200 protein-coding genes and 2 pseudogenes are annotated in these 228008 nt (G+C 35.0%); 100 read left to right on the forward strand and 102 right to left on the reverse strand.

What is annotated here, in order from left to right; genetic code table 11:
• On the forward strand, positions 1–300 hold a 300-nt coding region (locus ACTB0X_RS00305), incomplete at its 5' end, for a T9SS type A sorting domain-containing protein (protein WP_463022971.1).
• An 11-nt stretch (positions 301–311) separates the two neighbouring features.
• Here ACTB0X_RS00305 and ACTB0X_RS00310 read toward each other — a convergent pair.
• The gene (locus tag ACTB0X_RS00310) at positions 312–563 is read right to left on the reverse strand and encodes a hypothetical protein (RefSeq protein ID WP_463022972.1); all 252 of its coding nucleotides are present in this window, start codon (positions 561–563) and stop codon (positions 312–314) included.
• A gap of 101 nt (positions 564–664) precedes the next feature.
• Here ACTB0X_RS00310 and ACTB0X_RS00315 point away from each other — a divergent pair, with 101 nt between their 5' ends.
• The 14 genes from ACTB0X_RS00315 to ACTB0X_RS00380 all read left to right on the forward strand — a co-directional run bounded on the left by ACTB0X_RS00315 (position 665) and on the right by ACTB0X_RS00380 (position 15918).
• The gene (locus tag ACTB0X_RS00315) at positions 665–1231 is read left to right on the forward strand and encodes a Pvc16 family protein (protein WP_463022973.1); all 567 of its coding nucleotides are present in this window, start codon (positions 665–667) and stop codon (positions 1229–1231) included.
• The gene (locus ACTB0X_RS00320) at positions 1228–1998 is read left to right on the forward strand and encodes a hypothetical protein (protein WP_463022974.1); all 771 of its coding nucleotides are present in this window, start codon (positions 1228–1230) and stop codon (positions 1996–1998) included. The genes ACTB0X_RS00315 and ACTB0X_RS00320 overlap by 4 nt, the downstream gene beginning before the upstream one ends.
• 19 nt (positions 1999–2017) lie before the next feature.
• Positions 2018–3607 (forward strand): phage tail sheath family protein, encoded by a 1590-nt coding sequence (locus ACTB0X_RS00325; protein WP_463022975.1) that lies wholly within the window; start codon positions 2018–2020, stop codon positions 3605–3607.
• Between the two features lie 39 nt (positions 3608–3646).
• Positions 3647–4117 carry a phage tail protein gene (locus ACTB0X_RS00330; RefSeq protein ID WP_463022976.1) on the forward strand — a complete coding sequence of 157 codons (471 nt, stop codon included), beginning with the start codon at positions 3647–3649 and terminating at the stop codon, positions 4115–4117.
• Between the two features lie 4 nt (positions 4118–4121).
• Positions 4122–4559, forward strand: coding sequence for a phage tail protein (locus ACTB0X_RS00335; RefSeq protein WP_463022977.1), 438 nt, complete (start codon positions 4122–4124; stop codon positions 4557–4559).
• A 1-nt stretch (position 4560) separates the two neighbouring features.
• Positions 4561–4716 (forward strand): DUF5908 family protein, encoded by a 156-nt coding sequence (locus ACTB0X_RS00340; RefSeq protein ID WP_463022978.1) that lies wholly within the window; start codon positions 4561–4563, stop codon positions 4714–4716.
• Positions 4717–4718: 2 nt separating this feature from the next.
• Entirely contained in the window at positions 4719–5387 is a 669-nt protein-coding gene (locus tag ACTB0X_RS00345; RefSeq protein WP_463022979.1) for a CIS tube protein, read from the forward strand.
• 4 nt (positions 5388–5391) lie between these two features.
• Positions 5392–7200, forward strand: coding sequence for a type VI secretion system tip protein VgrG (gene vgrG / locus ACTB0X_RS00350; protein ID WP_463022980.1), 1809 nt, complete (start codon positions 5392–5394; stop codon positions 7198–7200).
• A gap of 9 nt (positions 7201–7209) precedes the next feature.
• Positions 7210–8472, forward strand: coding sequence for an eCIS core domain-containing protein (locus tag ACTB0X_RS00355; protein ID WP_463022981.1), 1263 nt, complete (start codon positions 7210–7212; stop codon positions 8470–8472).
• A 205-nt stretch (positions 8473–8677) separates the two neighbouring features.
• Positions 8678–9463, forward strand: coding sequence for a hypothetical protein (locus ACTB0X_RS00360; RefSeq protein ID WP_463022982.1), 786 nt, complete (start codon positions 8678–8680; stop codon positions 9461–9463).
• A 26-nt stretch (positions 9464–9489) separates the two neighbouring features.
• Positions 9490–10980, forward strand: a complete 1491-nt coding sequence (locus ACTB0X_RS00365; RefSeq protein WP_463022983.1) for an eCIS core domain-containing protein — start codon at positions 9490–9492, stop codon at positions 10978–10980.
• Positions 10981–11112: 132 nt separating this feature from the next.
• Positions 11113–11565, forward strand: coding sequence for a GPW/gp25 family protein (locus ACTB0X_RS00370; protein ID WP_463022984.1), 453 nt, complete (start codon positions 11113–11115; stop codon positions 11563–11565).
• 47 nt (positions 11566–11612) lie between these two features.
• Positions 11613–15170, forward strand: a complete 3558-nt coding sequence (locus tag ACTB0X_RS00375) for a hypothetical protein (protein ID WP_463022985.1) — start codon at positions 11613–11615, stop codon at positions 15168–15170.
• Positions 15171–15180: 10 nt separating this feature from the next.
• Entirely contained in the window at positions 15181–15918 is a 738-nt protein-coding gene (locus tag ACTB0X_RS00380) for a hypothetical protein (protein WP_463022986.1), read from the forward strand.
• Here ACTB0X_RS00380 and ACTB0X_RS00385 read toward each other — a convergent pair.
• Positions 15915–16592 (reverse strand): response regulator, encoded by a 678-nt coding sequence (locus ACTB0X_RS00385; RefSeq protein ID WP_463022987.1) that lies wholly within the window; start codon positions 16590–16592, stop codon positions 15915–15917. The two genes, ACTB0X_RS00380 and ACTB0X_RS00385, sit on opposite strands and share 4 nt — an antisense overlap.
• A gap of 159 nt (positions 16593–16751) precedes the next feature.
• Here ACTB0X_RS00385 and ACTB0X_RS00390 point away from each other — a divergent pair, with 159 nt between their 5' ends.
• The 5 genes from ACTB0X_RS00390 to ACTB0X_RS00410 are packed head-to-tail and all read left to right on the forward strand — an operon-like array spanning position 16752 to position 25046.
• Complete coding sequence (locus ACTB0X_RS00390; RefSeq protein ID WP_463022988.1) at positions 16752–18461, forward strand: glycosyl hydrolase family 18 protein; 1710 nt, start codon at positions 16752–16754, stop codon at positions 18459–18461.
• The gene (locus ACTB0X_RS00395) at positions 18461–18745 is read left to right on the forward strand and encodes a hypothetical protein (protein ID WP_463022989.1); all 285 of its coding nucleotides are present in this window, start codon (positions 18461–18463) and stop codon (positions 18743–18745) included. The genes ACTB0X_RS00390 and ACTB0X_RS00395 overlap by 1 nt, the downstream gene beginning before the upstream one ends.
• A gap of 2 nt (positions 18746–18747) precedes the next feature.
• The gene (locus ACTB0X_RS00400) at positions 18748–19134 is read left to right on the forward strand and encodes a DUF4280 domain-containing protein (RefSeq protein ID WP_463022990.1); all 387 of its coding nucleotides are present in this window, start codon (positions 18748–18750) and stop codon (positions 19132–19134) included.
• 34 nt (positions 19135–19168) lie between these two features.
• Entirely contained in the window at positions 19169–21409 is a 2241-nt protein-coding gene (locus ACTB0X_RS00405; protein ID WP_463022991.1) for a hypothetical protein, read from the forward strand.
• Entirely contained in the window at positions 21399–25046 is a 3648-nt protein-coding gene (locus tag ACTB0X_RS00410) for a contractile injection system tape measure protein (protein ID WP_463022992.1), read from the forward strand. The genes ACTB0X_RS00405 and ACTB0X_RS00410 overlap by 11 nt, the downstream gene beginning before the upstream one ends.
• 8 nt (positions 25047–25054) lie before the next feature.
• Here the strand turns inward: ACTB0X_RS00410 and ACTB0X_RS00415 are convergent, their stop codons facing one another.
• The 7 genes from ACTB0X_RS00415 to ACTB0X_RS00445 form a co-directional block, all read right to left on the reverse strand.
• On the reverse strand, positions 25055–26395 hold the full coding sequence (locus ACTB0X_RS00415) for an ATP-binding protein (protein ID WP_463022993.1): 1341 nt from the start codon (positions 26393–26395) through the stop codon (positions 25055–25057).
• Between the two features lie 98 nt (positions 26396–26493).
• Positions 26494–27999 (reverse strand): T9SS type A sorting domain-containing protein, encoded by a 1506-nt coding sequence (locus tag ACTB0X_RS00420; RefSeq protein WP_463022994.1) that lies wholly within the window; start codon positions 27997–27999, stop codon positions 26494–26496.
• Between the two features lie 419 nt (positions 28000–28418).
• Complete coding sequence (locus ACTB0X_RS00425; protein WP_463022995.1) at positions 28419–29405, reverse strand: T9SS type A sorting domain-containing protein; 987 nt, start codon at positions 29403–29405, stop codon at positions 28419–28421.
• A 194-nt stretch (positions 29406–29599) separates the two neighbouring features.
• Entirely contained in the window at positions 29600–29776 is a 177-nt protein-coding gene (locus ACTB0X_RS00430) for a hypothetical protein (RefSeq protein WP_463022996.1), read from the reverse strand.
• A gap of 18 nt (positions 29777–29794) precedes the next feature.
• Positions 29795–30745, reverse strand: coding sequence for a hypothetical protein (locus ACTB0X_RS00435; RefSeq protein ID WP_463022997.1), 951 nt, complete (start codon positions 30743–30745; stop codon positions 29795–29797).
• A gap of 46 nt (positions 30746–30791) precedes the next feature.
• On the reverse strand, positions 30792–31901 hold the full coding sequence (locus ACTB0X_RS00440) for a tryptophan 7-halogenase (protein WP_463022998.1): 1110 nt from the start codon (positions 31899–31901) through the stop codon (positions 30792–30794).
• Between the two features lie 13 nt (positions 31902–31914).
• Entirely contained in the window at positions 31915–35142 is a 3228-nt protein-coding gene (locus tag ACTB0X_RS00445) for a LodA/GoxA family CTQ-dependent oxidase (protein ID WP_463022999.1), read from the reverse strand.
• Between the two features lie 206 nt (positions 35143–35348).
• Here ACTB0X_RS00445 and ACTB0X_RS00450 point away from each other — a divergent pair, with 206 nt between their 5' ends.
• From ACTB0X_RS00450 to ACTB0X_RS00485, 8 genes are all read left to right on the forward strand, one after another.
• Entirely contained in the window at positions 35349–36917 is a 1569-nt protein-coding gene (locus ACTB0X_RS00450; protein WP_463023000.1) for a phage tail sheath family protein, read from the forward strand.
• 22 nt (positions 36918–36939) lie between these two features.
• On the forward strand, positions 36940–37398 hold the full coding sequence (locus tag ACTB0X_RS00455; RefSeq protein WP_463023001.1) for a phage tail protein: 459 nt from the start codon (positions 36940–36942) through the stop codon (positions 37396–37398).
• Positions 37399–37418: 20 nt separating this feature from the next.
• Complete coding sequence (locus ACTB0X_RS00460) at positions 37419–37991, forward strand: contractile injection system tape measure protein (protein ID WP_463023002.1); 573 nt, start codon at positions 37419–37421, stop codon at positions 37989–37991.
• Between the two features lie 23 nt (positions 37992–38014).
• Positions 38015–38212 carry a hypothetical protein gene (locus ACTB0X_RS00465; RefSeq protein ID WP_463023003.1) on the forward strand — a complete coding sequence of 66 codons (198 nt, stop codon included), beginning with the start codon at positions 38015–38017 and terminating at the stop codon, positions 38210–38212.
• 6 nt (positions 38213–38218) lie between these two features.
• Entirely contained in the window at positions 38219–40009 is a 1791-nt protein-coding gene (gene vgrG / locus ACTB0X_RS00470) for a type VI secretion system tip protein VgrG (RefSeq protein WP_463023004.1), read from the forward strand.
• Positions 40010–40028: 19 nt separating this feature from the next.
• Complete coding sequence (locus ACTB0X_RS00475) at positions 40029–40328, forward strand: PAAR domain-containing protein (RefSeq protein WP_463023005.1); 300 nt, start codon at positions 40029–40031, stop codon at positions 40326–40328.
• 100 nt (positions 40329–40428) lie between these two features.
• Positions 40429–41769: an ATP-binding protein gene (locus tag ACTB0X_RS00480; RefSeq protein ID WP_463023006.1), complete on the forward strand. Its 1341-nt coding sequence runs from the start codon at positions 40429–40431 to the stop codon at positions 41767–41769.
• Between the two features lie 194 nt (positions 41770–41963).
• Positions 41964–44297, forward strand: coding sequence for an IPT/TIG domain-containing protein (locus ACTB0X_RS00485; RefSeq protein ID WP_463023007.1), 2334 nt, complete (start codon positions 41964–41966; stop codon positions 44295–44297).
• 123 nt (positions 44298–44420) lie between these two features.
• Here the strand turns inward: ACTB0X_RS00485 and ACTB0X_RS00490 are convergent, their stop codons facing one another.
• The 8 genes from ACTB0X_RS00490 to ACTB0X_RS00525 form a co-directional block, all read right to left on the reverse strand.
• On the reverse strand, positions 44421–46322 hold the full coding sequence (locus ACTB0X_RS00490; RefSeq protein ID WP_463023008.1) for a YfiR/HmsC family protein: 1902 nt from the start codon (positions 46320–46322) through the stop codon (positions 44421–44423).
• A gap of 119 nt (positions 46323–46441) precedes the next feature.
• Positions 46442–47257 (reverse strand): glutamate racemase, encoded by an 816-nt coding sequence (gene murI / locus ACTB0X_RS00495; RefSeq protein ID WP_463023009.1) that lies wholly within the window; start codon positions 47255–47257, stop codon positions 46442–46444.
• A gap of 176 nt (positions 47258–47433) precedes the next feature.
• Positions 47434–48009: a YdeI/OmpD-associated family protein gene (locus ACTB0X_RS00500; protein WP_463023010.1), complete on the reverse strand. Its 576-nt coding sequence runs from the start codon at positions 48007–48009 to the stop codon at positions 47434–47436.
• Between the two features lie 77 nt (positions 48010–48086).
• A complete protein-coding gene (locus tag ACTB0X_RS00505; protein WP_463023011.1) occupies positions 48087–48740 on the reverse strand; it encodes a hypothetical protein in 654 nt (217 codons plus the stop codon).
• A 145-nt stretch (positions 48741–48885) separates the two neighbouring features.
• Positions 48886–49584: an energy transducer TonB gene (locus tag ACTB0X_RS00510; protein ID WP_463023012.1), complete on the reverse strand. Its 699-nt coding sequence runs from the start codon at positions 49582–49584 to the stop codon at positions 48886–48888.
• An 84-nt stretch (positions 49585–49668) separates the two neighbouring features.
• Positions 49669–50250: an N-acetyltransferase family protein gene (locus ACTB0X_RS00515; protein ID WP_463023013.1), complete on the reverse strand. Its 582-nt coding sequence runs from the start codon at positions 50248–50250 to the stop codon at positions 49669–49671.
• Positions 50222–51328: an energy transducer TonB gene (locus ACTB0X_RS00520; RefSeq protein WP_463023014.1), complete on the reverse strand. Its 1107-nt coding sequence runs from the start codon at positions 51326–51328 to the stop codon at positions 50222–50224. Before ACTB0X_RS00520 ends, ACTB0X_RS00515 begins: the two co-directional genes overlap by 29 nt.
• Positions 51329–51406: 78 nt before the next feature.
• Entirely contained in the window at positions 51407–51838 is a 432-nt protein-coding gene (locus ACTB0X_RS00525; protein WP_463023015.1) for a GNAT family N-acetyltransferase, read from the reverse strand.
• A 328-nt stretch (positions 51839–52166) separates the two neighbouring features.
• Between ACTB0X_RS00525 and ACTB0X_RS00530 the strand changes: the two genes are divergently transcribed.
• Complete coding sequence (locus tag ACTB0X_RS00530) at positions 52167–52826, forward strand: hypothetical protein (RefSeq protein ID WP_463023016.1); 660 nt, start codon at positions 52167–52169, stop codon at positions 52824–52826.
• 109 nt (positions 52827–52935) lie between these two features.
• On the opposite strand, the gene ACTB0X_RS00535 is transcribed toward ACTB0X_RS00530, so the two are convergent.
• The 4 genes from ACTB0X_RS00535 to ACTB0X_RS00550 form a co-directional block, all read right to left on the reverse strand.
• Complete coding sequence (locus tag ACTB0X_RS00535; protein ID WP_463023017.1) at positions 52936–53130, reverse strand: hypothetical protein; 195 nt, start codon at positions 53128–53130, stop codon at positions 52936–52938.
• Positions 53131–53227: 97 nt separating this feature from the next.
• Positions 53228–53848 (reverse strand): 2-thiouracil desulfurase family protein, encoded by a 621-nt coding sequence (locus ACTB0X_RS00540; RefSeq protein ID WP_463023018.1) that lies wholly within the window; start codon positions 53846–53848, stop codon positions 53228–53230.
• 147 nt (positions 53849–53995) lie between these two features.
• Complete coding sequence (locus ACTB0X_RS00545; protein ID WP_463023019.1) at positions 53996–54427, reverse strand: VOC family protein; 432 nt, start codon at positions 54425–54427, stop codon at positions 53996–53998.
• 131 nt (positions 54428–54558) lie between these two features.
• Positions 54559–54906 (reverse strand): winged helix-turn-helix transcriptional regulator, encoded by a 348-nt coding sequence (locus ACTB0X_RS00550; protein ID WP_463023020.1) that lies wholly within the window; start codon positions 54904–54906, stop codon positions 54559–54561.
• Between the two features lie 90 nt (positions 54907–54996).
• Here ACTB0X_RS00550 and ACTB0X_RS00555 point away from each other — a divergent pair, with 90 nt between their 5' ends.
• The 3 genes from ACTB0X_RS00555 to ACTB0X_RS00565 are packed head-to-tail and all read left to right on the forward strand — an operon-like array spanning position 54997 to position 56875.
• Complete coding sequence (locus ACTB0X_RS00555) at positions 54997–55767, forward strand: type 1 glutamine amidotransferase domain-containing protein (RefSeq protein WP_463023021.1); 771 nt, start codon at positions 54997–54999, stop codon at positions 55765–55767.
• A gap of 4 nt (positions 55768–55771) precedes the next feature.
• Positions 55772–56209 carry an OsmC family protein gene (locus tag ACTB0X_RS00560; RefSeq protein WP_463023022.1) on the forward strand — a complete coding sequence of 146 codons (438 nt, stop codon included), beginning with the start codon at positions 55772–55774 and terminating at the stop codon, positions 56207–56209.
• Positions 56210–56236: 27 nt separating this feature from the next.
• A complete protein-coding gene (locus ACTB0X_RS00565) occupies positions 56237–56875 on the forward strand; it encodes an NADPH-dependent F420 reductase (RefSeq protein ID WP_463023169.1) in 639 nt (212 codons plus the stop codon).
• Between the two features lie 58 nt (positions 56876–56933).
• On the opposite strand, the gene ACTB0X_RS00570 is transcribed toward ACTB0X_RS00565, so the two are convergent.
• The 8 genes and pseudogenes from ACTB0X_RS00570 to ACTB0X_RS00605 all read right to left on the reverse strand — a co-directional run bounded on the left by ACTB0X_RS00570 (position 56934) and on the right by ACTB0X_RS00605 (position 63298).
• Positions 56934–58106: a hypothetical protein gene (locus ACTB0X_RS00570; RefSeq protein WP_463023023.1), complete on the reverse strand. Its 1173-nt coding sequence runs from the start codon at positions 58104–58106 to the stop codon at positions 56934–56936.
• Positions 58107–58255: 149 nt separating this feature from the next.
• The gene (locus ACTB0X_RS00575; protein ID WP_463023024.1) at positions 58256–59023 is read right to left on the reverse strand and encodes a hypothetical protein; all 768 of its coding nucleotides are present in this window, start codon (positions 59021–59023) and stop codon (positions 58256–58258) included.
• A 12-nt stretch (positions 59024–59035) separates the two neighbouring features.
• Positions 59036–59689: a hypothetical protein gene (locus ACTB0X_RS00580; RefSeq protein WP_463023025.1), complete on the reverse strand. Its 654-nt coding sequence runs from the start codon at positions 59687–59689 to the stop codon at positions 59036–59038.
• A 50-nt stretch (positions 59690–59739) separates the two neighbouring features.
• Positions 59740–60294 carry a hypothetical protein gene (locus ACTB0X_RS00585; protein ID WP_463023026.1) on the reverse strand — a complete coding sequence of 185 codons (555 nt, stop codon included), beginning with the start codon at positions 60292–60294 and terminating at the stop codon, positions 59740–59742.
• A gap of 87 nt (positions 60295–60381) precedes the next feature.
• On the reverse strand, positions 60382–61140 hold the full coding sequence (locus ACTB0X_RS00590; RefSeq protein ID WP_463023027.1) for a hypothetical protein: 759 nt from the start codon (positions 61138–61140) through the stop codon (positions 60382–60384).
• Between the two features lie 68 nt (positions 61141–61208).
• The gene (locus ACTB0X_RS00595) at positions 61209–61784 is read right to left on the reverse strand and encodes a DUF6680 family protein (RefSeq protein ID WP_463023028.1); all 576 of its coding nucleotides are present in this window, start codon (positions 61782–61784) and stop codon (positions 61209–61211) included.
• Positions 61785–61996: 212 nt separating this feature from the next.
• Positions 61997–62740: pseudogene (locus ACTB0X_RS00600) on the reverse strand (DUF2490 domain-containing protein).
• Positions 62741–62878: 138 nt separating this feature from the next.
• Positions 62879–63298, reverse strand: coding sequence for a BLUF domain-containing protein (locus ACTB0X_RS00605; RefSeq protein ID WP_463023029.1), 420 nt, complete (start codon positions 63296–63298; stop codon positions 62879–62881).
• A gap of 247 nt (positions 63299–63545) precedes the next feature.
• Between ACTB0X_RS00605 and ACTB0X_RS00610 the strand changes: the two genes are divergently transcribed.
• The 6 genes from ACTB0X_RS00610 to ACTB0X_RS00635 all read left to right on the forward strand — a co-directional run bounded on the left by ACTB0X_RS00610 (position 63546) and on the right by ACTB0X_RS00635 (position 75130).
• Positions 63546–64856: a hypothetical protein gene (locus tag ACTB0X_RS00610; RefSeq protein WP_463023030.1), complete on the forward strand. Its 1311-nt coding sequence runs from the start codon at positions 63546–63548 to the stop codon at positions 64854–64856.
• 750 nt (positions 64857–65606) lie between these two features.
• A complete protein-coding gene (locus ACTB0X_RS00615; protein ID WP_463023031.1) occupies positions 65607–66044 on the forward strand; it encodes a hypothetical protein in 438 nt (145 codons plus the stop codon).
• 160 nt (positions 66045–66204) lie between these two features.
• The gene (locus ACTB0X_RS00620) at positions 66205–67287 is read left to right on the forward strand and encodes an efflux RND transporter periplasmic adaptor subunit (protein WP_463023032.1); all 1083 of its coding nucleotides are present in this window, start codon (positions 66205–66207) and stop codon (positions 67285–67287) included.
• 24 nt (positions 67288–67311) lie between these two features.
• On the forward strand, positions 67312–70566 hold the full coding sequence (locus ACTB0X_RS00625) for an efflux RND transporter permease subunit (RefSeq protein WP_463023033.1): 3255 nt from the start codon (positions 67312–67314) through the stop codon (positions 70564–70566).
• An 8-nt stretch (positions 70567–70574) separates the two neighbouring features.
• Positions 70575–72017, forward strand: coding sequence for a TolC family protein (locus ACTB0X_RS00630; RefSeq protein WP_463023170.1), 1443 nt, complete (start codon positions 70575–70577; stop codon positions 72015–72017).
• 566 nt (positions 72018–72583) lie between these two features.
• Positions 72584–75130, forward strand: a complete 2547-nt coding sequence (locus tag ACTB0X_RS00635) for a LamG-like jellyroll fold domain-containing protein (protein WP_463023034.1) — start codon at positions 72584–72586, stop codon at positions 75128–75130.
• A gap of 83 nt (positions 75131–75213) precedes the next feature.
• On the opposite strand, the gene ACTB0X_RS00640 is transcribed toward ACTB0X_RS00635, so the two are convergent.
• Positions 75214–76515, reverse strand: coding sequence for a cystathionine gamma-synthase family protein (locus tag ACTB0X_RS00640; RefSeq protein ID WP_463023171.1), 1302 nt, complete (start codon positions 76513–76515; stop codon positions 75214–75216).
• Positions 76516–76618: 103 nt separating this feature from the next.
• Between ACTB0X_RS00640 and ACTB0X_RS00645 the strand changes: the two genes are divergently transcribed.
• The gene (locus ACTB0X_RS00645; protein ID WP_463023035.1) at positions 76619–77083 is read left to right on the forward strand and encodes an Lrp/AsnC family transcriptional regulator; all 465 of its coding nucleotides are present in this window, start codon (positions 76619–76621) and stop codon (positions 77081–77083) included.
• A gap of 652 nt (positions 77084–77735) precedes the next feature.
• On the opposite strand, the gene ACTB0X_RS00650 is transcribed toward ACTB0X_RS00645, so the two are convergent.
• From ACTB0X_RS00650 to ACTB0X_RS00715, 14 genes are all read right to left on the reverse strand, one after another.
• Positions 77736–78749 carry an anion permease gene (locus ACTB0X_RS00650; RefSeq protein WP_463023036.1) on the reverse strand — a complete coding sequence of 338 codons (1014 nt, stop codon included), beginning with the start codon at positions 78747–78749 and terminating at the stop codon, positions 77736–77738.
• Between the two features lie 120 nt (positions 78750–78869).
• Entirely contained in the window at positions 78870–79340 is a 471-nt protein-coding gene (locus ACTB0X_RS00655) for a hemerythrin domain-containing protein (protein ID WP_463023037.1), read from the reverse strand.
• Between the two features lie 19 nt (positions 79341–79359).
• Positions 79360–79677 (reverse strand): phosphoribosylpyrophosphate synthetase, encoded by a 318-nt coding sequence (locus ACTB0X_RS00660; protein WP_463023038.1) that lies wholly within the window; start codon positions 79675–79677, stop codon positions 79360–79362.
• Between the two features lie 24 nt (positions 79678–79701).
• On the reverse strand, positions 79702–80607 hold the full coding sequence (locus tag ACTB0X_RS00665; RefSeq protein ID WP_463023039.1) for a tryptophan 2,3-dioxygenase family protein: 906 nt from the start codon (positions 80605–80607) through the stop codon (positions 79702–79704).
• Between the two features lie 3 nt (positions 80608–80610).
• Positions 80611–81045 carry a hypothetical protein gene (locus tag ACTB0X_RS00670; protein WP_463023040.1) on the reverse strand — a complete coding sequence of 145 codons (435 nt, stop codon included), beginning with the start codon at positions 81043–81045 and terminating at the stop codon, positions 80611–80613.
• Positions 81042–81431 (reverse strand): group III truncated hemoglobin, encoded by a 390-nt coding sequence (locus ACTB0X_RS00675; RefSeq protein WP_463023041.1) that lies wholly within the window; start codon positions 81429–81431, stop codon positions 81042–81044. Before ACTB0X_RS00675 ends, ACTB0X_RS00670 begins: the two co-directional genes overlap by 4 nt.
• 10 nt (positions 81432–81441) lie before the next feature.
• Complete coding sequence (locus tag ACTB0X_RS00680) at positions 81442–81876, reverse strand: RrF2 family transcriptional regulator (protein WP_463023042.1); 435 nt, start codon at positions 81874–81876, stop codon at positions 81442–81444.
• A 109-nt stretch (positions 81877–81985) separates the two neighbouring features.
• Positions 81986–82975 (reverse strand): bestrophin family protein, encoded by a 990-nt coding sequence (locus ACTB0X_RS00685; RefSeq protein WP_463023043.1) that lies wholly within the window; start codon positions 82973–82975, stop codon positions 81986–81988.
• 18 nt (positions 82976–82993) lie between these two features.
• Complete coding sequence (locus ACTB0X_RS00690) at positions 82994–84304, reverse strand: serine hydrolase (RefSeq protein WP_463023044.1); 1311 nt, start codon at positions 84302–84304, stop codon at positions 82994–82996.
• A gap of 53 nt (positions 84305–84357) precedes the next feature.
• Positions 84358–85836 carry a cryptochrome/deoxyribodipyrimidine photo-lyase family protein gene (locus ACTB0X_RS00695; protein ID WP_463023045.1) on the reverse strand — a complete coding sequence of 493 codons (1479 nt, stop codon included), beginning with the start codon at positions 85834–85836 and terminating at the stop codon, positions 84358–84360.
• A gap of 42 nt (positions 85837–85878) precedes the next feature.
• A complete protein-coding gene (locus tag ACTB0X_RS00700; RefSeq protein WP_463023046.1) occupies positions 85879–87747 on the reverse strand; it encodes an LTA synthase family protein in 1869 nt (622 codons plus the stop codon).
• A gap of 48 nt (positions 87748–87795) precedes the next feature.
• Positions 87796–88599, reverse strand: coding sequence for a DUF3050 domain-containing protein (locus ACTB0X_RS00705; RefSeq protein WP_463023047.1), 804 nt, complete (start codon positions 88597–88599; stop codon positions 87796–87798).
• Between the two features lie 124 nt (positions 88600–88723).
• Positions 88724–89365, reverse strand: a complete 642-nt coding sequence (locus tag ACTB0X_RS00710; protein WP_463023048.1) for a carbonic anhydrase — start codon at positions 89363–89365, stop codon at positions 88724–88726.
• Between the two features lie 4 nt (positions 89366–89369).
• The gene (locus tag ACTB0X_RS00715; RefSeq protein WP_463023049.1) at positions 89370–90281 is read right to left on the reverse strand and encodes an oxidoreductase; all 912 of its coding nucleotides are present in this window, start codon (positions 90279–90281) and stop codon (positions 89370–89372) included.
• 236 nt (positions 90282–90517) lie between these two features.
• On the opposite strand from ACTB0X_RS00715, the gene ACTB0X_RS00720 reads away from it, so the two are divergent.
• The 4 genes from ACTB0X_RS00720 to ACTB0X_RS00735 are packed head-to-tail and all read left to right on the forward strand — an operon-like array spanning position 90518 to position 95708.
• Positions 90518–91210, forward strand: coding sequence for a TetR/AcrR family transcriptional regulator (locus tag ACTB0X_RS00720; RefSeq protein WP_463023050.1), 693 nt, complete (start codon positions 90518–90520; stop codon positions 91208–91210).
• 8 nt (positions 91211–91218) lie between these two features.
• Entirely contained in the window at positions 91219–92940 is a 1722-nt protein-coding gene (locus ACTB0X_RS00725; protein WP_463023051.1) for a peptidase domain-containing ABC transporter, read from the forward strand.
• 1 nt (position 92941) lies between these two features.
• Positions 92942–94309: an HlyD family secretion protein gene (locus tag ACTB0X_RS00730; RefSeq protein WP_463023052.1), complete on the forward strand. Its 1368-nt coding sequence runs from the start codon at positions 92942–92944 to the stop codon at positions 94307–94309.
• Complete coding sequence (locus tag ACTB0X_RS00735; protein WP_463023053.1) at positions 94299–95708, forward strand: TolC family protein; 1410 nt, start codon at positions 94299–94301, stop codon at positions 95706–95708. The genes ACTB0X_RS00730 and ACTB0X_RS00735 overlap by 11 nt, the downstream gene beginning before the upstream one ends.
• On the opposite strand, the gene ACTB0X_RS00740 is transcribed toward ACTB0X_RS00735, so the two are convergent.
• The 7 genes from ACTB0X_RS00740 to ACTB0X_RS00770 form a co-directional block, all read right to left on the reverse strand.
• Entirely contained in the window at positions 95678–96133 is a 456-nt protein-coding gene (locus ACTB0X_RS00740) for an SRPBCC family protein (protein WP_463023054.1), read from the reverse strand. The genes ACTB0X_RS00735 and ACTB0X_RS00740 overlap by 31 nt on opposite strands.
• A gap of 60 nt (positions 96134–96193) precedes the next feature.
• Positions 96194–97063 (reverse strand): lysophospholipid acyltransferase family protein, encoded by an 870-nt coding sequence (locus ACTB0X_RS00745; protein ID WP_463023055.1) that lies wholly within the window; start codon positions 97061–97063, stop codon positions 96194–96196.
• A 68-nt stretch (positions 97064–97131) separates the two neighbouring features.
• On the reverse strand, positions 97132–97710 hold the full coding sequence (locus ACTB0X_RS00750) for a Crp/Fnr family transcriptional regulator (protein WP_463023056.1): 579 nt from the start codon (positions 97708–97710) through the stop codon (positions 97132–97134).
• Between the two features lie 4 nt (positions 97711–97714).
• Positions 97715–98251 carry a GNAT family N-acetyltransferase gene (locus tag ACTB0X_RS00755; protein ID WP_463023057.1) on the reverse strand — a complete coding sequence of 179 codons (537 nt, stop codon included), beginning with the start codon at positions 98249–98251 and terminating at the stop codon, positions 97715–97717.
• A gap of 22 nt (positions 98252–98273) precedes the next feature.
• Positions 98274–98705 (reverse strand): DUF1801 domain-containing protein, encoded by a 432-nt coding sequence (locus ACTB0X_RS00760; protein ID WP_463023058.1) that lies wholly within the window; start codon positions 98703–98705, stop codon positions 98274–98276.
• Between the two features lie 2 nt (positions 98706–98707).
• Positions 98708–99298 carry a YdeI/OmpD-associated family protein gene (locus tag ACTB0X_RS00765; RefSeq protein ID WP_463023059.1) on the reverse strand — a complete coding sequence of 197 codons (591 nt, stop codon included), beginning with the start codon at positions 99296–99298 and terminating at the stop codon, positions 98708–98710.
• Positions 99299–99387: 89 nt separating this feature from the next.
• Positions 99388–100263, reverse strand: coding sequence for a CE1 family esterase (locus ACTB0X_RS00770; protein WP_463023061.1), 876 nt, complete (start codon positions 100261–100263; stop codon positions 99388–99390).
• A gap of 395 nt (positions 100264–100658) precedes the next feature.
• Here ACTB0X_RS00770 and ACTB0X_RS00775 point away from each other — a divergent pair, with 395 nt between their 5' ends.
• Positions 100659–100985 carry a GIY-YIG nuclease family protein gene (locus tag ACTB0X_RS00775; RefSeq protein WP_463023062.1) on the forward strand — a complete coding sequence of 109 codons (327 nt, stop codon included), beginning with the start codon at positions 100659–100661 and terminating at the stop codon, positions 100983–100985.
• 890 nt (positions 100986–101875) lie between these two features.
• Here ACTB0X_RS00775 and ACTB0X_RS00780 read toward each other — a convergent pair.
• The 3 genes from ACTB0X_RS00780 to ACTB0X_RS00790 form a co-directional block, all read right to left on the reverse strand.
• Positions 101876–103972 carry an amino acid carrier protein gene (locus ACTB0X_RS00780; protein ID WP_463023063.1) on the reverse strand — a complete coding sequence of 699 codons (2097 nt, stop codon included), beginning with the start codon at positions 103970–103972 and terminating at the stop codon, positions 101876–101878.
• Between the two features lie 359 nt (positions 103973–104331).
• Positions 104332–105945, reverse strand: coding sequence for an ABC-F family ATP-binding cassette domain-containing protein (locus ACTB0X_RS00785; protein WP_463023064.1), 1614 nt, complete (start codon positions 105943–105945; stop codon positions 104332–104334).
• 132 nt (positions 105946–106077) lie between these two features.
• Entirely contained in the window at positions 106078–106524 is a 447-nt protein-coding gene (locus ACTB0X_RS00790; RefSeq protein ID WP_463023065.1) for a universal stress protein, read from the reverse strand.
• A gap of 67 nt (positions 106525–106591) precedes the next feature.
• Between ACTB0X_RS00790 and ACTB0X_RS00795 the strand changes: the two genes are divergently transcribed.
• Positions 106592–106996 carry an acyl-CoA thioesterase gene (locus ACTB0X_RS00795; protein ID WP_463023066.1) on the forward strand — a complete coding sequence of 135 codons (405 nt, stop codon included), beginning with the start codon at positions 106592–106594 and terminating at the stop codon, positions 106994–106996.
• 9 nt (positions 106997–107005) lie between these two features.
• On the opposite strand, the gene ACTB0X_RS00800 is transcribed toward ACTB0X_RS00795, so the two are convergent.
• From ACTB0X_RS00800 to ACTB0X_RS00810, 3 genes are all read right to left on the reverse strand, one after another.
• On the reverse strand, positions 107006–107734 hold the full coding sequence (locus tag ACTB0X_RS00800; RefSeq protein WP_463023067.1) for a hypothetical protein: 729 nt from the start codon (positions 107732–107734) through the stop codon (positions 107006–107008).
• Between the two features lie 184 nt (positions 107735–107918).
• Positions 107919–108443 carry an outer membrane beta-barrel protein gene (locus ACTB0X_RS00805; RefSeq protein ID WP_463023068.1) on the reverse strand — a complete coding sequence of 175 codons (525 nt, stop codon included), beginning with the start codon at positions 108441–108443 and terminating at the stop codon, positions 107919–107921.
• A gap of 30 nt (positions 108444–108473) precedes the next feature.
• Complete coding sequence (locus tag ACTB0X_RS00810) at positions 108474–109205, reverse strand: hypothetical protein (protein WP_463023069.1); 732 nt, start codon at positions 109203–109205, stop codon at positions 108474–108476.
• A gap of 187 nt (positions 109206–109392) precedes the next feature.
• Here ACTB0X_RS00810 and ACTB0X_RS00815 point away from each other — a divergent pair, with 187 nt between their 5' ends.
• Together ACTB0X_RS00815 and ACTB0X_RS00820 are read left to right on the forward strand one after the other, a co-directional pair.
• Positions 109393–110157: a S1/P1 nuclease gene (locus tag ACTB0X_RS00815; RefSeq protein ID WP_463023070.1), complete on the forward strand. Its 765-nt coding sequence runs from the start codon at positions 109393–109395 to the stop codon at positions 110155–110157.
• 48 nt (positions 110158–110205) lie between these two features.
• On the forward strand, positions 110206–111489 hold the full coding sequence (locus ACTB0X_RS00820; RefSeq protein WP_463023071.1) for a DUF2130 domain-containing protein: 1284 nt from the start codon (positions 110206–110208) through the stop codon (positions 111487–111489).
• 76 nt (positions 111490–111565) lie between these two features.
• Here ACTB0X_RS00820 and ACTB0X_RS00825 read toward each other — a convergent pair whose 3' ends face one another.
• Both ACTB0X_RS00825 and ACTB0X_RS00830 read right to left on the reverse strand, forming a co-directional pair.
• Complete coding sequence (locus ACTB0X_RS00825) at positions 111566–112411, reverse strand: CvfB family protein (RefSeq protein WP_463023072.1); 846 nt, start codon at positions 112409–112411, stop codon at positions 111566–111568.
• Positions 112408–113733: a DEAD/DEAH box helicase gene (locus ACTB0X_RS00830; RefSeq protein WP_463023073.1), complete on the reverse strand. Its 1326-nt coding sequence runs from the start codon at positions 113731–113733 to the stop codon at positions 112408–112410. The genes ACTB0X_RS00825 and ACTB0X_RS00830 overlap by 4 nt, the downstream gene beginning before the upstream one ends.
• A 67-nt stretch (positions 113734–113800) precedes the next feature.
• Between ACTB0X_RS00830 and ACTB0X_RS00835 the strand changes: the two genes are divergently transcribed.
• The 3 genes from ACTB0X_RS00835 to ACTB0X_RS00845 all read left to right on the forward strand — a co-directional run bounded on the left by ACTB0X_RS00835 (position 113801) and on the right by ACTB0X_RS00845 (position 116350).
• Entirely contained in the window at positions 113801–114022 is a 222-nt protein-coding gene (locus ACTB0X_RS00835; protein WP_463023074.1) for a DUF3820 family protein, read from the forward strand.
• Between the two features lie 10 nt (positions 114023–114032).
• On the forward strand, positions 114033–114554 hold the full coding sequence (locus ACTB0X_RS00840) for a DUF6155 family protein (protein WP_463023075.1): 522 nt from the start codon (positions 114033–114035) through the stop codon (positions 114552–114554).
• Positions 114555–114808: 254 nt separating this feature from the next.
• Positions 114809–116350, forward strand: a complete 1542-nt coding sequence (locus ACTB0X_RS00845; RefSeq protein WP_463023076.1) for a DEAD/DEAH box helicase — start codon at positions 114809–114811, stop codon at positions 116348–116350.
• On the opposite strand, the gene ACTB0X_RS00850 is transcribed toward ACTB0X_RS00845, so the two are convergent.
• Positions 116347–117066 carry a T9SS type A sorting domain-containing protein gene (locus tag ACTB0X_RS00850; RefSeq protein WP_463023077.1) on the reverse strand — a complete coding sequence of 240 codons (720 nt, stop codon included), beginning with the start codon at positions 117064–117066 and terminating at the stop codon, positions 116347–116349. The genes ACTB0X_RS00845 and ACTB0X_RS00850 overlap by 4 nt on opposite strands.
• 133 nt (positions 117067–117199) lie before the next feature.
• Between ACTB0X_RS00850 and ACTB0X_RS00855 the strand changes: the two genes are divergently transcribed.
• From ACTB0X_RS00855 to ACTB0X_RS01000, 30 genes and pseudogenes are all read left to right on the forward strand, one after another.
• Positions 117200–118159 (forward strand): hypothetical protein, encoded by a 960-nt coding sequence (locus tag ACTB0X_RS00855; RefSeq protein ID WP_463023078.1) that lies wholly within the window; start codon positions 117200–117202, stop codon positions 118157–118159.
• Positions 118160–118213: 54 nt separating this feature from the next.
• Positions 118214–119053 (forward strand): choice-of-anchor V domain-containing protein, encoded by an 840-nt coding sequence (locus tag ACTB0X_RS00860; RefSeq protein ID WP_463023079.1) that lies wholly within the window; start codon positions 118214–118216, stop codon positions 119051–119053.
• Positions 119054–119321: 268 nt separating this feature from the next.
• Entirely contained in the window at positions 119322–119777 is a 456-nt protein-coding gene (locus tag ACTB0X_RS00865; protein ID WP_463023080.1) for a cold-shock protein, read from the forward strand.
• 126 nt (positions 119778–119903) lie between these two features.
• Complete coding sequence (locus tag ACTB0X_RS00870) at positions 119904–121139, forward strand: DEAD/DEAH box helicase (protein WP_463023081.1); 1236 nt, start codon at positions 119904–119906, stop codon at positions 121137–121139.
• 36 nt (positions 121140–121175) lie between these two features.
• Complete coding sequence (locus ACTB0X_RS00875) at positions 121176–121652, forward strand: hypothetical protein (protein ID WP_463023082.1); 477 nt, start codon at positions 121176–121178, stop codon at positions 121650–121652.
• A 199-nt stretch (positions 121653–121851) separates the two neighbouring features.
• Entirely contained in the window at positions 121852–122283 is a 432-nt protein-coding gene (locus ACTB0X_RS00880; RefSeq protein ID WP_463023083.1) for a hypothetical protein, read from the forward strand.
• A 141-nt stretch (positions 122284–122424) separates the two neighbouring features.
• The gene (locus tag ACTB0X_RS00885; RefSeq protein WP_463023085.1) at positions 122425–122898 is read left to right on the forward strand and encodes a GyrI-like domain-containing protein; all 474 of its coding nucleotides are present in this window, start codon (positions 122425–122427) and stop codon (positions 122896–122898) included.
• A gap of 567 nt (positions 122899–123465) precedes the next feature.
• A complete protein-coding gene (locus tag ACTB0X_RS00890; protein WP_463023086.1) occupies positions 123466–124461 on the forward strand; it encodes an NADP-dependent oxidoreductase in 996 nt (331 codons plus the stop codon).
• A 47-nt stretch (positions 124462–124508) separates the two neighbouring features.
• On the forward strand, positions 124509–125141 hold the full coding sequence (locus ACTB0X_RS00895) for an SDR family oxidoreductase (RefSeq protein ID WP_463023087.1): 633 nt from the start codon (positions 124509–124511) through the stop codon (positions 125139–125141).
• A gap of 66 nt (positions 125142–125207) precedes the next feature.
• Entirely contained in the window at positions 125208–125624 is a 417-nt protein-coding gene (locus tag ACTB0X_RS00900; RefSeq protein ID WP_463023088.1) for an OsmC family protein, read from the forward strand.
• Positions 125625–125741: 117 nt separating this feature from the next.
• Positions 125742–126710, forward strand: a complete 969-nt coding sequence (locus tag ACTB0X_RS00905; RefSeq protein ID WP_463023089.1) for a helix-turn-helix transcriptional regulator — start codon at positions 125742–125744, stop codon at positions 126708–126710.
• Between the two features lie 59 nt (positions 126711–126769).
• Positions 126770–127012: a hypothetical protein gene (locus ACTB0X_RS00910; RefSeq protein ID WP_463023090.1), complete on the forward strand. Its 243-nt coding sequence runs from the start codon at positions 126770–126772 to the stop codon at positions 127010–127012.
• Between the two features lie 223 nt (positions 127013–127235).
• Positions 127236–127619, forward strand: coding sequence for a hypothetical protein (locus tag ACTB0X_RS00915; RefSeq protein WP_463023091.1), 384 nt, complete (start codon positions 127236–127238; stop codon positions 127617–127619).
• Between the two features lie 61 nt (positions 127620–127680).
• Positions 127681–128358, forward strand: coding sequence for a hypothetical protein (locus tag ACTB0X_RS00920; RefSeq protein ID WP_463023092.1), 678 nt, complete (start codon positions 127681–127683; stop codon positions 128356–128358).
• A 10-nt stretch (positions 128359–128368) separates the two neighbouring features.
• On the forward strand, positions 128369–130300 hold the full coding sequence (locus ACTB0X_RS00925; protein ID WP_463023093.1) for a tetratricopeptide repeat-containing sensor histidine kinase: 1932 nt from the start codon (positions 128369–128371) through the stop codon (positions 130298–130300).
• Complete coding sequence (locus tag ACTB0X_RS00930) at positions 130297–130938, forward strand: response regulator (protein WP_463023094.1); 642 nt, start codon at positions 130297–130299, stop codon at positions 130936–130938. Before ACTB0X_RS00925 ends, ACTB0X_RS00930 begins: the two co-directional genes overlap by 4 nt.
• Positions 130939–131101: 163 nt before the next feature.
• Positions 131102–132565: a hypothetical protein gene (locus tag ACTB0X_RS00935; protein WP_463023095.1), complete on the forward strand. Its 1464-nt coding sequence runs from the start codon at positions 131102–131104 to the stop codon at positions 132563–132565.
• Between the two features lie 96 nt (positions 132566–132661).
• Complete coding sequence (locus tag ACTB0X_RS00940) at positions 132662–133426, forward strand: hypothetical protein (protein WP_463023096.1); 765 nt, start codon at positions 132662–132664, stop codon at positions 133424–133426.
• 278 nt (positions 133427–133704) lie between these two features.
• The gene (locus ACTB0X_RS00945; protein WP_463023097.1) at positions 133705–136074 is read left to right on the forward strand and encodes a TonB-dependent receptor; all 2370 of its coding nucleotides are present in this window, start codon (positions 133705–133707) and stop codon (positions 136072–136074) included.
• 4 nt (positions 136075–136078) lie between these two features.
• Positions 136079–136933, forward strand: a complete 855-nt coding sequence (locus ACTB0X_RS00950; protein ID WP_463023098.1) for a DUF4249 domain-containing protein — start codon at positions 136079–136081, stop codon at positions 136931–136933.
• A gap of 118 nt (positions 136934–137051) precedes the next feature.
• Positions 137052–137207, forward strand: a pseudogene (locus ACTB0X_RS00955) (LytTR family transcriptional regulator DNA-binding domain-containing protein); the annotation flags it as partial.
• 160 nt (positions 137208–137367) lie between these two features.
• Positions 137368–141318, forward strand: a complete 3951-nt coding sequence (locus ACTB0X_RS00960; RefSeq protein ID WP_463023099.1) for a beta strand repeat-containing protein — start codon at positions 137368–137370, stop codon at positions 141316–141318.
• A gap of 158 nt (positions 141319–141476) precedes the next feature.
• Positions 141477–142082, forward strand: a complete 606-nt coding sequence (locus tag ACTB0X_RS00965; RefSeq protein ID WP_463023100.1) for a hypothetical protein — start codon at positions 141477–141479, stop codon at positions 142080–142082.
• Between the two features lie 456 nt (positions 142083–142538).
• Positions 142539–144884: an ATP-binding protein gene (locus ACTB0X_RS00970; RefSeq protein ID WP_463023101.1), complete on the forward strand. Its 2346-nt coding sequence runs from the start codon at positions 142539–142541 to the stop codon at positions 144882–144884.
• A gap of 7 nt (positions 144885–144891) precedes the next feature.
• Positions 144892–145554 (forward strand): hypothetical protein, encoded by a 663-nt coding sequence (locus ACTB0X_RS00975; RefSeq protein WP_463023102.1) that lies wholly within the window; start codon positions 144892–144894, stop codon positions 145552–145554.
• An 8-nt stretch (positions 145555–145562) separates the two neighbouring features.
• The gene (locus ACTB0X_RS00980) at positions 145563–146213 is read left to right on the forward strand and encodes an HNH endonuclease family protein (protein WP_463023103.1); all 651 of its coding nucleotides are present in this window, start codon (positions 145563–145565) and stop codon (positions 146211–146213) included.
• Positions 146210–147913, forward strand: a complete 1704-nt coding sequence (locus ACTB0X_RS00985) for an Eco57I restriction-modification methylase domain-containing protein (protein ID WP_463023104.1) — start codon at positions 146210–146212, stop codon at positions 147911–147913. Before ACTB0X_RS00980 ends, ACTB0X_RS00985 begins: the two co-directional genes overlap by 4 nt.
• A gap of 35 nt (positions 147914–147948) precedes the next feature.
• Entirely contained in the window at positions 147949–150732 is a 2784-nt protein-coding gene (locus ACTB0X_RS00990) for a tetratricopeptide repeat protein (protein ID WP_463023105.1), read from the forward strand.
• A gap of 120 nt (positions 150733–150852) precedes the next feature.
• Complete coding sequence (locus ACTB0X_RS00995; protein ID WP_463023106.1) at positions 150853–151041, forward strand: hypothetical protein; 189 nt, start codon at positions 150853–150855, stop codon at positions 151039–151041.
• A gap of 91 nt (positions 151042–151132) precedes the next feature.
• A complete protein-coding gene (locus ACTB0X_RS01000; RefSeq protein ID WP_463023107.1) occupies positions 151133–153568 on the forward strand; it encodes a T9SS type A sorting domain-containing protein in 2436 nt (811 codons plus the stop codon).
• Between the two features lie 63 nt (positions 153569–153631).
• Here the strand turns inward: ACTB0X_RS01000 and ACTB0X_RS01005 are convergent, their stop codons facing one another.
• On the reverse strand, positions 153632–153883 hold the full coding sequence (locus ACTB0X_RS01005; RefSeq protein ID WP_463023172.1) for a T9SS type A sorting domain-containing protein: 252 nt from the start codon (positions 153881–153883) through the stop codon (positions 153632–153634).
• Between the two features lie 311 nt (positions 153884–154194).
• Here ACTB0X_RS01005 and ACTB0X_RS01010 point away from each other — a divergent pair, with 311 nt between their 5' ends.
• A complete protein-coding gene (locus ACTB0X_RS01010; RefSeq protein WP_463023108.1) occupies positions 154195–155001 on the forward strand; it encodes a hypothetical protein in 807 nt (268 codons plus the stop codon).
• A gap of 167 nt (positions 155002–155168) precedes the next feature.
• A complete protein-coding gene (locus ACTB0X_RS01015) occupies positions 155169–157589 on the forward strand; it encodes a T9SS type A sorting domain-containing protein (RefSeq protein ID WP_463023109.1) in 2421 nt (806 codons plus the stop codon).
• 481 nt (positions 157590–158070) lie between these two features.
• Here ACTB0X_RS01015 and ACTB0X_RS01020 read toward each other — a convergent pair whose 3' ends face one another.
• Both ACTB0X_RS01020 and ACTB0X_RS01025 read right to left on the reverse strand, forming a co-directional pair.
• The gene (locus ACTB0X_RS01020; RefSeq protein ID WP_463023110.1) at positions 158071–158331 is read right to left on the reverse strand and encodes a hypothetical protein; all 261 of its coding nucleotides are present in this window, start codon (positions 158329–158331) and stop codon (positions 158071–158073) included.
• A gap of 166 nt (positions 158332–158497) precedes the next feature.
• Positions 158498–160231, reverse strand: coding sequence for a carboxypeptidase-like regulatory domain-containing protein (locus tag ACTB0X_RS01025; RefSeq protein ID WP_463023111.1), 1734 nt, complete (start codon positions 160229–160231; stop codon positions 158498–158500).
• Positions 160232–160508: 277 nt separating this feature from the next.
• Here ACTB0X_RS01025 and ACTB0X_RS01030 point away from each other — a divergent pair, with 277 nt between their 5' ends.
• Complete coding sequence (locus ACTB0X_RS01030) at positions 160509–160652, forward strand: hypothetical protein (protein WP_463023112.1); 144 nt, start codon at positions 160509–160511, stop codon at positions 160650–160652.
• A 47-nt stretch (positions 160653–160699) separates the two neighbouring features.
• Here the strand turns inward: ACTB0X_RS01030 and ACTB0X_RS01035 are convergent, their stop codons facing one another.
• On the reverse strand, positions 160700–162373 hold the full coding sequence (locus ACTB0X_RS01035; RefSeq protein WP_463023113.1) for a S8 family serine peptidase: 1674 nt from the start codon (positions 162371–162373) through the stop codon (positions 160700–160702).
• Between the two features lie 197 nt (positions 162374–162570).
• On the opposite strand from ACTB0X_RS01035, the gene ACTB0X_RS01040 reads away from it, so the two are divergent.
• A complete protein-coding gene (locus ACTB0X_RS01040) occupies positions 162571–162957 on the forward strand; it encodes a DUF7793 family protein (RefSeq protein ID WP_463023114.1) in 387 nt (128 codons plus the stop codon).
• 197 nt (positions 162958–163154) lie between these two features.
• Complete coding sequence (locus ACTB0X_RS01045; protein WP_463023115.1) at positions 163155–163610, forward strand: Hint domain-containing protein; 456 nt, start codon at positions 163155–163157, stop codon at positions 163608–163610.
• A 178-nt stretch (positions 163611–163788) separates the two neighbouring features.
• Here ACTB0X_RS01045 and ACTB0X_RS01050 read toward each other — a convergent pair whose 3' ends face one another.
• The 6 genes from ACTB0X_RS01050 to ACTB0X_RS01075 form a co-directional block, all read right to left on the reverse strand.
• A complete protein-coding gene (locus tag ACTB0X_RS01050; protein ID WP_463023116.1) occupies positions 163789–164841 on the reverse strand; it encodes a DNA methyltransferase family protein in 1053 nt (350 codons plus the stop codon).
• A 15-nt stretch (positions 164842–164856) separates the two neighbouring features.
• Positions 164857–165816 carry a hypothetical protein gene (locus ACTB0X_RS01055; RefSeq protein WP_463023117.1) on the reverse strand — a complete coding sequence of 320 codons (960 nt, stop codon included), beginning with the start codon at positions 165814–165816 and terminating at the stop codon, positions 164857–164859.
• A complete protein-coding gene (locus ACTB0X_RS01060; protein WP_463023118.1) occupies positions 165806–167725 on the reverse strand; it encodes an ORC-CDC6 family AAA ATPase in 1920 nt (639 codons plus the stop codon). The genes ACTB0X_RS01055 and ACTB0X_RS01060 overlap by 11 nt, the downstream gene beginning before the upstream one ends.
• Positions 167709–168668: a phosphoribosyltransferase-like protein gene (locus ACTB0X_RS01065; protein WP_463023119.1), complete on the reverse strand. Its 960-nt coding sequence runs from the start codon at positions 168666–168668 to the stop codon at positions 167709–167711. Before ACTB0X_RS01065 ends, ACTB0X_RS01060 begins: the two co-directional genes overlap by 17 nt.
• 362 nt (positions 168669–169030) lie before the next feature.
• On the reverse strand, positions 169031–169801 hold the full coding sequence (locus ACTB0X_RS01070; protein ID WP_463023120.1) for a glycoside hydrolase family 25 protein: 771 nt from the start codon (positions 169799–169801) through the stop codon (positions 169031–169033).
• 10 nt (positions 169802–169811) lie between these two features.
• Entirely contained in the window at positions 169812–170744 is a 933-nt protein-coding gene (locus tag ACTB0X_RS01075; RefSeq protein ID WP_463023121.1) for a hypothetical protein, read from the reverse strand.
• A 181-nt stretch (positions 170745–170925) separates the two neighbouring features.
• Between ACTB0X_RS01075 and ACTB0X_RS01080 the strand changes: the two genes are divergently transcribed.
• The gene (locus tag ACTB0X_RS01080; protein WP_463023122.1) at positions 170926–173247 is read left to right on the forward strand and encodes a hypothetical protein; all 2322 of its coding nucleotides are present in this window, start codon (positions 170926–170928) and stop codon (positions 173245–173247) included.
• Positions 173248–173296: 49 nt separating this feature from the next.
• On the opposite strand, the gene ACTB0X_RS01085 is transcribed toward ACTB0X_RS01080, so the two are convergent.
• Positions 173297–173614 (reverse strand): Spy/CpxP family protein refolding chaperone, encoded by a 318-nt coding sequence (locus tag ACTB0X_RS01085; protein WP_463023123.1) that lies wholly within the window; start codon positions 173612–173614, stop codon positions 173297–173299.
• A 294-nt stretch (positions 173615–173908) separates the two neighbouring features.
• Between ACTB0X_RS01085 and ACTB0X_RS01090 the strand changes: the two genes are divergently transcribed.
• Positions 173909–175393, forward strand: coding sequence for a T9SS type A sorting domain-containing protein (locus ACTB0X_RS01090; RefSeq protein ID WP_463023124.1), 1485 nt, complete (start codon positions 173909–173911; stop codon positions 175391–175393).
• Here the strand turns inward: ACTB0X_RS01090 and ACTB0X_RS01095 are convergent.
• The 7 genes from ACTB0X_RS01095 to ACTB0X_RS01125 form a co-directional block, all read right to left on the reverse strand.
• Positions 175379–177121: an energy transducer TonB gene (locus ACTB0X_RS01095; protein ID WP_463023125.1), complete on the reverse strand. Its 1743-nt coding sequence runs from the start codon at positions 177119–177121 to the stop codon at positions 175379–175381. The two genes, ACTB0X_RS01090 and ACTB0X_RS01095, sit on opposite strands and share 15 nt — an antisense overlap.
• Before the next feature lie 12 nt (positions 177122–177133).
• Entirely contained in the window at positions 177134–177700 is a 567-nt protein-coding gene (locus ACTB0X_RS01100) for an RNA polymerase sigma factor (protein ID WP_463023126.1), read from the reverse strand.
• 151 nt (positions 177701–177851) lie between these two features.
• Positions 177852–178127, reverse strand: a complete 276-nt coding sequence (locus ACTB0X_RS01105; protein ID WP_463023127.1) for a hypothetical protein — start codon at positions 178125–178127, stop codon at positions 177852–177854.
• A gap of 436 nt (positions 178128–178563) precedes the next feature.
• Entirely contained in the window at positions 178564–180327 is a 1764-nt protein-coding gene (locus tag ACTB0X_RS01110) for a T9SS type A sorting domain-containing protein (protein WP_463023128.1), read from the reverse strand.
• Between the two features lie 146 nt (positions 180328–180473).
• Positions 180474–181220 (reverse strand): LytR/AlgR family response regulator transcription factor, encoded by a 747-nt coding sequence (locus ACTB0X_RS01115; RefSeq protein ID WP_463023129.1) that lies wholly within the window; start codon positions 181218–181220, stop codon positions 180474–180476.
• Positions 181207–184044: a sensor histidine kinase gene (locus tag ACTB0X_RS01120; protein ID WP_463023130.1), complete on the reverse strand. Its 2838-nt coding sequence runs from the start codon at positions 184042–184044 to the stop codon at positions 181207–181209. Before ACTB0X_RS01120 ends, ACTB0X_RS01115 begins: the two co-directional genes overlap by 14 nt.
• Positions 184045–184454: 410 nt before the next feature.
• Complete coding sequence (locus ACTB0X_RS01125; protein WP_463023131.1) at positions 184455–184937, reverse strand: pyridoxamine 5'-phosphate oxidase family protein; 483 nt, start codon at positions 184935–184937, stop codon at positions 184455–184457.
• 216 nt (positions 184938–185153) lie between these two features.
• On the opposite strand from ACTB0X_RS01125, the gene ACTB0X_RS01130 reads away from it, so the two are divergent.
• The 3 genes from ACTB0X_RS01130 (at position 185154) to ACTB0X_RS01140 (ending at position 187676) form a co-directional block, all read left to right on the forward strand.
• Positions 185154–186002 (forward strand): LytR/AlgR family response regulator transcription factor, encoded by an 849-nt coding sequence (locus ACTB0X_RS01130; RefSeq protein ID WP_463023132.1) that lies wholly within the window; start codon positions 185154–185156, stop codon positions 186000–186002.
• Positions 186003–186109: 107 nt separating this feature from the next.
• Positions 186110–186670, forward strand: a complete 561-nt coding sequence (locus ACTB0X_RS01135; protein ID WP_463023133.1) for a hypothetical protein — start codon at positions 186110–186112, stop codon at positions 186668–186670.
• Complete coding sequence (locus ACTB0X_RS01140) at positions 186663–187676, forward strand: alpha/beta fold hydrolase (RefSeq protein WP_463023134.1); 1014 nt, start codon at positions 186663–186665, stop codon at positions 187674–187676. Before ACTB0X_RS01135 ends, ACTB0X_RS01140 begins: the two co-directional genes overlap by 8 nt.
• Positions 187677–187678: 2 nt before the next feature.
• Here the strand turns inward: ACTB0X_RS01140 and ACTB0X_RS01145 are convergent, their stop codons facing one another.
• The 8 genes from ACTB0X_RS01145 to ACTB0X_RS01180 all read right to left on the reverse strand — a co-directional run bounded on the left by ACTB0X_RS01145 (position 187679) and on the right by ACTB0X_RS01180 (position 195251).
• Entirely contained in the window at positions 187679–188653 is a 975-nt protein-coding gene (locus tag ACTB0X_RS01145) for an oxidoreductase family protein (protein WP_463023135.1), read from the reverse strand.
• A 43-nt stretch (positions 188654–188696) separates the two neighbouring features.
• On the reverse strand, positions 188697–189650 hold the full coding sequence (locus ACTB0X_RS01150) for a hypothetical protein (protein WP_463023136.1): 954 nt from the start codon (positions 189648–189650) through the stop codon (positions 188697–188699).
• A gap of 15 nt (positions 189651–189665) precedes the next feature.
• Positions 189666–190292, reverse strand: a complete 627-nt coding sequence (locus tag ACTB0X_RS01155; RefSeq protein WP_463023137.1) for a hypothetical protein — start codon at positions 190290–190292, stop codon at positions 189666–189668.
• Positions 190279–190836: an RNA polymerase sigma factor gene (locus tag ACTB0X_RS01160; protein ID WP_463023138.1), complete on the reverse strand. Its 558-nt coding sequence runs from the start codon at positions 190834–190836 to the stop codon at positions 190279–190281. Before ACTB0X_RS01160 ends, ACTB0X_RS01155 begins: the two co-directional genes overlap by 14 nt.
• Before the next feature lie 284 nt (positions 190837–191120).
• Positions 191121–191915: a hypothetical protein gene (locus ACTB0X_RS01165; protein WP_463023139.1), complete on the reverse strand. Its 795-nt coding sequence runs from the start codon at positions 191913–191915 to the stop codon at positions 191121–191123.
• Between the two features lie 142 nt (positions 191916–192057).
• Positions 192058–192807, reverse strand: a complete 750-nt coding sequence (locus ACTB0X_RS01170) for an HvfC/BufC family peptide modification chaperone (RefSeq protein WP_463023140.1) — start codon at positions 192805–192807, stop codon at positions 192058–192060.
• Positions 192807–193715 carry an MNIO family bufferin maturase gene (bufB, locus tag ACTB0X_RS01175; RefSeq protein ID WP_463023141.1) on the reverse strand — a complete coding sequence of 303 codons (909 nt, stop codon included), beginning with the start codon at positions 193713–193715 and terminating at the stop codon, positions 192807–192809. Before bufB ends, ACTB0X_RS01170 begins: the two co-directional genes overlap by 1 nt.
• A gap of 63 nt (positions 193716–193778) precedes the next feature.
• Positions 193779–195251: a ferritin-like domain-containing protein gene (locus ACTB0X_RS01180; RefSeq protein ID WP_463023142.1), complete on the reverse strand. Its 1473-nt coding sequence runs from the start codon at positions 195249–195251 to the stop codon at positions 193779–193781.
• Positions 195252–195509: 258 nt separating this feature from the next.
• Here ACTB0X_RS01180 and ACTB0X_RS01185 point away from each other — a divergent pair, with 258 nt between their 5' ends.
• Positions 195510–196304, forward strand: coding sequence for a hypothetical protein (locus ACTB0X_RS01185; protein ID WP_463023143.1), 795 nt, complete (start codon positions 195510–195512; stop codon positions 196302–196304).
• A gap of 47 nt (positions 196305–196351) precedes the next feature.
• On the opposite strand, the gene ACTB0X_RS01190 is transcribed toward ACTB0X_RS01185, so the two are convergent.
• Positions 196352–197917: a CotH kinase family protein gene (locus tag ACTB0X_RS01190; RefSeq protein ID WP_463023144.1), complete on the reverse strand. Its 1566-nt coding sequence runs from the start codon at positions 197915–197917 to the stop codon at positions 196352–196354.
• A gap of 432 nt (positions 197918–198349) precedes the next feature.
• On the reverse strand, positions 198350–199984 hold the full coding sequence (locus ACTB0X_RS01195; protein WP_463023145.1) for an ABC-F family ATP-binding cassette domain-containing protein: 1635 nt from the start codon (positions 199982–199984) through the stop codon (positions 198350–198352).
• Between the two features lie 140 nt (positions 199985–200124).
• Between ACTB0X_RS01195 and ACTB0X_RS01200 the strand changes: the two genes are divergently transcribed.
• The 6 genes from ACTB0X_RS01200 (at position 200125) to ACTB0X_RS01225 (ending at position 206155) form a co-directional block, all read left to right on the forward strand.
• Complete coding sequence (locus ACTB0X_RS01200; protein WP_463023146.1) at positions 200125–200676, forward strand: hypothetical protein; 552 nt, start codon at positions 200125–200127, stop codon at positions 200674–200676.
• A 123-nt stretch (positions 200677–200799) separates the two neighbouring features.
• Positions 200800–203190, forward strand: coding sequence for a TonB-dependent receptor (locus tag ACTB0X_RS01205; protein WP_463023147.1), 2391 nt, complete (start codon positions 200800–200802; stop codon positions 203188–203190).
• 54 nt (positions 203191–203244) lie between these two features.
• Complete coding sequence (locus tag ACTB0X_RS01210; RefSeq protein ID WP_463023148.1) at positions 203245–204117, forward strand: heme/hemin ABC transporter substrate-binding protein; 873 nt, start codon at positions 203245–203247, stop codon at positions 204115–204117.
• 7 nt (positions 204118–204124) lie between these two features.
• Positions 204125–205162 carry a FecCD family ABC transporter permease gene (locus ACTB0X_RS01215; RefSeq protein ID WP_463023149.1) on the forward strand — a complete coding sequence of 346 codons (1038 nt, stop codon included), beginning with the start codon at positions 204125–204127 and terminating at the stop codon, positions 205160–205162.
• A 1-nt stretch (position 205163) separates the two neighbouring features.
• Positions 205164–205934: a heme ABC transporter ATP-binding protein gene (locus ACTB0X_RS01220; RefSeq protein WP_463023150.1), complete on the forward strand. Its 771-nt coding sequence runs from the start codon at positions 205164–205166 to the stop codon at positions 205932–205934.
• A gap of 56 nt (positions 205935–205990) precedes the next feature.
• Positions 205991–206155, forward strand: a complete 165-nt coding sequence (locus ACTB0X_RS01225) for a hypothetical protein (RefSeq protein ID WP_463023151.1) — start codon at positions 205991–205993, stop codon at positions 206153–206155.
• 11 nt (positions 206156–206166) lie between these two features.
• Here the strand turns inward: ACTB0X_RS01225 and ACTB0X_RS01230 are convergent, their stop codons facing one another.
• The 3 genes from ACTB0X_RS01230 to ACTB0X_RS01240 all read right to left on the reverse strand — a co-directional run bounded on the left by ACTB0X_RS01230 (position 206167) and on the right by ACTB0X_RS01240 (position 208658).
• Complete coding sequence (locus ACTB0X_RS01230; protein ID WP_463023152.1) at positions 206167–206661, reverse strand: hypothetical protein; 495 nt, start codon at positions 206659–206661, stop codon at positions 206167–206169.
• Between the two features lie 203 nt (positions 206662–206864).
• A complete protein-coding gene (locus ACTB0X_RS01235) occupies positions 206865–207845 on the reverse strand; it encodes a hypothetical protein (protein WP_463023153.1) in 981 nt (326 codons plus the stop codon).
• A 24-nt stretch (positions 207846–207869) separates the two neighbouring features.
• Positions 207870–208658: a DUF6503 family protein gene (locus tag ACTB0X_RS01240; protein ID WP_463023154.1), complete on the reverse strand. Its 789-nt coding sequence runs from the start codon at positions 208656–208658 to the stop codon at positions 207870–207872.
• A 137-nt stretch (positions 208659–208795) separates the two neighbouring features.
• Between ACTB0X_RS01240 and ACTB0X_RS01245 the strand changes: the two genes are divergently transcribed.
• Positions 208796–210061 carry an SPFH domain-containing protein gene (locus ACTB0X_RS01245; protein ID WP_463023155.1) on the forward strand — a complete coding sequence of 422 codons (1266 nt, stop codon included), beginning with the start codon at positions 208796–208798 and terminating at the stop codon, positions 210059–210061.
• Positions 210062–210200: 139 nt separating this feature from the next.
• On the opposite strand, the gene ACTB0X_RS01250 is transcribed toward ACTB0X_RS01245, so the two are convergent.
• Positions 210201–211997, reverse strand: a complete 1797-nt coding sequence (locus ACTB0X_RS01250) for a DUF4097 family beta strand repeat-containing protein (RefSeq protein ID WP_463023156.1) — start codon at positions 211995–211997, stop codon at positions 210201–210203.
• Between the two features lie 37 nt (positions 211998–212034).
• The gene (locus ACTB0X_RS01255; RefSeq protein ID WP_463023157.1) at positions 212035–212583 is read right to left on the reverse strand and encodes an RNA polymerase sigma factor; all 549 of its coding nucleotides are present in this window, start codon (positions 212581–212583) and stop codon (positions 212035–212037) included.
• A gap of 189 nt (positions 212584–212772) precedes the next feature.
• Between ACTB0X_RS01255 and ACTB0X_RS01260 the strand changes: the two genes are divergently transcribed.
• Complete coding sequence (locus ACTB0X_RS01260; RefSeq protein ID WP_463023158.1) at positions 212773–213141, forward strand: RNA-binding S4 domain-containing protein; 369 nt, start codon at positions 212773–212775, stop codon at positions 213139–213141.
• A gap of 111 nt (positions 213142–213252) precedes the next feature.
• Here ACTB0X_RS01260 and ACTB0X_RS01265 read toward each other — a convergent pair whose 3' ends face one another.
• On the reverse strand, positions 213253–214521 hold the full coding sequence (locus ACTB0X_RS01265) for a tetratricopeptide repeat protein (RefSeq protein ID WP_463023159.1): 1269 nt from the start codon (positions 214519–214521) through the stop codon (positions 213253–213255).
• 29 nt (positions 214522–214550) lie between these two features.
• On the reverse strand, positions 214551–217163 hold the full coding sequence (gyrA, locus tag ACTB0X_RS01270; RefSeq protein ID WP_463023160.1) for a DNA gyrase subunit A: 2613 nt from the start codon (positions 217161–217163) through the stop codon (positions 214551–214553).
• Between the two features lie 273 nt (positions 217164–217436).
• Between gyrA and ACTB0X_RS01275 the strand changes: the two genes are divergently transcribed.
• Positions 217437–219998 carry an ATP-dependent Clp protease ATP-binding subunit gene (locus tag ACTB0X_RS01275; protein ID WP_463023161.1) on the forward strand — a complete coding sequence of 854 codons (2562 nt, stop codon included), beginning with the start codon at positions 217437–217439 and terminating at the stop codon, positions 219996–219998.
• A 202-nt stretch (positions 219999–220200) separates the two neighbouring features.
• Here the strand turns inward: ACTB0X_RS01275 and ACTB0X_RS01280 are convergent, their stop codons facing one another.
• The 7 genes from ACTB0X_RS01280 to ACTB0X_RS01310 all read right to left on the reverse strand — a co-directional run bounded on the left by ACTB0X_RS01280 (position 220201) and on the right by ACTB0X_RS01310 (position 227755).
• Entirely contained in the window at positions 220201–221022 is an 822-nt protein-coding gene (locus tag ACTB0X_RS01280; RefSeq protein WP_463023162.1) for an enoyl-ACP reductase FabI, read from the reverse strand.
• 53 nt (positions 221023–221075) lie between these two features.
• The gene (gene recN / locus ACTB0X_RS01285; RefSeq protein WP_463023163.1) at positions 221076–222731 is read right to left on the reverse strand and encodes a DNA repair protein RecN; all 1656 of its coding nucleotides are present in this window, start codon (positions 222729–222731) and stop codon (positions 221076–221078) included.
• Between the two features lie 61 nt (positions 222732–222792).
• Complete coding sequence (gene porD, locus ACTB0X_RS01290; protein WP_463023164.1) at positions 222793–223689, reverse strand: type IX secretion system protein PorD; 897 nt, start codon at positions 223687–223689, stop codon at positions 222793–222795.
• 15 nt (positions 223690–223704) lie between these two features.
• Positions 223705–224901, reverse strand: a complete 1197-nt coding sequence (coaBC, locus tag ACTB0X_RS01295) for a bifunctional phosphopantothenoylcysteine decarboxylase/phosphopantothenate--cysteine ligase CoaBC (RefSeq protein ID WP_463023165.1) — start codon at positions 224899–224901, stop codon at positions 223705–223707.
• A 1-nt stretch (position 224902) separates the two neighbouring features.
• A complete protein-coding gene (locus ACTB0X_RS01300; protein WP_463023166.1) occupies positions 224903–225250 on the reverse strand; it encodes a DNA-directed RNA polymerase subunit omega in 348 nt (115 codons plus the stop codon).
• A 5-nt stretch (positions 225251–225255) separates the two neighbouring features.
• Positions 225256–226098: an outer membrane protein assembly factor BamD gene (locus ACTB0X_RS01305; RefSeq protein ID WP_463023167.1), complete on the reverse strand. Its 843-nt coding sequence runs from the start codon at positions 226096–226098 to the stop codon at positions 225256–225258.
• A 172-nt stretch (positions 226099–226270) separates the two neighbouring features.
• On the reverse strand, positions 226271–227755 hold the full coding sequence (locus ACTB0X_RS01310) for a leucine-rich repeat domain-containing protein (RefSeq protein ID WP_463023168.1): 1485 nt from the start codon (positions 227753–227755) through the stop codon (positions 226271–226273).
• Positions 227756–228008: the final 253 nt, after the last annotated feature.

Below are 228008 nucleotides of genomic sequence, written 5' to 3' on the forward strand. Positions count from 1 at the left end.
AATGGATGCACCGACACTTCAAGATGTGTTCAAATAGTTGGCGTAGGAGTTGAGGAATTAAAGCAGCAAACATATTATATAGCACCAAACCCATCCAAAGGAATTACTTATTTGAGAAAAACGGACAATTCTCCATTAGAAATCACAGTTACTTCAATTGAAGGTCAGTTAATCCTGCAAAATCGATTATATGATTCAGGTATTTTTCCAATAGATTTAAGCAATGAATCAAATGGAATTTACCTCATTAAAATTGCTACAGGGAATACAGTTGAGTTGATGAAATTGGTGAAGTATTGAATTTATTTCCATTAATCTGATTTTTCATCATAACCGGTGTTTTTTTTGATTTTTTTACGAATCACGAATAGAATCGTTCCTAAAATTAGCGCCACTAAAGCGCCCCAAAAAGTTAAAAATTTCTCCCAAAAAATGGTCCAAAGTTCATGCATCTTTCCGTTGAATTCTTTTTTCTTATCTACAATCACTTCTACTGATAAAGTTCTCGATGTCTTTGGAATAGATGAGCCAGTGCAGGTTGAATTTTTAAATATTTCAACCACTTACTTTAAAAATAAGTACTTCTACTTGGTTTTTGGTTAAGGGTAATTATACGCTATTTATTTAATTCATTTTGATATAGGTTTGTAACAACACTATTATTATGTTGTCAAACGCCATAGAATTTACAAAAAATAAGCTGGAGGAATTCTTTTCGAATAAGTCTGGAAACACTCAAACTATTTTACAACTTTCTTCATTAAGTGAATCCAATTCAGATAAATCTTCGGATGACAATGTGATTAAGATGGCTATAGTGAATATTGAGGAAGAAGAGGCGATGTCGAACAGATTGTCTTACACAGAAAAAGATGGCGAGTTTCAAAAGAAGAATCCACCTGTATTCTTGAATGTATATCTGCTTTTTTCAATGGACTTTAAGGATTCAAACTACTTGGAAGGACTTCACTGGCTATCCTTTATCATTCAGTTTTTTCAGCAGAATAAAATTTTCACTGCGGATACCACTGCAATGCCAAATAAAATTGAGCGGTTGAATTTCGAGCTTGTAAATATTGAAATTGATAATATGAGTAGGTTTTGGGGAGCTTTAGGAGCCAACTATCAACCTTCAGTGATTTATAAAATGAAGATGATTTCTATTGATTCGGATGCAATGGAAGCTAGATATGCCAGTGTAAGTGATCCGGAATTAAAAACTGGGATGTGATTGAGATTTTTAACATATCAATGATACATGAATATGAGCAAGGTATAAGCAATCACCTTTCTCTTATTCCATTCCCTGATTTGAAACAATTTGAGTTTAAAAGTAGACTGCGTTTTAAAAGTGATATTGGCAGTTTGAGGTGCTATAGCGAAGAAGACAAGTCTTTACTATCAGAGTATAATTATTTCTGCTTTTGGTTAGTTTATATAAATACTGACGTCATTAGTTACTCTGTTTTTGGTCAGAATTTATTGTTTGATTATCCAAAGTTTATTTGGAGTGATTTAGAGGAAAGTAAAGCAAAAGATAAGTTCATATTGAAAGCAGATAGGCTTAATGAGGATAGCATTATCAAGTTTGGATTAAATAAAGCCACCAAACCAAGAAATGCTATAGGGGTAGTAGCCATTAAAAGTGAATTCGTGACGGATAATTTATCCTTTGAAGTGCATTTTAAAACAGCAGCTACACTCTGGCAATACCGTATTCAGGCCGACTTTGAACTTGCTGATTGGAAGTTTACGATAGAAGATAAAAAAGAGGAGCTAGAATTTGAGAGTGAATTAAAAAGTGGAGAACTCTGGTTTACCTCTAAAACAGCTTTACCCTATTTTAAGTACTCAAATGACAGACTTTCATTGAGGTGGGAGCCCAAAAATGATTCTTTTGACTTTCATAACTATAAAAAACAGTTGCCATTTCCTGATTTTCGCTACAAAGAGAGTTTAGATGAGAAAGAATTAAGTCCAGTATATATCAAATTGTAAATTAATTAAATCTATAAATATGTCATTAACTTTAAAAACTCCGGGAGTCTACATTCAAGAGAAAAGTGCATTCCCCAATTCTGTAGCAGGTGTAGAAACTGCCATTCCCGCTTTTGTCGGATATACTGAAAAAGCGAAATTCAAAGGGCAGTCCCTTCTTAATAAACCTGTAAGAGTAGACTCTTTCAAAGAGTTCGAACAATTTTTTGGGATCGGATGTCATACCACCTACGGTTTAGCCGAAGTAGATCCAACCAAAGAGGGTGCGCCTGCACCTGATGTTCACTTGGAAGAAAAATCCTATGAGTTGAAAGTAGACCCAGGAACACGTTTCAACTTGTACGAATCGATGAAATTCTTTTATCAAAACGGTGGAGGAAGTTGTTTTATAGTTGCAGTAGGTACTTATGGAGATGGAAAAATTACTCCTGACTTTTCTTCTACACCGTTCGAAGGTGGTATAAAAAAGTTAGAGAAAGAATCAGAACCTACGATGTTAGTAATTCCTGATGCTGTTTTATTGGAAGATACAGTATGCTACCCTTTGCAACAACAAATGTTGATGCATTGTGGAGTTCAACAAAATAGAGTGGCCATACTAGATGTATTCAACGGAGATAAAGGATTAGAAGATCCAACTTATAATCCAGTTGATAATTTTAGAAATTCAGTTTCTTCTGATTTCTTGAGTTACGGAGCAGCCTACTATCCTTATTTAAATACATCTGTTATTCAGCAAACTGAGCTCAATTTTAGAAACCTAAATTCAGATGGAATTGCAGTATTACAAGGTGTTTGTAACGATTTTATTAAAAATTTAAAAGAGAGTCAACAAGCTGCTTTGAAACCATTTGTTGACGGAATGGGTGCTGCTGCACCTGCAGGAGACTCAGGTGAGGAAGCAGATGGTAAAGAAGGAAAAGCAGCTGATGGTGCAGCTACAGCTCCAGATGATCATACTATCAATAGTGTACTTTCAATAGCCATTCCGGAATACAAAACTGTAATGGAAGCAATTTTAAAGAAGAAAAATTTAATGCCACCATCTGCGGCTATGGCAGGAGTATATTCTTTAGTAGATAGTCAAATTGGAGTTTGGAAAGCACCAGCTAATGTGGCTATGAGTAGTGTGATTTCTCCATCGGTTTTAATAGATCATAATCAACAAGAAGATTTAAATGCACCCATTTTAGGAAAAGCAATATGTGCCATTCGACCTTTCGTAGGTTTAGGGACAATGGTTTGGGGTGCAAGAACATTAGATGCCAATAGTTTAGATTGGAGGTATATGAATGTTAGACGAACCATGATAATGTTGGAGCAATCGATCAAGTTTGCATCAAAAGCGTATGTTTTTGAACCAAATGTGAAGAATACATGGGTTTCAATTGATGCCATGATCTCTAATTTCTTAACCAATGTATGGAAGCAAGGAGCGTTAGCAGGAGCAGCTCCAGCTGATGCATTTTCAGTAAGTGTAGGGCTTGGTTCTACTATGACTGCTGTAGATATTCTAGAAGGAATCATGCGAATTGAAGTTAAAGTCGCGATCTCTAGACCAGCAGAGTTCATTGTAATCACATTTGAACAACAAATGCAAAAATCTTAATTCATCTAACTAATTTAATACAACTTAAAATATAATATCATGGCAGATAACGGATCAGCACAAAGTGCATCACAGAAAGCGTGGCCTATTTCAAAATTTTACTTTACTGTAGATTTCGGTGGGGCAATGGCAAATACTTCTTTTCAAGAGATTTCAGGTCTTGATGTAGAAGCACAACCGATAGAGTATAGAGCCGGAGATAGTTCTATATTCTCAACTATTAAAATGCCTGGAATGACTAAATTCAGTAACATCACCTTTAAGAAGGGTGTATTTGTGAAGGATAATCAATTCTTTGATTGGTACAATAAAATTAAAATGAATACCATCGAAAGAGTAACGATTACCATCAAATTGTTAGATGAAGGCGGCAATGCCACTATGACTTGGGAGCTACAAAATGCTTGGCCTACCAAAATAACCGGAACGGACTTAAAGTCGGATGGGAATGAAGTAGCAGTAGAAACTATCGAAATAGCTCATGAAGGGCTTGTTATAGCTAATAAGTAAAATTATGACCTTTAATTATCCGTCTCCTTCGTTTTACTTTAAAGTTAAGATTGCTGGTGCCATGTATTCCTTTAAGGAGGTAGATGGTATCTCAGTTGAAATGGACATTGAAGAAATTGCAGAAGGCGGTGAGAATGGGTTTAAACATAAAGTACCTACTAGACCAAAGTTTTCCAATCTTGAATTGAAAAGAGGATTTGTTCCTAAAGATTCAATGCTTGGAAAACTTTGTTCATCTATTTTAATCAATCCATCATTGAATGGGTTTAAAAGAACGCAGATTTTGGTGCACCTGTTGGACGAAAAAGGGGCTCCTGCTATTAGTTGGTCATTTAACGATGCTTGGCCGATTAGTTGGAGCATTGGCAAATTCGATGCAATGGAGAACAGTTATGCGGTGGAGTCGATCAAGTTTTCATACAGTTATTTTAATACCTTATAATATGACGTTAATAATTAAAGAGCTGGTGATAAAATCAACGATTACTGATAAGCCAAAGCAACGATCAGAAGTTGACGATAAAAGAATGAAAGATGAAATAATTAAAGTTTGTACCAATAGATTAATCAGACATTTTAAACACTTAAATGAGCGTTAAATATGGCAAAATCTGCGAGTCTTGTCAAGTTAAAATTGATAGCTTATTCTGATACCTCTTATTCTTCAGAGGAAGGAACTTTTGTGGCATCTATTAATCCAGAGAGTTATACGCATAACCATGGAGTAAAATTTTCTGAAACCAAGTCTGTAGCAGAAGGTGAAGGAAATGCGCCTAAATTTAATAGTGTTGACACAGAAACTGTTGATTTTAGTATATACTTGGATGGGACTGGGGTAGCAGGAAACAAGAAAACGGTAGGAGCTCAAATCTCAGAATTGAAGAAGGTGATTTACCAATACAATGGGAAAAATCACCGAACCAATTACATAAAGATCTTGTGGGGCTCATTGGTATTTTATTGTAACCTTACCAAGTTATCCATTAACTACACGATGTTTTCTCCCAATGGGAAACCATTAAGGGCAAAAGCAGATGTAAGCTTCTCAGGGTTTACAAATGCCAAATTGATGGCTGCGAAGGCGAATAAACAATCGCCTGATATGAGTCATCTAAAAGTAATGAAACCAACGAATAATATTCAGTTGTTCTGTTCTGAGATTTACAAAGAAGGAAGTTTATATATAGAAGTTGCACGAGCCAACGATTTAGATACGTTCCGAAAGGTGAGGGATGGTAAAGTGTTATTGTTTCCACAATTAAACAAATAAATATATGTCAGATTCTATTGATCTTTTATTAATTACTATTTTATTGAAAGGGAAGGAAACTTCTGCTACAATAAAGAGCATTAATGTGACCAAAAGTATCAATAAGATTTCTTGGGCTGAAGTGATTTTGAATGATGGTAGTAAGGCTGCTGAAAGTTTTGAAAACAGTGATTCAGGTAATTTTGATCCGGGAACGGCAATAGAAATTAAAGCCGGATATGAGTCTTCGGAAGACACCATCTTTAAGGGCATCATAATGAGTTTGTCCGTTATAGTAGATCCTGAAGATGGCCCAACTATTTCTATAAAGTGTAAAGATGAAGCGGTAAAGTCTACATTGGAACGAAAGAACGCCTACTTTCTAAAAAGTAAGGACAGTGATATTATTAGTAAAGTGTTGGGAAACTATAGCTTTTCATCATCAGTAGATAGTACCACCGTACAGAACGAAGAAGTGATCCAATATGGAGCCTATGATTGGGATTTTGTATTGAGTAGGGCAGAGATAAATGGACTGGTTGTCATAACAGACGATGGTACATTCAATGTAAAAAAGCCTGCCGTTAGCGACAGCACTGTGGCTACAATTACTTACGGAGATACCTTGATAGATATGAATTTGGGTCTTAATTCGAATGACCAAGTTCAGGCAGTAAATGCCGTCTCTTGGGATCCGGATACTCAAGCTCTAGTAAAAGGAGCGTCCGAAGAGCCTACAGTTAATGCAGAAGGAAACATTGATGGAAAGAAACTTTCTACAGTAATCAGTGCGAATGCTCAATTACAAACCAACATACCATTAAAGGATGATGCATTAAAGGCGTGGGCCAATGCAAAACTGATAAAAAATCGACTCTCTCGGTTTAATGGCCATGTGATGTGTAATGGAAATGCTGCCATCAAACCAAATACATTGGTGAAGTTAGTCGGAGTGTCCAAAGCCTTAAACGGAGAACTTTTTGTGGGGTCAGTGCACCATGTTTTAGAAGATGGCGCATGGACGACAGAGCTTGGAATAGGAATAGATGCACAATGGTTTGTAGAGGAGAATAATGTAGATGCCTTGAAAGCAGGTGGGAGATTGCCAGCGATGAATGGTTTGCAGATAGGAGTGGTGAAGAAGATCGATAGCGACCCCAATGATGAGTTTAGAGTGCAAGTGACGCTTCCATTGATACAATCAAGTGACGATGGCATTTGGGCGAGATTGAGTACTTTCTATGCTTCCAACGGATTTGGTGCGTTCTTTTACCCTGAAGTTGGAGACGAAGTGATTCTAGGCTTTTTGGACGATCATCCATCAGCACCAATTATATTGGGCAGTGTGTATAGCAAAAAGAATGTGCCATCACAGACACCGGATGAAGACAATACACACAAGAACTTTCTATCCAAAAGCAAATTGGAAATAGATTTCAATGAAGAGGATAAAATCATCACCATACAAACTCCTGGTAAGAACATTATTGTGATTAGTGATAAAGATAAAGGAGTGACAATTACAGATCAGAATGAGAATCAGATTAAGATGGACGACAGTGGAGTGACCATAGAAAGTAAAAAAGCAATGACCATAAAAGCTGCGGATGACTTAACAATAAGTGCAAAAGGAATTACCATTAAAGCGGATCAGGCGGTAAGTATGCAAGGTGGAACAAATGTAACGGTAAAAGCCAGTAGTGCTTTAAACTTAGAAGGACTGAATTCTACCCTAAAAGCAAGTGCTTCTTTAACTGCTCAAGGAGAGGCGAGTGCTGAATTTAAGGCATCAGGAAATACGACTATAAAAGGAGCAATGGTTTCTATTAATTAAAAACATAGAATGATGTACGACTCTAAAGAAAAAAGCGAAAGTAAAAGTGAAGCCAATCAATCGAGCTCAAAAGCTGGAATTCAACGAAAAAATAAGAATCAAGAATTTCAGAAAGAGCTGCAATTGAAAAAGACGATTCAACGAAAGCCGAATAATACAGGTCTTCCTGATCATCTAAAATCAGGGATAGAAAATCTTTCAGGGCATAGTCTAGATGATGTGAAAGTACATTACAATTCTAGTAAACCATCACAATTGAATGCTCATGCATATGCACAGGGTAATCAAATTCATTTAGGAGGAGGGCAAGAGAAACATTTGGCTCACGAAGCATGGCATGTAGTGCAGCAAAAGCAGGGCAGAGTAAAACCTACGGTGAATTTGAATGGTGCGGCTATCAATGATAGTGTAAGTTTGGAGAAAGAAGCTGATCTGATGGGAGGGAAGGCGTTGCAGATGAGTAGAAATGGAGATAAAATAGGATATCGAGGTTTTGGGGGAATAAACAAAAACATTAAGGAGCCTTTGCAGAGAAAGTCACAAGAAATAGTTCAAGCTCTGAGGAATAATGAAGAAGTATTTCAGTTAAACACTGAATTTAAATTTAAGAAAAGACAATTAACTTATGATGACGGAAGTGGAATGGCTAAAAGTCAGATGGTTGCAGAGGAGGCAGAAGTATGGATTGATCCTAGTAATCCTGTAAAAGGAACAACAACACCTTCTTCTTCAGGTATATATGCTGATATGAGTTTAACTCAAGGACACTTAATTAATGCCCAGGTAGGAGGTCCAGGGATTGCCGAAAACTTTTTTCCTATCACGTCAAGTCTTAACGCACAACATAAGAATAATATAGAGTTACCTCTTAAATATAATGTAGTAACCTTAAGTAAATTACAGAATTCTGGAACTCCCTGGACTAACAGACACTTATATTATAAGGCTAAAGCCGTCCCTAGCTCTTGGACAGCGTTTGACTCTACCACCCAATCTCAGACTCAGTTTCAATGTACTACGTCTTATACAAATGATCAACATCAAATATTATCAAGCTTACCAACAACCAATTTCACAGCGACTGATGCTACAGCTCTTGTGCATACTAATTTAGATAATGAACTGACTACAATGGGAGCTGGAGCTCCTGGAGCTCCAACTACAAGTCATGGTACACGTCATTATACATTGGGTTCACCTTCCACAGGAGGAATAGGGACGATAAGAGATTTATTTTTAAATGGGACTAAAATTGGTACAGCTGAGGAGTGATTTAGATACCAGGCAAGAGGAAAGCCAGATGAACCAGCAAGTATAATAACGAATGATGATCCAAATTTTGATGGTTAGCATTTCGTATGTTAGAAAACGGATCTGAATCTATAGAGAGCGCATTGTGATGATGAAGTAGATCGTAAGGTGGGCTTATCTAAAAACAGCTATAGCCTAATAATTAATATGTTTATTAAACAATAATATGTATTACCACCAAGAAGAAAGTAAATCAGAAGAAAAAATTGTTCAATCGACTTCTAAACCAGGAATTCAGCGAAAGAACAAGAATTCTGAATTTCAGAAAGAGATGCAATTGAAAGAAATAGCACAACAAAAGCCTATACAATTAAAGTCTATGGTCTTATCTCAACAAGACCAAACCTATAATTACGGAAATGGTCAAATCAATGTTGGAGAATATGTAGAAGTAGGCTTGGACCCTGCAGATATGAAACAAGGACAAAGTGCAAACTTGAATACCTCTCAAGATGAAATGATGGGTGAGATTCGAAATCAATGGGGAATTATAGGAGGAGGTCTTGTTAAAGGTCATTTATGGAACGATAATTTAGGTGGTAGCGCAATGAATTATAACTTATATCCTATTACAAAAGCTGCAAATAGTGACCATCTTGGCTATGTTGAAAACAAGGCTAAGGAATATATATGGAAGCATCAACAACCTATTTATTATAAAGTTGAGGTTGATGCTACACCCAATATAAATCAAGCTAGAGCAGATTTTGATTGTGAGATCCGTGCTTGGGATCCTCAAAAGCCTAATAAACTCGGGAATCTCTTATTTGGTCCTGTTACTATTGTATCAGACTTAAATAACGTAGGAGCATATAATGAAGCTTATGAGACCTATACAGGTGCTACTGCAGATAGACAAAAACGACCAAAAGCTCCGAAGTGGGCTACAAAGCCTAAAACAAAAGTGGGAGATCTAAGCAAACAAGAAGCATACGACAGAAGAAATCAATAGTTTTTAATGCTCATAAAAGTAAGATCATGTACGACCATCAACAAGAAAGTGAATCTGAAGAAAAAGTAGCTCAATCAGCTTCTAAGGTAGGGATTCAGCGGGTCAATCAAAATCCTGAATTTCAGAAAGAGTTGCAGTTGAAAGAAGCGATTCAAAGAAGACCTAACAATACTGGTCTCCCTGATCATTTAAAATCAGGGATTGAAAATTTGTCAGGACATAGTTTGGACGATGTAAAAGTGCATTATGATTCTAATAAACCTGCTCAATTGAATGCGCATGCTTACGCTCAAGGTAATCAAATTCATTTAGCAAGTGGGCAAGAAAAGCATCTAGCTCATGAAGCTTGGCATGTGGTGCAGCAAAAGCAGGGTAGAGTAAAACCAACGGTGAATGTAAATGGAGCGTCTATAAATGACAATGTAGGTCTAGAGAAAGAAGCAGATGTAATGGGAGGAAAGGCTTTGCAGATGAGGTTAGGTGTAAAAAATGAACAATTAGAAAAGAGTACTAAATCAATTATAAAATCTGGCGCTTTGGTTCAAAGGAAGTTATATAAAATGACAAGAAAACTTCCATTAGAAGTTAATTCAAAAGAGAAGAGTTCAAAAGATACTTGGATCAAATTTATAGATGCATTAAGACTAAGATATCCTTTATTAAGAAAATTAACGTCTGAAGAAGAGGGTGATAGCTCAAAAAGTGATAATCCAAGAGGTGAAGTATTTTTAAAGGCTAAATCCGACCTTGCATCAAAATTAAATTTTGATGATGAAACACAATTACATTCAGTAAAGAGTGCACATGTTGCAGGTATTAGCAAAGAAAAGAGGAAAAGAGTAGGTTCTGTAAATAATAAAATTTCTAAGATGGTTTCTGATATTACCTGGATTGGCGCGCATTTGGTTAAAGATGCATGGGGCGGAATGGATAATATGATGAATGTTGTTGCTTGGCCTCAAGAAGCAGAAGATAAATGGTCCCAAAGTTTTGAAGACCCAATTGATAATGCGTTCTTGTTTGGAGAAGTAAGTAAAGCATTTATGGAAATTGATGTAACTAAAGATGATGAGGTACTAAGTCGAAATCAAGCAAATGTTCTATTGGGACAAGGACTTGTTGCCTCGGGAATTTCAGCTACTGATAGCCAAAAGAAATATTTAGAACAAGAAGTTGAGAAAAAGAGGTGGGAAGTGAATCATGCAGTAGAGACTGTACCTGTTATTACCGAGGGGAGCTCTACACTCGCCCCAAAAGTTATAATACCATCAAATTTATCAGGCTATTCCTTAGCTTATGAAAAGGCTCGTGAAGTAGTTTGGTTTGATTTAAACGGTAACCTTCAAGGATTAACAAAAGTGAATATAAATGCACTTAGTAATGCTAAGAGTCAAGATGATGTTGAAAAAAGTAAAAATACAGTGAGAACAAAAGAACGTGTAAAAGCAATTATTGAAGAAAAAAACAATTTGCAGCCTGATGTTTTTTCACAAGATTTAGAGAAAATTTCAAGTTAAAAGTATTCATGAAATTTATTTTACCTTTTAAATTTAATAACCTACTGGAGTGCATTCACCCCAAAAACCACGTAAAACTACTCTTTTCAGTTTCCTGATGGACTGCTACCTTGCAGTTAAAATAGTTGAATTATGGAGTTGTTAAATTATAACGAGGAAAGCGAAAAAGCCTTTTTAGGAATCGGTTGGAGTTTTCCCATTCAATTCAATTGGCAAACCAAGAGTGTAAAAATGGTTTCCGCCGAAAAGGATATCGAAGAAAGCTTATTCATACTGCTTAATACACTGAAAAAGGAGCGTTTGTTGCGCCCTGATTACGGTTGTAATTTGCTTCCCATGGTTTTTGATAACATGGACAGTAACCTGTATTCTGCTATGAAAGATGACATTCAGAATGTGATTACACTATACGAAAGCCGAATAGAAGTGGCAGAAATTCGATTGGAAGAAGCCATGGATGAAGGGATTATTTACATAGAGGTAGGCTATGTCATTAGAGCTACCAACAGCCGGCAGAATTTAGTTTTTCCATTTTACATCACCCAAGGGACTCAAATCGATGACTTTGAACGAATACACGAATAATCAATTCAAGTGATCACTGTTTATGACCCAATCTTTTAAGAAATCTAATGTTTCATATGCTCGACCCCAATAAATTAAAGATTGACGACCGCTCCATTCAGCAGTTGCTAAGGGATTTGTTAATCACTTATGGGCAAATTCCATTTATTGAGAATGGTGTTGAGGTGGGAAAGTGGGATGAATTGTTTAAAGGTCAATTGCTCTTCTTTTGGGTAGAAATTCACGAATCTGAATTAACATGGTGGCAAAAAGAAAGAGACCTTATTCTGAAAAATTGGGACATCATTGATTCTGATAACTCAGGGAAATATTTAATAAAGGTGTTATCTACTTTTTATAAGTGGTTTGTGAAGGCGGAAAGCTATCTACAGTTGTGGGTTATAAAAGAGCTAGAAAGTTGTTTGGCATCCCTTGACTTTAAAAGCCTAGATGTTCTAATAGAAGAAACTAAAAATGACACAGATTTTACTTTTATAATTAATGAATTAAAGAAACGGAAGCGAGAAAGAGCTGTTCTTTCCTTCATACAAAGAGAGGGAACTACAAAGGTTAAGTTTGAAGAAACGACTAACTTGATTTTGAATTGTCTTTTTCAAATCAAGAATGAGTTATTAAAAAAAGATTGGGATGAGTTGGTCAGTACAGAACTTCATCCTCCTCATATTGGACTTGCTTACGGATTCTTAAAAGCATATGAAAAAGTTCAAGAGAAAATTAATGAAGTCCCGAAAAGACATTTAGATTATTACTATAAGGATATACTGCAACAAGAGAAAGCAAAGGCAAGGCCTGATGAGAATTATGTCTTTTTTCAATTGAATAAAGAGGTGAAAAGCTTTGTATTGCCGAAGGGTACTGTATTGTTAGGAGAAGCAGATGAGTCTGGTAAAGAGAAAGAATTCGTAACAGTTTCAGATTCCTATTTGACCAACACACGAATTAGTGAACTAAAAACCTTACTTATCAACGCTTCGGATGACATAGCTCCATCCAATAAAATAAATGCCATATCAGGAATCTATCAAAATGAAGTAAATTCTGAATTGGTAGGTAATTATTCGAACGAAAAAGAAGGATGGTGTTTTTTTGGAGAACCGAAAATCGAGCAAATAGCATCCGTGGGTTGGGCATTAGCTTCGCCATCTTTTTTGACATTTGGTGGAGACCGTTCCTATGAATTGATCATTGAATTGTCGGATGACAGCGCTGAAGAGTGTCGAAAATTACTTGAAAAATTGGCTGAGAAAGACCGACATTCACAAGAAGAATTATTTTTTAGTTATCTCAATCAAGCATTTGATATTCAGATTACCGGTTTGACTAAATGGATGTCCATTAATAAATATCAGATTAATTTTTATGACTTTCTAAAAAAGACCAGCAATGCCATTAAGTTAAACTTTAGTCTTCTCGCAATTGACGAAGCTTGGGTTCCTTTCTCAAAAGAAGTGCATGGAGATACCTACACGACCCCTTATCCATTAATTGAGTTTAAAGTCAAAGAGAATACAGTCTATTATCCTTATTCTTTCTTGAAATGTATGCGGTGGAAAAGCCTTGGAGTTAATATTGAGGTGAACAATTCTACTAAGTTGACCTTGTACAATAAGCATGGGCTGATTGACTCTGCAAGCCCTTTCCCTATGTTTGGAGTAACGCCATTAATGAAAGATGAGTTCAGTGTTGGTACTTCAGAATGGGTTTACAAAAATTTGTATCAAATAGACCTTCAGTTGGTTTGGCTACAGCCTCCTAGTCCGAACCTAGAGGACTACTACAAAGATTATAAAACAGTTGAACTAAAGGATCAAGATTTTAAAATAGCTGTTCTACAAAGCAAAGATCAAAAGGAATTTAACCTATTTGATTTAGATAGCGATGGTGAATTAAAAGACACCACTCATATTGAAGGAGTATCCATTTTTAAGAAGTCAAATTCAAAATTAATCCCTGATGAGAGTATCTTAAAACCAAATGAGACACCACTAGCATTTATCAACTTTGAGTTGTCTTCTCCTGATGTTGGGTTTGGAAGTAAGGTCTATAACGAAGAATTAATTTTATTCTCTCAGGAGAAAGCTAGAGATAGAAAAAATAAACTGAACCTTTATCCTCCTAATGTTCCGTTTATCCCATATGTAAAGAAAATCAACGTTAATTATAAGTCTAGCAATACGGTTGTTAAAAAAGCGATTGATGGAGGGAATACTTCAGAACTTTTTGATTTCTTTCACATACATCCACATGGAATATTAAAGGTTGCTAATAATGAAAGTGTCGCAGATAATAATTTGGTTCCTAATTTTGAAGATAGGGCCTATTTATACCTCGGAATCGAAGGACTGATTAGGGGTACAGCTTTGTGTCTTTATGTTAAACTAGAACAGTCTAACATTATTCAAAAGGTTGATACTGATTTTCAATTGGAGTATTTGACTGGAAAGCATTGGTCTATTTTGTCCAGTGATAACATTTTAGAGAACACAGTAGAACGAGGATTAAATTCTGGAATGATCACATTTAGAGTTCCACATGATATCGATAATGAAAATCCCTTTTATTCAAAAGAAAAAAATTGGATCCGTATATCAGTAAAGAATAAGCATGCCAATAAGATTGGAAAATGTTTAATGATTAAACCCAATTGTAGCTTAATTGAACGGATTAATATTGGCCATGAAGAAAGTATAAAACTAGCAGAACCTGAAACTGTTGTAAAATTTAAGAGTAAACCAAAACAAATTACTCAAGTGAGTCAACCAATGTCTTCTTTTGGAGGCAGGGGTGGAGAAAATGAAGCTCAAATGTATGAGCGAACCGCTCAGTTATTGGGTCATAAAAATCGAATGGTGCGCCCAAGGGATTTTAAACGGATGCTGTTTGAGGAGTTTGATGAATTAGCTTGGATTAAAGTGGCGACCCCTACAATGTTTCCTGAAAGTGTAAAGGCTGGTGAAGTACATATTATAGTCTTGCCTAATTTCACTAGTTTGGGAGAATTGGAGCAGCAAAATATCCATTATGAGCGCATTGAAGCCATAGAGAATTACATAAAAAAGCATTCCTATCCTGGTATAAAAATCAAAGTATTTTCTCCACAAATTGAAATAGTGGAAGTCTGTGTGGATATTATTTTAAATCGATTGGCAGAAACTCCACCGCTTGAAGAATTAACTGATTTAATCAATAGAACCATTTCTCCATGGGCTTTTTCTAAAGGGAAAATTGAGAATGTTGACATGTCGTTCAATACCATTAATGTTTTGAATGGTTTAAATAAGATAAAATCAATTTGGAAAGTTGAGGTTTGTGAAGCGGTTCAAATTATAAAATCAGGCACAAACTTTTCATACGTCGATAGTGCAGAAACAAGTGAGCAGCTTGTACCATCAACTTATAAGAGTATTTTGATTCCTTCCATAAAACACAAGATTAGATTTATTACAGTTGCTCAAGATGGGATTAAAGATACAACCATAGGGAATATGGTGATAGGAACAGATTTGATTATAAGAGAACAAGGATCATTAACTCTTTCATTAAAAGAGAAATATGAAAGTAAGAAATCTCTTTTTGTGATAAGCACGAATGAAATGAATCCATAATAGATAAAAAATGGAAAACGAGAATAGTAAGTCCAAGATATTCAATAGAGAGAGTTTGTATGAAAAGTTCAAAAATGGGAAAAGGCCTGTTGAAAAAGACTTTGAAGATTTAATCAATTCAACAGTCAATCGGTTAGATGATGGATTTTCTAAAAACTTTGATACGGGGCTAGAGTTAGCGCCGCAAGGAGAAAATGGAGAAGAAATAATGAGCTTATTTGAAAAAATAAATGATTTATTGCCCTCTTGGAAATTTAGGCTAGTCGGTGAAAGTGGCAAAAAGAGATTATGCATTACTTCTTCAGCGCAAAATGATGCACTAACTATTACCCCAGAGAACAAAATTGGAATAAATTGCATCAATCCCGAATTTGAACTTGAAGTAGCAGGTGTAGTCGGATCTGCCGGTAGGGTTGGAACATTTGCTAAAGGGGAAGTTCCTGCTGATGGACAATGGAGAACGATTCTTTCTAATTTAAAGGGAGTCAATGCATTTGAAATGATGGCAGTTGCCCATGCTATAGAAGGCAAAGGCAAATATGCTTTACTTCATGCTTTTTTGTTGAATGCCTATAGTGGCCATTCTGGTAGGATAAAGAAAAATCATAATATCTATGGTTGGAAATGGTGGAATCGAATTAATGTGAGGTGGAAAGGAGACCCTTTTAATTATTCATTAGAAATAAGAAGTGGAGCTAACTTTGGAGAAGGTGCAGTTTTGAAGTATAACATTGGTAAATTAATTTAAGCCAATTTGAATTCCAAGAACTTTTTGTCAATATCAATAATCTTGTGAACGAGGGCAAACACTACTATTCCTGCGGTGTTTTTGGTTCCTGTTTTTTCCATTATATGTTTGCGATGACCTTCAATTGTTCTAATACTTCTGAATATTTTATCTGAAATTTCTTGATTCGTATAGCCATGACAAATGTATTCTAATACTTCAATTTCTCTTTTTGTCAGACTTTCTACTTTTGAAAAGTTTGGCTTTTTGTTGGACTTCACTTTTGAGCGAATCGCTTTTGCATAGTCTTCTGTTAAATAAAGGCCCTTTTCATACACGAGGTCTATAGCAAAAATTAATTCTTTAGGATCTAAAGATTTAGAGAGGAAGGCATTGATTCCTAAATTGACCATAAAGTTTACAAAACTAGGACTATAGTAGGAAGTAAGGATTATGATTTTACAGTCGACGTATTTTTGACTTAAAATTTTAGTGGTCTCAATTCCATCTAAATACTTCATTCTTAAATCAAGAATAAATATGTCAGGAATGATTTTTTGTTTTTCAATTTCTGAAATTAAATCTTTTCCATCATTCACAGAATATACGACTTCAAGGTGGGGATATTTTTCTAGTAGACCTGATACGGCCTCCCTAAATAAAGCCTCATCATCGGCAAGCGCAATTTTGATCATTTAATTATAAGTTAGTGGGGTTAGTAAAGGTGTATGTGTTTGATTTCTAATAAAAAATTTAAATGTAATACTTTAAAAATTAACTTTCATAAAATGAGTATTTATACTCTTTTATAATCTGTTATCAATTTGCAATTTTATTCTAATTAATTATACTACATGAAGTTCAAATCGATATTCATATTTATTGCATTTTGCACCATTACCTTTCTGCCTTATAAATCAATTTCTTCTAGTTCTATAATTAAAACAACTAATATATTGAATACTGATTCAATAAGCAAAAAGAAAGACTTTAAAAAAGTAGAGAAGTTTTTGATGGGTGTTTTCAAGAAAAAAAAAGTGGTTAGGGCTACACCAAGAAAAGTTAAGTTCGTGCACAAGGATACAGCAGTAACTTCAGCTTACATCAATGATTTAAAAAAGTACGGTAAAATACTTTTAGAAGGTTCTGGAAAGTTAGAAAAAAAGTGGGATTCAATTCATAATATAAAACATGTAACCTACGAAGCAAGTAGTAGTTCTGTTAATAAAATTATATACGGATTTCATCCATATTGGATGGGGTCAGCCTATAAAAGCTACAACTTTAATTTATTGACACATTTGGCCCTTTTTACCTATGAATTGAATCCGAAGAATGGAGAGCTTAAAAGCTCCGTTGATTGGAGTGAGAGTAGTATTCTAGATTCTGCGGCAAAACATAGTTGCAAAGTCAATATCACTATTACCAATTTTACCCAGCACAACAATAGACAGTTTTTGAGCAGTGAATCAGCACAAGATAAAAGCATAGAATCGATATTAAATATTCTAAATGTTTCCTTGAAACAAGTATCGGGTGTGGTGTTGGATTTTGAAAATGTACCCTCTGAGAGTAGAGCCGATCTAACGAATTATGTCAATAGGCTATCTGATAGTTTAAAAATGTATGGTAAATCAATTCACATGACTATACCTGCCATTGATCCGAGTAATTCTTATGACATTAGTAGTTTAAAGCTTCACGTCGAATATTTCTTATTGATGGGGTATGACTATTTTGGAAGTTGGAGCAACGATGCAGGCCCTGTAGCTCCGATTTACAGTCAACCCATTTGGGGCAGCTACAGTGTAGAGGCTTCTGTGCATAATTACATCGCAAAAGGATTGCCACAAGATCAATTGGTGTTGGTGGTTCCTTATTACGGTTCATATTGGGAAGTAGACAATACCGAAGTGCCAACCAAGAAAGTTAAATTTCTTAGTAGTTTGTTATATAAAGAGGTCAGGTCGGACTATTCAGCTGACTCTATATTGCTAGAGCCGGTAAGTAAATCGGCCTATATTCTTCTAGAATTGGAAGATAAACACCATCAAGTTTGGTATGATGATATTGAATCTCTTACTTATAAATATGATTTAATTAATACTGAAAAATTAGCTGGAGTAGGAATTTGGGCGTTGGGTTACGACAATGGATACACCGATTTATGGCAACTATTGGAGTATAGCTTTGGAAGCGATGAAAGTGTAAAATCACCAATTAAACGTTCCATAAATTCAAATTTTGAATTTAACATTGAAGATTGGTATGAAACAATTGAGGGAATCTTTTTAGTGAAGGTTATCTTATTGATTATATCTGCAATACTTTTTCTTGGATTCGTCTTATCACTGCGGCAACATGAAATACGAGAAGTCATATTCAGGAGGTCATTAATTTCCTTATTATTTTTAATGTTAGCGCCCGGTATCTGTTTGTATATCATTCTGGCAACACCTTATACTTTCTCAGGATTTCTATTATTGATAGGGCTATTATTCGGATATGGAATCTATTTCATCAAGGAGCAAACACAGTTTAAATCTAAAAAAAGGTTACCATAATGAAATACTTAGCAGCATTTTTCGGCTGGTTACAACAGCTTTTCGCGACCTCTATTTTGAATTTAATAATAATCTTGTTTCTAGCCATAGCAATGGCAGCAATTACGCACGATTGGTTGACCGAGCAGTTTTACAATATGAATGTTGTATTAACAAGTTATGGCATCTCAGAAATAGAATATTGGGCAGTTTTAATTGCTGCATATGCGCTTTTTTTTATAGCGATTAAGATTTCAGAGACCTTAATCGCAATCGTAATTTTAAATAAACCAAAAAAAGAATAGATATGGGACAGAATGTAGTTATGGGAGCAATGTTACAATGTACTTTTGGTGTAGCACCTTCAAGTTTAGTGGTACTTCCGACCAACCGAGTTTTATCCTCTTTTATGCCGGTAGCGAATATAATGGATCATGTGCCCTTTTTGAATATTCTCCCTTTTGCAATGTGTAATTCATTGGCCAATCCAACAGTTGCAGCTGCTACTACTGCTGCTTTGGGCGTATTGACACCAATGCCGTGTATCCCTGTCACACCTGGGCCATGGACTCCAGGTAGTCCAACAGTAATGATAGGAAATCAACCGTGTATCACCAATGACTCAAAATGCAACTGTGCGTGGGGAGGATTAATTTCCATCACTAGTCCGGGGCAGTTTACGGTGCAGAGTTAAACAATTAGATGTAGTAATTTAAAAGCTTAGTGTTATGGTTTTGAATCAAATTGAAGACCTTCCTTCAGATTATTACGCCTATAGAAAGGAGGCATTGCTTTGGTCTCAAAAGCTAAGTGGAAAGCTTTGGACAGATTATAATCCCCATGATCCTGGAATCACAATTATAGAAACACTTTCTTATGTGCTGACAGAGTTGGATTATAAACTGGGGTTTTCTATTGAAGATTTGTTGCATTCTTCCGAAGAGAAAAAGACATTTAAATTAAAAGAAAATGCACTTTACAAGGCAGAGGATATTTTCAGTTCTTCTCCAGTTACAGCAAATGATTTTAGAATTCTGCTAATCGACCAAATTGAAGGGGTAGCCAATGCTTGGCTTTTAGTTGTTGATGGATTTACCGATCGATTTGATTTAATTCTTCAACTGAGTAGTAGAACGAATGGGGAATCAATAATCGGTTATGTACACACTTTATTTCAAGAGTATAAGATTTTTGGATGGAGCCTGAATTCAGTTAGAATTATAGAAAAAAAAGATTTAATTCTTAGTGGAGATTTCTACTTTGAGTCGGAGCATTCAGCAGAGAAACTTCTAGCCACTGTGCTTTATGAATTCAATGAAAGACTAGTCAACACACAACCCTCAAAGAATACAATGGAACAGCTTTTATCGAAAGATAAAAAGTTGAGCGAGGTGTTTTCAGGCCCTAAAGTGGCCAATGGATTTATATTGGAAGATGAGCTATTACCTTTTTACGATGAAATTCATTTGCAAGTTGTAAAAGGTGCTTTGAATGAAATTGAAGGAGTTCAAGTGCTTAAAAATTTTGCAGTGATTGATGGTTCAAAAATTTACACTAAAATAATTTCTACTGAAGATTATCTACCGTACATTAATCCTAGAAAAAAACAAAAGGTAAACATTTATAATGACGGAAAACCGGTTGAGATTAATGTAGATGAAGTAGATTATCAATACAATAAAATTGATCAAGCTGTCCGGAGAAATTATTTGTTGAGTAATGAGAAAACGAACTCATTCTATTTCTCTCCTACAACAAGAAATAGAAATGTTGCAACATACTATAAACTGATCCAGGAATTTCCCACAATCTATAAAATTAAAGGAAGTCACATACGAGAAAGTCAAAAGGTAAATAATGAGCAATTCGAAAAGCTATTGTTGCCTTTTGATCAGTTTATTGCCAATTCAATGAAGCAGTTGGCGGAAGTCAGCACTTTCTTTTCTATTGACAATCAGGATGCTGAATACAATCAGCAAATTGTAAAGAGTGACAAGTTTTCGCTCACCAAGAAGGTGGAATTAAGAATGGACTTTTTGAAGAAACGCAATGACACGTTGAATCATTTACTACAACGATTTGACATTTCTTTTGAAAGGAATTTACCTGATATCTATTATGGCAATTATCCCAAGTCGTTGGCTCAGCGGATTAAATGCAAAGAATTATTACTGAAATACCTGCCTGAGATTGGAGTCTACAGAGGCACCATGAAAAAAATGGAGGGGAGTAATTTAACCTATCTAGCGTTTGAGTTATTGTTAAAACTTTGGATAGATTCTCCACCCCAAAAGTCGTTGACTAGATCAGTAAAAGAGTGGAATGTGACCATATCTAACCTAGAAGACGATGGTAAAATAATAGTGGATGATCACATCAATGATATTTTCGAAACGAATGCGCTAGAAGACATCAGAAAGTTATACCTATACACCGATCAGCCTCTGGAGTGCCTATTGGCAGATGGATTAAAGAAAGCGAACTATAGCATCAGCAAAACCATTGAAGACGGACATTACGGGCTGTTTTTAAGTTTGGGTGAAAAAAGAACGAAGAACTTAATTCGGAAGAGCAAAAAGAGAGCTGTATTGGTGAATACCATTCGAAAATGGACCAATAGAATTTTAGATATCAATCAAAAAAGTGAAGGGTTTTATTTATTGGATAATTCTCTTTTGGAAGAGAGTAAATTACATGAAAGTCAGACGATAAGTTTTGTGTTTTCAGCATGGAGCCTGCGTTTTCAATTGAGAAACTTTCAGCAGAATGTGGAAGAACTATTTATCCAACACCTTCCGGCTCATCTGAAAATTAATTTCATTTGGTTGAAATATGAGGAAATGGAGGCTTTTGAACAAGACTTTCTAGACGAAGAACTCAACGAACGACCGCAACGGAAAAACTTATTTTCTGAGCAAGTGGAATCAATGTTAGCGTCAAAACTGGGAAAAGAAATTGATGAAGAATGACCACATTGTTCATACACTTAAGTTTGATTTAACGCAGCTCAGTCAAGTGAAACATCAGAAAATAGAAGATCGGGTTTCTCGAATTTTTAACCAATCCTTCTATTCCATAATAAACCGATTATCAACCAAATTTGCAGGCGAACAAGACATTCTGATTGATTCACTCCAATTGGATTTAGGGTCGATCAATCAAGAAAACTTAGAAAGAGAATTACCATACCTGTTTGAGCAAGCATTTACTTATTACTTAGAAAATTGGAAAGTTTTAAATCCAAAACAACTAGAAAGTGAAGATAGTGCTCGACTTCATCCATTAATTTTCTATTTGTTTCAAGGCGTGTTTCCGTGGTATGCTTCTCAAGGACTAGTGTTTACATCGGCATGGCGAGAGCAAATCAAAAACAAAGAATTTGTCAACCAATTGTACCAGCACGATTGGCCGTCTAGAGCAATCAAAAGATTGATCCAGATTGGTTTCGAATCTTTATTAAAGGATACTTTGAAGGCGTTAGTTCCGAGTGAAAGCAACTTCATTTTAAGTTACCACGAAGAGCTTTTGTCCAAATATGAAAGCAAGGAGTTGTTGAGGAGCGAATCAAAAAGATCCTTCCACTTGATCATTTGGGAATTCACCTTGCAGTATGTATTACAGGCCAAAGGAAGCCGATTCTCTAGAAAGCTATTCATAACCGCTCAATTGGAATCATTGGCCATTCACTACAATTTAAAATTAGCCGTACTGTTCCAATTGTTTTATGAAGGAATCGAGGAATTATCCAAACGTCAGAGCAGTTATAATGAGTTGTATTCTATTTTGCTAGAGCTGAGTATTGACTTTAAAAAGGATGGCTTGCTAAAAAACAAAAAGTTAGAAGAGGAGAAGCAAATTATTCAGTCTGTAAACTATACCATTGAAGAGGTAGAAAAGATGCTTTTATCTTCTGTAACTGATTCAGAACAAATCACCAAATTAAAGCAATGGTTCAGTCGGTTTGAGAATATTGAGGCCATGAAAAATAGGTGGTTAGCACCTTTGAAAGAGCGACTATTGTATCGTTCGTTAAGGGTAATGATTGGCAGAAATGATGAGCAGTTGGTGAAAGAATATCACGAATTGTTATGGACTAAACGAGAGCAATTACAGGTGAATTCTACAGCAGTTAGTTATAAAAAAGCAGTGTGGGTATTCACATTAACCTTCTTTCAAACCTCTTTTTCATCTTATTTTCAAGCCACAGTTTTTGTAGAATACCACATTAAAAAAATTGCCCAATTCTATCAAATCAATTATCGTTTGTTCTTGAAGACATTGATATTGGCCATTAGCGAAAAAGAAACCAATCGGACGAAAGTAAGTTTACTCTATTTTATTTTATTTCATATGAATGAACTTGAGGTGGAGGATGAAAGGGCTGAAGAAGAAGGACGCCATAAAAAGCCCGTTGATTTATTCCTCATTCGATTGATTCAAGAATATGAATCCATCACTTTTACCTCAGAAAAGGAGACCTACTTTTTCTTAGAAGAATGGGCGTTGCAATTGATGCGGAAGTTCGGATCAGCTTCAGATTTGCCGATTTCTTACCTATTGAGTGTTTTAAAAAACAACACATTCGTTCCTGTTGAATTTTATAACACAGTTGAAAACTACCGACAATTCGAAGATTCATTTATCAGTGCAGTTCGATTGAAAAATGAGGTTAGCGATCTGTCAACCAATCGAATTGTAAACCTAAAAGAAGAATGGGAAATCTATCAATACGTCATCAATAAGAAGTCGTTGACGTATGGGTTGTTAGTTCGATTGTTGCAACATGAAAAACAACTTTCTGCTGCCATAGTAAAAAAGCTAAAATCAGATTTAGACAGTGTTAAATACCAAGTACTGCTGATAAAAGAATGGATTACTAAAATTAGTCCTTCACAGTACATTAGCTTGGTTAACTTGTTGTCTAGCGATTCCTTGTTTTTTATGGAAGTCTTTAACTTGACAGATTTTACCATAAAGAATCAGACACAGAAAATTCGGGTCTTATTCATAGCCATTCTGATAGAGAAGCGGAGTCCATTAATACCAGTAAACTTTTGGAAATCTCAACTCAATTCGCTCGCCAAGGAGTTTAAGATGAGTCCATCCGACTTAAAGCAAAAGTTGATCAACTCCGCTTTAAAGCTTTCATTATCTGACTCTAATTATATCTCACATTATTTGTTGTTGACTGAAATCAAATACTTTTTGAACAGCAAATCAGAAAGTAGCTTTTCAAAACTCGATTGGAAAAACTCGATTATTCGATTGTTAAAACTCAACAAAGAAGAGGTGCAGTTTCTGACAGATCAACAAAAAATGGAGTGGAATGATTTCCTATTGTTTGTGCTAGTGGAGCAACCCGTTTACTTAATGAAACACTATTTCAACGATGCTACATTCAAATTGATGTGGGAAACCCATAAAGAATGGATCTCGCTGAATACACAACGATTATATTTTTCAAGGCAATTGCAGTGGGAGAAAGTTAGTCGTTTGATTCCATTGCAGGAACTCACCAACAATGGAATTGATCATTTGATTTTAGCAATCATACACCAAGAAGAAAATAGAACAACTCAGGTATTCAATTTTTCCACTTGGGAAGAAAAAGAGGTTCAATATTTTTATGCTTATTTGTTGGAGAAAAAGGTGGCCAATAAATGGGTGTATCGACAAAAGACAATAAAGGAGAGTTTGTTAGAGGTATCGAAAAACCAAATTGGCAATTTCTTTATAGGCTACTACAAACAGCTGGAGGCCATTTATAAAAAGTTGCCTTCGGCTCAAAAGCCCTATTCGTATTATGAATTTGAATTGATTTTTTGGGAAGCCATTGCACTAGCAGTTTTCCAAAAGCTATCGGTGTGGGAAATTTTTGAAAGATGGTCGCTATTGGTAGCGAATCGATTGAATATAAACATTACTCAATACGGTAAAGTCGACCAACAGTTTTCAGCCAAGTATCAGAATAAAATCGTCCAACTGCAACAGAAGCTTCAAAAGTATGCTGCTGATAAAGAGCAAATAGAAGAACCGGTAGAAGAAAAGAAAAAGAAGAGTGAAACCGAAGAAGAAAACAGTTTTTCCTTGGATAAATGGGAGATGCAACATGTTGGATTGGTTATTTTACACCCATTTATAAAGCAGCTGTTTCTCTCTTTGGATTACCTGAATGGCCAATTTCAATTCAAATCCAAGTTAGAGCGGAGTAGTGGAGTTCGAATGCTGTATTATCTGGCAACAGGGCTAAAATACGAGGAAGACAGTGAGGCAGAACACGAATTGGCATTTCCGAAAATCCTTTGTGGGGTGGATGTTTCAGATGTTATTGACTTAAACGATGAGATCGAGGTAGCAGATTATGAAAAAGCGGACAGTTTGCTCGAAGCCTGTATCACCCATTGGGATAAATTGTCAACGAGCAGCCCCGAAAGTTTGCGAAATACATTCTTGAAAAGACAAGGTCGGATAGTGAAGAAAGACGCCGCTTTTCAGTTGTATGTAGAAAGCAGCGGAACAGATATTCTATTGGATTATTTGCCGTGGTCCATTACTATGATTCACTTCGCTTGGATTGAAGTGCCCATTTACATTTCGTGGAGATAGCGGCAGCACTATAGATTGAACTGTCTTTTTCCCCCTTTTTTCAGCTCTTTCCGAATCGCAAATAACACCGCACTTTCAGTCAATTCCTTCTTTTTGATATCTGATGTGATTCTTGCCGTTTGAAGCACATTGATTAAGCTACCTCCGGTCAATTCATACTTTTCAGAGACATCTTTAATAAAAGCTGATGATAATCCTGTAGCTTCGAAGATGGTATTCCACAACTTATACCGACTTTCTTGATCGGGCAATTGAAAGTGAATAATGGATTGAAAACGTCTGCTAAACGCTTCATCAATGTTGTTTTTTAAGTTGGTCGCTAGAATAATTAACCCAGGAAAACTTTCTATTCGCTGCAGCAAATAAGCCACTTCTTGGTTGGCATGCCGGTCGTTAGAACTTGAAGTTGAAGTCCGATTTCCAAATATGGCATCGGCTTCATCAAAAAAGAGAATCCAGTTGTTACGTTCCGCCCTAAAAAATACCTTCTCCAAGTTTTTGATTGTTTCACCAATGTATTTAGAAACCACCATGGATAAATCTACGCGATACACTGGACGATTGACCGTTTTGCCCAATAATGATGCAGTGAGCGTTTTTCCTGTCCCTGAAGGGCCGTAAAATAGTGCGCGATACCCTTTCTTGACCCACTTGGCATAATGCGAGTCATTACTCAGCATGTCCTCGTATTTAAACCAGTTCAATAACTCATTCAACTCTTGGTTCACCTGATCAGAAATAATCAGGTCCTCCCAACTCAAAGCCGTTTCTATTTCTTGTGCCGGAAAGTCTGAATTGAATTCTGATTTATACTGTAGGCCTGTTAAAACGTAGTATTCTGTTTCTAATCCCAACTTAATCGGAGTGTCTAGTCGATTCTGAAAATTGGACGCAGAAAAATTCATGATGCCACTTGCCGTAAAAGGATGGGCTTGCTCAAACAGTTCATAAATAGAAGTAGGCAGCGCTTGTGGTTCATCGTTTAAAATGAAAGCCGCCGTTCTGTATGTCGGGGTAAACTTATTGTCTTTCATTATGCCTCCAAACTCCGAGTAATTCTTGCCGGTCACTTTGTTCTCGATGTGGAATAAATTGAAAATTTCGGGCTGTAGAGTAGAAGCCAATGCCATCGCAACGACAATGCGTTCGCTCAACCCCAATTCATGAGTGAGTAAATATTGCTCGTAGGCGGTATCAATTCCAATAATGGGTGGAGTAAGGCTGTCTATCGATCGTTCTTCAAATTCCGGATCAAAAAACGACTCAAACCGCAGGTTTATAATTTGCTTCAGCCAACTGAACTCTTTCTCCAAAAAGTAGTTGATCCCTGCATGGTGTAATTCTAACATTGGTCATCCATTTGTTGAATGGATAAAGTTAAGTTCTACCTGGTTTTAAAAAAGAGTAGAAGTACTTAATTAGAGAGGGGAATTCTCTATAATAGCATTCAATTCTTCACCACCTTTATTCGAAACGATTCTTGGTCTTGTGTTTCTCCTTTCAGCAGATACACTCCAGAAGGAAAATCAGCGATATTGAGCTCATTTAAGATTCCATTTCCTTCTTTTAATAATAGTCCTTGTAAGTTATATAAACGATATGTTTTTAACGATTTAGAAAAATACAATACCCCATTTGTAGGAGTAGGGTAGACTTTAAGCTCAGGCGATCTGGTGGCATCAATTAATGCAGTGCTGATTGGCTGCGGAGTGAAATAAGCGATAAAAGGTTGGTAAATGTTCCCTGAGAACCTTGCTTGGCCGCCTAACACAACATTGCCATTGTCATCGGCATTAATGGAGGAGAAATAGATATTATTAGTTGCAACATTGATAGAAAATGTTGTGCGCCCTAATCGAGTTCCTGAGGTATCGTATTCATAAAGAGAGGTATTTAAGTAGGAAGTAGCCAAGTATAGTCGGTCGCCCTGTAAATGCATTAACTTTTCGTTGACATTCCGAGTTAAATTGGAGTTAGAGAGGGTGTCACTCCAGTAATGGTTTCCACTGGTGTCGTGTTTACTCAGTAAGAAATACTGATTGAAATTGCTGAGTGAATAAATAAATCGACTGCTGTCCATGATGACTTGAATCACTTTTCCAAAACCACTGATACTAGAAGTGGGGAAAAATAAGGCAGAAGTGTCTCCATTGGGTCGATAAACTTCTACCGCCGGCTTCGAACCTGGGAAAAATGAACCTCCCATTGCCAAATAGCCGCTGGGGTTACTAGCCAAAGTAGTAAACATTTGATAAGGAAAAAGAGAGGACGTTTTAGCCCATTGCTGTTGCAGTGAAAGATTAAAACTATAGAGGAGCAATTTTGCTGGGTTTCCAAACTGAAAGACAGAAGCGGCGACTTGTTGTCCACTTACTTCTATCCCAATCACATTATTGGATGAAGCTAAGGTGAGCATGTTATTAGCCATTAGGTTGCCTGCAGAATCGTATTTTAGAATATGGGCTTTGTTGGCAGGAGGTGCAGGACGGCCTGAGCCACCGATGTACAAATTTCCGTTTTGATCTGTCGCCATATCTGAAAAATCATCAGCATTGAAGCTGCCCGGAGAATCGTACGATTTTTCCCAATTTAGATGGTTAGAAGTGTCGTATTGTCGGCAAAAAAGATCATTAACTCCATTGCTAGCTTCAAACTGCCCACCAAGATACCAACTGCTATCTGTATGGGGAAGCAAACTCAATCCTATTGAAATGTTTTGAAGTAGAGAGTCTTTCCAGATTACTGCTCCTGATGTGTCTATTTGATGAATCATCCCTTTGCTTCCAGTTCCAAAATTATAATTTCCAGCTCCGAGGATATCTCCTTGAAAGAAAATGACAGACTCAAAACTACCGTTCCTTGGTAAAATATAGTCGAACTTTTTTTGATGTTGTGCGATTAAGGAGAAATTTGAATAAATCAGTAGTAGAGCGAAAATAGTCTTGTATTTCATAATGCTTAATTACTTATGAATCAAAAATAACAAATAATTTTGCATTGGGAGGATGGCTCTCTTTTGACCGCTCTTCAAATACCAAATCAAAAAACGAATCAAATCGCAGGCTTATAATTTGCTTCAGCCAACTGAACGCTTTCTCCAGAAAGGAGTTGATCCCTTCATGGTGTCATTCTATCATTGGACATCCATTTGTTGAATGGATAAAGTTAAGTTCTACCTGGTTTTAAAAAAGAGTAGAAGTACTTAATTAGAGTAGGGGGATTATATATAGTATCATTATTAAACCGCTGGACAGATAGCTATCGGTAAGATAACCGCTTGATTTATAATGAGCCTGCCGTAGTATGAACTTCGGCTTCCCGATAGCTTAACGGGATTAGTCGGAGCCTTCTACTTGATTGGCAAATCATTTTTTATTGTTTTACAAACTTTTTAGTTATTGTTCTCTCCTTAGTAATTAATTCAATAAAATAAATGCCAGCAGGTAATCCATCAACATTTATTTCGTTTAAGTTTGTCGAAATTGTTTCTAGAACTGTACCGGTTAGGCTTGTTATATGTATTTTATTTATTGACGATCCTTTATTCTCAATTGTTAAATGAGATGAAGCTGGGTTTGGGTATATTTTAATACTCGATTCAGTTATTTCGTTAATATTTGTAGACGTTGGAGTTAAATTATAAACTGTACCCAAGGATGGAGTTCCAGAAATATGAATACCTGGTTGCCAAAAACAATGGTCTCTATAATTATATGAAGGCAAGTCAGCATTTCCTGTTAAACTTAGGGCATTGGTACAATTATCAAATTCAAAAATAAATTGAGCACCATCAGTACCAGAATTACAGTCGGGCTGACCATATGCTCCTGCAGCTGCCGAATAATTTCCAAAACGCACTTCAACCTTGTTGATAGATTCATAAAGCCAAATCTGAAAATTGATATAATCACTTGTGTCACTTGAAGCACACCATTCTCTGAAGCCAGCATTTTCCCATTGTACCTTCAGTATTTGTGTTCCGGGAATTCCAGAAATCTCATAATCGATTTTGGAAACTGAATTTAATTGATCTCTGTCCTCGAGGAGATAACCAGAATCTGGGTGTCCCAAAACTCGAAGTTGGATGTTCCTAGGTCCAGGGAAAGATAAACCACCACCAGCCATTACATTAACAGATGTAAAGGTTTGTGCACCTATTTGAAAGTTGAAGGCGAAATTAATTGGAAAAATGCTGGCATTATTCCACGGAACATTACTATTAAGTGATGTTGGATTGGTTAGATTTTGATAGGTGTCTATGGTAGTATTAAAATTATATTGTCCAAAGATGGATCCATTCAATGCTAAGGTCAAGAAGAGGAAAATTACTTGTTTTAATAAATTGTATTTATTTTTCATATTCTTATTTTTTATGTTTGCCAACAAGTGGATATGACACACTCCATGCGTCCTATCCATATTATATTTCAGCCTAAATTAACCAAACTATTTCAAATTTACACTTCATTATTTTGATTGAGAGAAATATAGATAGGATTACTCACGCTCTTTAGTGAAACTTTTAAAAACATTAAAAATTAGATTACAAACGGCTACAGGTTCGCTCGAACGGGTTTCATTCTGTTAAGGACTTCAGCCAAAATTATTTCTAAAAATAAATGTCCTTTTAGTAATATTAAATCGTAATCTTTTATTCTATCTAAGTTTCCCCACACTGCAAATTCATATAGAAAGTCAACCGCAGGATCTCTTTTTGTTTCTTTATTCATACTATGATTTGAATTAGCCTATACGTTGTTTCCCTCATTTTTATAAGAATTAATTATATCCATCAAATCTTGGGGTAATACAGGAAAAGCTAAACCAGTTTCATCAAGATCATTTCTAAATTCCTTTACTAAGCGCAAAGAATTTACTAAATCGTTTCTCTCTGGTCTTTGTAAAGTCGCCTCAAGTTCATCATAAGAATTTAAAACTTTTTGTTGCAATATAGGTATCTGTAGTTGAATAGCTTTTCTATATATGTATTTGTATATAGTTAGGCCAAACATAGTGATAGTTAGGTTTTTTAAGTAAATGGTTGAGTCATATGATATGGCGAATGCTATTTGTATGCATTGTTCAGCTAATTCAATAACCTTCTCATATTCTTCTTTGGTATCGGGGTGCGGGAAAAAACTAATAATTAGAGAAAGAATTGAATTTACGATATCGCTTTTAGTGGAGGACGATCTCGTTTGATCTGCAATAGACAAAAGAACGTCGTATACTTCAATAGCTACTCTGAAGTTAGTGAATTCGGCATAGAAATTCAACTTCTCAAGAATTTCACTTTTCAAAGCTGGTTTTGCGTTAAAGTACTCTTCTTTTATTTTTTTAAGGTCGATTAATATTATTGCATTTTTATGAATTGTCAATAATTGTTCTGTTGATAAACTATTAATCGGAACAGAAAACCTCTTAAGCACATTCTCTCTTTTTATTCGGACTCTTTCATAATTAAGCTCTCTGTACCTAACGATCGTTTCTTTATCTAATTTTCGGGATAATCCACCTTTAACCTCAGCATCATTATGACAAAGGAGACACAAGAACACAAGATTATCTAAATTATTATTTTCATTATTTCCATTCAAATGATGAATTTGATGTCCTCTTTTATTGCAAACACAGCAAGTTCTGTCTGAATCGAATATCACTTGAGATACAATCTTTGATGGAATTTTTACTCTGCTCATTTTATTTCTTTTACTAATTCTTTTTTATTATTTAATTCAAGTTTCATCACCCTCTCCGTTTCCAAAACTCCCCATCCTTCCATCGTTTTTCCATATTATAAAACAAGTCTTTGTGTTTGAGGTAATGCGTCCAAACCGAGTTGATTTGTTGCTGATAAGTAGTTCTGATCTGATTAATCTTTTGCTCATTCAGATTATTGATACCATTCGATTCTATAATCAATTCAGACAATTGCATGGCGCTTGCCATGGCGTTAAATAGTCCTTGTGAAGAAAGTGGATCAAAGCTGACAGCCGCATCGCCAATAGCCGCCCATTGTTGCCCTGCCACTAGGTCTAGTAGAGTAGAGTTGGCTGCTACTGTTCCTTGCAGAGTTATTTTACTTTTGTCCTGCTCCAAAAGTTTAGAAATAACAGCGTTTTCTTTGGCCAATTCGATGAAAGAGTCGATGCTTTTAAATGCAGAACGATCTATCAAGTCGGAATCGGTTTGAAATGCAATAACTCTTTTATTTCCCGGAATAACAGCACTGTACCACCAACCATTTTTACTGGCAGCAATGGTACTCATGGTGTTTTCGTTTTGGTTGGGCAGCGTCACCCAACATGCCATCAGTTGATCAATCGCTTGTCGTTTTATACCAATACTTCTCGCAAAGTGAGATTGTCGCCCGCTAGCATCAATTACGAATTTGGCACTATAATTCTTCTCCTTTTCATCGTCTGATGTGGTAATATTCCATCTGTTATTTTCATAATTACTTCGAAGTAATTTACACGACCAATTGCAGTTGACACCTCTTTTTTCCGCAGCAGCTCTCAAGTACACTTCAAATGCTTTTCGATCTAGACTTCTACTAAACCCGTCGGGGTTTCTTAAATGATCGTTCACCTGAACTTGCTCACTTCCCCAATAGGACTGCATCCCCTTATTCTTTAGGTAGATGGAATTCTCAATGGTATCCATTCCTTCCAACAAATCCAATTGTTTTAGGATTCGTTGAGCGGCAGGGGCTAATGATTCTCCAATTCGTTCTTTAGGTTCAGCCATTTTATCAATGAGCGTCACCGTATACTGCTTGGATAATGAAATGGCGGCAATGCAACCTGCAATGCCGCCACCAATGATTAAAATATCTGTTTCTCTATTTTTCAAGTAATGGATTTATTTAATACTTCTTTGGAATAAATCGTTCAAAACGCACCATTCTTTCAGGAACACCCACCGATTTTTGTGGACCAGTATGGTGTTGCAATGGCATTGTGGATTTCTTCTTTTCATGTGTTTTGGAAGCCAATAGATTCAGTAGTTTCTCCACTTCAGTGGTGAGTTTATCGTCTTTCACCAATTCATTTTCTACTATCTCCTTCAATTGACCAGAAGCCGCCTCTATTAAATAGCGCTCGTCCAATAAATTTTCGTTCGACAAGTGATCCATGGTGGTGGTTAACAGTTTCTCCTCTTTTTTATTCAACGACTTTTTATCTTTCAATAAATGGGTCAACCTTGCTTTGGTGTCTTTTAGCAGCTCAGCATGTTGCTCCGAATTGGGAACTATAGCCACTTGCATTTCAGACGGAAAGTTCGGGTCATCACTCACTCCAGGTTTGGCTTGTACCACCGCCAGTTTATCAAAATATTTTATCATTTTGTTAATCTGATTGGTTTGAGTCGGTGATTCCCCATCCATTGGCAAATTATCTAACCAGAAATAGCGGTAAGCAAAGGCTTCTTTTCGAGTTTCTTCGGCTAAATCAGGATTGATGGCTTCTTGATAGCGCTCTTCACTCAATATGTTATTGGGCACTCTAGCCGGCCAAAAAGTGGGTAAATATGGATCGTAAGAAGTGGTGTAACCATCTCTGCAACTCGCCGTGTCCGTTTGCCATGGCACCGCCATCCAACGGGTAACTCCTCCTGCTACTTGTCCGCCTAATAATGGACCTGCTGGCATTGTAATGACATCAGCATTCATAGTGGAGCCATAATAATTGCGATCGACTTTTGGAGTAGGAGTGGCGTGTTTTAATCTGAACGGAGCGGAATACATGCCTGAAGTTCGCATGGGCCAAGTCATTTCACAACCAGGGTGAAAAGCATCTGCCAAGCAGAAATCCATCGCCGCTTTCGTTAACATATCCGGTTGTTCAAAAACTGGCAATTGATCTATTGAAATTGATTTAGCTTCCGAATGGTCAGCAAAGTCGGGGTCAAAATCTCCATTTACCCACTGATCCAAAAAGGACAACTGTAAATCGGATAAAGTAGAATGTTGACGCACTGAACCCATTGTAGGAATGGCAACGGCATCGCCGTACATCCACGGCCACAACTGAGGCGCTTCTGCACCTGATACATCGTATCGTCTAAAATTATTCGAAATTGTTCGTCGCATGGCATAATTCGCAGAAGAAGGATCATTGAGTTTTTTCACCCATTCTGCAGTGGTATAGTCAAATTGACCGCCAAAACCGAATGCTGCTGCAAATCCTGCATTCACCCATTGCAAGTTGGTCATACGTTCAAAAATGGGCAGGATGTCTTTGCTAAATGAGGGTCTTTTCGGACGAGCCAACATTCCGGATTGCACCGCAACGTCACGCATTAAATCCCACATGGTTCGCACTGATTTTTGCATGGGTGCGTAGTCTGGTGGCGCACAAACTACCCACGCTGGTTCAACTTTCAATCGAACTCCTTCGTATTCCACTTCGGCAGTTACTGGACCATCCGAAGTGTCGTCGTACCAACCTTCGTTATTCGCAAAGGTAACCGCTATGTCTCCATTGATATTTTCAGATTTTCCATGTCCACCGAGCATTATCAAGCGACCTTTTTCATCGGTTCTCATTTCTCCTAAATAAACTTCTTTTGATTGAAATTTTCCTTCGAAAGTGTGTCCTTTTGTGGTATTCTTTCCGGAAATGCTTTGAGCACCTCCATCAATCAATAAAGTACTTCTATCTTTTACATCAATGTTACGAAGCAATGAAGGAGGGATGTTTGGATTTTGTGCATCGGGAATGTCCAATGCAATTTGAAATTGATACCAAGAGGATTTTTGGTTGGCCAATTTCGCATTCCAAGTAATTTTTGCATTATCAGCGGTCAGTTCTTTGATAGCCTTTCCTGCAGCGTTGAAACCGTAAATTCTAAATTGAGCCGCTTGTCGTTTCAAAGCTCCTGTTTTATCGCGATATGCATAATCATCGGAGTTAGCTTTCGCTTCATCCACCAATGGACCGATAAAGTATTCGTCTTTGCTATTTCCCACACGCATGACACCGATGGGTGGATAAATTCCTGCACTGACAATGCAGTCACTTTCTTCGTCTGTATTGCCATGAAAAAAGGGGCAACGTTGCTGTGGCTCTTGGTTTTGTTGACCATTGGCCTGATGTCTTGCTTCGGCACTTGCAGCATACACCACTTTTCTAGCTTCTGCTATAGATCCTTGAGGCTCATGTTCAGCCAAGGTTCTCCAAATGTTGAATGATAAATTCGATCCAAATTCAGCTTGCCCTATTACAGCGACATCCTGTTGTGGTAAATGCAATTCAGCAATGCAGATGTATGGACTTTCTTCAGTACTCCAAACGACTTGTGCATCATCCAATGGCATCGTTGCTTTATTGGTGCGAGGTTGAATTTCAAATCTAAATTTCGAAGAACCATTTCTCAGGCGTTTTTCTAGGTCTAGTTTTAAGTAATCGGCTTCATCAAAAGGGGCTCCTTTATAGGAATGATCAGGAACTAATCGGTATTTTACACTTTGCGATTTACCTAATTTGAATGGAAGGATGGCCCAATAATCTGCACTTAAACAACTCGCTTCTTCTTTAGTCATTGCTGCCAATATACTGGCCAATTCAGGATGTTTATTGATGTACGAATCGTAATCGCCGTCAATGGCTCCTGCGGTGGTAAAGTCGCTCATTTGTTGTGCATCTCTAGCAAAGAAGCGATCGATGTTTTGAAAAATAAAATCAGCGTTGTTTCCTTCACCAAATAGCTTTGGACCTTCAACACCAAATAGTTTTAAACCCACACCAAGAGTGGTATGTAAGTCTCTAGCAGTAGGAGAGGTGTCGCTTGAAAAACGAACAGCACATTCATAAGATTTACCTGCAAATATGCCAACTTTGTAAGCTTTTGGAATGTCTTTTTTGATGATAAACTGACCATAAGCAATACCGTGTTGTTTTCTAAAAACGGCACGTTCAGCAGGCATTTGTCCTTTTTCAATTCTTGTTTTTTGCCCCATTTCTACAAACATCTCTTTCAGACGCTGTGTCGCAATTTTAGTGTCTCCTTGGCTGTTCCAGCATTTTACATCATTTGCTGTAGGCTTCACTTGATTGTTGGGTTGTTCTTCTTTTTTTGTTTTTTTAGACATGTTGTAGGATTTAGTATGATTAGAACCTGCAAGTTATGTCACTTTAAACTGAAAAACTATGGGGGTAAACACTAGTTTTTTAGCTAGATTAAATTATTTAAACTCTTTCAGAGAATTAAAAAAATGGGGGCATTCTCGCATTTGTTCGATTGATTAAATACACTACATTTATTTCCAATTTTATTTCTATTCCAAGACTAAATCCCATGAACGAATCAACAATTAAATCCCCAGGCGTATATATAAATGAAGTGAATGCTTTCCCCAACTCAGTTGTGCCAGTTGCAACAGCTGTTCCTGCATTTATAGGTTATACTCCCCAAGCTGAATACGAAGGAAAGTCTTATTTGAATGTTGCCCAGAAAATTTCTTCATTCTCAGAATTTCAGGCCTTCTATTGTTTGCCCAATACATCTGCAGCTGCAGATTCTGCGAAGCAGTATAATCCGCAATACTATTTAGTGAAAGAGTCCAATCAGCCTGAAAAAGGAGATTACTTGCAGATTAACGGAGCTTTTTATTCTGTTGTTCCTGATCCAAATACGGTGTATTATTTATACAATAGTATTCGATTGTTTTATGAGAATGGTGGTGGAGATGCATACATTGTTTCCGTTGGAAAATACGGCGCTCCTTCTGGAACTCCCATGACAGCAGGCACTCAAATAGTGAATCAAAATGTTAAACTAGATGAGTTGTTGAGTGGGTTAGCATTATTAAAAAATGAGTCAGAACCTACAATGTACATTTGTCCAGAAGCTACATTACTTTCTGTGGACAATAATACCACCTTGATGCAGGAAATGTTATTGCAATCTTCTGAAATGCAAACAGCTATTTGCATTTTTGATATCATCGGAGCCAGAAATCCTGATCCGGTCATGTATATGAACGATATTGAAACTTTTAGATCAAATACTGGAAGTAATGGTTTGAATTACGGAACGGCTTATTATCCTTTTGTTGGCACCACCATAATGCAAGAGTCAGAGTTGGATTATACCAATTTGTTTGGTTGTGATCTTAAGCAGTTGGAGCCTATCATTAATCCTGCGGATAACCCAAATGCCAATATATCTACTATTATTGACTCTATAAATGATGGAAAAATAACACCTCAACAAGCGAATAATGCATTAATTAATTCAAGTAAAACGTATGCTACAATTATGAAGCACGTTCTAGCTGATGTCAATGTGTTGCCTCCAAGTGGCGGGATGGCTGGAGTGATGACTGTAATTGATAACAATGAAGGCGTTTGGTATGCTCCTGCAAACACTTCAATCGTTGGAGTTTGCAGTTTACCTATTAAACTGTCTGAATCACAGCAAGGAGAATTAAATGTGGATGCAGTTTCAGGTAAATCGATCAATGCCATTCGGAGTTTTAATGGGTTAGGAATTTTAGTTTGGGGGGCTAGAACTTTGGATGGAAATAGCCAAGATTGGAGATACATATCAGTTAGAAGAACGATGACATTTTTAGAGCAGTCGTGCAAACTAGCTTGTCAACCTTACGTTTTTCAACCCAATGATAAAAATACTTGGGAGGCTGTAAAAGCGATGATCTGTAGTTTCTTAAACAGTATCTGGAAGCAAGGTGGTCTGCAAGGTGCAACAGCATCCGATGCTTTTTCAGTGGAATGTGGATTAGGCGCTACGATGACCGGTGATGATATTTTAAATGGATTTATGAAAGTGACTATTAAAGTGGCAGTTGTTCGTCCTGCCGAATTCATTGTAATGGTGATTCAACAAGAAATGGCAAAAGCTTAATTATTAAAAAAAATAAATTGATATGACAGAAGATAATGGAAGTAAAGAAGGGGCAACTTGGCCGATGCCTAAATTTCGATTTGAAGTGGATTTAGGAACTGAACTAAAAGGAGTTGAATTTCAGGAAGTTTCTGGGTTAAATTCAGGAAGCCAGCCCATTAAATATAATCATGGAAATTCTTCTGGTCCAGTAAAGATGCCCGGAATTGCGAAATATGAGAATATTATATTGAAGCAGGGGGTGTTTACAAAAAACAATGATTTTTCAAAATGGGTTGATAAAATTAAAATGAATACGATAGAACGTTCCACGATATTCATAAAGTTATTGGATGAAAAAGGCAAAACAACCATGAAATGGCAGTTGAATAATGCTTGGCCGACCAAAATTTCTGGAACAAAGTTTAATTCTAATAAAAATGAGGTGACCGTTGAGGAACTGGAAATTGCATGTGAAAAAATGACTGAAACAAATGGATAGAATTACACAATAATAGACTTATGAAAAATGAGCCCGAATCTCCTCACAGACCTGATTCTAATAAAGAAAAGGACGTTAAAATATTAACTTCAGCTATCACTATAAATAATGCAGGATTAGTTTTAGCCAATAGTTATATTAAAATATTATTTAGTCGGTTGAATTTAATTCTAGAAAATTCATTTGTAAATGGAGCAGCACAAATGAATGCCATCCATATTCTTGATTACCTGAGCACAGGAATAGAAAATACAGATGAGATGCATTTGTCATTAAATAAATTGCTCTGTGGGATTCATCCTACTACAAAAATGAGTTATGAATTTCAAATCAAACCGGAGAATACAGAAATAGTAGACGGATTAATCGAGTCAATGATCAGGCATTGGCCAGCCATAGGTGCTACTTCCAATGAAGGTTTTAGAGGCAACTGGTTGGCAAGGAATGGTATTTTAATCGAGTATGAAGATAATTGGTCGCTTACCATAGAAAAGAAGGCTTATGATTTACTCTTAAAAAAATCACCATTTTCTTTTTCAGTAATAAAGTTACCTTGGATGAACAAGCCGCTTACAGTGACTTGGCCCTATTAATTTAAAATTCAACTCAAAACACAATGAAAATCAAGCCGACAAAAATTGAAGATAAGGTTAAGGTGATTGAAAATGAATCACTCCCTGCGTTGTCAGATCATATTTGGAATGATCAGAGTTACTATATACAAATAGCTAAATATAATGGCTTAAATAAGTTCAGACATTTAACTGGAAGTCAGCAATTGTTTTTCCCACCTCTAATTCAACCTACAAATTAAAATAAAATGACAGCATTGACAAACGAAGGAATGGTAACATTTACAATAAAAGTGGACGGGAAGATTATCTCTGACCATATAAATGTTCAGTCCATTATAGTGAATAATGGCATCAATCTTATTCCTATAGCAACTATTATCATCCTAGATGGGGATGCAAGTAAAGGGAAATTCGAAGAGAGCTCATCATCTACCTTTTTGCCTGGCGCAAAAGTGATTATTGAAACTGGTTATGACTCCCAAAATCAACAAATTTTTACTGGAATCATTACGAAACAAAGAATTAAGGTAGATAATGTAGTAGGGTCAGCATTGGAGATTGAATGCAAAGACGATGCAATTAAAATGACCGTAGGAAAGAAGAGTTTAACTTTTCCAAATATGAAAGATAGCGACATTCTAACTTCAATAATTGGGAATTATTCTGGACTGACTTCTAATGTAGCTGACACTAATGCAATAGGTTCGACACAAATTCAATACAATACTACAGATTGGGATTATATGATTTCCATAGCAGATGCCAACGGTTTAGTTGTAGTACCAATAGATGCGAGGGTAAATATCCAAAGACCAGACTACGATACGAGTTCAGTTCTGACATTATCCTATGGTAATAATTTGTTGGCTTTTGATGGTGAATTGAATGCAATCACTCAATTGAATAAGGTGACAGCACATTCGTGGGATTATAGCAAGCAGTCGGTTATCTCGGAAGAAGCGCAGAATTCCATTGCTGGAGCAGGAAACTTATCCTCGAGTAAACTATCAGAGGTGATTGGATTGGATCATTATCAATTGCAGACTTCGGCTAATTTAACTTCAGATGAATTATCTGAATGGTCTAAAGCAGAAATGATTAAAAGTGAATTATCTAAGATAACAGGAACTGCTAAATGCCAAGGAAATAGCAATGCAGTTAGTGGTAAATATATCACTTTAGAAGGTTTAGGAGATCGGTTCAATGGAGACCACATCATTTCTGAGGTAAATCATACCATAGCTCACGGAAACTGGATGACAGAAATTACGATTGGAATACCCATTCATCTATCCACAGAAAACTCGAAAGTTTCGGTACCGTCTGTCCAAGGATTGTTGCCCAAAGTGAATGGGTTGTTTAATGGGACGGTTAAAAAAATAACTGATGATCCAAATAACCAGTATCGCATATTGGTTGATGTTCCGCTGTTCGATCAAAGTGGAGAAGGTGTTTGGGCAAGATTTTCCAACTTTTATTCCACGTCTGGTGCAGGAGCTTTTTTCATTCCAGAAGTGGGAGACGAAGTAGTATTGGGATTTTTAAGTGAAGATCCTCGTTATCCAATTATTCTTGGAAGTCTTTATAGTAATGGTGTAAATAAACCACATAATGGATTGAATATTAATGATAAAAATTCAATAAAGGCAATTGTTTCAAAAAGTGGAATTAGCCTTGAATTTGACGATGAGAATAAAATATTATCCATTTGTACACCTAATAAAAATACAGTGGTGTTGAATGATAATGACCGGCGAATAACACTTGAAGATCAGCATGCGAACAGCATTGTCATGTCTAGCAGTGGAATAACCATTAAAAGTTCGAAAGACCTCAATTTTGAAGCAGATCAGAATATTAACATAAAAGGAACGACAGGAATTAAGGTAGCCGCTTCTGGTGGAGATGTAGAAACGACAGGAATGAATGTAAAGATGAATGCTGATGTACAGTTTTCTGCAAAAGGAAGCGCAACAGCAGAAGTTCAAGGTGGTGGAGAGCTTACCTTAAAAGGAGCAATGGTAATGATTAATTAAACACTTAAAATAGTAGAATATGCCCCCAGCAGCAAGATTAACAGATTTTCATGAATGTCCGATGGTAGACCCAAGTGTTCCGCCAATTCCACACGTAGGAGGTCCAATTATTGGACCAGGTGAACCAACTGTATTAATAGGAAAATTGCCTGCAGCGAGAGTTGGAGATTTACTTGTTTGTGTAGGACCGCCTGATAGTATCGTAAAAGGTTCTTCTACTGTGATGATAGGAGGAATGCCCGCAGCGCGATTGGGCGATTCAACAGCTCATGGAGGTACAATACTTTTAGGAGCGTTCAATGTAATGATTGGAGGATAAGGAATAATGAAACTATACTAAGTAAAGTGCTTTAAATTAAGAATTTATTGTAAAAAATACTATTGCCAATTTTATACTATTAATAAATTGAACTCTTCCCATGAATAAAATAAATAACTATAAGCAACTATTAGAAGAATTAAATTGGTTAGAGGCGGTTATAAATCAAGTCATTCGCACCTATTTCATGCAGGAAGGACATGAACAAAGTTGGGAAGATCTACCAATGCCGGATTTATCCATCAATGAAACGCCTTATGCTTCAGTTATCCAGAAACATGGGTTGGGGAAGTTTGAACGTTTAGCAATGACTCTAGCGATTGCACCTCATATTAAACCTGAAATATTGGATGTCTTTTTTGGGAAGAACCAAGTTTATGATCGACGGTTCACAGAGTTTGGAGGTGTCGTAAATGACCGTCATAGCGGATTTTTGCCAACCATTCAAACCCTTCATTTTTTAATTTCTAGCAATCAACCTGAAAACAGAATCAAATGCATGGATTTATATGCCTTAGAATCAGTTTTAATTCAAGAAGGGTTGTTGGTGTTGAATCATGCAGAAAACGATTATTCTCCTTTGAATACAGTTTTAACGATTGATTCCTCTTGGATAGATTATTTTATTATGGGAGAAAAAACTGTGATCCAACTGGGTTCCACTTTTCCAACTCAGAAAATAAGCACAGCACTAGAGTGGGACGATGTTGTGTTAAACAATAAGGTAATGGACCAATTGGAGGACATGGTGAGCTGGTTAAAAAATAGCGATACCATTATGGAAAGTTGGGGATTGTCAAAGGTATTGAAACCTGGTTACAGAGCATTATTCTATGGACCTCCCGGTACCGGAAAAACAATAACCGCCACACTTTTAGGGAAGTCAGCCCAAAGAGATGTTTATAGAGTTGATTTATCAATGATTGTTTCTAAATACATTGGCGAAACAGAGAAAAATCTAGCCAAAGTGTTTGACTTAGCAAAAAGTAGGGATTGGATATTATTTTTTGATGAAGCTGATGCATTATTTGGAAAACGAACAGAAGTAAACACTTCTAACTATATAAATACCAAACAACAGTCTTCCTATCTCTTACAAAAAATTGAAGACTTTCCTGGAGTGATCATTTTGGCTTCAAACCAAAAAATCCAAATTGAAGAATCTTTTATAAGGCGATTTCAAACTATGATTCACTTTCCAATTCCAGATGTTGAGGAGCGCCTGCAATTGTGGCAAAATGTGTTTTCTTATAAGAGAATTGAACTAGCAGCAGATGTTGATTTAACTAAGATTGCCAAATCCTATAAATTGGCTGGTGGAGCAATTGTCAATGTATTAAGGTTTTGTGCTTTGAAAGCAGTAGAAAGAGAAGTTCAATTAGTGACTCAATCTGATATTATACAAGGGATTAACCGAGAATTTCAAAAAGTCAATCAATAAAAATGTATTCTATAATTGGGCTATACAACCTCATTTTTATCAAAAAAAGCGCTTGAAAATAATTCAAAATTCAATACCCAAATCTGACCAACGACAATAAACGAAGAAAGTCAATTCAGGTATTTATACCTGCTATATAGTTGAATTCTCTCAATAGATTTACATTCAAATAATAATTTTAACCAGTAATCAAAATGAAGAGATCAACTTACCACAGCATCTTGTTAATTGTCAGTATGCTTTTTATAAATTCATTTGAATTAAATGCACAAGCAAAGAAAGATAAGAAGAAGACAGAAAGCAGAATATCCATTACGTCAATGTCCCCATCTAGTGGTTCATTAGCCGGTAATACGAAAGTCACTTTAATTGGAACTGGGTTCGTAAAGGATAGTATAGTTAATGTTTTTTTAAGAGATTCCATTACAGGCGCCAATGCTGGAGTAGCTGAATATAAATTCATATCGAAAACTGAAATTACTTTTCTAACTCCAGCCGTTAGTTCGAAAACAGCAAAAACAGTTTATATAGAATGGTTAGGAACAGCAAAAGATTATTACAGTTCTACGAAATTTGAATATAAAAAACCTTCGATTTCGAGCATTTCACCTAGTAAAGGTTCGGTAGTTGGTAATGATACCATAACTATTAAAGGAAAGTACTTTTCAAATGATCCGTCTACAGTAAATGTAAACTTTAATGCTGCTGGAGCTCAGAAAATACTCTCGGTCACCGATACTATAATAACAGTTATTAATCCTAGTTATCCAAAGCCAGAAAAGGTAAATATTAAAGTGGGTGTTCAATCTGTATTTTCAGATACTACTGCAAAAGATAAGTTTACCTATACAAGTGATGCTCCTGATAGTATTTTCGTCATTTCGTTAAATAACAATATTGGTTTGTCTGATAAATATAAAGTCTATGTACTAGGATATAGCACGGCGTCTAAAAAAATGTTGACCGTAGCTTCTAGTGGAACTTTAGGTGTTTTCTCTTCGATGTCAGTATCTCCTGATAGTGGTTATGTTGAATCATTTGAATTGGGAAAAGAAATCACAAAAATTCAAGTCAGTAATAAAAATCCCATAGTAGGAGCAAGAATCTATTTCTTTGCTGTTGATAAAACTGCTAGTTACAAGGATAGTTCTAATCATAATCTGAAACATAATCTAGCGGTTAAATACTTGGATTCAGGATCTACAGTTATTCAAGTAGGGAATCCGCCTCAAACAGCTTATCCTCAATATAATTACATCGAAGCTACCTTTAAAACCAATGAAGGATTATACATTGATATATCAACTGTAGATGGTTTTTTCTTCCCGCTTTCATTGATAGCTCAAAACAAAGAAGGAGTGGAGCTTGATCGAATCGGGCAACCACAGAATGTCTCTGCGCAACAGATTACAGATGCTTATCTGCCATTTATGGAAAATCTAAAGGCAGGTGGGGAAAAAACAGATGGTTATAAATCTCTTGCTTATAAAGTCAATAAAGACCTTACCGCACTATTAAATCCTGGACTTTATTTAGATAATAACACAAGTGAACTAGAAACAGTTTTTGACGATGCGTTGAATACCCTCTTTTCTAGTACAGATATGAAAATTTGGCAGAATGGGGCAGGAACTTTTTCCGCTTTTTATGATGTAACCCCAGATACCAATCAGACTTTCCCTGGAACTACAAATAAACACCCTGCACTTAAATTTACAAGTGCAACAAATAAAACGTTGTATGTTTTCAATCCAGTTGGATTTTCGGTGGTTTCTTATCTAGACAAAACGACAAATGCTAGAATGCCTATTATGGGGAAAATAGATAAGAATGTGCTAACTTTTACGAATCCATTGCCATCAAATACAGGACTACAAGTAGGAATGTACGTTAGTTCAGGTGGCGGGTCAACAGATGGTACAACAAAGATTGTTAAGATCAATAAAGTGAACAATCAAATTGTGTCTGTAAATCTAAATTCAAGCTCAAAGTCAACGTTAAATTTCCAATACAAGTTCTCTAAAGCACCAACGAATTATTATTATTCCTCCGGTCAAATGGCCTTTGCTGGAATTGGAGTATTGGCAGATGGTGCGTTCAGATATCCTACGGATGTAAATAGCCAAACGGTAGTCAATGGTTTTGAAAACCAAATCAGTACTGCTTTGAATAGAGGAGTGGCTATTAGTCAAATTAATGCCAATGGAAAGAAGGGAGGAACTACCGAAAATTGGGCGATAGAAACCAATTGGTACCCAAAAAACCAACCTCAGAATTATTTTTCATATTTCATGCATACCGCAAAAACAAGTGATGGTAAGAATATTTTTAGTTTGCCATTGGATAGTGTGAAATCTGCAAGAGGGGCCTATATGTCAAGGGCGTATGGTTTCGCTTATGATGAAAATCCTAATCCGTTAGGTGGATATGTACGACCACAAGTTCCTTCAGAATTTCCTGGTGTATTTCCAAAAGGAACTACTCAATTACTATTAGAATTAGGCCCTTGGTTGACGCCAAAGAAATAATAAGCGCATTTATGAATAACCTGAGTTAGTTTAATCCTAAAATGTTAAATCCGATCAATCAATATTAAAACTTATTGATTGAACGGATTTTTGTATTTCTAGTGATAAGAATTAGTAAAAACTTTATGCTTTAAAACCAATCACACAAACATCGTCCAATTGTTCTAAATCTCCTTTCCATTGTTCAAAGTTTTGCTTGATAATGGTGAGTTGTTCATCAACAGGTTTTACTTTAATTGAAAGGAGCAACTTTTTGAAGTTGACAGACTTATATTTCTTTCCTTTATCTCCGCCAAACTGATCAACATAACCATCGCTGGTCATGTAAATCAAGTCACCTTTTTCTAATTGGATTGTATGATTTGTAAATGGTTTTTTCTCTGCATATTTACCAATCGGTTGTTTATCTCCTTTTATCTCGATTAGTTCCTCAGCACCATTTTTAATGAGCCATAATGCATTCTGTGCACCTGCAAATTGCAATTCCATCGTTTTGGAATTGTAGGCACATAAGGCGATATCCATCCCATCTTTTACTTCCTTTTCTGATTTTTCAAAACGCTCAATTACAATATCTAATGTTTTGTCTAGAATTGCAGCCGGTTGGGTTTGTCCAAATTCTTTTAGCGCTTGGTTAAGCGCATTGCTACACACCACACTCACCAATGCTCCAGGAACTCCATGACCTGTGCAGTCTGCTGCTGCAAAAATGACTAAGTCCTCTGTGGTTTCCATCCAATAAAAATCTCCGGCAACGATGTCTTTTGGTTGGTAAAAGATAAAACTCTCCGCCAGATAGTTTTTAACCAATTTAATAGGAGGGAGTATCGCTTCTTGAATCCGCTTCGCATAGTTAATGGAATCAGTAATCTCCTTGGTTTTCTCTTCCAATTGGTAGTGCTGATTTTGAATTTCGTCTCTCTGAATTTCGGCCACCTGCTTTTGGTCTAAAATAATGGTGGCTTGTGCTTTTTGTTTTCTATAACTTCTAAAGCTCAGAAAACCAAGAGATCCAATGATTAGTAAAACAACTAATATTATGTAGTTAATTGATTTCTGGTTATCTAACAATAATGCTGTGGAGCTCAACTGATTCTTAGTCTTTAAAAGGTTTGTTTTTGCTGAATCTAAGCTTGCTTGCGACTGTTCTACCTTTTCAATATTTTCAAGGTATTCTTGTTCCTTCAATCCAATTGAAGAAGATAATTTGATTAGTTCATTGGATTGGTTTTTAATTTTATCTTGAACGATTTCTAGCTCTTCTTTTTGCTCATTAATGTTCTCTCTCAAACTAGTAATCTCCTGATCCTTTTTTGAAACCTTAGACATTTCCAAGGTTAAATCAGATTCCAGTTTGGCTACTAATTTATCATAATCCTCATTTGACATTTCAACAGCTGCCTCATTTTTAACCTTTTTATTTACTTCAGCAGTTGGAATTTTCGTTTTTGCAGCAATACTCGATTCTTCCCTTGAGATGTCGAACTTGCTATAAGTTTGAATTCCTATTTTAAGCAATGAGTTTGCTACTGTAATGTTTTGCTTTTCAAGCTCTTCTTTATTAATGTGAAACTTTAATCGATTATCAATTTTTTTAAAGTTGATCATACACTCATCATTTGGGTACTGGTCACTGATCACCAAAACAGATTCGTATCCAATTTTTTTATAAATAGTCTCTATTGGAAATCGTGTATAATCATTAATATATACCATTTGAAAGGACTTTATGTCACTTAAATCCGTCATCCTTACAATTTCAAAATAAGCGTCATTAACCCGCTTCACTTTCGCCATAGATTCTAGAGCTGCAGTTAATTCCTCATTATTCAATACGCCAATTCTAAACTTAGTGGTATAGGCATCTTTTGGCCAACTAATGTACTTAGTGAAATTGTAGATAAAAGCTGCCCTTATTTTTGCTTCAGTATCTAGGTCGGCTGATTTAGAATAAGAAAAAGTAGAGTTGATGCTAATCAAAATGATTAATCCTATTCGTATCGTTTTATTAAAAAAATTACCCAAACCAATGATTATTAGTTAATATACTGCAATGTACAATAAAAAGTGTTCATTTTTACATCAAAAATGAAAGGCAGTTTATTGAAGAAAGTTAGGGGGAATGTCTCGAATTATAAATTCAATTACACTCGAATATGTTGCGCGATAATCTTTTGATCAAAGAACACTTCAGCCTTATCTTCAAAACTTTTGGCGTCATCGGTGGTGTAAAAAAGCATTTTTCCATTTTTACTGCAATTGGATTCCACTTCAGGGTGGCGTTGCAAATAATCAGATAAACTGGCGGCTACTAACTCACCTTGAGCAATCACTCTAACAGACGATGGAACGTATTTTTCTATGATAGGTATCAACAAAGGGTAGTGGGTACAAGCCAAAACGATAGAGTCAATATCTTTGGACTGCTCCAACAATGCTTTTATGTCTTTTTCAACCACATAGTGAGCTCCCTGTCCATCTATTTCATTGTTTTCTACCAGTGGTACCCACAATGGGCATGCATGCTGATAAACCTCTATTTGTGGATGAAATTTATTGATTTCTATCTTGTATGAATCTGACAATACCGTTCCTTGAGTCGCTAAGATTCCTACTTTATTGCTTTGTGTATACTGATTGATGGTTTCTGTAGTTGGTCGAATAACGCCAAGCACTTTTTTGCCTTCTGGTAAATCTTTTTGCTGAATGGAACGCAACGCTTTCGCTGAAGCCGTATTGCAGGCTAGTATAACCAAATTACATCCCATCTCAAACAACTTAAATACACATTCTTTAGTGTATTCATAAACCGTTTCAAACGATCGGATACCGTAAGGAATACGCGCATTGTCTCCTAAATATATGTAGTCGTACTGTGGTAAGGTTTTATGTATTTCTTTAAATACAGTTAATCCACCATAGCCTGAATCAAAAATCCCTATCGGAGCATTATCGTTCATATAGAAAGTGTTTTCTTTTTTATGCAAGCACGAATTTAAGGTTATAAATGATAACTGAGATTAAATGCTAAACCAATTGTATTTGTTTTTAAATGATCTTTTTTACTATGGTCATCCAATAAATCAATTAACTCAAAATTACATTTTGGGCACTCAATCAAATGCAACATAACTAATCACCTAAACTGTTTCGGTTTTAAATTCTGGTTGGCTAATTCAGCCACTTCTTTAATGCGCTTTTCTCTTGTTTCAGCTCTTTTAGCAGATATAACCCAGTAAAGGATGGACTTCTTTGTCGATTTACTAAAAGCCGAGTAATTCTTATTGGCGTTAGGGTGTTGATTAAAAGCTTCTTTTAAATCCTCTGGTAAGATAAGTAGTTCTATTTCATCTAAGACACTCCAAGATCCATTCTGTTTGGCAATTTCAATACAAGCGCGGCCGGCGTCCATCATCAGTCCTTTTTCTTCCAATTCAATTACTTTGTCCTTGTTGATTTTAGACCAAGTGCTTTTGGGTTTACGCTGACTAAAAAACTGGATGAATCTTTCATGGTCAATCGATTTTCTAACGCTATCAATCCAACCAAAACAAAGGGCTTCATCAACGGCATCACTCCATGATATACTCGGTTTTTTAGAACTCTTTTTGTAGCAAATTAACCAGATAGAATTAGAGGTGAGGTGGTTATCTTGCAACCATTGTCGCCATTCTTCTTTACAAGTTGGGTAAAATGTATCGAGGTCTTCCATGGATTGTTTCAAATGACTATTAAACAGTAATTGATTGCTCGAATTTACAAAAATCCATAGAGTAGTTCGGAAGGAAATTATGGCTTTCTATTCATTCTTTTAGAGAAGTATTGATATTCCATGTCAATAATGGTGTCTCTCCAATCACTAATGTTGGATTTAGAAATTACCTTCGATTCATTGTAAAAAGTACAAGTTGAATTTTCGCAATCCATTGTCACAAAGTAGTTTCCTATAAATTTAAATGATCCTTTGATTGTCGAACTGTCGGTATTGTAGACTATTTTTTGTTCTCCACTAGAAATAAACTCTTCACATACAGTACTGTCGGCATAGTAATTGACCATTTTTTCGGTATATCTGCTACTGCAGAAGCTATTCGGATCTGTTCTTTCGTTCCAATATTTCCACAAACCAGACCTTTCACCATTTACAAACTCACCTTGAAACTTTAAATCATAATCAACAAGAATTTCAATTGGAGTACTCTTTTGACCTACGTTCCTCGGAATTTTTTGGTTTTCTCTGCTATAGGTTCGCTTTTCATATTGACTGAATTGAAAAGTTGGCAATTTTATTTTGGTAAAATCACCTACCACAGTATCTACATCATTTACAATCACTATTGTTTGACTAGAGTCGAGGTGATAATAATTATCAAGTAAACTCAATTGCCCAAAAACCATGTTTGAACAAGTCAATAATAAAATATGGAGTATTAGAATTCTCAATTGTGATGAATAGTTTTAATTAGTAACTACTAAGCTACTACTTTCTCACCAAGTATTTTAACTTGAAAAGATTAAATGATTTTAATCAGTAATCACCACTTTTCGGTATTGGTAGCCTTCATTGGTTCTAATAGAAATGAAATTATTAACGTAACTTCCAATTAAAAGGCATAATAAAATTGTATCCGACGGATTCGCCTTTTGTTTTAGCAGATGCATACCACTTTGGGCAATTGTCTATCAACCTGATGATCTCAACCTCTAAATATGGATTTACTCCCTTTTTGATTCCTTCAAAATGCAATACGCCCTCATTATCAAGCATTAATTGAGCATAAACAGTTCCTTGCACATTCTTATCCTTAGCTTCTTTTGGATAGGCAATATTCTTAACAATATACATTTGAAAACTATCCCCATTTGAACTAAATATTCCTACGGAGTCAGGGATTCGACTAATATTGGGTAAAGAATCATATTTCAATAGATCAAATTTTAGCTCATACATTTCAAACTGTGTAGTGGAATTCTCAATTTTGGTAAATCGATCATCTATTTTTGTAACTATTTCTTTTGCTTTATACCCTTTCCATCTTCCTAATGGGGTTTCATTCAAGAGTGCTTTATATAAAACGGTATCTCCATTATCAGGGTTAATGGTTATCCATTCCTGCAATCCACTTTCCGATTGCATTTCAATTTCTATAAATTTCTTAGTATCACTTTTCAATGCATTATTGAGCAACTTGTTCTTTGTTAATTTTTCTTTTCTGAAAACCTCTTGAGCTTGTAAATTTGATAATGTAATAAGAATTACTAAAACTAATAGTAGGATGTATTTCATTTTTATGTTGGTGTGTTGCGAGGTGTAGTTTTTCCGTGGCCTAAAATACTATTTTTAGGGAAATTAAATGCTCATTTTTATGCTTCACTTCACGCTCATCGACATCGTCAGGTTGTCATAATAGGTATAGTTATGTTTGAAGAATCCAGGAATTACTCCATTTTCTACAAATCCCATTTTGCGGTACAATCCTAACCCCAATTCGTTTTGAGAATAGACTTGCAACCAAATCAATTCAAGGATTGGGTTCTGTTTCGACCAATTGATAATTGCAGTAATGAATGCAGAACCTAAACCACTGTTTCTAAATTCGCTCAAAATCCCCATGCCAATCATGGCTGTGTGCTCCATCACTTTCCTGCGATTACCGGTGAGATCGATATTCCCTATAATGCGGTTGTTGTGTTCCGCCACTAAAAGCAACGAATTATCATATTGAATGAAGTTATTTATCCACTCTTCACATTGCTTTGTTGTCATTGTTACTTCTTCGGCCAACTTCGGAATAAACTCGCTCTCCCGAACGTATTCTTTGATGGTGTTTAACAACTTTTCGGCGTCAGTAATTACAGCAGCTCTTATTGTCACTACTTTTCCGTCTTTTAGTTGAATATTGAGTGGAGGAGGGGCTTGCATGTTATTCTGAAATACAAGTTTTAATTTCACAGACACATCTTTGCTCATCATTTAACTTTTCTTGATCTAAGGTATAAGTCAAAGTCCAATATTTACATGCATCTGGAAGGTTATTAGATTTGAAATACAACGAGCCTAATAAATAGTTAATATTTAGATCTGTTGGTTTATAATTTTTAGCATGCATAATTCTTCTTAATGCCTTTTTCGTATCTCCTGTTTGGGCTGCTTTTAGACCACTGTTGTAACAGTAATTACCTTTGTCATTATTCGTAAGAGTATGGGCTAGTTTATTAAGTGTAAAATTTAAAGGAATTATAAAATAGGTCTCAGTCTTTTTGTCAAATCTTATTGTTGGGATGCATTTAGGCATATTTTTAGTATGATTTATTGCGGCAGTATTCAATCTGATATCTGCAGGAATAATTAAACCTATATCCTCAACTAAACCATTCGTGTCGATTTTAAAGTCTAAAAGCGTATAGCCAACAATATCCTCATTAATAACCTCTTCAGGGTACTTTATGGTAGCATAGTACTCCTGAAAAGTCATTCCATTTGTAAGGTTGGCAATTTTAGAACTCGCTTTCACTTTAGCTTCTGAAGCATCCACTATTCTATATTCTTCTATACCTGTAGAATCATACCACACCCAGGTATTTACTGGTTTCCCATTGTTGTACTCTTTTTCGCTCACCAATTGCCCTTCAAAATTCCATTCAAGCCATTTCCCATGTAGCTCACCTTCTTTGTATTCACCTGTAGATTCCTTATTTCCATTGAAATAATACTCAACGTGTTTTCCATTTTTTTTCTTCTTTTCATAAGCGAACTGTTGGTCAATTCGCCCATTGATGTGATACCAAGTAAAAGTGTCTTTTTCTATCACGAGATTTTTGTTGTTGTAATACCCTGTCATTTGTAGGGTTCCATCTAAATAATAGTCCGTTACTTTCCATAATTTTCGTTCAACTTTCTCAATATTCCTTTTGTACATGGCATCGCCTTTCGCCACCTTATCGCCATTACTATTTATGAAGTATTCATTTTGTGCGGATAAGAATAGTGTAAATAGGAGTGAAGTAATTAATAATGTATTTGCTTTCATCTGTTTTCTAGAGTGTTTATAATTTGAGCGTTTTCAAGCTTATAAAGTAACGTATTTTTTTATTTGATATAGAATCCTTTAAACGTTTTTACTCATTTTTAAATGTGGAATTCCATCTTCATCAAAATAGTCGCCCACAGAATGATAGCCATTATTTAGATAAAAGTTAACCGCACTGTCTCTCGCATGGCAATAGAGGATATTTACACCAATTGAAGTAGCATAAGACTCACAGAATTCCATCATCTGAGACCCAATTTCAAGATTTCTATATTGATCTGAAACTGCAACCCGCTGCATTTTTAGTTTTGATTCTTCAGGAACCAATACCGCTGTAGCAACTAACTTTTCGTCGATCAATCCAATGATATGAATGTGATTTTGTTCTGCTTCTAACTCTTCGGCAGTAAATCGCTCTCCCAATGGCTTGCGCAAAACTTCTACTCTCAAATTGACAGCTGCCTGCCAATCAGCGCTTAAATGTGGAACTGTTTTAAAAATGGGTTTCATGGATGGTATTTCTTTTGGTATAAACTTATGAATAAACTCTTTTGCTTTCCCTATATTTTTACTGACAAAAGAATTAATTCAGGAAGCAATTCTACCTTCTCTTTTTTCTCCAATACCTTGGTATGGGTTGTTCGTTATCCATTTTTTTAATGCCTTTGTTTCTAAGAATCATTTCATTTGAATAGAACATTGCTGAAGAAGTGGAAAAACTTCTATACTCTGTCTTTGATTCTCTACGCAAGTTGCAAATTAGCCGCTCTATAGCTGAATGCCTTGGTATGGCATGAATCTGGCGCTTCTGGATGTATAAATCTTAAAATTAAAACACATGCATAATTTAAACAAATACAAACAAAAAGTAGCAACAATCTTAACTGTTGTATTAATCGGAATATTTATTAATGCTTGCAGTACATCCTCTACTGCTGTTACAGGCAGTTGGACCAATGAAACGGCACCATCAGCAAAATACAGCCACATTGTAGTGACACCTTTAATTGCCAACAAAAGCATTATGACCAATATGGAAAATGAGCTCGCTGAGAGTTTGTCAGCCTATGGTATAAAAGCCGAGAAAGGAAGTAGCCTATTGCCTCAAAAATACATTGATTCTACCGTAGACAAAAAAGCTATTTTTCAATCTTTAGAAGATCGAAAAATTGATGCGATTCTAACAGTCTCCATTGTAGACCAAGAATCTGAAACACGTTACGTGATGGGTAATCGTCCGTATTCTCCTAGTTCGGCGTACTCTTATTATGGAACTTATTGGGGATATTACGATTACATGTATCCTACAGTATATGGTCAAGGTTATTATGTAACTGATCACTACTATTACATTGAAACCAACTTATTTGACGCTAAAACTGAAAAGCTAATATGGTCGGCTCAAACAAAAACGCATGATCCTGCTACCATTGAAAAATTTACCAATGATTTATCAGAAAAGATTACCGAGCAGATGAAATTAGATGGTGTCATCTAATACATTAGAAAAACACTTTTTATACAAACAGCGGTTGTCGTATTTACGTCAACCGCTGTTTTTTTTATTACTATTTTGAAATAGTATTGATATTGAATGCCCCTATAGATTACTTCTTAATTACTGGAGCAAAAAGAAAATAGAAAATCCAGGCAAACCAAGAAACAAACAACACAGCGATTAACCAGCCAACCTTTTCTGCGCCTTGTGTTTTATTGGACAAAGCTATGATAGCAACCGGAATCAGCCATGCAATTCCGATGAGTATTAAGACAACTATTGAAAACGATGCTAATTCTTCCATGTTTTTATTTTAAAGTGTGTCATAAATATACCTTTCTTTCAGTAATTAGAGATTACCTTTTGCAAGGTTTTTCATTGTTTATAATTTATGTCCTTTCCTATTTTTTAAAATAGTTCTTGTACCATTCAATTTGATCGTGGTCGATTGCTTCTTTTTGTATTTGATGAGAGGAATCAATTTTAGAGTAAAGGATTTCCAGTGAGGCATAATCCCGTTGACTAATGATTTTGATTCCGTGCCGATTCAATTGAGCTGCACAAACACCCATTCCAATTTGATAGATTGGGTTCTCTGAAAATCTGGAGCCATTATAAATGACCTGACTCCCACAAGCGCCGCTAGAATCCATAAGTACGGCCAACTCTACGTCATTTTCTTGCGCAATTTGTAGCATTTTTAAGGACGCCCGAATCATTTCAGCTGTGATGTCTTTTCCTGTTTGCGTAATCACTCTTGCTTTCCCATCCAATACGTCATCTCCATTTCCTCCCTCGCAGTCAGGTGTTTCTCTCGGAGTTCCCAACACATAATCTTCCGGACAAAAAGGAATCAATTTTACATTTTGATACTGCATCAATTTCAAAGCACTAGGGTAGGTTCCATTGCTGCTGCCGTCTACACCACACAGTTCTCCAAGAAGGCAAGCGCTTGATAGTATTCTCAACGGATTCTCTTTTGTAGGTATTCTTAGGTTGTTTAAATATTCTTTATCGGTCATAGTTGTGACAATTGAATATAGGGAGTTTATATAAGATTAGCTAGCTGTATTTAAGCATCTAAATTTAGCAAATACAAAGCAAATACAAATGGATACTCAGAAGTAGGAGAGAAGGAATTGCATATTTCCTGCTTTAAGAATAGTTAATTATTCAATTTTTATTTCTATCAAATTAGCCCCTTTTTTCAGTTCATTTGGTTCTATCAAGTCCCACAGATTTCCGTATAAGTCTTCAAAAACGGCAACAGTTCCGTATTCAAACTCAGTTGGTGGTCTCACAAAATTTATCTTTCTGTCTGTCATTTTATTAAAATCTCTCCAGAAGTCATCTGTGAAGAGAAAAAAACCAACTCTACCGCCAGTTTGGTTTCCAATGCTTTCAGCTTGTCGCTCATCAGAAGCTTTGGCAAGTAATAGGCAACACTCTTTTGCTCCAGGAGGTGCCACTATTACCCACCTTTTAATATCGTCAATTATTGTGTCTTCAAGAAGAGTGAAATCTAATTTTTGGGTGTAAAATTCAATTGCTTCATCATAATCTTTCACGACTAAGGCAATATGAGCAATTCGTTGGTACATTGTTCTTTTTGAATTATTAATTACTGAATCAGCTAAATGTAACAAATACAAACCAAATTTGAAATTCAACTAGATTTTCAGGTATAGAAGAATAGGAGAAATTACCTATAAACGGTGTTTGATTTCCGCTTTTATTGATCTGTGATTCCATCTTTTTTCATTAAGTCAAATCCATAATCTCTTAACATTGATATTACAGGTATAGCATCTTCGCCTTTATCAGTAATTGAGTATTCCACTTTGGCAGGAACTTCCGCAATGATGGTCTTCTTTACAAATCCATCTAAGCACAATTCTTTTAGGTTTTTACTCAACATTCTATCTGAAATGTAAGAGATGCTTTTTTTTAATTCGGAATACCTCCAGACTTTGTCTTTCAAACGCCATAAAATCGGCATTTTATAGGTTCCACCTATTTTGGTGAATACATATTCTACCGGGGTGTAATATTTCTTGTTTTCACTTAAAAATTCGGGCATACTTACAAAGATGTTAGTTACTAACAAATGTAGCAATTTGTAATGTAAGTTAATATTCCAAATACCTTTGTTCAAACAAAAAGTCATAAAATGAGCACTCAAGTAAAAGAAATAGAAAACCATGTACATTTTCATGGTGCAGCGTACAAAGGAAAAATTTTGATGGTTGTAAGTAGTCCAACTGTTTCTGAACAAACAGGTTGGCCAATTGGTTTTTGGGCAGCAGAATTGACTCACCCATTACTCGTATTTCAAGAAGCAGGTTTTGAGGTCGAATTAGCTTCTACTGAAGGCGGAAAGGTAGCTATGGACGGTTATTCGAATCCAACAGATGAAAGTGGTTATTCAGCACACGACATAATTTCATTGGGATATATGCAACAGGAGTGGTTTAATCAAATGTTGGCAGACACTAAAAAAGTAACAGAAGTCGATTCAAAGGAATATGATGCCATCTTTTTAGTAGGAGGTCAAGGACCCATGTATACCTTTAAAGGAAATCACGAATTAGAAAAATTATTTGCTAGTTTCTTTGAAAATGGAAAACCAAGTGCGGCGGTTTGCCATGCCACTTCTATGTTATTGGAAGCAACAAAAAGTAATGGAGAATTGATTGTCAAGGGTAAAACTTGGACCGGATTTGCAAATACAGAAGAAGATTTTTCGGACCAAGCAGTGGGACTAAAAATTCAACCATATCGAATTGAAGAGGAAGCAAGAAAAATTTCGGAAACCACCTTTAAAGTAGCCGCTCCATTTACTTCTTATGCCATAATGGATGGTAATTTGATTACCGGACAGCAGCAAAATTCAGGAGCTGATGCAGCGAAATTACTTGTTGAACAATTACAAAATAAATAAAAATATGAAAAGAAAAGCAACAGCCAAATGGCAAGGAACAGGAATGGAAGGTGCTGGACAATTAACCACAACTAGCGGAGTGTTTAACAACCAACCGTATTCCTTCAAAACTCGATTTAAGAATGAAGACGGAACGCTCGGTACTAATCCAGAAGAACTAATTGCAGCAGCGCATGCAGGTTGTTTCAATATGGCTTTGAGTTTTCAGTTACAAGGCGCAGGTTTTACTCCAGAAAACTTACAAACAGAAGCTGTTTTAACGATGGAGAATATTGACGGCCATTTTAAAATAATGGGCATTGAATTACAGCTGGAAGCGACCGTTCCTGGAATGGAACAAGAAAAATTTCAAGCAGTTGCAGAAAATGCTAAAAGGAGCTGCCCAGTTTCTCAAGCTTTAGCTGCTATTGAGATCACGCTTAAAGCTACATTAAAAAGCTAAAACAGTTAATTCGTACAGTTTAATAAAATAAAGAAAATGAAATTAGCCTTTATCGGAATCGGAAATGTGGGTTTTGCCCTTGCTAATAATCTACAAAAAAATGGTCATGAAATAATCGTGGCTCATGAAGACGCAACTAGTGAAACAGTAAAAAATGCACTTCGTAAGAATAATAATTTTACCACTAAACAACTGCAAGCAGCTGTTGATGTTGCAGACATTGTATTCCTGGCGACTCCCTTTACTGCCAATGAAGAAATACTAAAATCAATCACATTCAATGGTAAAATACTCATTGATTGCACCAATCCTGTTGGAAGTGGATTGACTCATGGCCTAGAAAGTAAAATCTCAGGAGCTGAAAAAATACAAGAATGGTCAACAGGTGCTCGCGTAGTGAAATCCTTTACCATTTATGGGTTCGAAAACTTAATGGATGCTAGTTTTCCAAAATACGAGGTAAAGCCGGTGATGATGATTGCAGGAAATGATGCGGCGTCTAAAAAAATAGTTGCCACATTAAACACCGAATTAGGGTTTGAGACACTTGATACCGGAAATTTAGATCAAGCGTTGCATTTAGAGCACATGACTTTACTTTGGGTAAAAATGGTTAGAAGAGACGGACATCAACCCAACCTTACTTGGGCCATGTTAGAACGTTGATCACAGAAATTGAACTAGATTTTCAGGTATAGAAGAGAGCAAGTAATTGGCCATCGTTTTAGTCATATTCTTTTAGCTTCCAAGTGCTATCCTTTTTAAATAAATGATACTTGTTAGTGGTATAAATTGAAATATTTTGAATGTTTTCCATTAACTCTATATCGGGTAAATTTAATTCAGGTGTATGATGAACGATGAGTTGATTGATGTTTTTTAACTGAAATAGGAAATCGATTGATTGCAAAGGAGTGTGGTCTATTTCTATGTAGGAAATCATATCTGAGTTTTCTTTCGGCTCTATTTTAGTTAAATCAAAGCCATAACTAATCCTCAGGTTATTAATCTTGTTAAATGAGAAAACCCAAGAGATATTATTATTTGTCCAAACATGATTCAATGTCAAATTATCCAGATCAATATCCGGAAACTCGTGATCAATGCGATTAATATGTACAAAATATAATTTTAAGTCAGTCAGGTTGGGGTATAGTTTAATATTGGACAGATCATTAAGCTCAATTTTCTCATCATTCCAATGTTCTTGAGCCCAACCACTAATTTCAAGATACGAAATAGAAGGAGGAAGAAAATCTGGAATTTTATCAATTTCTTTAATGTTTCCAAGAGTCACTGACTCTAGTTTTGTGAGGTGTTTTATATTGTCTAGATAGTTATTGAACGCCTTATTTCTTCTTTCATTAACATAGTCAATCATTAAAACTTTTACTTGATTGTGCGCATTAAATTTGGGAAATTTTTCAATGTTGGGAGTATGATTAATTCTTAATTCCTCCAGTAAAGGGAGGTCAGTTAATGCATCGATGTCTTTTAAATTGAAAGCATCTGTGATGATTACTCTTTTTAAGGAGTCTAGCATTAACTTTTTAAAAGCGATGGATTCACCCGAATATCTATAGATGGATAACTGTTTTAGGTTCGGAAAATAGTTTAATGCTGATAAATCTGTTAATTGATTGTGTGATTCAATCGTCAGATTTTCAAGGGATTCAAAGTTTTTGAATGGAGTAGGAATTTCCGCTAAGTTAATTATTAGCCTTAATTGTTTTTTTTCTTTTAGAAGTGCTATATGATCAAGATTAGTGGTAGAATCGATAATTATATAATCCCCAATACCATTATTTAGATTTACAAAAGTGTGACCAGGCTGAGCATACACAAAGCTGTGTACAAGTGAAAATAAGAAAATGTAAACAAAAGATCTAATATTCATATCGTGTAATTTGTAATTACAGCTAACGGCTATGTTTATGATTAGTTGCGCAACTAAGCACCTAAATTTAGGAAATACAAACTGAATGGATATTAATGGGAATTTTTAGAAGTGGGAGAGAGGGAGAGGTTGTTATCGAGAGTGTTGGATTACCTATAATCTATTTCTCTTGAAATAATTCTATCCAACTTTCCATTTTTAAAGATTTTTCTTTGAAACCAATTGTCAAATTCATCTAATTCGTACTCGTATTTAAGGGTTGATAATAATAAATCGTTTCTATTGTATTCTTCTAGACCGGTTATGTATTGACAATCGGATTCATAAACTATTTTTCGGTTTTTCTTAGGGTCAGTTCTATTAACAATTTCATCTTTGGTAGCGATTTCATTTCTATCATAAAAGCTAGTAGAAATTGAATTACTCAATGTATCTGACGTTTCTAGATCTATGAAAATTTGCGTCGTGATCTTTTTTTCTATCATGTTGTTTTCTCTGTATTGGAAGGTTTCTATTTGTTCAAATTTCTGATTTGGATAATTTACAATTGCTATTGATTTATCTAATAAAGTGTCTTTATAAAAGTAATCAACGATAAAGGGTAAACTGTCATCTGACATTTTAACTGTCTCTTTTATGAGTTTTTGGAATTCGTTATAGCTGTATTCGATTTCCATAGTTTCGTTTATGAACAACGTTAACTGATTTAGGTGGGTTATCTGATCATTATCGTTGTATTTTTTTCCAGTTATCGCTAGCGTATCTTGCTTTTCATTCTCTAAAGAATCTCTGTTAATTAGAATAGAGTATTCCGTTACCTGATGGGCGCTTTTAGTCAGTCCATTTTTAAGGAGTACAGGTTCTTGGCAACAACCAATGAATAATATCAAGATAACTGAAATGAGAAGTTTGTTCATAGTATTTTAATTTTACTCCATATAATCTTTTAGTCCATTAGTCACATTATCCACAAAAATAATGGACAAATGATCTTCTGGATATCTATGTTTTTCAGTATTCATTTTGTTAAGTAAAGTTTTCCACGTTTCTTCCATATTTTCTTGCATTCCTATCTCATATTGAATAAACTTAGCAATAACTATAAGTTGTTCACAGTTTAGTTTTAGATTGTCATCACAGCTATATCTATTGTAAAATTCATTTGGATATTTTGAGGCATATTCCATTGCATAACCTCCAATAACTTCTGATAATGCGCCGTCCGATATATCAGCTATATGTTGGAAAATTGGATAATAAAAGTCCCTTGAATCTTTTGATGAAGATGTTATACTGTCCATTAATTTGAATGTCATATCATTGTCCATTGGTCTTATTGAGTCGTTTAAAACTAAAAGACCAAACTCCCTCATTGAGATATCAGAATAGTAAGCCTTATGAAAGGGACTTCGCAATGAGTCAACAGTAGTTGTTTCGTTATTGTGAATAATTGAATTAATAGATTCAACATTTGGTTTAATCTCAAACTCCCACTTTCCGGTAATATTAGTTTCTGTTTTTTCGCCCTTCTCCGAACAGGAGAAAAGAAATACTAGTATCAGAAGGTATACTATTTTAGTCATTCTATTGATTCTGATTTGTTTTAATGTATTTGTATCCCAATTATAGAATTTTACAATTCTTTATTTAAAAGGTTTATGATCTTAATCATTGATTTAGCATCTTTAAACTGTTTGAAATGAGAAGGGGAAGCGTAATAATAACATCTATAGAAATTCTTTTTTGCTACTTCTACTAAATAACTAGATCCATCTTTTACTATATAATTGAAACCTTCAATATCATACATGTTTTGAAGTTCAAATATGCGGTTCTTAATCAATTTGTCTACTATCGTCGGCCAAGTCTTTCGTTTTGGCTGAAAGGAAGCGAATCCACTAGAATGCCTCTGACCAATCCATCGATCTTTTTCCCACTTAATAATTAATAGGTTATCAAATTTATCTGGACTCTTGGGGAAAAAATACCAAATCCTAATTTCCATAGAATCCACACCATTTTCCAATAGCTCAAGGTCAATTTGTTTGCTTAATTTGATGATAGTATTATATAAATAGCTAGGGTTTCCACTTTTGGAAAGTGGAATTTCAAATGTTTTATTGTCAAGTTCTTGTCCAAAAAGAATTGAAAAATGTATTATTAAGAATATGAGAAATTGGAACTTCATACTTTTTATCTAATTCATTCGACTATGCGCCTCCATCATTATTTTCATTTTTGGCCAAAATATAAAGGACTTCAAGTGGTGCTGTCCTTATTTATCCCCTTTCTTAAAAGTAAAGTAGTGGGTCTCATTTCCAACTGGTATAGAAATGAAAATTTTATGTGAATATGTATTATTGAATTTAGCAACAACTTTTCCATATATATTAGATAATGGAGGAATTGTAGTAATTCGAAGTAACTCACTTTCTCTTTGGCTTCTTATTTCTCGAAATCTTTCTGTAGTTAAGTCTAATTGTTGCTGATTTTTTTGTTTAGCTTCAAGGACTTTACTTTCATCATATATAGTAGTATATGATGTTGATTGGGAGTTGCTTTTAACTGAAACGCCGTTTGAGCCGCTTGCATAACCAGTACTGTTGGATGTAGTTTTTGAATACGAGTAACCTGCTTGTCTTGCTTGTTGGTCAGAATTCATGCCTTGAAGTCCAGCAGCCATACCTTGTTGGTGTTTAAGTCTTTTCATATATTCTTCGGCACTAAATATAGTGAATTCCTTTTTTTCTTTTTCTGAGTTCTCACCTATTACCTTAATTAAAGAAGGGTTAAAGTTTATAGAATTTAAACTATCATCATTCTGATAATAAATTGTAAGAAATAATTCATTCTTATTATTTTTCTTACCGAAAATCTGTGTAGTAGAATTTTGCAGTTTTGAGGTAGTAATGGGTATTCCATTATCATAAAATATCTCTGATTGATTTTCAACAACTGGTGTTAAATAATAAGTGGAAGTACAACCAATATTAAAAAGTAAGATTAATATGGTTTTTAAATATTTAATTTTCATTTTTTGAATTTTACTCTCAGTTATTGCATTTAATTTGAGCGCGTTGTGACATTACTTGACTGTCGTTTTTATTTTTTCTTTATTTTTAATTCAAAGTATGTGAGCATTAGCTGGCGAAGTTTATTTTGTTCCTCTATTTCTTCATCATTAAGAAATAGTTGTGTAGTTAGTGCTCGTTTATTGTTGAGCAACTCCATAAGGCCTTTTCTAATTGATTGATGATCCCGTTCGATATTTGAATACCCTACAGGAGTATAGGAATTACGTTTTATAGTTACTTTATCATAATTGTAGCCGAGAGCAAGACCCATTTCGTATAACAAATTAGCCAAAAGATCTTCATTTTTACTTAGCCAAACTGAAAAATGATTATCATCAAATGACTGATTTAGATTGTCAAGATATTCGCCCCAAGCAAGTCTAACAGATTGATATTTTTTATCCTCAAATACAAGGTCGATTTGGTTTAATGCGTGTACGTGCTCCTTAGTCAGATTGTTACCTCTTGTTCCCATAAGTGTCCTAAATACCCCAATCTTTTCGGTTCTATTTTCTTTTTTTCTTTCAAGAAATTTTTGAATTTGAACAGATATAATTGGTCCGATAAGTATTGCTGTGATGGTTAAATAATCTACTAATTCCATATTTTCTGTTTTAATATTTGGCAATTCCTAAGTGAGTTGGACTTTGGTTTTTATTAAATGAAATTCCGTAATGGAATTAAATATTATACCTAATCCAATTTTTATCATTTTTCCAACCCCGAAGATAATACAAAAAATCAAACAAATAGAGTAGGAGTGCTTAAAAATTAAACACTTATACAGCTATAGTAAAAAGATGGTAATAATGGAAACTACTCCGTTTTTCGAAAATCAAAATTCTTGATAAACGTCAATTGCCCAATGGGCGTGCTAGAATAAAGGTTGCCGCCCAAATTGTCGTATTGGTTCATATAACCCAATTGTATTTTAGTGGCTTTGTCAAACGCATATCCGGCGCCTACATACAGCCAATTTCTTGCAAAGTTACTCGGCATTAAGTTGCTACTTTGGTTGATCCAAATCTCATCAAAGGCATTTACAAATACCGTATGTCCACTTTTTTTGAACGTAAACACATCTACACTCGCTGTCATTCGGTACCGAAAACGATTGCTGAAGTTGGCTCCACCTTTTATGAGCTCATTGTTTTGTACCACAATCCGTTCTACCCATCGGTGCTATTGCCGTAGTCGGTTCTGAAATTGCACTTTTCCAGAGGTAAAAGAGAAGAACAACTGCTCCCACACATTGTGTTCGTTCAGATTAATACCTTTCGCTTTTCCCATTGGTGCCATATTGATAAAGGTATATCCCACAGAAGCTTCTGAATTGTCATTAAAATGATAATCCAAAGAAGGCCGAAATAAAAACTGTCCCTGATCGGCCAATACCTCAAAAGTTCGTTCGTGAAGTTCATTGGTAACGCTCCAATGGTCAGAAAGCTGCGCACGATTCAGCAATAAAAACCAACTGCTGGCATCGTTGTATCTTACAGTTTGGGCAATACTAGAAAGGGAAATAAAAAGGAATGTAAAAAGTACAAGGAATTGATTCATAGATGTGGGTGATAAAAAGTGAAATCAATTCACAAATATAAAGGGATGTAGATACTCGAACATGTTTTATAGTCACTTGAAAATCTAAAAAACTTTAAAAGAGGTCACTTCTTTTTGCATTTGGTATGGTAAATCGTTTTAATCCAACAGCGATTTTACTTCTTCCCAAAACACTGCAGAAGCTTCCTCATATCTGCCTACTATTTCTGAATAAGCAATCAGATTAGTTTTGAATAATTTACGTTCCCTAGTGTTCTCATGATCTGCACTCAGATCAATAAAAGCCATGCTCCATTTTTTAAACGTTTTTTCTCTTGTTACACCTTTATATAATAGTTTAACATCAGAATGGCGCTGATCCTTTTGGATCGTTGAATAAAGTTCTTCCAACAGTGTTTTATCACCTTCCAATATCTGAAGAAACCTATGATTGTGATAAATAAGACATCCTGATATGAAATGTGTTTCATTGTAATCCCGTGAAGATTTTAAAATGCTTGAAATATCATCAGTAGTTAAATCCAAATTTGCAGTTGATTGGTAAACTATTGTGTACATAATTATTCTTTTTGGTTGTACTATTTTAATTTGACTAAGAATTCCCGCTGCTACCTTATTATTGAATCTTAGATTGATTAGCCAGAATGCAAAATTAGTGAAGTGAAGTGAAAATAATGTTGCATAATTGCAGCTATAAGTTGCAAAAATCACACATTGAAAAGGTGTCAACTGATCTAAAAAAACTTAAAAAGATTTCACTTATTTTAGCGGTATAAACTGCTAGCCGCCAAATCAACACCCAACTATGTCGATTGCTTTAAAAAAACACTTGGTTTCCATTACATTATCGCTCATTGTGATATTGTTGTTCTTGGTCACTGCCAATTTATCTTTCGGAAAAGACAAATGGATAGGTATTTTGGAATCAGATGCCAAAGGCTATTATGCTTATTTGCCGGCAGTTTTTATTTACCACGATTTAAACTTTGGTTTCTTCGATCACATCGAAAAGGAGAAGTACTACCAAGAGCACATTTTCTACGATTACCGCAGTGGGAGTAATGGGTTCAGTACCAATAAATATTACGCAGGTGCAGCATTGGCGCAATTGCCATTTTTCTTAGTCGCTCATGCAGCCACCATACTCACCGATGGTGATGCTGATGGCTATTCGAAGTTGTACATGTTTTCAGTGCCCATCGCAGCCTTGTTTTATCACATGTTGGGGTTGTGGTTTTTAGCGGGTTTATTGCGGTTATATAAAGTTAGAGATACTATTATTTCTTTGTTGTTGTTGGCTACGGCCTTCGGAACGCATTTGTTTGTTTACACGGTAGTAGAAGGAGGGATGTCTCACGTTTTTTCTTTCGCTTTTATCAGCGGATTCTTGTACTATTCCAAACGCTATTTTGATCATCAGAAATTGGTTGATGTGTATAAAATGGCGGTGCTGTTGGGATTAATAGTGCTGTGTCGTCCCATCAATGGGTTGGTGGGATTGTTTTTAATTCCTTTAGCTGGAAATTTACAAACGCTAAAAAGTGGTCTCTTGGATCTATTTTGCAACCTAAAAGCATGGTTAGTTGGTCTTGTTCTATTTGTTGCCATTGTTGGGATTCAGTTGGTGATTTACAAGATCTCTACTGGCAATTTCTTTGTCTATTCATACGTAGATGAAGGATTCAATTTCTCTGATCCTCATTTTTTCGACATTCTCTTCAGTTATAAAAAAGGATTGTTTTTGTATACGCCCATGTTGTTGTTGGGTTTAATTTCAGCGATATCCTTTATTCGATCTAAATCCTTCTTTTCCATCAGTTGGCTGTTGTTTTTTGTCGGAATCACTTATGTTTTTTCTTCCTGGTGGATGTGGTTTTACGGAGGTAGCTTTTCTTCACGGGTTTATGTGGAGTACATTCCAATTTTCATGTTACCATTGGGTTTGTTTCTTGAAAGCGCATCATCCAATGTAAAAAAAGTCACGATAGGGTTAATTATTTGCTTAGTTGGCGTTTGTCAAATTCAGAGCTATCAATACCGCTACTACGAGATTCACTATACCGATATGGATCAAGCTAAATATTGGGAAGTGTTTTTACTACGAAATCGTTTTTAGCAATAAATTAACTGATTAATTCACCATTAAGAATTAACCACAAAGGCACAAAGCCATGCCTGCGGCAGGCAGGAACACAAAGGTTTCGCAAAGTAGATTGTAATTTTAAGTCTAGCTTCTAGCCTCTAACATCTTGCTTCTCTCTTAAACCACAAAGGCACAGAGCCCACAAAGGTTTCGCAAAGTTGATTGGAAATACAAGTCTAGCCTCTTGCTTCTAACTTCTTGCCTCTCTTTTAAACCACAAAGGCACAAAGCCATGCCTGCGGCAGGCAGGATCACAAAGGTTTCACAAAGTTGATTCAATTGTAAATTGACTGATTGATTATTTGATTGATTCACCATTAAGAATTAACCACAAAGTAGATTCAATAATTCAAGTCTAGCTTCTTGCTTCTAACTTCTTACCTCTTTTTTATAACCACAAAGAACACAAAGGTTTCGCAAAGTTGATTCAATTGTAAATTAACTGATTGATTATTTGATTGATTCAACATTAGGAATTAACCACAAATTATATTCAATAAATCAAGTCTAGCTTCTAACTTCTTGCCTCTCTTTAAACCACAAAGCTTTCATTAGTAGGGATTCACAATTTGTCACACTGAGCATTTCGACTGCGCTCAATACAGGCTTTAGTCGAAGTGAACCATTAACCATTCACAATTAACCATTATTTTTACTCGTTAACACTAAATTAACAGTTGAACTATTGTGCAGTTGAAATTACAGGACTAATTTTGGCGCCAAATGAAAAACTATTTCATCAAATATTTTGCTTTAATCGCTATCCTCTTGTTGAGTGGGCTTGGTCAGTTGGCCGCTCAAACTGCATTGGGAGAGAAGCTTCCTACTTTCGTTACTACGAATCAGGAAGAGGAGCAATTTATGACTGCAGATGTTCATGCTGAGCAAGTGCCTTTCATTACTATCTCCAATAAAAACACCCAAGGACAGCAAGGCGAGATTCCGTTTGCAGGGATTGATAAAAAAGAGCCTGAAGATAAATTGATGATGGCGAAGAGCCAATTGGCAAAAGGAAGTCAGACTGTTACTTATCTTTCAATTATTCCAACACACGTTGCTTTTTTCGATTTCGAGAAAGCAACTATTTCATTCTTAGAAGACCAAGCGTCTTTTATTTCTCCAACACCTCTATACCTTGAGTTAGAGGTTTTCCGTATTTGATTATTTCTTGAAGTTAAGGTGTTTTCATAGCGCCTAGCTGTATCCCATAAACTCGTTTTTTAGTTGTGTCTCAACTTTAATTTCGAGTCGTGTTGTGCTATTTGGCATTTTCACAAACGATTAACAACAACCAAATTAATTTTTTAAAATTCAACAACCAATGAAAAGAATTTTCATGACTATGGGGGTTTGTGCATTACTATTCGCAGTAGGATGTGCTTCCCATGAAGAAAAAGAAGAAGCTGAAACAAAATTTTTAGTGACCAGTCCTTTAAAACAAGACACCTCTATCGTTCAGGAGTATGTCAGTCAAATTCACTCCATCAGTCACATCGAATTGAGGTCTCAAGAAAGAGGTTTCTTAGAAAAGATCTTTGTAGATGAAGGAGACTTCGTAAAAAAAGGACAACTGCTATTCCGCATTATGCCGAAACTGTATGAAGCAGAAATGCACATTGCACAAGCGGAAGCCGACTTAGCAGGAATTGAATACCAAAACACCAAAGCATTGTCAGACAGCAATATCGTGTCTAAGAATGAATTGTCGATGGCGAAAGCACGTTACGACCGGGCAAAAGCAGAATTGGCTTTAACGCAAGTTCACTTGGACTTTACAGAGATTAGAGCACCTTTTGATGGTTACATCGACCGTTTTCAAGTGCGATTGGGAAGTTTATTGGATGAAGGTGATGTATTGACCAACTTATCTGACAACAGTAATATGTGGGTGTATTTCAATGTTCCTGAATCAGAATACTTGGATTTGATGGACCACGTGACCGACATCACTAAAATGGATGTGAGTTTAAAAATGGCTAACAACAAGCTGTTTCAACATAAAGGAGTCGTAGAAACCATAGAAGCAGATTTCAACAACGAAACTGGTAACATTCCATTTAGAGCTACTTTTCCTAATCCAAATGGATTGCTAAGACATGGAGAAACAGGAAACATCAGAGTCACTAGACAATTGAATGATGCCTTAATTATTCCTCAAAAAGCCACGTTCGAAGTATTGGAGAAAAAGTTTGTTTTTGTAGTGGATGAAGAGAATACATTGCGCACGAGAGAGATTACAATAGGCGAAGAATTGCCTCATTTGTTTGTGATTACAGGAGGTTTAAAAGAAAGCGATAAAATTTTGTTGGAAGGTTTACGTAAAGTGAAAAACAACGAAGAAATCGATTTCGAATTTGTTTCACCTAAGACCGTAATCACTCAATTAGAGTTGTATTCAGAGTAATCTAACTGACTTAAATTTAATACTATGTTTAGTAATATCATACACCGACCAGTGTTTGCAATTGTGATTTCAATTGTGATTGTATTTACTGGTCTATTAGCCATCAATCAATTACCAACTTCCCAATTTCCACAGATTGCACCAACCACGGTTAGTATTTTTATCGCTTATCCTGGTTCTAGTGCAGATGTGTTGGTGAAGTCGACATTGGTGACATTGGAAAACTCCATCAACGGAGTACAAGGAATGCGTTACATGGCAACGGATGCCACGAGTGCTGGAGAAGCTACATTAAATATTGTTTTTGAACCCGGCACCGACCCCAATCAGGCGGTCATACAGGTGAAGACGAGGGTGGATCAGGTAATGCCGCTGTTGCCAGAATTGGTGCAACGAGAAGGGGTAATTATTACGCCGATCCAGCCGAGTATGTTGATGTACGTCAACCTTTACAGTACAGATAAGAATGTGGATCAAAAATTCTTGTACAACTATGCTGACGTGAAAATGATTCCTGAAATTAACCGGATTACAGGGATTGCACGGTCTAGTATTTTGGGAAGTAGAAAATATGCCATGCGGATTTGGTTGAATCCAGACCGTATGCGAGCGTATTCTATTTCTACAGAAGAAGTAATGGAAGCATTGGCTGAGCAAAGTATCATGGGTCGTCCAGGTAGAATCGGACAGAGTTCAGGTATTGAAGCCCAGTCGTTGGAGTATGTATTGACTTATAAAGGTCGATTCAATGAAGAAAATGAATACGAGGACATTATTATTCGTGCCAATGCCGAAGGAGAAAGTATTCGCTTGGGTGAAATTGCAGATGTAAAATTAGGAAGTGAGTTCTTTGATATTTATTCCAATTTAGATGGATATCCTTCAGCGGCTATCGTTTTGAAACAAACAGTTGGTAGTAATGCGACTGAGGTGATCGAAGAGGTGAAAGCCAAGTTGGAAGAAATGAAAGAGGATTTCCCAGAAGGAATGGATTACAAAGTAAGTTACGATGTTTCTAAATTCTTGGAAGCTTCTACCGAGCAAGTGATTCATACGTTGAGAGATGCCTTTATATTGGTAGCATTAGTGGTTTTCTTGTTCTTGGGAGATGTTCGGTCTACCTTGATTCCAATTTTAGCGGTGCCAGTTTCCTTAATTGGAGCGTTCTTCGTAATGCAATTGTTTGGGTTATCAATTAACCTAATTACTTTATTTGCTTTGGTTCTAGCGATTGGAATTGTCGTCGATGATGCGATTGTGGTCGTCGAGGCCGTCCATGAAAAGATGGAGAAGGAGCACTTGTCTCCTTACAAGGCGGTGCAAAAAGTAATGAAAGAAATCAGCGGAGCGATTATCGCAATTACATTGGTAATGGTTTCTGTATTTCTTCCTATTTCTTTTATGAGTGGGCCAGTAGGTACATTTTACCGACAGTTTTCCATCACCATGGCGAGTTCTATCGTATTGTCGGCCATTGTCGCTTTAACGTTAACTCCTGTATTGTGTGCCATGATTTTGAAGAATAATCATGGAAAACCAAGAAAGAAAACACCTGTGAATCGATTCATTGATTGGTTCAACAGAGGTTTTGAACGTTTGACTGGAAAATATGTCGGTTTATTGAATAAAATCGTCAACCGACGAGTGGTAACTTGGGGAATCCTAATCATATTTGGAATTGGAATCTTCGTACAATCTAAAATCTTACCATCAGGATTTATTCCGGGAGAAGATCAAGGTACCATTTATGCGATTATTCAAACCCCTCCTGGATCAACCTTGGAGTATACCAATAAGTTGTCTCAAGAATTACAGAAGATTTGTGAAGATGTAGATGCCGTAGAATCTGTTTCCTCATTGGCCGGTTATGAAATCATGACAGAAGGTAGAGGATCCAATGCGGGAACTTGTTTGATCAACTTGAAATCGTGGGGAGATCGTGATAAATCAGTGCATGAAGTAATGGAAGAGTTGGAGGAAAAATCCAAGGACTTAGGAGCGGTGATTGAATATTTCGAGCCACCAGCAGTACCAGGTTTTGGTTCATCAGGCGGTTTTTCATTGCGAATGTTGGATAAAACCACTTCTACCGACTATCAAGAGTTTGATAAGATCAATAAGGAGTTTATCGAAGCGCTTGAGAAGCGAAAAGAGTTGACTGGGGTTTTTACCTTTTTTGCGGCTAACTACCCTCAGTATGAGTTAGAAATAGACAATAAAGCAGCCATGCAAAAAGGAGTTTCCATTGGTGATGCCATGGAAAACCTAAACATTATGATAGGGAGTACCTACGAACAAGGATTCATCAAATTTGGTCGATTCTTTAAAGTGTATGTGCAGTCAGCTCCAGAATTCAGACAGTTGCCTTCTGATGTGTTGAAGTTATTTGTAAAAAACGATGAGGGTGAAATGGTACCTTATTCTGCATTTATGAAATTGAATAAAAAGCAGGGACCAAATGAGATTACGAGATACAACATGTACAACTCGGCATCTATTCGTGGGCTTCCGGCTGAAGGATACACTTCTGCAGAAGCTATTGGAGCCATTCGAGAAGTAGCAGATGAAATTTTGCCACATGGATACGACATTGCTTGGGAAGGATTGTCTTACGACGAATCTAGAAGAGGAAATGAAGCGTTGTACATTTTTATCATTGTTGTGATTTTTGTGTACTTGGTATTGGCAGCGCAGTATGAGAGTTTCTTATTGCCATTGGCAGTAGTACTTTCTTTACCTGTCGGGATCTTCGGTTCATTTTTATTACTTCAATTTATGGGCTTAGCGAATGACATTTATGCCCAAGTTGGATTGATCATGCTGGTCGGTCTGTTAGGGAAGAATGCCGTGTTAATTGTTGAGTTTGCTGTTCAGAAACATCAGCAAGGATTGTCCATATTTGATGCCGCTATTGAAGGTGCAAAAGTTAGATTCCGTCCAATCTTGATGACTTCATTTGCATTTATTGCAGGGATGATACCATTGGTAATATCTACAGGAGCAGGAGCTATCGGAAACCGCACCATTGGTGGTTCTGCCATGGGAGGGATGCTTTTCGGTACAATGTTCGGAGTGATAGTAGTTCCTGGTTTGTACTTCATCTTTGGAACATTAGCTGATAAAGGTCAATTAATTAGAAATCAAGATGCTGTTCCATTATCTGAGGCTGTGAGTAAATATGCCAATAATGACTCAGAAAAATCAACCTTGCGGAAATTAAAAATCATGATAAAGTTGATGCAGCGAAAGTTAAAAAACAATAAGAATACAGATAAATAATGAATAAGATGTTAAAATATAGAAAGATACATACATATGGCGCAGCACTTATCATTGCTTTAACTGTTGCAGCTTGTCGAGTTCCATCTATGGCGACGGATGCAGAACATGCAACCATTCCTGAGAATTATAAGGGAGCTAACAAAGCAGATACCGTGAATACTGGTACTGTGCCATGGAAGGAATATTTCACCGATCCAAACTTGAATGCATTGATTGATTCTGCTTTGAAAAATAACCAAGAGCTGAACATGACTTTTTTAGAGATGCAGATGAGTCAAAATGAAATCCGAGCACGGAAGGGAGAATACCTTCCATCACTTGGAATTGGAGCAGGAGCGGGAGTGGAAAAAACAGCGAGATACACTCGGAATGGTGCGTTGGAAGCTACAACTGACATTAAACCAGGAGAAGAATTTCCAGAACCGTTACAAGATTATATGGTAGGAGCCTACGCTTCTTGGGAGATTGATGTTTGGAAAAAGTTGCGCAATGCAAAGAAAGCAGCAGTTTCCAGATATTTGGCTTCTGTAGAAGGGAAAAACTTTGTTGTGACCAACTTAATCGCTGAAGTCGCGAATTCTTATTATGAGTTATTGGCATTAGACAATCAGTTGGAAATTGTACAAAACAACATTTTGATTTTAAACAATGCCTTGAGAGCTGTAAGACAGCAGAAGGAAGCGACCATGGTGACCGAATTAGCTGTTCGAAAGTTTGAAGCAGAGGTGTATAAAACGAAGAGTTTGCAGTTTCAAATCCAACAGTCGATTGTAGAAACAGAAAATAGAATCAACTTTTTAACTGGTCGTTATGGTCAATCAATTCAGCGGGATGCGAAAGGGTTCTCTGATTTGTTGCCTCCGACGGTTTTGTCAGGGATTCCTGCACAATTGTTGGAAAATAGACCCGATGTAAAGCAGGCGGAGCAAGAGTTAATGGCTTCCAAGATAGATGTGAAAGTCGCTAAAGCGCAGTTTTATCCTTCATTGGGGATTTCTGCAGGAATAGGATTTCAAGCATTCAATCCTGAGTTTTTGATTAAATCGCCACAATCAATACTGTACAATTTAGCAGGAGACTTGATGGCTCCTTTAGTCAACCGAAATGCTATTAAGGCGATGTATTACAATGCCAATGCTCGTCAAATTCAAGCACTTTTTCAGTATGAACAAACGGTGTTGAATGCATACATCGATGTGGCCAATCAAATGGCGAAGGTGAATAATTTGGAACAGAGTTACGACTTGAAATCGAAACAAGTACAAGCGCTGTCTGAATCCATTGATATTTCGATTAATTTATTTCGTTCGGCAAGAGCAGATTATATGGAAGTGCTAATGACACAACGAGATGCGCTTGAAGCAAAAGTTGAATTAATAGAGACTAAAAAGCAGCAAATGAATGCAATGGTAGATATCTATCATGCCCTAGGCGGCGGCTGGAGATAACACAGTTTTTCTTTTTTTTTGGTTGTTAGTGAACCCCGTTTTGCCTTTGTGCAATTCGGGGTTTGCTTTTTATGGGAAGAATGTTAGAAATAATTGATTTGTGAATTTTAGATAATTAAGCACTAGTGATTAATTAAACTTTTATTAAAACCTAAAGCTATCGGTAATAAATTTTTTAAATAAATAAAATACAGTGTTTTAGCTTGGGATAATTTTAATATTAATAAGTTGTTTTTATTTTGGGACTGCCATTTAGCAAAAGGAAGGTAAATCAGAAGAATTTCCTTAGAGAAACTGGAAAGCTTCGAAGGTGGACCGAGAAGATCATCCAGCTGAACTTAGGGAATTCAAGGATTTAATTTCCTTTTGATAAGGGCTGAGCTTTTTGCTTTACTTATTTGGGTTATTGAGCTTGTCGAAATATGCTCACCAAAAAGTGAAATAAAAAACAAATAAATATCAAATTAAAAGTTTTACTGATTATAATGATAATTAAGGATTAAATAATAGTTACCATTAGTTAAAATAAAATAATAGAGTAAATTGCAATTTTAAACAAACTAACTATGAATAAAATACAACTATTTAAACTATTTATAATTTCTAGTGTGTTATCAGTAGGATCACTTTTTGCGCAAAACAAAAGCATCCAATTTGATGGCAATAACGATAAAATACAGGTGACTGGTAGCGCTGGATTTAATTCCGGAAATGCACTGACGATAGAAGCATGGATCAATGCTTCATCATGGAAACCACAAACTTGGCAAGGTACAATTGTTGGAAAAGATCAATCCAATGAAACTGGTTATGTTTTGCGATGTGGTAACAGTGGAAGATTGAGTTTTACGATTGGATTAGGGAATTCCAATTGGAATGAAGTCGTTAGTGCTCCAGTAATGCAAACCAATACTTGGCATCACGTGGCAGCAGTAATGGACAATGGCACGCTTCGAATTTTTGTAGATGGAGTGCTTGTGGGTTCTAAAGCTTCTAGTGCAATATTACCTTCTACTAATTTATTGCTTATTGGTGAAAGCGCAGGTTTTTCAGGTCGAGTATTTGATGGAAAAATTGATGAAGTTCGAATTTGGAATGTAGCGAGAACGCAGACTCAGATTCAAGCAGACATGAGTGTGGACTTACCAACGACTACTGCCAATTTATTAGGTTATTATAAGATGGATACCATTGCCAACAATACCACACCCAACCATGTCGGTACTGCAAGTACACAAGGTGTATTGCAGAACTTCCCTACTAATCCTTTAGTGGCGGGTTATTTTGTTCCAACGTTAGACATCAGCGTGAAAGGAGTAAGTGCTCCTGACCAAATTACCTTTTTTCAAGGTTATTCTAAAGTACGTGCTCAATTTACTAATGTTGCCAATGATACCATTCAGACATTTGACGTGGGGTACAAACTAAACACTAATCCAGCAGTCATTGAGACCATTACTCAAACAGTTTTGCCCGGAGAAAGTATTACTTATACCATGAATACTTTATTGAATACAACAGACAGCATCAATAACTTAAAAGTATTCGCTAGCCTTTCAGGAGATATTAATAACTTGAATGATACCGTTTTTAAAAGGTATGTAAAACCAGCGAATCCGAATAACTTAGAGATCCCAATTTTTACACGAAAACAACACAATTTTGCTGCCGCTGGTCAATCGCATTTGGCTGCGGTTACTTTACCAGACGACAATACTGCTTATAGTCGAATCTATATGACATTGAGCTTACAATGTCCTAACACAGGCTGTGATCCTTGGGATCAGCCTGCTAAAATTTCTATTTCAAAAGAAGGTAAAATCTATGAGGTTGCTCGATTTATTACTCCTTATGGAAAAGGCTGTGGTCCTTGGATTGTTGACATGACCGATTATAAAACCTGGTTGAGAGGAAATGTTGATTTTATCTCCTACATCCAAGTATGGGGTGGATCAGGTTGGTTGTTGAACGCCACATTAACTTATGAGAAAAACCCGGTAGCCAATCCATATCAATTAATTACTCCTTTATGGTCGTCTGACAATTGGGTGTATGGAGATCCAAATAAATCACATGATTTACCTGCCCAAAATATTTATGTACCCACAATAGCCAAAGAAGTAGCTATGCGAATGACCATCACGGGACATGGACAAGGAAATACAGGCAATGCAGCTGAATTTTCAGATAAAACCCATCAGTTGAAAGTGAATGGAAATACGGCGATGAGTCACCGATTATGGAAAAGCAATTGCTCATCAAATTCGTGTAATAATCAAGCAGGTACTTGGTTGTATGCTCGAGCAGGTTGGTGTCCAGGTCAGGCGGTTGATCCTTTTATTGGGAACTTAACTGCAATAGCAACCCCAGGACAAACCATGTTAGTAGATTATGAATTGCAAAACTATGTCAACTTGCTAAACACGGGCTACAACAATAATGGTCATACCGAGCCACATTACAAAATTCATGCGTATTTGGTTCAGAAATCTGATCAATACATCGATTCAACAGCTTTTACGAATATCGCTGCTTCTGCGATTACTTCTCCAACTGCATCAGCAGTTTTATCAGCCACGACTCCTGTGAAGGTGATGTTGCGCAATTATGGCTCTACGAGCATTTCAAATCCGAGTTTGGAATTGATTGTTAATGGTACTTCATTTTCTACAGAATTAGCATCAGCAACAATTGCAGCGGGCGACAGCTTGGAATTTACTTTTTCCACTTTAGTTGGATTTAATCCTCAATTGGTTTATGAAATAGCGGTAGCAGTAACTGCAGCTAATGACGAAGCCGCAAGTGATGATGTGATTAATGGAGTTTATGGAAATGTAATCACTGCGATAGAATCCAATGAAATTGCTGAAAATGCAATGTCAATCTATCCTAATCCTACCAAAGGGCAGTTTAGTTTGAAAGGTGATGTAAATGGGCAAGAGCTAGAAGTGACCATATACGGCATCAAAGGAAATATTGTTTTTAATCAATTCATCACTAAACAATCCAATGAATTAGAATTGAATCCAAAATTACCGTCAGGTACTTATATCATCAAAGCAACTGCTAATCAATCTGTGGTGTTGAATGAAAAACTGATCATTATTGAATAAACGAACGGGGTTTAAAAAGTAAAAAGGTGGGAGCACTCAAATCAGTTGAGCACTTCCACCTTTTTTTATTGATTAGATTGGGATTAAACGGCTTTAAACGCGTTTTCGATGTCCCAAATTAAATCTTCACTGTTTTCAACTCCTACAGACAAACGAATTAGAGAATCGGTAATGCCTAACGATTGTTTTAATTCAGGATCAATTCCTGCGTGAGTCATAGAAGCAGGGTGTTGCACCAAACTTTCAGTACTTCCTAAACTTACTGCTAGCTTCACTAATTTTAGCTCATTTAAGAAACGGAATGCTTCTTTTTCGCCACCTTTAATCTCAAATGAAATCATAGCTCCTGGAGCCGTATATTGCTTTTTGTAAACGGCATGCGCTGCAGTTCCTTCTTCCAACAATCCCAAGAACATCACTTTATTCACCATTGGATGTTTGACTAAGTAAGCAACAATGTCTTGTGCACTTTTAGTTTGCTGTTCCATTCTTACTTTCAACGTCTCTAAACTTCTCAATAGTAACCAACAGGTGTGAGGACTTGCCATGTTTCCTAAGAACGTACGCAACGTTTTTATTCGGATCATGTTTTCTGCGTTTCCTAAAACGGCTCCTGCAATTAAATCACTGTGGCCACCAATGTATTTCGTCGCTGAATACAACACTAGATCAGCACCATGATCCAACGGGCTACACCACAAAGGTCCCATGTAGGTATTGTCAACCGCCAAACATACTTTTTTATCTTCAGAGCTAAAATGATCTGCTAATTCTCGACACATAGAGATGTCAATGAGTTGATTGGTTGGGTTCGATGGTGTTTCTATGTAAATACAGCCTAATTTGTCCGCTTTTCCAGACTTTTCAATCAATTGAATCAATTCTTCTTTTGTCGCTCCAGATCGGAAAGACAAACTATCAACACCGATTTTTTTCAAGAAGTGATTGATGAAGTGATCTGTCCCACCATAGGTTGGCGAGCTGAACAGCAATAAATCTCCTGGATTCAGAAATTCCAATAGAGTGGTGCTAATTGCGGACATTCCACTTTCGAAAATGGCACAATCATCAGCATGGTCCCAAAGGGATAGCCGATTCTCTAAAATCTCTAAATTAGGGTTGTTGATTCTACTGTAAATCAATCCCAATTGTTCGTCTTGATCTTTCTCTCTCAAGCCATAAGCCAACTCAAAGAATGCTTTTCCTTCTTCGGCTGTTTTAAAAGCAAATGTTGATGTTTGAAAGATGGGTGGTTTTACTGCGCCTTCTGATAATTCTGGTTGATAACCGTAGGTCATCATTAAGCTTTCGGGATGTAATTTGTGGTCCATAATGATTGTATTTATGTTTTTTGCAAAAGTACGCCTAGTAGGAATTTGTTTTATAGAATAATAAAAACTTAGTAATTACTCCTAAAATATATGTATTTAAGGGAAAGTCTGTGTTAATTTGCAAGTCAGAAGTGATACAAAAGGAAAATTTCCCAAAATGAAACTAGACAACATCGATTTACAGCTACTGGAGCTGTTGCAGAAGGATTCAAAAATGAACGTAAAGGAAATTTCAACCCAGTTGAATTTAACCAAAACGCCCATTTACGAGCGAATCAAACGATTTGAAAAGGAAGGAATTATTGAAAAATACGTGGCTGTGTTAAATCGAAAAATTATCAGCCAATCCATGATTGTGTTTTGTTCGGTTTCATTAGAGAGTCAGAAAATTGATGAAATCAATGCATTTAGCGAAGCAGTGCGTCAAATTCCAGAAGTGATGGAGTGTTACCTAATGGGAGGGATCAATGACTTTTTACTAAAAGTGACAGTAAAGGACTTGAATGCGTATCACCATTTTTCCTCAGGGAAGTTGGCTGCGCTGCCGAATGTGGGACAGATCAAAAGTACGTTCGTGCTAAATGAAGTTAAGCGATCTACAGTATTTCCGTTGTTGAGTTGATAAGTTTACTCTTTTAACCGCTGAGTAGATTGAAAAAAATCTAACTTCTAGCCTCTAACTTCTTGCTTCTATTTTATACCCACAAAGTAGATTGAATAATTGACTGACTCATTGATTAATTGATTGATTCAACTATTAAAAAATAACCACAAAGGTTTCACAAAGTAGATTGAAAAAAATCTTGCATCTAGCCTCTAACTTCTTGATTCTATTTCTTAAACACAAAGTAGATTCAATAATTATTTGACTCATTGATTGATTGACTGATTCAACTATTAAAAAATAACCACAAAGGAACAAAGGTCACAAAGGTTTCACAAAGTAGATTGAAAAAAATCTTGCTTCTAGCCTCTAACTTCTTGTTTCTATTGTATAACCCAAAGTAGATTGAATAATTAATAGACTCATTGACTGATTCATCCATTAAAAAATAACCACAAAGGCACAGAGAACACAAAGGTTTAATAAAATTGATTGAAAAAAATCTAACTTCTAGCCTCTAACTTCTTGCTTCTATTTTATACCCACAAAATAGATTGGATAATTAATAGACTCATTGATTGATTGACTGATTCAACTATTAAAAATAACCACAAAGGCACAAACCAATCATTGATAAATTGATACATTGTTATATTGCTTCATTAGCAAACTACATCACCAACAACGTCAACCCATAAGTCAATAAAAATGCAAAAGCAGGAGCGACCATCCAAACGGTCAAAAACTTCTTGACAGTCTTATTGGAGAAAGTGCTTTTCTTCCCAGTTTTGGTCATGCTGAGCGCTATAAAACATGCCCCATTTAGCTGTACTAAAGAGGTTGGAATGCCATGCGAGATTGATGCATAGAGTAGAAGGGTAGCTACAATAACTGAGATTAACGTTGCATAAAAAGGAGTAATGTTCACAATTTCCTTACCTGCTGATCGAGTTACTTTAAACCCTAATAAATAGCTACCAAATCCAAAGAATGGCGCCATTACCATTAAGGCCAACATAGAAATAGACCAGCCGTTATAACTGTCTATTCCAAATTCATTGAAAAATAATGAAGCGATTGGGCCGGCAGCATTCGCCACATTATTAGCGCCCACTGAAAAAGCGACGTAGAGAGAAGCTACTACTAATGCTACTTTTAATCCTTTAAAGTTTCTGATGTGTTCAAAATCACCTTCTAATGCTTTCGTCTTGATGTGTGGAAAGACCCATTTTGAAATGACATAAGTGATAGTAAATGCAATTATTGGGAGAAAAAACCACATGGGGATAATCTCTGTAAATAAGGTGTCGGCTTGCAGTTCACCTAAAGCTGCAGCGCCTCCTGCAATGGCTAAAACAGTAGTCTGACTAGTGGATTGAGGAACGCCCATTAAATTAGCTGCGAACAACGATATGGCAATCGTAAAAAGAATGATAGAAGTATAGAGGGGCGTAAATAATTCTGGAGCAAGGATTCCTTCTCCTAAGGTTAAAGAAACTTCTTTTCCACCTAGAAATGCACCAGCAATCACCATGATTCCAAATAAAATTGGAATCCACTTTCTATTAATGACTCCGGCTCCATAAGCTGCAGAAAATGAAGTCGACGTACCACTTGCTCCCATGTTGATGGAGAGGAAGAGTGCTAAAAGAAAAGGGATAACTAAAATGCTAACTATTTCCAAAATGGGTATTAATAAAAACTCGGTAAAAGTAATTAAAACTCTTTAATCCCTATCGCTTTAGTATGGATTGAGAAAAATATTCTTATTTAATTGAAAGTTAGAGTATTTAATTGGTTTTAGTTACTCTGTTTTCCAGAATTGATCACTCCAATTGTCACAAAAAGTATCTTCAATAAGTACTTTTTCGATGACTTTTAGCTGATCGGCAGTTGCTACGGATTGTATTTCATTAAACAGCACTCGTTCTTCAAAGCGAATGTGTTTTTCCAACTCTTCTTCAAAAGCATGGAGTGAGCGTTCTAATTCTTCTTCATTCTCCATCAATCTAATCAATCTTCGGTGTTCTGCAAGTGCACGTTTAACCAAATCGCTATTTCCTCCTAAAACTGGAAACACAAATTCCTCTTCATCGGAAAAGTGTTTTTTTAGGTGTTCGTTATAAAACCAACGAACATATTTAGAAATACGTTTTAATTCAATGTCTTTGGAGAGGCCTTTTCGAACTTTCCAACTCAACAATAATCCTTGATGATGCTCTCTGCTTAGGGGCTGAAGAGCAACATGCCTTTTTATTGGCTGTTTTGTGTTCATAGTAATTTGTTTGGGAGATTTAGGAATGTCTGCTCAACTTTTCTACAATTCTTGCGGCTTTGCTGCTAGAGTATACCCCGTAGCCATTTACTACAACTCCTTTGATGTTGTGATTTTTAGAGGAAACGGCATAGACTATCATAGAATCTCCGGGATCGTTCATTCCTTCGAACCGATACACCGCGTCTATTTCAAAATCTTTTTCTGAAAGCTGTATGTCGCTTTTTTTGCAGACAATGCAATCCTCCTCTTCCGAGATGGAAAAGTTGAAGGTATACCCTTGTTTTACTAAATCATTAACAGCTTCACTAACGGTTTCATAATCTTTGCGTTCCATGGGTTGTAGATTAGTTATAGAGTGCTAGTCACCCCAATTAGTCTTTTCATTATCAGTCCATAAGTTAGGAAAAAACTTCCGTTGTTGAAACTTTGGGTGCAAGTATTTTTTCCATTCCGAACCACCAGTAGCTGCTTTGTTTTCCCCTTTTTTATCTAAATAATGCTGAGCAGTTTCCAAATGCACCATTGGCCAAGCTACATTGTATAAATGATCGAATTCTCTTAGCTTTTCTTTCAGCTCATTTGATGGATTTTCTAATTCCATTAATCGATCTTGAATTGTTTTTCCTTGTTGCTTCTTAGCTAGGGAAATTAATCCGTCCAAGTATTTCTCTTCAAACTGTCTTAGAGTCAATGTCTTTTTACCAGTTTTTCGGTTCATTCCTGCATCTTTCCAGTAGATGTGCTCAAAATAATCTTCCACGGTAGGATTATCTCCAATACGTTTTTTACCTTCATCGTTGATTAGATTTTCTAATCTTGTGCAGTATAATTCGATGTGTCTAAATTGTACACTCTGAAACCCACTAGCAGGTGCCAATGTGGCTCTAAATGTATTGTAATCATCGTAATCCATTCCATCTTTCATAATGTCGAATGAATTGATTAGCATGCCAGTATATCGGTTTAATCGACTGAATTTAGAGAGTAAAAATTCTTCGGTGTAGATTTCCACTTCTAAAATTTGTTTGATTTCATGAACCATCAACTTTAGCATCAATTCCGTCACCTGATGGTACAAAATGAAAATTTCTTCGTCTTTAAAGTCAGTACGTGGTCGTTGTATAGAAAGCAAGGTTTCCACTTGGATGTAATCCCAATAATTGATAGGCTTAGCTTGTAATAATCCATTTAAATAGGTGTCTGGATTTTCGCCTAAATCTTGGTATTTTTTATTGATTGATTCGATGGTTTTTTCTTGACTCATGTTCTATTTTTTAAATAATCGGATTCCGAATATGGTTAGACAAATGACTTTAACTACTTCTAGTGCGATATAAAAGAAGTGCATAGATGAGGAAGGCACAGTTTCGCCTAGTATGATTAATTCTGCACGAACGTCTAAATCGGGCAGGAGAAAAATTGTTTGTAGTATTAAAATTGCAAAAGGGATGTAGAAGAAGCCTAAAGTTAAAGAAAGTAGCTTTCTATTGATTAAAAATTGGATCAATATCGCAAGAGAGAATACCCATTCTACTTTGTTCAATGCGCTAAAAACCAATCGACCAATTCCCAAACCGAGTGGTATTGTAATGCCAGGAGCTTGGAATTTAAGCCACGCCTCCATAAAGCTAATGGCGCAAACAAAGCCAATCCAAAGGAAATTAATACTGATGACCAACGGATATTTCGCTGTTATTCTCATGAAATAGGAGTTGCGCTATTGTTTTTGTAATACTCTATTTTGTAGTGAAACATTTCTGCCATTTTTCCTGCACGAAATTTTGCTTCATCAGCTTTTTTACCTGAGAATAATTCATCGATTGTTTCGGTAAATAGTTGAATCCACTGATTAAAGTGTTCTTTTCCAATTGGTAATTTTGCGTGTGGTGCAAATGGACTTCCATTATAGGTATGTTCTTCCAATAAAATGGTTTGCCAGAATCGGTACATTTTTTCTAAATGTTCTGGCCATCGATCTTGAATTCGTTCATCAAATAGGTGGCCTAATAATTCGTCTTTTCGGATTTTACCATAAAAAGTATCTACTAGCTTTTTGATATCATTAAGATCTAGAATTTCGCTTTGCATAAGTTGCTGTTTAATGTTTTAAAAATGACAATCCGGTATCTACTCCTTCAGCCATTTCTTTTAAATTGGTGTTTTTTAATAATCCTTCCAAGTCATCCCGAATTTTTTTGAATTGATCATGAACAGGACAGGGATGATTTTCATCACACTGTTTTAATCCCAAACCACAACCTGTAAAAAGCTTGTTGCCATCTATGGCTGTAACAATTTGTACCAATTGAATAGCATCCAATTCATCGGTTGAGATAAAAAACCCACCATGTGGGCCTTTGATGGAATGGATGACCTTGCTTTTAACTAATTGTTGCAATATTTTAGCTGTAAAAGCTGTTGGAGAGTCTATTTCCTCTGCTATTTCAACCAGCGATGCACGTTGTTTAAGTAGTGATTTAGATGCAATATATATAGCGGCTTTGATGCCGTATTCACATGCTTTTGAGAACATAGAAATATACTTTGACCCAAAGTTAATCAATCAAAAATAATTCGGACAATTTTATCCTTATTTATTTTTAGGACTAAAATGTGGAAGAGTCAAAATGTTGTAAAATCTATTACAACAAGAAACCGTTTATAGGCTGAAGTGGTTCAGGAATGTCATTATCTGCTATCATTTCTCGCATATCAATTTCAATACCTCGTGCAATAGAAGAAATGGGAACATCATTGTAAGTTCCTTCAAATGGATTTTCGGAGTAATCTCCAATTTTTTCCATCAAGAAATAAATCCAAATAAGCAGGGCAGAAATGAAAGGGGAGAAGTAGATGAAAAAGGTTTCTCCCATGCCATTAAAAATATCCAACATTGCCAATGGAATCAAGGCACAAAAAACCAATGTTAGCCAAAGCGCAGTAGAGGCATATTGTCGCGGAAAAGGAAAGTTTTTGATTCGCTCCGATTTTCCTTGATCGTCATAAAATGACATCACTAAATGGTGAAACTCCATGTGACGGAAATCTTCGAAATAATTTTGGTCTCTTAATTCTTGAAGGCGTTGTGCCTGAATAGCCATAATTTGAGTCGCGGTATTGGATTTGCCTTCAATGAGCTTCATTTCTATTGGAGATAAATATTGGGTCAATTCCTCATCCAATCTTGCGGTGTATTGTTCGCATACTGTTGGAATGAAGAGCTCTTTTATTCGCATATCTTTGTGTTCCCAATCACGACTCAATCTTAGCTGGTACCTCAAGGCCGTTAACCAAGCAATGTGACGATAAATAAGTTCTTTTTGAATGTCTTGAGCTCCTTCTCCTTGTACAAAAGAAACAGCAGTGGCTGCAAATGACCGACTGTTATTGACTATTCCTCCCCATATTTTTCTGGCTTCCCAAGTACGATCATAAGAACTGTTATTTTTAAATCCCAAGTAAAAAGCGACAGCTATACCAATTACACTAACGGGTTGCCATGGGAATGAAATATTGAAATTTACAAAATAGGCGATCAATGTGATGATAGAGGAATATATTAATCCATAAATAAATGGCTTTTTCGACCAATTAAAGGTCATAAAGAAGCTATAATTTCTTTTTGTATACATGGTTAATGAGTTTGATTCTTAATGCTTAATGATTCGTTGATAGTCAATCCCTTTATTGGTTACAATTTTAACAAGATAAATGCCATTTTGAAAATTATTTAATGAAATATTATCTTGAACTGTTTCCAAAAGTAATTGGCCGTTTGGGTGATAGATTAGAATTTTTTCCAATTGAATTGAAGGGTTCATTTGAATAGACAAAAATGATTTGGTTGGGTTTGGAAATACTTTTATTTGGCTCGCTAAATCGGTTTCATTTAAAGAGTTGGTGTTGCAAATGACTTTGTTTAGTCGTTGCCATATTTGATTGCAAAACATAGATGGAACAGAAAAGGCTGAGCCTGAGGAAGGATTGCCCATTCTCACCATCACCAAACCATTACTTTTTGAAATACTCAAAATTTGTCCGTTCTTGCCCAAAGCGGCAATCATATCCGTTGGGGCATCAGGAGCAAAAGAACCTGGAAAATTAAATTGAGTAGAGGGGAGTTTAAAGCTTGACTTTCCATTTAGCCACCACAAGTATCCATATGATGGATTTATTTGCTGAGAGGTATTAATCATATTGTTGTAATATGTTTGATCAGTTAGCACTGAATCGCCATTCCAAACGCCATTGGCTTGAATTAATAACCCAAAACGAGCCATTGAGCGAGGTTTACTAAAGAATACGTTGTTGAATCCTATTCTAAACCACAAGCCTTGCATTCCTGTCTTAAAAAAGAGACGAGTGTTTGTAAATGACTGATAAGTAGAATTACTTGCTTGCTCGACAACATTTTCCAAAAGGGTATAGGGTGCATTATGGTAGGCCCAACGCGTTCCTGCGTCTGCCAAATAGTTTAGACAAGTATCTATGGTACAGTCTACGTCTCCAGTTCCATCATCCAATCCAGAGGTCATTGTAAGCTGATTCCAAATACTAATTTTTCCTTCCTGTGCTGGTGTGCAGTTGGTCCAGCCTTTTCCAAGGTAGTTCGATGAACTATCGGAAATAGAGAGTAGATTTTCTTGTTGTGCAATGCCTGTTAAAACTGCTGTAACAGATTTTCCTGCTGATGCCCAATACCAAGCACTATCTACTGAAAAGGTTCCAAAGTATTTTTCCAAAACTATTTTACCATCTTTTAAAACGATAAATGCTTTTGTATTTTCATCGTCAAGAAATTGATATAAACTATCTATTTCGTTGACACACCAACCTAATGACTGTGGAGAAATAGTGTCCCAGGTGGCTGATTGAAATTTACTAGGAAAATATATAGATTGAGAAAATATAGTGGATTGAAAAAAAAGGGAAAGTATAAAAATGAAGAATCTATTTTTCATTGTGCTCTCTTAGTTGAAATAATTGCTTCATAAAAATACACAAAAGGTGATTGTTATTCTTTCTTTCTGTTAGGTCGAGTGTGAGTTTTCAGAATCCTTGACTTTTCTTTCCTAACTTCAGGTTCTTTGCGATGTCCCCAAATTTTGTCTCGCGCATGTTTGCCACTTTCTTTCAAATCGACAATCGGGAAAGGATAGTCCACTCCTAAGGTCACACCACAAAAAGTTTGATCGATTGTGGTCATTAACCAGGGCTCATGGATAAACTGTTCCGGTACATTTTCTAGTTCAGGAATCCATTTTTTGATAAATACACCTTTTGGGTCATGGTCTTGCGATTGCTTGATTGGATTATATATTCGAACGGTATTGATGCCTGTGGTTCCCGCTTGCATTTGAAATTGAGGGTAGTGGATCCCCGGTTCATAGTCCAAAAACTGTTGTGCTAAATAGTAAGCTCCATCTCTCCAATCTTGGTCTAAATGATGGCACAACAAAGAAACAACCATGGCACGCATTCTAAAATTGATCCAACCTGTTTCGGCCACACATCGCATACACGCATCCACTAAAGGATAACCTGTATGCCCTGTTTCCCATGCTTTAATGAAAGTGTCATTCTTGTTGTGTTCTAAAAGTTCATACCCTTTGTTGATGCATTTCGTTTCATAACTGCATTCCACTTCAAATTTTTGAATGAAATGACAATGCCATTTTAAGCGAGTGATAAAGTTGCCAAAGGCACGTTTATTTGTTTCATAATTTGGGTGAAAACGAACATAATGCAGGGCTTGTTTGATGGATAAATTCCCCCAAGCCAAATAAGGAGAAATTCGACCACATGCTGTTCTGCTTTCCGTTGGTTTTGAGATGTGTCTACTGTAATTCTTTCCTCGGTTTTTTGCAAAAGAGGTTAGATATCTCCATGCATTAATTTCACCTGCAGGTTGCCATTTTTGATCATAATTTGAAAGGGTATTGATGAAATCTTCAGGAAGTGGGAAGTGATTGAAATGAATGGTATTAATAGCTATGGTAAATCTGTTTTGTAACGTTGCTTTACTCATGGTATCGAACCAACTTTTATCCCAATTTATTCTATTTTTAATGCCGCGTACAATTCCGTCTCGCTGAAATTCTTTCCAGGTTACAGCATGTTGATCAAATAGTCTTTTGACAGCCTTGTCTCTTTTCCAAGTTAAGAGAATCCCGCTTTCTTGATAGCTGTATACCTTATTTATTTGAAACGTATCGATTAGGGCTTTAAATACTTCGACAGCATTCCCATATTGCACTGAGATTTGCTTTTTATACCGAGCCAACGCGTTATTCATCGATTGCAAGGAGTGATAAATAAACTGCAGGTGGCGAATTGAGGTGTCGGGATAACTGATGAATTCTGGTTCAAAACAATAGAGAATAAGGTAAGGAGCACCTATTTCTTCGGCTACAAATAAGGGAGCATGATCTTGAGTCCGAAGGTCTCTTTTCAGCCATACAATATTTATCGTCGGTTTTTCTGTTGTTTTCACTCGAAAGAGACAGTTAAGTCTCTATTTTGTTTCACAGGACATTTACTTTCGATCAAGAAAATCCTGATACGTTAGTTGAGTGAGTGCTTTCCCTAATTCAGTTAGTTCATTTATTTTTTGTCCACGTTTGATCACGTTTCTTTTATGGTGGTAATCATAAACGACCACACCATCTTTACTAACCACTCCAAAGCCTTTGTTGTAAACGTAATGCGCATAGTGTTTGTCAGACTGTACAAATAAATTATTTCCCCAAACAAAATCACTATTATCTCCACCAATTAGCGGAAGTAAAGAAAAAGCAAAGTCGGTGTGAGTGGCGATATTTGAAACAATGGTATCTTTTTGAGCCAAGGCACCACCCAACCACAACATAGGAATGTGAAATTTACTTGGGGAGTGGAAAAACTCTTTTTTAGCAGGTAAAGCATGACCATGATCCGCCATGATCACAATCAGTGTGTTTTCCCACCATGGCTGCTTTTTAGCTTCTGAAATAAAATTACCGATCACTTCATCGGTGTAATGGTGCGCGCTTCTGAAGAGGTTAGCATCTGAATCTTTCCCAAAGGCATATTCTCCAGGAAATTCAAAAGGTTCGTGACTCGAAAGGGTAAATAAAGTCTTAAAGAATGGAGTTTTTTGCTCCTTGTTGATGTCCACTAAAAATCGCTCTAATAATACATGGTCATGCACTCCCCATTTGGAGTTCCAATCTTCTTCTCTAAAGTTTTCACCAGAAACAAAATCAGTAATACCGCCATTTCTGAGGTAAGTATTCATGTTCCCAAAATTTAAGTCACCACCGTAATAATACGCATTGTGGTAGCCAATTTTGGCCATCTTTTGAGTTAAGAATGGCAGCGAACTCGCCTTGTTAGTATTTTTGATAATACTCTGATCGGGTTGGGGTGGATAGCCACTTAAGACAGAAATTAATCCCTTGTCGCTGCGGTCGCCATTGGAATAAAATTGATCAAAAAAGATTCCTTCATGGATCAATTCATTTAAATGAGGAGTTACATCTCTTTCTCCACCTAAGGGAGCCACTACTTTGGCTGTTAGGCTTTCCCAAAGGATCAAAATTACATTCGGTTGAGCGTTGTTTAGCAACTTCAAACTGTCGTTGGACAATGAAATTTTTAACGGATTTCTGACATCATTTATGATGGAAACGGCTTTTTGCTCTTCCATTTCATTGAATGGGTTATCAGAACTATAAGCCTTATAACTTAAAGCGTTTATAAAACTCCAAGTAAAATTTACAGCAGCATGATTGGCATACATTTTATCGGAGAAATAGACATTGCTTTGGTTGACAGGAATGGTTTGTAAACCACCTCTTCCTGCAATGCCTATTGGAATAATACACAGTAAAATAATCGGCGCATTCCAATATTTTAAAGGTTTGAATTGACTTATTTTCTGACTAAAAAAACGATTAAAAAGGTAACACAATAGCAGGGAAAATCCAATCCAGAAGGCAATACTTCCGATCAAAACTAACGTCGGAACAGACGCAAACATTTCACGAGGTGTGTTGAGATACATCAGTGGAGTAGTGTCCAACCGCATTCCCCAAGAACGGTATAAACCAATGTCAAATAGGAATAAGATGTTGACTACAAAAATGATAATGTAGGTGTACCAATTAATGATAGCTCTCGTAATTTTATTTTTCAACCATATTGAAACTGTAATAATTACAAGTGGGAGTAACGTAAAATAGCTAGCAGCAGATAAATCCAAACGCAGTCCTTTGAATGGAATCATCCAAAAAGTAGATGCATCTAATTCTGAAGTAAAATCAGCATGGTAGGCCAAAAAGATGAACCGAACAAAAACAAAATAAAGTACAAAAAATAGGTAGTAATTTAAATTGAAAAAGATACGATCGATTAAAGGCCTCATTTATTGATGAAATTTATCCACAAAATTAGCCTTATTTTCAAGAATAGGTTAATTTAATTGAAGTTCATCCACTTTTTCTATGCTGATTTTGTCTGCTATACTGTCCCAAAGTGCAATTCTTTTCTTTAAAGCTGCTGTGGCAATCTGCGTAGCTTCTTCCCATTTTTTGTCATCATCACCACACAATTCTGCTACCATTTGCAGTGATAGCGGACCATGCTCATCTCCATCAATTTCTATGTGTCTTTTGAGGTAATAGGATAATTTATTAAATGAGCGGCTGTCATCATTTTTCTCTGCATTTTTGACGATTTCTATAAAAATATCAGGGATAATGTCTTCTCTGCCAAAAGTAAATACTGAAGCAATTAAATGGGGTTGATTGGTGTCAATCGTTTCAAAAGTGAATGCCACAAAATCTTGAACAGCCTTTGATGAATCAATCATCTTTAGTGCTTCAATAACTGGAGTTCTTACCGCAATCAAATCAATAAAAGTAAGGATAGGGTTGGTGCATGCCTGAATTTGTTTCATGGCATCAATGTACATTTCAAAATGACTTTTTGGTTCGTTTAATTCATTGACATCACTTTCCTCACCAAATACAATCTCATTGATGAATCTCGACAGCGTTGGATTTTGAGCAGGAACCCAAGGCAAGGTTACTGTCGTCAATTTAATTTGGAGGGCTTTCAAAAGCGACATAAAATCCCAAACTGCGAACACATGTGTCTCCATGAAAAGTTGAATGTCATCAATTGTATTCAATTGATTGTAAATGCGGTGGTTTGTCAGTTCTTTTCTCAGTGGAAGAATTTCTTGCTCGATGGCAGTAATGCGAGAATGAATCATTTTTTTATGCTATTTACGGTATTATTTTCAGATCAGTTTTTGATATAAAAAAAACACCAAATTAAAGAAGTTGTTTTCACAATTCTTTTAATTTAGTGTATTATTAAATGATAAAAAGAAGGATTTACTCTCCTGATCCTAAGTTGTATATTTCTTGTATTTCATGTAATTTTTCAGCAAAATTAATTTTTAAGTCAATCAACTTTCCACTTTGAACATCAAAGACCCAACCGTGAACCAATGGGTAACCACCTTTCAAATATGTTTTTTGAACCACAGCTGTTTTTATCACATTAATGCATTGTTCTTCTACGTTCAATTCGACCAATCGATTGTATCTTTCATTTTCATCAGTGATCGCATTTAGCTCATCCTTATGCAAACGATAGACATCTCTAATGTTACGTAACCAAGGATTTAAGATTCCTAAATCTTTCGACTGCATCGCTGCTTTAACACCTCCACAAAAATAATGACCACACACTACAATGTGTTTTACTTCTAACGTACCAACTGCATAATCGATTACACTCATGGCGTTTAGGTCAGTATTGGCAATCACATTCGCAATATTTCGATGAACAAAAACTTCACCGGCTTCTACACCCATTAATTCTTCAGCAGTTACACGGCTGTCACTACATCCAATGTATAAGAAGTTTGGGTTTTGTCCTTCTGCTAGTTTTTTAAAAAAGTCAGCGTTTGTGGCTTTTTTTCCTTCAATCCATTTTTGATTGTTTTCAAATATTTCGTCGTACGTTGTCATCTATTTATATATTAAAAGTGTTGTCTGTTAGTTGTTCGGATAAAGACCAAAGTTGTTTGGCTACTTCCATATCATTAGCAAGTTCAGTGCTTTTTGCCTGCCCAGGTTTGCCTTTCATTTCGTTGAATCCGGATGGCCCAATGTAGTCTCCACCAGAAATGGCATCATGTAATGCAGCTATAATAATTGGTTGAGCAGCTTTCTCAGGTGAATGAGAAAATAAAGGCTCGAATATTGGCGAAATGATTTTTACCCAAGTTGGTAAAAATTGAAATAAATTAGTGGCTGAAACTCCTGGGTGGGCTGCAACTGATTTTACTGTACTATTGTTTTGTTTTAGTCTGCGGTCTAATTCCTTTGAAAAAATAAGACAAGCTAATTTGCTTTGAGAATAAGCTGCAACTTTGTTGTATTTTCCTTTACTATTGATGTTGTCAAAATCTATTTTTCCTGATTTGTGGGCAATTGAACTCAACGAAACCACCCTCGAATTGGGAGTGCTCTTTAGTTTATCCATCAATAGATTAGTCAATAAAAAATGGCTAAAATAATTCACGCCCATTTGGCTCTCAAAACCATCTTCAGTCAATGAAAATGGGGGAATCATAATTCCAGCATTATTGACCAAAATATCCAATTTGTCGTATTTGGAATTGAAACTATCTACAAAATTTTGAACTGAATCCAATGAGCTTAGGTCCAACTTAATAATGGATAGCTTGGCGTTAGGTAACTTCTTTTTTATCGCTTGCATCGCCGTATTGGCTTTGTCCAAATTCCGACAAGCCATTACCACTTCGATTTCTTTTGATACAAAAAATTTGGTAGTCTCAAATCCAAGGCCATCATTCGCTCCAGTTACTATTGCTAACTTTCCACTTTGATTTTTGATGTCCTTTAAATTGTAACTAACCATTGGTCAAATTATTTTGTTAACGAAGTTAATGTTTATTGGTGGTTGGGTACTCTTTTTTTATCAGCAACGAATCAGATTGTTAAATAAAAAGAATAGGGAAGTATTTACTTTTCTTTCATTCAATAATTTAAATGTGTGATTGTTATCAATTAGATCTTGTTAAAAAAAGCAAAAAACACAAACTTACTTACAAGTGTAATAGTATTACTATTAAGTTTGCAACTTAAACTATTTGAATGGATCGTTTTTTATCAAAATTAGAAATCAAAGTAAACGATAAACTGTATATCAAATATCCGGATTCTAGCGAGTTAGGTAAACGAATTATTGGTGGCGGCGTAGAATTAATTGATGAAATTGGTTTTGATGCATTTACTTTTAGGAAATTAGCGACACATATTAACTCCACTGAAGCATCTGTTTATCGATACTTTGAAAGCAAACATAAATTATTGTTGTACTTTTCTTCTTGGTATTGGGGCTGGATGGAGTATCGATTGGTATTTGCTACGACCAATGTTAATTCTGCTAAAGAAAGACTGGAACGATCTATTTCACTCATTACTGAACAAGTTTTAGACAATAACGCTTATATAGATATTAATTTAGTTAAATTGAATCGTATTGTGATTAGTGAATCATCTAAAGCTTATTTAACAAAGGAAGTAGACATTGATAATAAAGAAGGAGCTTATTCTGATTACAAGCAATTTGTGGAACGGATAAGCGATATAATTTTAGAGATTAATCCAAAGTATAAATATCCACATATGTTAATATCAACAGTCATTGAAGGTGCACATCACCAGCATTATTTTGCTGAGCATTTGCCGAGGTTAACGGATGTGATTAAAGGAGAAGATGCCATATCTGCTTTTTACACCGATATGGTTTTAAAAACAATAATGGATTCACGTAAAGTAAAGTAATCAGAACAATGGAGAAAGAGACGACCACCTTAACAGCAACTCAACGGTTTTGGAGACTTTTGAAGCCCGACCAAAAAGAAATTCGAAACGTTTACGTGTATTCGATTTTTAATGGATTGATCAATTTATCATTGCCATTAGGAATACAAGCCATCATCAATTTAATTCAGGGAGGATTGGTGAGTACCTCATGGATTGTATTGGTTTTCTTTGTGGTTGCCGGAATTGGATTTTCAGGAATACTACAAATTTATCAATTGAGAATTACGGAAAGTATTCAGCAGAAAATATTTGCACGAGCTGCATTTGAATTTGCCTATCGAATTCCGAAGATCAAAATGGAGCGGTTGTATCAACACTATGCGCCTGAATTAATGAACCGTTTTTTTGACATTATGTCGGTTCAAAAAGGACTTTCGAAAATTCTAATTGATTTTTCATCTGCCGCCTTACAAGTCATTTTTGGTTTGATTCTGCTTTCATTTTACCATCCGTTCTTTATCCTTTTTAGTTTTGTTTTGGTGGTTTTGGTGTTCGTTATCTTTCGATATACCTCAGTTCGAGGATTGAAAACAAGTATAAAAGAATCGAAGCATAAATACGAATTAGCCCATTGGTTAGAAGAGGTTGCTCGCACGGCCACTAGTTTTAAATTAGCCGGAGATTCCAACTTGCCATTAGAAAAAGTGGATGGTCATGTGGGACGTTACATCGAGGCACGCCAAAGTCATTTCAAAATATTGGTGCAGCAGTTCTCTATGATGGTGCTTTTTAAAGTGCTTGTAGCTACAGGATTATTAATTATTGGAGGGTTGTTAGTAATTGAACAAAGTATGAATATTGGTCAATTTGTAGCTGCTGAAATCATTATTTTGTTGGTAATTAATTCTGTAGAGAAATTGGTCTTGAGTTTGGAAACCATTTATGATGTACTGACTTCATTGGAGAAAGTAGGCGAAGTAACAGACTTAACATTGGATGAGAACGAGGGTATCGACTTGTGCAAAGAATCCTCAGGAAAAGGGTTGGAAGTAGTTTTGGATAAAATTGATTTTGCTTATCCAGGATACAATAAAAATACCATTGAAGAATTGTCGTTAACAATAGCAAAAGGCGAAAATCTGATGATAGCAGGGCAAAATGGTTCAGGGAAAAGTACACTACTGAACTTAATCTCTGGTTTATTCGATGTTCAAAAAGGGACCATCACTTATGGCGGATTTGCTAAAAATAACTTGCAGATGAATTCTCTGCGTACAGAGATAGGTGGATACCTTAGCCACGAGCAGCTTTTTGAAGGTACCGTAACCGAGAATATTTCTGTTGGTCGTTCTAGTGTTCCATTTGAAAATGTGAAATGGGCAGCTCAGCAATTGGGATTGTCTGACTTTATAAAGACCTTACCAAAAGGATTCGATAGCCCATTGGATCCTTTTGGGAAAAAGCTACCTAGGAGTGTGGTTAGCCGAATCTTACTAGCAAGAAGTATTGCCTCTAAACCGAAATTGCTGCTTTTGGAAAATGCTTTTGAAAGTATTGATGAAAAAGATGTCATAAAGATTATTGATTTCTTAACAGATAAAAGCAACAATTGGACAATGGTTTCCATTTCTTCCAACCGACATTTGGCAGAAAGATGCGACAAAATAGTCTTTATGGACAATGGCTCTATTTTAAAATATGGAACCTACAATGAAATGAAAGAAGTCATCAACTTTATAAACTTATAATATGCTGAATATATCTTCAAATAGTTCTGTTCGAAAACTGAAGAACGGCAATTATCCTTCATTAGAGAAAGTTGAGCGAATGGAATCGAGTAGGAGGTTAATCCGGGTAATCACCGGCCTTTCTATCGCATTGTTTCTATTTTTCTTTTTGCCGTGGACGCAAAATATTCGATCTAAAGGGAATATAACTACTTTAAAACCCAATCAACGACAACAATCTATCCATTCCATTATTCCTGGTCGGATTGAAAAATGGTTCGTGCAAGAAGGAGATAATGTAAAGAAAGGGGACACCATTTTATACCTGACCGAAGTGAAGGATGATTATTTAGATCCAAACTTATTGGTGAACACCGAGCAGCAATTAAAAGCCAAAGAAATGTCGGTGAACTCCTACATGGAAAAAGTGAAAGCATTAGATATTCAGATTGATGCACTCTCTCAAACGGGTAGATTAAAGTTGCAACAAGCAGAGAATAAACTCAAGCAAGCGTATTTGAAAATCAAAAGCGACAGCATGGATTATCAAGCTGCAAAAATCAATTATCAAGTTGCTGAGGAACAGTTTGAACGAATGCAAAAACTGTATAATGATGGATTGAAATCTTTAACAGACCTTGAAAAACGAAAGTTGACACTCCAGAAATCGCAGGCTGAATTGATTTCTTATGAAAATAAATTATTGACGAGTAGAAACGAAGTGTTAAATGCTAAAGTGGAGTTAACTTCTATAAAATCGCAATACCGAGATGAAGTAGCCAAATCGGAATCACAGAAATACACTGCCTTGTCCAATATGTATGATGCAGAAGCCGTGGTAACTAAGTTGCAAAATCAATACATGAATTATTCCGTTCGCTCTGGTTTGTATTATGTTACAGCACCGCAAGATGGATACATTATCAGAACCGTCCAATCAGGTATTGGAGAAACCATAAAAGAAGGAGAGGAGATCTTGACGATTATGCCAGCGGAATACGATTTAGCGATTGCCATGTATGTGCAGCCGATTGACATTCCATTATTAGAAGTTGGTCAGCATGTTCGTGCTCAATTTGACGGTTGGCCTGCCATTGTATTTTCGGGTTGGCCCAGTGCAAGTTATGGCACCTATGGTGGAACTGTATATGCGATAGATAACTACATTAGTCCAAATGGAATGTACCGTGTTTTGGTAGCCCCGGATACTAGTGATGTTTCTTGGCCAAAAGCGCTGAGAGTTGGAGCAGGAGCTAGCAGTATGTTACTCTTAAAAGATGTTCCAATCTGGTACGAACTATGGCGAAAAATTAATGGATTTCCTCCTGATTATTATAAAATTAATAACAACGGAAACAAAGAAAAAAGTGCGACAACCGATGAAAAGTAGAATCATTTATAGTTTGTTTTTGATAATGGTTGTTTTCCAACTAAATGCGCAAGAAAGCATCGGGAAAGTCATGTCGTTTGATCAATACATGGATATTGTAAAAACACATCATCCCATTGCTAAGCAAGCGAATTTAAAAATTCAACAAGGAGAGGCGAGCTTGCAGCAGGCTAGAGGCGGGTTTGATCCAAAATTATTTAATGATGTGAGCCAGAAATATTTCAACGATAAAAACTACTATAGTCTGATTGATGCTGGTGTAAAAATCCCCACATGGTTTGGTATAGAAGTAAAAGGTGGATACGAGCAGAATCAAGGAAACTATTTGAATCCTGAAAACAATACACCCAATAACGGTTTGTGGTATGCAGGAGTAAGCTTACCCATTGGAGCTGGTTTATTCATAGACGACCGAAGAGCAGAGTTGCGAAAAGCACAACTGTATCAGGAAATGACAGCTGCAGAGCGACAATTATTGGTAAATGAGTTGCTGTATCAATCTGGTAAAGCCTATTGGGATTGGTTTGAGTCGTTTAATGTATATCGGGTTTATCAAGAAGCGGTAGAATTGGCAAATGTGCGCTATCAGGGAGTGAAGCAAAATGCGAGTTTAGGTGATCAGCCTGCTATGGACACTGTTGAAGCCGGAATTCAGTTGCAAAATAGGCAAATAGCCCTTCGTCAATCGCAATTGGAGTATGATAATGCAGCAGCTTATTTAATGGTATTTTTATGGGCCGATGGAACGATTCCTTTGGAGTTGGAAGAAAATACACAACCAGAAGTCAATGAGAATATTCTAGGAAAATCGGTTGATCCATTTTATTTGTCTCAGCGGGATACCTTAGTGATGCAACATCCAAAATTGAAGCAATATCAATTGAAGATGGATCAAATTGCGATCGATCAGCGTTTGAAACGAGAACAATTAAAACCGACTTTAAATTTGAAATACAATGCCTTGAGTGAAGCGATTAACGATTCTCCATTTGAGCAATACAACTCCAATAATTACAATTGGGGATTGGAGTTTTCAATGCCCATATTGCTTAGAAAGGAGCGTGGAGCCTTGCGATTGGCCAATTACAAAATGCAAGAGGCCGAATTGGATTTTAGCAACCAAACAGCTGAGATTTTATATAAAATCAACGCCTCACTAAACGAATGGGAAGCCACCAAAGAACAATTGGACATCTATACCCAAACAGTCATCGATTACAACCGTTTATTGACTGGAGAACGCCAATTGTTTAATGCAGGAGAAAGCTCACTCTTCATGGTAAACTCCAGAGAAGTGGGCTTTATTGGGGCGCAAATCAAGCAAATTGAAATTCTGACCAAGAACCACAAAGCACGGTTGAAAACCACCTATTCTTTTGGACTTTTGGGAGAAGAGTAGAGTTGTTCTACTCTAGATTTCAACGCCTGATTCATGGCTTCAAACCCGGTTTTTGTTTTAGTCAATAATTGACTTTTGAATATTGGTACTAACCATCCAGAAAAATACTCTGAGTGAATAAATTTCGTTTGGGTTTCACTGATTTTAATCAATTCAAATTGATGTTTTCCATCGAATAAACCATTTACAAGTAATTTCCCGATCCATTCAAATTGGGTTGGAGGCTGATTCTGTAAAATCAACGGTTCAAACTTCATTCCTTGAACGTTAATCTTTAAGTGATTCTTTTGTTTTGGATGTGCTGAAATGCTTTGTATAAAAGGATTCCATTCTGGATATTGCTTCCAATCCATTAATACTTTCCAAATCGCTTCTGCTGCGCTATCAATGGTAATCTCTGTTTGAATGGCTAACGTTGGTTTCATCTTTTTTTTTGACAAAAGTAGTCGGCCAAAAAATCAATCGGCTTGACATTTGTCAAGAAATTACCCTTTTGGAAAACGATCTTTCCAACGCTTGTGGCTCCATAACCACATAAAAGGCTCTGCTTTTAATGCTTCCTCCAAATGCTTTGCATAATCCGTAATCACATCGTAATTGTCTTTCGGAATGTCTTTATCGGTGATCAACTGAAATTCAATTTCGTAATACCCTCTTTTAATTCGTGTAAACGCAGGAAAAATAACCACATGCTTTCCTTTACTCGCTATACGGTCAGCACCGACTAAAAAAGCAGTCTCTACACCGAAAAATGAAATCCAATGTTTGGCACTTTTGTTTCGTGGACGCTGATCACCGATGATAATGTTCATTGTTTTGATGTTCTCTTGATCAAGCTTTGTAATGGTTCGATATCCTTTATCAGAAGGGATACACATGACACCAAATCGACTGCGAATTAACTGCATCAATCCATCAAAGTATTTATTACTTAATGGCTGGTAGAAAGAAGTGACTTGATGAGGGACAAATTTGGGTAAAAATGCCAACCATTCCCAATTTCCTTGATGTGCAGTGTATAGCGTGATGCTTTTTCCCTCTTCAAAGTATTTCTGAATCAACTCCGGATTTTTTACTTTCAGATGTTTGCGAATGGCTGCCTCACTAATGGTCAGGTTTTTTAGCGACTCGATCATCATGGTGCAAAAGTGCCTTAAAAATTGTTTTCCAATATGTTGTACTTCTTTTGGCGTCTTTTCTGGGAAAGCGATGTGGAGATTTTCTTCAATCACTTTTTTACGGTAACCGGCGATGTAATACAATACAAAAAAAGCAAAATCAGCAAACCAATACAATATGAAAAGTGGGAGTAGAGAGAGGAAATAAAATGGGGCGTATTTTATTTTGTAATGCATTGAGGAGATTGTCTTTTTTTAACGAGCGTAAAATTAACTAATCTCTTCCAATATAAGCTAAAATGGACTTAATCAAAATCCTTCATTTTGCTCCTTACTCGACTTAAAGTTTCAGGACTCATGCCTAGCATTGATGCCAGATAAGTTAAAGGAACTTGGTTAATAAGGGCTCTATTGTGTTTAAACAAAAAACGATACCGTTCAGAAGCGGTCTGAGAAATAAAAGAAAAGACCCGATCTTCAATATGAATAAAACAACTAGAAATGAATCGTTTTTCGATTTCTGCCCAGTTTTCAATCAGCTGAGAAAGTGATTGATACTGTTTTTGGCTAATGGTAAATACCGTTACATTGGTGAGGCACTGGATGTTCCATCGAGCGGGTTGCTGAAATATAAATCCTGATAAATCAGTAATTAACTCTGATGGAGAGGAAATCCATTGGGTGGCTTCTTTGTTTTCAGTAATTGCATAAACTCTCAGAAATCCATCCATTATAATACTCAAATGGGGATGCCGATCTCCGATTTTGGTATGAAAAGTACCTTTCGGCAATTCTTGAAATTTAAATAAGTGAATAATCCGTTGAGCTTCTTCTGCAGTTATTCCCCAGCTCGATATCAGGAGTTCTTTTAGTTTGTCAACCATTTGATTACAGATTTATTGAATACCATACACAGTCTTCCAAAGCTGGGTATTCTTTTAACACATCAAACTTAAAGTTTCTTTCGTAATGCATTCCGATTTTCTTCATTACGTTTATGGAGTTAATATTGGAAGCAGGGGCAATGGAAATGATTTCCGTTAGTTGGAGTTCGTTCTTCGCAAACGCTAGTATTCGTTTAGCACCTTCAGTGGCGAAGCCTTTATTCCAAAACTCAGGATCCAAACGCCAACCAATATCAACAAATATTCCCGTTTGATCTGCGAATTGCTTTTCTGCAAGGCCAATAAAACCTATGAATTTTCCGCTTTTGATTTCATCCACTGCAAAATAACAGAACCCCAAACGGTTGTACATTTTATCCATTCGTTCAATAAATTCTTGACTTTCTGATTCAGTGAGTGTTTTAGGAAAATGACGCATCACTTCTTCATCCTGATTCATTCTTGAAAACAGGGCTAGATCATCAGAGTTCCATATTCGGAATCCTAAACGCTCGGATTGGAAAAGGTAGGTGGTGGTCATGGATAGGAAGTAAAAGGCTATTTCAAAACTTAATTTTTGAAATGGTTTTAGCTATTATTTTTCCTTTTGAAGGTAAATCGTTTAGCTCATTATTGTATGCTTGGTTTAATAATTTTTTAACAGCGTCATTTCTATAATCGTTAGGAGCATAAACAGGCAGGTGACGAATGAGTTTTCCTGTACCTTCAAGTAATTGATTAGGATCATCTAGTAAAGTACCTTTATTAAATCCTAAATTCATATGATTGGTGTAAATGTTTATCATACAGTACGAATCTCCCAATTTATCAGAAACTGAATAAACAGAACTTAATGCATGTGTATAGTACAAAATCTCAGTTGTGTTTGGAAACTGCTCCAAAATGTAAGACCTTAAATCAATATACAACTGAATCAATGAAGGCGCTTTTTTGTTAAGTAAGTGCTCAAAATCGGGGTGGATCACTGGTATCATGGTTAACAATTTTTGTATTTATCATGCAGTCCAACTCCGTTGAGAATCATTGGAATTATTTTCTCCAATCGGCTCAATTTGGTGGCTTCTCGTTTGGCAGATTCAATGTGTTCAGCATATTCTTTTTGCTTGCCTGGAGATAGTTTATCAAAAGCAATTTGCAGTTGCTTATCTGTTTTTAAAGCTTCTTGTAGTTCAGCAGGAATAACCTGTACTTTTGCTTTTTTAGATGGCTTTAGTTCTTTGCCGTCTTTTTGATTTTGAATGGCTTCGTGAAAATATTCTAATAGAATAGAAGTGTCCATTTCTTCAATGGACTGAAATCGAATTTGACGCAAAGATTTGGTGACACCTTCTTGTGCATTGACCAATAATTGATGAGAATCAGTAAGAAATACGCCTTGAAAGAACCAAATGCCCACATAGCTTTTAAAAGCAGCCATGCCAAGAACATTCTTTCCATCAATAGTGTAAACCGGAGCTCCCCATTTGATGGTTTCTACCAATTCAGTTTGGCCAATAATTTCCCTCAAGAAAATCAACTCTTTTTCCCATCCTTTTTTCTTTTGGATGTATGCATCTACTTTATCCATTGGATAAAAATACAAAATTTCGGGAAGTGGGAGAAAAGTGTTTTTTTACCTTGTTTTGTTGTTGCTACTTACTTCAAGGTTTTCATATACTACCATTTACTAAAAAAACGCCAGACTTCTTCCGCACCATTAAACCCTGACTTATCAAAAGATGAAACTTTTGGGCTTTTGTCCCCTGGGTATGCATGGCCATGGCCTGAAATAGTATAAAGCCATGTCTCATAATCCTTATTTCCATCTTTATAATAGATTGAAAATGTAGTTGAGTTAAATTGAATAGAATCAGAAGTTTGGCATTGATTAAATGCCGCATAGTAATCTGCTAACTCGACAATGGATGGACCATCCAATTCACCATCAATACTTATGACTTCATCTTTATCTCCATGAATAAGGAATACTGGAATTGGTTTTTTAGGCTTTTTAGCCGACCATACCTTACCAGATACAAACCCGGATACTGGAGCAACAGCTTTAAACACATCGTTTCCATCAAGAGCTAGTCGATTTGACATTGCTCCACCCATGGAAAAACCTGTCGCAAAAGTTCTTTCTTTGCTTAGCGAATGTTCCTTTTGCAAAGATTTAGCCAATGAGGTTAAAAATCCAACATCTATAGAATTAATGGAAAGGACATCCCATGTAAAATTTACACCTTGTGGATAACATACTGCGAATTTAGCAGTGTCTGCAATTTCGTTAAACCCTAACTCAACGTAATACCTCTCTGCAACTTCTCCATATCCATGCATAACAAATACTAATGGAGCATTTTTAGGCAAACTATCTGGCTTGTAGAGTAAATATTCTCGTTGCACTCCTTTGTAATTATATACAATAGCATTTTTGCCTGCAGAGGCATAAATGTATTTAAGAAATTCAGCGTACGGGTCTTCTTCTTTTTTGCAGCTTGTGGTAAAAAGTAGACCTATTAGAATGATTGATGCAGCGCTTTTACCTTTCATACTAGTTAAATTAAATGAGGACGATTCTATTTATTTAATTAAATATAAAAGTCTTGCGTTTGAGCAGATGGAGACTGAAATACTCCATTTTTTGTGTCAGTTTGTAATTGGTTAAAAATACAAAATTCCATCAAGTGGGATTTTAAAAACATTTGGGATTACGGTTTTTATTTAGCACTATTTTGTACAGCAAAAAGTGATATCAATGTTCTCTATAAACACTTCCGTTCTGGATTAAAATTTCAGATGGCACATAGATGGACAATTTTGTATGACTTCGACTAAATACTGAGCGACAGCCGAAATAAAAGTGGCAATAGCCAAGGCAGGTAAAAAGGAAGAACTATGTAGATTCTTTAATCTAAAAAAAGACATTAAAATCCTAATTTTAGATCATGTCCAAAGATTTTCGATTTTATGTATATATCTTAAAGTGTGCAGATGGCTCATACTATACAGGTGTAACCAATAATATTGAATTGCGGGTTAAGCAGCATAATATGGGAATAAATCCTAATTCTTACACTTTTTCTAGGCGACCAGTAGAGTTGGTTTTTATGAATGAATTTAAATACATCGATCAAGCTATTGCATTCGAAAAAAAAGTAAAAGGCTGGAGTCGGAAAAAGAAAGAAGCAATCATCAATGATAACTGGGAGGATTTGAAAGCACTTTCTATTTGTAGGAATGAGACAAGTCATTTAAATAAGGAGAAGGAATAAAATTGTCTTATTCTGCTGTGGGCTCAATGTTATAATTTTGTATGACTTCGACTCCGCTCAGCCTGACAAAATTTGTCATCCTGAGCAGAATGTTAATAATTTGTCACATTGAGCGGAGTCGAAATGTAAGACAAATTAAAAACAAAATGCTTATAAATACTTATCATCCAGAGTAGTGTAGTTTAAACTGACAGCCAAAGTGAAGGATAAGGCAAGAATAAATTAGAATTTCATACTGTTTTGTTAAACACTTCGACTATCGCTCAGTGTGACAAAACCCTTGCTATTAGTATGTTCACTTTCATATCACAAAGAGCAGAATGTTAATAATTTGTCACATTGAGCGGAGAGGTTTATAACTTGTCATCCTGAGCAGAGAAGTTTATAATTTGTCACATTGGGCAGAGAAGTTTATAATTTGTCATACTGAGTAGAATGTTAAAAATTTGTCACATTGAGCAGAATGTAAATAATTTGTCACATTGAGCAGAGAAGTTTATAATTTGTCATCCTGAGCGGAGTCGAAGGAGACAAATTGAAAACAAAATCCTTATTATAACTTATCATGCTGAGTAATGTAGTTTATACTGACAGCCAAAGTGAAGGATAATACAAGAATTAGCAATAGCTGGTAAAAAGAAGCACTAAGCAAAACCCAATTATTCCATTAACAATTCCTCTTGTATAAAATTGAAAAAAATGAAGGAATACTCTTTTTGTAGTTGGTTTATTTTTAGCATCTTTAGGCTCCATATTACAACTGATAATAATTGAATAAAGGCAATAAGTAATTTGGTAACTCTACTAAACAATCCTCCTTTTACCAATTACCTTCGCAAGTAAAAGGGGCTTGAAAATTATACTCAAACGCATCCATTGGCTCGTTTACTTTATTCTGAATCAGGTTTACCTAAATTGCCAGCTTTCTTTTTGAGTAAATAGTTCGCTAAATCTTTTCTCACTTCACCAGACAAAATGTATAATCCAACTAAGTTGGGTACTGACATGGCCAAGATCATCATATCAGAGAAATCCAAGACTGCCCCTAAACTTACTGAAGCTCCTACGACCACAAAAACCAAGAATATAATTTTATAGGCCAGTTCTGATTGATTCGTTTTTCCAAAGAGATAAGTCCATCCCCTCATTCCATAGTAAGACCAAGAAATCATGGTTGAAAAGGCGAATAAAAAAACGGCTATGGCTAGCACATACGGAAACCAGGAAATAACAGATCCAAATGCTTTGGCTGTTAATTCAACGCCAGTTATACCAGGTACTTCATGCATTCCAGTAAAAATCAATACAAGGGCTGTTAAGGTGCAAACAACTATTGTATCTATAAAGGGTTCCATTAATCCAACAAATCCTTCTGATGGCGCATTGTGCGTCTTAGTGGTGCTGTGGGCAATGGCTGCAGATCCAACACCAGCCTCGTTTGAAAAGGCAGCTCGTTGAAAACCGATGATTAATACACCAATGAAACCTCCTTTTAAAGCACTTGAATTTAATGCGCCATTGTAAATTGCCGAAAATGCAGCCCCTACATTTTCTATGTGAATTCCAATGATAACGAGTGCTGCAATGACGTAGATAAGTGCCATGAACGGAACAATCTTTTCCGTTACTTTAGCAATGCTCTCAATACCTCCAATTATTACAATCCCTACTAGAAAAGATAATCCTATTCCGAACCAAAAGCCGAAGCCTTCCAATACCTCAAATTGGGAGGCCATAATCTGAAACGATTGATTGGACTGAAACATATTTCCTGCACCAAAAGAAGCGCCAACGCAAAGCACAGCGAAAACTCCTGCTAATACCTTCCCCAATCCCTTGAGGTTTCGTTTTTCGAGTCCAAACTTCAGATAATTCATAGGCCCTCCGAAGATTTTTCCATTGGGTTTTATCTCTCGGTATTTCACGCCTAGTGTACATTCCACAAATTTGGAAGACATTCCAAGAAAGCCGGCTAAAATCATCCAAAAGGTAGCGCCAGCTCCTCCAATGGAAATGGCTACGGCCACACCAGCGATATTTCCTAAACCAACAGTTGCAGAAACTGCGGTTGACAATGCTTGAAAGTGGGTTACTTTTCCTGGAGCATTGGGATCGCTGTATTTTCCTCTTGCCAAATCTATGGCATGTTTAAAGCCTCGAATGTTGATGAAACCCATTCTTACTGTAAAGAATGCGGCTCCTAGAATTAACCACACTACAATGAAAGGGATGCTATTCTTTCTGACTTCTCCATTGGGATATAAAAGTGGTCTTTTTTCATCAAAAGAATTGCTAGCAAAATATTGCGCTCCTTGTTCTATAAGGTCTTTGGTATTATTGGGACTAAAAATGATTTTTCCCTCTGCTACGTTGAATTTCACCTTGCCTGATGCCGTGGCTTTTGCTGTCACAGTAGAACCATCAGTAATAGATATAATAGCAATTTCAGCTCCTTTTTTAACCTGATCTCCATCTTGAACGAGTTTCTTTTTTAACATAAAAGTACTGTCTGTAGTGGCTGTCCATTTCGGAGTTTTGATTAGCTCTTTATCAGTATACACCACTGGGTCATATATTCCAATGGCTGCAAAGGGATCCCAAAATAAAAAGGTACTCATTAACTTTACTGCAGGGTCAAATACAGCATTGAAATGTTCCGTGATGGAAGTTGCCTCAATGGTAATTTTCTGACTCACTTGATTGTTTTCAGCATCTGAAATTGTCACAGTATACTCGACTCCTTCAATTAATCCGGAGGCATTGGCTGCACTTAATGGGGTGTTTTGATCTGACCATTGATACTTGTATGGTTGTTGGCCACCTTTTGCCATTAACCTGATTTTACCATCATTGATAGAGGAGGAGGGGTTGATAATTTCAACCTCAATAATTAGTGAATCCTTTTGTGGATAATTTTGCGCTTTTGATTGGTTGAATAAAATGAGAAGTAAAAATGTTGGGAAAAATAATCTTAAAATTTTGTTCATAGATAACAGAATAGTTAGGTAAAAACTGATTTTAATGTTGAATTTCAGTACGCTCTTTCATGGGATTTGAAAAAACCTTTAAATCTATTCGATGGAATATTAAAAGGAATTTTCCTGAAAAACGATTAAAAAATACTTGAATCCTTCAAAAGTAGCAAAATCTATAAACCTTAGTTTTAGAATCAGTACTGTTAGCCATGTGCGTTAATAAATAGATAAACAATGTGCATTTTTTCGGGGAGTATACTTTTCAATTCTTCTTCATAGAATGAGCATTAGGCACTTAAAATACAAAACCCTCTTACCATTTGCTTCCGCAATCAGTAAAAGGGTTCTTCACTAATGAAAAAAAGTTATCGTTAGGCGATCAAATCAGCTCGCTTGTTATCAATTTTATCACTTTCTAAATACTCGTCGTAAGTCATCAACATGTCGATGGTTCCGTTTGGAGTTAATTCGACTACTCGGTTCGCCACAGTTTGAGTAAACTCGTGGTCATGAGAAGTAAACAATACTGTTCCTGGGAACTCCATCAAGGAATTGTTCAATGCAGTAATGGATTCCAAATCCAAGTGGTTGGTTGGTTCATCCAAAATCAATAGATTCGCACTTTGTAGCATCATTCTGGACAGCATACAACGCACTTTCTCTCCTCCAGATAATACACTTACTTTTTTGAACGACTCTTCGCCTGAGAATAACATTTTACCCAAGAAACCTCGAATGTATACTTCGTCTTTTTCTTCAGAATAACGTCTCAACCAATCTACTAAGTTGTCATCTCCTACAAAGAATTCAGCATTGTCATTTGGCAAATAAGCCGTTGTAATGGTTTGACCAAATTCAAATTCACCTGTATCAGCTTTTTCTAGGCCGTCCAATATTTCAAACAACTTTGTTACCGCGATTCCATCGTGACTTAAAAAAGCAATTTTATCACCTTTGGTGACATTCAGGTTCAAATCTTTGAACACATATTCTCCATCTATTTTCTTCGATAGGTTGGTGATGTTCAACAATTGATTTCCCGCTTCTCTTTTTTGATCAAATATAATGGCTGGATAACGTCTCGTAGAGGCCTGTATTTCATCTACGTTAATCTTATCCAATAATTTCTTTCTACTTGTTGCTTGCTTTGATTTAGAAGCATTCGCACTAAATCGAGCAATAAACTCTTGCAGTTCCTTTTTCTTTTCTTCTGCTTTCTTGTTTTGGTTAGATTTCTGTCTGGAAGCCAATTGACTCGTGTGGTACCAGAACGAATAGTTACCGGTAAACAAGCTCACTTTCTTAAAGTCGATGTCTACAATGTTCGTACAAACTGTATCCAAAAAGTGCCTATCGTGAGAAACAACAATTACCGTGTTTTTAAAGTCCAATAAGAAATCCTCTAACCAAGAAATGGTTTTGATGTCCAAATCGTTGGTTGGCTCATCCAGAATCAAAATATCAGGGTTACCAAATAAGGCTTGTGCCAATAACACCCGTAGTTTTTGATTTCCTGAAAGATCTTCTAAGTTTTTATAGTGCTCAGATTCTTCAATTCCCAATCCACTCAATAGGGCAGCAGCATCACTTTCAGCATTCCAACCGTCCATTTCTGCAAATTCAGCTTCTAGTTCAGATGCTTTGATTCCATCTTCATCACTGAAATCAGGTTTCATATAAATGGCATCCTTCTCCTGCATAATGGCCCATAATGTTTTGTGGCCCATCATTACCGTATTTAGGGTGGTAAATTTATCAAAGGCATTGTGATTTTGGCTCAACACCGCCATTCGTTTACCAGGCTCGATGTAGATCCTTCCAGCATTGGCATCCATTTCTCCAGCCAATATCTTTAAGAAAGTCGATTTTCCTGCGCCATTAGCACCGATGATGCCGTAACAGTTATTGCCTGTAAATTTGATGTTTACTTCGTCGAATAGAACTCTTTTACCGAATTGTAATGAAATGTTTTGTGCTTCAATCATGATTTATACTTTTGAGAACGCAAAATTACTGATAAAAACAGACAATAAATAGTGTATCCACAGAAGAGGTTTTTAATACTCCATTGTGACTACTATTAATCTTAATTAAAGGGTGTTAGAATTTCAAATGATCTATTCAGCTTCTCCAGGAATCAATAAAATTGGAATTCTAGCTTCTTTTATTAAATCGTCTGTAATGCTTCCTATAAAAATGGAGTGAAGGAGTCCGTGATTTTTATTTCCCAAGACCAATAAATCAATTTTTAGTTTTTCAACTTCTGCCAAAATCATCTCTTCTGTAGATCCTTGAATCATGAGCCCTTCAGCATCAATTCCTTTAGCAGTTAGTAATTGAGTTTGTATTTGCACTTCTCGGTGAATTTCACGCAATTCATCGGCCTTAAAATCACGAATATATTGCGGACCAACTTCGTAACCTACAAAGTCTGGATCTGGAGCTGCAATTTGAATCAACCAACATTTGGCATTAAATGCTTTTGCTAGTTGAGCTGCAGAATCTAACATTCTGTTCATTAACTCCGAGTTATTCACTTCTATAGCTACCAATATATTTTTCATAGTCGTTTTTTTAAGTTTTGGATAGTAAATTTGCTTTAAAATTAAGACTTTCAAAATAGATAAACGAATGAAATTTCACACTAGAAAATGGGTAAAACCAGAAGATTTAAATCCAAACAATTCACTTTTTGGAGGACGATTATTGCAATGGATTGATGAAGAAGCAGCTTTGTATGCCATCATTCAATTAGATAACCATAAAGTGGTGACTAAATTTATGTCTGAAATCAACTTTATAAATTCACCGAAGCAAGGAGATATCCTAGAGATTGGACTGGAACCAGTAAAGTTTGGTAAATCATCATTAACGTTAAGATGTGAAGTTAGAAACATGGAAACTCGTCAAGAAATCATTGCTATCAATACAATAGTAATGGTAAATCTGGGAGACCATGGACACCCAAAACCTCATGGTAAAACGGAGATTGAATACATCAATGATCGATTAGATAAGAGTAAGTCCTTGAAATAGTGTTGGCTATTATTGAACCACTTTAATGAATTTTCCCGATGAGGAAATCATATTTATAAAATAAATATTTTTATCTGATATCTTTTGCAGATTTAAATTGTATGGAATGACATAGATATACAATTCCTCATCAAATTCAGCAAAATTAATCTCTTGCGCTTTAAATGTATAACTAGTTTGATTTCCTGCAATGATATGTGTTAAATTTCCTATTCCAAAAAGGATAGAATCAGCATTGGAAATTGAACTGACATTTAGTGTAAAGTCTGTATTTTTTGCAATAGAATCGATGCAAATTAAATCGCCAATTGATGGCATTGAATTGCTGTTATTATAATTGAATCTTGGGAATGAATTTTTACCTTCCACTTGCCAATCTATTTTAAAAGAATAATCAATCCCAACAGAATCAGACAATTCAGGCACAAAATAATAGGCTTGTTCGCTATTTATAGAAAGTTCATGTGAGTTTATTGATACTTTTCCTACGGATACAATATCGGTCTTATTTTTAAAAAATAGGGCAACAGCGCTTCCTTTTAAAATAGTGTCATTTCCTTCTTTAGTGACTATATGATTCGCCATTAGCGCTGCATCGGCATCAGCAGGAATTATACTGTTTTCATTTTTTTCGTTTTTCGGAGGTGTAGGAGAGGGATAAATGAATGGTTTATCTTCTTTTTTACAAGCGAATAAACTAAAACTTATAACAATTACAAATAGAGCATTTTTTTTCATCGCTATATTTTCTTACAACATGAAACAAATATATAGTTTAAAAATTAGTCTATAAATACGGTAATTAACCGATTTTTTAATTCTATATAACACTGAAAAATGATACAGAATTGAAGTAAAAAAAATCGCCCCAATTTACTTCCGTAAATTAAGGGCGATCATCACCTAAAAGAAAACTATATTGCTAGAATTTAACAGCTAAGCCAAGATTTAAAAGTGCAATTCCATAACCTACTTCGGCAAAAGCACCAATTTGGTCATTGAAATAATACCTAGCACCAACGTGAACTCCAAAAGCAACTCCGCCTACTTTAGCTGCTGCAGGGGTACCGAAACCACCTGTTGGTCCTTCAATTTTTGAGTTGCCAATATTGTATCCCAGTAATGCACCACCGTAAGCATCAATTTTATCTGTATTGTAAAAATGATAGCTACCTCTAGCACCGATAATTATATAAGAATATTTAAACGTATATGGTCCGAATTCTTCTTTTGAAGCGGCATAGCCTAGAAATCCACCAGCACTAATTTTGTCTGTAAAACCATGTTCAAATGATGCTGAAATAGGTGGAATACTAGTTTTACCTGCACCGAATGTAGCACCTAGACCAAATCCAACATTGAGTAAATTATCTCCTTCTTCATACGTTTGTGCCTGAGTGGAGAAACAGAATAATCCGATTGCAATTGCGATAATAATTTTTTTCATCTTTTTAAGTTTTATTTGATATAATTAAATTTATTCTTGTACGGTTACTACTTTAGTGGATACTGCTTCATTTATGAAGTAAAATCTTTTTCCTGAGAACTGTCTTGCATTCAAGTTGTAAGGAACAACCATTGCTGCAGCCTGACCATTTTTTAAATTTGCAGCAATTTCATCTGCAGTAAAGGTGTGGCTAATTGTATTTCCAGCAGCTGTATAAGTTAAATTACCTAAGACAAATAAAACAGAATCAGCTCCTGATAAAGTAGTTACTGAAACAGTATAATCTGCGCTTCTACTAACATTATCCGGAGATGTGTTTTCACCTGCAGTTGGCATTGATCTATTTTTATTGTTGTAGCTAAATGCAGGAATGCCATTGCCACCTTCAACTGTCCAATCTCTATCGGTAGAGAAGTCAATTCCTGAAGGATTAACTGGACCCGGAGTTGAATAGTACGAATTTCCTTCTGATCGAGTTAAATTAGTAGAATTAACCGAAACTTTTCCTGCAGACACTAATGCGCTGTCCTTATAAAATAAAGCTACACCTGTTCCAATAGTAATTGAAAATAATCCTGATCCTGATTTTGAACTCACTGCAACTAATACTCCATCTGCATCTGCCGGTACTGGATTTGTAGAAGCAGATTCATTTGCTGGTGCTGTTGGTACTGGAGTTTCTGGTTTTACGTCTTCTTCTTTCTCACATGCTGTGAAACAAATCATAGCAATAAGTGCCGTTGTTAAAATTTTTGTTTTCATGATAATTGGTTTTTAAGTTTATGATGACACAAACATCTGCATGATATTACATTATCTACATAGGGTAATTGTCGTATTTTAATAGTTGCCAGAATTCCAACCTGTTGAAAAAACAAGATAACTTTCCAACTTCTCGTCTTAAAAAGGAAGGTATCTTTGACCTAAGTTTTAACCAACTCTTATAAAAATGAATAAAACAATAATCACAGGTGCACTATTATTGTGCACTACCGCAGCTATGGCTTGGGGCCAAATAGGTCACCGTGTAGTAGGAAAAATTGCAGAGAATCATTTAACTCCTAAAGCGAAAGCAGAAATTGAAAAAATTCTAGGAACCGAAAGTTTAGCCATTGCTTCCACTTGGATGGATGATGTTAAGAGTGATGATGCTTACGATCATACCCATGCTTGGCATTATACTACCGTTCCGAATGGAAAAACCTATGAAGAGTCGGAAAAAAGTAAAGAAGGAGAAGTCGTTCAAAAAATAGAGGACATGATCGCCACTTTAAAAAACACCACTTCAACTTCTGAGCAGAAAAAGGAAGCGTTGCGTTTTTTGATTCACTTAGTAGGGGACATTCATCAACCGCTGCACGTTGGAAACGGAAAAGATAGAGGTGGAAATGACTATAAAATCAAGTGGTTTTATTCCAATAGTAACCTGCATCGCATCTGGGACAGCGAATTAATCGAACAAAAGCAATTTAGCTATACCGAATTAGTGGAAAGTATTGATTTTACAACACCGCAAAAAGTCAAAGAATGGCAATCGTTAACGACAGCACAATGGGCTGATGAGTCCGCATCTATTCGAGAAACCATTTATCCTGACAATGGGTTGGAGAAAATAGGGTATGAGTATTCCTATCAGTTTTGGGGTGTTGTGCAAGACCAATTATTGAAAGGTGGAGTGCGATTAGCAGGTGTTTTGAATTCAATTTACCAGTAGAAAAGTTAACTTAGCTGACTCCTTTTTAACCCTTTGAATACTTAAAGCATGGAACAACAAACTAAAATAGAATGTCCAAATTGTCACACCGCTATTGATGTGAATCAAATTCTTTATCATCAACTTGAAGGTGATTTAAAAAAGAAATTTGATGCGCAATTACAAGATGTTCAACGCAAACAAGCTGCGGATACTGAAAAGTTTGAAGAACAGAAACGACAGTTTGAGGAAGTTAAAAAGCGAGAAAATGAGTTGTTTAAAGAGCGGTTGGAAACGAAACTTAAGGAAGAGCGGCTTTTACTGAATGATAAGTTGAAGAAGCAATTAGCAGAGGAGAATTCTGAACAGCTTAAATCCATGCAATTGGAGCTGAAAGAGAAATCAGATAAACTGCGAGAATACAATAAGCTGCAAGCTGATTTAGAACGATTAAAGCGAGAGAAATTAGAGCTGAAAGAAGAAATAGAAATGGCTGCTGAAAAGAAGTTCAATCAGCTTATTTTAACCGAAAAAGATAAAATTAGACGATCTGAAGAAGAACGTAATCTATTGGCCTTAAAAGAACTTCAAAAACAATTGGAGGATCAGAAGAAACTGACCGAAGAAATGAAACGCAAGCAGGAGCAAGGTTCTATGCAATTGCAAGGTGAAGTTCAAGAATTGGCGATAGAAGAGTGGTTAGAAGCAACTTTTCCATTGGATACGATTGAAGAAGTGAAGAAAGGAGCTAGAGGAGCGGATTGTGTTCAAATTGTGAATACCAGAAGTAAAGCCAATTGTGGAAAAATTTGTTACGAAAGCAAACGCACGAAAGACTTTCAGCCCACTTGGATCGAAAAATTCAAAGCGGACATCAGAGATAAGGGAGCCGATATTGGGGTATTGGTCACTGAGGTGATGCCTGCCGGAATGGATCGCTTGGGAATGAAAGAAGGCATTTGGATTTGCACCTTTGAAGAGTTTAAAGGCTTGTCCAATGTTTTGCGTGAATCCATCATCCGATTGAGTGCAGCAATTGCTTCTCAAGAGAACAAAGGCGATAAAATGGGGATGCTTTACGACTTTCTGACTAGTAATGCATTCAAGCTTCAAATTGAAGCAATAGTTGAAGGGTTTACTACCATGAAAAATGACTTGGAGTCAGAGAAAAGAAGCATGCAACGCATCTGGAAAAGCCGTGAAAAACAAATCGAAAAGGTAGTCACGAATACCATAGATATGTATGGTTCCATCAAAGGAATTGCAGGAAATGCGATCGGAACTGTGAAAGCTTTGGAGCTTCCAGGTAGCGAGGAAGATGATGACGATCAGGAGATTTTGGATTTGGATTAAAAATTGGGAAATCCTTCAATATTAAAGTAAAAAGCCCTTTAGGAGGTTGATTCTAAAGGGCTTTTTGATGTCAGTATTATTCTTGTTCTTGGACTATTAATCGAATACAATTATCCTCTATCGTAATTCGCTTTTCTTTGTAAAGCATTCCAACTGCTTTTTTAAACGTTTTCTTGCTCATCAATACTTGATCTCTAATGTCTTCAGGATCTGATTTGTCTGTCAAATTTAAAACGCCGTTGTTTTCTTTCATTGCATCCAGAATTCGTTGTGCATTGGGTTCAACTTTTTTGTACCCATCTTTTTCTAAAGCAATGTCTAGTTTGTTGTCTTCACGAACTTTACGTACAAACGCTTTGTGTCGGCTTCCTCTTAATAAGGGTTCAATAATGTCATCGTCGTACACCATTCCCCAATGAGAATTATTTACGATGACTTGCACACCTAAGTCTGTTCCATCTGCTACTAGAATATCCACTTCGTCACCGACTCTTAAATCCGGCTTTTCAGTGCTCATGTATCTTGACAATTTGGTAGATGCAGTCAAACGACCAGTCACTTCATCCACAAACAAATACCCAATAGTAGTTTGTCCTTCTTGCAGTTTTTTAGCTTGCTCTTTCAATGGAATAAGCAAGTCTTTCGCCACGCCCCATTCAGCAAAAGCACCGTAAGCTGTAATCGAATTGACTTTTAAGAGTCCAAATTCGTGCAAGCACATACTTGGCGTTAGGGTGGTTGCAATTATTCTATTTTCGTTGTCAGCATAGATAAAAACCTTAACCATATCGCCCAAACGAAGGGTTAATGGCACATATTTATGAGGAAGTAAAACGGCTTCTCCCAATTCATATTCTAAATAAACTCCAGGTTCAGTATTTCTGTCCGCTCGTAACGTATTGTATTTTCCTAACTCAATCATTTGGCTATTTCTATTTTGACTTTTTGTTTCTTTATTTTCTCGTTTCTTATTTTCTTGATCAACTGAACGATTCCATCGCGTTTCACTGCTACATAGCTAAAGTGGTCTTTTACAGTGATCAATCCTATGTCGTTTTTATCCACCTTTCCTTGGTTGGTCAAAAACCCAACAATGTCTATTTTATTGACTTTTTCTTTTTTTCCGGCTCCAATGTATAATGTTTCCCATTCAGGATCTTCTATTTCCTCCATCGTTCGATCGATATCCCAAACATCGATGTGGTCAATCACATAATCAGGCAATTCTTCGTGATCAGATTGCAATAAAATGATCGTTCCCGAAGCATTCATCCGCGCGGTACGTCCATTGCGGTGTGTAAATTCTTCTAGTTTTCTCGGTATGTGATAGTGAATAATGTATTCCAATTCATCTACATCAATTCCTCTAGCTGCTAAATCTGTAGCAATTAAAATATTGCAACTTTTGTTTCTAAATTTAATCAGTGCCGATTCCCGGTAGTTTTGCTCTAGTTTACCATGAAATATTTCGGCCACAAAACCTTGGTCATCCAAGTATTCACGAACTCTTTCTAACGATTCTCTGTGGTTGCAGAATACTAAGGTGGAATGGTTGCCAATGTTTCGTAACAAATGATCTAGTGTTTCTAATTTGTCCTTGTCAGGAGAAATCACTCGTTTCATCACTACATTTTCATTGGTCTGACTTTGGTTGATAAAATCCAACTCTTTGTACTTATCAAATCCTACAAAATCAGGGATCCGAACGGCATTTGTAGCAGAACATAAGATTCTATTCTGCAATTTGGTGCACTGCTCTACAATGACACGCATTTCCTCTTCAAAGCCAACTTCTAGCGACTTATCAAATTCATCTAAAATTAACGTGTGTACAAATTGAGGAGAAATTCGGTCGTGTTTGATGTGATCAACGATTCGCCCAGGTGTTCCGATAATCAATTGTGGAGCAGAGGAGAGGTTGCGAATTTCAATGTCGATGGAATGTCCACCGTAACATAAACTGGAATGAATTTTTGTCTGTAACGACTTAAAAACATCATTTATTTGAATGGCCAATTCCCGTGAAGGGGCAATTATTATGGTCTGATTGGTATTGGAATCAATGTCAATTTTTTCTAGGAGTGGCAACAAAAAAGCCAATGTTTTTCCTGTTCCAGTCGGCGAAAGCAACAATAGATTATTACTTTTAGTCATGGTTTCCATACTGGCCTCTTGCATTTTATTGAGTGAAGAAATACCCAAATAATTCAGCCGATCGATCAATGTTGGAGATAGTTTTTGCATGCGGCAAAGTTAAGGAGGATAATGTGGTATATTTACTTTTCATAAAAATCAATCTGTCGCTTATTTCATGCCCGCTTCACCACAACATCCTTTAAAATTATTAGTCAGTACTCAAATGCCTTACGGCAAATTTAAGGGTCGATTACTCTGTGATTTACCTGAACCTTATTTAGTATGGTATAATTCTAAAGGCTTTCCAAAAGGCAAGTTGGGGGAGTTATTGGCCACAATCTATGAAATCAAGTTAAACGGATTGGAACATTTGTTGGACCCATTGCGCAAAAAATAGAGCGAAAGAAATGTCGAAAAGAGAACTTAAAATTCACCTAAAAGGACTAAAAAAGGCACAGCTAGAAACTGAAATTATCGAGCTATATGAAAAATTCAAAGCGGTAAAAACGTTTTATGACTTTGCTTTCAATCCGCAAGAAAAGAAATTAGTAGATGAAGCAAAAGCTAAAATCTACAAAGAATACTTCCCAAATACCAAAAGGCGAGCAAAAGCTAGACGTTCGGTGGCTCAAAAGTTTATTCAGCATTTTCAGCAATTGGGAATGGACCCAGTATTGATTGCAGATTTGATGGCCTATACAATAGAGATTGCTCAATTGTTTTGCAAAGAGAAAACAGTAAAAACCGCCGCATTTTATAAAAGTATTTTAAAATCCTACACTGATTTGATCCGATTTGTCCTATTAAATGGACTATTGGTTCAGTTTGGTGACCGCATCAAGCAAATATTGTCAGATGTTAAAATTCAAAGTTGGGAGAATTATTTTGATTTTGAAGATGCTTATTTGGAAACAGTCTCAAAAGATTAAGTCCATTACTTTACCGATTAAAAATTCATTCATTATCAATTGAATTACTATTATTTTTTCGCTTCAAATATTGATTTATTCCATCAAACTATTGGTCGTGCATAAGACTTCTAAAGGCACAAAATAAAAATCTTTCCAAAAAAGTAGCGTAAATAGTGGACTAAACCCTTTTTAAGCCCTAACTTTGTATTGCCCTTTTTTGAAATGGGCACCCTCTAAAAAGTAGTAAAGATTAACAAAGAAGGAGACTGAATATGGGCATGTCGGATGACAGCAATGAGAAGAAAACTGGAAAAAAGTTATACGATTATCAACACGATGCGATCGAGCAGATTTTTAAAAAGTTTAATTCCTTCCCTGAGAATCATAATTTACTTTATCAGCTGCCGACTGGCGGTGGTAAAACTGTAATTTTTGCTGAAATAGCGAAACGTTACATCGCAGAAACCAACAAAAAAGTATTAATTCTGACCCACCGTATCGAATTGTGCAATCAGACTTCTAGTCTATTGTCTGAGATTGGAGTAAAGAATATGATTATCAATAGCAAAGTAAAATCGTTGCCAAACGACAATGATTATAAGTGCTTTGTGGCGATGGTAGAAACACTAAATAATCGTTTGCAAGACCAAGTGATGGACATGCAAAACGTAGGTTTGGTGATTATTGACGAAGCGCACTACAATTCATTTAGAAAGTTATTCGATTATTTCGGTAAGAGCATCGTTTTAGGTGTGACTGCAACCCCCTTAAGCTCTAATATTAAACTTCCAATGAAGCATTTGTACCACGAATTAATTGTGGGACATTCCATTGCAGGTTTGATTAAGAAAGGATTTTTAGCTGAAGCTGAAACCTATAGTTATGATGTAAGTTTAAGTACACTTAAAGTTGGAATTAATGGCGATTACACCGTTAAATCTTCCGAATTATTGTACTCTAACTTTACCATGTTGGATAAGTTGCTTTATGCCTACGAACATAAGTCCAAAGGAAAAAAAACCTTGATCTTCAACAATGGAATTAACACTTCCAAACATGTGCATTTATTGTTTGAAAAGGCCGGATACAACGTTCGTCACCTTGACAATACGCATAAAGAAGAAGAAAGAAGAGATATTCTGCACTGGTTCAAAGTAACACCAGATGCTATTTTGACTTCGGTAGGAATTTTGACTACCGGTTTTGATGAGCCAACTATTGAGACCATTATTTTAAATAGAGCCACCAAATCTTTGACTTTATATCATCAAATGATTGGTAGAGGAAGTCGAATTATTAAAAACAAAACAAAATTTGATGTCATCGATTTGGGAAATAATGCATTAAGATTTGGGATGTGGGATGCTCCTCTGAATTGGCATGACATTTTTAAATCACCTGATTTCTATTTGGAAAACATTACGTCAGACGATGAGATAGAGCGTAACTTCAAGTATAAAATGCCGGAGGAGATTCGTTCTAAATTTCCAAAAACAGAGAATCTTGATCTAGACATCGAAGAAGAATACACCAAAGCTCAATTGGCTGGAAAACGCCCTAAGGCCGTTCTGGATAAATCATTAGAACAACATGTTCAAATGTGTCTGGACAACAGTGAGGATGTTTTTGAAGCAAGAAGTTTAGCCAATTTATTGGAGGAAGACATTGAAAATAGAGCGAAACGATACGCTTACTGTTTGACTAAAAGCACCAAGAATTACATCAAATGGTTGCAAGATGATTACAAGCGACAATTGGTTTCTATGGTGACTCGAAAGTACATTCAGATTGAAGCCGAGAAGCAGTATTCTTAATTCCCTAGATACACTTTTTGCTGATGCGTATTTCCATCTGCACTGATCAATCTTAAAATGTAGATACCTTTAGATTGGTTAATAGTTAATTGCATTGCATTGCTGGTGATTTGCTTTGCTACAATTAATTTTCCGGTCAAATCGTACACTTGAAGCTGATTGATAGATGAAGGCAAATTGGTTAACCTTAGTAATCCATTGGTTGCATAAATAGAGGCTTGATCAATTCCTTTAATTGGGCTAATTCCAACCGTAGAAGCTCCAATTGCAAAGTTTCTTGCAGTTGTAAAGTTGGAACCTTGATACAAAATACTGCTATCTATAGCAGAGTAGGTTATATATTTAGGCGTTCCATTCTGAAACCAAGCTTTGGATGAATCAATAAACATAAATACATCGTTCCAGCCGTAACTGTTTCTCCAAGATGAAATATTGGCACAAGTTGGCGTATTGTTATTGTAGGTAAACGTCATTGCGCCCCAAACTTCCACTTTTGTTTTGTTTTGCAACGCCCATGTTTGCAAACCGGGAGCCGAATTCATGCAAATGGAGCAATCAAAACCTTTTGAAGCAATTATTATCGATTTACCAGTTCCTAACGTATTGTAAATATTTTTAGCATTGCTGTTGCAATCATATACTGTAGCACTGGCAGGTGGTTGAGCCAAAACAAACCCAGTGAATAGTATAAATAAACTTCCAAATATTGTTTTCATCTTTTCTTTTTTTCAAATATAATCCGAACACACTTTAAATTGATGTCAACTAAAAGACAGTTGAAAACATTTAAAGCAATCAAAGTTCAGGAGGAGATGATTAATTTCGTCCAATCTTTTAACTCCCTCATTTATGAAATACTCGATTCTGATCTTTCAATTCATTCTATTTCAACAGTTAATTGGTCAGAACCAAAATCCATTTAACGGTTATTTGCCCATGATGAAAACATCTAGTTTGAACTGGGCAAGTGCAATGGATAAAAGCGAATCTATTCTCTTTGAAGCACAACCTACCATTTACTACCAGATTTACAATCAATATCGACAAGATACTTCGGCCAAAAGACAAGCCCTTTATGTGTATTTTCAGTCTCACTTTAGAATGTACAATGAGAAAAGTTTACCGGTTAAAACACCTAGTTATATGGGATTCATTGGGTGGCAAAAAAGCTATAATTTTGCTAGAAAAAGTCAATTTACTTGGTTAGTAGAAACTGGCCATTATTCCAATGGACAGTCAAGGTCTTCTTGGGATGAGAACATTCCAGACGACACCGATTCAAGTCAGGCTGTTTATAAAACCATAACTGATGATACTGATTTGTCACAGATTCTGAATAGAAACAGTGGAAATTTCTCTGTGAACTTGAGTCGTTTTAGAGTACAATATGTCATTCCGCAAAAAAGAGAACAAGAGAACCGATTGTTGCTGCATAAAGTTTCAGCAGAATACCTGCGGTATCACTCTGCTTTTGCAATGTTGATCGATTATACAGATGGAATCAGTGATGTTGATTACATCGGACACAATCAATTTCAATTGGAATACGAATCGGTATTTGAAACAGTTAGTCAATCTCGAATATCTTTCAATCAGCAAGCAACCTATTTATCTGACGCTCATCCGTCCATCAATCCATTGCGATTAAAAACAACTGTAAGCTATTTTCCAAACGATTGGATTACAGGATTCTTTGTTTCCTATATTTACGGTCATGACAATTACAACTATCGAGTGGTGGACAGTCGAAATCAAGTTCAGATTGGAATCCATTTTGATTTTTATAATTTAAGGCAGCATCGATTTTAATTCAAGTTCGTTTAAACTTTTAATTAGTATTATTGTTAAAGCAAAAAAAATAAGATGATCAAAACCATTTATACCCTTTTCTTTGGCAGCCTGTTAATGATAGGAACACAAATTTTTCTTTCGTCAAGCTCAAACGGTAGAGCGTTTTCAGCAAACGATGGAAATACTGGTGCTCCTAATGAAGGGCAAACATGTAGAAGTTGTCACGGGACAGGATTTGGCACCACAGTAGTCATAGAGTTCCGTAATTCAAGAGGTACAATAGTCACTTCTTATATGCCAGGTGATGTTTATGAGTTGACAGTAAATGTAAACTCAACGCCGGGACCTTCAAGATTTGGTTTTCAACTAGTAAGTTTATCCCCCAACAGCGGAGCTTACAATGCATGGACTAATCCTTCAGCTAATGCGCGAATAGCTAATGCTTCAAATGGTAGATCTTATGCTGAGCACAAAGGGAAAAGTACAACAAATTCCTTTAAAGTAGATTGGACCGCTCCGGCTTCAGGAACAGGAAGTATTACGTTTTATGCTGGAGGAGCTGCTGTTAATAACAATGGAAATACCAGTGGGGACGGAGGAAACACCACTTCTTTAGTAGTAACAGAGAATGTAAGCACCAATATTGATGAGAATGCCTACCAAGTAGGTTTTAATGTTTCCCCAAATCCGGTGAACGATCAATTGATTTTAAGTAATCTATCAAATAAAGCATTTGTAGGTAAACTAAACATCGTAAATATGTTGGGCAGTATATTACAATCGAAACAAGTAATGATTGGATCATTGGCAAATTACACAACTGATTTGTCTGACTTGGAAGCTGGTATTTATTTTATACAATGGATTGGTAAAGATGGACAACAGCGTGTGCAACGATTTGTAAAACAATAATTAGGATACAATAATGATAATGCAGCCAGTAAAAGTGATTTTACTGGCTGTTTTGTTTTTGAACAATTCTTGCAAATTGGGCTATAGATGTAAAAAAACGCTTACATTTGTACCCGTAAATAAATAATGATTTACGAGGTTATTGTAACAGCATTAGAGTATTCCGTGTCAATTTTATATTGAACTCATTATTTTTCTCTTATTTTTTGTCGTCAATAACACCCTTTCGTAGGACAGGTTAATGTTTCTACACAACTAAAATAACTCAATGGCAAAATCACAACAAACGTATAACAAGAAAGAGAAGGAAAAAGCACGTTTAAAGAAGCGAGATGAAAAAGCGAAAAAGCGTGAAGAAAGAAAAGCTAATTCTGAAGGCGGCGGTCTTGAAAACATGATGGCATACGTCGATGAGAACGGTATGATTACCGATACTCCTCCAGATCCGTTAAAAAAGAAAAAGGTAATAAATGCCGAAAGCATTGAAATTGGGGTTCCTAGAAGAGCCGAAGAAGATGAAGAACCAACGGAAAGAACAGGAAAAGTAGCTTTCTTTAACGATTCTAAAGGATTTGGATTTATCAATGATATAGATTCTCAAGAAAAATTCTTTGTTCACGTGAATGGATTGACGGAACCAATACAAGAAAATGATAGAGTTACTTTTGAATTAGAAAGAGGATTGAAAGGCATGAATGCCATCAATGTGAAGATAATAAAGTAATCGATTGAAAATATAGTTAAGCGGCTCAGTTTTAAACCAACTGAGCCGCTTTTTTTTTGTAACATATTCACTCATTTGCTTTTCAGCTTGGTTATTTCTTCCACTTGAAACTGTATCTTTGCATCTATGAAATTTGAAGATTACTACCTCGTAGATCAATTAAAGAAAAGCATCTCTAAGATTGGTTATAAACGTCCCACAGACATTCAGTTTAAATCGATCCCGCCAATCTTAAATGGGGAAGATGTATTGGCCATTGCGCAAACAGGAACTGGAAAAACAGCAGCTTTTGCCATACCAATCATTCATACCATTCATTCTCGAAAACTAATTAAACGACCTGACGGTGTAAAATGCTTGGTCATGGCGCCGACTCACGAATTAGCCCTGCAAATCGAAAATGTCTTTAAAGTGTTGGGGAAAGGCACAAAAGTGACAACATTCTGTATTCATGGTGGTGTAGATCAAGATCCTCAGAAAGAACAATTGGAAAAGGGAGTGGATATTTTAATCGCAACTCCAGGTCGATTGTTTGATTTAGTAAGTCAAGACGTATTGAACCTCAGTCGAGTTGAGATCTTAGTGTTGGACGAAGCCGATCACATGTTGGATTTAGGATTTATAAAAGACATCAACGATTTGATGCGTCATTTGCCTAAAGCTCGACAAACTCTATTCTTTTCTGCAACCATTAACGAACGCATTAAAAAGCTAGCTTATTCATTAGTTACCAATGCGATTCGAATTCAAATTTCACCAAAAGATCCAGTTGCCAAAAACATAGAACATGCTGTCGCTTTTATAGAAATGGACGATAAGCGATTCTTCCTAGGTCATTTACTGCAAGAAAATGATGGATTAAAAACATTGGTTTTTGTGCGTACAAAAGTTCGTGCAGAACGATTGAAAAAAGCATTGGAGCGGGTTGAAATAGACTCTGAAACATTGCACAGCGATAAAGAACAAGCAGAACGAGAAAAAACAATGCGTAATTTTCGTCATGGTGATTTAAAAGTATTAATTGCCACCGATATTAGTGCAAGAGGAATAGACATTCCTGATGTAGAATACGTGATCAACTACGATTTGCCGGAGTCTCCTGAACATTACGTTCACAGAGTAGGACGTACAGGAAGGGGCGACAAGAAAGGACAAGCCATCTCATTTTGCAGCAAAGAAGAAAAGGAGATGCTTAAAACCATTGAAGAAAGTTTAGGGAAACCAATTGCTCGACTAGAGATTTCTAAAACGGACTATGATTACACGGTCAACAAAACGGAATCAAAAGAAGACGATTGGCAAGCATTGATGAATGATGCTGAAATGATTGAAAAAAAGATCAAAAAGAAGTTTAAAAAATAATTGAAACAATTACGTTAATTAAATAGTATAAAAATCATGAAAGCAATTAATTACATCACTTTAGCAATTTCTATTTGTTGCATTTGTTTGGTCGTTTATTCGTTTAAACTACAAGGTGGACTTTATGATTTCAAAACCATTACTGTTGTTGAATCTATCGTCCCAAACGGAATTGGCCGTTCTAGAATGATAGAAACACTAGAGGTGAAAGATTACAAAGAGTTTTCTAAAGTAATGTCTGAAGAAGATAATGAGCGAAATAAATCAGACAGAGGGGAAATTCGTGTAAAAAATTATGAAGAAACAAAGTTGCTAAACTTCTTTAATATCGGCGGAATTCGTTTTCAAAACATAGCTGCGAATGATGCCATCGTCAATTCAAGAGTCAGTCAATTTTTGGATGAAGGATGGGAAATTGTGAGTATCAACTCAGGAGTAGAATCAGTGGGAAGCGCTGATGACAATAACGGTTTATTCATCACGAGGTTTTACTTTAAGAAACAAATGAATTAGAAATTTTCATTACAAAATTAAAAGCCCTACTCATCATATTAGAATGAAGGGTAGGGCTTTCTTGCTAATTTAACTAATTATGACTTAAACTAAAGACAAGACAAACATTAAGATAAAAACGCTGCCTCAAATCTAAAAAAAAACAAAAATTGGATTTAATTTAAAAATTTACTAACCTAGTATTCTAAATCTAATTATTATGACAGCAACTACAAAAGTACCAACTTGGTTTAAAGTGACGGCAATCATTGCCTTAATTTGGAATTTATTAGGCGTAATTGCCTATCTAGGGCAAGCGTTTATGCCCCCAGAATTATTAGAAGCAATGCCTGAAGCTGAAAGAGCATTGTATGAAAACACACCGGCATGGGTAACTGCAGCATTTGCTACAGCAGTATGGGGTGGTGCACTGGGAAGTATACTTTTATTGTTGCGCAAAGCAGCCGCTGTTCAAGTGTTGATTATCTCCTTAATAGGAATTGTAGCCCAGCTATCGTGGAATTTATTTTTTGGCAAAACAATGGAAGTTTATGGGCCTGGCAGTATTGTAATGCCAATAATGGTATTATTAATCGGAATCTATTTGGTTTTCTTTGCCAAAAGTTCAAAAGCTAAAGGTTGGATAAACTAATTTAAGGGAGTTTGAGCCAGATCAACTATTTTTAATAGGCTCTATTTCCTGAAGTAGGGCCCTTTTTTAATATTGAATGTTATAAATACTCTATTGGATTATTAATTTGAGGTTTAAACTAATAAAAATAGTCATTCGATAATGGGATTAAACCCTACAATAATCGATAGTCCAACAAGAATGATTGTTGGACTGTCGGTACAAATGAGTTACAACAATATGCCAATCCCTCAACTGTGGGAGAAATTTAAACCCATGGTTGGGGAAATTGCGCATAAAAAGGAGGCCTTGTTTTATGCCATTCAAGTATACACGAAAGGTCATTTTGAGACTTTTGATCCTGAAAAGGAGTTTGAAGTTTGGGCAGGTGTAGAAGTGACTAATTATTCAGCGGTTTCGAATGCGTTTTCTAGAATAGAAATTGCAGCAGGCAAGTATGCTGTATTTACATTAATCGGTTTGGAAATAGGTAATTTATATGCTCGAATTCTCTCAGAATGGATCCCTAATTCGGGTTATTCCTTAGCCGATCGACCGCACTTTCAAGTCATGGGTGCTCAATACAAAAACAAACAACCTGATTCTGAAGAAGAGGTATGGGTTCCCTTTCGATGAGCGGTACTTTTGTCAGTATTTCAACTCACTGTTGTCCGACAAAAAATAAAAGCATATCGAATTAAAATAGATATTAAATCATATCTAAGTTGTAATCATCACTCAATTCATTAAAAATAAAAAATCCATTTAATTAATGTTAAATAGGGCTTACTTTTTTTGATTTATATTTTTCATTTTTTTGTCCGCCAAAAAAACGAAACAAAAAAAGCTCGTCCTTTGAATTTTTATTTCCTCCAAATTTTATAAATCCTAAGTTCAGCCGGGTGATCTCCAATCACAGATTGGAGCTTCCCGGTTTCTCTAGGGATTCATTTTATTTTCCAAAAACAAAAATTCAAGGGACAACATCAAAATTAGCATTTGTTTTCAATTCGAAATTTTAATCGGACAACAATGATTTCGAATACAAAATTTTATAACCTTTAGCTTCAATTTTCAATAGTTGTTAAAATAGGATAAATCCGTTTCTTCTTCTTCCTGTTTACCTCCATTTTTTATGTTTCTGCCTTTATAGGTATGGTAGTTGTTCCGATAGAGGTAATTCTAAAACATAAAAAAAACGAGATGAGTAAAACGATATTATTAAATAATCGCCCGGAAGGGACACCAGAATTATCAGACTTTAAAATTATTGAAGAAGAAACACCGAAACCAGTTGATGGGGAAGTGTTATTGAAAACACGTTATGTTTCTGTAGATCCTTATTTGAGAGGGAGAATGCGTGATCAGAAATCATACATTCCACCTTTTAAGCTAAATGAGCCTATTTCATCTGGCGTGATCGCAGAAGTAATGGAATCCAATCACAACAGCTTTAAGAAAGGAGATTTTGTCAGTGGAATGTTGGCATGGAGTCAATTTCAAGTCTCTAATGGGAAAGGATTGACAAAATTAGATCCAGAAGCAGCCCCTTTATCAGCTTACCTTGGTGTAGTTGGAATGACTGGATTAACCGCCTATTTTGGATTGATGGACATTGGGAAACCTAAGAAAGGTGAAACCATAGTCGTTTCAGGAGCTGCAGGAGCAGTGGGAAGCGTGGTAGGACAAATTGGAAAGATTAACGGCTGCCGCGTGATTGGAATAGCAGGAACGGACGAAAAAGTAGAGCTACTAAAATCCAAGTTTGGTTTCGATGCTGCAATCAATTACAAAACAACGACTGACATGAAGGCAGCTATTGCTGAAGTGGCACCAGAAGGAGTAGATGTTTATTTTGATAATGTAGGTGGAGAGATTACAGATGCTGTGATGCAAAATGTAGCAAGAAATGCTAGAGTAGTAGTCTGTGGCGCAATTTCTGTCTATAATGACTCCGAACCCCCAATGGGTCCTCGTGTAACTCCTACGCTCATTAAAAATAGTGTGTTGATGCAAGGATTCACAGTTGGGAATTATGCGAATCAATTTGAGGAAGGAATGAAACAATTGTCAGCTTGGTTAAAAAATGATCAACTGAACTATTCAGAAACAATCGTGGAAGGCTTTGAGCAAATTCCACAAGCTTTTTTAGACCTCTTTGAAGGAAAAAATAAAGGGAAAATGATTGTAAAGATTTAAATCGAATCCATTAATTGATTCATTATTCATTAAAAAAATAAAGAAACATGACTATCGAGAAAAAACAAGTATTAGTAGCAGGAGCAAACGGAACAACAGGAAAATTCATTGTCAATTTATTGAAGGATTCTACCGCATACGAACCAATTGCAATGGTACGAAAAGAAGAACAACAACAATCCTTTGAAAAAAATCAGATAAAAACAGTCTTAGCGGATTTAGAAGGTGATATCAATCATGCGTTAAAAGGCATTGACAAAGTCATTTTTGCAGCAGGTTCAAAAGGAACCAATGTTATTGGTGTCGACCAAGAAGGCGCCAAGAAGTTGATGACAGCAGGAAAAGAAGCAGGCATTTCAAAATACGTCATGTTGAGTTCTATGGGAGCTGATAATCCATCCAAAGCAGAAGACTTGAAAGATTATTTAGTTGCCAAACAAAACGCCGATAAATTCTTGAGGGCTTCTGGGTTAAATTATACGATTGTACGACCAGGCACATTGACGAATGAAGATGGAAATGGAAAGATTGAATTAGAAGAAAAATTAGGAAAAAGAGGAAAAATTACCAGACAAGATGTGGCTAAAACATTGGTTGAAGTATTGGATGATAACATATTGTTGAACCAAACTGTTGAGATCTTGAGTGGTGAAGAATTAATCATAGAAGCGGTAAATTAAAGGTTCTAAATTAGATATTTGAAATTTTACCGTTTACGAAAAACATTAACTTAAAAAAGAGAAAATATGAAATTTAAAAGATCAGCGAGTGCTCAATGGAAGGGCAGTGGAAAAGAAGGAAAAGGAACGATAACGACACAAAGCACTGTATTGGATAGTGCTCAGTATTCATTTGGAACTCGATTTGAGAATGGAAAAGGAACCAATCCGGAAGAATTAATTGGTGCAGCACACTCTGGTTGTTTTGCCATGCAATTGAGCTTTTTATTGGGCGAAGAAGGATTTACTCCTGAATCGTTGGATGTGAAAGCAGATGTAAATTTTGAGGATGGAGAAATCAAGCTCATTACTTTACATTTAAAAGGCAGTGTTCCAAAAATAGAGGAGACAAAATTCAAAGAAATTGCGACTAAAGCAAAAGAAGTTTGTCCCATTTCAAAATTATTGAATACTAAAATTGAGCTAAATGCAGAACTCCTATAAAATAACGGAGTGATTGAAAAAGTTAAAGCCATCTCGAAAGGGATGGCTTTTTTTTGTCTAAAAACTGTTTTAAATCTTTGGGATAAAACTTAGATTAGCACTGGAAATAAAAAAGATATGAATCGATTCGACCGAGTAACCGCACTATTAATTCAACTCCAATCCAAAAAAGTAGTGAAAGCGCAAGATTTGGCCGATCGGTTTGAGATTAGCCTGCGGACAGTTTACAGAGACATTAGAACGTTAGAAGAAGCTGGAGTTCCCATTTATGGAGAGGCAGGAGTGGGTTATTCCATCATGGAAGGTTATCGACTGCCACCAGTATTGTTTACCCGTGAAGAAGCGACGGCATTAGTAGCAGCTGAAAAAATGATGGAAAATTTTACCGATTCTGCCACTCAAAAGAACTTTCAGTCTTTTCTATTTAAAGTGAAATCGGTATTGAATACCAATGAAAAAGACATGGTGGAATCATTGGAAGATCAGATCTTAATTCGGAAAAGGAAAAAGCCAGCTGCCGGACCTGAGAATGCATTGGACATCGTACTGAAATCTATTTCTAGTAAATCTGCCATCCGAATTCAGTATAAAGCATTTGGAAAAGAGGCATTGACCAATAGAATAGTGGAACCCATTGGAGTTTATCATGAAGAAGAAAATTGGTACACCGTTGGATTTTGTCATTTGCGACAAGAATATCGAAATTTTCGAGTAGATCGGATGGAATCTATTGAAATGCTAAACACCAAACAAACGGAAGAACGAATCTCCTTCTCCGATTATCAAAAGCTAAATAATGAATTTCCTGATTCTTGCGAAAAAGTAAAAGTAGTGCTCCAAATAGATGAAAAAATTGCACGATTCTTAAGTAATCGCAAACAGTTTTACGGATTTATTTCAGAGAGAAATTTAGGAGATATTGTAGAAATGACTTTTGAAACCACCTACTTAAATGACGCCTTTGCAAGGTGGTTGTTGATGTTTGCAGACTATGCAACAATCCTAGAGCCATTGAGTTTGAAGGATAGAATGATGGAAATTATTCAACAAATTGAAGAAAAACATCAATTGCAGAAATCCTACTGACAAAGGGTTGTCACTGGCTGCATTTAGATTTGTAGTCTAAACCAACAAACCCAAGTTCCATGGAGTTAGTAGAAGTAGCAGTTGCCAATCAAGTATTCGTGTATCGCACCAACGTAAAGGATGAGACCGTAGCTGAAATTATTGAATCTCAATTAATGACCTTAGAAGGGATTTTTGAAGTTAGTTTCGATTTAGAAGATTGGGAGAATGTACTAAGAGTGGTTGGAAATGGCGCGATCGAAATTAAATCCATTCAACAACTCATTAGTAATTTTGGATATTCAATTAGTGAATTAGAATAGAAGTAAATTTTTTTATTTTAAGCAGTTAGCTCAATTTATTTAAACTTATTTATTAAGTAAGTCGATTCGTTTTAGTAGTATAATTTTCTTTTTATTGCTCATATTATATATCCTTATCCCCAAATTCAGGGAGAAGTAAATTTCACGGTATCCAGTCAGAAAACAGGGTTTAAATCTTTTCATATTTGCAGCGTCAATTAGACAAACATTAAAAATTGAAAAGATGAAAACATTAACATTTACAATTATCATTCTTCTCCAGATAGCTACTCCATTATTGGCACAATACTCTTCTACCAACCAAATTCAAGTGAACACTCAAGTGGAAGATGGAATCACCATTTTAAATTGGGAGGTAAACCGAGAAGTAAACAGTAGCTATTTTATAATTGAACGATCCATTAATAACGAGGCATTTGAGGTGATTGATACCAAAAAAGCAAATAGTTCGACCTTCAAAACGACCCATTACAACTACGAAGATGTTGAAAACACTTCCAGAAATTCGCAATACCGTGTCAAACTGGTTCTAATGGATGGACGTGTTAATTACGCAACTACTGAAATAACCATTGATTCCAACTTCGCAAGGATTGTTGCAAAGTAATTAATAATCAGCTAAATTTAGTTGCACAAAATTTCTATTTAATTCACTTAAATCCATAAAAATGAATAATGAAGAATCGAACACAGCGCCTATTAATGTTAGAGGAATGTACTTTTATCCTGATGGAAAAGTTGGAATCAATTATTTAATTGGTTTAGCTGACCTTCATGAAGCAGAGGGTCTTCAAAACAGCTTCTTCTGGGCTAGTGCTAGTGAATCCTCAGTTGAATTCTGTTATAATTATAATGGATTTGAGCCTAGTTCAGAAGTAAAAACATACTTGATACCTCCTTTTTATAATCAACAATTTTTGGGAGGTGAATTAAAGGAGTATTCATTAGAAGTTACCAATTTCACAAATACTTCAGAAACGCAAACAACTAAAATAAAGCCAACTAAATCAAAGGGGTTGGGATTGGAAAGTCATGAGTTGGATCAACCTAGAGTTGTAATCATAAAGAGTTCAACCAATTCGGCTAATTATTTTGTTTTAATTTTTGTAAAAACAGAGGTTGCTAACGACAGAAATTTACAAGTTGGCACATCGGAATCCTCTATAAATTGTTCATACACTCCCAACCAAACTTCACCAATAACCGAGTCAGAATACGTAGTAGCAGTTACTTTGATTCCTTCAACAAAAGACCAATTCACTGAAGTGGTGATTACCAATAACGATGGTGGAACAACAACCACTGAGATTACAACTGAAATGTATGACAACTCTGATTCAATTTAAACTATAAGTATTGAGCAAGTTAAAAACACTTCTACTGGTTGTTATTACCATATTGTCTTTTTCAAAGGGTTCTTCACAAACTCTAGATACGACTGCATTAATGGATAAAGTTTACAAAGCATTTGAGTTGGAAAACTCGAATCCTGAAGGCGCTTTACTATTGGCAAAAGAGGTTTTAAGAACTTCAGAACAATTCAATTATGAAAAGGGAATTGCCTATGGTTGTTTGCGGATTGGATCTATTTGGAATTCTAAAGGAAAGAATGGTAATGCACTAAATTATATTCAGAGAGCCTATGAAATTCGGAAGAAATTGAATGATTATGAAGGTGCCGCGAGTGCTTGTAATGAGTTGGTTTATATTCATACAGAAACAGGAAAGTTAGAATTAGCGTTCAATTTTGCTTTGGAATCAGTTCGATTTAGTGAGTTATCAGGAGATACAATAAGTTTGGTAAATTCTTTGAATGAATTGGGAGTATTGTATTCTCGATATAGAAATGATGCGTCAAATGAATATTTCGAAAAGGCATTACAACTTGCCAAATTAATACATTATGATATTGGAATAGCGCATGCTGAAGGAAACTTCGGAATGTATTATTTTTCCAAAAAAAACTACAATCAGGCAATAGTACATTTTGGTTTAGCTATAAAATTATTTCAATATTTAGGTGATCATTTAAATACAGCAAATTTATTGAGCAATTATGCTTCAGCAAAGGCAGAGTTAGGAGACTATTTATCAGCAAGTAATTATTATAGCAAAGCACTAAAGATTTATAATCAGATTGATTTAGAAACCAGTCAACCTCTTTTATATTACAATTTAGCGAATGTCTATAATAAAAGAAACATGCCGGATAGTGCCATTTATTATGCAAAATTCGCATTAAATGATGCTGAAAAGAGAGGAGATTTAAATATTCAATTAGAGTTAAAGCGTGCGTTAGCAATTGCATATAGTGATCAAGCTGATTTTAAAAATGCCTACCTCAATCAAGTTGAATACTCCAAGATAAGTGACTCATTATTAAACTCTGAGAAAGTTTCTAGTATTTCCGAAATGCAAACCAAATATGAAACTGAAAAAAAGGAGCAACAGATTGAGGTATTGAATGAAAAAAACAAAACGAAAGAGGCGGAAAGAAAGGTATTTTTAAGAACAGCCACTATTATCGGATTGCTGTTAATTGCAGCCCTTGTTTTCTTTATTCAACGAAGTAGAATGGCGAAGAAAAATGCGCTGATTACTGAGCAACGCATTGAAGCAATCCTAGATGAACAAGAAATTAATACCTACAACGCTATGCTAGAAGGGCAAGAAGAAGAACGTATGCGTATTGCCACAGATTTACATGATCGATTGGGCAGTATGCTTTCCACCGTTAAATTACTATTTTCTGCTTTGGACGAAAAAATTGACCTCAATCAATTGGAAAACAGACAACAATATGAGAAAGCCAATTACTTGATTGACGAAGCCTGTGTAGAAGTGAGAAGAATCTCGCACAACTTAGGAACTGGAATGGTTGCAAACTTTGGCTTAAACAGGGCATTGGAAGAGCTGTGCGAAAGTATTGATCAAACTCGAAAGATACATTGCCAACTTCAAATTTTTGGCATTACAGAATTGAACTTGCCCATAAACATAGAAGTAGGAATCTATCGGATGGTGCAAGAAATAGTAAACAATAGCCTCAAGCATTCCCAGGCAAAGAACCTGAACATTCAACTGAACCAAGAAGAAGATTTAGTAAGAGTGATGGTTGAAGATGATGGAATAGGATTTAACATTGATGAATCTGGAGAGAAAGGAGGCATGGGATTGTCCAATTTGGAACAACGAGCCACTAAACTAAACGGAACGCTGCATATCGACTCACAAAAAGGCAAAGGCGTTACCACAATAATCGAAATTCCATTAAATTTAGACGCATGATAAAAGTTGTGATAGTTGATGATCATCAGATTTTTGTGGACGGCGTTAAGGCTCTTTTGGAACAAATGAACGAAATTACCGTGGTTGGTGAAGCAAACAATGGAGTTGAACTGATTGAATGTCTATCCAAAACGGAATGCGATGTGGTTCTGATGGATGTTAATATGCCAATAATGGATGGAGTAGAAGCCACCCAAAAAGTAACGGCGGCTTATCCCAACTTAAAAGTATTAATGCTGACCATGCACGACAGAGCAGTTTATATTGAGAAATTGATCAAAGCAGGTGCATCTGGGTATGTATTGAAAAATACCAAAAAGGAAGAGCTTCAAACGGCTATAACAGCCGTTTATAAGGGAGAAACCTATTACAGTGCTGAAGTTACAAAGCGAATAATGGAAGGGCTGCAGAGGAAAAGTAGTGCCCAAAAAAGTGTGGGAAATGTTTCCTTAACTGATCGAGAAATAGAAGTAATTAAGCTAATTGTAAAAGAATTGACGACGCATGAGATTGCTGATGAATTGTGCATTAGCCACCATACGGTGGAATCTCACCGAAAGAATTTAATCAGCAAACTCCAAGTAAGAGGGATCAGTGGGTTGGTAAAATATGCAGTAGAATCAGGCTTGGCGGATTAATAGTCGGTTAATTGAAAACTAACCAAATCTAGTGGAGTAGTTTTAATCCTGGTAATTATAAAATTCAAGTGCAAACAGAAAACGGCATGGAAGTGAAGAAGTTTGTGAAGCAGTGATTTAAATAAATTAGTATTTTGTGCGCTTTAAACCTTAAAACATCTTTATGAAAAATGTTTCTTTTAAAAGTGCTATTCTTTTGGCGCTAATTCAATTTATTTTGATTGTACCTTATAGTGAGGCTCAAACTGTAAGGTTTGGAGCAGATGGTAAGGGAGAAAACTATTACTCATCTAAAATGAATCCAATGGGGTATTGTAATGGTGATTACTATTCAACTTTTACGAATGACCTTGGAAAGGTATTTTTAGAAAAAGTAAATAAAAATTTGAATCTATTGTGGTCAAAAAAGATATTGAAGATATCTCCCCAATCATATAGTTATGGTATTATTTACAAAAACAAAATCCATTTATTTTATGGCGAGTTCAATAACTCGAAAAGTACTTTTGAAGTAAAGTGTCAGGTTTATAACCTTGAAGGAGAAGAGTTGGAAATAAAAACAATAGGTGAAGTTTCCTATAAAGGAGCGCTTAATTATGGTGAAGTAGAATTCTTAGCTGAAAAATCAGCTGATGATAGTCAAGTTGCTATTTTAGTGCAGGTCACTGTTGATAAATATATGAAATCACAAGCTACCATCTTTTCTATTGAGATGAGTGATTTGGGAAATGTAAATCAGCATTTAATAGAACAGAAACATCCTACTGAACAGAGTACTCAAATTAGAGATTTGGTAATTAGTAATTCAGGGCATGTTTATGGAATTCTTCGTCATTATTGGAATAGCTCAAAAAATAATGACTGGATTCTTTCAGTAAATGAAGAAGGGGAAAAAAATGTCAAGCCATTAGAATTTAAAGAAAATTCGTTCTGGTATTCATCAATGGCATTGGATGAGACTAAAGATGAAATCAATATTGCGGGTTTATATGTTAGTAAGACTGCAGATGAGGATAATAGATATCAAGGGTTCTATTTTGCCAAATACGATGCCGAGACCTTAGAAATAAAGTCTTTGGATTCTAGACCAATAGATGCTGAATTAATGACCTTTTTGGATGCAAGATTTAAAACCAATAAAAGTGAAGTTCAGTTTACCGGATTTTATTACCCACAGGTATTTCCTGCAAACAATGGTGGAGGATTTATTATTTTTGAGCATGACAACGCTTATGTTGCATCTGACTTAATTATATTTAATTATGATGAAGAAGGTAAGTTGAATGAACGTTGGATGCTACCTAAATACAATACTGGATCACAAGCGAATGGCTATTTTGCAAGTGTAGCTAACGAATCACTTAATATTATCTATAACGATAACGATAAGAATAGACTATCGAAAGATATGAGTGGAGCATCTCCAGCATTTAAACCGGTTCATAAAAAAACAATAACATTACTTACTGAAATAGAAGCGGGGACAGCTCCTAGAAAAAAGGTTCTTTTTAATGTAGGAGAGAAAGGTGGTTTTTTTGTAATTAACAAAGCAATTAAAGTAGATCAAGACATTTTTTTCCAAATTGCAGATGATAAGAAACATCGATATGGAATTATAAAGATGTAATTTCATCTAAAGAGTAAGCACAATAAGATAGTTCATAGTGAACTACAAATAATAAAGATTCAGAAAATATAGATATACTTGTAAAAAAATAATTCCATGGAAAAATCAATTAACAAATTACTTTACGTTTCATTCGTTACAGCACTTTTGAGTGCTACTTCTTGTAAAAAGGAAGATCCGGTTACTCCTGTAGCACCAGTAACTCCTACTGTAACATCAACTTTCTGCTACAATTTTAGCAATTCCGTTTTGCCTTACGACAGCATTAGCGGAGGCTCATTTATTACTGCTACTAACAACGATGGATTCTATGAGGTTGACCTTGGATTTGCGTTCAATCTTTGTGATAAAAGTTTTAGTAAGTTGTATATTGAGTCAGATTATTACAGTACCACTTTTACCTATAAAATATCGAATAACAATACAGACCTTAGAGATTACTACTTTGTTGCTCATGGGGATTTAGACCTAGAGCCAAAGTATAATTCTAACTTTGAGGTTGTATCAAAATTGGTAAAAACAACCACAGGATCAGCAGGGAATAAAGTCACTACTATCGAATTTAGAGAGTTGAATTATTATGACTTTGACACCCAATCTTACAGTACAGTAAATTATAAAATGATATTTAGGCAAGCCGATAATTCCGTTTCTTATCATTATGGCCCAAATGATTTAACAGTTGATTTTAGGAAAAATGCTTTTGAGCAATTTCCAATTGGTTTATATTCAACTTTAGAAAATGATGGATTGTTTCTTAAAGGAGATCCGAGCACCCCAACAACTGTTATAAATGGCTATGTCTCTGCAGTAAATAAATGGCCATTGAAAAACACCCATTACAAATTCACCAAAAAATAAACTCAGCTAATTAGCTAGAATATAATCGGAAAAGTACCTTAAAGTCGGAATAAATTTATTCCGACTTTTTTTGATCTATTTTTTCTAAGTTTTGATCTAAAGTTGATACTACAAGTTGAATTACTTTTTAGAGATTAGGTAATATTGTAGGCGCATAGTTCAATCGAAATGATTTGACCGTTTAGATAAAAACATATAGAGGTCATTATCATTGATCATTAGAGATTAAATAAAAAGCATGTTTAAACGTTATTGCCAATAAATTAATAGTAAATCTTTTGAAAACAAACCTTTTCTTATTCATCTCGATTCTTTTTAGCATTCAATTGGCCGTTGGTCAAGTTCAGGAAGAACCAAATAAAAAGAAGTATACCATTAGTGGTTATGTAAAGGAAGAGGGAAGTGGAGAATTGTTAATTGGCGCCACAGTTTATATTCCTAGTTTGAAAGTGGGAACAGCAACCAATGCCTATGGTTTTTATTCCATTACATTAACAGAAGATTCTCTTCAACTCATAGTTTCTTATGTGGGGTATACTACAAAAGCTTTTCAAGTAAATTTAACTGAGAACGTCAATTTAGATGTCGCAATTTCAATCGGCACAAACATAGATGAAGTTCAGGTTGTAGCCAGTCGAAAACAAAAAATTAGTGAAACAACTCGAATGAGTGTAATCGAAATACCAATTAATCAGATAAAAGACATCCCCGCACTTTTAGGGGAGAAAGATGCTTTAAAAGTTATCCAATTAATGCCAGGAGTTCAATCAGGAAGTGAGGGAAATAGTGGATTGTATGTTAGAGGCGGCGGACCTGATCAGAACCTAATTATTTTAGACGATGCCACTGTTTATAATGCGTATCACCTTTTTGGTTTCTTTTCTCTTTTCAATGGAGATGCACTAAAAAGTGTAGAATTGACCAAAGGAGGTTTCCCAGCCCGATATGGAGGTCGCTTGTCTTCTGTGTTGGACATGAAAATGAAGGAAGGTAATAACGAAGTCTTTAAAGGTGAAGTAGGGATTGGATTACTTTCTTCTCGCTTAACTATAGAAGGGCCCTTAAAAAAAGGAAAATCTTCATTCTTGCTCTCCGGGCGAAGGACTTATATCGATGTATTGACTCGACCCTTTATGCCTTCTGATGAGCAATTTGGTTATTATTTTTATGATTTAAATGCCAAAGTAAATTATGATTTTGGAAGTAAAAATAAAATCTACATTAGTGGCTACTTTGGAAAAGATCAAGCAAGTGCAAAATTTGATGGGGGAGATGAAGAAGCTAAATTATATTGGGGAAACATCACAGGAACAGCGCGGTGGAACCACTTATTTAACGAACAACTTTTCGCAAATACCTCTTTCATTGTCAGCAATTATGATTTTGCAATTAGCAATAAAAGCAAGTTTGATACTGAGGAATATGAATTTAGAACCTCGTCTGGTATTCGAGATTATTCGTTAAAAATAGACCTGGATTATCGTCCTTCACCGAAACATTCCATTAGAGCTGGATTAACGTCAACCTATCATCGATTTACTCCAAGTGCGGTTGTGCTAAAAGATGATGCAATTAATTCCTACAAAAATGAGGTAACCAGGATTAAATCACTTGAAAATGGAGTATATGTAGAAGATGATTATGCATTTAATAATCGACTTAAAATTAATGCTGGGGTTCGATTTAGTCACTTCTTGAATGAAGATCGCAACTATTTTCGACCAGAGCCACGAATAAGTGGAAGGTACCTAATTAGTGAAGATTTATCTGTAAAGGCTTCATTTGCGAGCATGAATCAATACATTCATTTATTGACCCAGACGGGACTCGGATTGCCGACCGATTTATGGGTGCCATCCACCAAAAGGGTGGCTCCTCAGCAATCCAATCAATTTGCAGTGGGCTTAGCGAAAGACCTGACAAAGCTCGACCTTACCATTTCTATTGAAGCCTATTACAAAAAGTCGGATGATATAATCGCCTACAAAGAAGGGGCTAGTTTTTTGGACTTAGATGTATTCGATTTTGATGGAAATGGCGATGAAAATACTGAAGGATATAGTTGGGAAAAAAACATTACTTCTGGTCAAGCATGGAGCTCAGGGGCTGAATTTCTAATCCAGAAAAAGGTAGGGAGATTTTCAGGTTGGATAGGATATACGCTAAGCTTCACCCAATTTCAGTTTGACTCTTTAAACAATGGAGAGAAATTTTGGGCGAGGTATGACAGAAGACACGATATTTCTGTTGTCGGAATCTATAAGCTAAAGGAGAACACAGAAACCGGAAAGAAAATTACCCTTTCCGCTACATGGGTGTATGGTACAGGAAATGCCATTACACTCCCTGAAAGCCAGTATAGAGCAAGCTCTAACGTGGATAATGGGATAAATTATACGCAGGTGAGCGATTATAGCGCTGTTAATGATTTTAGAATGGCTCCTTATCATCGATTAGATTTTGGTGCTCAATTTCATAAGAAAAAGAAAAGAGGGGAACGGACGTGGGAAGTGAGTTTTTATAATTTATACAACCGTCAAAACCCATTCTTTTATTACTCTGACACTGATTATAAAGGCAATACCATATTGAAACAGGTATCTCTTTTTCCTATTCTCCCATCCATTTCTTACTCTTTTAAATTTTAGTAGAATGAAAAAGTATTTATCCATAATTGCAACGATAAGTATACTGATGACTCTTTTTTCATGCGAAAAGGAAGCAAAAGACATTGAATTGCCCAAAGCGGACCCCAAATTAGTTGTTTATGGATTCTTAAGTCCCTCTGATACGCTCATCGAAATCGAACTCTCTAAATCAGTCCCTTACTTTGGTGAGCAGAATGGGAGTATAGACGATCCTGTTATTGATGCCACGGTTCTTTTAAGTTCAGAAGGTAAAACCATCCTCATTCCCTATTCAAATGATTCGAGGACTTATCGTGTCCTAAATTTAGCTTCCTTTCCAATTTTATCAGGGAAAACCTATCGCCTTGAAATTAGTTCACCAGGAGGGTTTTATGTTTCGTCCGAAACAACAGTTCCTGAAAGTTCTCCCCAACAAGTTAGGGTAGAAGTAGACTCTTCATTGAGAACCACAAATGGATTTTCAGAAAAAATATATCGAATTCTTACGAGTTGGAATGACGAACCTTCACAAACAAATTTCTACCAGAATCAACTTAAAATATATCAAGATAGTCTTAAAAATGAGCAACTGGCCTTCACTTTCTGTAATTATTTAAAAAGCGATGAGGGTAAAAATGGTCAAGAATTAAGATTGAGCTGTCGCTACGCTAGTTATTATTCCGAATTCGACTCAATTAGCAATGGGATTAACGGAATTTCAATACTTTATACGACAGATATTTCCTATTATAAATACCATTTATCGCTTGAAAACTACATTGAAGACAATCCATTTGCCGAACCTTCGCGAATTTATTCTAATATCGAAGGTGGTTTGGGATGCTTTGGTTCGTATTTGGCTACCGTCGTAGAATTTTAATCGCAAAGACCATTAATTTGCATTTTATGAATCAAAGCGGTTTTAAAACCTCTATTTTTGGATGATCCAATTAATTGCAATAAGTTGAAAATTGATTCTTTAGCGAAAGCCCTTAAAAGAAATAGAAAGTGATTTACCACCAACTTTAATCCGAATACATCAATCCTATTTTATAAACAAGAATTACATTGAGCAGAAGTCGTGTAATCATCTTATAATTAGAGATAATAAAATTCCTATTTCAAGGGATTATCGAGAAAATATTGATCAGTAGGTTAAGTTACTTTTATTAGATTAATTTTCAATCTTGGTCATTCACAACAAAAAGATGTCATCCACTACATTTTTCGTAGACTCCATTTTTCACATTTTATTTTTGACGAAATGAGTCAAAACGGCTCTAGCAAATAACATTAGTCTTATAAACCAATTTTATGAAAAAGAGAAAATTAATTCTATTTCAATTTTTAGCTTCTTATCTATTGCCCTCATTGATGTGTATTGGAATAGCCAGTACTGTTCAAGGACAACAAGTATTTCCTTCTCAAGTAGTAAAGACATTAGCTACGAGTCAAATGGGGATTGCGAAAAGCAAAACTCAACCGAACATGAATAAAGCTGGAACTATAATTTGGGGAGCAGGCTCTTCTGATACAACTTCTAGTGCTTTGGGTGAATTTAAAAATGGTTTTAGTTTTGGAACTCCGCCAACATTTAGTTCACAGTGGTCAGCAATTTCTATTAATGAATCTGCAGGTAATGTTACCCCCGGAAATGCGTATTGGGTAAGAAATACAACAGGAACCAGCCAAGGAGCATATTTTGGAACTACACCGCCTATGGCTTCACCGACTCGTGCTAATGGAGTGGCAATTTTTGATTCAGACTTTTTGGACAACGGTGGTGTCGCAGGAGCTTTTAACCAAGGAACTTCACCTTCAAGACACAAAGGGGAGTTAATTTCTCCATCTTTCGACCTTACAGGCTATACTGATACTGCAATTGCTTTAAATTTTTTCTGTAAGTGGAGAAATTTTCAGGTTACAGAATTCTCCGCGTCTATTTCAGTGGATGGAGGTCTAACTTGGACCACTAGCTCAATTATGAATGCATTGCCCTCTTCAATTGGAGCTGCAGTAGAAGGGCCAGTATCTATAGTATTTCCGAACTTAACTTCAGGTGTAACTGTACTTTCGAATTGTAAGATTAAATTCACCTTCGATGGAGATTATTATTTTGCAATGATCGATGATGTGAGTCTAACATCAGCTAATCCTTATGATTTAACCATTGAGGAGGCTGATCCGGTTGGAAATAATTTAACAGCTGCTTTTTACAGTGTTCAAGTGACACATAATGCTGTTATTCCTATCGATCAAATCACAGGACAAGGATTGCGAATTGGAGCAAATGTTAAGAATTTAGGCTTTGCTGCTGTAATACCAGCTGATAATGCACATTTAAATTATACATTGGAGATAGAGTCGAATGGAAATTGGATATCAATGGGTGGGGGAGCTATACCAATTTCTAACATTAGTAGTGGTGGTCTTGGCACAGCTATCATTGATTCCCTTACAAGTCCATTTATGTCGGTAGGTAAATACCGAATGACCTATACAGCTGCCATGAATGGTGATGCCAATGCTTCCAACAATAGTTTAATTCAAAACTTTGAAATTGTGGCCGATAACCATTGGTCAAAAGTGGATTTAGATGCCAACAAACTTCCAGTTTATGACCGTCCTATTTTTCCTGGCGGAACCAACTTTAATCGATATGAATTTGGTTCTGTTTTCAGCACAAAAGATGGCCTTATTCTAGATTCCCTTGCTTATAACTACTACACGACAACCAACTATTCAGGTACGGGAAGTCAAGTAGTAAAAGTTTACGTTTACGAATGGAAAGACGGTGTAGCGGGAGGAACTGCAAACCTTATTGTTGATGACAGCCGTACAAGTGGAGAATTAGTGATTGTAGGAACAGGAGTAGATAGCCTTAGCGGATTATTTGCAAGTGGAGCATACAAACAATCAATGATTCACATAAAAGATGGTAACGGCAATCCGGTTGCATTGTTACCAAATTCTCACTATTTAGTTTCATTGGCTTTAGAAGGGAATTCTTTCACTTCAACGAATTCAATATGGTTAGCTGCGTCTACGGCAAAAAATTATGCGATGAATTTGGGTTATTCCAACGGACTAATTAAATCAGTTTCTAATTTATTTTTGGAAGATGGATTAGGAAATCCTTCCGGAAATTGGCTTGGTTTCGGCGCAGACATTGTTCCTTCTTTTGGGCTTTTTACCTCTTCGCTTTGCAGTGCATTTTCTGCAGCGATTACTTCTACTACCAACGTTAGTTGCAACGGTGGAAACAATGGTGCTACTGCTGCTAGTTCAACTGGTGGAACATCACCTTATACCTATTTGTGGAGCAACGCTGCAACTACAGCCTCAATATCCAATATAACTTCAGGAGCATACACCGTTACCGTAACTGATGCTAACGGATGTTCAGCTACAAGTTCGGCTACCATCACTGAGCCAGTATTTTTAGCAAGTTCATTGACATCAACGAACGTTAGTTGCAACGGTGGAAGCAATGGTGCTACTTCAGCTAGTTCAACTGGTGGAACAACACCTTATACCTATTTGTGGAGCAACGCAGCAACTGTAGCCTCAATATCTAATTTAACGGCAGGTGCATACACAGTGACAGTAACTGATGCTAACGGATGTATTGCTACAAGTTCGGCTACCATCACTGAGCCAGTAGTTTTAGCAAGTTCAATGACATCAACGAACGTTAGTTGCAACGGTGGAAGCAATGGTGCTACTACAGCTAGTACAACTGGTGGAACAACACCTTATACCTATTTGTGGAGCAACGCAGCAACTGTAGCCTCAATATCTAATTTAACAGCAGGTGCATACACAGTGACAGTTACGGATGCCAACGGATGTGTTACTGCTAGTACTGCAACCATTACACAGCCAACTGCACTGAATTCAAGCATTACGGCTACGACAAATTTGAGTTGTAATGGATCAGGAAATGGAACAGCAACAGTAGCTGGATCAGGTGGAACATCGCCGTATACTTATTTATGGAATACAGCTGCTGGATCACAAACCGCAGCAACAGCAACAACACTTCCAGCAGGTTCTTATAGCGTAAGGGTTACAGATGCCAACGGATGTACTGCTTCTAGTTCTGCAACCATTACTGAGCCAATTGTATTGTTTAGTTCATTGGCATCAGTAAACGTAAGTTGCAATGGTGGAAACAATGGAACGACTACCGTTAATTCTTCAGGTGGAACAACGCCGTATACTTATGCTTGGAGCAATGCCGCAACAACCATTTCAATAGCCAATTTAACTGCTGGGGCATACACAGTAACAGTTACTGATGCAAATGGATGTTCTACTGCAAGTACTGCAACCATTACCGAACCAACTGCATTGGCAAGTTCAGTGACATCAACCAATGTCAGTTGTAATGGTGGAAACAATGGAACGACTATCGTTAGTTCAACAGGTGGTACAACGCCTTATACTTATGCATGGAGCAACGCAGCAACTACCGCTTCAATAGCCAACATAACTGCAGGGGCATATACAGTAACGGTAACTGATGCAAATGGATGTACTATTACGAGTACAGCAACCATTACTGAGCCAGTCGCATTATCTGGTGCCATCGCAACAACGAATGTGAGCTGTAATGGTGGTTCAAATGGAACGGCAATACTAACCGCAGCAGGAGGAACCGCGCCTTACACTTATGCGTGGAGTAACGCGACAACGACCAATTCAATAACTAATCTATCTGCAGGGGCATACACCGTGACAGTGACTGATGGGAACGGATGTACATTAACCAGTTCAACTGCGATTACTGAGCCTGCAGCAATTGACACCACTGTAACTAACGTGAATTATGTATTGACCGCCAATCAAAGTGGAGCCACTTACCAATGGTTGGATTGTAACAACAACAATTCGCCAATAGCAGGTGCTACGATGCAATCGTATTCAGTGTTAGCTAATGGTAATTATGCAGTTGCCATCACTCTAAATGGATGTATTGATACATCGGCATGTGTTCAGATTGTGAATGTAGGAGTGAACCAACTTCATGTAGTAGAGCAAACATTGAGACTATTCCCTAACCCAAATAATGGTTCTTTTACCGTAGAATTAACCAATAAGGCAATGGGAGGAGAGCTTCAGATTTACAGCATTTCTGGTAAATTACTTCAATCAGTAATCGTTAATTCTCCAAAACAGGTAATTGATGCAACAGATTTAGCAAATGGAGTGTACTTTATTCGTTTACAGAATGAAGCCATCAGATTCATCATTGCACATTAATCATATTCCAAACTATAATGCGAATCCCCTTCATTGACTTGAAGGGGATTTTTTTATTTAAGCCTGTTTTCCACCAAAAAGTTGGACACAGAAGTTTCTTTTAATGGTATTTGACTGTGTGAATTTGTGGGAAGGGAGTTTTTAGTATTTTAGTCGCTATGAGGATTGTATCATTTGCAATAGTTTTGATTTTAAGTTTCAATTGTAGTTCACAAGAGAAAATTTCTAATAATAGGACCTTCAAAAAGGTTTTTACAGAATCAGAATTGAAAGATGCCGAAATAATCTTTGAATTCTTTAATCACTCAATTTGCGAGGATTTTGAGAACCTGAGTTTAGATAGCTGTTATGGTAAATTTCTAAAAGAGTTGATTAAAAAAGAAGCTTTAGGGAATATAGAACTAGACATCTCTTTTGTTAGTCAACAAGCAATGTACGAGAAGCTTGATTCTGCTACTTTTTTCAATTTTTGGCAGTTTGATAAAATGTGGCTTTCAAGAGAGAGAATAGATACGCTTAAAAGCATGACTTACAATTATGATGGAAGTTATGTGAAGTTTCTTAGAAAAGTTAGCCAAAGAAATAAAGCGGTGAAGCATTACCTCAATGAGTTTGAAATGTCAGGAGATGTTAGCCCCACAATGACCACCAGTATCTTAATGAAATACGATCACTATAAGATAAATGATATTAGGATCAAATTCATTTTAGCAATGCACTACCTGACACTAAACGATCAATGGTTTAGAAGAGAAAAGTATTAACTTATGCTAGTAAAAATTAATAGGTATGAATTAGTACTTTTTGGGTGATGTGTAGCATAAACGAATGTGTAAAAAGTAAGGAGGGGATTTTTTAATCATTATTCTATTGGTAACTTCCATGTATCCGGATTTCTCGTTTTTTAGTGCAAGTCAAAATAATTCAACTTTACCTTAATAAAAACATCTCAAGATTCAAGATAATTTCACTTTTAAATTCTATCTTACGGCCTTCAAATTGACTGAATTAATCCAATTAAGCAAGTATTTGAAATGAAAGGTATAAAGCGAACTTGGTTAACTGAGAAATAAAGAAAGTATTACAATATTGTTAATTCTAATGTGCAGAATAGAACGCTACTTAGTATTAAAATGCTTTATCAAATAGCCAGAAATATTTGAGGTCGAAATAATAAGTTTGATAGATTCATATAAAAACTTTGAAAAATCATTATCAAAATGAGTAATGAATTAGAAATAAAAAAGCAAATAGAAGAACTAGTAAAATCAGATAATGTTGATTATCAAAAATTTTTGGAGTTAACTTCTGATTTAATAAAGTTCGACCATGATAATTTAAGGTTTCGTACTGATGCAGGAACAATTGCCCATTTAGGTAGAGAAAGTATTAAAGATCATACTACTGCATTATTAGAATTGGTTAAAAATGCTTATGATGCTGATGCTGAAAGTGTTGAAATAGACATTGTCATTAATGATGATGAAAGCTATATTAGAATTGCTGATTCTGGAACAGGAATGTCACAAAATGAAGTGATTGAAAATTGGTTGAGAATTGGTTTTTCTTCAAAAAGGACAGAAACTATAAGTAAAAAAGAAAGACGAAAAACTGGTGAAAAAGGAATAGGGAGATTATCGGCAGATAGACTAGGTTCTTCGATTGATTTAATCACAAAAAAGACTGATACAAGTGTATTTGGATTACATATTGATTGGGATGATTTTAATAAACAGGGAATAGATTTATTATTAATCCCATTTAAGAAAATTAAAGTCCCAACTATTAAACTTCCTGAAATTGATAAGAAGGATAGTAATCATGGAACAGAAATTATCATCAAAGAATTAAGAAATAAATGGACAGACTCTGATTTTAAAAGATTATTCGAAGAATTATCAATATTAACATCTCCATTTAGGGTTATTAAGGATTTTCAAATTATTGTTAATACAAATCTTGAAACTGAGTATAAAGGTGAAATAAAACCAAAGGAGCATTTAAAACCTGAAATAGAAATTAGTGTTTATTATGATGGCGTCTCAAATGAAATAAAATATACCTTAAAAGATAAGTATAAAATAAGTAAGGAAATAGAAAAATCTATTGATTGGCATCAGTTAATACAAAAGCCAAAAGAAAAGGATAAGGTATCAAAGTTATACTTAAATGACATTAAAAAATATGATGTGACAGATTCTACACCATCATGTGGACCAGTTATTTTTGATTTAATGTTCTATCCTAGAGAATCTGCTTTTGCAAAAGATTCAGGTTTTACTTTAACAAAATTAACTGAATATTTAACTTACAATAGTGGTGTAAAGATTTATAGAGATAATATAAGTGTAAAACCTTATGGTTTTTCAGGTAAAGATGGAGAAGATTGGTTAAATCTTAGTGAAAGACAAGGGCAAAACCCTGCTGGTATTGGTAGGGAAGATTGGATGGTAAAAAATAACCAAATTTTGGGTGCTATCTATATTGCAAGAGATGAAAATGAAAACTTAGAGGATAGTGCGGCTAGGGAAGGCTTAGTGCATAATGAAGCTTATTATGATTTAAGAGCGCTTGTTCTTTGCGGAGTTAGACTATTAGAGCTTCATCGCCATAATGTAATAAAACAATTAAATGATGCAAATGGTGTTTCTAAACCTAGGCGTTCAAATAAAAAAATACTTGATGAATACAAAGAAGAACTAAATAGACTTAAAAAAGAGTTGGCTGAGATGCGAAAGATGGCAGAAGAAAATAATCATACTTATGTCTTAAATGCATCGTCACATGTAGATTCTTTTTTGAAACAAACAGAAGAAACGGAAAAAACAATAGAAGAAATTTTAAGTAAAAACAGAACATTAGGAGGATTAGCAACAATAGGAATAGCTTCAGCTGTTTTTGGACATGAAACACAGATGTCAATTTCTCAATTCAAAATGGCTAATGATGAAGCTATCGCTGCATTAAAGGCAACCCCACCTGATATAAAAGAAGCATTAGAGGAATTATATGATGCACATGAATATTCTACCCATGTCTCACAATGGGGGTCTTTTGCATTAACAAGAATAAAAAGAGATAAAAGGAAAAGAAAAGATGTTGATGTAACAGATTTAATTAGTAAAACTATTAGTGAGATTACTCGCACATTTTCAGCTAGAGGTATAAATATTGTCACAAAACTTGAAAGTGTTTCTGCTAAAACTTTTCCAATGGATATTGAAACCATATTCATTAATTTATTAACCAATTCATATTCTGCATGTATTCACAATAGTACTAGAAGAGAAATTTTAGTTGAATTAAAGAATAGTGAAAAAGATGATATAGAAGGTTTTGAAATTGTTGTTGCTGATACAGGAAATGGAATAATTGAAGAGCGAAGAGAGATTATTTGGGAGGCTTTATATACAACTAAAACGGATACAAAAGGAAATGAATCTGGAACTGGTTTAGGTTTAACAATTGTACAATCGATAATAGACGATTTGAGTGGGCATAGATTTGTAGAAAATGATAATAATTTAAAAGGTGCAAGGTTTGTAATCTGGTTACCAAAAAAATAGATTTATTATGGCATTAGTAGCAATAATTGATGATAGATTAAAAGAGAGGAAAAAACTAACTAAACGGATAGATAGGGATTTAAAGGAACAAGGTATTAATTGGGAAATTGGGCATTTTGACCCATTACCTAGAATAGAAGATTATTCTAATTGGATTGTAAATAATAAGGTTGTTATTCTTATTGTAGATGAACAATTAAAAGAAGGTAATGTAAGCGGAGTGCACGCTAACTATAATGGACATGATTTAGTGAGGGAAATTCGTAAAACAAACAAACAATTACCAATAGTAGTTATTGCCTCATATGTTGGTGGATCCGAACTAGAATCAATGAAAGGTGAGTTTGATGATATTATTTCGAGAGATGACTTTATTAAATCAGCTGAAAGTACGAAGCAATATGTAAACAGATTTATTAGATATACTCAGAAATATCTTGAGAATTTTGAAAAGGAATATGAGAGATTAGCGGAACTAGCCGAGTTAATTGCATTGGATGATGCAAATGATGAAGAAATTAAAGAACTTAAAGCTTTACAGGCGAAGCTTCATCTCCCACTTTCAACATTTATTGTAAAGGATAGAAAAGATTGGCTCAAAGAATTAGAGAATAAGAATCTACAGTTGGAAGAATTATCCCAAAAGCTGGAAAGCCTAATGAAAAAGTAGTTTAAGGGATGAAATGGACAGTTATTGATAAGACAAAAAGTAAAAGACCAAAAGTGGTTTCTGAATATAGTAAGTATAAACCATTTTTGAGAGAGGAAGCAGACAAAAAATGTGTCTATTGTGCTATTAATGAAAATCCAGGAGGTGGCTATGATCATTTTCATGTTGAGCATTATAAGCCGAAATCAATTCTACGATTTAAGAACCTAGAGAAGGATTTTATTAACCTTTTTTATTGTTGTGCTATATGCAATCGTTTTAAAAGTAATGATTGGCCTAACGATCCTGTAAAAGATCATTCAGTGGTTTCATATCCCGACCCGAACAAAACGGATTTTAATGAATTATTCACTATACAAGAAAATGGTAAGATTGTCGGGAATTACATTGCCTCGAAATATATTATCGAAAAAATAAACCTTAATCGTCCTCAATTAATAAATGAAAGAAGAACAGAACTAATTAAAGATGAGTCAGAAAAAATCATAAATAAGATTGAATTAATGATTCAAAAAATTGAATTAGAAGAAATAACTCCTGAGATTAATAAAATTATTTCTGATATGCTCCTACTTTCTTTTGCAACTCAAAAATTATTGTTAAAGGAGCGGGAAATTCCAAATTATGAACCAGCAGAAATAAGACGTGTAAAAAGATGACTGACAAAAAGCATACAGGTTCATATTACACTCCCAAAATTTTATCTGATTTTTTGGTTCAACATATTAGTTCTAAATATTTAAAAGAAGTCAATCTTAAAATTCTAGAGCCTAGCTGTGGTGAAGGACAATTTATCGAATCAATTGTAAATTCTCAAATATTTGATGAGAATCACAAGTTAGAATTAGACTTAATTGATATAAATTCTGATGAATTAGATAAAGCATTTAAATTAATTCCTAAACGTAAAGGATTAAAATCTAGAAAAATAAACGAAGACTATTTGAAGTTCTTTCTTGATAATGAAAACTCATATTCTTTAATAATAGGGAATCCTCCTTATATTAAAAGGGAGAATTTACAGTTAGAGCAAATTAAAAGATGTGAGAAAATTAATGTAGAAATCAAGGCATACAGTAATGAAATAAAATCTAATTGGAATATTAAAAATATCTGGCCTGCTTTTGTTGAAGCGGCTATTCTAAGTTTAGAAGATAATGGCATTCTTTGTTTTGTTATACCTGCCGAAATTTTACAAGTAAAATATACAAGTGAGTTAAGAAACTTAATTAGAAGTGAATTTGATAGAGTAGAAATCTTTGCTTTTAATGAACTAATATTTGAAGGTATACAACAAGATGTAGTTGCTCTTATTGGAATAAAAGATAATAATAACTTATTTAATCAAGGAGTTTCATTTTATCAAGTCGATTCATTAGAAGATTTAAAAGAGCCAAAATTTACAGAGAAGCATTCTAATATACATAGAACCAACTTAGATAAATGGACTAATTACATCTTGTCAGATGAAGAACTAAACTTAATAAGTGAATTAAAGAGTAAATACAGCCCAATAAAAGAGTATTGTTTAAAAGCAGAAGTAGGTATAGTTTCAGCTGCAAATAATTATTTTTTACTTTCAGATCAAGAATTAACAGAAAATAAACTTACAAAGTGTGGAAGTTTTATAAAACCGATACTTCCGAAAGGATATGTTATTCCTAACGTTATAAATTTCACTGAATGTGATTTTGCCAAATTGAAAATCAATAATAAGAAAGTCAACTTTATAGATTTCCCTAATGTTGAAAGAGATAAATTAAATACAAGTTTAAAAAATTATGTCTTAAAGGGAGAATCACAAGATTTACACAAGAGATTTAAAATGACTAAACGCAAAAACTGGTATAGTGTTCCAAGTGTTTGGAAATCTGAAGCCTTATTTGTAAAAAGAAGTCATCTTTATCCAAAATTATTCGTGAACGAAGCTGATGCCTTAGCTACGGACTCTTTTTATAGAGTTATGATTAAAGATAATTACTCCATAAAAAAACTTGTATTTTCTTTCTATAACTCGTTGACATTTATACTTGCAGAGCTAGAAGGAAGATTTTATGGTGGTGGTGTTCTAGAACTAATTCCTAATGAATTTAAAAATCTCTCTATTCCTTATAATGAAAATATAACTGACACACAATTTGAAAGATTAGATTTCTTAATGAGAAATGAATCTAATATAGAAATTATACTCCAATATACTAATTCGATTCTTTTACCAAACATAGACTTTGATAGGTTGGAGGTAATAAGAAAGAAACTTACGGATCGAAGGCTAAAGAAAAGAAACGATGATAATCTTATTCATCTGGAAGCTAACAGAGATTTTCAGAAGAAGCCTATTAAAGTTGCATCTGAGTAGAATATATTTTTTTGATTAAATTAAAATTACTGCGTATGAGTGAGATTCCCAAAAGATTAACTCCTAAGCCTGAAACTATAAAATTATTATTACTTCGATCTGGAAATAAATGCGCATTTCCTAAATGTTCAAAACCTATTTTTAATGACAATGACAAACTAGTTGGGGAATGTTGTCATATAGAAGCAGCTTTACCGGGTGGGGCTCGATTCAATAAAACTCAATCTAATGAAAATAGAAGAGGTTTAAATAATCTATTATTTATGTGTCATCAACATCATGTTGAAACTGATGATCTAAAAGAATACACAGTAAAAGAATTAAAAAAACTTAAGAAAGTTCATGAATTAAAGACAAAAGAGGCAATTTTTCAAGTAAAACCTAATTACGTGGACCAAATTCTCAAAGATTTTGAGTCGATAAAAGAAAGTGTAGAAGAAATTATTATCTCTACGAATACTATCGAAAAAAAAACAGAAAAAATTCTAAATGAAGTTGTTAATATTAAAAAAATTGTTGGTAGTCAAAGGAACGAAATAAAAGATAATGTAGTTAATGAAAATTTTGATTTTTTAATTCCTCAAGTATTACATTGTTTTGGAAGAAGTGATGAAATAGCCTTATTAGAAGCTAAACTTAGTTCATTTAATACTATTGAAATAGGTGGCATTAGTGGGGTAGGTAAATCTACATTAGTGGCAAAAATTGCATCTAATGTAAAAACATCAGTTATTTGGATTGACACAAATTTAGCTTTGGATTTGGCTTCGATGTTTAAATTAATCGCTCATTACCTTAAAGATAAAAAAGGTGATGCTAACTTATTTAACACATTAAGAGACCCAAATACTACGACAAGTAGCCTTATAATGACAACTTTAAAAGCTGTTGAAAATAATTCGATAACTTTAATTTTAGATGGTGTAAGTAAAAATATAGATCAATTTAATAATTTCATTTATGGTTGTAATAGATATTTTAAACGAGCCAAATTAATTTACACTTCTACGGTTAAATTACCTGATGTGAAATTTGACAATCCTTGTTTTAGACATGAGACTCTTGGCCTTAGTGTAGAGGAAGGGATAGAAATGTTTAAAGCTCATGGTGTGTCAGAATCTGAACCAGATGCTTTAGCTACCTTAAGTACTAAAGTTTCAGGTCATCCTTATATGTTGAAAATAATTTCTGGACTTTCTCAGTCATTATCGCCTAAAGAATTACTTGACGAAGTGAGTGAATTAGCGAATGAGGAATTGTTTAACTATATAAATAATCGGCTACACTACTCTTTATCGCATGAAGAGCAGGAGGTTATGCAAAATCTATCAATCTTAAAAATTTCATTTAAATCATCAATTACAAAATTCTTAGGGAAGGATAATTCACAAAAGAATTTTATACGTCTAAGAGAAAAATTTTTGATAAGTAAAATTTATCAAAAAAGTGATTATTTTTTCATTCACGATTTAATAAGAAATTATGCAATAAAGGACTTGAATAATGAAAGAAAAAGGTCTTTAAATAAAATGGCTTTCAAATATTATTATTCTTTGGAAAACCCAAATTATTTTGAGACGAAAGAACTTGTACTTCATGCTTTAGAAGCTAATTTAGAAAACCACGGAAAAAAAATTGCAGAAAAATTCTTAACTAACTTAATGACATCAGGAGAATTCTATTTTGCATTTGATTTTTCTAAAGTATTGGAGCTTCGTGAAAAATCGAAACTTTGGGAAATTATTTATTATGTGAAAGGAAGAATTTTACGTTTCAGAGATAAACATGAAGAAGCTTATTTAGCTTATAAAAAAGGTTCTCAATTAGTTAGTAAAAATTCAAACTATAAAGATATATTATTATTGGAATTAGCTAATGTGATGAATATGCTGTCTGATGAGATCGGAAAAGAATTTCTGCTTGAAGAGTCTAAAAGAATTTATAATGATTTCATATTAAACGGGAAAAGTCATGATCAAGTTATTGCTCTTTACTCCATGGGGATTATTAAATTTAAAGATTCTAAAATTAAGAGGGGATTAAAGTTAATTGAAAAAGGGATTAAGATTGCTGAATCTTTGGAAAATAAAAGAAATTTATTAGCATCAGGATATCAATTATTAGGGGATTATTATAATACTAAAAAACAATATAGTAAAGCAATTCAATGGATAGATAAAGCTTTTGACGAATATTGGGAAATAATAGATATTTTCGGCATGAATGCATTTGAAGGGATTTATCATGCTTCAAATAGTTTAGCTTGGGCATATTCAAAAAATGATGAGTTAAAAGAGTCTATTACAACCTTCGAGGTATGTGTTGCATTAGCAGAAAGCTTTAGTATGCTTTCTAAGCTAGAGAAGTCATTATTTAATCTTGGATATCATTTGATATTAGATGGTAGGTTTAATATGGCAAGTGAGGTACTCACTAAACATTATCAATTAATTACTCAAAATGATTTAGAAACAGAAGGAGAAATGCCACAAATATTTGGAACACTAATGGTTGCTCGTTGGTATAGTAACGACTTCGAAAATGCTTTAGAGCTATGCGGTCTTTACCTTATTTCTTCTTCTAAGAATAAACGTCGCCCGACGGTATCAATCATAGAATCATCTGATTTAACTGATGTAACTAATTTTAAAAAAATGTTTAAAAAGAATTTTTTTTTATTATCAATTCCAAAGGAATTCAATTTTACTGATCTTAATAATTGGATAGAAAAGGTAGTTGAAAGACGTCCTGATTTAGATAGTCCTTTAAAATCATTTAAGGTTTATATAAATGGCCAAAAGTTTATGGATGAAACTTGATAGAATTGCAAAGTGGTTTATATACTCTCGCAATACTTAACCATATCAAAAGATATACTGTATCCATGGTTAGGATCAAAACATAACTATAAGAAAAAAAATGTTGAAAGACATTTAGAAATGGATAAACATCACCTAATATATTTATTCAAACAGTTTAATCGTTTAGTTTTTCGAACTTCTAAAAAGGGGAGAGGACTGCTTCGATTAATCAGTCCATCTGATCGTGAATACCTCATTGATGAACGCATACTTGATTTGAAACTTCCACATCACGATAAAAAGGTAAAAATTCTAAAGTCGGATTAGAGATTTATTGCCTGGACTCTATTTGAGTTGTAATTTTAAAAATATATGGCGATGATGTTTTTATTCGTTAAAATAGTTTCTCTTTGCAGTTATGCTTTTTAGAATCGATGTGAAAGGTAAACTCATATTTATCATATTACTTTTTTCAACTTTATTTGTTTTTCCCCAAAGACAAGAAGGAGGAACTCTATATGGAGAATCATATATGAATAATTTCGGTGCTACAGTGTCTATGAACTCTGATGGAACAATAATGGCAGTAGGGGCACCTTATAATAATTGGAGCACAGGACATGTTAAAATTTTCAGAAGATCAGGCCTAGCTTGGATTCAAAAAGGGTCTACGATATTGGGTGAAAACTATGCGGATCTTTTTGGGAGTAAAGTTGCTTTAAGTAGCAGTGGAAATACGGTTGTAATTAGTGCTCCTAAAAACAATGGTTCCGCTTATCATTCGGGTCATGTAAGAGTTTACGAGTGGAGTGGAGTCGACTGGATTCAAAAAGGGATCGATATTGATGGTCCTTCAAATGAGCGAAACTACGGAACCAACATAGCCATAAATGGATTAGGGAATATTATTGCTATCAACTCTGGTGGTATGTTCGGAGGGTATGTCGATATATTTGAATGGATATCTGGCCAATGGCAATTAAAAGGGAGTCAACTAATAGGTGAACATTTTCAAGACGATTTTGGATTCTCTATCTCTTTAAATTATCTTGGCAATCGAGTGGCAGTTGGAGCAAGATTTAATGCCGGTAATGGCTATAGAGCAGGACATGTAAGAGTTTTTGATTGGATAAATAATCAGTGGACACAAATTGGTAATGACCTAGATGGGCTTTCACCAGGTGAACTTTTTGGTTTTTCTAATTCATTAAGTGATGATGGCAACACGCTTGCAGTAGGTGCTGAAGGAGGTAATTTTAATGGAGTTGTAGCTACTGGTCAAATTAGAGTATTTACATGGAATGCTAACCAATGGATTCAGAAGGGATCAAATGTAGATGGACTAGCTCCATATGGCAGATTTGGCTATTCTTTATCCTTAGATGGATCTGGAAATAGATTTATTACTGGACATAAATTTCATTATTGGGATTCACTTTATAAAGGACAAGTTGATCTTTATCAATGGAAGGTGAACGATTGGGTTAAGGTTAGTACCATTCTTGGAAAAGAACTTGATGATCACTCCGGAAAGTCTATTTCTTTAAGCTCCTCAGGAGATTTCCTATCCATTGGTTCTCCTTTAAATGATGATTTAGGTATAAATGCTGGCCTTGTTAGGAACTATTGCTTTCCAACTATGTCAACGGAATATATCCAAGTCTGTGATTCTTTCACGTGGAGAGACAACAAAACCTACCGAAATAATACAAATACGGCTAAAATAGTATTAACAAATTCTAAAAATTGTGACTCCTTAATATATCTAAACTTAACTATTCTTTCAGAAGAAGTTACAGATTATCACAAGGCATGCGACTCCTTTATTTGGATTGATGGCAATACTTATTTTGAAAGCACAACGACTCCAAAAGTTACTTATCAGAATAGTTTAGGCTGTGATTCTATAGTTCGGTTAGATTTAAAAATTCTAGCTGACAGTGTATCTCAAATAGAAGTAGCTTGTGATTCATTTACTTGGATTAATGGATTAACTTATACAAATAGCACAAATCAAGTAAAATATACCACTACCAACATCAATGGATGTGATTCAGTAATCTATCTTGACTTAACTATCAATAAATCTATTTCTGACACAATGGTGATTGAGGCCTGTGATTCAATTGTTTGGTTAGATGGAATATCCTATAAAAACAGCACAAAACAGCCATTTTACAAATTGGCAAGTGCTTTGGGGTGCGACTCTATCATTTACCTTGATTTAACTATCAATGAATCGGAATTGGATACACAAAACATATTAGCTTGTCAATCATTTACGTGGATTGATGGTATTACATATTTTGAAAGTACAGGTATCCCCATTATGAAATTTAGCAATAAGTATGGTTGTGACTCTACTCTAAAATTAAACCTAACGATAACTACTGTTGATAAGATTATTAGTAATCAATCAAATGTTCTTATTCTTAAAAATCAAGATTATGCTACATATCAGTGGCTGGATTGTAGTAGAAATTATACGCCGGTCGCTCAAGCCAATGAGGATAATTATCTGCCTAATTTAAATGGATCTTTTGCCTGTGAAATAAGAATTAATGGGTGTATAGATACCACTGATTGCATCGTATCAAATCCAGAAGATTTATTGCCCTATAATTTTAAAATTTATCCAAATCCAACAAACGAAATCTTAACCATAAAGTTTAGTCCATTTACTACAATAGAATCACATGAAATTTGGAATTTTTTGGGACAAAGGATAGACATAAACTTTGATCTTTTTAACGACAAATTAGTTTTAGATGTTAAAAGTTTTCCTGTAGGTACTTACTTCATTCGCTTTGAAATGTCAGGTAAAATAGAAACCCATAAGTTCATCAAATACTAATAGGCTTGCTATAAAATGAGTATCAATTGAAAGAGAAATGGTGTGTTTAAATAAGGGCGGTGGTTACGTTTTAATTATTTTCAAGATTTCACTTCTTCTTTCAGATTCAATTTTTAAAAAATATACTCCTTTTGCTTCATTAACATAGAAATTAAAGCTTTTGTAAATATCAACTTGATTCAATATTAATTTACCATGCAGAGAATACAATGATATCGTATATTTCTTTTGCAATGGATTATAAACATTTACTTCACCATATGTAGGATTTGGATATATCTGTAATTCTAGAATATTGTTTCGCTGTTTATCTATGCCTTAATTATATCGATTCAATTTATTCCATCTTTTTAGATGTATAGCATTAGAAAATAAAACAATCAAATTTGTGCAAGTCTCGCTTGCATAAATTCCATACTTTGATTTAATTCCGACCAAAAGCATTAGATTTAAGAATTCAAGTTAAAACAAGCGAATGTGCATTCAACACAGTTGTTAAAACATGATAGAGTAGGGTTTATTCCGTATTGATTCATCACAATGACCTCTTGTAACCTCAATTATTTTAGTTGGGGCTTAAATAATTCCGTTTTGAGTGTTATATTTGATTCTCAAATTATTGAAATATGAAACGATTCCTATTCCCATTTGCCGTTTTCCTTTGTTTTTTTTCAAGTTATGGTCAAGAAGTTAGATTGAGTATTGGAACTGAATTCCCGCTGCAACATTACATTGGCTTAAACTATCAACACAACGAACTGTTATCCGCAGACTTTTCTATAGGAAGTGTTAGTTCGCCGTATAATAACGAGCTCTATGATTGGATTAGAGTTCCATCAAAGCAACAAGCTCGTAAAGAATTTCTACAGCAATTGGCAGACGATGGGAGTGCGTTATCGTTTGGGGTAAATGTGCACAAAAATAAATGGTATTTTGGAGTGTATTGTCAATTTATAAAATTAAATGCCTCAGGAAGTTATGACGAAATATTAAATAGTGATTTAGTTCAAGAAGAATTTTCAACTGAAGAAAAAGCCATATTGGACTCGGTCTTAACCATTTTGAGAAGCCCATTTGGTGGTTTTCTTGTCAATTTGAATGATCGGGTGGCCATTGAAACTTCACTTTTTCAGTTAGGCCTTAAAGTCGGTAGACGGTTTCAATTTAAAAATCCAAAATTTTCCATGAATGTTGAGTTAGGCCTTACAGCAAATGTAAATGCAAAAACCAAAACAACCTATGATCGAGGTTTGGCTTCACGAGTAGAATTTATTGCTCAGAACCAATTGTCTGCTAGCAGTGGTGATCAAATCATCAAAAATTTAAATTTTGAAGAACGTGGAGAGGAAGTGAATCAGTTTTTCGAGGATTATGGATATATCCCTGGTTTAAGAATTGGGTTTTCTTATTTGTTGTATAAGAAGGAGAAGTAGAAAAAAATAGCTGAGAAATTAGATAAAAAACTCACTAAAACGAGATGATTCTAATACTTGCGTTTGAATAATTTACTTTAAGCAAAATACTGTCCATAAGAAATTGGTTGGTCGTCAAAAAATATTAATTCAATTTTAAATAACATCAATAATCACATACTCTATTCATGAAGCATCTAAAACTATTCATACTTATTTTTATTCCAATACTATCAAATGCACAATTAAGTGGCACTTATACTATTGATTCTTCAATAGTATCTGGAGCAAGGAACTTTCAATCATTTGTTGATTTTCAAGACAGTATAAATCTATTAGGAGTATCTGATACAGTAAGAATTAATGTAGTAAAAGGTTCAGGTCCTTACATTCAAAGGCTAAGAATTAATAGCTATCCAGGAATGTCAAGTAAAAATCCTGTAATTATAAAAGGAAATAATGAAACCATTAAGTATCATACCAGTGTAAATGATCTGGATGTAATTAGATTAAATCAATCAAAACATATTACTATTGATAGTTTAAATGTCATTTGTACTTCAGTTTATTACGGACATGGGATTCAATTAATGAATGGTAGTGATTCAAATGTTATAAAAAACACTTCAGTCGAGGTTATAGTGCAACAAGCCAATAGCACTATAGGAATTTATTCTTATCAATCCGATTTCAATTTAATTGAAAGTAATCTTATTGTTGGAGTAACACTTTCAGGAATATCTATTTACAGATCTAATTATTGTAAAGTTATTTCTAATCAGATAGGAATCGATACAAACACATTTGCCTTATCAGGTATAACTGTATCAGGGTGGAACGGTAGTAATATAGATTATGGAAATCATATAATTAATAACACGATAAATAATTTTAGTGGAAATGGTATTGCTGTCTGGGACGAGTCAGACCTAGAAATATCAGAAAATAATATTAGTTCTATTGGTGCTTTTTATTATCTGCCACGACAAGATCATTTTGGTATAAGTTTAAATGGATATTTAGATTCGATTAACGTTAAAAATAATATTATCCATAATTTGAAAAAAAATGATTCAAGTCGGATTCCATTCAATATTGCAGGAATTAATATTCACTCTTTAGAGTTTCATAATACGCCACCTAGACAGAATAACGTCATAAATAATGTTATTATGGAAATTAATAATCCTGTTTCTAATATATTTGGTATTAATAGCATATCTCCTAATTACAATATTTATCATAATACTATTCTTTTAAATGATAGCACAGCGATTTCAGGGTTTACTAAAGGTTTTAATTTTGACAATGATGTGCAACCATCAAATAGCCCCATTAATTTCAAGAATAATATAATCCTTAATACTAGAAGTGGAACAGGAACAAATCATGGTATTTATTTAGATAATAATAGCCTATTTGTACATTCAGATTATAATAATATTTATGTTAATGCCGTAAATAATTCTCATTTAGGCTACAATTCTGGAAATCGAACAACTGCTCAAGATTGGCAGTCTGTTAGTTCTAATCGTTTTGATCAAAATAGCTTATTTCTTGATCCATCTATTTTGTTCAGAAATAGCTTCCAACCTAACAATCTTCGGTTAATGAATATGGGAGATTCATTGGGGGTATCACACGACATATTGGGAAAAATTAGGAATCCTTTAAATCCGACGATTGGAGCTACAGAATCATCTACTCTGCTACCATTATACGAATTATCGAAAATTAATACTACAGGAAATCTTGGAATTTCAGATTCATTAAATGTTGAATGCTGGACAAAAGGAATTTTTTATAAGCGATATTTTTCAGGAACTAGGAATAATAATTTTTATCTTTTAGACAGTACATCTAATGGAGTGCAAGGGATTTTTGTTGACGGGAGTAGTAAAAGTAATTTTCCAAGTTTAGTAGATAGAGATTCAATTCTAATTAAAGGAAGAGTAAGTCAAGAGAGTGGAGTAACCGTATTTTTATTAGACTCAATTTTTAAAATTGGAAGTTTGAGTATGGATTTAAAGCCAATACAAACAAACAATTTGGATGAAAATTCTGAATCAAAACCTATATTTCTTTCCAACCTAATAGTTCTTTCAGGAGGCTTAGGTAATACCCAGGAAATGTTGGTTACAAATGGAATTAATAATTATACTGTAATGATAGATTTGCTATCTGATGTTCTTGATAGCCTAACATTTAATCCGCTTTATCCTGGTGATACAATTTGCTCTTTAACAGGTATAGGGAGCCAATATGATACAATTGTTCCATTAGATAGCAATTATACTATCATTCCTATTGATTATAATGATTTTAAGTTTTCAAGTTGTTCTACTGCTGTTGGAGTATCAATAACAGAAAAATCTATAGAGAAATCTAATCTTTGGTTGTATCCTAACCCAGCATCAGGTTTTGTTTCTATAACTGTTACTCCTGAATTGGTTGGAGAGTCATTAATACTATTAAATCAATATGGAATTGTTTTAAATAAGTCTTCAATTACCGATACAAAACTGCACTTAGAGGTTTCCTCTTATTCTAATGGAATTTATTTTATTCAGGTAAAAGATAAAGTATTTAAATTACTAATAATCAATTAATTTTAATGGGAAGCCTCAATACATGTTTAAGAATGGTTCAGGCTATGTGATTTTCTGGTATTCTATATTTGAGTTTAAATTCTCTTTTTATTAACTTAAATGAAGGTGGAGGACATGCGATTAAGTTTTCTAAAATTCTTGAGTACAGATTATCACAAAGAATTAAATATAGTTACAATATGTGGATTACTAACGATCTAATAGATTCTCAAAACATCTATTTAACATAATATTAATTATAAGACATTTTTCGACTTCGCTCAGAATGACAAGAAATGCATAAAACTACCCATTCATTGAGATTTCATCTATCCGAACTGATCATTAGGAAAACTAGCTGGTCATTGAGCGAAGTCGAAATGCTGCTAGTTTATACTACATCATCAGTATTTAATTCTAAATGAATTTAAAAATTAGATACAAAAAATCTCATAGCATTAACCATTCTCCACAAAATTTCAAATACCCTCAGGAAATCGACTTATAAATAGTCCTGTAATTTATCTTTGAGTATTTCTTTTAACTCAGGATGGCCAAATTCATAATGATCTTGAATTCCCAATACATGGATTTTTATTCCATTAGTAGAACCAAACAGTTTAATCAATTCCTTTTTGTGTTTATTCTCCATTACTAAAATGAGTTGAGCCCAATCCATCAATTCTTGATTGATATATTGTGTACCCAACTGAAAACAGATTTTTTGGTTGGTACCAGCTGAAACCGACTTTAGGAGGTTCACGAAAACAAATAGAATTTAAATGAGCGTTAAGTAATTGTAGCGATGATTTGTCCAACATTCTTGTCCCAAAAGCTCTGCTGTTACTAACCAGTCTTTATTGTAGGCTTAGAATGGAGTTCTATTTAACATAATTACAAACGAGTTCGGACACAGCTAAACTGAATGCTTATTCCTCCTGATAAACACCAAAAACAGAAAGGTTATCGATACCCAACTCATTGCTTATTTTGCTATTCCAGTACAACATCCCTTCCATATTTTGACCCTGTTGGGTATCTTCTAAGAATTCGTTTTTGTTTGTTTCAAGTTCTTTTAAACTTTTCTCGTACAGTCCTTCTATACTTTTCATTGATTTATCAGAAGAAAATATTGAGTTTTCTAGTTTCCTTCTTTCTATTTCTACCAAATCAAAATACATATTAAAGAAACAATTCGTTTTTTCATTAATAGTCCATCTATAAAAACTTTCGTAGACATCAAAGATAGAAGCTGTTAAAAAATTAGTAGAGTCATCATATTTATTTACATCAAGAAATAGTTTCCCTTTAAGCTGATAATCTCCTTCCCCCTCTTTATAAGCTGTATTTTGTGGTAGTTCATTAAAGGAGAATCTTGTCTTGCTCCATTTTAAAGCGGGATAATTAAAAAACTCCACTAATTTAATTGCTTGCTTAAATTGATAACCTTGATTGCTTATCGTGTTTGTATCACTCATAAAGAGACGATTACTATCTATCTTATAGTTTAGTTTTAATTCATTATTAAAGTCCCAAAAGAACGTATTATAAGGCAAAACAGTTAATTTTTGATAATCTGTCAAGTTTGGAGTGTTGAGCTGAAACAATGGCAAATAAAATAAACTATCTTGATCATAAGTAAATAATACAGCTTCCGTGCGAACCCATAAAGCTTTCTCATTTGGCCTATGATATAAAAAGTCATAATGAAAGTCAACATGTTCAAAATAGGTTTCTCCTCCTTCCGTCTTAAAGGTTTTGGTGATTTTTAAGTTCTTTTGAGAGAGACGATGGCTATTGTATATAGGCATGAATGGAAAAACGTCTATATGACTTCCTTCCAGTTCTATTTTTAGAAATGTGCTATCACTTGCATTTATCCATAGTTTACAAGAAAAATAATCTTTCCTATTTTTTTTAGGGTATAAATAAACAATGTGAATAGAGTCCAAATTCTCATCGGTATAAACTTTTTCCAATTGGAGATAAAACTTTTTCTCTATGCCCCTCTTATTATACGCTAAAGGACTACTCGGAAACAAGTCTGAAGGAGTAAACAGTTGATGTAACTTAATGGGCTTTGAGCTTTCTAATGAGGCAAAAAATGAACGGTTTATTTTTTGAAGACCAACTCTCCCAGTTTTTAATTTCAAATTCAATAAGTTATACCCCTTAATACTTGCATTGTAAAAATTTTCTACCAGTTCTATCTGTTGGTTATCTATATAGCTTTTAAGTTGATAATACGCTTTAGTATGTTGAATACTTGATGACTGTTTTTCTCTACAAGCTATTATTAGGTCATAGAGGTAGGAGTAATCTTTCGCTCGAATGGAAACTTCACTAAGCTGATATATGTTTTCTTTTAACTGAATGTTGTAGCTTTTTTCCGATTGTATTAGTGAAACTGTTTTGTTCTTGTATCCAATATATGATATGACTATACTATCAGACCATGACTGAATTTCAAGTTTGAAGTAGCCCTCTGTATTGGTTATTGAAGCAGTTTTTAATGAATGATTGTATACAGTGGCAAAAGGCAGCTCTTTCCCAGATGAAGAATCGGATACCGTTCCTTCAATAAAAAGCTGTGTTGTCATTTGAGCATAGAGACCAAATTGCCAAAGCACAAATACACATAAAAACAATGCAATTTTTTTCATAAAAAGATAGGTATTATACTAGGCACATTCAGAATTATGTTATTTATATGATATTTTGACAAATAAGTAATGTCTTTAGTGAAATAAACCCCAGAATATGAGCTGAAACATCAAAAATCGAGGTTTAGAATTAATTTCTATGCTGAAATTACAAAGGTTTTCTGATTTTCAACATGCATTTATACTTTTTTATCCATTTACCTTTGACTGTTCTTTACAAAATCAACCCCAATTCAATGCTTATTATCATTAAATTAGACCCACAATAGCTACAACCATGAAAGGCATTTATCAACTCTTATTTAAAATCCTGCACGGGTTCACTCCTACTTATTCTAAAAAAGACCTCAATGCATTGAGTAAGTTGGATAAATTAATCGTTGCCGGTAAATATTGGTTGACTTCAAAAATATTGGACTGAGCAACAACCTTCTTATCTTGTTTATTCTGACTCATTCAGCAGGTGTCTTATTGAGACAAAACCAATTTTTGAACTAGCTGTTGTCCCTTGTTAGTAATAACTACCATTGTGTATACTCCTTCAGCTAAATTACTAGTATTCAATTTGTAGGATTCTTGAGAAACGTCAAGCAGCTCTTGCAATACCATTTCTCCATTGATGTTAATTATCCTAACTTCCTTACAATTATTACAATGCTCTACATTGAGTATCCCTCTAGTTGGATTAGGATAAACTTTTAAGGAATTGCTTATTAATTCTATCTCTGTATTATTGACGGTTTGCAATGATAAAAGTGCCTTATATGCATTGATCCGACCATATCCATAGTAATTATCAAAGCCCAAAACATCCTCATTAGGATTACCTACTTGATCTTCTGAAGTGGAACGGATAATGTTTTTAATTTGTGTTGGTGTCAGGGTTTTGTCTTGTGCCAATAATAATGCACACAACCCACTTACTAAAGGAGCTGCAAAAGAAGTACCACTGCTCTTCAAATAATAGTATACGTTACTCACATGACTCAAAATAAATACTGCATCACCTGGCGCTACAACATCTAGATAAGAACCAAAATTACTTCCACTATTTGCAGACGATGTCGAAAATGGGGAAGCCCGTTGATCCTTTGAATTAGTAGCTCCTACCGCAATTACTGAATTGAAAGCTGCAGGATAATTTGCAAAATTATTATTATTGTTCCCTACACAAGCAACCAGTGTGACACTCCTATTATGAGCATAGTCCACAGCATTTTGCATAAATGAAGAATTTACTAGTGTGGAAAGCGATAAATTAATCACTTTAGCACCATTGTCTGCAGCATAATAAATCGCAGCAATTACACCTGAATTAGACCCATTGTTTTGTGAATCGAGTGCTTTTAAGATCATCAATTGACATTTCCAATCTACACCGGCATAATTATAAGCATTGTTACCATTGGCTCCCAAAACTCCTGTAACTGAAGTACCGTGACCATAATCATCCGTCGGGTTATTGTCATTATTCACAAAATCCCAGCCTTTGTAATCATCCATGTATCCATTATTGTCACTGTCTTGATTATTTAAAAACTCAGAAGGGTTGTACCAAATTCTTCCTAGAAATTCGGGATGATCGAATTTAATCCCACCATCTATTATGGCTACTATTATACTAGAATCGCCTGTTTCAATCCCCCAAGCAAATTCCATGTCAATGTCGGCATCTGGCACAAATAATGGATTGTTCATTTTATTGTTCAATAATCCCCATTGAAGGTTAAAGAAGTTATCATTTGGAATTATTGAAGGAGGAGTTTGATTTCCAGACAATACAAAATCAGGCTCAACTTGTTTGATTATATCCAATTCCGCATAGCTTTGAACAGTTTGATGGATGTTATTTTTCTTATCAAACCCCAAGAGTAATAGACTTGAGTCTCCCCTCTTTCCTATTCGCTCCACTTTTATTAACCCATGCACTTTGTTTAGAGAGTCAAAGACTTTGTTTCCAGATTTATGATCTTTAATAAATTGGTTATAATTAATCTGAACCTCAGAATTTAGCTCTACAATTATTTCTCCCGTTAATTTTATATCATGTTCTTTATCTATCAATTTCGACTGTCCTACTACCGTGCTTAAAAAGAAGTGAAAGAGAATACTACTTGCGATCAATTTGTTTTTATTCGACATGGCTGTTGTATTTATTGAAAGACCACTTTTTAGAATAAAAAGTTGCATTCATCCAGTTAAAATCAATTGTTTTAATGTCATAAGTTTATTTCAAAATTTGCAGATTCCTTCTTTATATATCTTTTCAGTCATTGATTGACTAAGCATTTAGCGTAATTATTTTCATTATATTTGGATTAGAACATTTGGGAATCGATATGGTTAATCAACTTTCGAATAAAACGATTCAAGTAGCAACAGGTACAATTGAAATACTTGAGGCGGATATTTTTTACGTCAAATACCATCCCGATACAATTCTAGATATTGATGACTTTAAAGAAATTAAAGCCCATTACAACGAATTGAATGTCGATCAAAATCTAAAAATTTTAGTTGAATTCCAACAATTTAACACTTTTACGATTGAAGCTAGAAATTATGCAGAACAATATCCCGTTGATGCCGTGGCTGAGGGCATTATTTTTAAAGGATTGGCTCAACGTTTAATTGTGCGTTTTTACCTCTTGGTTAATAAACAAGAACATCCAGTTAAAGTGTTTCAGGATAAGCAGAAAGCCATTGATTGGCTAAATTCTTTATAGCTTGATTTTTTCGTTAGCATTCCATTTTACCCTGAATTTTTAGGTCAGTAATATACAATTTTCTAAAATTTAAAAATCCCTTCCACTCTACTTATTTCTAGCAAATTCTAGTATCAGACATTTTTAATTTCTGGTTCGATTATAAAAATAACTTGAATGTTAGTATATTTCGTGAACATCCAAAAAACCGATTCAATATGGCATTTGCAAACGATACCTTAGTCTTAACGCCCGATGGCGATAAACTAATTTCAACGATTAAAGTCGACGACAAAGTAGACGCCCGTTTAGACGATGAATCTTGGGAAACTAGAACCGTTGATTTTTCTGCAGGAACGACAGCAGAAACGATTGCAATACATATCAGTTACGGAAACCAACAAAAAATAGTAGTCACTCCCGATCAGCTCTTTTTAGTATCTGAAGAACTCTTTAAGGCAGCAAAAGATTTAGAGATTATAGACACCTTGATGGACCAATCTGGAGCAACCGTTGAAATACATGAAATTAATCAAGGAGAATATTTAGGAGGCGTTCACAGCATTGCACTTTCTGAACACCCCACTGCCAATACCGATGGACACTTGATCTTGTGCAATGGTGTAGTTGCCGGAGCTTATGAGTTGGAAATGGCATACCGTTTGGATTTATGATGGAGAAAGATCTACCCACTATTTGTTTTCTTTTTCAATAAGGGCTATTTTTTTCGCTCTATTCCCCGCTTTTAGTTGTTTTTCTCTTGCTATGTGGCTTCGACTCCGCTCAGCCACCCGCTGCAAATAACGATGGGCACCTATTTTTTTTTGCAATGGTGAGGATGCAGTATACTTCCTACTGATTATTGAATAGAACCGAGTTAATTGAATTCTCAATTACTCCTTTTGTGATATATTTAGTCGTTAAACCTTTAGTCTTTTCCATTAATATATTTTGTAATTCTATTCTATTCATATTAGACAATTTTGCTCCTTTCAATAAATAGAAGTAATCTGAGATATATTTGTTTTGAAAATCTTTTCTTGCATTAAAGACTAGTCCTGAATTTCTTCCAACTCTTATTATAAGCGTATCATTATTCTCAACTAAAAGTTCTTTACGTTTATTTTCCAAGAAGGTAAACTTAGGTTTAATTACTTCCCCTCTCTTATTTGAAAAATGAAGTACTTCCACTACTGAACCTAAATTACAGTCTAATAGTTTTGAATTATCAATACCTCTGCTTAATTTTAAATTAGTTTTTTTATGTTTTTCTTCTAGAGATTTGATAAATCCTACTTTATTATCATATTTACCAATAAAAGTTCTTGTTCTTACATCACTATTAGCAAAATATTTTTTAGAACAACCTATTTCAACATTTTTAAAACAGGACAAGAACATCTTTCTAAAAGTAAAAAATTTATCAGATGTAAAAAAATTTTCAGGAATAATAGCTCCAAAATAATCTCCATTATTCATTAAACTTATATTGGAAACTAACATTAGAGCTTCGATTCTGTTTAGTTTTCTCGCTTCTCTTGATAACTCTAGGTTTGACTTATCAACACTTTGATCATAAGTAATATTAATATTTCCAAAAGGTGGGTTTGCTAAAATTAGCTTATTGCAAGACTTAAGTGTAATTGTATCTCTTAGTTTATCAATCATTAATGCATTAAATTGGTATAATTGATATTTATTCTGTATTTCATCATTTATATTTGATGTATTAATATCTACACCGACTAGCATTATATCTTGCCAATTATTTGCAGCGGCATTCAAGAAATTTCCACTTCCAACGCAAATATCTATTGCGACTTCTGGAATAAATTCTTTTGGAATCATCGAAACAATCTCATTTGCGATTGCGCTAGGAGTGTAAAAGTTTGACCAATTTTTCATAATTTACAAAATACTTTATTCTTTAGTAAATGGAGTTAAATTATACAAATATGTTTTTCCAATTCCACTTGTTCTAGATTTTGTTCCATAGAAAGGAAAATCGTAAAACACTTGAGAATCTTTATTATCTACTAAAAACATCCCTGCACCAATAGAATGCGGTTTCGTTCCTACCGGAGCGATTACAATTTGGTGATTCTTATTTGAATTTAAAATTTCCGTTAAAATATTATATACTACAAATGGATCATTGGCAGTAGCCCTATGCAGTTTAGTATGTGCTTTAGAGTTAACTAAAGAGTTCTGATTTTCTGAATATACATAATACTGCCAATTAGGATAAAAAGAAGGGAAACCTACAATTGCATGTACTTTTCTCCTAGATGGATTAACTTCTTCATAAGCTTTACTAAATCTATTACCTTCAAAACCCATTAATACTACTAATAACTTTTCTTTCGAATAATCTGTTTCTCTGACTAGTCCAGGAACAGAATTTAAGGAGCAAAATCGATCTGTCAAATCAAATCTAGGTTCTTCTTCTTGTTTGAGTTGTTCGTACTTTTTAGGCTCTGTATATCCAATAAATAATTTCTTTAGATTAAAACTTTCTTTTAAAATTCTAATTAGATAAAACAAAACCGGGTGTTTCAAAGAGGTTGAATCTATTAAAACCTGCTTATTGTTTAACCCAATATTATTTAAGTCATTAATTAATTTTTCTAGTAGGTCAAGATCAGGTTCTTCTATTTCATTATCTATGAACTTTAGGTTAACTGGCAACTTTGTTAAACTATATTTCTCATTTTCAATATTATAATTTAAAACATATGCCTCACCTTTAAATTTTCCTTCTAATAATTCAGAAACTCTAGTAGCTCTAGGCTCACTACTTTTACCAAGTATAAAAAAGTCAATATTTGGTATGACTTGATCCGAAATTGATTCGAATTCATAACTTCTACTATAAATCATCAAATAGTGTAGTTTGAGACGTTTGTTCTTCTAATTTGAGAATTGAAAGTTTGTTAGCCTCTTTTTCAGCTTCAGAGACTTCGCCATTAATCAATATTTCTAATGATTGATAAGGTATAATTAATTTTCTCATTTTTCTAGGTGATATTTGAAAACAAGGCGCATAAATATGATTTAAATGAAATTCTGATATATTGGTATCTATGCTATTAGCTTTATCCTTAGTCTCCCCTGTTTTTTGAAAAACAGAATATAATAACGCACTTTTTAAAAAAGATTTACTGCTATCAGTTAATTTTTCGTAATCAGTCCCAAAGTGATTTCTTTCGGGTTCGCTAGACTTTTGGTCTCGATGTAGTTTATCGAAAACTCTACCTAATAAGACTGTAAATAATTTTAATCTATTACTATACGGAGTAAAAGTATCTATATCTTTAATCTTGTATGAGCTAACATAGTAAACAGCCTTTGTCTGTTCTTCTTGAGCAAGAGGTCTTGGATCATTGAAATTAAATCCTTTTCTTTTTGCTTGTTTAAACGCCTCTTCACAAATTTCTAGAAAGTATCTTATAATACCAGATGATAATGACTTATAAGTATTAAAACCATAATACTCCTTCTCAAAACCTTTATTCTCTTTTACTAATAAATAAACAATGCCATGCTTATTATTATGAACCCAATCAGTATATTTAGATTTAATCTTGTCTAAGTACTTTTGATATTCTAAAATTAATGTATCTGGGTTCTCTCCTCTTTCCAATAGACATAAATTTAACCTAAGTATCATTAAATTTTCTACCTCATATAATACAAAGTAAGTAGAGTCTTTTTTTAAATCGCTTTTCCAATTAGTAGTTCCCCAAATTAATTTAAAAATAGAATGTTGTATTTTAGTTCTAACTGCAATAGAATCAATTTTATTTACTTCTTCATTTAACGAATATTTCCCTAAATAGTATTTTATATCTATAAGATCGGACGTTATTTTAATATTAGACTCTTTAAGTACACTTTGTAAACGTTTCCTACAAACATCTACAAGTAAACTCTCATAATCAGACTCACTAAAAGTTTCAAAATCAAATGAGTGATAATCGTGCGGTGGAGTAATTACTTCAGTTTTAGTAAGTGTCTCATGGGTTTTTAATCCTTCTTTCCGCATTCCTACATCAAAAATTGTAGGACTTGGATGTTTAATTAAGGTATTTATTATTCTCTGCTGATACAATAAAAGATTTTCATATTCATCAACAAATATATGAATGGATTTACCCTTTAAACAATCTTGATTTTGGATTGACTCAGTAATTAAGTTCAGTAAATATCCGTTTGGAATTAATTGAGGTTTCGAAACAGTTGAAACATTATTTAAAAAGGAAATTAACTTAACTTCTTCTCTTTTTAAAACTTTTTTAAACAACTCAAATGAATTAGGAACTATTTCTCCAGGAAACAAAATCTCCAATTCATCTTTTATTTCAAGTGAAACTACATTATTAGATTGTAATTCATTATTAATATCTATAATAATATCTACTAGTCTTTTAGATAGTGTAATGTTTAAATAGTGTGCAAATAAACACTCCCAATCATCTTCAAGTATTCCTTTATGTTGAAATGCAGTAACAAAATTTGAATCAGCTCTAAAATGAATTCCAATTAAATCCAAATTATGAAGAAAGTCCTTAAATTCAATGTTATTTGCTTTAGCTTCTTTCTTTTTACTGTTAAACGTATGATACAAGTAAAACATAGTTTTACCAGATCCACGACCTCCCTCAATAATCAGTGACTTTTCTTTCAATAATCCTTGAAAATTTTCATGATCTGAAAAATATTCAAATATTCTGTCACCAAGATGTTCTGCTCTATCTGTTGAAAAAGGGTTTTTAAACATAGGCTCCATATTGAGTTTGTTTATTTTTGTGTAAATGACTCCAAGATTCTGTTTCTAAATAAAACAATGGTAAAGAAGCGTCTGGTATTCCATGATGAAATGCTATTGCATAATCTAATTTTTTATATCCTAAAAAATTGACCTTATTTCTTTTGCATAAATTAGAAAGTATTGCTTTGCATTCTTTTATCTCTTTTTGATTGAAATAAGTCGAATTATCTCCAAATACTTTAAATTTATCTCCCAAAATTTCTCCATAAGTTATTTTTAGGCTTTTATCGTGATATCCTTCGGGATTATAAAACTCTTGGAATCCATGTTCAGTAGCAACTAGGCACAAATACTCTAATGTTGTAATATTTTCTAGTTCCATTTTTATTTCATGCATACTGTATTCCTTTTTTTCTATTTTGAATTTCTGATAATTCCAAAAATTTATAATTTGTGTCCCAGTTCCAATAAAATCATCTACAATAATTATCCTTTTATTAGTTTTTAGCAATTCCCAACTAACATTTTTTATATCTATTATTTTGGTTTCATTAATTCCTAATTTGAGTGTCAATTGCCTTGCTATTGCTTGAGAACTTTCTGAAATATTACCTGTCGAAAGTGGTAAGAACAAAGTTTCATTCAATTCTTTTTTAATTAACTCATTTATTTCTTCATTTGAAGCTAAAAAGTCATTTTCTTTTTCATTTAATATGACTTCTCTTTTTAATATTTTTTCATAAAGCCCAAATTTTAATAACCGTTCAATATCTTCTTCTGAATAATAAACAAATCTGTCTAGCAATCTTGCTGAACAATACTTTTCATCTACTGTTTTGAAATTATTCAACCAGGTGTTTAATCTATTTTCATCAGGTTGAGACCAAAATTTTGATTCCAAATAAAAATATACTTTATCAAGTGCTTTTTCATAAAACCTAATTTTATCTATATCATCCATATTATTTATTGTAATTATACTCTAAAGTATTCAAAACTAATTATTATTAATTAATAAAAATTACTGATTGGAAAAATCAATACTAAATCATTTTGGAGCCATTTGAAACTTCTCACAAAATAATATTATACCAAATCAACCAAAACGCAAATTAGATTTCCTTTTTGGGTTGAAACAAAAATAAATCATTCTTAATTTATGTTCTCTCTTAACTGCGATCCATCCAATTATTACTTTATCAAAATATACATTTACAGTTTTTTCTCCTGCCCAAAAGACTTCAGGCCTAAATGTTATTTTATTAAATTGTTATAATCGTGCTTTTAGAATTGACTCAGTAAATCAAATTCCAAAACAAATACCTACTTCACCAACAACTCAGGCAACGCTACATTGGTAATGTCGTGGTCTACGTTTCCGATTTCTCCTTCTATTTCACCTCGCTCTGTTCGTTGCCAAATCGCCCATCCTTTGTCTTTCCAAGTTAAAGGTGTTTTTGCTTCTTCTACACCATATTCGGCAATCCAAAGGGTGTATTCCGCAAATTGTTCGTTGTCTAAGTACTTATTCGCAAAAGGATTATTGGTGTAGATCATTGGTTTTACACCAAACTTAGCTTCTACTGCCTTTAACCAACTCATTACTTCTTGTTGGAATAAGGTTACATCTACTGTTCCGTTAATTCCTCCTTGTTCTAAATCCAACACAGGCGGCATATCGCCAACCTTTACTTCACCTATTGTATTTATAAAGTGCTCAGCTTGGGTCTTTCCATCGCTCTCAGTTGAATAGAAATGGTAAGCCCCCCTTGCAATATCAGCAGTAGTCATCTCACTCCAATTCTGATGAAACTTGGAGTCAACATAAGAATGCCCTTGCGTAGCTTTGGTATAGGCAAAAGTGATGTTATTGGCTTTAATTTCTTCCCAATTTACTGCACCTTGGAAATGAGATACATCAATTCCTAAAGCATTCTTAGCCGCTACAGGTGGCGCTTTTTCTATTGTTTTGGTGGTGTCAACTTTTGCTGTAGGCGCCAACTCAGTGACAGGTGTATCACTTGAGCCACAAGCGGAAAGTATTAGTGCTCCAATTACTAAAGTTGAATGGTATAAAGTGTTTCGGTTTTTCATGTTTTTTGTTTTAAATAAATTTAGATAGACTGATAATGACAACAAATAAGGTTTCGAATAGAATGATTTTTTCAAGGAAAGTATCGGTTGTGGTGCCCCCTAAAAACTTTTGGTAAAGTGTAAACAGTCCGTAAAAGAACAAAAACGGCAACAGAATGAACTGTATCAAGATGGATGTAAACAGATTGATGGTTCTAACGGTAATGGCTTTGCAGGCGGTTTTCAGCACCAAGTAAGCTTCAGATACATCTTCTTCTATTTTGGTACCCACTTTGGTGAGGTCGTCTGCGGCTTTGTCTTCGAACTTTTTAAACCGTGAGATGTGATCTTCTCCCTTTGCTTCAGCTGCTGCCAACTGTTGTTTGTTGCGCAGTTCTTCCTTGTTTGCATGTGCTATTTCCTTTTGTTTATAGTCCTCTTGAGTTTGTTGAAGCTCTTTCGATAAATCATTCCCTACGTCGAGTTTGGCTTCTTTAGCGATGTATTGAATGCCACTGACGTACATCGGCAATCCGGGATTAACCAATAACAACAACACCAGCACTTTCAAAGAAACGGATTTGTAATTGGGAATCAAACTCCCTAATAATGCAGCCACCATTGTAACAGGAATCAGCATGGATTTGCTCAAGGCGATCAGTACCAATTGAACGGTTACCAAGATATCCGACCAACTGAGGTATTGAATAGCAGACGTTAAAGTATCTACGGTACTGGCAGAAACTCCCGAAATTAGCGGGATGTGACTTGAACTAGTGGAGCTCGCTAACGCTTTTAATTCCAACAGTATTCCTAAACTTACCGTTATGGAATCTACTTGCGATTCTAAGTAATTAGCTATTCCGCTACTGAATGGATCAATAAATACAATGCAAATCAGCAATGTGGCTGCACAGTAAAAGAGTGCATTGCTTTTGAGGTTGGCTAAGAGTTGACTTTTCATTTCGGAAAGCTAGAAAATATTCTTTCTTCACAAAATGAGTGAAAACTCTCATTTTTTATACACCACAACCAAATGGATTAAAGGCAGTTCCACATGAATCTCTGCCAATATTAAACCATTCAGCCCAAACAAGAAAATTTACTAATATTGCTTTTGAATTTAAGTCATAGTAAACTGGTTTATGAAAAATCAATCCATTTCTTTTCCCACTATTTTACTGGGTTGCTTTTCCATTGGTTTTCTATTTTGGTTTTATGGGGATCTTATTTGTGCGCCAAATGCGTTTATGTTCAATCAAACAGGAGATGGATTAAAGAATTATTTCACTTATGCTTATCACATTAAGTATGGTGCTTCGGCCACCAACTTTATGGGCATGAACTACCCGTATGGAGAACACTTTTTATACACAGATTGTCATCCTGCCCTCGCCTATTTCTTAAAACTGACGGCTCAAATAATTCCGTCCATTTCCAATTACTCAGTTGGAATACTGAATGCAATACTACTTTCTGCAATATTTCTATCCATTTGGGTGTACTATTTCTTATTGCAAGAGTTGAATGTAAAGAAGTGGTTTGCTCTCATTTTTTCAATTGGAATCTTTCTCATGGTTCCCCAAGTAGAGCGGATTGGTGGCCACCTTGCCTTATCCTATAGCATGGCCATTCCATTATCTTGGTTGCTATTATTAAAGCAACAGAAAAGCACGGGATGGTTCTATACGATTGTCTTGTTTCTAAATAACTTGCTTTGGTTGTTTGTGCATGCCTATTTGGGAATGATTGTGCTCTCATTTTTATTAATGTTTGTTTTCTTACAGTGCTGTATCCAATTGGTCAGAAAAGAAGAAAAGCCTATTAAAGCATTAATTTCAATTGTTTTACCCATTGTACTGTTTTACATTTTCGCCAAACTTACAGATCAACACATAGGCAGAACGAATAATCCTTCAGGCTTCTTTCTCTATTACGCTGAATTTGATAACATCATTATTCCTTCTTACGGGCCATTATGGACAATGTGGAAATCCTTAATTCCTACAATTAATTTGGAGGGAGAAGGAAACGCCTATGTGGGTTTAATTAATGTGCTTCTAATTTTGGGGATAATCATCCATGGCATTGGAAGTCTGTTTAGTGTGAAGTGGAGAGCTAATTTTAGTCGTTATTTTCAACATAAACCGTTGAACCTTTCGCTGGTTTCAGCCTTTTTAATTCTGTTGATTGCCATGGGAATTCCGTTTGTTCAGTTTCCTGATTTATTAGAATACTTTCCGATCGTTAAGCAATTTAGAGCCATTGGTCGGTTTAGTTGGCCCTTTTTCTTTGTATTCATGGCGTTTGGAGCCTATCAAGTGCAACAGTTGATTCTTTTTTTGCTCCAATCTAAATATAGATTGGTTGGAATTACCTTAATCGCACTTGTCATTTTTGTGCCATTTTTCGAAGCATTTGCACGTCAGCAGGACATTGCAAAAAACGCACAAGGCAAAAGCAATCTATTCAATAAGGCATTGCTAAATCAAGACTTACAGCACTTAATTGAACAAACTGATGGAAATAAATACCAAGCAATCTTCTCTTTACCCTTTTATCATCACGGTTCAGAAAGTTTTGAACGACCAAGAAATGAGTTGGCCATGTTCAATACACTCACCTTTTCATACCATACAGGGATTCCAAACATCAGTGCGAATCTTACCAGGTCATCGGTACCTGAGAGCAAAAAAATTGTTCAATTGGTGACACCGAACTATTATCCAAAACCAATTCAGAAAGATTTAAACGATCCTCGCCCATTTTTAGTCATTCATTCAGACAATGAATTGACTGAATACGAAAAAGATATATTGAGTCGTGCGAAGCAAATCAGTCCCATGCAAAATGGTTTTGCACTATATGAGTTGGAATACTCTGATTTGTTTAAAGATCAACGGCAAGAAGTCATTCAATCGTTTTACAACCAATTTGGACCTGTCATCACAACTGATTCCTTATATAAAACTGACACGACTTCATTCTATTATTTTGAGGATTTTGAGGAATTGGGTAATGCGAATGCATTCCAAGGAAATGGAGCCTATTCAGGAATTAAAAAAGGAGAAAATCGGTTCACTAAATTCCCACCGTATACCTTTGAAAAAGACAAAACCTACCAGATTAAAGTTTGGATGTACAATGGAGAACAAGATGCCCTAAACTTGTATTTTCGATTAAAGGTGGATGCTTACGACCTCGCAAAAGATGAATGGAGCAACCAATTAACCCTTTTCCCAGATAAAGCCGAGGTCATTTATGGCGATTGGTCTCTGGTGGAAGGAGAATTTACAGTGGATAATGTAACTAACGAAATCTTAATCTCTACCATTGGAAAAATGAATTCTAAGGCGGCTTTGCTGCTCGATAATCTTATCATTATGGAGAAAGGATTGAATGTGTTCAAAATACAGGAAAACAATACTCTTTTCTATAACAATCATTTGATTACGAATTCCAATTAAAGCATTTGAACCAAAAAAACCTGTTGATAAATTCAACAGGTTTAATTGACTAAGGTCTGTTTGGTCGAGCTTTTGGTTGATCCTTGAATTTGGTCAATTGTTCTTCTGTTAAAGTCGCTTTTAACTCTGCTATCAGTTGCTTTCTAGTCGCTTCTCCACTAGATCTATCTTTCATAGCTGGTTCGTACTTTGCATGAATTTCTTTCCATTGCACCACTTGCTCATCAGTCAAGTTTAATTCAACTTTGGCCTTAGAAATATGATCTTCCATTGATGGCGGTTGCGGTCGTTCTGGTCGCTGTCCTTGTTGAGCAAATGTGAATGCAGACATCATTACTAGTCCCAATATCAATCCTAACTTTTTCATACGCTATAATTTTTGTGGTTCACTTACTTGGACGTCCTTTTAATGGATTTCCTTCGTGGTAGGACTAGAAAGCGATGAAATGGTTTAATGAATTGTAGTTGAATGACTTGAAAAGGCTAAGCAATAAATTAGTGCATGCTTTGAATTCAATGTGTTTAAACGATTACAAACCAACACCTTAGCTTGAAATTGAATTCTATTATAATTAATAGTTAAATTTGAAAATCACCTTACTTATTGGAATTGAATTCCAACTAAATCATTGATTCAATTGCATGAGCTCAAAATATTAATATGATGATAAGTAACTACTTTGGAGTTTTTATAGCTTGTTTATCCCTGATATCTAGTATAGAATACACTTCAGCTCAATCGGTTCAATGGGCCACTAATCTAGACACCATTCGCTCCTATCCTACTGCGATTGCTTCTGATGACAACCAAAACTTTTACTCCTCATTACGTAATCAAACTGGAAATACCACTGGCAGGGGTGGCAAGATAATTAAACAAGACAGTACTGGGAATATACGTTGGGAACTGAATTACAGTGGAAATGGAGAAATTGTCGGATTGATTTTCAAGGATTCTACTTTATATTTACTTGGAAATTATAAAGATTCACTTCAATTGGATACCATTTCATTAAACGCTACAAATGGTGGTTATAAACGCTCCTTTATTGCTTCTATTTCTAGTTCAGGAACTTTCAATTGGGTGACACAAACACCTTGGAATGAGAATTGTGAGTTAGCTGAGTTCAATGTAAACAACAATCTAATATATGCTGTTGGAATTAGGGGTGACATCAACTCCATTATTTTTGCATTGGATTTAAGTGGTACTCTTGTTCGTTCAAAATATGTCACCAACGGCATTAGAACACTCTCAGATATTGATTTCGATAGCTTTGGAAACCTTTACATTGCAGGGAACTCAGAAAATAATAGTAGCATTGATGGAGTTGCCATTCCAGTACCTTCCCCTTTTACCGGTTACATCCATTTCTTAATGAAATTAGATACTTCATGGACCGCTCAATGGGCCATTTCAGAATCACATATAACTTTCGATTTTGATGATAAAGTAGATGTTATCAATGATACCGTTCGCTTTTACTATCAATACATTAATACTCAAAATCCGACTAATAAAAACATTCGAGTGGATGATTATACGTTGAATGGCACCAATTTAATAAAAAGGCAATTACTAAAAAGTGATAAAATTAAATACACTGAAATTGAACGAAATGGCAAACTGCAGACTATTTTTGCACAACAAAGTTACACAGCTCAACCCATCTACCTCCATTACTATGACAAACAATTTAATAAACTAAGAACTGATAGCATTGAAGGAGTTTCCTTGAATGAATTAATGATCAGTGGTGATCGGGAGGTATTGAGAGGGGCCATATCTAGGTATAAACCAACTCTATTTAATGGTCAACAGATTATTCCACCATATCCAAAACAGTTTATTTATGTTACGGCTAATTTTATTATTAAATATTCAAGTACAACTGGTTTGAGTGAAGCCCAATTAAAAACGTTTAAAGGCTTTCCTAATCCTGTAGCTAATCAATATACCATTGTTTCTAAAGAGAGTATCCGCCCTTCTGATTTCCAAATTTTCAACTTGCAAGGGCAACAAATGCAGGTAAAAATCACTCAAGAGTCCACAAATACATTGATTTTTAATATGTCTCAGTTAAAAAGTGGGATGTATCTTTTGAAAGGTGCAGGTTCTGAAAGTATTAAATTAATTGTGAATTGAGTTAATCTGTTCGGCATAGCTTTTCAATTTTTCGATGGTCGCTTTTTGGAATTCTAATTTTGGTACTTCTCTATTAATGGAGGTTTCTTGTATACAGATATACGGAACCCCGTCTTCCTGTTTCATCGCAAATATGGTCACTTTCTCCCCTAAAGGAACCCCCGAAAACCGAAACTGTTGATTACTCCAATTTCCTGCAAGAATTGACTTCGTACTGTGAAAAATTACTCGAACATGTGAATTAATCTCTAAATTATACAATGAATAATTGATTTTCGGACGTGAGTCACTAATAAATCGGTCACAATTGATCCAACCTAAATTTGCACTCTTTAGAACGTAATTTTCTAAATCATGTATAATAGACGGCATAGGTTTGTACCCGACTGCCGTCGTATCTGAAAGTACATCTCTTATTCGTTTTTCTTGCTCTTTCAGAGATTCTTTTCGCTCTCTTACTCTTTCTCTCTGCAAAGCCACATTTCTCGCTTCGATTTCAGAGGGTGAATACATTGGTTCATCTCCATCAATTTTAAAGTCAACTGGCAGAGTGTATCGAACTGATGCGTTTTTACCCCTTTGTTCACCTGGTGTAAATTGAGGGAGCAGATTTATAACTCTTAAAACTTCGGCATCTAATATTGGATTTAAACCTTTTATAATACTTGAGTTGGAAACAAATCCATTGGCGTCTATCACAAAACTGACATAAACTTTTCCATTTATATTTTTATCTCTCATCTCTGTAGGAATTAATATATTACTACTAATAAAGCTTCTTAACTTTAATTCCGAGCATTTTTTGACTTCTTCTTGACTATTGCCTTCACAACCCGGAAATACCGGCATTTTCTCCACTATTGTAAAAAGTTCAGCTTCTTCAATAATCTCTTCGTAACTAGGAGACTCTACTATTTCAATGAGATTACTTTCTAATTTCCAAATCATGTTTTCACTGTCATTCAGTTGACCAGAAAATAATTGCATATCGGGTTTTCTATTTTTAGTAGGAAACTTTAGTTCAATCTGTGCTCCATTTTGTAATTCAATTTTTCTACCATTGGATGCAATAGCTTCTAAATAAAGCATCCCTCCTGTTTCTATAATTTCATTTTTCCCTGTTAAGGTGGTTAAATTTGAAAAGACCATATCTGATACTTTATAAAACTCTTTCAATTTTAAGGTTACGATTTCACTATCAAAAGAGTTGGCTTTTATCGCAATACTAGTCCCTTCAAACCCTTTAATAATGGTATCTCGATTAGTTTTGATAACAAATATTTGAAAAGCCTTTTGTGGTAGCTCAAATATCTCTTTTGAAATCGTTTCAATTGATTCAATTTCATCATCAATGAAAACTTCCGTTGGTTTTTGAATCTCAACTATTTCTACCTCTACACTATCCGAAACTAAATCAATTGCTGCAGGGAAATATCGCGCATCATTTTGAGTAGTATAAAATACAAATGCAGTCGATATTAACGCTATAAATAAAACAACAGCAATCCATCCTCCTTTCTTTCCGAAATACTTAGTACTTGCTTTTTGAATGTCCCTTTTTATTCCAATTCTTTCAATCCCTGCCAAGATTACTTTTTGGTTCTCCAACTCTTCTTGAAGGTTGATATCGGTTAGAAGTCTAGCTTTAAATGCTTCCAATTCTTCACCTTCAAGTTCGTTCGTTAAATATCTATCGATTAGACGTATTAAGTTTAACTCATTTCTCATAATTTCTAATGTTTATGATTGGATTATTGTAGGATTGGATTGCATTTCTTTTAGTTTTAGCTTGGCTCTTTCAATACATTTGTATTTTTGATTTTTGGCCACCTTTTCTGATTTCAACTCTAATTCATTTGCAATATTCTTCATCGATAAATGCTGGTAATAGAACAAAACCAATAACTTAAGACACCTATCACCTATTTGAAGAAGAACCTCTTCTACAAGTTTATATTTCTGTTCTTGATCTATCAATTCACTTAAGTCGCTCAACTCTTCACTCTCCAGTCCAACCTCAAAGTCAATCGTTTCATTTCGATTTCTTTTCTTCAATTCATCTTTCCAAAGAAATCGACAAATACTATACAGGTAAGTGCTTATTTTCGAGGTTAATTCAAAATTAGCTTTAGACGCCTTTTGGTAGAATATAATTAACGATTCTTGGAAAATGTCCTTTGCATCCTCTTTAGTTCCACCCTTTGAAAGAATGAGTTTTTCTACCATCGGATAACCTTGATAGAGTTTAAGAAATGCCTTACTCCTCTTTCCTTCTTTTAATAACTGTACTATTTTGATGTCGTCCATCTTGTTTGTTTTATTATTAATGGTAATTTATTCAAAAGGTCACCTTTTTGAATAAAAAAAAGTCAATATTAGTTTTAACGCCAATATTACTCGTTTGTGATTCAGACTATCCAAACAAAAAAAAGAACCTTCATGTTGAAGGTTCTTTTAATTATACTATTGTTGAGAGTTTATTTAAGAATAGTTCTATTTCTTCATATGGCCGAATGAATCCATCTTCGATTTTATCCTCATAATAACTGTATTTTCTTCCGGTTAGTTCGGCGTTTTTTTGATAAAAATGAATCTTGTTTCGAGCAGAATTAAACTGTTTATTCAGCCCCTTTTCGAGGAAATATAAATCGTCTAACGCTTCGGGGAAACTCCTTATTTTATTGAAAAAAGCGCCATCAAACTCATCACTTTTTGTGGTGATAAAATAGACCAAATTATTGCACAATGAAACCACCCAAATGGCAAAAAATGCATAAAACCAAAAAGTATATAGGATTCCATTGAAAAATGTAAAGCCTTAAATATAATTGGAAAAATCAGTTTTCCCTATCATTCAAAAGCTGTTTGACTTTACAATGTCTCAAACGACTTCCTTCTTCTCGAATTATTCCACGACTTTACCTTTCCATTTACCGATCATTATTATGAAAAAGTTTCTTGCAACCAATGATTGTTGGCTAAACCAATAAAATCCCTATTGAATCATTCAATAGGGATTTTATATGGTCGTTTTGATCGAGTCTTTGGATATACTTTGAATTGGGTTGATTCCTATTAATATAAAAAATATAGCAATTTATTGTCTTATCATTACAAAAGCCTGCAAGAGTTTAACCTTGCAGGCTTTTCATTTTTTCCAATTACTATATTTAGTTTTTAATTATTTTTTTCGTTTCTATTTTATCCCCATTTTGATTTAGAAATGTAATAAAATACAATCCATTTTCAACGTTATTAACATCTATTTCTAAATCCAAATTAGACCCTTCTACAATAATACTACCAACAGTGTTAGTGATGTAATAGTTAGAAAATTTGGTATCCCCTTTAATATTGATTTTACCTTTAGTTGGGTTTGGATAAACATTTATGTCCTCAATAGAAGAAACCAAAATCTCGGTTGTTTCTTCTTTTTTTCTTAAATGTGGTTGCATTATAACGTCACTTGTTTTAAACGACATATCATCATTTGAAACAAAAGAATAGAAAACTCTTGATTCATCATGATTAGGAGAAAAATCAGATTCACCTGCAACTGAAACGGCATGTTGTTTGCCCTTTCTACCTTGACTAACCAACATAAAATAATCTGAATCAAAAGGAGTTCTATTCAAAGAATTTAAATTCAAGTTCGCTGAAATAACGTCTTCTGATTGAAAATAAAGAGATTGTGGGTCGCAAATTTCCACAGTCCAGGCAACTGCAATAGAGGCTTCCGAGTCATTTGCAAAAGTATAACTTATCGCAGGAAACGTATTTATACATCCATCAATAAGACTATTACCTGAAAAATTTCTATTTAGCGATCGTCTGGAAAAATCGAATGGACTTGATGTTGCTCGATTAAAGTATACACCTATTTGATTAGTTGCCCCACTTTTATATTCAGCAGTTATAGCACATTCCCAATCATTAGAGATATAATCAGAAGGAGGACTACTAATTCTAGGATTTTTAGTTTCCCTATCAATTTGAATATTATTAAAAGAAGCAGAAGTAACATTGTTCAATAAGTCATTTATATCCTCTTGCACTAAGATTAGATTACCATATTGATCTACAAACACATAACTAGAAAATGTTATTCCGTTGTTACTAATATCAGCTATGGAAACATCTGGAGTAAGGAACGAATAATTCTGTAAACCAAGATTATTAGAAATATTCAACTTATTATTCAAGTTTGTATTTGGTCCTGACATTCCTACGCCTGGATTCAATACAGTAGCAGGTGATGAAAATTGATTTGCATAGGTAAAAATTTCTTCTCTTTCTTCAAAGGTGATTACAATTTGATTATCATCATTTGCATCTATATTTGGGCTAGAGGCTTCACTATTAGATATTATATTTTCTCTATTGGTAACATGAGAATTTACATTAAGAGTTAAATCATTTAGCAAATAATCATAGGTATACTCCTCATAGGCTATCTTAGCCCCATTGCCAAAAAGATTTGAAGGACCATCCAAAACATAAACAATCATAATCGCGAGATTACCAGAGGTGACATCACTTTGACTTACAACGATATCTGGATCAGTAATTTTACCATATTTAGTCCCATTTAAATCTGCTCCCCATGCAGTAATAATATTGAATGGACTAAAATTATCTCTAACAATTAATGAAAACCCTGGGCAATTACCATCCCACACCATCACTTCTATTGTTTTACTTTCATTATCAAATGTTTGAAAATCATTACCTGTTCTTTGAATATCATCACGACATCCGTCGCCGCCGCCGCTACCTTCCATAATAGTTAATGGAATATTTCTCAAAAAATTATCCGGTGTTGGAGCTTGATTTGCATTAGGAATATTTGGACCAAATGGAGCTTGAGCATTTCCCCAAAGACTAAACGCTGACATTAATGAAATCAAAAGTAATTTGTGTAATATTTTTTTCATGGTTTATTGTTTTTAATATTGCCTACTCTGATTGCTTTTCGGCATCCGCATAGAACAAATTAAACCCTGAAATCAAATGACTAAGGTGAACTAATTAATAAGTGGTGGTCCTTATTTATTAATTGGTAGTATTTTTAAATGAGTGGTTATATTAAATTTTCTAAAAAATTGGATTTTAATCTTCTAGAAATAGGAATTACCGTTTTATCTTTAAGAATCAAGCATCCTCCATCAATTCTAACATAGCGATCAATAAAATGGATGTTCACAATAAAAGATCGATGACTTCTTTTAAAGGATTCACTGCAAAGTAAATTTTCGAAATGTTTCAGAGTTTTTGAAATTAGAATTTTATTATTGTCAGTGAAGTAAATATGAGTATAAGGGCCATCAGCCTTACAATAAATAATACTAGCTGTTTCTACATATCTAACTCCATCTTTTGTAGGTAATCCAATTCGATCGAATGGTTTAGATCTATCAAATTCATTATTTAAGTTTATCGCAATTTTATTACTTGTGCTTTTAGGGACTTTTATTTTCACTTTATTTACTGCTAAGATTAATTCATTAATATCAATCGGTTTAATTAAATAATCAAGACACGAATATTTAATTGCTTTTAATGCATAATCCTCGCAAGCGGTAGTGAAAATAATTTCAAAATTAACAGGCGCAATTTGCTCCAAGACTTCAAACCCAGTCCCGTCTCCCATTTTAATGTCTAGAAATACAAGTTCAGGATGGATTGAATCTATAAGTTCTATCGCATGTTTTACTGATATAGCTTCACCAACGATTTCTAATTCAGGGCAAAATTGATTAATCAATTCTACTAATACAGCCCTAGTGCTTTTTTCATCTTCTACTATTAAAGCTCTAATTTTCTTCATAAGGTACTGTTATAATTACTTTAGTTCCTATTGGTCTATTTAATTTATCTTTTAAGTCAAGAATAGAAAAGGTATATGAACTTCCAACTTTTTTATCCACCTCTTTGTCCCAAATCGAAAGCCTCTTTTTTACCAAAGACAAGCCGAAAGATTTGTGTTTAATGCCACTATTTTTATTTAAATCTCTCCCTACCCCATTGTCTTGTATAATACATTGAATTGCATTCTCCATTTGTTTAATTTCTATTTCTATTAATCCTTTTCGATCCTTTAAACCATCCATACCATGCCAAATGGAATTTTCAATGAATGGTTGTATAAGCATTGGAGGTATTCTGATCTCTTGATTTTTTAAATCATCCGAGTTAATGCTAAACTCAAAACTGTTTGAAACTCTATTTTTCTCTAATTGTATATAATCTGTCAGCAATTCAATTTCCTCTGTAAGCGATATCCATTTATTATCTGAGTATTTTAAAATCTTTCTTAACATCCTCGCAAATGAAGAGACTGCTTGAACAGCCTCATTAGTCTTTCCTTTTAAAATTAGGTATTGAACTGAACTCATTACATTATATAGGAAATGGGGATTCATTTGAAGTCGTAATGCTTTCAATTCAGCACGTTGATTTTTTATAATTAATAAAGCTCTTTGTTGTTTACTCTGTAAAACCTTAGTTGTAATTAAGATAACAACTAAAATTAATAGAATAATTAAAAAAAATGTAAACCACCAAGTTGCCCAAAATGGAGGTTTAATTTTAAGATTAGTCGTTTTTTTAAGTTTGTTCCAAAATCCACCATGATACCTTCCTCTAAACTCCAACAAATTATTCCCATAGCCCAACTCATTAAGTTGGATTATTTCTTCGCTTGTAATCCATCGTTTACCATTTATTCTATATTGTAAATTAATTTCACTTAGAGGTTTAAAAAAAATGGGATTGAACTTAATAACTATAGGGATGTGGTCATAATTTAAGTCAATGATATTCATGTTATTTTCACTTTCAACCAAATTTATACCATTGACCGCAGGCGCAAAAGCCAATAGTGGATTTGTTAGTTTCATGCTCTCTCCAATGCTAAATAACAATATTCCCAAGTGGCTATTTACGATCAATTGAGAGTCAATAACTTTAGTCTCTTTACAATTCAATATATGAAACCCATTATCTTTACTAATAGATCGAATAAACTTCAATGAATCATTTACTATACTAAACTCATCTAACCCCTTTATGCTAGAAATAAACAGGTTATCATTAAATCCAATTGTAAGATCATTAATTAAATTACTAGCCAAACCATCAGTTTCAGAAACTCTTTGTATTACTGTAAATTGATCATCTAGTAAAATAATTCCATCACCTAGGGTGGCTACAATTATTTTATCTTTTAATTTCTTTATTGCTTGAATTCTTAAGTCGAAATCTGAAAGATATATCTGCTTAAAAGTGGTCTTTTCGTCCTTAACTTGAATTAAATGAATTCCATCATTGGTAGTTCCGACTATTGCAACAGAATCATTTAATGCTAAAACCGAATTCATTTTAGTGTTCAATTTAGAATTATTGGCGATAGAAACTGCTTTTTTGAGATTAAAAAAATTGGATTTATTGACTCTAAAAAGTTGTTGAGAAACTATCCAATAATAGTTAGGGGTTATATCATAATCATAAATAATTCTAACAATATTCTTATTGAGAATATTACCCTTATCAATTAATAAACCTTTACTTCTTTTAAAGACTAGTATTTCTTTGTTTTCAATGTTTACATAACTTTCAATTGAAGCTCCAAAAATAGTATACTCGTTTTTTAGATTTTTAAAGTCAAAATGATACAAATAGTTACTGTTCGCAATTGTTAGTAGTGATTTTTCAGGTTGTTCAATTTTTGAAAAAGAAAATCGAAATGGGTTGTCGAGAATTAATTGAGATGGAAAAATAGGGGAAATATAAAACAACCCATTATTAAGGGTGGCATACCATTTACTACCTTCATGATCTAGATATACACTATTAATTGAGTTTCCATTTAAAAAATAATGATCACAATTGAGTTGATCTTTTATTAAATCATTAATGGTTATTCTAAAATTCTCTTTAGCAGTTGAAATATATAAGAAGTTTCTATCATTTCTAATCAATTCAATATTATCTTTATATACAACCCTTTTTATATTCCTTTTTGTCTTTAAATCAGTAATAAAAATGGAGGCTCCTTCAGAAACTAAAAGATGATCTTTAAATATAATAACTTGTTTATGAATTGAATTAATGAAAGTTTCATGATTAATTTTATAAGTTGTATTATTTGAGTCTATATAGTATACAAAACCAGAATCTGATTTCACTAATATGTAATTATCTTCTATTTCTTTTACAATAATGCTAGATTTTACTTTTGAAATTAGTTTTTTCTCAATTTCTCCACTTTTTTTTATTTCTAAATAAGATGAATCCCAATTTTTGACAGTTATAAATTTGTTTCCACCACGATCTATCACCATTTTGGTAATAATATTGCCTGCTAAAATTTCTTTCAATTTAGAGTTGTAGGATTCGGCATAAAATTTTCCATTATGGATCCTTCCTATTTCATTCGAAATAGTATAATAATAAATAGAACCATCAATGCCTTTTTCAAATTTAAAAACGGTGTTATTTACTAATCCATCAACCGTAGTATAATTAATGAATTTCTTACCGTCAAATTTTGAGATTCCACGATCTGTTGCAATCCATAGATATTGATTCTCATCTTGAATTATGTCGTAAACTTGATTACTTGGCAAACCATCCTGGATAGTATAGTGCAAGTGATATGGTTCAATAGATAAAGTTGAAGTATTTGCTTTTTGGGCCAATAAGGATTCAGAGCATAATATTAAACTTATCAACAACTTGGACAGTACTGCTAATTGGGGTAAATTCAAAATATTAAAGTCAGAGAAGGTTAGGTTTAGTCAATATTGAAAATTAATAAAGTTTTTATTCTAAATGAAATGAATAATTAATACTTACTAAGTGGTATTGATTACTTATTAAATGGTATTGCATATAAATGGAGTTCTAAACTAGCTTTTAAAGTATAGAAAGGTAACAAATAAAATTGGCGCTTTATATCTAAACCCTCTTATCCAACAATCTAGACCTATTGGTTTAATAATCAACAAAAAAAGGCAACTGCTTTTGCAATTGCCTCTCACTTTTAAATTGTTTTAGAATGTTACACAGAAATTGTTTCGTGTTCTCCCAATTTTGGTTGTTCATTGGTCGCCCATGCTTTCCCCAATTCGAATAATTGGGTCACCTTATTTTCTTCATTGGTCCAATAAGCTGCTTTATCCATCTCTACTTTGATGAGTGAAATACTCGGATCGTCAATTCCTTTCGGGAACCAAGCTTTGACCATTGGATTCATCAATTCTTTCATCTTTTGTTCATCGGTATGTATACTCGCCATTCCTGAAATGGTCACGTAGATTTGTTTTTTAGTATCTGTAATACTGATGTTCACTTTGGGATGTTCTTCAATTTCATTCGCTTTACAGCTATTCTCATTAGTGAAAAACCACATGGTTCCATCTTCATTAACTTCACTTAAACCCATTGGACGGGATTTTAAGTTGCCATCATTCTGCTGGGTAGTTAGCATGGCCATTCGTTGATCATCAATTAAGTTCAGTAATTTATTGTATTTCGTTTCCATAATATTTATTGTTTTGACAATAAAGACGCAAGGATTGTTCCAATGAGGCATTCCCTCTATTTCAAGGCGTAAACCAACCAGTTTTTCAATGATGGTGTGGAAATGCGGTGACAACTGTGGAACTCTTTAAATTGTGACAATTATTTAAGGCTACTTTCCTCATTTTTCTTCATTCAGAAAGGGAACTTTAATCGGAAGTATTAATTTTGACCTCAAATGAGCAATACGCAGCAATCAATATCAATAAAGGACAATTGGATTTTTTTCTTAATCTGTCCGATCATTGCGCTTTTGGTGGTTCATATTGGGAATGAAAACGACTTCACCGCATTACTTAAAATGCCCTCCTATTACACTGACATTTTATTGGCATTCGCCCTTACTTATGCCACAGCTTATTATATCAAATGGATTTTTAGAGTCCGATTCTCAGCAGCCCAATGGATTCCGCTAGACTTTCTAAAACTTTTTGTATTTGGCATCCTAATTCCAACGGCTACAATTATTCTCTTGGAGTCGCTTTACCTGGTATTCTTATTGCATATTCCATTGAGCGAATCTTCTATTTTTTATCTAGAACTTCCGTTAATCTTGACTTTTTGTGCAGTGATCAATTTAATTTACATCAATTTATTAAACACTTCGCAAAAGAAGTTTTTGGAGCAGAATTTAATCCTTCAAAAAGAGCAATTGGAATCAATAACAACTCAAAAAGAATCGATTTTTTTAGTTGATCATGGCGCAACATCAAAAGCCATTACTGCCAAGGAGGTTGCCTATTTCATTATTTATGAAAAAAATGTATTCTTAGTTCATGCAGATGGGAATCAATACTTGTATGGTTCTACGCTAGAGAAAATTGAGCAAGAACTAGATGCATTGCAATTTATTCGAATAAATAGAAAAGCCATTGTCAACCGCAAAGCCATCCTTTCTTTTGAGCGATTGGAGTCTAGAAAGCTAAAAGTGTTGCTTCAGCCCACCCCAAAAGTGGAGGTATTTGTTTCAAAAAACAATGCCAGCAAATTTCAAGAATGGATGCTTCAAAAACAACTGTCCGCTTGAGCTTAAATTTTGTCCGTTTCACATTAATGCCATTGGATATAACGGATTCTAAAGAATTAACAGAATAATTTTGCGGTCCAATTGATTTTAAATTCAAGGACTGTTTTATGCGAAATACTATTTTATATCTTCTTCTATTTCTTGTGCCCACACTTTATGGACAAGAGAATAATTTAAAAAAAGAAACTGCCATTTCTGTTGGTTATTTTGGAGAAACCATTACTCACAAAGGAGTAAACGTTGGATTGGAAAAGCACTACTTTGCAGATTCAAAATACAAAATGATTGTATCGGCAAATGCTGGATATTATATCCATCAACGAAACAATACTTCTATTTTTTTAAGGGGGCAATGGGGACAACGCGTTCAGCTCACTAAAGGGGTTTTTATTGAAAACTTTCTAGGAGTTGGGTATTTACATCAATTTTCGCATGGTGGAGAATTATATGAGGTGCTTCCAAACGGAGCGGTGGTAGAAAAAAAGAAGCGTGGAAACCCGAAACTGATGCCTTCTGTAGCAATTGGAGGTGGTTATCTTTTCCCGAATAAACGAATTGCTATATATGTTCGTCCTGAACTATTTTGGAAGGCTCCTTTCAATGGTTACTTCTTAACTCATTTTGCATTGAATACCGGTTTAATATTTAATTTATATGGCAATGAATAAAATCAAATGGATCTGCGGATTACTTCTTCCGATTATGTTACTATTAAGTTGTCAAAAAGAGAATTTATTGGAAGATGGCGACTTCTTCTATCTGGAAAGCAAAGGGGCTGTTATGCCTGTTTGGGTAAAGGGGAACACTGCCTCAAATAAGTTTATCATTATGCTACATGGTGGCCCTGATGGAGGGTCTTCACAGTATTACACTATATTTCCTTCTCATCAAGAAATAGAGCAAGAATTTGCCATCGTCTATTGGGATCAGCGCATGTGTGGAATGAGTCAAGGAAACCCGTCCATGAAAGATGCCACCATCCAACAGTTCACTGATGACTTAGATCAACTCATCTCGCTTATCAAATTCAAGTATCATTCTCCTGACCTCTACTTAATGGGGCATTCATGGGGAGGAGCACTAGGAACGAATTACCTCCTGAATCATCAATCGAACATAAAAGCTTGGATAGAAATTGATGGAGGGCATAGCTGGACCACTGCAAATTCCCTTTCAAGAAGCATCATGATGGATTATGCGACACAACAAATCAACACAAACACGGAAAAGGCGTATTGGCAGTTTGCGCTTAAATGGTATGAAGATCATCCGTTTATTGGAATTAATGAAGATGCACATTACTCCTTTGTGGGAAAAGCAAATGGATACGATTATAATCCAGAAAGCGATTCCCTCCAAGTTCCTTTCACTGATTTATTATTTCATTCTCCCATATCAACTGCCTATTTTTTTGCGCCATACAATTTTTCATTTCTAGACAAAGGACTTGATTTACAAGATCAGTTGGGAAAAATTACCATTCCGACTTTACTTTGCTGGGGAAAACACGATAAGGTGTTTCCATTAGAAATTGGCCAAGACACTTATCTTAAATTAGGTACTCCTGAAAAGGATAAATACATCAAAATATTTGATATTTCAGCACACTCACCAAATTATGAACAGCCCAAAGCATTCGCCAAAGCAGTCATAGACTTTATCCATCTGTATTAAGGTTAGATGAGTCCTATGGCTTCTTTTACCATCTTCTCACTATAGCTATTTAGTTTTTGATGTGACGGCATCCAACCCAATAAAAAACGCGTAAAATCGGCCCAAGCGATTGAAAATAGACTTCTCCACTCTTGCTCGAGTGAATTGATATCGATCTTTTTTTCGGATCGTTTCAATGCAGCTTTCAAAGTTTCAAAATAGAAATCCAATAATTCATCTTCGTAATTCTCACATTCAGATTCAGTCAAGCAACTGCCTATAAAGTAAACCACGTCTTTCATTCCACAACCGCCACCGACATATTGAAAATCTACTGCTGCGACTTTTTTCATGTCATTCGAAAAACAAAAGTTAGCCACTTTAGCATCTCCATGAACGATGGTTTTATAGGTGCAATTTCGAAGGATTTGATCCAGTTGGATCGCCTTGTTCTTTAAACCACTCTCCGCCATGGCTTCTAATTCATCTGGGCGCGTGGCTAAATGCCAATAGGTTCCTTCTTCCCACAAACCTTTAGGAGATTCATTAAGAAAAAGCGCATGAAAATTGGCCAACCAACTCAACACTACTTTGGCTTCCTCAACTTTCAAATTAGACTTTCGAACTGGATAGCCTGAAGCATTCAAGTCTTCTAGAATGATCAAGTGTTTATCATCTGTAGATTGAGAGGCGTAGCATTTTGGAACCGGGCAAGAAGCATCGCATCGAGAAGCCCAGTTTTTATACCACTCCACTTCTACTTCATACGATTTTACTTTTCGTTGATGCGATCGATCCGTGTTCCACCCACGAGGATGGTTTCTATTCGATTGAAAATTGATGTTCTTGATGATAACAGATTGAATATCCTCATTCTTTAATTGAACACGGGTTATTTCTCCATATCCACTCCACAACGATTGTATAACGGTCGATTTTGGCTTATTCTCACTATTTAGCTGATCGATTAGTTCGGTTATTTCTGAAGGATTTATCACGATTCAAAAATAGGGCTATTGGAAAAAATATCGCATCCTTTCTTTAAAATGCTAGACCGATTCGAATACCCGGATAGAATTTTCTAAATCCATCTTCCATATATAATTGAGGACTAAAAATGATCTTTTTGTAAATCGACTTATTAAAACTTAGTCTGAATGTGTTTTCATCAAATAAATCACCTTGCCTCGAGACTAAATAGCCAAATTCTACTCCAAAAAGATCTTCTCTTAGTCCTTTTTTTGCGAAATTGAATCGGTAACCTACGTTTATAAATGTATTGATGTTCATCTCACTAGGACTAGTGAAATCATACATCAAATTAGCTGAAAAATAAGCGTTGTTTTTAATGATTCCTTTCTTTAAAAAGATAACATCTGCTGAGAAACTAATATCAACCAAACTAGTGTTCTTAAGGAGACTCACTCCAGTTCCCATATACAAGCCGATCTCATCCCCATCAGAGTTTGTTCTGTTTTTTTCTACTATTTGTGTTACATTCCCATCAATACATTGAAAGAAAAAGGACTTCGACATTTTTGATTTTTCAGGCAAAGAATCTATTACTCGCTTTGTACATTCCATAATTTCAAACTCAGAAAGTATACTTAAGTCATTTGTTGAGAGTGTCACATTTAACCCTTTGTACATCAATTGCGCTTTATCCCGAACACCAGTATTTATTAATTTTGATTGATCCATTAAGAAAATCTGTTTGGGATTCCCTTTTTCTATGGAAAGTAAACTATCAGAAAAATAGATAACCACCTCTGATTCATCTAATTTTAACTGATCTACAAATTGAGGGATTTTCGATTGAAAGTTAGTTATGAGTATCTCCAAGTCCTTATTTTCTTGCAACTTACTATAATCTTCAAACTCAATAATTACTTCTACTCTATTGTCAATAATTATTGTCACCGAATCAGGTATCATTTGACTAAAACCAAAAAAAGGTAGTAGTAAGAAACCAAGAATGATTTGTACTTTTTTCATGTGTATCGTTTTAGATTAATTAGAAGCAATAGAATTTAATTTCACTTTTATAGTTTCTGACTCATTATTAGACGGTTTAGAAGTTTTATAAACCGGATAAATTTTCGAATTTGGATCAATTTGACTTCTACTTTCTAGTGGAACAACCTGTTCTATTGAATCCTCATTACTTTCTTTGATTGTTTGCTCCGCGATGTATTTAATTTCTTCAATAAATACGGTATCAGTCTGATATACATACTGTGTTTTTTCAACAAAATAGTCCTCACTTAAAACTTTATTCTGAAACTGCTGTAGTAATTGAATGTCAGATTGAAAACAACTCAGTTGCTCGTCTTTTTGCTCCAACTGCTTAGATTGAATTAAATAGTTTGATTGCATAGCATTAATGCTATTCGCCAACTGATTCATTTCTCTTTGGTGTTGCTCATTCATAAAATAGATAATACTAACAGAGCTCACTAACAACAAGATTACCGCTGCAGCCTGATATTGCCATCGAATTAGACCTTTCTCTGAATTTAGGTTTTGTTGCACAGCTGTCCATACAAACGATTTTGAATGTTCGATTTCCTTCGAATACAAATCACTCTCCTCGTTTAGCTTATTCCTTAATAGGTTATCAAAATCAGTTGGTTCCATAAGTCGCTTTATCGTTATTGATCGTATTCATTAGACTTGTTCTAGCTTTTTTCAATTGAGTTTTTGAAGTGTTTTCGCTAATTTTTAAAAGAGCAGCAATTTCCTTGTGAGAATAGCCTTCAATCACATACAAGCTAAAAATGGTTCTATACCCAGTCGGTAATTGTTCTATCATTTTTAAGATGTCTGAAGCTTGCATTTGCTCCAAACTATTTGGTGAGTTATTTTGAATTTCAAAAGGTTCTGAATCAAAATCCAATTGACTTCGTTTGTTTAACAATCTAATTGATTCATTAATTAATATTGTTCGAATCCACTTTCCCAGACTTCCTTTACCTTGGTAGGAAAAGGATTTAAGATTTTTAAAAACCTTAGTAAAAGTTAGTATTATAGCATCTTCAGCTTCGTGATGATCACTCAAATAACGCATCGAAATAAGGTACAATTCCTTGTAATAATTGCTGTACAAGGTTTCTTGCGCATGTCGATTATTATCAATGCAATGTTTAATGAGTATTTCTTCGTTTAAGATCAATTCTTTCAATTGGATTGGCTTTCGAATGTATAACCTAGGAAGTTCTAAATTGGTTGTCTGGGAGTTAAAATATTCCAGGAAACCTTAATTAAGGTAATGAAAACGAGCCTTTATTATACCAATAGGTAACTACTTATAGCTCTAAACATCAATTATTAATTCGCTACACCTATCGCCTCGTATTTCAATATGTCAGTTCAGTTACCTTTGGTCGATAGTTTTTTTTGGGGTACTGAAGGTTTTACATTTTTCAAAAATAGGGTTAATAGAAGATCTCTAGATGTTAAGAATTTCTAATCAACTTCCAATTTTGCTGAGCCACTAATAACAGCACCATTATCATAATCAAAATTGACATCACAAAATTTGATATACTTCTTACCAACATCATTTACTTCAAAATAAATTGATTGACCCTTGATAGCTTCAACAAAATTGTTACCGAATTGATCAACATACCAGGCTTCTGCATGGTATGCTTGTTTTCCAATTAAAAGTCGCTCACTTTTAGTCGGAATTCCTAAATGAAAACTTGGTAACGCTAACATTAATTCTTCACCTGAACTAAATCTGAAAACAATGATCTCTTTATTGTCAATTTTATCTCCGAAAAATGTAGCAATCTGCTTCAAAGTTTTATTTTTGTTACTCCATTTCAAGGAATTATTAAAATTAGATTCACAGGATAGTACTTTTTTTTCACAGGGTTTACAATCGCCACCACAATCCGTATCTAACTCACCTTCCTCAGGATTAAAATACTTATTAAAGCAGTGATCAAAATCGAAATAATCTCCAGGCGCATTTATTTTTAGATTACATGAAATTAGTTCAATATTTATATTTTCCTTAGGCGTATTATAATTTACAACTCTACTACCTTTAGATTCTAAATTTCCATGAATGGAAGTTTTGCATTCTCCTGGAAATAACGTATCGTAAGTTGAACCTGTCGCAATATTATAAACGACTATTTTATTAATTGTTGGATTACAAAGTTCTAGAGTGGTGAATTCACAAATAACATCTTCCTTAGAACATGAAATAAGAAGCAGTGAAATAAATAAGAATACAATAAATCGGTTCATTTTGAGAGTATTTAATTGAATGTTAGATGAAAAATAATCTATTTTTTTGATTTATAATAAGTTTTCTACTACACTTCTGAAAAAATATTAGTTTAGTAAATTGATTGATACCCTTTTCGATTAACAGAGTCCTACACTAAAATTATAAATACCCAACCCCAATCGCCTTCCACTTCTGAGCATACATTTCAGGACAAGAACCCAACTCCCCACTTTTCCAATTCAACAAGGCTTGAAACTCTATGTCTTCCAATCGATAAACTTTTACCATATAACTCTGACGAGCAAATACATAATGACTTACTTTCGGTTCCGGAAACTCTGTAAAAGTATCTTCTCGAAAGTTGCCGATACATTCCGCCACAGGAAATTTCAAGTCCAACGTCACAATTGATGGAGAGATTTGAAGTGGACTGTTTGGCTGTTTATTTATGATTTCCTCATGCCCTTCTCCATTGTATACCTCAGTAAAGGTTCGTTCGAATTTGGCCACATCAAGGATGAACAATTGCCATGATTCGGGAGTGCCCTCATCTTCCAATAAAGTAGATTCCAAGTAAGCTGGAAATAGCTTTCCTAAATCATTTAATGTATAGCTTGTAGATGGATGTTTCAACAGGAAATTCCAAGCGAAGTGTTGAAATAACTCTTCACCCAATGCATTTAATAACCCTCGGTATTCTACTTTAAAACATTCGAATAGCCTTGCAAAATATCCGTTGTGATAAATTCCAATTCGTTGTTCACTTGTTAATGTATTCGAAGGAGAAACTACAGACTGAATACTCCAATATTGATCGTTGATAGCAGTTTCTTCTGCACCTTTTATAGCACCATTTGGATGAGTAATCACGCCCACCATCCATTCTTGAATTTGTTTTAAATCACTCATTATTCCCAAATAGCTGGTGCGGTTGACAATGCATTGGAGACTGTTTCTGTGGCATTTGAAAGCAGCACTTCTTCAGGAAGTTTTCCATTTTCAAAAATCTCCTTTGCTTTCAATACTTCCTTTTTCAATTCAGGAAAGGCAGGGATATTGGAATCCCATTCCAACAAAGTAGATACAGGGCCAGTTAATTCAATTGTTTTTTGATACAACTCCCAAACATTTTGAACCACATGATTGTCGTGCGTATCAATAATGTGTGTACCCTTATTTAAATGTCCAGCTAAATGAAATTGTACCACTTTGTCCAATGGCAATGCTTTTACATATTCAAATGGATCAAATTGATGATTGAAAGAGGACACATAAACATTGTTTAAATCCAATAATAATCGACAGTCGGATTGATTGGCCATTTCACGAATGAAATCCCACTCAGTAAACGTATCCGTTTTAAATTGTAAATAAGAACTTGGGTTTTCTAGAACCAAGGGGCGTTCCAAGTAATCACTGACTACTTTTATACGTTCAACGACATGCTTTAACGTTTCTTCATTCAAAGGCAATGGCAATAAGTCATGGGTATTTTTTCCCAAAACTCCAGTCCAACACAAATGATCGGAAATCCATTGGGCGTTGATTTCCTTTTCCATGACTTTCAATTTCTTTAAATAGTCGAAATTAATGGGATCTGTACTTCCGATAGACATGGAAACTCCATGCATCACAACAGGATATCGCTCTGCAATTTGATGAATCACATACCGTGGAAAACCGTTGGAATCTATAAAATTCTCAGAGATAATTTCAAACCAATCAATCTCAGGATTTTCCTTCAAGATGTATTGAAAATGCTGACTTCTAAGCCCTAATCCAAATCCCAAGTAAGGGAAGTTTGTATTTTTAATCATTTGGCAAAGTAAAAGAAAAACGATGCAAGAAAATCTTGCATCGTTTGTAACTGAATTAAGTTTTTATTTTGTTGTCGGTAATGGACAAACCACACCGGTTGATGGAGTTAGTTCAGGTTCATACCTCCTAGCCATTGTTTTGTTATTATTTGGCAATACTGTTTTTCCTGCTGCAGTAGCTTGTGCTTCAAAAAGCGTTCTAGCAACCGACCAAACTGACTGACCACCATAATTCTTTGTTGCTTGTGGGTACATTTGACAAGGTGAAATTGGAGATTGACAACCACCTTTACCAGCACAATTATTCTGCCCAGGTGTAGGAATAGTTCCCGCAGCTGCGTATCCACAACCTCCTTGTCCTGCGCATTGGTTAGAAGAGCTACATGCTTGTTCTACTGTAGCACAGTCACCATCACCTGGACCACTTCCAGAATTGTTATATCCTTTTCCTGCACACATATTTAATCCTTGACAAACGTGCTTCTCTGCCGGACCCGCAGGCCATGGAGTTGGTGAACTCACATAATTCCAAGCTGGAGTTTGACCACTTTGCCATACTGAAGTAGCAAGCGTTCCAGTTTGTGACATCCCTCTTAAATCCAAAACATCAGTAGATTTAAAATCAGCATTCATTTGGTTGATCACCTTAGAGTAAACCTCAGTTAGTTCCAATTGAGCAGGATGCATTACATCTGGTGGTCCAACTTGATATTGAGGAATGGTGTTGGTTTTTAGATAGGTATTGATATCATTGAATCGTTCCCAATGGCTGATGTCATCCAACTCTTGATACTCTTGCCCTTTTTCTGGAACATAAGAATCAGGCATAAATCCTTCGGCACCATTGCCTTCTCCCTCTTCAACGATACATGCCATCGCATTGTAAGCGTCTTCTAAGGTTTGTATAGATTGTTTAACATCTCCATACATACCTTGAAAATTCATCTTCTGATAAGCATCATTCTCTTTTGAATACATTTCGTTCCACATGGCCTTCACTCCATACGCTAAAGCATGGTATAAATCACCAATAGACTCATAACTATCATGATATAATTTAGGACCAGTGGTAGTCACAGGGTTTGCTGGATCTTCATTGTAAGGATAATTAGGATCAGGAACTTCTATAGCCAACATTGTATCTATTAATTGACTCAAATTACCATTTACAGCCATCCCTTTGATGCCTTTTAGACAGGATGGTGGCTTGCTTAAATCAGGCGCAGTAATGTCAGGTCGAACCCCTAGAGCATTTGAAATATTGCAAGCCAATGTTAAGTGATACATTTCTTGAATTGCTACCGACATAATAACATCGTAAGCAGAAAATAACTCAGTATCTGCTGGTTTATCTTTCGTAGCACCTGAAATTGTTGCGCTAATTACTTTATCATTCCTATTCTCAATTTTTATTGAACTAGCGGCACTTAAATACACAGGAATTGTAAATATTTCAACGGCAATTGCTGTATTTAAGGTTTTAGCAAGATTCTCTTGCGTCCATGGTTGACCTACAGAAGGTGTTTTGTTTGTCATTTTTAGTTTAGGTTTAAAATTTGAATCCGATTAATAAGTGATAAAAATATCTTAAAAGGTGAACCAATACAATACGGGGAAACTCGCATAATTGAATTTTAAGTTATCCACAGCTATTAAGTTTTCCACCATTCTATATGTCTTATCTATTTCTAGAATTCAGTTCACTTTCCTTATTTTTGGGAATTGACTTTAAAAATTTTCCCCTTGACTATGAAATCAACTAGACTCCTTTTCACGCTTTGCTCCTTTCTTTTCATGATTAATAACATAAATGCTCAAAATGATGGTGCCTACAACTATATGGATCAACAAGAGGATACTTCTCGTTTTTTTATAGGAATTAACTTTGGGGCATACTTCCCGAACAACAATACAGCAGGAATGTATTCAGGAACTCCAAGTGCTACGCCATTCGGAATTCAATCTGTTCTAAATCGCAGAGATTTCAAACAAACATTCGAAAATTATTTCCAATACCCTTATTCAATTGAAGAATACCCTACAGATCCATCCTACAAAACGGCGTTTGAAATTGGATTACATGCAGGGTATCGACTAGGAAAACGATTCTCTCTATTTTTAGATTTTAACACCGTTCAATTAAGGTTTGAGCAAGCGTTTACAGTTTCTATAGATGATCCAAAGAATCAGCGAGTAGGACCAACATATGAAGCCATTCCTATTTTTGGGAAAGAGAATCGCATCAGTGTTAACTTGGGTATGCAGTACAACTTTTACACTAATGGTAAATCAACTGCCTACCTTTCATTGTTTGGAAATGCAACAGATGTGGAATTAAAAAGCAATTATTTCGTAGTGAACAATCAACAATATGAGCTCTTTCATTACAATTACAACCTTCCATCACAACGCGTTGGTGGAATTGGCTATGGTGGTGGAACAGGTATAGGATACAAGTTCCATTTAAATGATCAGATTTTAGCTGATCTTTATTACAACTTGACTTACACAGAGATTAACCTAAAAATAGGTTTTCAAGAATATGGCATTCAGAATGGACTTGGAGTAAGGATATTATGGACCAAATAATCTTCGATTAAATCATCCATAATACACTCGAATTTAACTTCTCTTTATTAATTACTTGTAAAGCCTGATCGATCTTTTAAAAGTTTATTTAAATTTTGATTCATCCATTCTAAGCGCGCTTTCAAATATGTTTCTATAATTTCTACTTCAGAAGCAAAATTATAAGCTTCAGGATACCATTTATTTGCATTTCTATGTACTGCACCCGTTTTAGTAAGGTAGCTAGAATCACTAGTTATTTTTTTGATAAGGTTTTCGTAGACTAGGATTCCGTTTGTAGTTCTGTTCACATTCCAAGTATTCTGAACAACTCGGCAAAAGGATGTATCTAGCAATAAACTTTCCCACCAGACTGGAGATTGACCAAGTTCATTCATACAGTAGGTCCAACCAGTGGTATCATAATAGTAATACGTTGTTGAAGTATCTGCACAACAACCTTTACCCGTTTCATTGCCACCTGCATTCGTATTCCCGAAGGATTTATTCTTGTCCCACAATGGCCCTGCATACATTTTCTTGTTTTTTTGATACATAAATGTACTGCGATGATATCCATCAGGATCTCTGGCTAATTCATTTAATAAAAAGTAAATGGCGAATGAATTGTAATCTGTAGTTGAACGCATATTTTGAAATGCAGCTTTCATTGCTGGCACTTTGTCCAATGAATCATTAGGACAAGGAATATAAATGCCATTTGTGGCCTTCAACTTCGGACAACTAGGGACAGAAGCATAAGTATTATAAATAGAACTATGGTTAGAAACCCATTTATTAGCGTACCAGTTATTTATACTGTCCCACCCACCTGTATTTTTACTTTTTGCTAACCCATCTACCTTAGGCTCATATAACTCTACCTGAGACGTTAATACAACGTTTGAAAACTGCTTGTACTTACTTTCTGCTGGGTTTAATTGAAGAATGAAGTCGGTATGTCCTTTAGATAAATCATACTTTTTTATGTCAATGCGATGTTTTTCAGCTTTAATTTTTTCCATCAAAAGATAGACCCCATTGTAATACTTTTCAGGATTCGCGATTACCTTTAATAACTGACTTTTAAAAAATGTGGAATCATTTATTATGGCAGTTGCAGGAGCTTCAATAATAAACAATTCAAAATATTTGTTTCTTGGAGCCCACTGCCCCATTTCTTGCTGAGTATAAAATGCCAACGAATTTCTCATCAACGTCAAATCAAAAGCTCCAGCATCATTAAAAACCCAATGACTCCCACCGTGCTTCATATCCATAAAGTGATTCGGTTTCAACTCCTTTTTATCTGTCGAATTCAATTCAACTTCGAACTGCTGTTTACTTACCTCCCTAGTAGACCGGCCTCTAACATGCATCTTAGCCAAAATTCCATTTTTACCACTTTTAAGTGTATCCAATACAACTGTATTATTTCCCTGGGTATTAAAATAATACAGTTGTACTGAACAAGATGAATCCTGTAAGTTTTGGCCTGAAGCAACAATAGCTACAACAGGATTAATGTATTGAGTAAGAGTATCTGCTTTGGTAGGTAAGCTAGTTATAAAACTTAAGCAGAATGCTAAGGGTAGGATGTTTGACTTTAAAAATCGTTGATGAATATTCTTCATTTTCTTAGTGTTTGATTCAGAAATAGGTTAAAGTATCAATCTAAAAATTAGAATATAAATTGATATCAACAAATATACTTCACCTCCCAACTATAAAAAATGAGTGAATACTCTCAATTTTAAAGTAATAATAATCGCCTTGATTAAACGAATACCAACCAAGTCTGCAGAATGCAAGTCTCTACTTATAACTAAAAGGACTTATCAAAGAAGAGGTAATCCAATATAGAACTGAAGTAAAAAAAAGTCTATTCTCAGAATTATAGCCTCTCTATTCTAGCTTCTAAGATCTAACTTCTTGCTTCCATTCTCTAACCACAAAGTTCACAAAGTATTAAATTTTCAAATGCAAAATAGAAACACAATGTCACTCTTCTAGCCAATAGTGTCTCTATTCTAGCTTCTAACCTCTCACAGCGAAAGCGGTCTAGTTTAATTCAAATCCAACGCCTTAATGCTATCAATACGGTTGCGTTCCAAGAAAGCATCAATGGTTTCAAAGTGTTCAATTACACGCTGATTTTTAAACTCAAACACCTTTTCAGATAGCCCTTGTAAAAAGTCTCGATCGTGAGAAACTAGAATCAAGGTACCATCAAATGCCTTTAGAGCTTCTTTCAACACATCTTTTGATTTCAGATCTAAATGGTTAGTTGGCTCATCGAGAATCAATAAGTTAACTGGATCCAATAGTAATTTAACCATTGCTAATCGGGTGCGCTCCCCTCCTGACAACATACTCACTTTCTTGTCGATATCGTCGCCACTAAACATGAATCCACCTAAAATAGATTTAATTTGTGTTCTAATTTCTCCTTTTGCTACTTCGTCTACTGTTTGAAAAACAGTCAAATCTGGATCCAATAAAGCCGCTTGATTTTGTGCAAAATAACCCACCTTTACATTGTGTCCTAAAACACATTTTCCTTCTACTTCTATCTCTCCCAAAATGGCTTTAATCATGGTAGATTTTCCTTCACCATTTCGGCCAACAAATGAAACCTTTTCTCCTCGGCTCACAGAAAAGCTAGCATCCTTAAATACAACGTGATCATCATATTGCTTCGATAAATCAGAAGCACTCACCGGGTAGTCTCCTGAGCGAGGAGCTGCAGGAAATCGCAAACGAAGCGCTGAAGTATCAATTTCGTCCACTTCTATAATTTCCATCTTTTCCAACATTCGTTCTCGTGAATTCACCTGATTCGTTTTAGAATAAGTCCCTCTAAATCGTTCAATAAATCCCTTAATGTCTGCAATGGTCTTTTGTTGCTCGTCGTATGCTTTTTGCTGATGCACTCTGCGATCTTCTCTCAACTGCAAGTAATGACTGTAATTCGCTTTGTAGTCGTAGATTCGACCCATAGTCACTTCAATGGTTCTGTTCGTAATGTTGTCGATAAAGGTTCTATCGTGAGAAATGACTATTACCGCTTTTGCTTTGTGAACCAAGAAATGTTCTAACCATAAAACAGACTCAATATCAATGTGGTTAGTTGGCTCATCTAACAGGATTAAATCAGGCTTCTGCAATAGAATTTTCGCTAATTCTATTCGCATTCTCCATCCTCCACTAAACTCACTCGTTTGGCGGTGAAAGTCTTCCCGTTTGAAACCTAATCCTTTCAATGCCTTTTCAATCTCACCATCGTAATTAATTTCTTCGATGGCGTAAAACTTTTCTCCTAAATCACTTACGCGATCAATTAAACCAGAATATTCAGCAGATTCATAATCAGTTCTTGTTTCCAATTGTTTGTTGATGGATTCAATCTCATCCCGCATGGAGAAAATCTCTTTGAACGCTTTGGCCGCTTCTTCAAATACGGTGCAGTCATCATCAGTCAACAAATGTTGCGGTAAATAAGCGATGACAGCATCCTTTGGTGCATTTACTTTCCCTCTGGTTGCTTTCTGTGCGCCGGCTATAATTTTCATCATGGTGGACTTCCCAGCACCATTTTTACCCATTAAGGCGATTTTATCGTTTTCATTCACCACAAAAGAAACATCACTAAACAAGGTTTCTCCGCTAAATTCTACTGCTAGTCCGTCAACTGAAATCATAGGTACATATTTGAGGACGCGAAATTATCAAAATAAGAGGAGATGTGATGCCTTTATTAAATTCAACTTCTTCAATTTTAACCCAACCAAACACCACCGTAAACCAATTTTATTTACGTTTGTGATTCAAATCTTCATTATTGATCGCATACAGTAGAAATAATAGAAACAGCATCCTGATTGGTTTGGTGTTGGCTTTGCTAGCGCCATTAATTGGTGGTGGATTCTATTTTGTATACCGAAGAAATGCGGTTCGCAGAGAAGTGAAGCACATGATGAAAACCAAAGCGAGTAAAGACGATTTGGTAGAGTTTAACTTCACCAAAGTTGAAATCGAAAACGAATTGAAATGGAAGCATTCCAAGGAATTCGAATACAAAGGTGTGATGTACGACATCATTGAAGTGAATGAAAATGGAGGTTTGACTCAATATTGGTGCTGGAAAGATGAGAAAGAAACCCATCTGAACAAGCAACTCATTCATTTGACCAATTATGCCCTCGGTCATGATGTGCCGTTTAAAAATCAAAAACAACAGCTAAAGACCTTCGTGAAATCATTGTTTGCCGAAAATTGGACCCATTTTCAATGTCAATTGTTTGGTAAAACCAATAATAACTTTGCACAATTTTCCGAAGGAGTTATCACGCCTTTTTTCACTCCACCTTCCCCTCCACCACAATTCAACTAATTTAATTTCAAGAATATAAATACAATTCTGCTATTGCTCATTTAATAGCACTGGCGGAGCTATGTTCTAACATTAACTAAATCTAATCAACGATTTACAAAAAGAAATTTAAATTAGAAATACATGAAATTATATATTACACTCCTATTGTCGTTATTCATAACGGCACAAGGGTTTAGTCAACAATTATCGGGGAAGGTAATTGATGCAGAAACGAATACACCATTAATAGGTGCGACAATCAAAAATAAAAGTGGAATTACTACCACTGATAATTCAGGTCAATTTAAAATAGCCTGCGTATCAAATAGTCCGTTAACGGTTTCTTATATCGGCTATGTAGCTAGCAGTCAAACGATAACTAACTGCAATCAAGAATTGGTTGTGAAATTGGCAATGGCTGACAACAAACTAGGTGAAGTTGAAATTACGGCTTCTTCTAGTAAAGAAAAACTGTTGTTGACTGAACCCAGGTCCATTGTAAAATTGGATTCCACTGAACTACAACGTGGAAACGGACTATTTTTGTCCGATGCCATCAATACCAATGTTCCGGGCGTGCAAATGCAGCAGCGTACCATTGCTGGTGGACAATCCTTTAACATTAGAGGTTACGGAAACGGACTCGGTTTTAGAGGAGCGAGTAACAACTTCGATGGACAAGGTTCTAAAGTGTACTTGAATGGAATTCCATTGACTGACGCAGAAGGCATTACCGTATTGGATGACATTGACTTCGGTTCTATAGATAAAGTGGAAGTAACAAAAGGTCCATCTGGTGCACTCTACGGATTAGCCATAGCGGGTGTGGTGAATTTGCAAACTAAAAAAGCAGCCAAAAACACGACCTCTATTGGACAAAATACCATGTTCGGTAGTTATGGATTGTTCCGATCCACGACTCAAGTAGCCATTGGCGGTGAAAATTCCTCCGTCTTGATTAATTATGGAATGCAAGAATTTGATGGATTTATGGATCACACCAAATCGCACAAAGATTTTGTGAATGTAATGGGTGATTTTAAATTAAACGAAAAGCAAAGCGTTACAGCTTATTTAGGCTATAGCGATAGCTACGATGAAAGAAATGGTGAATTGACCATTACTCAATATGAGGAAAAAGATTACTCAGGGAATGCGCGATATATTAAAAACGATGCACATTCTGCAGTAAAGTCTTTTAGAGCCGGTTTTGGTCAAACCTATAAATTCAAAGAGCACTTTTCAAACACCACCACTTTCTTTGGTTCTACCTTAAAAATGGACAACAGTTCTGCAGGTGGCTGGAATGACAAAGCACCGTTAAACTATGGATTAAGATCGACGCTAGATGTCAATTACAAACTGTCAGATAACATTTCAATCAGTGGAATCTCAGGGGTAGAATTACAAGTTTCTACAGCTGTTGCCAACTCTTATGGAATGGTAACAGACAGCACTGATTTAGACGGTTATAATGTAGTTGGAGGTATTAGAAGTATTCAATCAGCGACCAATAGCACTGCGGCCTACTTTACACAATGGACGCTTTCTTTACCAAAAGATTTCAGCGTAACTGCAGGAGTTGGATTGAGCACAATGAAAGTAGAATTACAAGATCGTTTATGGGGTACAAAAAATAATATTCCAGGATCAACAGTTCCGCAAATCATTAAAAATCGATACGATGACTTGATTTCTCCTTCTGTTTCCATTAACAAGAAAATCAATGACAAAGCCTCTGTTTACGCGACTTATTCGGTTGGTTATAAAGCGCCTGTTGGCTCACAATTCTACATTCCTTACACCAATGAAGTGAATAAAGGGTTGGTACCTGAAAAAGGGACTCAAATTGAAGTGGGTACAAAAGGTAGCTTCCTAAACAATCATTTGTATTATGAAGTGGCTGTTTTCAATGCTCGATTTGAAGACAAGATGAGTACTGTAGCAGTTTCTGATGCGGCACAAACGACCACTTTATATTCTTACATCACCAATAGTGGCTCATTGAACAACAATGGTTTTGAGGCTTTAATCAAGTATGAGGCGATTAAAGAACGAGGTGGATTCTTTACTTCAATCGCTCCTTTTGCTAACTTAACGTATTCTGATTTTAAATACGATAACTTCAATTATCAGAAAATTGGATCGAGTAATGCTGGGTTAGATAGCGCCATTACAGAGAACTATGATGGCAATCAAGTTGCTGGAGTTTCTCCATTGGTTTACAATTTCGGAGTGGATGTAAATACACAAATCGGTTTGTATGGAAATGTAACGTACAACTTCCGAGATGCTATGTATTTTACGTCTGACGAAGCCAATGAAACCAAAAGCTACAGTTTGGTGAATGCCAAGTTGGGTTTCAAAAGATCAATCGGTCGATTTGGATTTGATGTGTATGCGGGAGCAAACAACATCACTAGCGAGCAATACTACCAAATGGTTTTTGTGAACCAATTAAGTGACGCTTACATTCCTGCGCCAAATGAAATCAACTATTTCGGAGGATTAAATCTGAAGTATAAATTCTAGTATTTTTAGGAGAGGGCATTGCCCTCTCCTATTTTATTTTCAAAAGATTTAAAAATGAATAAAATAGGAATTATAATAACACTTTGTTTCATCGCCATTGGTTGTGGCCGTTTTTCGAATGAAGAAAAGAAGGAAGAACAAACTGACCGAATAGTAAGTGCTGCAAAACAATACACCGAAATCATGTATGCACTAGGCGTTGGTGATAAATTAGTTGCAGTAGACATTTCAAGTACGTATCCACCTGAAGTGAAAGAATTGCCAACGATTGGCTACCACATGCATTTGAGTTTTGAAGGAATCATGGCCACCAAACCCACCTTGTTATTGGAACATGGTGGCAAGTTTAGTATTGGTCCAGAAGCTGTCGTAGATCAGCTTAAAAAGCTACAAATCCCTACTAAACAATTCGAAACAAAAGCAGTAGACATCGAATCGACCAAAGAACTCATTCGTGAAATGGGAACATTTTTTAATGCCACTGAGAATGTAGATTCCATCTGTCAGAAATTAGACAGCGATATGGCAATTGCCCAATCAGAACGCGAAAAATACACCGATACGGTAAAAGTTATTGTGATCCATTACGGGCAAGCCATGAACATTTATATGGCTGTCGGGGCAGATGGAACTGCGGGTAAAATGATTGAATGGGCCGGAGGAATTATTCCAATACAAAAACATGGCATGGAGAGAATTACATCTCCTGAAATTATTGCTAAAGCCAATCCGGATGTCATTCTATTGACTGACTTTGGATATGATAAATTGGGCAGTATGGAGCAGATTTTAGAACTCCCAGGCATTGGATTAACCAATGCGGCAAAAAATGGAAAAATCTATCGCGTAGAAGAGCACGACATGATTTATTTCGGTCCAAGAACTGGGGAGAACATTCTAAAACTGCAACAACTCATTCATCAATAAATAAGATATGAATTTATCAGTAAATCAATTGAGTAAGCCAATTATTTACAGCATTCTAAGTGTTTTGCTGTTTATAGTTGCGGTTTTGTCGGCAAAATGGGGAGCATTAGAAATCAGCTCAGAAGAAATTTTTCATGCCTTGGCCAATTGGAATAGCTCGGATCAGTTGAGCTTAAATGAGCGCATTTTCCTAGAAATAAGATTACCAAGAGCTGTACTCACTATTTTTACAGGAGCTGCGTTGGCGTTGGGCGGCGTAATGATGCAAGGTCTATTTTTGAATCCCATAGTAGAGCCAGGTTTAATCGGAACTTCAAGTGGAGCCGCTTTTGGAGCAGCTTTGTATTTTACGTTAGGTGCCTTTATTCCAACCTTTTTTGAAGGATGGAGCTTGCCCACTGCCGCTTGTATCGGTGGTGCTTTCGCGACGTTTCTAGTGTATTTTTTAGCTCAAAACAAATCTAAGAGGCACACGTCTACCTTGTCTATTTTATTGATTGGAATTGCTGTAAATGCATTATTCTTGAGCGGTGTAGGGTTTCTATCCTACATCGCGAGAGATCCACAAGCTCGTTCCATTACCTTTTGGAATTTAGGTACATTATCCGGAGCGAATTGGCATTCAGTAATTATTGTAGCGCTGTCAACCATTTCGTGTGGATGGATTGGATTGTACTTCTCCAAGCAATTGAATGCACTTTTATTGGGTGAAGCCGAAGCGTCCAACTTAGGGGTGAATGTGAAACAGCTAAAAATAAAACTCTTAGTCGTAAATGTGATTCTAATTGCAGTTGCTACTGCATTTACAGGTGTGATCGCTTTCGTGGGATTAGTGGTTCCTCATTTATTGCGTATTCTAAAAGGTTCTGACAATCGATACTTGATCATCGGAAGTGCGTTAATGGGAGCTTTGCTGCTGAGTTTAGCCGATTTGTTGGCGCGTTTACTTCTCGCTCCTGCTGAATTGCCCATTGGTATAGTCACAACGATTGTTGGTGCACCAATTTTTATCTATTTATTACGTAAAAACGAATACCTCTTTTAATATGATTACTACTCAGAATCTAACATATTCAGTTAATGGAAAAGTCCTTTTAGAAGATGTTTCTACGGTGTTCAATGTCAATGAAATTAATTTAATCATTGGTGCAAATGGAGCCGGCAAGTCTACATTAATCAATTTGTTGTGCAATCAAATCAATCCAACTTCAGGCAACTTATCCTATGACCAATTGAAAACTCAATCACCGTCAGAACTGTCAAAAGTAAGAGCCGTTTTATCCCAACACATTGACATGGCTTTTCCGCTGACTGTTCGTGAAATTGTGCTGATGGGACGGTATCCTCATTTCTCCCATCGACCTACAGAAAAGGACCAACAAATCGTTAATGAAGCAATGGATTTATTTAAAGTTAATGCTTTTTCTGATCGTAATTATCAAACTTTAAGTGGAGGTGAAAAGCAACGAGTTCATTTTGCACGAGTGGTGGCACAAATTTGGCCAGGTAAAAATAAACAAACCAAGTATTTACTATTAGATGAGCCACTCACCTATTTGGATGTGTATTATCAATTCGATTTTATGAATAAAATAAAAGCACTCATGCAATTGCAACCCATGGTGGTAATTGGAGTGTTACACGATTTGAATCTGGCCTATCAATTCGCGGATCAGGTTTTGTTGCTTGAAAATGGAAAAGTCTTTCAATCAGGAACGCCGGAAAAGGTATTTACCAAAGAAACTATTCTACAAGTATTTGATTTAGAACCCACCTTCTTTACTGATAGTAAAGGAAAACGGCATTTGAGTTTTTAAATGTATCAACTCTCATTCTGAAAGTTTTTTTATAACTTGCTTAAAATATTTTTACTATGAAACGTATCTCTCCTACCCGATTTCTTGCGATTCTATTATTCACTTTTGGAATCACTTATTTAGAGTTTGATGATTTGACATTTACCAATAACATTCGACCATACATCATGTTGTTGATCGGTTTATTGGTGTTTTTGTATTCGTTTAAAAGAAGTAAATAGATTCTAAATACTTATTTAAATCTCCCTAACCGGAAATTTAATCCCGCATTGAGTGTAAATCCAGATTCCCTTTCTTGAGTTCCATTAGGGATTGGAGCACCCTTTCCTGAATATATTCCTGCACCAATTTCTAAGTACATTAATTTTGATTTTAATAAATTAATTCGACCACCAACTGAACCTATAACTCCTTTTAATAATCCCTTTTCTTGTCTTCCGAAGTAATCTATATAATAAGAACCATAAGTTCCATAAATAACGGAAATGTACAAAAACTCAATTGTAATTTGCCCCCCAAATGAGGTGGTTAAAAATCCATCAAAGGTACCTGCACCTAATAATAAACCTGTTCCATTTTTTCCAAATATTCCTTTTGCACCAAAAATTCCATAATTCGGGCCAACTCCTACTCCAAGATCAATAAAATTGTCGTTTTGATCAAGATTGACTTGAGAGAATGCAGAACTTGAAAAGAGGAAAAGTAAGATCAGAAATAGATAACGCATGACTAAAATTTAAAAAGCATCAAAAGTAATTTAAAATTCTAGTTTATATTAATTTGTTATTGTGAAAATACAAAGTTAAATTTATCTACACAACGTGAGTCTCTGTTTAATATATAGATCTAAATCTTGTTTTTCTAAATAAAAAACTACCTTTAAAGCCTTTAAGAAATCGACTTCAGTTTTGCCCGAATTTAATAATACATCTAAAGATTCTCTGCCACCGTATTCCCCTCTAGTGCGAGTTTAATAAATAACCCTCCAATAGCATATTTAATATTGGTCCATTGACTATAATATTGGTAGGTTGGAATCGTTGAGAAATCCAATTTATCTGCTTCAACGGCTAAAACTCTCAAATGTTCCTCTAGTGAGCATCCCATAGATCCTCCGAAATAAGTGGCAATACCTTCTTCAAACCACGAGTGTGAGTTATAGTGTGCTGTATACAAATGAACGATTTCATGAGGGTAATAAATTTCACCACTATAGGATAAGTATGCGTCTTCAAATGTCATTGCAAAACCTCCTGCATCAATATCCGCAGTCATTTCAGATGAATAATCATACCCAAATAAGCCACAATATTGTTTTGAATTATTGACCACAATTGCTCTTAAACTTATTGGAGGTCGATCGAAAAATTTCGCTATCTTCTGATTAAAATCATGTACCTTTTTTTCAGCTACGGTGTCCCTTATCATTTGAAGATGATAGTAAAAGGTATTTTGACCAGAATTAAATGATTTAAATTGTTTTAAGTTCTCAGAGAATAAATCTTTAAAGTAAAATCTTCCCAATGGGTCTTTTAAGACCTTTAAATTCATCAATTTATTTGGTGAACCTTTATATCTAAAAAGTAGTTTTACATCAAACTCCGACTCACTAATTGTTCTGACACTTATTATCTGAGGAGGATATTTTACAAGAGTATCTTTCTTCCAACCGTTTCTTAAAAAACGATCTTGAGAATACATTAAAAACTCACTGTCCCAATAATTATTGGTCACTTGCAAACTAGAATCATACATTATATTCATGTATTCTTCTATAAAATCTGCTACTTGAATCTTAGTAGAATCATAATAGTCAAATTGATAAGAGCGCTCAATATAAATAGTATCATTTACATCTCTAGCTTCATTGCATCCTAAAGTGACTATTAATAGAGCTGCTACTATTTTCATAGCTCTAATTTATTGAATAATTCTCTATCTCAGCTCCTTCAGATTTTCTAATTCTATTTTAGATTTTTCTTTCAATTCTCCTTTTTCAAACTGCTCTGCTAAAATAGTCAATGCCACATCAGGTGAACCTTCAAAATTAATGTAATCTTGAATCAAAACTCCACCTACTTTACGACGATTAATGGCTTTTCTAAAGCGAGCTCCGCCTCCGTTTTCTTTAAAATTATATGCCAAATAATCTACTAACCATGTTTTTTCGTTCAACCAATACAGATATTCATCTTGATAATCCTTACCACCCTTTGAAACATCAAATGTTACGGTTACTAATTGGTAAGCTGTTTCTCTAATGAAAGATTGCCCTTTATAATCAATATGTACTCCTGGGTCTTGCAATCTAAAAGGCAATGAAGCGAAATAAATCACAGAATTTAAAGAATTTACCTTCTTTTCTTTTTCTTCTTCAGATAGTGCTGTTTCTTTATCATTTAAAAAATAAACATACCCGTTATTGTCAAGTGTTTCTTCGTGTAAATTTCCTTTTTCATCTTTTTCCTTTCTTGTATATTTAAATTCTGAGCCATTGTTTTCTATGGTATATAGCTTGTCTCTAAATTGAAAACTAAAATGAGCAGTTCTAAACATATCCCCTCCATGAGCATCAATAGAAAATAAAACTAACTCTTCTGCTTCTGTCAATTGATCTTTTGGAGCAGCTTCTACCACTTCAGTTTTCACTTCTGGATTTGGATTGTCACAAGCAATTACGCTCAAACCGAGACTCAATACAATTATTCCATTTCTCATTTTCATGTTCTATTTTTTAGAAATTCAAAAATACAATTTATTAACACTGTTTATAAATTCTAAAAGACAATAAAACCATGCATATAGGAATCTTAACAATAATCTTCTATTTTTGATTTTAAATAATTTTAACAAACTGACTTATGACTTCTATTGGTGTTTTAGCCCTGATTGCCGTATTGTTAATATACGTGCTGGATCCTTTAATTGAGAAAAAATTTAATTATGATATCATTCGGAATGATCGTAAATGGATTTTACTGATAATTGGAGCCTTCTCCTTAGTATTAATTTTCAATCCATTCTGCAGAACTGATGCTGGGTATCGTACTTTTGTGGAAACCATCAATGGAACTGAAAAAGTATTCTTTAAGCCTGGGTTCCACTACGCTGGTTTCTTTAGCAAAACCACCGATTATCCAGATGTGATCACTACTGTATTTGCTTCTGAAGAGAATAAAAATGTGACAACGACAGAGCCTGCTTTCATAATACGTTTTAATGATGCTACGAAAGCAACAGCTCAGGCTACCATAAGATGGAGTTTGCCACCTGATGAAGAACCGATGATCAAAATCCACAGAGCATATAGAAGTCCGGACCGACTGGCAAAAACATCATTGGTTCCTTATGCTAGAGAATGTCTGAAGTTCGCTGCTCAGTTAATGGAATCGGAAACTCACTATAGTGGTGGTCGTTCTAAATTAAAAGAAGACTTTAGGGATCAATTACAAAATGGTCAATATGTATTGGAATATAAAACGGAGTACAAATACGATACATTAACAAGTGAAAAAGAGAAAATAACAACTTCATACATTCGAAGAGGAGCAGATGGTTTAGCTACTAGAATTGAATCAGATATTCAACAATATGAAATTCGAGTGAATTTTGCGGCCATTGACGAAGTGGATTATGAAGATCAAGTAGATAAAAAACTAGCTCAAAAGATTGAACAATCTACCCTAGAGTCAGTAAGTAAGCAGTCATTAATCACTGCTCAACAAGAGGCTTTAACAGAAAAAGCTCGTGGAGAGCAAATGTTGGCTAAAGTAAAAGCAGAACAAGAAGCGGATAAATTACAAGCAGTTATTCAAGCACAAAAATCGAAGGAAGTTGCTAGAGAAGAAGCCCTTCAAGCGAAGTATATTGCAGATAAGATTGCAGAGGAAGGACGAGCTCAAGCAGAAGCAAACCGCGCATTAGTATCTGCTGGACTAACTCCTGTGCAGCGTATGACGATGGAAATAGAAATTGCTGATAAAGTAAGTTCCAATATGGCTAAAATTAAATTTCCTGAGATTATGATTTTTGGAGGCAATGGAAACAACTCACCTACCAATCCTTTCGATGCTGTAGGATTAGATGCTTACCGCAAAATTGTTAAAGAAATAGGACGATCTAAATAAATAGATTTCCTTAATAGAAGGGCTTTTACAAAACAGGTAAGAGCCCTTTTTTATTTTAGTTCAATAATACGATAGAAACCCGAAGTCCAGCTGTAGTCCAGACTCCGGGTATTCAATACTACACAAAGAAAAATCTTGGTTATTTGATGTTTAAGTTTCCTTGAAACAAACTAACGGTCACTGTTGAAGCAGAACTACCTCCGTTACCAATAAAGTGATTAAAATTACTGACATGTCCATTCTCGACAGTAAATTCCTGAACAGCAGTCGGTACATTTAATGACGAATAAGTGGATGAAGCATTGAGGTTATAAGCTGCTTTAGGATTAAATTGAATGTTAATATTGGCATATTTTCCATCAATCTTCATAGTACTGAATCCTTCGCCTACTTCATTAATTGAGACATCACCCTTGAACGTAGACAAGTTTAAGTGATTAATTACTTCTTTAATGTTTAATGGAGAATACTTAAAACTTCCATCTAAATCACTGATCGTATTTAAATTGATTGTACTTTTAAATGCATTTTCTACCTGAACCTTTCCACCATTCTTAGCATCCAAACTTGAATAACTCATTGATAGATTAGCATTTCCAATGTCCTTCATGGCAAAAGTTGATTTAAAACCATCCATGTTCAATTCTTTTATGTTACCTGCAATAGCTAAACTTCCGTATTTCACAGATCCGTGTAAATTATCAACTGAATTTGAAAAATTAAAACTGCTTTTGAATCCCACAATGTCTAACTCGTCTAATTTTTCCAAATTAACAGAGGAGTAATTGGACTTCAATTTTAGTTTTTGAGCCGATTTAGCGGTCAAAGCTGCTTTAAATAAGGTTACTTCTCCCCCATTTCCGTAATTCCCAAGTGTTGCATTTCCATATTTTACCGATAGATTTATATCCTCTGAAACATGACCAGCATTAAGGTCTCCTTTGAATAATTCGACTGCTAACTGACCATCAACATCTTCCATATTGATATCCGCGTAGGTGTTCTTTAAATCATAACTAATTTTTTTAGGGGCCTTAATTTTATAAGCTACTGTGAATTGCTTGAATTCTATATCTTCCCCTTTATCAGTTTTTACTTTATTTGACTTCTTAGTTAAAGAACAATTACAGTTTTGCACATCGTCCCAATTCGTTTTTACTTCCATCGTTTTTCCTGAAGTTGATAATTCAAAAGTAAAATCATCCAATGCCTTTTTCGTGTCTTCTTCTGCCTTCGTTTCTATTGTAAAAATGGCTGTTACTTCAATTTCGGGTTGATCCCACGTTGTAATATCTATTTGCCCATTCTTGTTGTGAAGTTGGAATAGTTCAATGCCTTTTACAGCCATTTTTTGAGTCAGACTTTTTGATTCTCCTTTTATACTTATAACACGATCATCAATCGAATCATCTTCATCCATTTCAAAGAGCTCAAATCCTTCAAATTCTTCTATTTCTTCACTGATTTCATTTACTTCAATTGGACTCACAGGAGCTATGGGCTTTTGTATTGACAGTGTTGGCGGAACATTTGGTGATTTCACAGGAATTGATTCATCACTTATGTTGATATTCGTTATTACTTTTGTTGGAGTATCTAAAATTTCAATGGTTTTAACTTGAGCAATCTCTTTTTCAATCAGCTGCTTTGATTTAAAATAATTACTGTATGTGTCTAAAGGAGAAACCAGCTCAATTTTTACCGGTTCGTAGTTGTACTTTATTTCTTTTGCCTCATTAGAGACGGTCATTAATACTATGGCGCTGATTATACTTATCGTTGTTGTCATGATCAAAAGGTTATTGAAATTCCACCATTTCATTGGTTTTGGCGGAATTCCATGGGTGGATACCATCAATCGCACATCAGCAATACTTACCGGAACTGGTAGCTTTTTAGCTGATTCAAAATACTGTGCAACTGTTTTGTTTTTCATTTTTTATTGATTTTAGAAATAGATTTTTCCATTTCTGTTATAAAAAAATCGACAGTATGATGGAAGATCGACTGTCAACCGATTCTCCTTTAAGCTGATCAAACTTAAAGTAATCTGCTAATGCAGTTCGCCCTCGTTTCAACCGTTGTTTTACAGCTGATTCGGAACTTTTCTGTATTTCGCTTACTTCCTTAATTGAAAATCCACTAATTTCAAAAAGTATTAATGCTTCCTTCTGTTGTATCGGCAATGTATTCAAAGCTTGATACAACACCTGAATATCTAATCGAGTTTCTGCATCTAACGATTCATCTTGAATCGAATGGGCACTTTTTTCATTGTATTTCCCGCTAAATTTCAACCGTCTATTTTTCTTGTTCAAAAGGTTGGTAGCGATTGAAAATAAATACCCTAGAAATGCTTTCTCCTCTTTTAATTCATGAAACTTTTCCAAGGCACATAATATCGACTCTGCAATTAAATCCTCAGCTTCCATCAGGCCATATGCTCGAGCATGGCAAAATCTAGCAAACGATTCATGAACCGGTTCATAAAGTCTTAAAAATGTTTCTTGGTCTCTTTTCATTTTTTACTCTTGGTAAGAGTGGCTTTCATTAGGTAGGTACCCTCAACGTTAAAAAAGTGACATTCAATTTTATTTTATTACATAATAGACTATTATTCAATAAAATAAATTTTAATCATACTTAACGATGTTGAAATATAATCAATTATTGTTTCTGAAAAACCTATTCCATTTCCTTAGATTTGTGTTATGCGAGTAGATAAATACATTTGGTGTGTTCGACTGTGTAAAACACGATCATTGGCTTCCAAATTGGTTTCTGATGAGAAAATTAAAGTTAACGGGGACTTTATTAAATCTTCAAAAGCCGTTAAAATCGGAGATGTAGTTGCCATCAAAGAAATTCCAATTTGGAGAAGTTTCAAAGTATTGGATATTCCTAAAAGTAGAGTTGGCGCTCCTTTAGTAAAGGATTTAATTTTAGAAACCACCTCTGAAGAAGATATGGTGCTTTTAGAAGAAGTTCGAGAAACCAATAGGCAGAACCTTCAATTTGGAATAAAAGGCCGCCCAACAAAGAAAAACCGTAGAAATTTGGATGATTTTAAATTCGATTAATTATTCTTTGAGTTAACGATTAAAAATAAAACACAATCAATTCAAAATATTACAAAACAAAAAAGGCTACTTCAAATGAAGTAGCCTTTTTTGTTTTTAAGCAGGTTAATCCTATTTAGCGGTTAACTTTGCTTTCATAATTTTATAATTTTCATTATCTCCTTCGTTGATATATACTTTCATCAAAGAGTCCATTGTTGCTCTGTCAGAAGGATCTATTTCATGTGCCTTTTTCAATGGGGCTTTCGCTTTTGCAAAGTATTCTTGTGCTTTTGCAGTCGCTTCTTTAATCTTAGTTGTTTCTTTGTAGTTCAATTCGTTTGCTTTGTTGTTATAAACAGCACCCTGATTAAAATACATCGCTCCTAAGTTGTAAGCTGCATCAAAATAATCCGGCTTTAACTCCAATGCCTTTTTGTAATCTGCTTCCGCCTTTTCCAAGTGTTCCATTTTGTCATGGATTGTTCCTCTAGCAAATACCAACAATGCATTTTCGTCATCCTTAGAAATCGCTAAATCCAGATTTTTCAAAGCTTCTTCACTTTTACCAGTTTGCAAGTAATAATCTAGCTCTTCAATAATCAGTGCTTTATCATCAGGATAGGCCAACCTTCCAGCTTGAACAGTTGCTACTGCACTAGTGGTATCACCCATCTTTCTGTACAAAGCAGCTTTATAACCGTAGACTTTGGCACCTTCGTGATTCAACTCTATTAAACGGTTATAATACTTCAATGCTTTATCGTACTGCTGGCTATTTTCTGCAGCTAGCGCAGAGTTATAAATTGCCAATGTATCAATTTTGTTATTTAATTCAGTTAAGAACATTGAAGTTTCGAAGTTTTCTAAAGCCCCTTTTGGATCTTTATTCTGAAATGCCTCCACTCCTTTGTTGATAAAAGCATTTGCCATTACAGGAATTTTATATCCCATTACATCTCTATGCCAATCACTATCTTCATACTTAGTTGCCTTATTGGATAAGACGTTCTTCAACATCGCTTTTCCAGCATCAGTAGAAAGATCAGCATTTTTAATACTTTCATTATCTTCTACATTGTATTTTAACATCTTGGTGTAAAACTCCATTGACTTATCCAACGCATTTGGAATAGACGCTCTACACTCTTCAGGAGCTGCAGTTAACGCATTAAAATATAGGTTTCCACCATAATAATATGTTTTTGCCCATGTATTGGTAGACGACTCATTTGCAGCCAACTCAATGGCCTCAATTCCTTTCTTCAATTCACTACAATCCTTATCTCGTTGAAAAGATTTATTGTAATTAAATGCAGAAATCACTTTAGATTTCTGAGCGAAGGCGGTCGATCCTCCAATTAAAGCAATTCCTAAAAGGGCAATTGTCTTCGTTTTCATAATTTCTATCTTAAATTGTTTTCGTAAAATTAATTTTCCTCTGTGGAATTATCAACATCCTTGCCATTTTCATTTTCATCAGCACTATCCGTTATTTCACCACCTTCAGAAGTTGTTTCTTCACCATCAACCACGATTAAATTTCCCTCTTCATCGTATAGCGCATCTACCTCTTCTTCCACATCTACTTTTGCTACTGCAGCAATTGAATCAGATGACTTTAAGTTAATTAATCGAACTCCTTGTGTAGCTCTTCCCATTACTCTTAAATCAGCAACTGCAATTCTAATCATGATACCTGAACGATTAATGATCATCAAATCATTTTCATCAGTCACCAATTTTATGGCAATTAGATTTCCTGTTTTTTCGGTAACACTTAAAGTTTTAACACCTTTTCCACCACGGTTGGTAATTCTATAATTCTCGCCGCCATCTTCCGGATCATTCAAGAATGAACGTTTACCATACCCTTTTTCTGAAACTACCAATACAGTTTGTTCCATCGGTTTGTCTACCGTTACCATTCCAATCACTTCATCATCTGCACTTCCTAAAGTAACTCCTCTAACTCCTGAAGCATTCCTTCCCATTGGACGAACTTTACTTTCGTTAAATCGAATTGCTCTACCAGACTTCAATGCCATCATGATTTCGTCGTTACCAGAAGTCAACTTAGCCTCTAATAAAATATCATTTTCACGAATTGTAATCGCGTTAATACCATTAGTTCTTGGACGAGAATAAGCTTCCAATGTCGTTTTCTTGATGACACCTTGCTTCGTACACATCACAATGTAGTTATTGTTGATGTACTCAGTATCCGTTAAATCTTTAACATTAATGTATCCTTTTACATTGTCATCTGGCTCAATACTAATCAAGTTCTGAATCGCTCTACCTTTAGACGTTTTGCTTCCTTCAGGAATTTCAAATACCCGCATCCAGAAACATTTCCCTTTCTCTGTAAAAATCAACAAGTAATTGTGAGTGGTTGCTGTAAATAAATGCTCCAAGAAATCTGCATCTCTTGTTGCACTAGCCCTACTACCCTTTCCTCCTCTATTCTGACGTTTGTATTCAGACAATTGAGTTCGTTTAATGTAACCTAAATGAGAAATGGTAACCACCACATCTTCATCAGGAATCATATCTTCTATCGTGAAATCTTCAGCAGAATACTCTATTATACTTCTTCTCTCATCACCATACTTATCACGAATTTCAACCAATTCTTCTTTGATGATGCTCATTCTCAATTCTTCATCACCTAAAATACTTTGCAAATAAGTAATTAACTTCATCAATTCAGCATACTCTTCTTTCAATTTATCACGCTCAAGTCCGGTTAACTTTTGCAGTCTTAAATCAAGAATAGCTCTCGCTTGAATTTCAGAAAGCGAGAATTTAGACATCAACCCTTCTCTCGCAATTTCAGGTGTTTGAGATCCTCTAATTAATGCAATCACTTCATCTAAGTTGTCAAGTGCAATAATTAAACCTTCTATTACGTGTGCTTTTTCTTGTGCTTTCCTTAGGTCGTATTCTGTTCTTCTAACAATTACTTCATGTCTAAAAGCAACAAACTCACTGATCATGTCCTTTAAGTTCAACACAACAGGACGACCACCAACTAATGCAATGTTATTTACACTAAATGAAGTCTGTAGAGAGGTATATTTATACAAATTGTTTAATACCACATTGGTGATGGCGTCACGTTTCAAATCGTAAACGATTCGCATTCCATCTCTATCTGATTCATCGTTGATATCAGAAATACCTTCAATCTTTTTATCGTTCACCAGGTCAGCTGTTCTTTTAATCAGATCAGCTTTGTTTACTTGATAAGGAATCTCGGTAACGATAATTTTTTCTTTCCCATTCTTTTCGTCTATCTCGATTTCAGCTTTGGCACGCATCACAATACGCCCCTTACCTGTTTCGAAGGCATCTCTTACTCCTTCGTAACCATATATAATACCTCCTGTTGGAAAATCAGGAGCTTTTACATGCTGCATTAATTCAGAAATCTCAATATCGTTATTATCAATGAACGCAATGGTACCATTGATCACCTCAGTTAAATTGTGTGGCGCCATATTCGTAGCCATACCCACCGCAATTCCAGATGCTCCGTTCACTAAAAGGTTGGGAATTCGAGTTGGTAAAACTGTCGGTTCTTCTAATGAATCATCAAAGTTCAAACGAAAATCAACGGTTTCTTTATCGATATCGGCCAACATTTCTTCTGAAATCTTACGCAACCTTGCTTCAGTATATCGCATTGCTGCAGGACTATCTCCATCAACAGAACCAAAGTTACCTTGTCCATCTACCAACATATACCTTAAAGACCAAGGTTGTGCCATTCGCACCATTGTGTCATAAACAGCAGTATCTCCATGTGGGTGATACTTACCCAAAACTTCTCCAACAATTCTTGCTGACTTTTTGTAAGATCGATTTGAAAGTAATCCTAAATCTTGCATTGCAAAAAGAATCCTTCTGTGAACAGGTTTTAATCCATCTCTCACATCCGGTAAAGCTCTACTTACAATAACTGACATCGAATAATCGATGTAGGCGGATTTCATTTCCTCTTCAATATTTATCTCAATTATTCTTTCTCCTTCTGCCATTTTTACAGTCTGATTTTAACAATAAATTTATATGTTTAAACAACGTTCGAAGATAAGCATTTAAGCCGCTTTGAGAAGTATTTAAAGGGCCTACTTACTAACAAAATTCTGTTGATAAAAACGATTTGGAGCGGCTTTTGTAGATAAGCAAGAAATTAATTTTGAAATACTAAGATAAATCTTAAATTTCGTCAAGAAAAGAAACATTTTAGTATTCTAGAACGTCTTAGTAATAAGACAACATTTTTAGATAACGATATATCCCCAATGACTATGGAATCAAATTTTTCACAACGAGTAAAAGATGTCATAACCTACAGTCGCGAAGAAGCACTGAGGTTAGGACACGATTATATTGGCATAGAACACCTGATGCTAGGAATGATTCGGGAAAATGAAGGTGTTGGTGTACAATTGCTGAAAGCATTGGGTACCGATTTATCACTTTTAAGAAAACGAATCGAAAATTCAACTAAAGTAGGAAGCAATAGTCCTTTTCAACTTTCTAATATTCCATTAGTAAAGCAAGCGGAAAGGGTATTGAAAATTACTTATTTGGAAGCGAAATTGTTCAACCAAACAATGATAGGTACCGAACATTTATTGCTTTCAATTTTAAAAGACAATAATAATATAGCAACACAAGCCTTGGAAGAACAAAACGTAAATTACGACAACATAAAGGATGAATTGGAAGCCACGCTTTCCAATCGCCCTCGAACAACTGATGAAATACCAGGATCTACCAATGATGATGATGGAGGAAGCTTTATGGGTGGAGATTCTGGTGGTGGAGACGCAGGATCATCAAGAAAACCAACCGACAGTAAATCTAAAACACCAGTTTTAGACAACTTTGGCCGAGATTTAACCTCTATGGCTGAAGAAGATAAATTAGATCCTATCGTAGGACGTGAAAAGGAAATCGAGCGAGTTTCTCAGATTTTAAGTAGACGTAAAAAGAACAATCCGATTTTAATTGGTGAGCCTGGCGTTGGTAAATCTGCTATCGCGGAAGGTTTAGCTTTAAGAATTGTACAAAAGAAAGTATCAAGAGTTCTTTTCAATAAACGAATTGTGACTTTAGATTTGGCTTCATTGGTGGCCGGAACGAAATACAGAGGCCAGTTTGAAGAACGAATGAAAGCAGTGATGAATGAATTGGAGAAATCTCCAAACATTATTCTTTTCATTGATGAAATTCACACCATTATTGGTGCAGGTGGAGCTTCGGGCTCCTTAGATGCTTCCAATATGTTTAAACCTGCATTGGCAAGAGGAGAAATACAATGCATTGGAGCTACGACGTTAGATGAATTCCGTCAGCACATTGAAAAAGATGGTGCGTTGGAAAGACGTTTTCAAAAGATTATCGTAGAACCTACAACACCTGATGAAACCATTCAGATCTTACACAATATAAAAGAACGATACGAAGATCACCACAATGTAATTTATACCAAAGAAGCAATTGAAGCTTGTGTGCAGCTAACAAACAGATACATGAGTGATAGACACCTTCCGGATAAAGCAATTGATGCCTTAGATGAAGCTGGATCTAGAGTTCACATCACTAACATAAGAGTTCCTCAGAATATCATTGATATTGAGAAACAAATAGAAGAAGTGAAAGAAAAGAAAAACCAGGTTGTAAAAAAGCAGAAATACGAAGAAGCAGCCCAGTTAAGAGATTCTGAAAGACAGTTGGCGGAAGCTTTAGATGCTGCGAAAGATGCTTGGGAAGAAGAAACAAAAGCAAATCGAGAAACAGTTACAGAGGACAATGTGGCCGAAGTAGTTTCCATGATGACTGGAATTCCGGTTCAACGTGTCGCACAAAAAGAAGGTAAGAAGCTCGTACAGATGATGGACGAGATTCAAGATAAGGTAATCGGACAAAATGACGCTGTTATTAAAGTTGTGAAAGCTATCCAACGAAACCGTGCCGGATTAAAGGATCCTAACAAGCCAATTGGTTCGTTTATTTTCTTAGGTCCTACAGGAGTTGGAAAAACTCAATTGGCTAAAGTATTGGCTCGTCATTTATTTGACAACGATGATGCGTTGATTCGAATCGATATGAGTGAATACATGGAGAAGTTTGCAGTTTCTAGATTAATTGGAGCGCCTCCCGGATACATCGGTTATGAAGAAGGTGGTCAGTTGACTGAAAAAGTGAGACGTCACCCCTATTCTGTGATTTTATTAGATGAAATCGAGAAAGCTCATCCTGATGTTTTTAATTTATTGCTACAAATTTTAGATGATGGTCAAATAACCGATTCTTTAGGACGAAAAGTGAGTTTTAAAAATACCATCATTATCATGACTTCTAATATTGGCGCACGTCAGTTGAAGGATTTCGGACAAGGTGTAGGATTTAAAACCAATGCAAAAGCAACTGGAGCAATAGATTATAGCAATAGTGTTATTCAAAGTGCATTGAAGAAAACATTTGCTCCAGAATTCTTAAATAGAATCGATGATATAATGATCTTTAATGCTTTATTGAAAGAAGACATTAATAAAATCATTGATTTGGAGCTAGAGAGTTTATACATGAGAACTAGAGAACTTGGTTTTACTGTAGAGATTTCTGATAAAGCGAAAGACTTCATTGCAGAGAAAGGATTTGACGCAGATTATGGTGCTCGACCATTAAAGCGTGCGATTCAAAAGTACGTGGAGGATCCCTTAGCAGAAGAAATTATAAAATCCAACTTAGTAGAAGGAGATATGATTAGCATCAAATTTGATGATGATAAAAAAGAAATAAAAATTGATATCATCAAGCCGAAGGCTAAGAAAAGCAAGAAAGAAGAAGATCAAGAATAATATCAGATTTATAAAAAATCAAAAAAGGATTCACGAAAGTGGATCCTTTTTTTGTAAAGCTAGATATTTATCCCCCCTCTTAAATGAACTTAATTGAAAGAATCAGTCCTGAAAGGCTGATATAATTATGCCATATTCTATAAAAAAAGGCTCCGAAATAATATCACGGAGCCTTTTCTCTATCTATAAAGTAAATTAAATCTTATTCATTAAATCGATCCATCACTTTCTGACTTACGCCTGTATAAGAAAATCCGCCATCATGGAATAGATTCTGCATGGTCACATATTTCGTAAAATCAGAGAACATGGTGATGCAATAGTTCGCACAATCAATAGCTCCTGCATTTCCTAGCGGTGACATTTCATCTGCATATTTTACAAATCCATCAAATCCTTTTACTCCACTTCCTGCTGTGGTCATTGTTGGAGATTGAGAAATCGTGTTCACTCTCACCTTTTTTGCAACACCTAATTGGTAACCAAAACTTCTACCAATACTTTCCAATAATGATTTAGCATCTGCCATGTCATTGTAATCAGGGAATACTCGTTGCGCTGCAATGTATGACAAAGCAACAACAGAGCCCCATTCATTTAACGCATCCAATTTCAATGCAGTTTGCATGGTCTTGTGAAACGATAATGCTGATATATCTAAAGTTTTGTGGAAAAAATCATAGTTCGTATCTGTATAATGCTTTCCTTTTCTAACGTTCGGTGACATACCGATAGAATGCAATACAAAATCAATCTTTCCTCCTAGAATTTCCATTGACTGCGTAAACAAGTTCTCTAAATCTTCCAATGAAGTTGCATCAGCAGGAATAACTTGAGCATTGCATTTCTCTGCTAAATTATTTATTTCACCCATTCTTAATGCAATAGGTGCATTTGTTAACGTAAATGTTGCTCCTTCTTCATGAGCTCTCTCTGCAACTTTCCAAGCAATAGACTGCTCGTTAAGTGCTCCAAAAATAATTCCTCTTTTCCCTTTTAATAGGTTGAACGATGGATTTGACATAATTAAATATTAAAAATTTGTAGTTTGACAAATATATAAAAACCAATTAAGGATTACTCATTTAAAAGTGCTTTCGCATTATCAATTGCAGCAGCAGTAGTTTTAGAACCACTGAGCATTTTAGCCAACTCTTCCACCCGTTGTTCAGGATTCAAGACTTTGATAAACGAACGAGTTTCACCGTCAATATCTTCTTTGTATACTTTTAAATGGATATTTCCTTTGGCCGCCATTTGTGGCAAATGCGTAATACTTATGATTTGCAACTCCTGACTCATTGATTTTAGGATTTCTCCCACCTTATCTGCAATTTCACCTGAAACCCCAGTATCAATTTCATCAAAGATAATGGTTGGCATTTTTTCTTTTCTAGCCAAAATACTTTTAATGGCCAACATCAATCGAGATAACTCTCCACCTGACGCCACCTTTGACAATTCTCTTTTTTCTAATCCTTTATTGGCGGTGAATAAGAATTTAACTTCTTCAGCACCATTTTCAGAAAAATGAGGGATCGTTTCAAATTCAATCGTCAGAACAGCGTTTTGCATTCCCAAACGATCTAAAATTAATTTAACTTCAGCTTCTAATTTAGGCTGAGCTGCTTTTCTATTTTTAGTAAGGTTCTCCGCTTTTTCTTTTAATCGACTTTCAGAAGCAGACAACGACTTTTTCAGTTGATCCACATCACCATCAAAGTTTGAGATTTCGAGTAATTTCTGCTCAAGCTCATTTTTTAATTGAATCAATTCGGCTACACTGCCAAAATGGTGCTTTTTCTGAAGATTATATAAGGAAGAAAGTCGAGAACGAATGAATTCTAAACGTTCTGGATCGTATATCAATTCTTCATTTTCTTGATCCAGTTCATCAACAATATCCTCCAATTCAATAAACACACTTTTAAATCGAACCAATAATTCCTCAGCTACTTTATTGTGTTTTGAGGCCTCAGAAAGAGCGCTCTTTACAGCTCTTAACGACTCTATTGCACTCTCATCTTGTTCTTTTAACAAGTGAAGCGCATTACTCATCTGCAACTTAGTATCTTCTACATGCTCCAAAGCATCCTGCTCAGCCTCTAGTTCTTCGTCTTCTTTTTCTTTCAATTGCAATTGATCCAATTCATCAAATTGAAACTGTAAAAAACTCTCTTCCGTTTTTGCCTGATTAATACTTTGTTCCTTTTCGTTTAATTGCTTTTTTAACTTTTTATAAGTTGAGTATTCTTTTTTGTAATCGATTAAGTTGGACTTATTTTCTGCCAAAGCATCTACCACTTTTAATTGAAATGAATTGTCGTTTAAAGATATGGTGTGGTGCTGAGAATGGATATCGACTAAATGCTCACCCAAATCTTTCAATTGACTTAAATTAACAGGAGTATCATTAACAAAAGCTCGAGATTTCCCATTGGGAGTAATTTCTCGTCGAATAATCGTCAACGCTTCATAATCTAAATCAAATGCCTCAAAAATTGACTGTAAATTATAGTTCTCCACCTGAAACTGCGCTTCGATAATGCATTTCTTAGACGGATCTTTTAGTGCATTCAAATCGGCACGCTGCCCAAGAATTAACCCTAGAGCACCCAAAAGGATAGATTTCCCTGCTCCGGTCTCACCAGTTATTATAGTGAATGAAGAATCAGGATTCATATGAAGCTCTTCAATAAGAGCATAGTTGGATATCTTAAGCGAAATTAGCATATCAACAAAGTTAACTGCTTATTTGAAATTATTGGAAGGTTCTGGATTGGATTATCAACAATTATTTATTGCTCAAAATTTTCTGATAGTTGTTGGCATTTCCAGGATCAATTAATGAAAGCAACGTCACCATTTCTTGTTTGTTGGCAGTCGTAGATCCTTTGTATAATTGAATAATTTCATCCTTCTTAGCATTGAAAAATACTTGCAAATTGTAACTCGATGGTTTTACACTCTGAATCGGCTTCAACGCCATTAATCCATCAGTGATAGCCTGCGTTCCTTCTGCTTGTTTGGTGCTCAATACATCAAATCCTTTGATGTGATATTCGTAATACAATTTACGCAATGGCTTGAACTGTCCATTCATGTGGTTCTCCACCAACCAATACCGATTCATTTGATCTTCAAACGCCTTCCACCCTTTCTCAGAACTTGTTTGTGCATTATTCAACACTTTCATCGCCGTTTGAAAATAAGGAGTCCCTCCTTCTAAAGAATAGGAGTCGTAATCAAACCCTAGAATCATATAGACATAAAACGACAAAATAGCAGGCAACTCTCCATTGTAGGAGTTTTCACTAAACTGTAAAGGCTCAAATTGGTTGTATTCAAATGCAAAGTTTTTATCCAACACGTTCATCGTTGGACTATAGTAATTGGTTCCAAAAACAGGTCTTCTTGCTTGAATTTGAATGGTTCCTTTGAATTTATTGGTACTAAGTCTCTCAGATAAATTGATGAGAATGTTACATTCAATCTTTTCCTCAATTTTAAATTGGTCGTTGGTCCACTTTCTATTATTGACAAATTCACTAACCGACCGTTCAAGGTTTTCAAACATTGTTTTCTCACTCCCTTCTACTTGACGTGAGTTTACTGTAACAGTGCAATTTAACTCTTGAGAGATTGCTGAAAAACCAATTAAAAATAAAATAGTCAGTACTAATATCCGCATGAGGCAATGAGAGGATTAAACGATAATTTCTATAATTTTTGAGATAATATCTGTAGCTATCTCTTGCTTACTTTTTAACTCAATGAAGGTTACTTTATTGTTGGGTTCAATTAATTTAACTTGATTGGTTTCCCCACCAAATCCGGCACCTTCATCTTTTAATGAATTCAAGACAATTAAATCTAAGTTTTTCTTCACCAATTTAGCTTTGGCATTTTCCAATTCATTTTCAGTTTCCAATGCAAAACCTACAACCAATTGATTGGCTTTTTTATTCAATCCCACGCTTTTTAATATGTCGGGATTAGGAACCATGTCCAACTGCATGTCGTCCCCTTTTTTCTTTATTTTTTCTTCGGCAATGTGCGATGGCCGATAGTCCGCAACAGCTGCAGCCATTATAGCGATGTCCATTTTGTCGATGTGCTCATGAACAACTGCATACATTTCCCTAGCTGAAGTCACTTTTATCACATTCACTCCTTTTGGAGCTTCAATATGAACTGGTCCACTTACTAAAATAACTTCTGCTCCTTTCTTATACGCTTGCTCGGCTAATGCAAAACCCATCTTCCCTGTGGAATGATTACCAATAAAACGAACAGGATCTAGAGCTTCATGGGTTGGCCCTGCCGTTATGATCACTTTCTTACCTGACAATGGGCCATTTAATTTGAAATCTTTTAGAATTTCAATGATTTGTTCTGGTTCTTCCATTCTCCCTTCCCCTTTTAATCCACTAGCCAATTCACCAGCGGTGGAATCGATAATGTGATTGCCAAATTTCTTTAGCAAGTTCAAATTATTCTTTAAGGTAGGATGTTGATACATGTCCAAGTCCATAGCAGGGGCTATAAATACAGGACAATCAGAAGAGAGATAAGTTGCCAACAGCAAATTGTCGCACATTCCATTGGCCATTTTGGAAATGGTATTAGCAGTAGAAGGGGCGATAATGAATAGGTCTGCCCACTTTCCTAACTCTACATGATTGCTCCATTCTCCAGTTTTCTCATCAAAATATTGAGAATATACCGGATTTTTGGAAAGTGTTGACAAGGTGAGTGCCCCTATAAAATGCAAAGAATCGGGTGTCATGACAACTTTGACATGAGCACCCGATTGCACTAATAATCTTACAAGTGAAGCGCTTTTATACGCTGCAATACTCGCGGTAATGCCAACAAGAACATTTTTACCGCTTAAATTCATATTAATCTTCTAATGAAGCCTTTGGTTCAACGATCACTTCTGGTCTTCTAAAGTAAATTTCGTCATTCATAAATTCCTGAATAGCAATAGCGTTAGATTTTGGCATACGCTCATAATACTTAGAGATTTCGATTTGCTCTCTGTTCTCAAAAATTTCTTCCAAGTTGTCAGATGTTGAAGCAAATTCATTCAATTTACTAGTCAACTCTTCTTTTATCGCTAAGCTAATTTGATTTGAACGCTTTGAAATAATCGTAATGGCTTCATAAATGTTACCAGTTGGCTGTTCTAATTCATCCAAATTACGAGTAATCGTCGTTAATGCCGCTTCTGTGTTTTTATTAATCATTCTTATTAAGATTGTTTATTGAGTTCTATTTTTTCTTTTTCCTTGGTTGAATCAGCAAATATTTTCTCTGCTTGAGCAACATATTCACCTGATCCAAAATTATCAATAAAATTATAATACGCCTCTATAGTATTATTGAATCGTTCCAATTTTTTCTCTTCAATACTATTCATCGCTAAATAATAAGAAGATTGCAAAATTACAAAAGTTATCTCTTCCCTGAAATCTGTATCCGGAAATTGTGATAAAGTGTTGTTTAAAGATACAATTGCAGCTTCATATTGACGCAATTTATAATAATTTTTTGCTTTCATGTAAGACTTCGTCTCTAACTTAAACCTCAAATTATCAACCAATTCATTGCAAGTATCCTTTAATTTACTCTCTGGATATCGATTGACGAAAGTCTGTAATTCTTCTAACGCTCTATAGGTGTTGGATTGATCTAAAGTCGGTTCTGGCGACATTAAATAATTGCAATAAGCACTCATGAAATTGCATTCCTCTGCGCGCTCGCTAATCGGATAGGTAGATGAAAATCGTTTAAACTGGTAGCTTGCTAAAATGTAATCATCCAAATAGAAATTGGCATAAGCATACATATAATACAACTCTTCCCCTTTATCGGTTCCTCTAAAAATAGGTATGATGTCTTCCATAATTGGAAGCGACTTAAAGTACTCTTTTTCATTGTAGTACTCTACTGCTTTTTCATACTTATACTCCATATTAGTGCTCTTCATTACCTTTTGGTACTCACTACACGAAGTAAAAAATAAGGCTGTTACGCCCAATACAATTAAGAGGTATTTTTGAAACATCATGCAAATGTACGTTATTTTGAACATAATATTGTGTTACGACTTATCTACAACGCAATGTTTATAGTTTAAAAACACGAATATTTTGCTGCGGTTCGAGATCTCCAGAAAAGGGAATCTTATCTAAAGGTAACTTATCTATTGAAATGATATTTGAAAAAGATGGGTAAAACGGTGAATTTGGCATAGCTCTCTATTTTTATTTATGTGAATAAGGAACCCATCGATCAGGTCTTTTATTTTTTATCAGAAGCTGAGCTCTTTCTTCAGATTCAATTATTATATCTAAATCTTTATTTGGATGAAGTGATAATATCTCTTTTTCTAATTTTGATTCATACATCGGTTGGTTCATTTGGTAAGCAGAATAAGTATAATATACTTGGCAATATTCTTGAATTTTTGAACTAATAATTCTTACATATTTTAGGTTAGGTAGAGATAGCAACTTCTCTTTTAAATTTTTATAATTAATAAATTTTACATCTAGAATAAGTGTATCCAGTTTCTTAAATTCTTCTAAGTGTTTTGGTATAAAATAAAGACCAGAATTCTCGACATGAAGGGTTGTTAATTTTTTACTCTTTACAGGTAATTTTATTTGATACAAGTTCCTTTTTGAAGTTCTTAGCTCTATTTTTTTTAAATTAGATAATTGAGCTAGAGATGATACCCGAAATTTCACTTTATCTTCTACAATGAAACTTGTAACCTTAATCTCTTCCAAATTTTGGAATTGTTCATCATATTTTATTTTATTTATGTCCCCTGAAACTTCATAGAATGTAAGTTTTCTTAAATTTTCAAATCTTACTTTTTTAATATTCTTGGAGAGTTTAATATGTCGTAGATTAATCTCTTGGACAGTGGAGTCATTTGTAAAGTTTTCCCATACTGTTGGTAAATGACTGTCGATTAAAACTAATTTCTTAAGATTCGAGAATTTTGGTAATTCAATATTTACATGGCAAGTTGCTTCTCTGAAAACTAAAATTTCCAATGGAAGTGGCTTAGGGAAATAGATATTCGATACTGGAACATTGCAGTACCCTCTGTCTAAAAATCCTTTTTGTTTCTTGTTTCTCTTATAAGATGTCTGAACAATATAACTGCCTTTACTATGCATTGGTCTGTATTCTAGATATTTTAAGTTTGGATAAACTTCAAAATTTGCTCCATTATCAGTTACATCAATCACAGCAGTTATTTTATTTTGGAATCTATTCGCATCTTGTCCTGATTCAAAATAATGTTTCGCATTAAAAACATTAGATTCTAGTTTGTTGAACTCCATTATCTTTTCATGAGAGCAGCCAAAACAGTATTGTTGATTATAAGAAAATCCCTTTAAATTCGGAATGAGTGGTACTGCTTTATATAGTTCAAAAGAAATGTTTGGGTAAAAAGAAATAAAATTTAAGTTCTGATGTATCTTTAATAAGGAGTCTTCTAAAGCATATAACTTTCTTTTAGGTTGAGCATCTATAATCACATTAGTTCTACTATCCCTGATACCTGAGCTAAAGGAATTAGAATAAAAAATAGTATCATTACCTACAATATATTCATAGAAAGGATTAATCCCATCTCCTACAAACCGTTTTTCAGATTTAGGATAAGTAGAAACATTACTTTGACCCAACAGACCAAAAGCAAAGCAAATAAATGTAAAAAGTATAAACAATCTCACTATTTTCTTACGAATTGGTGTTATAAATACTGTCTCGGATTAAATGAATAATCGATTTTCTGTTAACATAATAACGAAACCTTAATCGAAGGTTATTATTACTCCAGGGTTTCCATCAGCATCTTCTTTTAAGAAGGAAGAAAACCAAGCTACTGTATCTTTATCCTGATTGGGCGCACCGGCTATCGCATAATTCTCAGTTATTTCAACAGAAGCACCCAAATTGTCTTGAGCAGTTTGATCAGAT

This window comes from Acidiluteibacter sp. (assembly GCF_055129545.1).

Excerpts from the sequence above, each read along its gene's own strand:
- ACTB0X_RS00315 (WP_463022973.1), top strand. The coding sequence starts at position 665 with ATGTTGTCAAACGCCATAGAATTTACAAAAAATAAGCTGGAGGAATTC.
- ACTB0X_RS00325 (WP_463022975.1), top strand. The coding sequence starts at position 2,018 with ATGTCATTAACTTTAAAAACTCCGGGAGTCTACATTCAAGAGAAAAGT.
- ACTB0X_RS00330 (WP_463022976.1), top strand. The coding sequence starts at position 3,647 with ATGGCAGATAACGGATCAGCACAAAGTGCATCACAGAAAGCGTGGCCT.
- ACTB0X_RS00335 (WP_463022977.1), top strand. The coding sequence starts at position 4,122 with ATGACCTTTAATTATCCGTCTCCTTCGTTTTACTTTAAAGTTAAGATT.
- ACTB0X_RS00340 (WP_463022978.1), top strand. The coding sequence starts at position 4,561 with ATGACGTTAATAATTAAAGAGCTGGTGATAAAATCAACGATTACTGAT.
- ACTB0X_RS00345 (WP_463022979.1), top strand. The coding sequence starts at position 4,719 with ATGGCAAAATCTGCGAGTCTTGTCAAGTTAAAATTGATAGCTTATTCT.
- vgrG (WP_463022980.1), top strand. The coding sequence starts at position 5,392 with ATGTCAGATTCTATTGATCTTTTATTAATTACTATTTTATTGAAAGGG.
- ACTB0X_RS00355 (WP_463022981.1), top strand. The coding sequence starts at position 7,210 with ATGATGTACGACTCTAAAGAAAAAAGCGAAAGTAAAAGTGAAGCCAAT.
- ACTB0X_RS00360 (WP_463022982.1), top strand. The coding sequence starts at position 8,678 with ATGTATTACCACCAAGAAGAAAGTAAATCAGAAGAAAAAATTGTTCAA.
- ACTB0X_RS00365 (WP_463022983.1), top strand. The coding sequence starts at position 9,490 with ATGTACGACCATCAACAAGAAAGTGAATCTGAAGAAAAAGTAGCTCAA.
- ACTB0X_RS00370 (WP_463022984.1), top strand. The coding sequence starts at position 11,113 with ATGGAGTTGTTAAATTATAACGAGGAAAGCGAAAAAGCCTTTTTAGGA.
- ACTB0X_RS00375 (WP_463022985.1), top strand. The coding sequence starts at position 11,613 with ATGTTTCATATGCTCGACCCCAATAAATTAAAGATTGACGACCGCTCC.
- ACTB0X_RS00380 (WP_463022986.1), top strand. The coding sequence starts at position 15,181 with ATGGAAAACGAGAATAGTAAGTCCAAGATATTCAATAGAGAGAGTTTG.
- ACTB0X_RS00385 (WP_463022987.1), bottom strand. The coding sequence starts at position 16,592 with ATGATCAAAATTGCGCTTGCCGATGATGAGGCTTTATTTAGGGAGGCC.
- ACTB0X_RS00390 (WP_463022988.1), top strand. The coding sequence starts at position 16,752 with ATGAAGTTCAAATCGATATTCATATTTATTGCATTTTGCACCATTACC.
- ACTB0X_RS00395 (WP_463022989.1), top strand. The coding sequence starts at position 18,461 with ATGAAATACTTAGCAGCATTTTTCGGCTGGTTACAACAGCTTTTCGCG.
- ACTB0X_RS00400 (WP_463022990.1), top strand. The coding sequence starts at position 18,748 with ATGGGACAGAATGTAGTTATGGGAGCAATGTTACAATGTACTTTTGGT.
- ACTB0X_RS00405 (WP_463022991.1), top strand. The coding sequence starts at position 19,169 with ATGGTTTTGAATCAAATTGAAGACCTTCCTTCAGATTATTACGCCTAT.
- ACTB0X_RS00410 (WP_463022992.1), top strand. The coding sequence starts at position 21,399 with ATGAAGAATGACCACATTGTTCATACACTTAAGTTTGATTTAACGCAG.
- ACTB0X_RS00415 (WP_463022993.1), bottom strand. The coding sequence starts at position 26,395 with ATGTTAGAATTACACCATGCAGGGATCAACTACTTTTTGGAGAAAGAG.
- ACTB0X_RS00420 (WP_463022994.1), bottom strand. The coding sequence starts at position 27,999 with ATGAAATACAAGACTATTTTCGCTCTACTACTGATTTATTCAAATTTC.
- ACTB0X_RS00425 (WP_463022995.1), bottom strand. The coding sequence starts at position 29,405 with ATGAAAAATAAATACAATTTATTAAAACAAGTAATTTTCCTCTTCTTG.
- ACTB0X_RS00430 (WP_463022996.1), bottom strand. The coding sequence starts at position 29,776 with ATGAATAAAGAAACAAAAAGAGATCCTGCGGTTGACTTTCTATATGAA.
- ACTB0X_RS00435 (WP_463022997.1), bottom strand. The coding sequence starts at position 30,745 with ATGAGCAGAGTAAAAATTCCATCAAAGATTGTATCTCAAGTGATATTC.
- ACTB0X_RS00445 (WP_463022999.1), bottom strand. The coding sequence starts at position 35,142 with ATGTCTAAAAAAACAAAAAAAGAAGAACAACCCAACAATCAAGTGAAG.
- ACTB0X_RS00450 (WP_463023000.1), top strand. The coding sequence starts at position 35,349 with ATGAACGAATCAACAATTAAATCCCCAGGCGTATATATAAATGAAGTG.
- ACTB0X_RS00455 (WP_463023001.1), top strand. The coding sequence starts at position 36,940 with ATGACAGAAGATAATGGAAGTAAAGAAGGGGCAACTTGGCCGATGCCT.
- ACTB0X_RS00460 (WP_463023002.1), top strand. The coding sequence starts at position 37,419 with ATGAAAAATGAGCCCGAATCTCCTCACAGACCTGATTCTAATAAAGAA.
- ACTB0X_RS00465 (WP_463023003.1), top strand. The coding sequence starts at position 38,015 with ATGAAAATCAAGCCGACAAAAATTGAAGATAAGGTTAAGGTGATTGAA.
- vgrG (WP_463023004.1), top strand. The coding sequence starts at position 38,219 with ATGACAGCATTGACAAACGAAGGAATGGTAACATTTACAATAAAAGTG.
- ACTB0X_RS00475 (WP_463023005.1), top strand. The coding sequence starts at position 40,029 with ATGCCCCCAGCAGCAAGATTAACAGATTTTCATGAATGTCCGATGGTA.
- ACTB0X_RS00480 (WP_463023006.1), top strand. The coding sequence starts at position 40,429 with ATGAATAAAATAAATAACTATAAGCAACTATTAGAAGAATTAAATTGG.
- ACTB0X_RS00485 (WP_463023007.1), top strand. The coding sequence starts at position 41,964 with ATGAAGAGATCAACTTACCACAGCATCTTGTTAATTGTCAGTATGCTT.
- murI (WP_463023009.1), bottom strand. The coding sequence starts at position 47,257 with ATGAACGATAATGCTCCGATAGGGATTTTTGATTCAGGCTATGGTGGA.
- ACTB0X_RS00500 (WP_463023010.1), bottom strand. The coding sequence starts at position 48,009 with ATGGAAGACCTCGATACATTTTACCCAACTTGTAAAGAAGAATGGCGA.
- ACTB0X_RS00510 (WP_463023012.1), bottom strand. The coding sequence starts at position 49,584 with ATGAAATACATCCTACTATTAGTTTTAGTAATTCTTATTACATTATCA.
- ACTB0X_RS00520 (WP_463023014.1), bottom strand. The coding sequence starts at position 51,328 with ATGAAAGCAAATACATTATTAATTACTTCACTCCTATTTACACTATTC.
- ACTB0X_RS00525 (WP_463023015.1), bottom strand. The coding sequence starts at position 51,838 with ATGAAACCCATTTTTAAAACAGTTCCACATTTAAGCGCTGATTGGCAG.
- ACTB0X_RS00530 (WP_463023016.1), top strand. The coding sequence starts at position 52,167 with ATGCATAATTTAAACAAATACAAACAAAAAGTAGCAACAATCTTAACT.
- ACTB0X_RS00535 (WP_463023017.1), bottom strand. The coding sequence starts at position 53,130 with ATGGAAGAATTAGCATCGTTTTCAATAGTTGTCTTAATACTCATCGGA.
- ACTB0X_RS00540 (WP_463023018.1), bottom strand. The coding sequence starts at position 53,848 with ATGACCGATAAAGAATATTTAAACAACCTAAGAATACCTACAAAAGAG.
- ACTB0X_RS00545 (WP_463023019.1), bottom strand. The coding sequence starts at position 54,427 with ATGTACCAACGAATTGCTCATATTGCCTTAGTCGTGAAAGATTATGAT.
- ACTB0X_RS00550 (WP_463023020.1), bottom strand. The coding sequence starts at position 54,906 with ATGCCCGAATTTTTAAGTGAAAACAAGAAATATTACACCCCGGTAGAA.
- ACTB0X_RS00555 (WP_463023021.1), top strand. The coding sequence starts at position 54,997 with ATGAGCACTCAAGTAAAAGAAATAGAAAACCATGTACATTTTCATGGT.
- ACTB0X_RS00560 (WP_463023022.1), top strand. The coding sequence starts at position 55,772 with ATGAAAAGAAAAGCAACAGCCAAATGGCAAGGAACAGGAATGGAAGGT.
- ACTB0X_RS00570 (WP_463023023.1), bottom strand. The coding sequence starts at position 58,106 with ATGAATATTAGATCTTTTGTTTACATTTTCTTATTTTCACTTGTACAC.
- ACTB0X_RS00575 (WP_463023024.1), bottom strand. The coding sequence starts at position 59,023 with ATGAACAAACTTCTCATTTCAGTTATCTTGATATTATTCATTGGTTGT.
- ACTB0X_RS00580 (WP_463023025.1), bottom strand. The coding sequence starts at position 59,689 with ATGACTAAAATAGTATACCTTCTGATACTAGTATTTCTTTTCTCCTGT.
- ACTB0X_RS00585 (WP_463023026.1), bottom strand. The coding sequence starts at position 60,294 with ATGAAGTTCCAATTTCTCATATTCTTAATAATACATTTTTCAATTCTT.
- ACTB0X_RS00590 (WP_463023027.1), bottom strand. The coding sequence starts at position 61,140 with ATGAAAATTAAATATTTAAAAACCATATTAATCTTACTTTTTAATATT.
- ACTB0X_RS00595 (WP_463023028.1), bottom strand. The coding sequence starts at position 61,784 with ATGGAATTAGTAGATTATTTAACCATCACAGCAATACTTATCGGACCA.
- ACTB0X_RS00605 (WP_463023029.1), bottom strand. The coding sequence starts at position 63,298 with ATGTACACAATAGTTTACCAATCAACTGCAAATTTGGATTTAACTACT.
- ACTB0X_RS00610 (WP_463023030.1), top strand. The coding sequence starts at position 63,546 with ATGTCGATTGCTTTAAAAAAACACTTGGTTTCCATTACATTATCGCTC.
- ACTB0X_RS00615 (WP_463023031.1), top strand. The coding sequence starts at position 65,607 with ATGAAAAACTATTTCATCAAATATTTTGCTTTAATCGCTATCCTCTTG.
- ACTB0X_RS00620 (WP_463023032.1), top strand. The coding sequence starts at position 66,205 with ATGAAAAGAATTTTCATGACTATGGGGGTTTGTGCATTACTATTCGCA.
- ACTB0X_RS00625 (WP_463023033.1), top strand. The coding sequence starts at position 67,312 with ATGTTTAGTAATATCATACACCGACCAGTGTTTGCAATTGTGATTTCA.
- ACTB0X_RS00630 (WP_463023170.1), top strand. The coding sequence starts at position 70,575 with ATGTTAAAATATAGAAAGATACATACATATGGCGCAGCACTTATCATT.
- ACTB0X_RS00635 (WP_463023034.1), top strand. The coding sequence starts at position 72,584 with ATGAATAAAATACAACTATTTAAACTATTTATAATTTCTAGTGTGTTA.
- ACTB0X_RS00645 (WP_463023035.1), top strand. The coding sequence starts at position 76,619 with ATGAAACTAGACAACATCGATTTACAGCTACTGGAGCTGTTGCAGAAG.
- ACTB0X_RS00655 (WP_463023037.1), bottom strand. The coding sequence starts at position 79,340 with ATGAACACAAAACAGCCAATAAAAAGGCATGTTGCTCTTCAGCCCCTA.
- ACTB0X_RS00660 (WP_463023038.1), bottom strand. The coding sequence starts at position 79,677 with ATGGAACGCAAAGATTATGAAACCGTTAGTGAAGCTGTTAATGATTTA.
- ACTB0X_RS00665 (WP_463023039.1), bottom strand. The coding sequence starts at position 80,607 with ATGAGTCAAGAAAAAACCATCGAATCAATCAATAAAAAATACCAAGAT.
- ACTB0X_RS00670 (WP_463023040.1), bottom strand. The coding sequence starts at position 81,045 with ATGAGAATAACAGCGAAATATCCGTTGGTCATCAGTATTAATTTCCTT.
- ACTB0X_RS00675 (WP_463023041.1), bottom strand. The coding sequence starts at position 81,431 with ATGCAAAGCGAAATTCTAGATCTTAATGATATCAAAAAGCTAGTAGAT.
- ACTB0X_RS00680 (WP_463023042.1), bottom strand. The coding sequence starts at position 81,876 with ATGTTCTCAAAAGCATGTGAATACGGCATCAAAGCCGCTATATATATT.
- ACTB0X_RS00685 (WP_463023043.1), bottom strand. The coding sequence starts at position 82,975 with ATGTATACAAAAAGAAATTATAGCTTCTTTATGACCTTTAATTGGTCG.
- ACTB0X_RS00690 (WP_463023044.1), bottom strand. The coding sequence starts at position 84,304 with ATGAAAAATAGATTCTTCATTTTTATACTTTCCCTTTTTTTTCAATCC.
- ACTB0X_RS00700 (WP_463023046.1), bottom strand. The coding sequence starts at position 87,747 with ATGAGGCCTTTAATCGATCGTATCTTTTTCAATTTAAATTACTACCTA.
- ACTB0X_RS00705 (WP_463023047.1), bottom strand. The coding sequence starts at position 88,599 with ATGATTCATTCTCGCATTACTGCCATCGAGCAAGAAATTCTTCCACTG.
- ACTB0X_RS00710 (WP_463023048.1), bottom strand. The coding sequence starts at position 89,365 with ATGACAACGTACGACGAAATATTTGAAAACAATCAAAAATGGATTGAA.
- ACTB0X_RS00715 (WP_463023049.1), bottom strand. The coding sequence starts at position 90,281 with ATGGTTAGTTACAATTTAAAGGACATCAAAAATCAAAGTGGAAAGTTA.
- ACTB0X_RS00720 (WP_463023050.1), top strand. The coding sequence starts at position 90,518 with ATGGATCGTTTTTTATCAAAATTAGAAATCAAAGTAAACGATAAACTG.
- ACTB0X_RS00725 (WP_463023051.1), top strand. The coding sequence starts at position 91,219 with ATGGAGAAAGAGACGACCACCTTAACAGCAACTCAACGGTTTTGGAGA.
- ACTB0X_RS00730 (WP_463023052.1), top strand. The coding sequence starts at position 92,942 with ATGCTGAATATATCTTCAAATAGTTCTGTTCGAAAACTGAAGAACGGC.
- ACTB0X_RS00735 (WP_463023053.1), top strand. The coding sequence starts at position 94,299 with ATGAAAAGTAGAATCATTTATAGTTTGTTTTTGATAATGGTTGTTTTC.
- ACTB0X_RS00740 (WP_463023054.1), bottom strand. The coding sequence starts at position 96,133 with ATGAAACCAACGTTAGCCATTCAAACAGAGATTACCATTGATAGCGCA.
- ACTB0X_RS00745 (WP_463023055.1), bottom strand. The coding sequence starts at position 97,063 with ATGCATTACAAAATAAAATACGCCCCATTTTATTTCCTCTCTCTACTC.
- ACTB0X_RS00750 (WP_463023056.1), bottom strand. The coding sequence starts at position 97,710 with ATGGTTGACAAACTAAAAGAACTCCTGATATCGAGCTGGGGAATAACT.
- ACTB0X_RS00755 (WP_463023057.1), bottom strand. The coding sequence starts at position 98,251 with ATGACCACCACCTACCTTTTCCAATCCGAGCGTTTAGGATTCCGAATA.
- ACTB0X_RS00760 (WP_463023058.1), bottom strand. The coding sequence starts at position 98,705 with ATGATACCAGTGATCCACCCCGATTTTGAGCACTTACTTAACAAAAAA.
- ACTB0X_RS00765 (WP_463023059.1), bottom strand. The coding sequence starts at position 99,298 with ATGGATAAAGTAGATGCATACATCCAAAAGAAAAAAGGATGGGAAAAA.
- ACTB0X_RS00770 (WP_463023061.1), bottom strand. The coding sequence starts at position 100,263 with ATGAAAGGTAAAAGCGCTGCATCAATCATTCTAATAGGTCTACTTTTT.
- ACTB0X_RS00775 (WP_463023062.1), top strand. The coding sequence starts at position 100,659 with ATGTCCAAAGATTTTCGATTTTATGTATATATCTTAAAGTGTGCAGAT.
- ACTB0X_RS00780 (WP_463023063.1), bottom strand. The coding sequence starts at position 103,972 with ATGAACAAAATTTTAAGATTATTTTTCCCAACATTTTTACTTCTCATT.
- ACTB0X_RS00785 (WP_463023064.1), bottom strand. The coding sequence starts at position 105,945 with ATGATTGAAGCACAAAACATTTCATTACAATTCGGTAAAAGAGTTCTA.
- ACTB0X_RS00790 (WP_463023065.1), bottom strand. The coding sequence starts at position 106,524 with ATGAAAAATATATTGGTAGCTATAGAAGTGAATAACTCGGAGTTAATG.
- ACTB0X_RS00795 (WP_463023066.1), top strand. The coding sequence starts at position 106,592 with ATGAAATTTCACACTAGAAAATGGGTAAAACCAGAAGATTTAAATCCA.
- ACTB0X_RS00800 (WP_463023067.1), bottom strand. The coding sequence starts at position 107,734 with ATGAAAAAAAATGCTCTATTTGTAATTGTTATAAGTTTTAGTTTATTC.
- ACTB0X_RS00805 (WP_463023068.1), bottom strand. The coding sequence starts at position 108,443 with ATGAAAAAAATTATTATCGCAATTGCAATCGGATTATTCTGTTTCTCC.
- ACTB0X_RS00810 (WP_463023069.1), bottom strand. The coding sequence starts at position 109,205 with ATGAAAACAAAAATTTTAACAACGGCACTTATTGCTATGATTTGTTTC.
- ACTB0X_RS00815 (WP_463023070.1), top strand. The coding sequence starts at position 109,393 with ATGAATAAAACAATAATCACAGGTGCACTATTATTGTGCACTACCGCA.
- ACTB0X_RS00820 (WP_463023071.1), top strand. The coding sequence starts at position 110,206 with ATGGAACAACAAACTAAAATAGAATGTCCAAATTGTCACACCGCTATT.
- ACTB0X_RS00825 (WP_463023072.1), bottom strand. The coding sequence starts at position 112,411 with ATGATTGAGTTAGGAAAATACAATACGTTACGAGCGGACAGAAATACT.
- ACTB0X_RS00830 (WP_463023073.1), bottom strand. The coding sequence starts at position 113,733 with ATGCAAAAACTATCTCCAACATTGATCGATCGGCTGAATTATTTGGGT.
- ACTB0X_RS00835 (WP_463023074.1), top strand. The coding sequence starts at position 113,801 with ATGCCCGCTTCACCACAACATCCTTTAAAATTATTAGTCAGTACTCAA.
- ACTB0X_RS00840 (WP_463023075.1), top strand. The coding sequence starts at position 114,033 with ATGTCGAAAAGAGAACTTAAAATTCACCTAAAAGGACTAAAAAAGGCA.
- ACTB0X_RS00845 (WP_463023076.1), top strand. The coding sequence starts at position 114,809 with ATGGGCATGTCGGATGACAGCAATGAGAAGAAAACTGGAAAAAAGTTA.
- ACTB0X_RS00850 (WP_463023077.1), bottom strand. The coding sequence starts at position 117,066 with ATGAAAACAATATTTGGAAGTTTATTTATACTATTCACTGGGTTTGTT.
- ACTB0X_RS00855 (WP_463023078.1), top strand. The coding sequence starts at position 117,200 with ATGAAATACTCGATTCTGATCTTTCAATTCATTCTATTTCAACAGTTA.
- ACTB0X_RS00860 (WP_463023079.1), top strand. The coding sequence starts at position 118,214 with ATGATCAAAACCATTTATACCCTTTTCTTTGGCAGCCTGTTAATGATA.
- ACTB0X_RS00865 (WP_463023080.1), top strand. The coding sequence starts at position 119,322 with ATGGCAAAATCACAACAAACGTATAACAAGAAAGAGAAGGAAAAAGCA.
- ACTB0X_RS00870 (WP_463023081.1), top strand. The coding sequence starts at position 119,904 with ATGAAATTTGAAGATTACTACCTCGTAGATCAATTAAAGAAAAGCATC.
- ACTB0X_RS00875 (WP_463023082.1), top strand. The coding sequence starts at position 121,176 with ATGAAAGCAATTAATTACATCACTTTAGCAATTTCTATTTGTTGCATT.
- ACTB0X_RS00880 (WP_463023083.1), top strand. The coding sequence starts at position 121,852 with ATGACAGCAACTACAAAAGTACCAACTTGGTTTAAAGTGACGGCAATC.
- ACTB0X_RS00885 (WP_463023085.1), top strand. The coding sequence starts at position 122,425 with ATGGGATTAAACCCTACAATAATCGATAGTCCAACAAGAATGATTGTT.
- ACTB0X_RS00890 (WP_463023086.1), top strand. The coding sequence starts at position 123,466 with ATGAGTAAAACGATATTATTAAATAATCGCCCGGAAGGGACACCAGAA.
- ACTB0X_RS00895 (WP_463023087.1), top strand. The coding sequence starts at position 124,509 with ATGACTATCGAGAAAAAACAAGTATTAGTAGCAGGAGCAAACGGAACA.
- ACTB0X_RS00900 (WP_463023088.1), top strand. The coding sequence starts at position 125,208 with ATGAAATTTAAAAGATCAGCGAGTGCTCAATGGAAGGGCAGTGGAAAA.
- ACTB0X_RS00905 (WP_463023089.1), top strand. The coding sequence starts at position 125,742 with ATGAATCGATTCGACCGAGTAACCGCACTATTAATTCAACTCCAATCC.
- ACTB0X_RS00910 (WP_463023090.1), top strand. The coding sequence starts at position 126,770 with ATGGAGTTAGTAGAAGTAGCAGTTGCCAATCAAGTATTCGTGTATCGC.
- ACTB0X_RS00915 (WP_463023091.1), top strand. The coding sequence starts at position 127,236 with ATGAAAACATTAACATTTACAATTATCATTCTTCTCCAGATAGCTACT.
- ACTB0X_RS00920 (WP_463023092.1), top strand. The coding sequence starts at position 127,681 with ATGAATAATGAAGAATCGAACACAGCGCCTATTAATGTTAGAGGAATG.
- ACTB0X_RS00930 (WP_463023094.1), top strand. The coding sequence starts at position 130,297 with ATGATAAAAGTTGTGATAGTTGATGATCATCAGATTTTTGTGGACGGC.
- ACTB0X_RS00935 (WP_463023095.1), top strand. The coding sequence starts at position 131,102 with ATGAAAAATGTTTCTTTTAAAAGTGCTATTCTTTTGGCGCTAATTCAA.
- ACTB0X_RS00940 (WP_463023096.1), top strand. The coding sequence starts at position 132,662 with ATGGAAAAATCAATTAACAAATTACTTTACGTTTCATTCGTTACAGCA.
- ACTB0X_RS00950 (WP_463023098.1), top strand. The coding sequence starts at position 136,079 with ATGAAAAAGTATTTATCCATAATTGCAACGATAAGTATACTGATGACT.
- ACTB0X_RS00960 (WP_463023099.1), top strand. The coding sequence starts at position 137,368 with ATGAAAAAGAGAAAATTAATTCTATTTCAATTTTTAGCTTCTTATCTA.
- ACTB0X_RS00965 (WP_463023100.1), top strand. The coding sequence starts at position 141,477 with ATGAGGATTGTATCATTTGCAATAGTTTTGATTTTAAGTTTCAATTGT.
- ACTB0X_RS00970 (WP_463023101.1), top strand. The coding sequence starts at position 142,539 with ATGAGTAATGAATTAGAAATAAAAAAGCAAATAGAAGAACTAGTAAAA.
- ACTB0X_RS00975 (WP_463023102.1), top strand. The coding sequence starts at position 144,892 with ATGGCATTAGTAGCAATAATTGATGATAGATTAAAAGAGAGGAAAAAA.
- ACTB0X_RS00980 (WP_463023103.1), top strand. The coding sequence starts at position 145,563 with ATGAAATGGACAGTTATTGATAAGACAAAAAGTAAAAGACCAAAAGTG.
- ACTB0X_RS00985 (WP_463023104.1), top strand. The coding sequence starts at position 146,210 with ATGACTGACAAAAAGCATACAGGTTCATATTACACTCCCAAAATTTTA.
- ACTB0X_RS00990 (WP_463023105.1), top strand. The coding sequence starts at position 147,949 with ATGAGTGAGATTCCCAAAAGATTAACTCCTAAGCCTGAAACTATAAAA.
- ACTB0X_RS00995 (WP_463023106.1), top strand. The coding sequence starts at position 150,853 with ATGGATAAACATCACCTAATATATTTATTCAAACAGTTTAATCGTTTA.
- ACTB0X_RS01000 (WP_463023107.1), top strand. The coding sequence starts at position 151,133 with ATGCTTTTTAGAATCGATGTGAAAGGTAAACTCATATTTATCATATTA.
- ACTB0X_RS01010 (WP_463023108.1), top strand. The coding sequence starts at position 154,195 with ATGAAACGATTCCTATTCCCATTTGCCGTTTTCCTTTGTTTTTTTTCA.
- ACTB0X_RS01015 (WP_463023109.1), top strand. The coding sequence starts at position 155,169 with ATGAAGCATCTAAAACTATTCATACTTATTTTTATTCCAATACTATCA.
- ACTB0X_RS01025 (WP_463023111.1), bottom strand. The coding sequence starts at position 160,231 with ATGAAAAAAATTGCATTGTTTTTATGTGTATTTGTGCTTTGGCAATTT.
- ACTB0X_RS01030 (WP_463023112.1), top strand. The coding sequence starts at position 160,509 with ATGAAAGGCATTTATCAACTCTTATTTAAAATCCTGCACGGGTTCACT.
- ACTB0X_RS01035 (WP_463023113.1), bottom strand. The coding sequence starts at position 162,373 with ATGTCGAATAAAAACAAATTGATCGCAAGTAGTATTCTCTTTCACTTC.
- ACTB0X_RS01040 (WP_463023114.1), top strand. The coding sequence starts at position 162,571 with ATGGTTAATCAACTTTCGAATAAAACGATTCAAGTAGCAACAGGTACA.
- ACTB0X_RS01045 (WP_463023115.1), top strand. The coding sequence starts at position 163,155 with ATGGCATTTGCAAACGATACCTTAGTCTTAACGCCCGATGGCGATAAA.
- ACTB0X_RS01050 (WP_463023116.1), bottom strand. The coding sequence starts at position 164,841 with ATGAAAAATTGGTCAAACTTTTACACTCCTAGCGCAATCGCAAATGAG.
- ACTB0X_RS01055 (WP_463023117.1), bottom strand. The coding sequence starts at position 165,816 with ATGATTTATAGTAGAAGTTATGAATTCGAATCAATTTCGGATCAAGTC.
- ACTB0X_RS01060 (WP_463023118.1), bottom strand. The coding sequence starts at position 167,725 with ATGGAGCCTATGTTTAAAAACCCTTTTTCAACAGATAGAGCAGAACAT.
- ACTB0X_RS01065 (WP_463023119.1), bottom strand. The coding sequence starts at position 168,668 with ATGGATGATATAGATAAAATTAGGTTTTATGAAAAAGCACTTGATAAA.
- ACTB0X_RS01070 (WP_463023120.1), bottom strand. The coding sequence starts at position 169,801 with ATGAAAAACCGAAACACTTTATACCATTCAACTTTAGTAATTGGAGCA.
- ACTB0X_RS01075 (WP_463023121.1), bottom strand. The coding sequence starts at position 170,744 with ATGAAAAGTCAACTCTTAGCCAACCTCAAAAGCAATGCACTCTTTTAC.
- ACTB0X_RS01080 (WP_463023122.1), top strand. The coding sequence starts at position 170,926 with ATGAAAAATCAATCCATTTCTTTTCCCACTATTTTACTGGGTTGCTTT.
- ACTB0X_RS01085 (WP_463023123.1), bottom strand. The coding sequence starts at position 173,614 with ATGAAAAAGTTAGGATTGATATTGGGACTAGTAATGATGTCTGCATTC.
- ACTB0X_RS01090 (WP_463023124.1), top strand. The coding sequence starts at position 173,909 with ATGATGATAAGTAACTACTTTGGAGTTTTTATAGCTTGTTTATCCCTG.
- ACTB0X_RS01095 (WP_463023125.1), bottom strand. The coding sequence starts at position 177,121 with ATGAGAAATGAGTTAAACTTAATACGTCTAATCGATAGATATTTAACG.
- ACTB0X_RS01100 (WP_463023126.1), bottom strand. The coding sequence starts at position 177,700 with ATGGACGACATCAAAATAGTACAGTTATTAAAAGAAGGAAAGAGGAGT.
- ACTB0X_RS01110 (WP_463023128.1), bottom strand. The coding sequence starts at position 180,327 with ATGAAAAAAATATTACACAAATTACTTTTGATTTCATTAATGTCAGCG.
- ACTB0X_RS01115 (WP_463023129.1), bottom strand. The coding sequence starts at position 181,220 with ATGAAGAAAATTAGAGCTTTAATAGTAGAAGATGAAAAAAGCACTAGG.
- ACTB0X_RS01125 (WP_463023131.1), bottom strand. The coding sequence starts at position 184,937 with ATGGAAACGAAATACAATAAATTACTGAACTTAATTGATGATCAACGA.
- ACTB0X_RS01130 (WP_463023132.1), top strand. The coding sequence starts at position 185,154 with ATGAGCAATACGCAGCAATCAATATCAATAAAGGACAATTGGATTTTT.
- ACTB0X_RS01135 (WP_463023133.1), top strand. The coding sequence starts at position 186,110 with ATGCGAAATACTATTTTATATCTTCTTCTATTTCTTGTGCCCACACTT.
- ACTB0X_RS01140 (WP_463023134.1), top strand. The coding sequence starts at position 186,663 with ATGAATAAAATCAAATGGATCTGCGGATTACTTCTTCCGATTATGTTA.
- ACTB0X_RS01150 (WP_463023136.1), bottom strand. The coding sequence starts at position 189,650 with ATGAAAAAAGTACAAATCATTCTTGGTTTCTTACTACTACCTTTTTTT.
- ACTB0X_RS01155 (WP_463023137.1), bottom strand. The coding sequence starts at position 190,292 with ATGGAACCAACTGATTTTGATAACCTATTAAGGAATAAGCTAAACGAG.
- ACTB0X_RS01165 (WP_463023139.1), bottom strand. The coding sequence starts at position 191,915 with ATGAACCGATTTATTGTATTCTTATTTATTTCACTGCTTCTTATTTCA.
- ACTB0X_RS01170 (WP_463023140.1), bottom strand. The coding sequence starts at position 192,807 with ATGAGTGATTTAAAACAAATTCAAGAATGGATGGTGGGCGTGATTACT.
- bufB (WP_463023141.1), bottom strand. The coding sequence starts at position 193,715 with ATGATTAAAAATACAAACTTCCCTTACTTGGGATTTGGATTAGGGCTT.
- ACTB0X_RS01180 (WP_463023142.1), bottom strand. The coding sequence starts at position 195,251 with ATGACAAACAAAACACCTTCTGTAGGTCAACCATGGACGCAAGAGAAT.
- ACTB0X_RS01185 (WP_463023143.1), top strand. The coding sequence starts at position 195,510 with ATGATTAATAACATAAATGCTCAAAATGATGGTGCCTACAACTATATG.
- ACTB0X_RS01190 (WP_463023144.1), bottom strand. The coding sequence starts at position 197,917 with ATGAAGAATATTCATCAACGATTTTTAAAGTCAAACATCCTACCCTTA.
- ACTB0X_RS01195 (WP_463023145.1), bottom strand. The coding sequence starts at position 199,984 with ATGATTTCAGTTGACGGACTAGCAGTAGAATTTAGCGGAGAAACCTTG.
- ACTB0X_RS01205 (WP_463023147.1), top strand. The coding sequence starts at position 200,800 with ATGAAATTATATATTACACTCCTATTGTCGTTATTCATAACGGCACAA.
- ACTB0X_RS01210 (WP_463023148.1), top strand. The coding sequence starts at position 203,245 with ATGAATAAAATAGGAATTATAATAACACTTTGTTTCATCGCCATTGGT.
- ACTB0X_RS01215 (WP_463023149.1), top strand. The coding sequence starts at position 204,125 with ATGAATTTATCAGTAAATCAATTGAGTAAGCCAATTATTTACAGCATT.
- ACTB0X_RS01220 (WP_463023150.1), top strand. The coding sequence starts at position 205,164 with ATGATTACTACTCAGAATCTAACATATTCAGTTAATGGAAAAGTCCTT.
- ACTB0X_RS01225 (WP_463023151.1), top strand. The coding sequence starts at position 205,991 with ATGAAACGTATCTCTCCTACCCGATTTCTTGCGATTCTATTATTCACT.
- ACTB0X_RS01230 (WP_463023152.1), bottom strand. The coding sequence starts at position 206,661 with ATGCGTTATCTATTTCTGATCTTACTTTTCCTCTTTTCAAGTTCTGCA.
- ACTB0X_RS01235 (WP_463023153.1), bottom strand. The coding sequence starts at position 207,845 with ATGAAAATAGTAGCAGCTCTATTAATAGTCACTTTAGGATGCAATGAA.
- ACTB0X_RS01240 (WP_463023154.1), bottom strand. The coding sequence starts at position 208,658 with ATGAAAATGAGAAATGGAATAATTGTATTGAGTCTCGGTTTGAGCGTA.
- ACTB0X_RS01245 (WP_463023155.1), top strand. The coding sequence starts at position 208,796 with ATGACTTCTATTGGTGTTTTAGCCCTGATTGCCGTATTGTTAATATAC.
- ACTB0X_RS01250 (WP_463023156.1), bottom strand. The coding sequence starts at position 211,997 with ATGAAAAACAAAACAGTTGCACAGTATTTTGAATCAGCTAAAAAGCTA.
- ACTB0X_RS01255 (WP_463023157.1), bottom strand. The coding sequence starts at position 212,583 with ATGAAAAGAGACCAAGAAACATTTTTAAGACTTTATGAACCGGTTCAT.
- ACTB0X_RS01260 (WP_463023158.1), top strand. The coding sequence starts at position 212,773 with ATGCGAGTAGATAAATACATTTGGTGTGTTCGACTGTGTAAAACACGA.
- ACTB0X_RS01265 (WP_463023159.1), bottom strand. The coding sequence starts at position 214,521 with ATGAAAACGAAGACAATTGCCCTTTTAGGAATTGCTTTAATTGGAGGA.
- gyrA (WP_463023160.1), bottom strand. The coding sequence starts at position 217,163 with ATGGCAGAAGGAGAAAGAATAATTGAGATAAATATTGAAGAGGAAATG.
- ACTB0X_RS01275 (WP_463023161.1), top strand. The coding sequence starts at position 217,437 with ATGGAATCAAATTTTTCACAACGAGTAAAAGATGTCATAACCTACAGT.
- ACTB0X_RS01280 (WP_463023162.1), bottom strand. The coding sequence starts at position 221,022 with ATGTCAAATCCATCGTTCAACCTATTAAAAGGGAAAAGAGGAATTATT.
- recN (WP_463023163.1), bottom strand. The coding sequence starts at position 222,731 with ATGCTAATTTCGCTTAAGATATCCAACTATGCTCTTATTGAAGAGCTT.
- porD (WP_463023164.1), bottom strand. The coding sequence starts at position 223,689 with ATGCGGATATTAGTACTGACTATTTTATTTTTAATTGGTTTTTCAGCA.
- coaBC (WP_463023165.1), bottom strand. The coding sequence starts at position 224,901 with ATGAATTTAAGCGGTAAAAATGTTCTTGTTGGCATTACCGCGAGTATT.
- ACTB0X_RS01300 (WP_463023166.1), bottom strand. The coding sequence starts at position 225,250 with ATGATTAATAAAAACACAGAAGCGGCATTAACGACGATTACTCGTAAT.
- ACTB0X_RS01305 (WP_463023167.1), bottom strand. The coding sequence starts at position 226,098 with ATGTTCAAAATAACGTACATTTGCATGATGTTTCAAAAATACCTCTTA.